General features: G+C 41.7%; 188 protein-coding genes and 1 tRNA gene (2 of these 189 cut by a window edge). 74 read left to right on the plus strand and 115 right to left on the minus strand.

Annotation, left to right across the window (positions count from 1 at the left end; genetic code table 11):
• The 3 genes from BM176_RS09235 to BM176_RS09245 all read left to right on the plus strand — a co-directional run.
• On the plus strand, positions 1 to 2,245 hold the 3' portion of the coding sequence (locus BM176_RS09235; RefSeq protein WP_090102091.1) for a reprolysin-like metallopeptidase. The gene continues 950 nt to the left of window position 1, outside the view; only the last 2,245 of its 3,195 coding nucleotides appear in the window; the start codon falls outside the window, past its left edge; it ends in the stop codon at positions 2,243 to 2,245.
• Between the two features lie 284 nt (positions 2,246 to 2,529).
• Positions 2,530 to 3,975, plus strand: a complete 1,446-nt coding sequence (locus BM176_RS09240) for a serine hydrolase domain-containing protein (RefSeq protein ID WP_090102093.1) — start codon at positions 2,530 to 2,532, stop codon at positions 3,973 to 3,975.
• 462 nt (positions 3,976 to 4,437) lie between these two features.
• On the plus strand, positions 4,438 to 5,328 hold the full coding sequence (locus BM176_RS09245; RefSeq protein WP_090102095.1) for a winged helix-turn-helix domain-containing protein: 891 nt from the start codon (positions 4,438 to 4,440) through the stop codon (positions 5,326 to 5,328).
• Between the two features lie 116 nt (positions 5,329 to 5,444).
• On the opposite strand, the gene BM176_RS09250 is transcribed toward BM176_RS09245, so the two are convergent.
• A tRNA-Pro gene (locus BM176_RS09250) sits at positions 5,445 to 5,518 on the minus strand.
• A gap of 167 nt (positions 5,519 to 5,685) precedes the next feature.
• On the opposite strand from BM176_RS09250, the gene BM176_RS09260 reads away from it, so the two are divergent.
• The 9 genes from BM176_RS09260 (at position 5,686) to BM176_RS09300 (ending at position 13,543) form a co-directional block, all read left to right on the plus strand.
• Positions 5,686 to 6,945, plus strand: coding sequence for a dihydroorotase (locus BM176_RS09260; protein WP_090102099.1), 1,260 nt, complete (start codon positions 5,686 to 5,688; stop codon positions 6,943 to 6,945).
• Positions 6,946 to 6,960: 15 nt separating this feature from the next.
• Positions 6,961 to 7,491, plus strand: a complete 531-nt coding sequence (locus BM176_RS09265; RefSeq protein WP_090102101.1) for a DUF4199 domain-containing protein — start codon at positions 6,961 to 6,963, stop codon at positions 7,489 to 7,491.
• Between the two features lie 15 nt (positions 7,492 to 7,506).
• Entirely contained in the window at positions 7,507 to 8,454 is a 948-nt protein-coding gene (locus BM176_RS09270) for a glycosyltransferase family 2 protein (protein WP_090102105.1), read from the plus strand.
• Positions 8,455 to 8,460: 6 nt separating this feature from the next.
• Positions 8,461 to 9,594, plus strand: a complete 1,134-nt coding sequence (locus tag BM176_RS09275; RefSeq protein ID WP_090102107.1) for a glycosyltransferase — start codon at positions 8,461 to 8,463, stop codon at positions 9,592 to 9,594.
• A gap of 86 nt (positions 9,595 to 9,680) precedes the next feature.
• The gene (locus tag BM176_RS09280) at positions 9,681 to 10,700 is read left to right on the plus strand and encodes a GHMP family kinase ATP-binding protein (RefSeq protein ID WP_090102109.1); all 1,020 of its coding nucleotides are present in this window, start codon (positions 9,681 to 9,683) and stop codon (positions 10,698 to 10,700) included.
• Between the two features lie 13 nt (positions 10,701 to 10,713).
• A complete protein-coding gene (locus tag BM176_RS09285) occupies positions 10,714 to 11,289 on the plus strand; it encodes a D-sedoheptulose-7-phosphate isomerase (protein WP_090102111.1) in 576 nt (191 codons plus the stop codon).
• Positions 11,286 to 11,984, plus strand: a complete 699-nt coding sequence (locus BM176_RS09290) for a nucleotidyltransferase family protein (RefSeq protein ID WP_090102113.1) — start codon at positions 11,286 to 11,288, stop codon at positions 11,982 to 11,984. The genes BM176_RS09285 and BM176_RS09290 overlap by 4 nt, the downstream gene beginning before the upstream one ends.
• Positions 11,985 to 11,993: 9 nt before the next feature.
• The gene (locus BM176_RS09295; protein ID WP_090102115.1) at positions 11,994 to 12,533 is read left to right on the plus strand and encodes a D-glycero-alpha-D-manno-heptose-1,7-bisphosphate 7-phosphatase; all 540 of its coding nucleotides are present in this window, start codon (positions 11,994 to 11,996) and stop codon (positions 12,531 to 12,533) included.
• A 56-nt stretch (positions 12,534 to 12,589) separates the two neighbouring features.
• Positions 12,590 to 13,543 (plus strand): hypothetical protein, encoded by a 954-nt coding sequence (locus BM176_RS09300; protein ID WP_090102117.1) that lies wholly within the window; start codon positions 12,590 to 12,592, stop codon positions 13,541 to 13,543.
• Positions 13,544 to 13,644: 101 nt separating this feature from the next.
• Here the strand turns inward: BM176_RS09300 and BM176_RS09305 are convergent, their stop codons facing one another.
• The 3 genes from BM176_RS09305 to BM176_RS09315 all read right to left on the minus strand — a co-directional run bounded on the left by BM176_RS09305 (position 13,645) and on the right by BM176_RS09315 (position 16,689).
• Positions 13,645 to 14,436, minus strand: coding sequence for a LamG domain-containing protein (locus tag BM176_RS09305; protein ID WP_090102119.1), 792 nt, complete (start codon positions 14,434 to 14,436; stop codon positions 13,645 to 13,647).
• A gap of 508 nt (positions 14,437 to 14,944) precedes the next feature.
• The gene (locus tag BM176_RS09310) at positions 14,945 to 15,838 is read right to left on the minus strand and encodes a hypothetical protein (protein WP_143097761.1); all 894 of its coding nucleotides are present in this window, start codon (positions 15,836 to 15,838) and stop codon (positions 14,945 to 14,947) included.
• Positions 15,839 to 15,843: 5 nt separating this feature from the next.
• Entirely contained in the window at positions 15,844 to 16,689 is an 846-nt protein-coding gene (locus BM176_RS09315; protein ID WP_177230354.1) for an alpha/beta hydrolase, read from the minus strand.
• Between the two features lie 273 nt (positions 16,690 to 16,962).
• Between BM176_RS09315 and BM176_RS09320 the strand changes: the two genes are divergently transcribed.
• From BM176_RS09320 to BM176_RS09350, 6 genes are all read left to right on the plus strand, one after another.
• Positions 16,963 to 17,286, plus strand: coding sequence for a S24/S26 family peptidase (locus BM176_RS09320; RefSeq protein WP_090102127.1), 324 nt, complete (start codon positions 16,963 to 16,965; stop codon positions 17,284 to 17,286).
• A 475-nt stretch (positions 17,287 to 17,761) separates the two neighbouring features.
• Positions 17,762 to 24,385: a type I polyketide synthase gene (locus tag BM176_RS09330; RefSeq protein WP_090102138.1), complete on the plus strand. Its 6,624-nt coding sequence runs from the start codon at positions 17,762 to 17,764 to the stop codon at positions 24,383 to 24,385.
• On the plus strand, positions 24,382 to 29,499 hold the full coding sequence (locus tag BM176_RS09335) for a beta-ketoacyl synthase N-terminal-like domain-containing protein (RefSeq protein WP_090102140.1): 5,118 nt from the start codon (positions 24,382 to 24,384) through the stop codon (positions 29,497 to 29,499). Before BM176_RS09330 ends, BM176_RS09335 begins: the two co-directional genes overlap by 4 nt.
• A 44-nt stretch (positions 29,500 to 29,543) precedes the next feature.
• Entirely contained in the window at positions 29,544 to 31,055 is a 1,512-nt protein-coding gene (locus BM176_RS09340) for a PfaD family polyunsaturated fatty acid/polyketide biosynthesis protein (RefSeq protein WP_090102142.1), read from the plus strand.
• Between the two features lie 70 nt (positions 31,056 to 31,125).
• Positions 31,126 to 31,569 (plus strand): acyl-CoA thioesterase, encoded by a 444-nt coding sequence (locus BM176_RS09345; RefSeq protein ID WP_090102144.1) that lies wholly within the window; start codon positions 31,126 to 31,128, stop codon positions 31,567 to 31,569.
• A gap of 75 nt (positions 31,570 to 31,644) precedes the next feature.
• The gene (locus BM176_RS09350; protein ID WP_090102146.1) at positions 31,645 to 32,226 is read left to right on the plus strand and encodes an acyl-CoA thioesterase; all 582 of its coding nucleotides are present in this window, start codon (positions 31,645 to 31,647) and stop codon (positions 32,224 to 32,226) included.
• Positions 32,227 to 32,246: 20 nt separating this feature from the next.
• On the opposite strand, the gene BM176_RS09355 is transcribed toward BM176_RS09350, so the two are convergent.
• Positions 32,247 to 32,903, minus strand: coding sequence for an alpha/beta fold hydrolase (locus BM176_RS09355; protein WP_090102148.1), 657 nt, complete (start codon positions 32,901 to 32,903; stop codon positions 32,247 to 32,249).
• 495 nt (positions 32,904 to 33,398) lie between these two features.
• On the opposite strand from BM176_RS09355, the gene BM176_RS09360 reads away from it, so the two are divergent.
• Entirely contained in the window at positions 33,399 to 35,795 is a 2,397-nt protein-coding gene (locus BM176_RS09360; RefSeq protein ID WP_090102150.1) for an ABC transporter permease, read from the plus strand.
• 21 nt (positions 35,796 to 35,816) lie between these two features.
• Here the strand turns inward: BM176_RS09360 and BM176_RS09365 are convergent, their stop codons facing one another.
• Complete coding sequence (locus BM176_RS09365) at positions 35,817 to 37,883, minus strand: beta-galactosidase (protein WP_255373480.1); 2,067 nt, start codon at positions 37,881 to 37,883, stop codon at positions 35,817 to 35,819.
• A gap of 206 nt (positions 37,884 to 38,089) precedes the next feature.
• Here BM176_RS09365 and BM176_RS09370 point away from each other — a divergent pair, with 206 nt between their 5' ends.
• Both BM176_RS09370 and bla read left to right on the plus strand, forming a co-directional pair.
• Positions 38,090 to 40,408 carry a glycosyl hydrolase family 28-related protein gene (locus BM176_RS09370; RefSeq protein WP_090102152.1) on the plus strand — a complete coding sequence of 773 codons (2,319 nt, stop codon included), beginning with the start codon at positions 38,090 to 38,092 and terminating at the stop codon, positions 40,406 to 40,408.
• Between the two features lie 143 nt (positions 40,409 to 40,551).
• The gene (gene bla, locus BM176_RS09375) at positions 40,552 to 41,421 is read left to right on the plus strand and encodes a subclass B3 metallo-beta-lactamase (RefSeq protein WP_090102154.1); all 870 of its coding nucleotides are present in this window, start codon (positions 40,552 to 40,554) and stop codon (positions 41,419 to 41,421) included.
• A 101-nt stretch (positions 41,422 to 41,522) separates the two neighbouring features.
• Here bla and BM176_RS09380 read toward each other — a convergent pair whose 3' ends face one another.
• The 5 genes from BM176_RS09380 to BM176_RS09400 all read right to left on the minus strand — a co-directional run bounded on the left by BM176_RS09380 (position 41,523) and on the right by BM176_RS09400 (position 49,456).
• Positions 41,523 to 43,481 (minus strand): M1 family metallopeptidase, encoded by a 1,959-nt coding sequence (locus BM176_RS09380; RefSeq protein WP_090102156.1) that lies wholly within the window; start codon positions 43,479 to 43,481, stop codon positions 41,523 to 41,525.
• Positions 43,482 to 43,797: 316 nt separating this feature from the next.
• Positions 43,798 to 46,332 carry a DNA gyrase/topoisomerase IV subunit A gene (locus BM176_RS09385; protein ID WP_090102158.1) on the minus strand — a complete coding sequence of 845 codons (2,535 nt, stop codon included), beginning with the start codon at positions 46,330 to 46,332 and terminating at the stop codon, positions 43,798 to 43,800.
• A gap of 4 nt (positions 46,333 to 46,336) precedes the next feature.
• Positions 46,337 to 46,735: a hypothetical protein gene (locus BM176_RS09390; protein WP_090102159.1), complete on the minus strand. Its 399-nt coding sequence runs from the start codon at positions 46,733 to 46,735 to the stop codon at positions 46,337 to 46,339.
• Positions 46,732 to 47,562: a DUF1835 domain-containing protein gene (locus BM176_RS09395; RefSeq protein ID WP_090102161.1), complete on the minus strand. Its 831-nt coding sequence runs from the start codon at positions 47,560 to 47,562 to the stop codon at positions 46,732 to 46,734. Before BM176_RS09395 ends, BM176_RS09390 begins: the two co-directional genes overlap by 4 nt.
• A gap of 1 nt (position 47,563) precedes the next feature.
• Entirely contained in the window at positions 47,564 to 49,456 is a 1,893-nt protein-coding gene (locus tag BM176_RS09400; protein ID WP_090102163.1) for a DNA topoisomerase IV subunit B, read from the minus strand.
• Positions 49,457 to 49,900: 444 nt separating this feature from the next.
• On the opposite strand from BM176_RS09400, the gene BM176_RS32425 reads away from it, so the two are divergent.
• On the plus strand, positions 49,901 to 50,056 hold the full coding sequence (locus BM176_RS32425; RefSeq protein ID WP_177230355.1) for a hypothetical protein: 156 nt from the start codon (positions 49,901 to 49,903) through the stop codon (positions 50,054 to 50,056).
• Positions 50,057 to 50,369: 313 nt separating this feature from the next.
• Here BM176_RS32425 and BM176_RS09405 read toward each other — a convergent pair whose 3' ends face one another.
• Both BM176_RS09405 and BM176_RS09410 read right to left on the minus strand, forming a co-directional pair.
• Entirely contained in the window at positions 50,370 to 51,035 is a 666-nt protein-coding gene (locus BM176_RS09405) for a response regulator transcription factor (protein ID WP_090102165.1), read from the minus strand.
• Positions 51,036 to 51,105: 70 nt separating this feature from the next.
• Entirely contained in the window at positions 51,106 to 54,171 is a 3,066-nt protein-coding gene (locus tag BM176_RS09410; protein ID WP_143097762.1) for a sensor histidine kinase, read from the minus strand.
• A 214-nt stretch (positions 54,172 to 54,385) separates the two neighbouring features.
• On the opposite strand from BM176_RS09410, the gene BM176_RS09415 reads away from it, so the two are divergent.
• From BM176_RS09415 to BM176_RS09430, 4 genes are all read left to right on the plus strand, one after another.
• Positions 54,386 to 55,414, plus strand: coding sequence for a beta propeller repeat protein (locus BM176_RS09415; protein WP_090102168.1), 1,029 nt, complete (start codon positions 54,386 to 54,388; stop codon positions 55,412 to 55,414).
• A 291-nt stretch (positions 55,415 to 55,705) separates the two neighbouring features.
• Positions 55,706 to 58,102, plus strand: coding sequence for a glycoside hydrolase family 31 protein (locus tag BM176_RS09420; RefSeq protein ID WP_090102170.1), 2,397 nt, complete (start codon positions 55,706 to 55,708; stop codon positions 58,100 to 58,102).
• Positions 58,103 to 58,629: 527 nt separating this feature from the next.
• A complete protein-coding gene (locus tag BM176_RS32720) occupies positions 58,630 to 59,010 on the plus strand; it encodes a KGG domain-containing protein (protein ID WP_218162172.1) in 381 nt (126 codons plus the stop codon).
• Between the two features lie 177 nt (positions 59,011 to 59,187).
• Positions 59,188 to 59,862: a phosphatase PAP2 family protein gene (locus BM176_RS09430; protein WP_090102172.1), complete on the plus strand. Its 675-nt coding sequence runs from the start codon at positions 59,188 to 59,190 to the stop codon at positions 59,860 to 59,862.
• Between the two features lie 2 nt (positions 59,863 to 59,864).
• On the opposite strand, the gene BM176_RS09435 is transcribed toward BM176_RS09430, so the two are convergent.
• The 18 genes from BM176_RS09435 to BM176_RS09520 form a co-directional block, all read right to left on the minus strand.
• Entirely contained in the window at positions 59,865 to 60,455 is a 591-nt protein-coding gene (locus BM176_RS09435; RefSeq protein WP_090102174.1) for a toxin-antitoxin system YwqK family antitoxin, read from the minus strand.
• Positions 60,456 to 60,545: 90 nt separating this feature from the next.
• A complete protein-coding gene (locus BM176_RS09440; RefSeq protein ID WP_090102176.1) occupies positions 60,546 to 61,436 on the minus strand; it encodes a DUF4382 domain-containing protein in 891 nt (296 codons plus the stop codon).
• 178 nt (positions 61,437 to 61,614) lie between these two features.
• Positions 61,615 to 63,570, minus strand: coding sequence for a 1,4-alpha-glucan branching protein GlgB (gene glgB, locus BM176_RS09445; protein WP_255373481.1), 1,956 nt, complete (start codon positions 63,568 to 63,570; stop codon positions 61,615 to 61,617).
• Between the two features lie 158 nt (positions 63,571 to 63,728).
• Positions 63,729 to 65,501 (minus strand): DEAD/DEAH box helicase, encoded by a 1,773-nt coding sequence (locus tag BM176_RS09450; protein WP_090102179.1) that lies wholly within the window; start codon positions 65,499 to 65,501, stop codon positions 63,729 to 63,731.
• Between the two features lie 74 nt (positions 65,502 to 65,575).
• The gene (rimO, locus tag BM176_RS09455; RefSeq protein WP_090102181.1) at positions 65,576 to 66,883 is read right to left on the minus strand and encodes a 30S ribosomal protein S12 methylthiotransferase RimO; all 1,308 of its coding nucleotides are present in this window, start codon (positions 66,881 to 66,883) and stop codon (positions 65,576 to 65,578) included.
• 168 nt (positions 66,884 to 67,051) lie between these two features.
• Positions 67,052 to 67,924 (minus strand): cupin-like domain-containing protein, encoded by an 873-nt coding sequence (locus BM176_RS09460; RefSeq protein ID WP_090102183.1) that lies wholly within the window; start codon positions 67,922 to 67,924, stop codon positions 67,052 to 67,054.
• Between the two features lie 190 nt (positions 67,925 to 68,114).
• The gene (ftsY, locus tag BM176_RS09465; protein ID WP_090102185.1) at positions 68,115 to 69,077 is read right to left on the minus strand and encodes a signal recognition particle-docking protein FtsY; all 963 of its coding nucleotides are present in this window, start codon (positions 69,075 to 69,077) and stop codon (positions 68,115 to 68,117) included.
• 209 nt (positions 69,078 to 69,286) lie between these two features.
• Entirely contained in the window at positions 69,287 to 69,457 is a 171-nt protein-coding gene (locus BM176_RS09470; protein ID WP_090102187.1) for a DUF4295 family protein, read from the minus strand.
• Between the two features lie 82 nt (positions 69,458 to 69,539).
• Positions 69,540 to 69,722, minus strand: a complete 183-nt coding sequence (gene rpmG, locus BM176_RS09475; RefSeq protein ID WP_089784713.1) for a 50S ribosomal protein L33 — start codon at positions 69,720 to 69,722, stop codon at positions 69,540 to 69,542.
• 31 nt (positions 69,723 to 69,753) lie between these two features.
• Positions 69,754 to 69,990 (minus strand): 50S ribosomal protein L28, encoded by a 237-nt coding sequence (gene rpmB, locus BM176_RS09480; protein ID WP_090102189.1) that lies wholly within the window; start codon positions 69,988 to 69,990, stop codon positions 69,754 to 69,756.
• 220 nt (positions 69,991 to 70,210) lie between these two features.
• Complete coding sequence (locus tag BM176_RS09485) at positions 70,211 to 70,798, minus strand: carboxymuconolactone decarboxylase family protein (protein ID WP_090102191.1); 588 nt, start codon at positions 70,796 to 70,798, stop codon at positions 70,211 to 70,213.
• A gap of 79 nt (positions 70,799 to 70,877) precedes the next feature.
• Positions 70,878 to 71,432: a peroxiredoxin gene (locus BM176_RS09490; protein ID WP_090102193.1), complete on the minus strand. Its 555-nt coding sequence runs from the start codon at positions 71,430 to 71,432 to the stop codon at positions 70,878 to 70,880.
• Positions 71,433 to 72,062: 630 nt separating this feature from the next.
• Complete coding sequence (gene bshB1, locus BM176_RS09495) at positions 72,063 to 72,794, minus strand: bacillithiol biosynthesis deacetylase BshB1 (protein WP_090102195.1); 732 nt, start codon at positions 72,792 to 72,794, stop codon at positions 72,063 to 72,065.
• Between the two features lie 62 nt (positions 72,795 to 72,856).
• The gene (locus BM176_RS09500) at positions 72,857 to 73,369 is read right to left on the minus strand and encodes a SusC/RagA family TonB-linked outer membrane protein (protein WP_090102197.1); all 513 of its coding nucleotides are present in this window, start codon (positions 73,367 to 73,369) and stop codon (positions 72,857 to 72,859) included.
• Positions 73,370 to 73,776: 407 nt separating this feature from the next.
• Complete coding sequence (locus BM176_RS09505; protein WP_090102199.1) at positions 73,777 to 74,397, minus strand: DUF4294 domain-containing protein; 621 nt, start codon at positions 74,395 to 74,397, stop codon at positions 73,777 to 73,779.
• 96 nt (positions 74,398 to 74,493) lie between these two features.
• Positions 74,494 to 75,498 (minus strand): alpha/beta hydrolase, encoded by a 1,005-nt coding sequence (locus BM176_RS09510; protein ID WP_090102201.1) that lies wholly within the window; start codon positions 75,496 to 75,498, stop codon positions 74,494 to 74,496.
• Between the two features lie 36 nt (positions 75,499 to 75,534).
• On the minus strand, positions 75,535 to 78,036 hold the full coding sequence (gene ccsA, locus BM176_RS09515; protein WP_255373482.1) for a cytochrome c biogenesis protein CcsA: 2,502 nt from the start codon (positions 78,034 to 78,036) through the stop codon (positions 75,535 to 75,537).
• 47 nt (positions 78,037 to 78,083) lie between these two features.
• Positions 78,084 to 78,482 (minus strand): cytochrome c maturation protein CcmE domain-containing protein, encoded by a 399-nt coding sequence (locus tag BM176_RS09520; RefSeq protein WP_090102203.1) that lies wholly within the window; start codon positions 78,480 to 78,482, stop codon positions 78,084 to 78,086.
• A gap of 214 nt (positions 78,483 to 78,696) precedes the next feature.
• Between BM176_RS09520 and BM176_RS09525 the strand changes: the two genes are divergently transcribed.
• From BM176_RS09525 to BM176_RS09535, 3 genes are read left to right on the plus strand one after another with little or no spacing between them, the layout of a single operon-like run.
• Entirely contained in the window at positions 78,697 to 79,740 is a 1,044-nt protein-coding gene (locus tag BM176_RS09525) for an agmatinase family protein (protein ID WP_090102205.1), read from the plus strand.
• The gene (locus BM176_RS09530) at positions 79,740 to 80,330 is read left to right on the plus strand and encodes a hypothetical protein (RefSeq protein ID WP_090102207.1); all 591 of its coding nucleotides are present in this window, start codon (positions 79,740 to 79,742) and stop codon (positions 80,328 to 80,330) included. Before BM176_RS09525 ends, BM176_RS09530 begins: the two co-directional genes overlap by 1 nt.
• 23 nt (positions 80,331 to 80,353) lie before the next feature.
• Complete coding sequence (locus BM176_RS09535) at positions 80,354 to 81,649, plus strand: radical SAM family protein (protein ID WP_090102209.1); 1,296 nt, start codon at positions 80,354 to 80,356, stop codon at positions 81,647 to 81,649.
• An 86-nt stretch (positions 81,650 to 81,735) separates the two neighbouring features.
• On the opposite strand, the gene BM176_RS09540 is transcribed toward BM176_RS09535, so the two are convergent.
• Entirely contained in the window at positions 81,736 to 82,950 is a 1,215-nt protein-coding gene (locus tag BM176_RS09540; protein WP_255373483.1) for an MFS transporter, read from the minus strand.
• A gap of 91 nt (positions 82,951 to 83,041) precedes the next feature.
• Between BM176_RS09540 and BM176_RS09545 the strand changes: the two genes are divergently transcribed.
• The 3 genes from BM176_RS09545 to BM176_RS09555 all read left to right on the plus strand — a co-directional run bounded on the left by BM176_RS09545 (position 83,042) and on the right by BM176_RS09555 (position 87,378).
• Positions 83,042 to 83,926: a hypothetical protein gene (locus BM176_RS09545; protein ID WP_090102218.1), complete on the plus strand. Its 885-nt coding sequence runs from the start codon at positions 83,042 to 83,044 to the stop codon at positions 83,924 to 83,926.
• A gap of 139 nt (positions 83,927 to 84,065) precedes the next feature.
• Entirely contained in the window at positions 84,066 to 85,538 is a 1,473-nt protein-coding gene (locus tag BM176_RS09550; RefSeq protein ID WP_143097763.1) for a DUF5723 family protein, read from the plus strand.
• A gap of 472 nt (positions 85,539 to 86,010) precedes the next feature.
• Positions 86,011 to 87,378 (plus strand): bifunctional folylpolyglutamate synthase/dihydrofolate synthase, encoded by a 1,368-nt coding sequence (locus tag BM176_RS09555; RefSeq protein WP_255373484.1) that lies wholly within the window; start codon positions 86,011 to 86,013, stop codon positions 87,376 to 87,378.
• A 635-nt stretch (positions 87,379 to 88,013) separates the two neighbouring features.
• Here BM176_RS09555 and BM176_RS09560 read toward each other — a convergent pair.
• The 5 genes from BM176_RS09560 to fbp form a co-directional block, all read right to left on the minus strand.
• Positions 88,014 to 88,574, minus strand: coding sequence for an NUDIX hydrolase (locus BM176_RS09560; RefSeq protein WP_090102224.1), 561 nt, complete (start codon positions 88,572 to 88,574; stop codon positions 88,014 to 88,016).
• A gap of 21 nt (positions 88,575 to 88,595) precedes the next feature.
• Complete coding sequence (locus tag BM176_RS09565; protein WP_090102226.1) at positions 88,596 to 89,129, minus strand: YfiT family bacillithiol transferase; 534 nt, start codon at positions 89,127 to 89,129, stop codon at positions 88,596 to 88,598.
• 280 nt (positions 89,130 to 89,409) lie between these two features.
• Entirely contained in the window at positions 89,410 to 90,174 is a 765-nt protein-coding gene (locus tag BM176_RS09570; RefSeq protein WP_090102228.1) for an ABC transporter ATP-binding protein, read from the minus strand.
• Positions 90,175 to 90,257: 83 nt separating this feature from the next.
• On the minus strand, positions 90,258 to 90,776 hold the full coding sequence (locus BM176_RS09575; RefSeq protein ID WP_090102230.1) for a CAP domain-containing protein: 519 nt from the start codon (positions 90,774 to 90,776) through the stop codon (positions 90,258 to 90,260).
• Positions 90,777 to 90,875: 99 nt separating this feature from the next.
• Positions 90,876 to 91,886, minus strand: a complete 1,011-nt coding sequence (gene fbp / locus BM176_RS09580) for a class 1 fructose-bisphosphatase (protein WP_090102231.1) — start codon at positions 91,884 to 91,886, stop codon at positions 90,876 to 90,878.
• Between the two features lie 155 nt (positions 91,887 to 92,041).
• Here fbp and BM176_RS09585 point away from each other — a divergent pair, with 155 nt between their 5' ends.
• Positions 92,042 to 93,307 (plus strand): aspartate kinase, encoded by a 1,266-nt coding sequence (locus tag BM176_RS09585; protein WP_090102233.1) that lies wholly within the window; start codon positions 92,042 to 92,044, stop codon positions 93,305 to 93,307.
• A gap of 94 nt (positions 93,308 to 93,401) precedes the next feature.
• Complete coding sequence (locus tag BM176_RS09590; RefSeq protein WP_090102236.1) at positions 93,402 to 95,822, plus strand: outer membrane beta-barrel protein; 2,421 nt, start codon at positions 93,402 to 93,404, stop codon at positions 95,820 to 95,822.
• A 10-nt stretch (positions 95,823 to 95,832) separates the two neighbouring features.
• On the opposite strand, the gene BM176_RS09595 is transcribed toward BM176_RS09590, so the two are convergent.
• On the minus strand, positions 95,833 to 96,273 hold the full coding sequence (locus BM176_RS09595) for a CBS domain-containing protein (RefSeq protein WP_090102238.1): 441 nt from the start codon (positions 96,271 to 96,273) through the stop codon (positions 95,833 to 95,835).
• Between the two features lie 200 nt (positions 96,274 to 96,473).
• On the opposite strand from BM176_RS09595, the gene BM176_RS09600 reads away from it, so the two are divergent.
• Positions 96,474 to 97,604: a glycoside hydrolase family 88/105 protein gene (locus BM176_RS09600; RefSeq protein WP_255373485.1), complete on the plus strand. Its 1,131-nt coding sequence runs from the start codon at positions 96,474 to 96,476 to the stop codon at positions 97,602 to 97,604.
• A gap of 279 nt (positions 97,605 to 97,883) precedes the next feature.
• Here the strand turns inward: BM176_RS09600 and BM176_RS09605 are convergent, their stop codons facing one another.
• Positions 97,884 to 99,686, minus strand: a complete 1,803-nt coding sequence (locus BM176_RS09605) for a glycoside hydrolase family 35 protein (protein ID WP_090102242.1) — start codon at positions 99,684 to 99,686, stop codon at positions 97,884 to 97,886.
• A gap of 56 nt (positions 99,687 to 99,742) precedes the next feature.
• Entirely contained in the window at positions 99,743 to 100,507 is a 765-nt protein-coding gene (locus tag BM176_RS09610; RefSeq protein ID WP_090102243.1) for a carbonic anhydrase family protein, read from the minus strand.
• Between the two features lie 427 nt (positions 100,508 to 100,934).
• On the opposite strand from BM176_RS09610, the gene BM176_RS09615 reads away from it, so the two are divergent.
• The gene (locus BM176_RS09615) at positions 100,935 to 101,705 is read left to right on the plus strand and encodes a porin family protein (RefSeq protein WP_090102245.1); all 771 of its coding nucleotides are present in this window, start codon (positions 100,935 to 100,937) and stop codon (positions 101,703 to 101,705) included.
• A gap of 113 nt (positions 101,706 to 101,818) precedes the next feature.
• Here the strand turns inward: BM176_RS09615 and BM176_RS09620 are convergent, their stop codons facing one another.
• The 21 genes from BM176_RS09620 to BM176_RS09725 form a co-directional block, all read right to left on the minus strand.
• Entirely contained in the window at positions 101,819 to 102,415 is a 597-nt protein-coding gene (locus BM176_RS09620; RefSeq protein ID WP_090102247.1) for a hypothetical protein, read from the minus strand.
• Positions 102,416 to 102,459: 44 nt separating this feature from the next.
• Positions 102,460 to 102,801 carry a hypothetical protein gene (locus BM176_RS09625; RefSeq protein WP_143097764.1) on the minus strand — a complete coding sequence of 114 codons (342 nt, stop codon included), beginning with the start codon at positions 102,799 to 102,801 and terminating at the stop codon, positions 102,460 to 102,462.
• Between the two features lie 206 nt (positions 102,802 to 103,007).
• Positions 103,008 to 103,373, minus strand: coding sequence for a hypothetical protein (locus tag BM176_RS09630; RefSeq protein WP_090102251.1), 366 nt, complete (start codon positions 103,371 to 103,373; stop codon positions 103,008 to 103,010).
• A 17-nt stretch (positions 103,374 to 103,390) separates the two neighbouring features.
• Positions 103,391 to 103,672 (minus strand): hypothetical protein, encoded by a 282-nt coding sequence (locus tag BM176_RS09635; RefSeq protein WP_090102253.1) that lies wholly within the window; start codon positions 103,670 to 103,672, stop codon positions 103,391 to 103,393.
• Between the two features lie 181 nt (positions 103,673 to 103,853).
• On the minus strand, positions 103,854 to 104,744 hold the full coding sequence (locus BM176_RS09640) for a hypothetical protein (protein ID WP_090102255.1): 891 nt from the start codon (positions 104,742 to 104,744) through the stop codon (positions 103,854 to 103,856).
• Between the two features lie 475 nt (positions 104,745 to 105,219).
• Complete coding sequence (locus BM176_RS32150; RefSeq protein ID WP_143097765.1) at positions 105,220 to 105,438, minus strand: hypothetical protein; 219 nt, start codon at positions 105,436 to 105,438, stop codon at positions 105,220 to 105,222.
• Between the two features lie 767 nt (positions 105,439 to 106,205).
• Positions 106,206 to 106,829 carry a tail fiber protein gene (locus BM176_RS09650; protein ID WP_090102258.1) on the minus strand — a complete coding sequence of 208 codons (624 nt, stop codon included), beginning with the start codon at positions 106,827 to 106,829 and terminating at the stop codon, positions 106,206 to 106,208.
• Between the two features lie 413 nt (positions 106,830 to 107,242).
• Positions 107,243 to 107,746 (minus strand): hypothetical protein, encoded by a 504-nt coding sequence (locus BM176_RS09655; protein ID WP_090102259.1) that lies wholly within the window; start codon positions 107,744 to 107,746, stop codon positions 107,243 to 107,245.
• A gap of 1 nt (position 107,747) precedes the next feature.
• Positions 107,748 to 112,160, minus strand: coding sequence for a DUF6443 domain-containing protein (locus BM176_RS09660; RefSeq protein ID WP_218162173.1), 4,413 nt, complete (start codon positions 112,158 to 112,160; stop codon positions 107,748 to 107,750).
• Positions 112,161 to 112,179: 19 nt separating this feature from the next.
• On the minus strand, positions 112,180 to 115,407 hold the full coding sequence (locus BM176_RS09665) for an RHS repeat domain-containing protein (RefSeq protein ID WP_090102261.1): 3,228 nt from the start codon (positions 115,405 to 115,407) through the stop codon (positions 112,180 to 112,182).
• A 277-nt stretch (positions 115,408 to 115,684) separates the two neighbouring features.
• On the minus strand, positions 115,685 to 116,752 hold the full coding sequence (locus tag BM176_RS09670) for a hypothetical protein (protein WP_143097766.1): 1,068 nt from the start codon (positions 116,750 to 116,752) through the stop codon (positions 115,685 to 115,687).
• Positions 116,753 to 116,893: 141 nt separating this feature from the next.
• Complete coding sequence (locus BM176_RS09675; RefSeq protein WP_143097767.1) at positions 116,894 to 117,844, minus strand: hypothetical protein; 951 nt, start codon at positions 117,842 to 117,844, stop codon at positions 116,894 to 116,896.
• A gap of 154 nt (positions 117,845 to 117,998) precedes the next feature.
• On the minus strand, positions 117,999 to 119,411 hold the full coding sequence (locus tag BM176_RS09680; RefSeq protein WP_255373486.1) for a hypothetical protein: 1,413 nt from the start codon (positions 119,409 to 119,411) through the stop codon (positions 117,999 to 118,001).
• Positions 119,412 to 119,445: 34 nt separating this feature from the next.
• Positions 119,446 to 120,399 carry a hypothetical protein gene (locus tag BM176_RS09685; protein WP_143097768.1) on the minus strand — a complete coding sequence of 318 codons (954 nt, stop codon included), beginning with the start codon at positions 120,397 to 120,399 and terminating at the stop codon, positions 119,446 to 119,448.
• Positions 120,400 to 120,723: 324 nt separating this feature from the next.
• Entirely contained in the window at positions 120,724 to 122,421 is a 1,698-nt protein-coding gene (locus tag BM176_RS09690) for a GMC oxidoreductase (protein WP_090102269.1), read from the minus strand.
• A 2-nt stretch (positions 122,422 to 122,423) separates the two neighbouring features.
• Positions 122,424 to 124,121: a GMC oxidoreductase gene (locus BM176_RS09695; RefSeq protein WP_090102271.1), complete on the minus strand. Its 1,698-nt coding sequence runs from the start codon at positions 124,119 to 124,121 to the stop codon at positions 122,424 to 122,426.
• A 31-nt stretch (positions 124,122 to 124,152) separates the two neighbouring features.
• A complete protein-coding gene (locus tag BM176_RS09700; RefSeq protein WP_090102273.1) occupies positions 124,153 to 124,728 on the minus strand; it encodes a gluconate 2-dehydrogenase subunit 3 family protein in 576 nt (191 codons plus the stop codon).
• Between the two features lie 150 nt (positions 124,729 to 124,878).
• A complete protein-coding gene (locus BM176_RS09705) occupies positions 124,879 to 125,628 on the minus strand; it encodes a L,D-transpeptidase family protein (protein WP_090102274.1) in 750 nt (249 codons plus the stop codon).
• A 380-nt stretch (positions 125,629 to 126,008) separates the two neighbouring features.
• On the minus strand, positions 126,009 to 127,145 hold the full coding sequence (hppD, locus tag BM176_RS09715; protein WP_090102280.1) for a 4-hydroxyphenylpyruvate dioxygenase: 1,137 nt from the start codon (positions 127,143 to 127,145) through the stop codon (positions 126,009 to 126,011).
• A gap of 354 nt (positions 127,146 to 127,499) precedes the next feature.
• Positions 127,500 to 127,991, minus strand: a complete 492-nt coding sequence (locus tag BM176_RS09720; RefSeq protein ID WP_143097769.1) for a hypothetical protein — start codon at positions 127,989 to 127,991, stop codon at positions 127,500 to 127,502.
• 96 nt (positions 127,992 to 128,087) lie between these two features.
• The gene (locus BM176_RS09725) at positions 128,088 to 129,080 is read right to left on the minus strand and encodes an aldo/keto reductase (RefSeq protein ID WP_090102284.1); all 993 of its coding nucleotides are present in this window, start codon (positions 129,078 to 129,080) and stop codon (positions 128,088 to 128,090) included.
• Positions 129,081 to 129,208: 128 nt separating this feature from the next.
• Between BM176_RS09725 and BM176_RS09730 the strand changes: the two genes are divergently transcribed.
• Positions 129,209 to 129,400, plus strand: a complete 192-nt coding sequence (locus BM176_RS09730; protein ID WP_090102286.1) for a hypothetical protein — start codon at positions 129,209 to 129,211, stop codon at positions 129,398 to 129,400.
• Between the two features lie 374 nt (positions 129,401 to 129,774).
• Here BM176_RS09730 and BM176_RS09735 read toward each other — a convergent pair whose 3' ends face one another.
• A complete protein-coding gene (locus BM176_RS09735) occupies positions 129,775 to 130,932 on the minus strand; it encodes a homogentisate 1,2-dioxygenase (RefSeq protein ID WP_090102288.1) in 1,158 nt (385 codons plus the stop codon).
• A gap of 1,073 nt (positions 130,933 to 132,005) precedes the next feature.
• Here BM176_RS09735 and thrA point away from each other — a divergent pair.
• Genes thrA through rpe form a run of 5 tightly spaced genes read left to right on the plus strand, consistent with a single transcriptional unit; the run spans position 132,006 to position 138,449 of the window.
• The gene (gene thrA, locus BM176_RS09740) at positions 132,006 to 134,453 is read left to right on the plus strand and encodes a bifunctional aspartate kinase/homoserine dehydrogenase I (RefSeq protein WP_090102290.1); all 2,448 of its coding nucleotides are present in this window, start codon (positions 132,006 to 132,008) and stop codon (positions 134,451 to 134,453) included.
• Positions 134,454 to 134,478: 25 nt separating this feature from the next.
• On the plus strand, positions 134,479 to 135,414 hold the full coding sequence (locus BM176_RS09745; protein ID WP_090102292.1) for a homoserine kinase: 936 nt from the start codon (positions 134,479 to 134,481) through the stop codon (positions 135,412 to 135,414).
• Between the two features lie 5 nt (positions 135,415 to 135,419).
• Positions 135,420 to 136,727 (plus strand): threonine synthase, encoded by a 1,308-nt coding sequence (thrC, locus tag BM176_RS09750; RefSeq protein ID WP_090102294.1) that lies wholly within the window; start codon positions 135,420 to 135,422, stop codon positions 136,725 to 136,727.
• A 47-nt stretch (positions 136,728 to 136,774) separates the two neighbouring features.
• Positions 136,775 to 137,788 carry a tetratricopeptide repeat protein gene (locus BM176_RS09755; protein ID WP_090102296.1) on the plus strand — a complete coding sequence of 338 codons (1,014 nt, stop codon included), beginning with the start codon at positions 136,775 to 136,777 and terminating at the stop codon, positions 137,786 to 137,788.
• A 1-nt stretch (position 137,789) separates the two neighbouring features.
• Positions 137,790 to 138,449, plus strand: a complete 660-nt coding sequence (gene rpe / locus BM176_RS09760; protein ID WP_090102299.1) for a ribulose-phosphate 3-epimerase — start codon at positions 137,790 to 137,792, stop codon at positions 138,447 to 138,449.
• On the opposite strand, the gene BM176_RS09765 is transcribed toward rpe, so the two are convergent.
• Positions 138,446 to 138,829, minus strand: coding sequence for a response regulator (locus BM176_RS09765; RefSeq protein ID WP_218162174.1), 384 nt, complete (start codon positions 138,827 to 138,829; stop codon positions 138,446 to 138,448). The two genes, rpe and BM176_RS09765, sit on opposite strands and share 4 nt — an antisense overlap.
• Before the next feature lie 23 nt (positions 138,830 to 138,852).
• Entirely contained in the window at positions 138,853 to 141,048 is a 2,196-nt protein-coding gene (locus BM176_RS09770; RefSeq protein WP_090102302.1) for a PAS domain-containing sensor histidine kinase, read from the minus strand.
• A gap of 206 nt (positions 141,049 to 141,254) precedes the next feature.
• Between BM176_RS09770 and purE the strand changes: the two genes are divergently transcribed.
• From purE to BM176_RS09790, 4 genes are all read left to right on the plus strand, one after another.
• Positions 141,255 to 141,710, plus strand: a complete 456-nt coding sequence (gene purE / locus BM176_RS09775) for a 5-(carboxyamino)imidazole ribonucleotide mutase (protein WP_090102304.1) — start codon at positions 141,255 to 141,257, stop codon at positions 141,708 to 141,710.
• Between the two features lie 187 nt (positions 141,711 to 141,897).
• On the plus strand, positions 141,898 to 142,869 hold the full coding sequence (locus tag BM176_RS09780) for a PhoH family protein (RefSeq protein ID WP_090102306.1): 972 nt from the start codon (positions 141,898 to 141,900) through the stop codon (positions 142,867 to 142,869).
• A gap of 209 nt (positions 142,870 to 143,078) precedes the next feature.
• The gene (locus BM176_RS09785) at positions 143,079 to 143,567 is read left to right on the plus strand and encodes a DUF4878 domain-containing protein (RefSeq protein ID WP_090102308.1); all 489 of its coding nucleotides are present in this window, start codon (positions 143,079 to 143,081) and stop codon (positions 143,565 to 143,567) included.
• A 214-nt stretch (positions 143,568 to 143,781) separates the two neighbouring features.
• Positions 143,782 to 144,324, plus strand: a complete 543-nt coding sequence (locus BM176_RS09790; protein WP_090102310.1) for an inorganic diphosphatase — start codon at positions 143,782 to 143,784, stop codon at positions 144,322 to 144,324.
• 124 nt (positions 144,325 to 144,448) lie between these two features.
• Here the strand turns inward: BM176_RS09790 and BM176_RS09795 are convergent, their stop codons facing one another.
• A complete protein-coding gene (locus BM176_RS09795) occupies positions 144,449 to 145,228 on the minus strand; it encodes a C40 family peptidase (RefSeq protein WP_090102312.1) in 780 nt (259 codons plus the stop codon).
• A gap of 79 nt (positions 145,229 to 145,307) precedes the next feature.
• Here BM176_RS09795 and BM176_RS09800 point away from each other — a divergent pair, with 79 nt between their 5' ends.
• The 4 genes from BM176_RS09800 (at position 145,308) to BM176_RS09815 (ending at position 148,180) form a co-directional block, all read left to right on the plus strand.
• Positions 145,308 to 145,883: an RNA polymerase sigma factor gene (locus BM176_RS09800; RefSeq protein WP_090102313.1), complete on the plus strand. Its 576-nt coding sequence runs from the start codon at positions 145,308 to 145,310 to the stop codon at positions 145,881 to 145,883.
• On the plus strand, positions 145,873 to 146,964 hold the full coding sequence (locus tag BM176_RS09805) for a tetratricopeptide repeat protein (RefSeq protein ID WP_090102315.1): 1,092 nt from the start codon (positions 145,873 to 145,875) through the stop codon (positions 146,962 to 146,964). The genes BM176_RS09800 and BM176_RS09805 overlap by 11 nt, the downstream gene beginning before the upstream one ends.
• Before the next feature lie 263 nt (positions 146,965 to 147,227).
• Positions 147,228 to 147,794, plus strand: a complete 567-nt coding sequence (locus BM176_RS09810) for an RNA polymerase sigma factor (protein WP_090102317.1) — start codon at positions 147,228 to 147,230, stop codon at positions 147,792 to 147,794.
• Positions 147,795 to 147,799: 5 nt separating this feature from the next.
• Positions 147,800 to 148,180 carry an anti-sigma factor family protein gene (locus BM176_RS09815; protein WP_143097770.1) on the plus strand — a complete coding sequence of 127 codons (381 nt, stop codon included), beginning with the start codon at positions 147,800 to 147,802 and terminating at the stop codon, positions 148,178 to 148,180.
• 73 nt (positions 148,181 to 148,253) lie between these two features.
• Here the strand turns inward: BM176_RS09815 and BM176_RS09820 are convergent, their stop codons facing one another.
• Both BM176_RS09820 and gyrA read right to left on the minus strand, forming a co-directional pair.
• Positions 148,254 to 149,507 (minus strand): tetratricopeptide repeat protein, encoded by a 1,254-nt coding sequence (locus BM176_RS09820; protein WP_143097771.1) that lies wholly within the window; start codon positions 149,505 to 149,507, stop codon positions 148,254 to 148,256.
• 132 nt (positions 149,508 to 149,639) lie between these two features.
• A complete protein-coding gene (gyrA, locus tag BM176_RS09825; protein ID WP_090102323.1) occupies positions 149,640 to 152,276 on the minus strand; it encodes a DNA gyrase subunit A in 2,637 nt (878 codons plus the stop codon).
• Between the two features lie 411 nt (positions 152,277 to 152,687).
• Here gyrA and BM176_RS09830 point away from each other — a divergent pair, with 411 nt between their 5' ends.
• Positions 152,688 to 154,016 carry a saccharopine dehydrogenase C-terminal domain-containing protein gene (locus BM176_RS09830; RefSeq protein ID WP_090102325.1) on the plus strand — a complete coding sequence of 443 codons (1,329 nt, stop codon included), beginning with the start codon at positions 152,688 to 152,690 and terminating at the stop codon, positions 154,014 to 154,016.
• A gap of 48 nt (positions 154,017 to 154,064) precedes the next feature.
• Here the strand turns inward: BM176_RS09830 and BM176_RS09835 are convergent, their stop codons facing one another.
• Positions 154,065 to 154,754 carry an SIR2 family NAD-dependent protein deacylase gene (locus BM176_RS09835; RefSeq protein ID WP_090102327.1) on the minus strand — a complete coding sequence of 230 codons (690 nt, stop codon included), beginning with the start codon at positions 154,752 to 154,754 and terminating at the stop codon, positions 154,065 to 154,067.
• Between the two features lie 79 nt (positions 154,755 to 154,833).
• Between BM176_RS09835 and BM176_RS09840 the strand changes: the two genes are divergently transcribed.
• On the plus strand, positions 154,834 to 155,676 hold the full coding sequence (locus tag BM176_RS09840) for a phosphatase PAP2 family protein (RefSeq protein WP_090102329.1): 843 nt from the start codon (positions 154,834 to 154,836) through the stop codon (positions 155,674 to 155,676).
• Here BM176_RS09840 and BM176_RS09845 read toward each other — a convergent pair whose 3' ends face one another.
• The 5 genes from BM176_RS09845 to pdhA all read right to left on the minus strand — a co-directional run bounded on the left by BM176_RS09845 (position 155,677) and on the right by pdhA (position 159,266).
• Entirely contained in the window at positions 155,677 to 156,090 is a 414-nt protein-coding gene (locus tag BM176_RS09845) for an EVE domain-containing protein (protein WP_090102331.1), read from the minus strand.
• A 23-nt stretch (positions 156,091 to 156,113) separates the two neighbouring features.
• Positions 156,114 to 156,833: a (Fe-S)-binding protein gene (locus BM176_RS09850; protein WP_090102333.1), complete on the minus strand. Its 720-nt coding sequence runs from the start codon at positions 156,831 to 156,833 to the stop codon at positions 156,114 to 156,116.
• 72 nt (positions 156,834 to 156,905) lie between these two features.
• Entirely contained in the window at positions 156,906 to 157,397 is a 492-nt protein-coding gene (ribH, locus tag BM176_RS09855; protein WP_090102335.1) for a 6,7-dimethyl-8-ribityllumazine synthase, read from the minus strand.
• Positions 157,398 to 157,420: 23 nt separating this feature from the next.
• Positions 157,421 to 158,119, minus strand: a complete 699-nt coding sequence (locus BM176_RS09860; protein WP_090102336.1) for a tetratricopeptide repeat protein — start codon at positions 158,117 to 158,119, stop codon at positions 157,421 to 157,423.
• 136 nt (positions 158,120 to 158,255) lie between these two features.
• The gene (gene pdhA, locus BM176_RS09865) at positions 158,256 to 159,266 is read right to left on the minus strand and encodes a pyruvate dehydrogenase (acetyl-transferring) E1 component subunit alpha (RefSeq protein WP_090102338.1); all 1,011 of its coding nucleotides are present in this window, start codon (positions 159,264 to 159,266) and stop codon (positions 158,256 to 158,258) included.
• A 182-nt stretch (positions 159,267 to 159,448) separates the two neighbouring features.
• On the opposite strand from pdhA, the gene BM176_RS09870 reads away from it, so the two are divergent.
• The gene (locus BM176_RS09870; protein ID WP_090102340.1) at positions 159,449 to 160,531 is read left to right on the plus strand and encodes a DNA replication/repair protein RecF; all 1,083 of its coding nucleotides are present in this window, start codon (positions 159,449 to 159,451) and stop codon (positions 160,529 to 160,531) included.
• Positions 160,532 to 160,555: 24 nt separating this feature from the next.
• Complete coding sequence (locus BM176_RS09875; RefSeq protein ID WP_090102343.1) at positions 160,556 to 160,843, plus strand: DciA family protein; 288 nt, start codon at positions 160,556 to 160,558, stop codon at positions 160,841 to 160,843.
• Positions 160,844 to 160,883: 40 nt separating this feature from the next.
• Here the strand turns inward: BM176_RS09875 and BM176_RS09880 are convergent, their stop codons facing one another.
• The 6 genes from BM176_RS09880 to BM176_RS09905 form a co-directional block, all read right to left on the minus strand.
• Entirely contained in the window at positions 160,884 to 161,402 is a 519-nt protein-coding gene (locus BM176_RS09880; protein WP_090102345.1) for a DUF4252 domain-containing protein, read from the minus strand.
• Positions 161,403 to 161,425: 23 nt separating this feature from the next.
• Entirely contained in the window at positions 161,426 to 161,944 is a 519-nt protein-coding gene (locus tag BM176_RS09885) for a DUF4252 domain-containing protein (RefSeq protein ID WP_090102347.1), read from the minus strand.
• A gap of 44 nt (positions 161,945 to 161,988) precedes the next feature.
• Complete coding sequence (locus BM176_RS09890; protein WP_090102349.1) at positions 161,989 to 162,486, minus strand: hypothetical protein; 498 nt, start codon at positions 162,484 to 162,486, stop codon at positions 161,989 to 161,991.
• Positions 162,473 to 162,991: an RNA polymerase sigma factor gene (locus BM176_RS09895; RefSeq protein WP_090102351.1), complete on the minus strand. Its 519-nt coding sequence runs from the start codon at positions 162,989 to 162,991 to the stop codon at positions 162,473 to 162,475. The genes BM176_RS09890 and BM176_RS09895 overlap by 14 nt, the downstream gene beginning before the upstream one ends.
• 156 nt (positions 162,992 to 163,147) lie before the next feature.
• Positions 163,148 to 164,200: an ABC transporter permease gene (locus BM176_RS09900; RefSeq protein WP_090102353.1), complete on the minus strand. Its 1,053-nt coding sequence runs from the start codon at positions 164,198 to 164,200 to the stop codon at positions 163,148 to 163,150.
• A 3-nt stretch (positions 164,201 to 164,203) separates the two neighbouring features.
• Positions 164,204 to 165,292: a BT_3928 family protein gene (locus tag BM176_RS09905; protein ID WP_090102355.1), complete on the minus strand. Its 1,089-nt coding sequence runs from the start codon at positions 165,290 to 165,292 to the stop codon at positions 164,204 to 164,206.
• A gap of 70 nt (positions 165,293 to 165,362) precedes the next feature.
• On the opposite strand from BM176_RS09905, the gene folP reads away from it, so the two are divergent.
• Together folP and cdaA are read left to right on the plus strand one after the other, a co-directional pair.
• Entirely contained in the window at positions 165,363 to 166,214 is an 852-nt protein-coding gene (folP, locus tag BM176_RS09910) for a dihydropteroate synthase (RefSeq protein WP_090102357.1), read from the plus strand.
• Positions 166,215 to 166,246: 32 nt separating this feature from the next.
• Positions 166,247 to 167,053, plus strand: coding sequence for a diadenylate cyclase CdaA (gene cdaA / locus BM176_RS09915; RefSeq protein WP_090102359.1), 807 nt, complete (start codon positions 166,247 to 166,249; stop codon positions 167,051 to 167,053).
• A 73-nt stretch (positions 167,054 to 167,126) separates the two neighbouring features.
• On the opposite strand, the gene BM176_RS09920 is transcribed toward cdaA, so the two are convergent.
• Together BM176_RS09920 and BM176_RS09925 are read right to left on the minus strand one after the other, a co-directional pair.
• Entirely contained in the window at positions 167,127 to 168,014 is an 888-nt protein-coding gene (locus tag BM176_RS09920) for an FKBP-type peptidyl-prolyl cis-trans isomerase (RefSeq protein WP_090102361.1), read from the minus strand.
• 27 nt (positions 168,015 to 168,041) lie between these two features.
• Complete coding sequence (locus BM176_RS09925; RefSeq protein WP_090102363.1) at positions 168,042 to 169,046, minus strand: DHH family phosphoesterase; 1,005 nt, start codon at positions 169,044 to 169,046, stop codon at positions 168,042 to 168,044.
• Between the two features lie 247 nt (positions 169,047 to 169,293).
• On the opposite strand from BM176_RS09925, the gene BM176_RS09930 reads away from it, so the two are divergent.
• The 3 genes from BM176_RS09930 (at position 169,294) to BM176_RS09940 (ending at position 172,490) form a co-directional block, all read left to right on the plus strand.
• Positions 169,294 to 169,713, plus strand: a complete 420-nt coding sequence (locus BM176_RS09930) for a nucleoside-diphosphate kinase (RefSeq protein WP_090102364.1) — start codon at positions 169,294 to 169,296, stop codon at positions 169,711 to 169,713.
• A 609-nt stretch (positions 169,714 to 170,322) separates the two neighbouring features.
• A complete protein-coding gene (xerD, locus tag BM176_RS09935) occupies positions 170,323 to 171,219 on the plus strand; it encodes a site-specific tyrosine recombinase XerD (protein ID WP_090102365.1) in 897 nt (298 codons plus the stop codon).
• Between the two features lie 308 nt (positions 171,220 to 171,527).
• The gene (locus tag BM176_RS09940) at positions 171,528 to 172,490 is read left to right on the plus strand and encodes a phosphatidylinositol-specific phospholipase C (protein WP_177230357.1); all 963 of its coding nucleotides are present in this window, start codon (positions 171,528 to 171,530) and stop codon (positions 172,488 to 172,490) included.
• A 144-nt stretch (positions 172,491 to 172,634) separates the two neighbouring features.
• Here BM176_RS09940 and BM176_RS09945 read toward each other — a convergent pair whose 3' ends face one another.
• Positions 172,635 to 173,504 (minus strand): hypothetical protein, encoded by an 870-nt coding sequence (locus BM176_RS09945; RefSeq protein WP_090102367.1) that lies wholly within the window; start codon positions 173,502 to 173,504, stop codon positions 172,635 to 172,637.
• A 265-nt stretch (positions 173,505 to 173,769) separates the two neighbouring features.
• On the opposite strand from BM176_RS09945, the gene BM176_RS09950 reads away from it, so the two are divergent.
• The 5 genes from BM176_RS09950 to BM176_RS09970 all read left to right on the plus strand — a co-directional run bounded on the left by BM176_RS09950 (position 173,770) and on the right by BM176_RS09970 (position 177,506).
• Positions 173,770 to 174,342 carry a hypothetical protein gene (locus BM176_RS09950; RefSeq protein ID WP_143097772.1) on the plus strand — a complete coding sequence of 191 codons (573 nt, stop codon included), beginning with the start codon at positions 173,770 to 173,772 and terminating at the stop codon, positions 174,340 to 174,342.
• Positions 174,343 to 174,369: 27 nt separating this feature from the next.
• Positions 174,370 to 175,041, plus strand: coding sequence for a hypothetical protein (locus tag BM176_RS09955; protein WP_143097773.1), 672 nt, complete (start codon positions 174,370 to 174,372; stop codon positions 175,039 to 175,041).
• Positions 175,038 to 175,841 carry a sensor histidine kinase gene (locus tag BM176_RS09960; RefSeq protein WP_090102373.1) on the plus strand — a complete coding sequence of 268 codons (804 nt, stop codon included), beginning with the start codon at positions 175,038 to 175,040 and terminating at the stop codon, positions 175,839 to 175,841. Before BM176_RS09955 ends, BM176_RS09960 begins: the two co-directional genes overlap by 4 nt.
• 135 nt (positions 175,842 to 175,976) lie before the next feature.
• A complete protein-coding gene (locus tag BM176_RS09965) occupies positions 175,977 to 176,636 on the plus strand; it encodes a response regulator transcription factor (RefSeq protein ID WP_090102375.1) in 660 nt (219 codons plus the stop codon).
• Positions 176,637 to 176,663: 27 nt separating this feature from the next.
• Entirely contained in the window at positions 176,664 to 177,506 is an 843-nt protein-coding gene (locus BM176_RS09970; RefSeq protein WP_090102377.1) for a DUF2911 domain-containing protein, read from the plus strand.
• Positions 177,507 to 177,523: 17 nt separating this feature from the next.
• On the opposite strand, the gene BM176_RS09975 is transcribed toward BM176_RS09970, so the two are convergent.
• The 5 genes from BM176_RS09975 to BM176_RS09990 all read right to left on the minus strand — a co-directional run bounded on the left by BM176_RS09975 (position 177,524) and on the right by BM176_RS09990 (position 182,963).
• A complete protein-coding gene (locus BM176_RS09975) occupies positions 177,524 to 179,227 on the minus strand; it encodes a sodium:solute symporter family protein (protein WP_090102379.1) in 1,704 nt (567 codons plus the stop codon).
• Between the two features lie 153 nt (positions 179,228 to 179,380).
• Complete coding sequence (locus tag BM176_RS32430) at positions 179,381 to 179,542, minus strand: hypothetical protein (RefSeq protein ID WP_177230358.1); 162 nt, start codon at positions 179,540 to 179,542, stop codon at positions 179,381 to 179,383.
• 6 nt (positions 179,543 to 179,548) lie between these two features.
• The gene (locus BM176_RS09980) at positions 179,549 to 182,026 is read right to left on the minus strand and encodes a PIG-L family deacetylase (protein WP_090102381.1); all 2,478 of its coding nucleotides are present in this window, start codon (positions 182,024 to 182,026) and stop codon (positions 179,549 to 179,551) included.
• A 93-nt stretch (positions 182,027 to 182,119) separates the two neighbouring features.
• Positions 182,120 to 182,449, minus strand: a complete 330-nt coding sequence (locus tag BM176_RS09985; protein ID WP_090102383.1) for a DMT family protein — start codon at positions 182,447 to 182,449, stop codon at positions 182,120 to 182,122.
• A 196-nt stretch (positions 182,450 to 182,645) separates the two neighbouring features.
• The gene (locus tag BM176_RS09990; protein ID WP_090102385.1) at positions 182,646 to 182,963 is read right to left on the minus strand and encodes a carboxypeptidase regulatory-like domain-containing protein; all 318 of its coding nucleotides are present in this window, start codon (positions 182,961 to 182,963) and stop codon (positions 182,646 to 182,648) included.
• A 391-nt stretch (positions 182,964 to 183,354) separates the two neighbouring features.
• Between BM176_RS09990 and BM176_RS09995 the strand changes: the two genes are divergently transcribed.
• The 3 genes from BM176_RS09995 (at position 183,355) to BM176_RS10005 (ending at position 188,378) form a co-directional block, all read left to right on the plus strand.
• Positions 183,355 to 183,894 (plus strand): RNA polymerase sigma factor, encoded by a 540-nt coding sequence (locus BM176_RS09995; RefSeq protein ID WP_090102386.1) that lies wholly within the window; start codon positions 183,355 to 183,357, stop codon positions 183,892 to 183,894.
• Between the two features lie 77 nt (positions 183,895 to 183,971).
• Positions 183,972 to 184,952 carry a FecR family protein gene (locus BM176_RS10000; RefSeq protein WP_090102388.1) on the plus strand — a complete coding sequence of 327 codons (981 nt, stop codon included), beginning with the start codon at positions 183,972 to 183,974 and terminating at the stop codon, positions 184,950 to 184,952.
• Between the two features lie 81 nt (positions 184,953 to 185,033).
• Positions 185,034 to 188,378 (plus strand): SusC/RagA family TonB-linked outer membrane protein, encoded by a 3,345-nt coding sequence (locus BM176_RS10005; protein WP_218162175.1) that lies wholly within the window; start codon positions 185,034 to 185,036, stop codon positions 188,376 to 188,378.
• Between the two features lie 69 nt (positions 188,379 to 188,447).
• Here BM176_RS10005 and BM176_RS10010 read toward each other — a convergent pair whose 3' ends face one another.
• On the minus strand, positions 188,448 to 189,386 hold the full coding sequence (locus tag BM176_RS10010) for an aspartate carbamoyltransferase catalytic subunit (protein ID WP_090102392.1): 939 nt from the start codon (positions 189,384 to 189,386) through the stop codon (positions 188,448 to 188,450).
• Positions 189,387 to 189,475: 89 nt separating this feature from the next.
• The gene (gene pyrR / locus BM176_RS10015; protein WP_090102394.1) at positions 189,476 to 190,003 is read right to left on the minus strand and encodes a bifunctional pyr operon transcriptional regulator/uracil phosphoribosyltransferase PyrR; all 528 of its coding nucleotides are present in this window, start codon (positions 190,001 to 190,003) and stop codon (positions 189,476 to 189,478) included.
• A 113-nt stretch (positions 190,004 to 190,116) separates the two neighbouring features.
• Here pyrR and BM176_RS10020 point away from each other — a divergent pair, with 113 nt between their 5' ends.
• Positions 190,117 to 190,623, plus strand: coding sequence for a peroxiredoxin (locus tag BM176_RS10020; RefSeq protein WP_255373487.1), 507 nt, complete (start codon positions 190,117 to 190,119; stop codon positions 190,621 to 190,623).
• Between the two features lie 477 nt (positions 190,624 to 191,100).
• Here BM176_RS10020 and pruA read toward each other — a convergent pair whose 3' ends face one another.
• Both pruA and prfB read right to left on the minus strand, forming a co-directional pair.
• A complete protein-coding gene (gene pruA, locus BM176_RS10025) occupies positions 191,101 to 192,732 on the minus strand; it encodes an L-glutamate gamma-semialdehyde dehydrogenase (protein ID WP_090102398.1) in 1,632 nt (543 codons plus the stop codon).
• A 121-nt stretch (positions 192,733 to 192,853) separates the two neighbouring features.
• Positions 192,854 to 193,940 (minus strand): peptide chain release factor 2 gene (gene prfB, locus BM176_RS10030; protein WP_143097774.1). Its coding sequence is split into 2 segments (ribosomal slippage): positions 192,854 to 193,879 and positions 193,881 to 193,940, totalling 1,086 coding nucleotides; the frame shifts between segments, so codons are not numbered across the junction.
• 86 nt (positions 193,941 to 194,026) lie between these two features.
• Between prfB and BM176_RS10035 the strand changes: the two genes are divergently transcribed.
• Both BM176_RS10035 and pgi read left to right on the plus strand, forming a co-directional pair.
• The gene (locus BM176_RS10035) at positions 194,027 to 194,818 is read left to right on the plus strand and encodes a hypothetical protein (RefSeq protein ID WP_090102402.1); all 792 of its coding nucleotides are present in this window, start codon (positions 194,027 to 194,029) and stop codon (positions 194,816 to 194,818) included.
• 37 nt (positions 194,819 to 194,855) lie between these two features.
• Positions 194,856 to 196,508, plus strand: a complete 1,653-nt coding sequence (pgi, locus tag BM176_RS10040; protein WP_090102405.1) for a glucose-6-phosphate isomerase — start codon at positions 194,856 to 194,858, stop codon at positions 196,506 to 196,508.
• Positions 196,509 to 196,571: 63 nt separating this feature from the next.
• Here the strand turns inward: pgi and BM176_RS10045 are convergent, their stop codons facing one another.
• The 7 genes from BM176_RS10045 to BM176_RS10075 form a co-directional block, all read right to left on the minus strand.
• Positions 196,572 to 197,180 (minus strand): outer membrane beta-barrel protein, encoded by a 609-nt coding sequence (locus tag BM176_RS10045; protein ID WP_090102407.1) that lies wholly within the window; start codon positions 197,178 to 197,180, stop codon positions 196,572 to 196,574.
• 158 nt (positions 197,181 to 197,338) lie between these two features.
• Positions 197,339 to 197,938: a hypothetical protein gene (locus BM176_RS10050; RefSeq protein WP_090102410.1), complete on the minus strand. Its 600-nt coding sequence runs from the start codon at positions 197,936 to 197,938 to the stop codon at positions 197,339 to 197,341.
• A 120-nt stretch (positions 197,939 to 198,058) separates the two neighbouring features.
• Positions 198,059 to 198,505, minus strand: coding sequence for a DUF3276 family protein (locus BM176_RS10055; protein ID WP_090102412.1), 447 nt, complete (start codon positions 198,503 to 198,505; stop codon positions 198,059 to 198,061).
• Positions 198,506 to 198,663: 158 nt separating this feature from the next.
• Entirely contained in the window at positions 198,664 to 200,460 is a 1,797-nt protein-coding gene (locus BM176_RS10060) for an ABC transporter ATP-binding protein (protein WP_090102414.1), read from the minus strand.
• Between the two features lie 222 nt (positions 200,461 to 200,682).
• A complete protein-coding gene (locus BM176_RS10065) occupies positions 200,683 to 201,612 on the minus strand; it encodes a phosphoribosylaminoimidazolesuccinocarboxamide synthase (RefSeq protein WP_090102415.1) in 930 nt (309 codons plus the stop codon).
• A 131-nt stretch (positions 201,613 to 201,743) separates the two neighbouring features.
• Entirely contained in the window at positions 201,744 to 203,114 is a 1,371-nt protein-coding gene (locus BM176_RS10070) for an exonuclease domain-containing protein (RefSeq protein ID WP_090102417.1), read from the minus strand.
• 173 nt (positions 203,115 to 203,287) lie between these two features.
• Positions 203,288 to 203,860 (minus strand): DUF4142 domain-containing protein, encoded by a 573-nt coding sequence (locus BM176_RS10075; RefSeq protein ID WP_090103347.1) that lies wholly within the window; start codon positions 203,858 to 203,860, stop codon positions 203,288 to 203,290.
• Between the two features lie 296 nt (positions 203,861 to 204,156).
• Between BM176_RS10075 and BM176_RS10080 the strand changes: the two genes are divergently transcribed.
• Positions 204,157 to 204,729 carry a TetR/AcrR family transcriptional regulator gene (locus BM176_RS10080; RefSeq protein ID WP_090102418.1) on the plus strand — a complete coding sequence of 191 codons (573 nt, stop codon included), beginning with the start codon at positions 204,157 to 204,159 and terminating at the stop codon, positions 204,727 to 204,729.
• A 58-nt stretch (positions 204,730 to 204,787) separates the two neighbouring features.
• Positions 204,788 to 205,804 (plus strand): alkene reductase, encoded by a 1,017-nt coding sequence (locus BM176_RS10085; RefSeq protein ID WP_090102419.1) that lies wholly within the window; start codon positions 204,788 to 204,790, stop codon positions 205,802 to 205,804.
• Positions 205,805 to 205,882: 78 nt separating this feature from the next.
• Here BM176_RS10085 and BM176_RS10090 read toward each other — a convergent pair whose 3' ends face one another.
• The 8 genes from BM176_RS10090 to BM176_RS10125 all read right to left on the minus strand — a co-directional run bounded on the left by BM176_RS10090 (position 205,883) and on the right by BM176_RS10125 (position 220,242).
• Positions 205,883 to 206,515, minus strand: coding sequence for a sterol desaturase family protein (locus BM176_RS10090; protein WP_090102421.1), 633 nt, complete (start codon positions 206,513 to 206,515; stop codon positions 205,883 to 205,885).
• A 201-nt stretch (positions 206,516 to 206,716) separates the two neighbouring features.
• Positions 206,717 to 208,117: a glucuronate isomerase gene (gene uxaC, locus BM176_RS10095; protein WP_090102423.1), complete on the minus strand. Its 1,401-nt coding sequence runs from the start codon at positions 208,115 to 208,117 to the stop codon at positions 206,717 to 206,719.
• A gap of 31 nt (positions 208,118 to 208,148) precedes the next feature.
• A complete protein-coding gene (locus BM176_RS10100; RefSeq protein WP_090102425.1) occupies positions 208,149 to 209,804 on the minus strand; it encodes a UxaA family hydrolase in 1,656 nt (551 codons plus the stop codon).
• Positions 209,805 to 209,814: 10 nt separating this feature from the next.
• Positions 209,815 to 211,299 (minus strand): tagaturonate reductase, encoded by a 1,485-nt coding sequence (locus BM176_RS10105; protein WP_090102427.1) that lies wholly within the window; start codon positions 211,297 to 211,299, stop codon positions 209,815 to 209,817.
• A gap of 231 nt (positions 211,300 to 211,530) precedes the next feature.
• A complete protein-coding gene (locus BM176_RS10110) occupies positions 211,531 to 213,429 on the minus strand; it encodes a DUF4350 domain-containing protein (RefSeq protein WP_090103349.1) in 1,899 nt (632 codons plus the stop codon).
• An 11-nt stretch (positions 213,430 to 213,440) separates the two neighbouring features.
• Positions 213,441 to 215,621: a glycosyl hydrolase family 28 protein gene (locus BM176_RS10115; RefSeq protein ID WP_090102429.1), complete on the minus strand. Its 2,181-nt coding sequence runs from the start codon at positions 215,619 to 215,621 to the stop codon at positions 213,441 to 213,443.
• Between the two features lie 10 nt (positions 215,622 to 215,631).
• Positions 215,632 to 217,269, minus strand: coding sequence for a RagB/SusD family nutrient uptake outer membrane protein (locus BM176_RS10120; RefSeq protein WP_090102431.1), 1,638 nt, complete (start codon positions 217,267 to 217,269; stop codon positions 215,632 to 215,634).
• Positions 217,270 to 217,287: 18 nt separating this feature from the next.
• Positions 217,288 to 220,242: a SusC/RagA family TonB-linked outer membrane protein gene (locus tag BM176_RS10125; RefSeq protein ID WP_090102433.1), complete on the minus strand. Its 2,955-nt coding sequence runs from the start codon at positions 220,240 to 220,242 to the stop codon at positions 217,288 to 217,290.
• A gap of 274 nt (positions 220,243 to 220,516) precedes the next feature.
• Here BM176_RS10125 and BM176_RS10130 point away from each other — a divergent pair, with 274 nt between their 5' ends.
• Positions 220,517 to 221,542, plus strand: coding sequence for a hypothetical protein (locus tag BM176_RS10130; protein WP_090102435.1), 1,026 nt, complete (start codon positions 220,517 to 220,519; stop codon positions 221,540 to 221,542).
• Positions 221,543 to 221,594: 52 nt separating this feature from the next.
• Here BM176_RS10130 and BM176_RS10135 read toward each other — a convergent pair whose 3' ends face one another.
• The 5 genes from BM176_RS10135 to BM176_RS10155 all read right to left on the minus strand — a co-directional run bounded on the left by BM176_RS10135 (position 221,595) and on the right by BM176_RS10155 (position 227,263).
• The gene (locus BM176_RS10135) at positions 221,595 to 223,211 is read right to left on the minus strand and encodes a glycoside hydrolase family 43 protein (protein WP_090102437.1); all 1,617 of its coding nucleotides are present in this window, start codon (positions 223,209 to 223,211) and stop codon (positions 221,595 to 221,597) included.
• 120 nt (positions 223,212 to 223,331) lie between these two features.
• Positions 223,332 to 224,015, minus strand: coding sequence for a hypothetical protein (locus tag BM176_RS10140; RefSeq protein WP_090102439.1), 684 nt, complete (start codon positions 224,013 to 224,015; stop codon positions 223,332 to 223,334).
• Positions 224,016 to 224,305: 290 nt separating this feature from the next.
• Entirely contained in the window at positions 224,306 to 224,602 is a 297-nt protein-coding gene (locus BM176_RS10145; RefSeq protein ID WP_090102441.1) for a hypothetical protein, read from the minus strand.
• 630 nt (positions 224,603 to 225,232) lie between these two features.
• Positions 225,233 to 225,892, minus strand: a complete 660-nt coding sequence (locus tag BM176_RS10150) for an RloB family protein (RefSeq protein ID WP_090102443.1) — start codon at positions 225,890 to 225,892, stop codon at positions 225,233 to 225,235.
• A 6-nt stretch (positions 225,893 to 225,898) separates the two neighbouring features.
• Complete coding sequence (locus BM176_RS10155; RefSeq protein ID WP_090102445.1) at positions 225,899 to 227,263, minus strand: AAA family ATPase; 1,365 nt, start codon at positions 227,261 to 227,263, stop codon at positions 225,899 to 225,901.
• A 301-nt stretch (positions 227,264 to 227,564) separates the two neighbouring features.
• Here BM176_RS10155 and BM176_RS10160 point away from each other — a divergent pair, with 301 nt between their 5' ends.
• On the plus strand, positions 227,565 to 228,848 hold the full coding sequence (locus tag BM176_RS10160; protein ID WP_090102447.1) for a DUF5018 domain-containing protein: 1,284 nt from the start codon (positions 227,565 to 227,567) through the stop codon (positions 228,846 to 228,848).
• A 119-nt stretch (positions 228,849 to 228,967) separates the two neighbouring features.
• Here the strand turns inward: BM176_RS10160 and BM176_RS32725 are convergent, their stop codons facing one another.
• The 4 genes from BM176_RS32725 to BM176_RS10175 form a co-directional block, all read right to left on the minus strand.
• Positions 228,968 to 229,468: a tetratricopeptide repeat protein gene (locus BM176_RS32725; RefSeq protein WP_218162176.1), complete on the minus strand. Its 501-nt coding sequence runs from the start codon at positions 229,466 to 229,468 to the stop codon at positions 228,968 to 228,970.
• A complete protein-coding gene (locus BM176_RS32730) occupies positions 229,447 to 229,788 on the minus strand; it encodes a hypothetical protein (protein ID WP_218162177.1) in 342 nt (113 codons plus the stop codon). The genes BM176_RS32725 and BM176_RS32730 overlap by 22 nt, the downstream gene beginning before the upstream one ends.
• Before the next feature lie 63 nt (positions 229,789 to 229,851).
• Complete coding sequence (locus tag BM176_RS10170) at positions 229,852 to 230,304, minus strand: hypothetical protein (protein ID WP_090102449.1); 453 nt, start codon at positions 230,302 to 230,304, stop codon at positions 229,852 to 229,854.
• Positions 230,305 to 230,318: 14 nt separating this feature from the next.
• Positions 230,319 to 230,686: the 3' portion of a hypothetical protein gene (locus BM176_RS10175; protein ID WP_090102451.1), read on the minus strand. It continues 88 nt past the right edge of the window; 368 of the gene's 456 nt are visible here — the last part of the coding sequence; its start codon lies off the right edge, out of view — the gene reads right to left on this strand; it ends in the stop codon at positions 230,319 to 230,321.

Here is a 230,686-nt window from a genome sequence, read left to right on the forward strand (position 1 = left end):
TTCAAAAGGAAGTGGCTTTACTTCTCCTGCTGATAATATTCCCCAGGGAGATAATTTCGATATCGATTATGTAGTACATGAGGTAGGACACCAGTTGGGTGCTAACCATACTTTCTCCATGAGCAATGAAGGTACAGGCGTTAATGTGGAACCTGGTTCAGGTATTACTATTATGGGTTATGCCGGTATTACCAGCCAGGACCTTGCTCCACATTCTATTGCTATTTTTCATGCCGCTTCCATTGCACAAATACAGTCTAATCTTACAAGCAAGACTTGCCCAATAACTACCATTATTTCCGGCAATAATGCAACCCCTGTTGTCAATGCCGGCGGTAATTTTACAATTCCTATCAGCACCCCGTTTGCACTTACCGGTTCAGCTACTGATGCCAATGCTGGTGACGTGCTGACTTATTGCTGGGAGCAAAATAATAATGCTTCATCATCACAAACAGGAACTAGTAGTGTGGCTAGCGCTACCAAAGCTTCTGGCCCCAACTGGATATCATTTGCCCCTACCACGTCACCAACAAGATATTTCCCAAAAATGGCGACCATTCTTACTGGTGGTTTAGTATCCGGCCCGTTGTCAGGTGGTGATGCGGGAGCTAATACGGAAGCATTGAGTTCCGTTTCAAGAACTTTACTCTTCCGGTTAACTGTAAGGGATAATGCTCCTTATAGTTCCACAGCGCCGGTAACTATCGGGCAGACGAATTTTGCGGATATGACAGTAACTGTCACCAATTCATCAGGACCTTTTTCAGTGACTGCTCCTAATACGGCTGTATCATGGGCCGGTAATTCATCACAAACTATAACATGGAGTGTAGCGAATACAACAACAGCACCAGTTAGTTGTGCCAACGTAAAAATATCCATCTCTACAGACGGAGGCACCACATTCAGTACATTAGTGGCAAGCACTCCTAATGACGGCACTGAGGCTGTAACTATTCCCAATACACCCACTACAACAGCAAGAATAAAAGTAGAAGCTGTAGGAAATATTTTCTTTGATATTTCCAATACCAACTTCACTATCACATCCGGTTCATCCTGTGTTTCTCCCGCAGGGTTAACTGCTTCTGCTATTGACACTACATCGGCTACAATAGGATGGACAGCAGTAAGCGGCGCTGTATCATATGATGTGGATTATAAATCTACCTCATCTGCTACATGGATTAATGTCGCAACAGCAACAACAGCTACTACTTTTGGATTAACAGGTCTTATACCAGGAACTACTTATGATTACAGGATAAGAACTAATTGCGCCAGCGGCAGCAGTTCTTATTCAGCTGCACAGTTTACTACTATATCAACAGCCCCTTGTAGTGCGCCTACTGGTTTAACCAGTTCAGCTGTAACGGCTACCGGAGCTACTGTTAGCTGGGCAGCCGTAAGCGGTGCTTTGAATTATAATGTAGATTATAAACCTAATTCATCCGCTACATGGATCAATGCCGTAACCGGAACCACTTCCACATCTGTTAATTTAAGCGGATTAACATCAGCCACATTATATGATTGGAGAGTAAGAACAAATTGCTCAGGTGGCAACAGTACATATACTGCAGCACAGTTCACTACCTTAACCGTAACAGGTTGTTCAAATACATTGGATAATTCAACCAATGGAACAACTGCCGGCGCTGCAACCATTCCGTTTAATACCGATGTCACTGGTCTCATCAGCCCAAGTGGTGATATTGATAATTATAAGTTTGTGATCACTACCAGTGGTACTATTACTATTACATTGGGTACATTGCCTGGCGATTATGACCTGAAACTGCTGAACAGCGCAGGTACGCAGCTCAATATTTCACAGGCAGGTGGTACCAGCAGTGAAAGTATTAGCAGAACCGTTAGTGCGGGTACCTATTACGCACAGGTGTATGGTTACAATGGGGCAAATAGTGCTACCTCTTGTTATACATTACGGGTACAATTAGGTACTGCCAGCCGCGGAACTGATCCTATTACCAGCGATGAGCAAAAAGTGGTTGTATTCCCGAACCCTGCCAATAATGTAGTGAACATTAACCTTACAGGTTTCAAAGGAAAAGCAGATGTGAGCATGTTTGATTCGAATGGCCGCTTGGTATTGCGTCGTCAAGTGAGCACGGCTAATACACAGCTCGATATTTCTGCATTGCCTGCAGGTGTTTATATGATGAGGATTAAGAATGATGGAGTAAAGGATGTGAAAATGACGAAGATCATTAAACAATAAAGACAAATACAGAACCCGATACAGAAAAGCCAGTGCCTCTCCAGGTACTGGCTTTTTTATTAAGAGAACGTTATAAAACTCAGTCGTTACCAGATCATCTATCTTATCCATCTGACATTAAAATGGTGTATCAAAAGTGGACAGTTTTTGTACGAAAACGAACAAAACCGTACCCACAATACTACCAACATACTACAAATCAGTCATTTGGTTGTCCGGCATTCTCTTTGCGTACATTCTCACCAAATCCTGTCAGTTACATTTCAATGAATTATTGATATACTATGATTAGAAATTTCTTCAAAGTCGCAACTCTCTCAATTATTTTTTCTATTTGCTTTTTATTACTTAAAGCCCAGACTCCAGATTCTAATCCGTCAAACAAATCTAAAAAGGTAGATAGCTTTATGACTGATATATACAAACAAGGGCAGTTTATGGGTGCTGTATTAGTTGCAGAACATGGTAAAATAATTTACAAGAAGGGCTTCGGGTTTGCTGATACAAAAGAAAAAGAAGAATTTAAACCAACAACACAATGTTATGTTGGCTCTATATCAAAGCAGTTCACTGCAATGGGCATTGTAATGTTAAAAGAAAAAGGGGAAATTGAGTACAACCGATCTATTCGTCAATACTTCCCTGAGCTGCCGGAATGTTATCAGACAATAACTATCCTTAATATGCTGCAGCATACTTCAGGGCTTGCATTGTTTGACGACTATCCTAACATGACGGAGAACGATGTATTCGAAATTCTACGGAAACAAACGTCATTACGATTTGTGCCCGGTTCAAGATTCGAATATTGCAATGCCAATTATAGCTTACTGGGGATGCTGATTGAAAAAATATCAGGGAAAAGTCTGGATTCATTTTTAAGAGCTAATATTTTCATTCCTTGCGGGATGAAAAATACATATGTAGATGACCCTACAATTAAAAATCGAAAACGTGCAGTAGGTTATTATCTTTTTGGGGATGAATATAATTACAGCACTTATATAGGCGGCGCCGCGTCTGTAGTATCAACAGTCGAAGATCTATACAAATGGGACCAGATGCTTTATAATCCAACCATTATTTCAAAACAATCATTAACAGAAATATTTACACCAGGAGGAAATAAATGGGAAAGCAATGTGTATGGAAAACAAGGCTATGGTTTTGGGTGGTTTATAAGTGGAGATGAAAACGATAAAATTATTCAGCATGATGGTGGTTTTGCTGGTTTTCGATCATATATTGAAAGGGAGGTAAATAAACATAACAGCATTATCTTCTTAAGTAATGTTCGTCATGAACTCATAGGCAACATTCGTGAGGGGATTGCAAATATCCTGAACAATATGCCATACACAATTCCTAAAATTTCAGGAGCGAACTGGATAATAAGCAAAGCCAAAGAAGTTGGAATGAAACAAGCCATACTTGACTACAAATCACTATCCGAAGCAAAAGATAGCAACTATTATTTTAGTGAAAGAGAATGTAATTCACTTGGTTATTATTTGCTCCGGAATAATAAAATAGATGATGCTATTGTGCTTTTCAAATTTAATGTGGTGCTATTTCCTAATTCCGGGAATGCGTTTGACAGTATGGGTGAAGCATATTTAAAATCCGGCGATAAAGAAAGCGCATTGATAAGTTATAAAAAGGCATTCAAACTTGATCCAGGTAATAGCAATGCTGCAGAAATAATAAAGAAACTGGAGAACAGACAATAAGCACTATCAAAAAAGATTCCTGTCAAACACGCTGCTCATGCATTGCTGTAGCGCCAAGCCCCGACTGTTTTGAAGCAGATTGCTTTCTTGCTCTACACATTTATTTCTAACACTTTTTACTGTTAAAGCTGGTAATGGTACTTCCATCATAACGATATACCCCATCTAAAGCTTTGTCCTTTACAGGAAGTGAAAAAAACAATTATTAAGAACAAAGGGTAAATCTGTGCGTATTTCATAATTTATTTTATTTATTGTCAAAAATTCTCTACAAAGCAAAAAGGTGTGTCATATAAAGTGTAAGTTGCCCTTTGTCTGTCTCACACCCCGCCAAAAGAAACGTTTCCTTTATTTTTCATATCATATCAAAGTTTGATGCAGCGAAATTACTTTGATATCTTTGAGCTTGAGGGATTAGGATTGTAAATAGAAATGTAAACTTTGTAAATAAATCTCAATATTATGCCTGATGGCCGAAATCTCCTCTCCGGGAAACGCAAGTACCTGTGCGGATTTATATTACTCTCGTTTATCTCAGTAATCTGCGCGGCTTTCAATATGACCGGCAGTGACGACTTTGACATCGCCAGAAGGGAAGTTTTGCTCCGCAGGATCGGACATGAATTACTCTTACAGTTGGGCGACAATACATCAAGGGTGCTCCCGGTAAAAAGGATCGCTGAAAATGAATACCAAATCGGGTTTGAGAATGATCTTACTTTTCAACCGGGCTCCCTGGTGAATACTACCCGGCGTTTGTTGGCCAAAGACCCCTTCGCATGTGATTATGTTGTTAACGTTCTGAACTGTAGCAACTCCAGTGTCGTCTATGGATACGCTATATCCAAAAATACAAAAGATGATATTGTAGCATGCATAGGAAGAGAGCAACCCAGAGCATGTTACATGATCAACGTTAAATTCAAACCGACGGGCATAAATACAGCAAAGAATAGATATCTTCTGGGCAGCCTGCCATTTTTAGCATTTGTTGGTTTTATTTTTTGGAGATCTGTTAAGCCGCAGAGAGCCTTACCTAACGATCAGGGTACCAGGACATTCACTTTTGGCTCGGTCTTGTTTGATGCGGAGAAGCGGCAGCTGATAATAAATGAAAAGACCATAGACCTGACTGGAACTGAAACACGTTTACTGCTCATTTTCGCGTTGTCTCCTAACGAGACTATAGAGAGAAGCCGGCTACAAAAAGAGATTTGGGAAGATGAAGGAGTTATTGTGGGGCGTAGCCTGGATATGTTCATATCAAAACTTAGAAAAAAACTGGAATCTGATCCGAATAGCAAAATTGTTGTTATACGTGGCAAAGGCTATAAGCTTGAAATCAGCTCTTAAGAAGAATCTTCTCGCCCAAAACTGATCATATTAGATTTCAATTCCGGGGATTTTCTCTAAGCCATGGGAAAACAAAAAAGGTTCACAGTTTAGACTGTGAACCTTTTTTGTTTCTGTCGGGACGACTGGATTCGAACCAGCGACCTCTTGCACCCCATGCAAGCGCGCTACCGGGCTGCGCTACGTCCCGAAACCGGTATCATCATTTTTTAACGACGGGATGCAAATGTAAATATAAAATTGATTTTTCAAAACTTTAAATCCAACAAATATCCTTAATCCGCACGCCTTAATCTGAATTTCTATTACTTTTGTTGCCGGCATTTTAAAGAACGGTATAGACACAGTTAGTTCAGCATGCAAATACTACTCAAAAACGTACAAATCACAGCACCATCCTCCCCGTATAACGGGCAGCAGAAGGACATTCTGATCGAAAACGGCATCATAAGCCAGGTAGGAAGCAATATTGCTGCCCCCCAGGCTCAGGTGATCTCCGGCAACAACCTGCATGTATCGCTGGGTTGGACAGACATTTTCTCCCACTTCTGCGATCCCGGACAGGAACATAAGGAAGATCTGCTTACAGGTGTTGCTGCCGCAGCCAAAGGCGGATTTACTACCGTAATGGTAGTTCCCAATACACAACCTGCCCTGCACACCAAACCGCAGATAGAATATGTGATCAGCAAAACACGCAATAGTGCGGTACAGGTACTACCCATAGGTGCTGTTACCAAGAACCTGGAGGGAACCTCACTGGCAGAAATGTACGAAATGAAGCAGGCGGGCGCGGTAGCATTCTCTGATGGATTAAAACCGCTCCAGTCACCAGGCATGATGTTAAAAGCACTGCAATATGTGAAAGCGATAGATGGGACCATTATCCAACTGCCGGACGACTTGAGTATTTCCGCTCATGGCCTCATGCATGAAGGAATTTATAGCACACAACTTGGAATGCCTGGCAAACCAGCTCTGGCGGAAGAACTTATAATTCAACGCGATATCGAACTCGCCCAATATACCGACTCCCGCATTCACTTTACCGGTATCAGCACCCGCAAAGCTGTGGAACTGATTGCCAGGGCGAAAGAGAAGGGCCTTAAAGTTACCTGCTCCGTCACCCCTTACCACTTGTCGCTTACCGATGCGGAACTGGAAGGTTATGATACCCATTTGAAGGTAAATCCGCCACTACGGAGTGCTGATGACGTAAAAGCCCTGCAGGATGCTGTGAAAAACGGGACGATCGACTGCTTCGCAACACACCACCTGCCGCAGGACTGGGATGCTAAACAAGTAGAATTTGAATATGCTAAAAATGGTATGATAGGGCTGGAAAGCTGCTTCGGAATACTCCGCAAATACCTGCCGGAAGTACCCCTGGAACAACTGATCAATATGCTCTCCATCAGGCCTCGCGAAATATTTAACCTTCCCGCTCATACTTTGGCAGAAGGTGCTGCTGCCAACCTGACCCTCTTCGATCCACAAGAGGAATGGACTCTTACAGCGGCTCACCTGGCAAGCAGGTCCAAAAATTCGGCGTATATTGGCGCTCAATTAAAGGGGACCGTAAAAGGAATCATTAACGGTGCCCTGACCCAACTTTAAAACGTCATCTGAAGTATGAGTAATGCATCATCTCTTAATCCTGGGATTAAGTGGGGAGTTATAGCCGGTGTGATAGCCGTTCTTGTGAATATAATCTTCTGGCAAAGTGATCGTGAACTGTTTTTCAGTTTTGTACTTGGTCTGGTTATAGCAGTTGTATTTGTTCTTTTTAGCGTACTGGCCGGACTTGAAATGAAACGCCGGCTAAAAGGAGAAATCGAATTTAAACAGGCATTAAAACCTGTTTTCCTCACTTTTGTAATAGGAGGACTTTTCGCTACAGGTTGCACATACGTTTTCTATAATTATGTTGATCCTACCATTTATGAGCAGGCAAGAAAATATGCACTGATAACCACTGACAGGTTAGCACACTCTTTCGGCCTGCCCCAGGACCAGATTGACGAACAAATGGACGGAATAAAAGAACTGGACTTCTATATGGGACCCGGTAAAGCCATATTAACATATTTTTCACTATTGATACGCTATTTTGTGCTGGCTGCAATAGTAGCAGTATGCATCCGAAAGAAACCTACAGTATAACATTATTTATTAATCATGGATATTTCCGTTATCGTTCCTTTAAAAAACGAAGAAGAATCATTGCCAGAACTTGCTGCATGGATAGACCGTGTAATGAAGGAAAATAACTTTTCCTACGAAGTATGGATGATAGATGATGGTAGCACAGATACTTCCTGGAATGTGATTCAACAACTGTCTGAAGCTAATCCAAATATCAAGGGTATTAAATTCCAGCGCAACTATGGCAAATCCGCTGCCCTGAATGAAGGCTTCAAAGCCGCCCAGGGACAGGTGATGATCACCATGGATGCTGACCTGCAGGACAGTCCGGATGAAATACCGGAACTCTACCGTATGATAAAAGAAGATGGCTTCGATATCGTAAGCGGATGGAAGAAGAAACGGTATGACAGTGCTCTCACCAAAAATATACCTTCCAAGTTATACAATTGGACCACCACCAAAATGAGTGGTGTGTCTTTACATGATATGAACTGCGGACTTAAATCATACCGCAAAAAAGTAGCAAAAAGCATTGAAGTATATGGGGAAATGCACCGTTACATTCCTGTAATTGCTAAATGGAGCGGTTTCCGTAACATCGGAGAGAAAGTGGTAGAACACCGCCCCCGTAAATACGGAACTTCCAAATTCGGTCTGGAACGCTTCATTAATGGGTTCCTGGATCTGGCTTCTATTATGTTCATCGGTAAGTTCGGTAAACGGCCAATGCACCTTTTCGGCGCCCTGGGTACCGTGTGCTTCTTTCTCGGGTTTGTAATAGCCGTGGATCTTGCTATTGAAAAGATTCTGTTCGATAAATATAATATGACAGACCGTCCACTCTTTTACCTGGCTCTGCTGGCAATGATTATTGGTTCCCAGCTGTTCCTGACTGGCTTCATTGGAGAACTACTCACCAGGAACGCTCCTGAAAGAAATGACTACCTGGTGGAAACAGTATTAGACCGAACCAAATAATATAAGATGGGCAAAAAGAAAATCCTGATCCTTGGCCCATCCTGGCCCTACCGGGGCGGTTTGGCTGCATATAACGAAAGACTGGCGGAAGAATTACAAAAGACCGCAGATGTGGAGATCTGGACATTCACAGTTCAATATCCCAAATTTCTGTTCCCGGGCAAAAGCCAGTTTGCTACAGAACCGGCCCCTGCCAATCTGCGCATCCGCAGAATGATAAATTCTATAAACCCGCTGAACTGGTTGGTTACCGGCCGCAAAATCCGCAGGATGGCACCCGATCTGATCATCACAAAATACTGGCTTCCTCTAATGGGCCCTGCCCTGGGTAGCTTATTACGCCTTGGCAAAGGGAAAACAACAAGGGTAGTATCTATCCTGGACAATGTAATCCCCCACGAAAAACGTCCGGGAGATGTTCCATTTACCAGATACTTCCTGAAACCGGTAGATGCATTTATAGCTATGAGTCAGTCTGTACTGAATGACCTGCAGCTGTTTGAACCTAACAAACCGGTATCGCTCATCCCCCATCCTATTTATGATAATTATGGTCCGCCCATCTCTAAAACAGCGGCAAGAGAGAAGCTACAACTGCAGCAGGATAAGAAATACATCCTGTTCTTTGGCTTTATCCGTCAATATAAAGGATTAGATCTCCTGATGCAGGCAATGGCTGATGAACGTCTTAAAAATATGGACATACGTCTTATCGTTGCTGGTGAGTTTTATGAGGATGCCGCTCCTTACCAGCAACTGCTGGAGAAACTACAACTGGGCGATCGCATCCTGATGCATACCGATTTTATTGCCAACGATGACGTAAAGAACTATTTCTGCGCGGCAGACCTGGTAGTACAGCCTTATAAGAACGCTACACAAAGCGGTATTTCACAGATCGCTTATCATTTTGAAAAACCTATGGTGGTAACCCGGGTAGGCGGACTGATAGAAATGGTACCGGATAATATAGTGGGCTTCCAATGTAACCCCGATCCTACCGATATTGCTACAGCTATTGAGAAGTTTTACAAAGGAAACAGGGAGGCTGATATGATCGATGCTATCCATATCGAAAAAAAGAAGTACTCCTGGGATCACCTGGCTACCGAAATCTACAAACTCGCTGATAAGCACTAGAATACATTTAACTTTTTTTTAAGACAATTCGTTCCCGCTAACCGGGGATTGTTTTATCTTGCCGTTCTTATAAAACCAGATATACTGTGATTTATCGTAGCAAAGCACCTTTACGCCTAGGGCTGGCAGGAGGAGGAACAGATGTTAGCCCTTACTCGGATATGTTTGGTGGTGCCATTCTGAATGCCACCATCTCTTTATATGCGCGTGCAGCCATAGAACCGCTGCAGGAAAATAAAGTCATTTTTGAATCTGCCGACAGAAAAGAACAATTGACCTGCGATGCCACTTTCCCCCTTCCGCTGGATGGTAAACTGGACATTCTGAAAGGTGTTATCAACAGAGTAGCAAAAGATTATGGCATCCCTTCCGGATTCAAACTCACTACCTTTGTAGATGCACCGGCAGGTTCCGGTTTGGGAACATCTTCAACCCTTGTAGTGACCGTTTTAGGTGCTTTTGCTGAGTGGTTAAAACTGCCATTGGGTGAATACGATATAGCTCACCTGGCTTATGTAATTGAAAGAGAGGACCTTCAACAGGCTGGCGGTAAACAGGACCAGTATGCTGCTACCTTTGGTGGGGTAAACTTCATGGAATTCTATGATCGTGATAAGGTAATCGTGAATCCGCTAAGAATTAAAGATAAATACCTTTATGAACTGGAAAATAACCTGGTACTTTATTACACCTCTACCAGCCGCTTATCCAGCAGTATCATTTCCGAGCAACAGAAAAATGTACACGATAAAAAAGAAGCGTCCATAGAAGCTATGCACCACCTCAAAGAACAGGCGGTAATGATGAAAGAAGCGCTTTTACGTGGTACTATTGATCGCATTGGTGATATCCTGGATTATGGTTTTCAGCACAAAAAGAATATGGCAAAAGGGATCTCCAACTCTTCCCTCGACGATATTTATGAAGCGGCAAAACGTGCAGGCGCAACAGGTGGTAAGATTTCCGGTGCAGGTGGTGGTGGCTTTATGATTTTCTATTGCCCGCAAAATACACGCTATGCAGTAGTAGATGCATTATCCACATTCGGAGGTCAGGTGAAACGTTACCATTTTACAAACCACGGATTAAATACGTGGACTATCTAAAACAAGTTTATTCATGACAAATAATATTATAAAAACTATCCGGGAAAGTATTGCGGTAAAAGAAGCCATCTGTAAGGATGAAACACTTATACGTACAATACAGCAGGTGGCAAACGTGATTACTGCAAGCCTTCAGCAGAATCATAAAATCCTGTTCTGTGGAAACGGTGGAAGTGCTGCTGATGCACAACATCTTGCAGCTGAATTTTCCGGCCGCTTTTATAAAGACAGAACTCCACTGTATGCGGAGGCACTTCACTGCAATAGCTCTTATATGACTGCCGTAGGTAATGACTATGGGTACGATCAGGTCTATTCCCGGATCCTTCGTGGTATTGGCCAGTCTGGTGATGTGCTGGTAGGTATTTCTACATCGGGCAATTCAGTGAATATTCTGGAGGCCTATAAAGTAGCAAAAGAGAAAGGAATGATCATCGTGAGTATGACAGGGTTCAGTGGTGGAAAAATGAGAGATAACAGCGATTATCTGCTGAATGTACCTTCTTCAGATACACCAAGAATCCAGGAATCACACATTACTATCGGACATATTATTTGTGAAATAGTAGAAAATAACCTGTTCCCATGATAAGGGAATGCATAGTACTGGCTGGCGGATTGGGTACCCGCCTGCGCAGCGTAGTGGCAGACAAACCCAAATGTATGGCACCAGTAGGTAATCACCCTTTCCTATATTACCTGCTGCAATACCTGCACCGCCAGGGAATCACACATGTGGTCCTTTCACTGGGATATAAGGCAGAACAGGTGATTGACTGGTGCAGGGAGGCGAATCTTCCCCTGGAGATTTCATTTGCCATTGAACCGGAACCTTTGGGTACGGGCGGAGCAATTCTGCACGCACGCTCACAAATTAAAGGAAACGAATTCTTCATCACAAACGGAGACACCTTTTTTGAGGTACCCCTGGCTGATTTTTATTCCTTTCACCAACAGCATAAAAGCTCTCTTTCACTGGCTTTAAAACCGATGGTGCAGTTTGAACGCTATGGCAGTGTACAACTGGATGAAAAGGCCCGGATTACTGCTTTCCTGGAGAAGCAATTCTGTGCCGAAGGACTGATCAATGGTGGAATCTACCTTACATCTATGGAGTATCTGCAAAGCCTTGGACTTCCTCAAAAATTTTCATTTGAAAAAGAAGTGCTGGAAGCACAGGTAAAGAGTGGTTCGTTGTACGGATTTATAAGTGATACTTATTTTATTGATATAGGTATTCCGGCCGACTATGAAAAGGTGCAGGTGGATCTGGGACAGCCTTAATTGAAAACTATGCATATAGATAATTCCTGGACATTATTCCTGGATAGAGATGGAGTAATTAATGATGAAATCAAAGGCGGATATGTACTGAGCTGGGATATGTTCCGTTTTGCTGATGGGGTACTGGAAGCTCTCCCACTGCTGGCAGATAAGTTCAGCCGTATTGTAATGGTTACCAATCAGCGTTGTATCGGACGTGGCCTGCTTACCGAAGAAGGATTAAAAGCCATCCACCAAAAGATGTTACAGGAGATTTCCGCAAAGGGCGGACGTATAGATAAGATTTATTTTTGCCCGGATATAGACAGTAACAGCCCCTGCCGTAAGCCTAACATTGGCATGGGGTTGCAGGCTAAAGCTGATTTCCCGGATATTGACTTTTCCCGGTCTATCTTAGTAGGTAACACATTGAGTGATATGAACTTCGGCAAAAACCTGGGAATGACTACTGCTTTTATTCCTTCCACACACCCACATCAGCCATTTCCTCATCCTTTAATGGATGCGCGTTGCAATAGTTTATTGGATTTTTCGCGTATCATACAATAAATTTGTTCTATATCACGTAAATAGGGTGACTGCCAATATTCATCTTAAATCAAATTATGCTCAGAGCCTGCTTCATATTATTGTTATTACCAGCTTTTCTGCATGCACAACGTATCAGTCCTGCGGACGCAGCTGTTATTGCTAAACAGCAGGATTCCCTTCAATATCTGTCTGGCATGATCCTCCGCGGTAAAGACGAGCAGGCCCGGCAAGAGGCAAATGATCACTTTATACCGAAGCTGGTACAGGCACTAAAAACACCAAACTCATTCTATTTCCGTTTTGATTCATTATCCACCATCTCCATTCAATACCCGCAGGATAGCTCTTTCCGCATCTTTACCTGGGGTCTTGAGCTGGAAACAAGCTTCTACCATCATTATGGTGCAATTCAAATGAAAACCGATGATGGCAAGCTGAAACTTTTTCCGCTGTTCGATAATTCGGACTATATGAATCCTGATACCGTTGCGAATAATAAAAGCTGGTATGGATGCCTGTACTATAAAATAATACAACGTCATTACTTTAATACTGAATTCTATACACTGTTTGGCTGGGATCCAAATAATATCCGGAGTCAGAAGAAACTGATAGATCTCCTGATGTTCAAAGATGGCGAACCAGTATTCGGAGGTCCTTTTTTCAGTTTTGCAGAAGATTCCTTACCAAAGCCAGTGCGCAACCGATTTATACTTGAATATAAAAAGGATGCGACCATCAGTCTTAGCTATAATAAGGAAATGGATATGATTGTGTATGATCACCTGATATCAGAAACCAATCAAAAAAGCAAACCGTCCACCTTTGTGCCGGATCTTGATTATGAAGGGTTTAAATGGAAAGCAGGGAAATGGATGCATATCGATAAGGTTTTCCATGATGCACTGCCACTGGGAAAATTCCCTGTGCAACAACCACTGGATCAACGCCGCAAGAATATGATGAAACCACAAACAGCTGAAGATATCAATGCGGAGCAACTGGAGAAAGCTAAAAAGAAGAACTGATTACTATAAACTACTTTTAAATCAATCTATTTGAAATAGATATTAAAAAAAGCCTGTATTGCAGAATACAGGCTTCAACCTTTCTAGCACAGGGAACTCAATCAGGAAGGAGCCGTACCATCCCTATATACTTTCACATTCCTCCATTTTACAGTAGCCGCTCCGGTTTTTAATGTACCATAATTTCCATACTTCATATAATTAGAGACGGCTTCATCATCAGCAATATCTACTTTCTTCACACCATTAATATAGATTTTAATTCTGTTACCTTTATCTTCCTGTAAATGGATAACGTTTATATGCACTTCCTTGCCGTAGATATTAGTAGCTAATGTCTGGCCAGCTGCCTTGATAGATCCGCCGTCATCAGCATATCCACGAATCATTAATTGCGTGGCTCCCGACGTACTGCCGAAAATCTGCATCAGAGATTCATCATTTAAAGGAGAATAAAAGGTAACATAACCTTCGAACTGCCTGCTACCCTGACTATAATCATTCTGCAACCGTATTTCTGAACGGTTGGAATTATTATTTACAATCCGGAAAGTCTCAACTCCGCTACTGTAATCGTAATCAGCACAAATGGGACTTCCAACTGATTTATAGGAAGTCCAGCTGAAAATCTGTAAACCATCCGCATTATCCAGGTGAATTTTTTTTGTAGGAGAATATTCTACCCATCCACTGCCCAGCGCGGACATTATGGATACTTCATTTTTGTTGATAATAGCATTTTCAGCCACAGCCGTTGTTCCAGCTAGTTCCTGCAATGCTTTATCTTCTTTATTACATCCACTGGTAAAGGAAGCAACTCCCAAAAGTACCAGCAGTGGTTTTAGCAGCCATAGCATATGATAAGAATCATTGCTTTTTGTAAGGGTTTTCATTTTGTCTTGATTGATAAGTTTAACAATAACGCGTGATTTGAATAAAATAGATTGGGGTATATGCTAGTTAAGGGTTACAGTTTGACTCTTCCTAAAACTTCTGTTATGATTATATGGAAATAAAGCCATCAATTGCATGTTGTTACATGTATATATCAATCGATTGCAGTAATACTAATCTACTGATTTTAAGTATACAAACAAATACTTTTTCTGTAATCCTATTCCATTGTAAACCAATACCAGGAACTGACACATACTTATCCCATACTTATCCCATACTTATCCCATACTTATCCCATACTTATCCCATACTTATCCCATACTTATCCCATACTTATCCCATACTTATTCCATACTTATTCCATACTTATTCCATACTTATTCCGTGGAAGCACTCATGACCTGCCAGGTTAATACCGTCATTCAATTGAATCCATTCATAATCAACATGGACAATTGAAGAAATCGGAGACGATCATGGATGTAAAATATTGAGGGCTTTGAGCTAACTTTCTATATCTGTTAGTTGAATTACAATTTTTGTTCCGTTGATGTTTATGTATTCAAGTCTTACGAAACCATACTTTGGATGATAATAGCTTTTTAGATATGTTTTCATAGTAGTATTGCCAAATTCTGATGTTCCTGTTCCGTTTGTTACTTTACATTTTATCTTACCCAAAGGACTGTTAATAGTTTCGTCATTTTGCCTCACATAATCGTAGTTGATTTTTACTTTTTCTTTACTATTTATCCAGCGAGGGTCTAAATATGCTCCCCCTGTTTCTAACTCCCATGACCAATGATTAACAGATTCATCCAGGTAATAAAAAGGAAATGGATTTAACTGTAAAATTTTAAAAGTGAATTGCCTGGGTGGGTGCATCCATAAATTTTTATAGTTGTCAATAACCCCGGTACTTACACCACTACACAAAAACTGACGGTTGGCCTCTCCCCTTTTTTCAAAACATTCACAAAGAGAATCACTTACCTTTTTATTCTTTACAATGTAAGCATAACTCATTACGGTTTGTGTGTACGTTGAATCATAATTTGGAAATGTTTCTACAGAATCCGTTATCACAAGTTTTATCTTATCTATGGTGCTATCTGTTGAATTCTGATAATCGACAAGATTAAGCGGATTCCCAATTGTTGCTTCGTTTTTACTTAACAGAAACTTCTTTTTTACTCCTGAATTGTCAATATAATAATAGTCGAAAATGAAAGTCATTTTACGTTTATAGGAAATATTGTCATTGGAATATCTATGTTTTTCGGTACTTGAATAATCTGGTTTTTCAACGTATATCCCACCGTCAAGAATTAACTTCTGTGCAAAAAGTTTTACGCCAGAGATTAAAATTAAAAGTATAGTGATGTTTCTTTTCAGCATAGAGTTCATGGTTTTTTAGCAGAATTTTCCCAATCTTTATAAATAAAACGCAACGCATCGTAATAGGCAACTATTGGGACAGTCATATGAGTTTCAACAGGATAATATTTGTATTTATACTCAAGACCTTTTAGTTCTTTCTTTGTCAGTAATGTATCGAATTTCAACAAATTGGTATGGTAAGAGCTTGAGTCTGCGACTCCTTCGCTTGCATCACTATAAAATATCTTTTTGTTTAAAACCGATGCTTTTACTAAATTTTTATCCGTCAACTTCAGCACATATTCTTTATCCCACCATAAAGAAGGACTGAGAGCAATATAGGCATTAAACATTTCAGGATGAGTAAGCATACAATAAATAGAAGCAATACCACCAAAGGAATGTCCTGCAAAGATATTAAAGCCTTGAGTTTTATAATTCAATTCAACATACGGCATTAATTCCTCTTTTATGAATCGCAAAAACTGTTCGCCGCCACCGCTTGGTTTCATCCAGGAAACAGTAGCCGTATCAGGTTGTCCAAAATAATTAATGATACTTTGTGTTGGTGTCAGGTCTCTCGTTCTTTTGGTATTAGTGATGCCTACTACTATCATTTCCGGTATTACATTTACATCCCAGCGGCTAAGATAATCCACATATTGAGAAAGCATATCAAAATGGCTTTCTCCGTCCATTAAATACAATACAGGAAATCGTTTATTCAAATTTGCAGAGTCAACCTTTGGATAATGAATATAAACCTTACGATCTTCATTTAATACCCTGGAAGAAATTGTCACTACATCACTGGCTGTATGTTCATATAATGTTTTCTTCTGTGCCTTTGATTGTAAAGTAATAAACAAAAGGGGTATTAAACGTATTTTAAGGGAATTGCAAAACATGCTTATCTCATTTTTTTAAATTTAGCCAAATTCAGACATTCTTCATAGTGCTCCCTTAAGATTGAGTACTTCACCCCGATCGCACAGGCATTTGCCGGACAATGGATTAGCTTTAATTTATTGATTGATAATAATTTGTATTTCTGGTCGTAAATAATTTCCATCTGCGCAAATAGGCTGCACAGTAAGGTCTTCTCTTTGTAATCAAATAATAACAAATGAAAATTTCAAAAAATGAACAAGTACGAGCGATTGAAGAGTGAGTTAGAATCAACAGGTAAAGGAAAAATGAAAGCATTTGGCAGTTCAATGTTACCAATTCTGAAAAGCGGAAGCCAATTAACCTTCGAAAAGGCCAGTGAATACAAAATAGGTGATATTGTCTTCTGTAAAGTGAAAGGGCGATATATTGATGCCCATAAGATCATTAAAACAGATACACATAAAGGGTTCCTGATCGCCAACAATCATGGTTTTGAGAACGGCTGGACCAGAACCATCTATGGAAAAGTGATACTAGGAGAATTTCAGAACAAAATCATCTATAAAACGAACTAATAATAGAATTAAATTATAGGCCCTGTAGCTTAAAGGGACAAAGTCTGCGGAAAAATAACTAGCCGCAGTGTGTATGGATCATATCGTTGTTGGTTTTCCCGGCAATGATCAGAATTTACAGTGCACCGAAATCTGGAAGATGAAATTAGGGAAGCGTATTTACAGCCATACTGCCTGGAAACAGGAATGCGGGTTCGAATCCCGTCAGGGCCACACAGGCGCATATCAAAATGCGCCTTTTTTTATTCGAATTTAACGACAACCAGTTCGTTTCCCAACGAGGTAAGCTATCCCCAAACTAGAAACTTTTCTATAGATCCTGATTAAAACTTAGGGTAAACTTGTCTTATCGTAAATCATAATCTTATGAAACGTTGCCCTTAACGTGTATTCCTTATTGGAGAATCCAGTATCCTGGGCAACCATGTCTTGTATGAATTACTCCGTACCTCCATCAAAATATAATTAACCATATATGAATAAATCAGTTGGGATCGAAAAAGATATTGCAGTAGTAGGAATGTCTTCCTTGTTTGCAAAAGCAAGAAACCTTGACGAATACTGGCAAAACATTGTTAAAGAAATAGATTGCATTACGGAAGTTCCCGAAAATCGTTGGAAAATCAGCGATTACTACTCTCCCAACCCAACCGATCCCGACAAGAGCTACAGCAAGGTTGGCGGGTTTATTCCCGAAATAAATTTCAACCCTATGGAATTTGGGTTGCCTCCAAATATACTGGAGCTTACCGACTCTGCACAACTATTGTCGCTTGTAGTAGCCAAAGCGGCATTGGAAGATGCAGGCTATTGGCAAAACGAAAAGTTTAATAAAGAAGTACGCCAGCGCACCGGCGTTGTTTTAGGTGTTGGGGGTGGACAAAAACTATTGGGTACGCTTATTTCAAGATTGCAATACCCTATTTGGGAAAAAACCTTAAGTGCCTACGGAATTCCTGAAAAAGATCTGACAGTAGTAATTGACCATATTAAATCGGCATTTCCAAAATGGGAAGAAAACTCATTCCCAGGCCTGCTTGGTAATGTTATAGCTGGTAGAATTACAAACAGATTTGATCTTGGGGGCACCAATTGTGTTGTTGATGCAGCTTGCGCTACATCTCTTTCTGCCATTAAAATGGCTGTTATGGAATTGCAACTGGGGCATGTGGATATGATTATTACAGGTGGAGTAGACACCGATGCCTCGCCGGTAATGTATCTTTCATTCAGTAAAACGCCGGCTTTTTCAAGAGAGAACCAGATAAGACCATTTGATGATGAATCGGATGGAATAGTAATCGGCGAAGGTATAGGTTTAGTAGTATTAAAGCGTCTTTCAGATGCCGTACGTGATGGAGATAAAATCTATTCCGTAATAAAAGGTATTGGAAGTTCCAGCGATGGAAAAAATAAAAGTATTTACGCCCCCCAATCATCGGGACAATCGCTGGCTTTAAAGCGCACCTACGAACAAGCCGGTTATTCAATGAATACCGTAGGATTGATTGAATGCCACGGAACCGGCACTCCTACAGGCGATCCATCGGAGTTTGATTCGCTGAAAATAGAGATGGCAAACCAACCAGCCGAAAAACAAAGTATTGCTCTCAGTAGCGTTAAATCGCAAATAGGGCATACAAAATCAACGGCGGGAGCTGCTGGATTTATAAAGGCTTCTCTGGCTTTATATAATAAAATATTACCTGCTACCATCAACGTAACAGCGCCTAACCGTAAGTTTGATATAGAGAATACTCCATTTTATATCAATGCCTTAACACGCCCATGGATAAAACCTGTAAATATACCACGTAGAGCTTCGGTAAGCGCGTTTGGCTTTGGCGGCACTAATTTTCACGTTACGCTTGAAGAATACCAACCCGAACACACTAAACCATACCGCTCTTATACTTCTTCTAATGCAGTGGTATTAACAGCTGATTCAAAAGATGAATTAATACATAAAGCCGGTCAATTGCTCCAGCAGTTGGATGCGCCCAACGCAAACGAATTATTATCCGATATTTCGGACAATGCTTTAAAAATTCCATTAAAAGGCAATCAACCTAAACTAGGCTTTGTAGCAGTAGATGTTCAGGAAACGATTTCTAAGTTATCAGCTGCAATACAGTATATCAACACTACTGCAAAACCTGTTTTTGAACATCCCAAAGGATTTTATTATTCCGAAGACGATTTAGTAAAAGGAGGAAAAACCACTGCACTTTTTTCCGGGCAGGGCTCTCAATATGTAAATATGTCAAGTGAAATGGCTTGCCTCTTCCCTCCTTTCAGGGAAGTATTGGGCAAACTGGATGAGTCATTTGTTAAAAGCGGAGAAAAAGCACTTTCAAAAGTTATATATCCGGTACCGGCATTTAACGAAGAAACCAAAGCTCAACAGAAGCAGGAACTTACTCAAACTCAATATGCACAGCCAGCCATAGGTGCAATAAGCATGGCATATTACAAATTGCTAGAGCAGTCAGGCTTTTCGCCCGATATGGTTGCAGGCCACAGTTTTGGTGAGCTTACGGCACTATGGGCTTCCGGGGCCTTAACTGAAGATGATTATCTTTTACTGGCCAAAGAAAGAGGCCGCTTTATGGGTACTAATACAGGCGAAGAGCGTGGCTCTATGCTGGCCGTTAATGCAGAGCTGGAACCTGTAAAGGACATCATTACCAACTTCAAAAAACTTGTTGTTGCCAATATTAATTCGGATAACCAAATTGTACTTGGAGGAGATACAAAAGAAATAGAAACAGCATTAGCCGAATTTCAGCGTTTAGGATTTCCGGCAGTCAAACTACCTGTTTCAGCAGCTTTTCACACTTCATTTGTTGAACATGCTGCAGGGCCGTTTTCGGAGGTAATTGCCAAAACGAAATTCAAATCTCCCGAAATTCCGGTATACAGCAATACGAATGCTGCTAAATACCCTGAAACGGTGGAGGCCATTAAAGCAACATTATCTTCACACATCCTTAACCCTGTATTGTTTAAAGATGAAATAGAACAGATGTATAATGATAATGCAAGGGTATTTGTTGAATTTGGACCTAAAGGGATATTAACCAATCTTGTAAAGAAAATACTAAACGGCAAAGAATTCATTGCCATTGCTATAAATCCATCGGAAGAGAAAGGCAGCGAATTCCAGTTTAAGGATGCGCTTATTAAAATGAAAATAGCAGGTTTAGCTGTTACTGAGCCGGATGTATTTAAAATACCTGCGCAAAAAAATATCGTTGCCGACAAGCTAAATGTTGTGCTAAGCGGCGCTAATTATCAAAGCGATGCAGCAATTAAAAAATATAATGACGGCTTTGAAGAAATAAATAAATTAAAGCCTGTAGAAACTAAACACACACAGGAAATAGCAAACAGTCAACAACCGGTAAAAACTACGGCTGTAAGTATTGATGATACTGCACGAGCAAGCGTCCACTCAGAGGCAGGGGCAAATACATTGTACAGCGATATTTTCCTAAAACAATTAGAAGGTTTTAAAGCCATTTCTCAATTGATGGCAGAGCAGGTAAACCTTCTGGAGTCATTACAATCAGCATATACAATAACCGATAAACATACAGAAAGTAAACCAAAACCGTTTATTCCTGAGCCCCCCCTGGTACCTTCGCCGGCAAAGGCTGCTCCGGAGAACAATGTGATATCAACAACATCAAATGACCTTGTAAATTCATTGATGAATGTTGTCGGAGATAAAACAGGTTATCCTACCGAGATGCTTGAACTCAGCATGGATATGGAAGCCGACTTAGGCATTGATTCCATAAAACGCGTAGAAATTTTCGGTGCCATGCAGCAAGCCTTCCCAACAATAACAGGAGTCAATCCTAAGGAAATGGCAGTACTAAAAACGCTGGGACAAATTGCGGATTACCTGGGGGCAAAAACTGGCATTACTACCGTTGCAACTCCACCTACTGCATCAGCGACACAAACAACAACCACTTCATCCGGACCAGATTTAAATGCCCTTGTACAATCCCTATTACATATAGTTAGTGATAAAACAGGGTATCCTACAGAGATGCTTGAATTAAGCATGGATATGGAAGCCGACTTAGGCATTGATTCCATAAAACGTGTGGAGATCCTCGGTACCATGCAGCAAGCCTTCCCAACCATAACAGGAATTAATCCTAAGGAAATGGCAGTGTTAAAAACGCTGGGACAAATTGCAGAATACCTGGGGGCAAAAACTGGCACTACTACCGTCGCAACTCCGACTACAGCTTCGGCGACACAAACAACAATTGCTTCACCCGGAACTGATTTAAATGTCCTCAAACAATCGCTATTACATGTTGTTAGTGATAAAACAGGTTATCCTACAGAAATGCTTGAATTAAGTATGGATATGGAGGCCGACTTAGGCATTGATTCCATAAAACGCGTGGAGATTTTCGGTGCCATGCAGCAAGCCTTCCCAACTATAACAGGAGTTAATCCTAAGGAAATGGCAGTGCTAAAAACGCTGGGACAAATTGCAGATTACCTGGGGGTAAAGTTAAACGGAACAGTCCAGGGAAACTCTTTGAGTTCAGAAGTAAAAAACTCAGAGCCCGAAAAAACAATCTTAACTCATCATAAGATTAAACGTTTTGAACCCCGCTTAAAATTCCTTCCTAAACCTGACAAATTGGTAATTGAGTGGAGCAAAAATGATACGGTCATCATAACTGATAACGGCTCAAAGTTATTGGTCGATGTGGTTGATAACCTCTTAAAACTGTCTGTAAATGTTGTACTTCTTCATATGCCCGAAAACATTAGAAGAAAATCGTCTAATACAAAAATCGAAAACGTTACCCATGTATCTTTAAACAGTGTTTCTGATGAGACTATAAAACAAGCTTTTGATGAAATTACTCAAAAGTACAGCTCAATCACAGGTGTTATCTGCACTTCTGAAAACCATGATTCCTCTTCACTCAATACAATAATAAACGACCAGGCGTATATAAAAGCTGCGTTTTTTATTGCCAGGCATTTTAAGCTTTCATTAAACAAAAAAAATGCTATAGAGTCGAGGCCCTTTTTTATTTCGGTATCGCAAATAGACGGTTATCTTGGGTTTAATAACAATTCCAACCTGTCGCTGATACAAGGAGGTAACTCTGGCCTGATAAAAACTATTGGTTTAGAGTGGCCTGATGTTTTCTGCAGAAGCATAGATATACGGCCCGGAACAGATAGACAGGTTGCTGCTTCATTAATTATGGGCGAGTTGCACGATCCCAATATGGAAATAAAAGAAGTAGCACTTACAGAAAGCTCAAGAAACACAATTATTGCAGAAGAAATTGCTCCTGATCCCGATACCCTGAATCATTTACCGGTTACTTCAGGAGATGTATTCCTGGTTACGGGAGGAGGCAGAGGTATAACAAGTACATGCATCACTAAGCTGGCACAATATTGCAAGCCTAAATTTATACTATTGGGCAGATCATCCGCAAACTTCTCTGAGCCAGTCTGGGCAAAAGGAGTAACCGATGAAAAAAAGCTTAAGAAGGAAATTGCTGAACAGTTGAAGAATGAGGGTCAAAAGCCTACGCCTGCCGAAGTGCAGAAAATTTTTCAGCAGATTATTTCGAAGCGGGAAATAGAACAAACGCTTGCGGAACTTAAAGCAAATGGTTCTGAAGTAAAATATTTTCAGGCAGACGTGCGTGATAAAAAACAACTTGAGCAAGTAGTACAGGAAACCCGTTTAAAAATGGGCGAAATAACAGGTATTATTCATGGTGCAGGCGTACTGGCAGATAAACTCATTGAACAAAAATCGGAACAGGATTTTGAAGATGTATTTTCCATAAAGGTTGGCGGCTTGCTTTCGCTGCTGGAAGTACTACCTCCGGAAAAGCTGAAATTCCTGTTGTTGTTCTCTTCTGTTGCGGGATTTTACGGGAATCCGGGACAGGCCGATTATGCCTTGTCGAATGAAATATTGAACAAACTGGCATTATACTTTGCGAAGTGTTATAAGCAATGCAAAACGGTTTCGTATAACTGGGGCCCATGGGATGCGGGAATGGTAAGCCCTGAGTTAAAAAAGGCGTTCGAAGAAAGGAATGTTTCTATCATTCCGCCTGATTTTGGCGCGCAACTTTTTGTTTCAGAGTTAAGCAGTGTTTATGCAGGAAATACGCAGGTTATTGTTGGAAGTGCTCTCCCATTACCTCCGACGCAAATAAAACCCGAACTCAGGAAGTATACGATTGAAAGAAAGTTAAAATTAGAAGACAATCCTTTCCTCAATGACCATGTAATATCCGGAAATGCTGTATTGCCAGCGCTTAACGCCATTGGTATGATAATAGATGGTACCAGGCAATTTTATCCGGGATTAAAAGTTGCTGCGGTTGAAGATTCGCGCGTGTTAAAAGGAATTGTGTTTGACGACAAATTCAGTGAAAACTTTGTTCTGGAATTAACAGAATTAGAAAAGGGCAACGATGAGGTTTTGTTTGAAGGAACGTTATATAGCCAGACTAAAACGGGGAAAAAGCTAATGCACTATAAAACCCGTGTGTTGCTTTCCAGATATTTAAAGCCATCACCGGTTATTCCTGTTGAAAATATTGATAAAAAAACCGGGATAATTAAGGGCGAAGTTTTATATGAAAATGGCACCTTGTTTCACGGACCTTCATTTAAGGGTATTACAGAAGTCTTGAAAATAGACAATGACGAACTCATTGTAAAATGCTTTATAAAGCCTGTAAACGAGGAGATTCAGGGACAGTTCCCGATATCGGATACCAATGCCTTCATAATGGATGTAAAATTCCAGGGGATGGTGGTATGGGCCAAACACCTTTTCAGCTCGGCCAGTTTACCCGTTAAAGTCATTAAATGCGAGTTCTTTAAACCTTTGCGATTTAATACCGAATACTTTGTGGTGTATAAAATGCGCAGTGCCAATGGTGTGATAATGAGCGCGGATATTTGTAGCTGCGATAAAGACGGGAATATATATGTAGTCCTGACGGGAGCCGAAATAGTTTTAAGCAAAGAGTTGAATGGGGCATTCGCTAACAAAAAAAACACTGTGGCCTTATGAGAGAGAAAATAGCAATTATTGGCCTTTCTGCTTTGTTTCCCGAAAACAAGACTGCGGAAGAATTCTGGGAGTGTATTTTAAACAATCAAAGCCTTACCTCTAAACCTACCGAAAAAGAGTTCAGAAAAGACACTGATTATTTTTATGATGCTGAAAAAAATACAAATGATAAAACCTATTGCTTAAACGGAGCATTTTTAAGAGATTTTAAGTTTAATCCTGAAGGCTTTAAAATCGACAAGGATGAATTAACATATCTTGATGAAACATATCAGTGGGTACTTTCCACAGGCCGCGATGCACTGGAGAAAGCCGGCTATTGGAACAAATCTCCGCTCGAAAGCTGTGGTTTAATTGTAGGAAGTCTTTCCTCACCTACCAGAACATCACGTTCTATACTAAATGAGTTGTATACCGATATTTCAGAGAACGTCATAAAAAGCATTTACAATGTTGACTCCTTTTCATTACCACGCATTAATGAACCTCATTTGTGGAGCTTTTACAATGCCTTTTCTGCTGAAAACCTTTCGGCCCTTACATCAAAAGCTTTAGGACTGGGAAGAAGGCATTTTGCGCTGGATGCAGCCTGTTCATCTTCATTACATGCCATTGAAATAGCATCCTATTACCTTAATACCCGCAAAGCAGATATGATGCTTGCGGGAGCTATAAGTAGTGCCGACCCCCTATTTGCAAACATCGGATTTTCACATTTTAATGCATTCCCTTCTCAGGGGAGAAAATCAAAACCGTTTGATAAAAGCTCGTCAGGATTAACCCCCGGAGAAGGTGCAAGTTTTGTGCTTTTAAAACGTTACGAAGATGCACTCAGAGACGGCGATGAAATATTATCGGTTATATATAGCACAGGAATATCTAACGACGGCGCTGGCAAGTTTATACTAAGTCCTAATAAAAAAGGACAGATAGCATGTTTTGAAAGAGCTTACAGCCATGTAAATATTTCACCAGAAGATATTTGTTACATCGAATGTCATGGAACAGGTACTGCTGTTGGCGATGCAACCGAGATGGAATCCATTAAAGAATTTTTTGGCGAAGCATCCTCTCCATATCTGGGAACGGTTAAATCCAATACCGGGCATTTACTAACGGCTGGCGGCATGGCCGGCTTAGTGAAAGTAATCAACAGCCTGAATAGTGATATAATTCCTGCAACTATTGGAATTGAAAATCCAGTGGATTTAAAAGAAAAAATAGTAACCCGGAATATTGCCTGGCCAAAAGAAAGCCTACGTTTAGCAGCGATTAATTCCTTTGGCTTTGGAGGCGCAAATGCTCATTTAATCCTTGGCGCCGGATCAACAGCAAATGAGATTGAGATCTTTGAAAAATTGCAGCCGGCTGGCCGAATTGCCATTACAGGTATGGATGTTTGTCTGGGAGAAATTACATCGCTGCAGCAATTGAACGAAGTCATTACAACGAATACAATTATAAAAAAACGGCTGCCTCAAAACCGCTGGTACGGCATTGAGGAACTGCAGGAACTTCTACTACGGTTTAATTTAAAAGAAGTTCCCGAAGGGAATTTTGTAGATGCGTTTGATTTTGACATACTACGTTATAAAATACCTCCACGCGAAGCATCCAAGATAGTTACACAACAACTTTTGCTATTAAAAACTGCCGACAAGGCTATACAACAATCAGGTCTGCAAAAAGGCGGTAAGATAGGCGTTATTATTGCCATGCAGTCCGAACAGGCTTTGCACAGATATGCCGGCCGTCTGGATTTAAACTGGCAATTTAATGAGGCGTCAGAAAGCCAGCATGTATCAAAGCAGCAGTTAGTTAACGTACAGGAAAGTATCAAGGATTTTATTAATGACATTGTTCTCGAAGAACCTTCGATTAGTATTCATACAGGGATTGTCGGAAGTATTATGGCTTCCCGTGTTGCAGCCTTATGGGATTTTACCGGGCCGGCATTTACCGTTTCATGCGGAGAAGATTCATTTACCAAAGTGCTGGATATAGCCAAACTGCTGATAGAGGCCGGAACCTGCGACGGAGTGGTTGCCGGGGCAGTTGACCTGGCCGGAGGTTACGAGCATATTTTGTTACGCAGTAAATTCGAATCAACAGATTATCCCATTGGAGAAGGTGCCGCAGCTTTTGTTTTGCAAAATGAAAATATGGTTGAATCGCCGGAAAAAAGAGTGCTTGGCTACCTGAATGATGTTGTAATAGAAGAAAATAAAAAACAATCATTTAGCGAAGAAGCCAAACGTTTTAAGGACGTTTCATATCTCGAATTCTCAGGAAGTTCAATATATAATAATGATTTTGTGAAGAATGTTATAAGAGACCTCAAACCTTTAAAATCCGGAAGTGTAACGCCCAATGTAGGATATACTTATGCTGCTTCTGTTGCGGCCAGTTTTGCAAAAGCTTTGATACAGCTTAACAATCATCCCGCAAATGCAAAGGATCAGGTAATTATTGCTTCCTTAAACAATCATTCGGAAACTAACGGGCTAATCTCTGTTTCTGCCGGAAAGGCTCCCATTTTCTTAGATGGAAATGAGGCTACCGGAAACAAAACGGCTTCATTGAAGAAAATTGTAAACGGAGGGGGCCGGTTGGCTGATCATTTTTCAGTAATAAACAATCAACAATTACTGATAGCCGGGAATAATAACAATTCTAAAACGCATAATGAGGTTTACTCTTTTGAAGAAGCCTGCGCTGGAAAGTTACCTACTCATAAAATGAATAATGAGGGTGTTATCTGGGATGAGAATGATCTGTTGAATTTTGCAGGTGGCTGTATCTCTGAAGTATTTGGAGATAATTACAAAATAATTGATTCCTATAAACGAAAAGTGCGTTTACCATTGCCACCTTATTTACTGGTGAGCAGGGTTACCAGTATAAATGCAAAAACCGGCGAATTCAAGCCCTCCACCATGACCACAGAATATGACATTCCTTATAATGCATGGTATTCTGTGGATGGTCAGATTCCCTGGGCTGTTTCAGTTGAATCCGGCCAATGCGATTTAATGCTGATAAGTTATTTGGGTATTGATTTCGAAAACAAAGGCGAGAGGGTTTACAGACTGCTTGACTGCACACTCACTTTTTTGGACGAACTGCCTAAGGAAGGAGATACTTTGAGGTACGACATATCTATAAATTCATTTGTGAGAAATGGCGATAACCTGTTATTCTTTTTCAGTTACAACTGCTATGTGGGTGAGAAAACGGTATTGAGGATGACCAATGGTAGCGCCGGTTTTTTTAGTGACGAAGAGCTGGAACAGGGACAAGGTGTTGTTAAAAGCAAAAAGGAGCTTGAGCTCCGCAGCAATATTAAAAGGAGAAGATTTGTTCCAATAAAAAACACATCAAAAAATGCTTTCACCAGGCAGGATTTACTACACCTTGTAAACGGTAAGCCTGAACTGTGCTTTGGTGAATCATATCACCATCAGTGGAGAAATCCTTCATTACGACTTCCGTCAGAACATTTATTAATGCTCGATAGAATTACGGAAGTCGATCCTGAGGGCGGTCCATGGAGCCTGGGATTAATAACCGCAGAAAAAGACCTCCATCCGGAAGACTGGTATTTTCTCTGTCACTTTAAGGACGATGAAGTACTGGCCGGTTCATTGCAGGCTGAAGGAGGCGGACAGCTTTTGCAATTTTTCATGCTCTACCTGGGTATGCACGGACTGGTTAAAGATGCACGTTTTCAGCCAATAGAAGGTTTACCTCAAAAAGTACGTTGCAGGAAACAGGTAACACCTAAAAACACCAAACTGATATACCGTATGGAGATTAAAGAAATAAGCTTAACTCCTGACCTGCGCGTAATATCAGATGTGGAAATATTGACCGAAGACGGACTTGTGGCAGTTCATTTCGAAAACTTAGGATTGCGGCTAAAAGAAAAAAATAATTCGCAGCTTATTACGGCGAAAAACTCTAACAGCGCAATACCTTTGCTTAACGAAGAACAACTTGCCAATTATGCTTTAGGCTCCCTTGTGAAATTCTTTGGTAGTGAGTTCGAACCATTTGAAAACAGGGTACTTTCACGTCTGCCAAATACTGATTTACAGTTTGTTTCAAGAATAATGTCGTTTAGTGGACAGCGCCATAATTTCAACAACAAACCTTCTATAGTTGGCGAATACGATGTTCCATTAACTCCGTGGTATTATAACGAAAGCAGTTCTCCTGTAATACCCTATTCCATATTAATGGAAATAGCATTGCAGCCATGTGGCGTACTAACAGCATATTTAGGAAGTGCTTTCATTTATCCTGATAAAGATATGTTCTTCAGAAATCTTGATGGAGAAGGTACTTTGATCGAAAATATGGATTTACGGGGAAAAACCATTATCAATAAAGCTGTACTTATCAGCAATACGGTCTATGAAGGCAACATAATACAAAAGTTTACTTTCGAAATGGTATGCAATGGTAAGGTGTTTTATAAAGGTACTGCTGCCTTTGGCTGGTTCCCGAAATCCAGCCTCGTAAACCAGGTCGGGCTCGACCGGGGTGAAGAAATACCGTCATGGTTCCAGACAATGCCCAAAACGGCAGATATCCTGCATATTGATTTAGCTTCGGAAGTTGGATTGCAATTATTCAGGATACAGAACGGCAAAAAACATTTCCGCTTAACTAAACCGCAATTGAATTTCCTTGATAAATTAACCTATGTAACAAATGGAGGAACCCACGGCAAAGGCTATATATATGGCTTTAAAGAAATTGACCCGGCCGATTGGTTTTACAATTGCCACTTTTACCTGGATCCGATAATGCCTGGCTCTTTGGGTGTTGAAGCCATGATACAAGCCATGCAGGCATTTTCTATACTCGGAAATTTAGGTAATAAATATGCTAACCCCTGTTTTAAACAGCTGGGAAACCATCAAACAATGTGGAAATACAGGGGGCAAATTATGCCTGATAATAAATGTATGAGCCTTGAAATTCATATTATTTCTATAACGGAAAACAACAATCAAACTGTGATTATGGGGGAAGGAAGCTTGTGGAAAGAAAATATACGGATTTACGAAATAAAAAATCTTGCATTTGTTATTGAAGAAGCAAATTAAAAAACTAAACACAGCCATTTGAACCACTAAAATATTATTGCAAAATGAAGGAGCTTGTTTCTACATACAATGCAGCGCTTTTTAATATAAAACAGGCATATCACGTTTATTCAGATAATAACGAGCAAATACATCTGGAAGAAGTGTCGAAAGAAATAAAACCAGCACTCGACAGGCCTCAATTAAACTATTACGGAAAACTACCTGCAATAAGTCCTGAAAATTTAGGCGACAAAACATTCAGGGAACGCTATAATGTTAAATATGCTTACATGACCGGAGCTATGGCTAACGGAATAGCTTCCGAAAGAATGGTAATTGAGTTGGGTAAAAACAATATACTAAGTTCCTTTGGGGCTGCAGGTCTAATCCCTTCCCGGCTGGAAGCGGCTATAATAAAAATTAAATCAGAGCTTGGAAATAAAACATTTGCCTGTAATCTGATACATAGTCCAAGTGAAGAAGCCCTGGAAGTAAACGGAGTAGAGCTGTTTTTAAAACACAAGATAAGGGTAGTTGAAGCTTCTGCTTATATGGATTTGACTCCATATATCGTTTGGTATAAAGCCGCTGGCCTGTCGGAAGAAAATGGAATTATAAAATCTGAAAACAGGGTAATAGCCAAAGTATCAAGGCTGGAAGTTGCCAGAAAGTTTATGCAGCCACCCCCCTCTTCAATACTGGACAAACTTGTTGAAGAAAAAAAAATAACGCCCAGGCAAGCACTACTTGCTGCCGGCATCTCTGTTGCCGATGATATAACTGTGGAGGCAGATTCCGGTGGCCATACGGATAATCGTCCTCTGGTTTGTATCCTGCCTGCTATCATTGCGCTCCGCGATGAAATTACTTTGCAACATGATTACAATTACAAAATTCATGTTGGAGCAGCTGGTGGAATAGGTACACCAACTGCAGCTTACTCAGCATTTTCCATGGGAGCTTCATTTATTGTAACAGGATCTGTAAACCAGGCATGCATAGAATCAGGGTCTTCCAACATTGTAAGAAAACTTTTAGCGCAGGCAGAGATGACAGATGTGATAATGGCTCCTGCTGCGGATATGTTTGAAATGGGGGTTAAACTTCAGGTTTTAAAAAGAGGAACTATGTTTCCGGGAAGAGCACAAAAGTTGTACGAATTATACAGGTCGTATAACTTAATTGACGCTATTCCTAAAGAAGAAAAAGAAAAGATTGAGAAACAAATATTCAGACGTTCACTTGAAGAAATATGGGGTGATACTAAAGATTTTTTCAGAGAAAGAGATATAGACTTATTAAATTCTGCCGAGGCAGATCCGAAGATTAAAATGGCACTAATATTCAGATGGTATTTAGGATTGTCTTCTCGTTGGGCAAATAGTGAAGAAAAAGGCAGGGAATTGGATTATCAAATATGGTGTGGACCATCAATGGGTGCATTTAATGTATGGGTTAAGGGAACAGATCTGGAGAACCCTGAAAACAGGAAAGTGGTGAGGGTTGCAGAAGAAATAATGAAAGGAGCCTGTTATTACTATCGGAAAAACATCCTGAAATACCTGACTAATTGAATTTTCAACGCTATCCGATAGTGCCGGTACAAAGTAGGGTTAAAGTAAACACACAAATTTTGTATTTATTATGTCTAAAATATTAAAATACTATAAACATTTTATGCCGATCAAAGTTCGTTTTTCGGATTTGGACATTGTTGGTCATTTAAATAATTCTAAATATCAAACATATCTGGAGGAAGCAAGAATTGCATACTTCCATGATGTTTTTAATCAAGACAAAAGCACTCTTAATTTCAATTCGGTGCTTTCGAAAATTTCAATTGATTTTATCAAACCAATAGAATATGGAGATGATATAACTATTTATACACGTTTATTTAATGTTGATGCGCGTAGTTTTGAAGTCCATAATCTGTTTGTACGAAGGGAAAAGGAAAAAACAGAAATTGTTGCTAAAGCTCATACACTAATGGCCGCATTTGATTATCACACTAAAAAGCCAATAATATATCCTGAGGAATATTGTGAGGTTGTAAGATCATTTGAGGAGACAGGAGAAATCCCTTAATCAGGGAATAAAATACAAATCGGGTGTTGAAGGATTTTGCCCTTCCTGTTATTGAAAACTATAAAATGAAATTTTATGCTGCTTTACTGGTACAATGTCATTAGAATATTACTGCTACGATATGTTAAAAAGAGGCTTGATGTTAATGAGCCCTTTATTAAAGAATTCAGGGTAAAAACATTGGATTGTGATGCTCTTCGGGTAATGGCTGCTTATAAATACTTTGTATATATGGACTATGCCCGGTGGGAACAGTTTATCCGGACAGATTTGTATACCGCAGTATTGACCAGGAAGTTAGCCCCCTCCCTCGGTTCGCAGAAAATTATTTACCGGAAACCAATTAAACGTGGCACAAGGGTTTCAATGCACGTAGAAATCGCTGGTTGGGATAACCGCTGGTTTTACCATGTTCATACTTTTATGCAGAATAATGAAGTAAAAGCTATTGGCGTAACCAAGGGCCTGTTCTGGCGAAAAGATAAACTGAATACGCTGGAAGAGATAGTACATTCAGCTGGCTTTTCGAATATAAAAAAGGATCCTCCTGACTGGGTTCTGCAATTATTTGAAAACGACGGCCAGATAATAAGTAGCATGGCACCGGCAACTCATGAGACAATATTAATTCCGGAGACTGAAATGTGCCCGAAATAAAAGTGCCACTTTTTGAAATTTCAGATTGATTTATACGGGAGCAATATTTCCTGAAGTATATTGTTGATTGCTCCCGCATGGCTCATTACAAGCATGTGCCCTCCCTTATGAATAACATGTGTAGGTTTTGCATATTTAACAGGAAATACTTCATCCCTGGTACCATGAATATGATTGAGCGGACAAGGCAATACCTCATTATTCCAGAAAAGGACCGCATTCATACCCCATTTAATGAATCGGCTGTCACCATCCCAAATGACCTGCCGCATTAGCTTTTTATTAGTCCGGGATTTCATCAAAATATAATGTTTTAATGTGGCGGTTATCTTAAAAAAACCAGCCGGAATATGGCGTTGTAAATTCATTTTCCTGGCAAGTTTATAATATGGGGGTAATTGGCTGCTAACAGGAACACTACTTATAATGATGGTACAAACCGGAGAAAATAGTTTAGCAATCTCGACAGCCACAATTCCTCCAAGCGATAAACCAATCAGAATAAAAGGCTCATCCGAATAATACGGAGTAAATAAGCGAATAGCATATTCTGGCAGCGATTCTTTTTCGCCTGGAAGAATCCATTCTATATATTCGGGATCGAACCCCGGAGGCAATTCGATATGAGAGAACAACCTTTTATCTGCTCCAATTCCACTAATAAAATAGGCTTTCATAGGCGAACATGTTTATCTAATTTACTATCTCTCTCTTTAATGGCTAACTTAAATATGCCCTACTTGCTATTCAGAACTTCTACAAATTACAAGTGTATTCCGGGAGAGTTCGGAGAGACTTCCGGGTTCGACCGGGGGCATAACGGGGGCAAAGCGTAGGTTGAACGGGGTTAGAATAGCCAGGAACCGTTCTACCCCCGTTCAACCTACGCTCTACCCCCGCTCTACCCCCGTTCTACCTCCGCCCAAAGGGCGGTCAAACCCCGAAGCCGACCCGAACACTTCCCGAACTGTCCTAAATAGTGATGCCAATAATATGTGATTCAATACTTAAAATCGGACAGGCTGTGTATCGAAACCGGACAATCAGTTATTTTATTTTGCTACAAAGAATTGATTGTCAATATAACAAAATTCGACATAATTTTTGTAGAAATAAATAGTTTTAAGTTTACTCATCCAATATTTTACCTTCTTCTAACCAGGGGATCATTTATGCTGAAAAATTATTTCAAAATCGCATTTAGAAACTTGTGGCGTAAAAAGACTTTTTCATTCATTAACGTTACTGGCTTAGCAGTGGGTATGACATCCTGTTTACTCATCTTCTTATATGTCCATTTTGAACTCAGCTATGATCGGTTTAACAGCAAAGCGGATAGAATTTATCGTGTTGTCGGTGATTTGAAATCGTCTGCCGGGACATTACATTGGTATAATACTCCGGGGCCTATGGCGGGAGCAATGAAGGCTCAATTCCCGGAGGTGCAAGAGACGGTACGGTTGGTACAAGGGAGTATTCTGGTAAGAAAAGATAATATTAAATTCCAGGAGGAACACTCTTTATGGGCAGATGCATCCATCTTTACAGTGTTTGATTTTCCAATGAAATCCGGAGATGCTAAAACTGCACTAAAGGAACCGAATAGTATTGTTTTTTCAGAAACGGCGGCCCGCAAATATTTTGGTAATGCGAATCCGGTTGGACAGTCACTATTGCTTTCCGGCAAGAACATACCTGTCATTGTCACAGGAATAATGAAAGACATACCCGAAAATTCCCATATTAAAGCAGACATGTTGATTTCAATGTCTACTTATTCAACGTCTTTTGTACCATGGGTAGAGACCGATTGGGATGTATTCAATCCTTCTACCTATTTGCTTCTGGCACCTGGCGCTAAATCTGAAACTTTGCAATCAAAGCTTCCGGCTTTCTTTCAAAAATACGCTGGTGATGTTCTGAAAAAGAATAACATGAGCTATTCTGCAAAGTTAGAACCGCTAGAGGATGTATATCTCCATTCTGCTTATGGAGGAATGGAAACTGGCAATCTGAATAATGTAACCATTTTTACTGTCATCGCTCTGTTTATCCTGTTGATCGCCGCTGTAAATTTTATAAACCTTACAACTGCGAGATCTGTAGAAAGAGCAAAGGAGGTAGGGATACGGAAATGCGCCGGGGCTGTAAAGAATCAGCTCCTCCTGCAGTTTCTTATAGAATCGATAGTTATTGCGCTCATTTCATGGCTGCTGGCTATTTTCCTTTGTCAATTGTTGTTACCCATGTTCAATGTGGTATCTGGCAAAATTATCAGTACCGGTATTTTTGTAAACGCATCTTACCCCTTGGGACTTTTGGGTCTTGCGCTGGGAATCGGATTGTTGGCCGGTATATACCCTGCTGTTGTACTTTCCTCTTTTAAACCGATCACTGTCCTTAAAGGCAGTTTTGCATCCGGAAATAAAGGCATTGTACTCAGGAAGGTCCTGGTAGTTACTCAGTTTACAATCTCTATAACACTAATCGTAAGTACCCTGGTCGTTTATTCGCAACTGAACTTTATGCGGAATCGATCTTTGGGTTTTGATAAAGACCGTGTTCTGGTAATTTCAAATAACGGTGATCCGGGTACGATCGATTTCAAGAAGCAAATTTCCGATATCCCTTCTATTCAATCTTCTTCCATTTCTTCCGCTATTCCCGGCCGGGATTATAACGATGGCAATAATGATATGGGTTGGGTTCAGATCCAAAATAGCAAAGATGAATTGCAGCGCGTCAACATAAATATTTACAATGTCGATGAAGATTTTCTACATGTATATAAGATAAAACTATTAGCGGGAAGAGGCTTCTCAAACGCATTTCCGGCCGATTCTGCAAACAGCGTAATTTTGAACAAAACAACCGTAAGGAAGCTGGGATATGTGTCTTATCAGCAGATCATTGGCGAGCGTTTTGTAACAAATGGCTATACAAGGACAGTGGTCGGTGTGGTAGATGATTTCCATTTTCACTCTCTGAAGGAGCCAATACAGCCGCTATGCTTACTGACAGGACGCGGTTATTGGCAATTCATTTCTATGAAAGTAACGACCGGAAACTTACCTGCTACGATAAATGCACTTCAAAACAAATGGGGGAAAGCCATTCCAAACAGGCCTTTTAATTATTTCTTTTTAGACGAGGATTTTAATAATCAATACCAGGCTGAAGATAAATTTGGCCACTTATTTTCCTATTTTTCCATACTATCCATTTTTATTTCAAGCCTGGGCCTTCTGGGACTTGCATCCTACAGCACCTTGCAAAGGACCCGCGAAATCGGAATAAGAAAAGTCCTGGGTGCCTCCGTTTCCAGTATCATAAGCCTATTGTCAAAAGACTTTGTGATGCTTGTATTCATATCATTTCTAATTGCCTGTCCGCTTTCCTGGTTTGCAATGAACAGATGGCTGCAGGAATTTGCTTTCAGAATTACTATGAGTTTAGAAATATTTCTGCTGGCAGGTGCTGGCGCCTTGCTGGTCGCTTTATTCACGATCAGCTTCCAGTCTATAAAAGCGGCCCTTAGAAACCCGGTAAAAAGTCTAAGAACGGAGTAACAGTTATTGGTCACAGACTTATTACTCCTCTATAATTTTTACTTCCCATGAATTTAATTCAATGGTACTGTTTTTAGTTACTGCTTTATCGGATAGCAACTCGCGACCATTTGTAAAAGTATAATGGATTGTGGTGGGTGTAGCTGAATAGTTGAAAAGGTAACGTACAGTTTTCCCCTGTTCATTGATACCTTGTTTAGTGATAACCGGGAAATAAAGCTGTTGCGATTCTCCCCATAAGCCTGCTTTCTTTAGGGCATCTGCCAGTACTTTCTCCATTAAAGGATTGCTGATCATACAACCAATATAGGTGGCCAGTCCTTTGCCATAATTGTTTTGGGTAATGGCAGCATATTTACCCCATACCGGATGATCGTAATAAGCTATTACTTTAGCTGAGGTAGGAGTAATTAATTCCATCCAGGTATTCACTTTATTATTTTCGCTGCCTGCCTGATACGGGTCGCCCTTCAGGGATACGTTTTTAGGACTGGTAAACTGACTATAATAAATACCACAAGCTTCACTGATAATGCCCGGCTGGCGACTTGCTCTTACCTTTACATTCTGGTCCGAAAATCCGGACTTAAATGTGTATACAATATGCCCTCCGTTTTTTACAAAACGGTTCAACCGCTCCAGCAAGCTGTCCGATGCTGCATACAGAGCTGGTACAACAAGAAGCTTGTAATTTTCTATATTGGTGCTGTTAGGATCTACGAAATCCACTCCAACATTCATTCTGTATAATGCATCGTACATCGGGCGAAGAATGTCGTTATAACTTACCCCATCAGGTTTAAACTGGTTAAACGCCGTAAGAGCTTCATTGCTGAATAGAATAGCTACTTTGTTGGTTATTTTAAGATTGATTAAATGCGGGCTCAATCGTTGAAAATCCCTTCCTACCGTCTTTGCCTCGTCATAGGTGGGATTAGGCTCAAAGTCGTGACTTAACAACCCTTTCCAATACGTTTCAATTGAATTATGGATGGAGTGCCAATGCCAGTATTCCACCATATTGGCTCCGGAGGCTAAATGACTGAATGCCTGCAGGCGTAACTGACCGGGATAAGGCACCCATTGCGGAAAGCCCTGTGCTTCTGTTTCCAGCAACAGGTAATTTTTGCCTCCTTTCATAGAACGGGTTACATCGCCGCCAAAGGAGATCTCCTCACCGGTTAATGCATCTTGTGAAGGATGATAAATATCCACACCTGCAATATCCAATGCTTTGGCTGCGGCAAAATGATCTACATCCGGCTGTATGCCATACGAATAGCCCTTCCACTCAAAATCAAAATTCTGGGTAATGAACTGCCCCGGGTGTTTATATTCGTTTACAACAGCAGCCTGCCAGAAGAGATAATCTGTTACCAGTTTACGTTGAAACTTTGCAAACTCAGCAATCTGGCTTGCATTAATTGACCCTACCATGGAAGGAAAGTCGTCCCAGCTATTGATACGATTGCTCCAGTAGTCCAGGCCAAAAGCTTTGTTGATGCTATCCAAAGCGCCGAACTTCTTTTTCATGTATTCCACAAATGACTTTTGCACTTCAGGGCCGGCCGTATTGTATGCTTTGGTTTCATTATCTATTTGGTAACCGATGATGGCAGGGTGATCTTTTACATGTTCCATCATCTTTCTTATTACCCTTTCTGCATAAAACAGGAAATGCTTATTGGTAATATCCATATTCTGCCGGGGACCATATTGGTTTTGTCCTCTTGAAGTGATTGCCAATACATCCGGATATTTTCGCACCAGCCAGGTGGGAACTGAATAGGTCGGAGTTCCTATAATCACTTTAATACCTGCTTTATGCATGGCATTTAACACTCTGTCAATATGTGTAAAATCAAACACCCCATCCTGTGGCTCCATAGTGCTCCAGGTTGATTCGGCAATGCGAACAACGTTAATGCCTGCATCCTTCATCATTTGAACATCCTTTCCCAGTCGTTCATAGGGCATATATTCATCATAATATGCCACACCATAAAGCAACTGATTTAGTTTTGCCTGCTGTGCAGTAACGGTTTCCATTAAAGCAAAAAAACAGATAACACTTAAAAATTTTCTCATGATTATACTTGTATGGATAAATATAAAATAAAAAAATCAGCAACGTAGATTTTCGCAAAGAAGGATACACTCATTTAAGTAGTAAAAAGCTCGGCTCAAGTAAGCATTTTTGCAGTAGCACAATGTGTTAGCTTAACACAACGTTATTTCAAATTGAACTAAAGTCTTCTTGAAATATCGTTGACTTTAAAACCGGTGAATACAATATGAAAAAACTAATTTCATACTACAGGATTGTCTGTTTATGTTTCCTGCTCCTCCTGACTACCGGAGTATATTCCCAGACCAAATTATTCCAGGTAACAACAGCAGCAACGAATCCTGGCGATGCTGTGCTAATAAGAGGTGAGTACCTGGATAAAATTACGAAGATACAGGTGAGCCGGCTGACTGATGATAACGTAGATAATATATTGCCTGCATATGTTCCATTACCCAGAGAAGATGCAGGGCCAGATTATGGTGGTACAGATAAAAAAGTAGCCATCCCTCTGGAAAATAAGAGTATTACGGTGGATGGCCTTCAACGAAATTCACAATCCATTAAATTCATTGTTCCCATCAGCTATCAGCAGGGAGTATACAGTGTGAGATTAACGGATAGTGACAACCACATTACCGGCTTTTATGTCAATGTTCCCAAGGTGAACTGGGTGATTAGTGAAGAGGGGCTAAAAGTAACTGCTGGGAGTAACTTACGCATCCAGGGGAAGAATTTACTCAGGAAAGGTGCAACAGGTCAGGTAGTCATCATTTCTGCAGATAAAAAACATATTATAAGAGCAGCAGTGGCCAATGCTTTTGATGATTTCTCTGTTAATGTAAATATTCCGGGTAGTACACCATCGGGCAACTATGATTTATATTACCATAACGGGTTAGGCGGAAAAACAGCCTGGAGTACTCCGCTGCAGGTAGTTGTTGTAAGCCCGTCGACAAACAAATGGGACCAAAAGACCTTCAATGTAAAAGATTATGGTGCAAAAGGGGATGGCGTAAACGATGAGACGGGCGCATTCCAGAAAGCTATTGCCGCTGTAAAACAACAAGGAGGGGGAACTATAAACGTACCAGCGGGACGTTATATGTTAACAGATGCATTAATCCTTCCGCCCTTTACCATGCTCAAAGGTGCCTCCCAGGAACTCACCCAGTTGTTCTGGAACCCGGCAAACTGGGCAACCGGCAAGATGCCTGCCAGCCTTATCAGCGGAACGCATCATTTTGCTATCAAAGACCTGAATATATCAGCTACCAGAGCGTGGGGTATCATTATGCAAACAGGGCCAACTGAAGAACAAAGTAATGTAACCCTTGAAAACCTTGTTGTCAAACAACCCGCTCCGACGGAAGCTTCCTCATTCCAGGTACAAGCCAATATGATGGCTGCAAAAGTAGAAATGGACAGCAAGTGGTTCAAAACCGGGATTTTACTGCGGGGAAACAATTTGAAAGTCAGGAACTGTTCATTTAATTGTAATGGGATGTACAACTTTGTCGCTGCCAGCGGTTTTATACAACATTGCAGATTCGAAAAAAGTGGAAGCGACAAAACTTTTATGGCCGTTCATCCCAAAGGCTTAATATTCGAAGATTGTTATAAACAGATGAACGGTTACGGCTATGCCACCTCTATCGATGAAAGTAATAACCTGTACGAAGCCCGCAATGTTATTCCTTTCAACTATATCAATGACCGGGAAGTTATGACGTTCGATGGGGGCAGCGGAGCTTATGCAGGGCCTGTTGCAGATGTAAAAGGTAACACCATTACACTTCCATCCGGCGCGATTACCAATCAATGGACGCCCAATAAATGGATTGGGGGTGGCGTATTCATTCTTGAAGGAAAAGGTGCCGGTCAGTACCGGCGGATTGTAAGCCATACACTGGATGTTATCCAACTGGATCAGCCCTTCCTGGTAGATCCTGATGCAACGTCTGTGATCAGTATCACTACTATTCGTAAAAACCTTTTTTTTATTGATAATGATGTTGCTGATGGAGGCGCCTATCAATTCTATGGTTCCGCAGAAAACTGTGTGATTTCCGGGCTTAAAATGCGCAGGTGCATTGGCATAATCGGACGTGGTTCCCTGATTTATAAGGGTCGGCAACCTAATTGGTATATTGATATTGTTAATTGTGAATTAAGAGAAGGTAATAATAATGTTCCAAAGGTGGCCGTGAAGACTAAAGTTTCCAGTTATCAGAATATTAATATCGTAGGCTCCGGCGGAATAGCAATGAATATCGGAACGTTAGTGCGACGGAATAAATTATTTGATTTCAGCTATATCCGCACTTCCCCCGGATCTAATCCCAACGCAATAACCGATGTTATTATCGAAGATAATAGCTTTACCAATGCAGATAAAGCCATTTCTCTTGGTGGATCAAGTAACATGACTTCCAATGTACTCATTCATAATAATCATTATAAAAATGTGAATAAACAGGTGGATTTCAATACGGGATTGAAACCTGAAAGTTATCTGATACTGCAGGATGGTTTGAAACCTTAGGTTGCAGATGCGGCAGCCGGAAGGGTATTGCTTGTAGATGAAATGTATCAATGAGAGGCATAAAACAACACCATATTATTTTATAACCGGTAGCACAATTCTTTTACAAAGATGGTACCTTAGCTTTTCATTTATTTGGAATAATGCTTAGACCTGTTTTTAAAAAAGTTGTACTGATAACCGGTATATTGTTTGCCGGTTACTTCGCAAATGCTCAAACAGTATCAGTGCCTGAAAATACACATCCGGAATGGTCTGCTCCTTATCAGCCATTTCGTATTGCCGGTAATCTGTACTATGTTGGCTCCTACGATCTGACAAGCTATCTGATAACTACATCAGAAGGAAATATACTTATTAATACAGGGCTTGCTGCTTCGGCAGATATGATAAACAAAAACATTGAAACATTAGGATTCAAGCCTGCCGATACCCGTATATTATTGACTACACAAGCACATTATGATCATATGTCCGGAACAGCAGCTATTCAGCGCCTTACCGGCGCGAAAATGATGGTTGACAGAGGAGATTCATCAGTAGTGGCGGATGGAGGAAAGTCTGATTACGCCCTGGGCACTACATATGAACCCGTAAAGATTGACCGGCTACTGAATAATGGAGATACTATAAAGTTGGGAGATGTACGGCTGATAATGCTCCATCATCCTGGTCATACAAAAGGCTCCTGCAGTTTTCTGTTTGATGTTAAGGATGAGCAAAGATCATATCGTGTATTAATAGCCAATATGCCCACTATTGTTACAGAGAAAAAGTTTACAGAAATACCTGCATACCCGGGAATTGCCAGCGATTATGCATATACCCTTCGCGAAATGAAAAAATTATCCTTCAATATATGGCTTGCTTCACATGCCAGCCAGTTCGGACTTCATACCAAACATAAACCCGGCGACAAATATAATCCTGCTGCGTTTATGGATAAAGCCGGGTATGATGCGGAACTGAAGGATTTACAACTTCAGTTTTCCAAAAAAGTAAAGGAGAAGTAGACAGCTTCATACCAATCATACCTATATGAAAATCATACAGGTATGATTGGTGCGGAGATTTTCGTTATAACAAGATCACTTAGCCGAACAGCATAACATTACTATCGTTTTAATTCATACTCATTATTCCCTCTGTTTACATCAGGATAAACCTGTCCGGGGTCAATAACGACTTTGGAAACAACTTCATTTTTGTTGGCAGCAAAAGTATATGAAGCGCTGTTCTCCCATATTTCTACAGGGAAAGACCTCTGCTCGTGTGAGCCATTGACATATGTTATATCAACTACAAGTGGCATCGCTGCTCTTTCAATATTTTCAATTGTTATAAGGGTCTTATTCTTAGCAGCATTTTCAACTTTCGCAATCCTTTGATCCAATTTGAAATTTTCCATAAACACGGATTTCCAAAACCATGTCAGATCTTCACCTGCAGAAGCGTTCATACTTCTAAAAAAATCCCAGGGAGTTGGATGTTTATATGCCCAGTCACGTATATATTTTCTGAAAGCATGATCAAACCTGTCGGCTCCAAGAATCTCATTGCGTAACAACGCCAGCAGATAGGCTACTTTCTGATATTGGATGGGATACACCTGATTACCTGGTATTACATCAGGACGCGTTAAAATAGGTACAATTGTGTCCGCAAAAAGTGCTGTGACAGGCATATCAATTTCTGCATAACCAATGAATTCTCCTTTATTAAATTCTTTGGTTGCCATATTATCTATAAAAAGATTAAAGCCCTCATCCATCCATGCATATTTGCGCTCATTGCTGCCAACTACCATCGGAAACCAGGTATGACCTAATTCATGATTTACTACTGCCCAATACATGTTACCTGTATCTTTGGCAGAACAAAACACCATACCGGGGTACTCCATTCCATCCAGGTTAGATGCAACATTTACAGCTTTGTTAAATGGATAAGCAAACCACTTCCGGGAAAAATACTGTAATGTAAATTTGATGTATTCCGCAGATCTTGACCAACTGTTACGTTTCTCAGATTCTACAGGATACAATGAACTACCCATAACAGATTTCCCATCCCCTAACCGGAAACCTGATGCTTCCCATATGAATGATTTGGAAGCTGTCCACGCAAAATCCCTTGTACGATCCATCCTGAACTTCCAGGTACATGTGGGCTTCGCTGGTCTGGAAGACGCTTCCAATACCTCTTTTGCAGATCTGATAAACACTCGCTCAGAACTTTCTTTAGCAGATTGCCATCTCTTAAGCTGAACAGGGGTTAAAACTTCTTCAGGATTCATCAAATCACCGGACGCTTCTACGAGGTACGATGATGGTAATGTTATGTTCACCTGAAAATTACCAAAGTCAAGATAAAATTCTCCATTGCCAAGATATGGCAATGTGTTCCACCCTTCTACATCATCTAATACGCACATTCTTGGATACCATTGCGCTACAGCATAAATATTGCCATTCTGAGATGGCAGAATATCTGTTCTGTTAACCTGAAAATCAGCATTCTTATAATTAACAGGAAAGCGATAACTATAATGGATACGGAAGGTTAATTTCTGCCCTTTCTTTAGTGGTTCAGAAAGCGACAATTTCATTCTCGTATCATATACATCGTAAGTAATATCGCCCGTGTTATTTTTCACGGCCTCAATTTCAAATCCCCCATCCTTTACCTCCTCATCAGGATTCTTGTACTGAAACAGTCCTGACAATATTCCCCTGGAATTTTTCTTATAAACGTTCTGATCCAATTGCACCCATAACGAAGAAAGTGCCTGGGGACTATTATTGGTATAAGAGATTGTTACAATCCCTTTAATCAGGTTTTGCTGATCATCGAGAGTTGCATCGATTACATAATCTGACTGGTTCTGCCAGTATGCGGGCCCCGGTTCTCCGGTAGCCGTGCGGTATTCATTACCGGCAGGTAAAAGCGGAAGTGCCGGAAACAATGCTGAAGGATTATACCTGGACTGACCAGATGATACATGACAGGTAAAAATCAGGAAAATAATGGTTGTAATCCTTATAAATCTCCTGTTACGAAAGAATATATCCATGTAGTAAGTAGGTTTACGAATATTTAATTAAGAACGATTATTTAACCCTCTTTTTTGTATAAAACCGCCAGCATTCATTTACCAGAGCATACTTTGACAACATAGATTCGTAAAATGGCTCAGTATAAATACGCCTTCATATAAGTCCATTCACATATTTCCAGCTAAAGCAAGGAAAAATACAGGGGCAGATATCAATGAATACGGTTTACATAGATTGATATAAATATAATAAAAAGTAAGGATGTTGCTAATATTTTAGTAAAGCAAAAAGCCGTCCCGGTAATACCAGGACGGCTTTCTTATTATTGAGCTTTTAAAATAACTCACCTTGTATATTTCCTTCATCCGGCTCTTCTTCATCAGATGCCAGGTCTGCACTGATCAACTCCTCTCCTGCTATACGGGTTCCTACCGTTTTCCAACCGGTTACTTCCACAAACTCTGACAGGTCTACTTCTTCTACATCCGGGTTACGTTTCTTACCGCTGCTTAACAATACGATTGGTTCAGCATGGGTAGTGATAAACTCCAGGTAGTTACCTTTGCCTTCTTTAATAAAGAGGAACTTATTGTTCAGCGTTTGTGTTTCTATATAGAAGCGCTTGGCATTGAACTGTTTCTTATCCGCATCATAATAGATGGCTGATACAACCTTTTCGGGATTGAATTTCTCAATGTAGATCACATCATCTGCTTCGTAACGGTTAGTGAGTTCAAAGTTGGTGAGTTCATAATGCCCGTTCTTGAATGCTACAAAGATCTTATCCTCTCCGTCAAAAGCACCTATATATATGCCTCTTTCTTCTGTATTCAGGCGGCCCATTTTCTCATCGTACCAGAGCTTCAGACCAGACAATGTAGATACCCCTTTCTCTTTGAACTTTACATTCTTGATCTGGTATTTAGTAACCTGGTTCCCCATTGAATTACGGCCCTTGATAGCGATTGTTTCAAAGTACAGATCAAACTCTTTATTACGCGCCGGACTATTAGGACTTAGTCTGATACTTACAACTTCTGCTTCTCCGTTAGAGTTGGCAGTGAAGTAATGTACTTTGGAATTTTTCTCTCCTTTGATAGTGAGATCGTATTCCTTATCGCGTGTAATACCTGTTACATTAAAACGTTTGGCATAACTGATTCCGCTTTTACCATCTACGTAAATCATATTGTACGTAGTACGTTCATCTCCTTTGCGGAAAATATCGATATGAATGATATCCTTGCCCACAAAGGTTTTATCAGATACTTTGGTAATGAGCATCTTACCATCTCTGCGGAAAACGATGATATTATCAAGGTCCGAACAATCAGCTACAAACTCATCCTTTTTCAGGGAGGTGCCAATGAAACCATCTGCACGATTCACATAGATCTTAGTATTGGCCATAGCCACCTGCTGCACCTGGATGGTATCGAACGTTTTGATTTCGGTAATACGTTCACGTCCTTTGCCATACTTCTTCAGAAGGTTTTCGTAGTAGCTTACTGCAAAATCTACCAGGTTTACGAGGTCATGTTTTACCTGCTTGATATCAGCTTCAATACCTTTGATCTGTTCATTCAGTTCATTGATATCGAGGCGGTAGATACGACGTACAGGCTTTTCTGTCAGTTTAACGATATCCTCACGCAGAATTTCTCTTTTCAGTTGCTTTTTGTAAGGGTTGAATCCTTTGTCGATCGCAACCAGTACTGCTTCCCAGTCTTTATGTTTCTGCTCAAGTTCCTTATAGATCTGCTTTTCAAAGAAGATCTTTTCCAATGAGGTATAATGCCATTTGTCTTCCAGTTCTGCCAGTTTTATCTGCAGCTCTCTCTTCAGCAGTTCACGGGTAAAGTCTGCCGAGTATCTCAACAGGTCAGACACAGTGATAAAACGGGGTTTATCCTCTACGATCACACAGGCATTGGGAGATACTGAGATTTCACAATCTGTAAATGCGTATAAGGCATCAATCGTGATATCCGGAGAAATACCGGGAGCCAGCTGCACTTCGATCTCTACATCTTTAGCAGTGTTATCCACTACTTTCTTGATCTTGATCTTACCACTGTCGTTGGCTTTTACGATAGACTCCATTAGCGCTGTAGTGGTTACGCCATAAGGCACATCCTTTATCAGCAGTGTCTTTTTGTCCTTTTCTTCAATATGAGACCTTACACGTACTTTTCCTCCACGTTTACCATCGTTGTAATTCGCGACGTCTACCATACCTCCTGTGATGAAATCAGGAAACAATTCGAACTTCTTGCCACGCAGATATTTGATAGATGCTTCTATCAGCTCTATAAAGTTGTGTGGTAATATTTTGGTAGACAATCCCACCGCAATACCTTCTGCTCCCTGTGCCAGCAGCATCGGGAACTTCATAGGCAATGCCAGAGGTTCGTTTTTACGACCGTCGTAACTTAACTGCCAGGTGGTGGTTTTAGGGTTGAAGCCTACGTCCAGCGCAAACTTAGACAGGCGGGCTTCAATATAACGGCCGGCTGCCGCACCATCTCCTGTACGTACATCTCCCCAGTTACCCTGTGTATCTATCAGCAGATCTTTCTGCCCCAGGTTTACTATCGCATCGTTGATAGAGGCATCACCATGCGGATGATATTGCATTGTAGAGCCCACAATGTTGGCCACCTTATTAAAACGGCCATCATCCATTTCCTTCATTGCATGCAGGATACGGCGTTGTACGGGCTTCAGCCCATCTTCCACGCCGGGTACCGCACGCTCCAGTATCACGTATGAAGCGTAATCCAGAAACCAGCTTTCATACATTCCTCCAATGTGAATAATGTTCTGTAAGGAATCGTCTGTTGGTTGTGTATTATCGATGTCGCTCATAAATTTATTTATTGATCATCTTTTCAAAGTCTTCTCTCCATACACGTACAGAATCTTTCTGTACATCTTCCAGTGAGTTTAATTCTATAAAACAGCAGTCTGTTACCGCAATAAACTGATGCCATACATTGATAGGTACTTCTATCCTTGCAGGGGCATCTGCATACAACGTTTCTATTTCGCTGCCACCCAGCGGACACCAGTGGATAGCTGCTTTCCCGCTGAAAAGAAACAGGATCTCCGGGTTCTTATAATCACTATTGCCTTCATGATAATGCTGGCCACTACTGCTGCCGGCTTTGCGATAACAAAGTATAAAATCACCGGTACGGTCTGAGAACCACTGATAATTGCTTCCTCTGTCATCTTCTCCAAAAAGCTGTATAGGCGTTATCTTTATCATGCTGGTAATTTCACTTCGAAGTCACGGATCGTTTTCAATTCCCCTTTGCTTTCTATTTTCTCCTGTTTGATCAGCTCCTTCAGCCGCCAGCCAAGAAATTGATCCATTACAGGATATTTCAGCTTGCCGGTAACGAGACCTATCACTTTAAATGCTTTCTGGAATTCAGCTGTTACCTGGGATAACAATTCCTTATCATAAAAGACAGTAGGTTCTCCTTTAATCTTCTTTCCTCCTTCCAGTAAACGGATGCCGGCATTCTCATTCATCATACGGCTCCATTCATCTCCATCTATTTCAAACTCCGCCAATGAAACAGGACGTGCCAGTTTTTTAGCTTTCAGGAATTCCTTAGGAATGATCTGATGCAGGTGAGTGGGGTAAAATAAGCCGCCTTTCTCATTCAGGAATGGCAGGTTATTCAGGTACAGGATATGAATACGGCCTGCAAAGTCATACATCTGACTGATCAGCCAATAATAACCACATACATCACGGGCGTTCTGTCCTGCCCAGATCCATACTTCCTGTTCAGGCTCAGCTTTCAGCAATGCTTTTAACTGACGGAACTTTTCGAAATCCCCGTTATCTTCTTCAGGAGCTACTTCCGCTCCTTCTGCTACTACAGGTACCTGTGCTCCTGTAAGCTGATTCCACCACTGTTTACGGCCAGATTGCCCGTCTTTCGTGTCCAATATAAACAATGGGCCGACTGACAAGTCATCCTCAAAATAAAGTACCTCTCCCTTCAATGTCTCGTCCAGTTCAAAAGCGCCACTGAGTGCAGTTGCAGACGACTCGCCAAATACGATATGCACTAATTCCATATTAATCTATTATATCTTTTTCATAACGCAGGTTCCCGATGATGAACTCCTGACGTGTTTGTGTGTTTTTACCCATATAATATTCCAGCAGTTTCTGGATATGAGTATCCTTGGAAAGAATCACCGGTTCAAGTTTCATATCATCACTGATAAAAGTACCGAATTCGTCAGGGGAGATCTCTCCCAACCCTTTGAAACGGGTAATCTCCGGTTTTGATCCCAGCTTTTTGATCGCTCTCTGCTTTTCTTCATCACTATAGCAGTAAATAGTTTCCTGCTTGTTACGTACCCTGAATAATGGTGTTTCAAGGATGTACAGGTGACCATTCTTTACCAGGTCGGGGAAGAATTGCAGGAAGAAAGTGAGCAACAATAAACGGATATGCATACCATCTACGTCGGCATCGGTAGCCACCACAATCCTGTTATAACGTAATCCTTCCAGCCCTTCTTCTATATTCAGCGCATGCTGTAACAGGTTGAATTCTTCATTCTCGTATACAATCTTTTTGGTAAGCCCGAAACTGTTCAGTGGTTTACCCCGCAAACTGAATACGGCCTGTGTTTCCACATTACGTGATTTGGTAATGGAACCACTGGCAGAATCACCTTCCGTAATGAAGATGGTTGTGTTCAAACGCCTGGTTTCCAGATCACCTTTATCTTTACCGCTGATCTCTTCGTTCAGATGCATCCGGCAATCGCGCAGTTTGCGGTTATGCAGATTGGCTTTTTTAGCCCTTTCATTTGCCAGTTTCTTGATCCCTGCCAGATCCTTACGCTCACGTTCACTCTGCTCAATACGCTTTTTCATCGCTTCTGCGATAGAAGGATTTTTGTGCAGGAAATCGTTCAGGTGTTTAGACAGGAAGTCAAGTACAAACGCTTTCACGGAAGGACCATCTTCAGATACCACCAGAGAACCAAGTTTGGTCTTTGTCTGCGATTCAAATACAGGTTCCTGTACCCTGATAGAAACAGCCGCACAAATGGAAGCACGGATATCCGTAGCATCATAATCCTTCTTATAGAACTCGCGGACGGTTTTTACGAATGCTTCACGGAAAGCGGCCAGGTGAGTACCACCCTGGGTGGTATGCTGACCATTTACAAAGGAATAATATTCCTCGCCGTAAGAGTTTTCATGTGTAATAGCAACTTCAATATCCTCCCCCCTCAGGTGAATGATAGGGTAACGCAGATCTTCCTCATTGGTTTTACGCTGCAACAGATCCAGCAAACCATTTTTGGAGATATATTTCTTATCGTTGAAATTAACGGTGAGCCCGGCATTCAGGAAGCAATAGTTCCATATCTGGTTTTCCAGGAATTCCGGGATGTAGCGGTAGTTTCTGAAAACGGTATCATCCGGTACAAAAGTAACCAGCGTACCATTGGGTTCTTTGGTAGCGGTTTCCTTGTGTTCTTTCACAAGTACGCCACGTTCAAATTCAGCTACTTTGGCGCGGCCTTCACGGAAAGATTCTACTTTGAAATAGCTGGAAAGGGCATTCACTGCCTTGGTACCCACACCATTCAATCCCACCGACTTCTGGAAAGCCTTGCTGTCGTACTTTGCACCTGTATTGATCTTACTCACTACATCCACCACCTTTCCCAAGGGAATACCACGACCAAAGTCACGGATGGTAACATTATGTTCTGTTACCTTTATTTCCACCTGTTTACCGTATCCCATGGTATGTTCATCAATACAGTTATCTACCACCTCTTTCAGCAGGATATAGATACCATCGTCCATACTGGCACCATCTCCGAGTTTTCCAATGTACATACCGGGGCGAAGCCTGATATGTTCCCGCCAGTCGAGCGACCGGATTGAGTCTTCGGTATAGGCCGCGGCAAAGAGTTCTTTCTTATCTGTACTAGCCATAATATTATAGAAATTCCAATTTACAGTTTTACAAGTTTCCGGATTTCAACGCGCCATCTATACCACGTTTCCAAGATTGGTCAAATGAGGCATTCCTGTCCGGCGTAGCAATATTACTAAATCTTTTAGCAAAATCCGGTTGCTGGCAAAAATACAGGTTTCATTGTATCATCCCAAGTAGAATTTATACACTATGCTTAATTTAATGAAAAGCAATTCATTATCAAACAGTAAAACCGGCCGGCAGTCACCTGTATATTTACATAAACCAAAGAACGTGACAAGAATAATGCAGTATTTTTAATTTTAATACGGCTTACCAATTTATTGTTTAAAGATTAAAAAAATTTATTCACAAAAGTTATTCACAAAATTCGTTTTATATAACTAAATCTTTTATATTTACAATCAATCGTCTTGTCGCTAACATCTATGTCCTAAACTATGAAAACATCCAGTTTTATCCTATTACTATGCGTGCTTTTTGTAGCACTCCTCCTTACTTTCCTGGTTAGAAAAGAGCAACGCTCAATTAACAAGCTGAGTAATACCTTCATCAGATTGCTGAGGAAATTTGATTCCTGGCAGATGATGCGCTAAACACTATTCCTTAACAAGATATTTTTCTATCCCTATGAGAATCAGTTTAATATTCAAGCTGGCTTGTCTACTAATTGCTTCAATGGTATTAGTTGCTCACTTGCTGCGCAAAACCTTTCAAAGGTTCAGCACAGGCAAGGGCAATGTATCCAACTGATAATCAGTAACACAAGACCTTTGATCGGGTAGCAGAGACAAAAAGTGTCCCTGCTGCCCATTTTTTTTGCTATGCCCATAAAAAAACCGACTCCGTGAAAGTCCCTTAACAGAAGACCTCTACGGAGCCGGATTTATTAAAATTCAGCTATGTGGATTAGCGGTTGTAATATTTGTTCACGGCATCTGTACGGCTACGTACATGCAGTTTTTCATAGATGTTGTGTACATGCCTTCTCACTGTTTCAATACTGATAAACAGGTTACTCGCAATTTCTTTATACAGGAAGCCTTTTGACAACTGATCAAGGATCTCTTTTTCGCGGGAAGTCAATGCTTCAAGCGCCGGATTAGGCTTAGCCTGTTTCTGGAAATAAGCTACTACCCTTCTGGCAATCTGCGAACTCATAGGAGAACCTCCTTCATGTACATCACGGATAGCTTCCAGCAATTCCCCGGGAGGCGTTTTCTTTAAAATATATCCGCTTGCGCCAGCCTCCAGTGCCTGGAATATCTTATCGTCATCCTCATAAACAGTCAGCATCATAAAATGCATGTCCGGAAACTCTGTTTTTAACTTTGCAATGCATTGAATACCATTCATTCCTCCCGGAAGATTGAAATCCATAAGCACTACGTTGGGCAACAAACTTGGAATCTGTTCTACGGCTGTTTCCCCATTGTTAAAAGCACCAATACAAGCATAACCATCCGAGCCATTAATTAACAATTCCATGGCTGTACGGATATCATAGTTGTCTTCAACAATTGCCACGGATATGACATCCATGTTATCCTGCTTCTTTTTTGAGTATACAGTCATTTAATATCAGTTATATTGTTACAAAAAAGGCTTTCACAATAACACATCCATGTTATTATACAAATCTATATTAAATAAGTGGTATATCTAGTAAAACTATCGTTCCGTTGTCCGAAGTAATCTCTGCATGTCCTCCTACAGATTCCATTCTCTTCTGAATATTTTTCAGCCCGTTTCCAAATAATCGCACCTTTTCCTGATCAAACCCTTTGCCATTATCCTTCAGCAGGATAGTCATATTCTGCTGCATCTCGATCCGGATCACCACTTCAGTTGCTTTTGAATGTTTCACTACGTTGTGTAGTGATTCTTTTACTGCTAAATAAATATTCCGGCGGGTACCTCCACTCAGTTTAATATTAGGAATACTTTCAGGAATAAAGAACTGGTGCCTGATATTGGCATGTTCCAGGAAATCTGCCGCAAAACTCCGCATATATGCAATCAGGTTCTCCAGCGAATCATTGGAAGAATTCATTGCCCAAATGATCTCACTCATTTTATCTACCAGTTCTCCTGCTGCTTCTGAAATACGCTCCAGCTCTTTAGTCTGTGAGCTATCCTGCAATTTACGCTTGGCTATTTCACTCAGTAAACGGATAGTAGATAATCCCGAACCAAGGTCATCATGCATATCACTGGAAATACGCGCCCGTTCCTGGTCTACCGCCTGCTCTTTTTCCAGTTTCAGCTTCTCATGACGGATCTTATAATCAAGATATAGAGTTGAGAAATAATACGCCACGCCTAACAATAATAAAAGCAGGAGAAAACGGAACCATAATGATTGCCAGAAAGGTATTTTTATTACAATCTCTAATGTAGTCGGTGTTGCATTCCAGATATCATCATTATTTGATGCCCGTACATTAAAAGTATAAGTACCCGGGCGCAGATTGGTATAACGTGCCATCCGGAAAGCCCCCGCCTGTACCCAGTCTTCATCTGCTCCATCCAGTTTATACTGTACCTTGTTCTTTAAAGGATTGGTATATTCCAAAGGCACAAACTCAATCGCAATTGTATTATGATTATAAGGAAGTTCTATCCGTTTGAGTAGTGACAGCGCTGTATCAGATTCATATGGTTTATCCAGCACTTCCATCCGCATGATCACTACTTTCGGTCTGGATGGGTTGTTCTTAAAATCCTTCGGATAAAAGCCATTCACACCACGGATCCCACCGAAGAAAAGCTCTCCGTCGAGCGACTTAAAAAACGCGCCTGTATTAAACTCATTGGATTGTAATCCATCTTCATAATTAAACGTAGTGATCTCATCATCCACAGGATTGATCTGGGATAATCCCTTATTATGACTCACCCATATACGATCTTTATCATCCAGTAATACACCATAAAAATAATCGTTGATCAGGGAAGGATAATCGTAACTGTTATAATGCTTGAGTACGTGGTTGTTTTCATCCAATACAAACAATCCTTTAGAAGTGGCGAGTAACAACCGTTTGCTTGCATTTTTATTGATTGATTTTACAATAGTTCCCTGTGGCAACGGAATCACTTCCCAACGGGAACTGCTTACCTTTTGAACATATACAGCCGATTTGGTGCCTACATATTTATTACCCAGAAAATCTTCGTAATAAGTGGTCAGCGTCTCATCCGGAAATTCATGTACAATGGCTACCTGGTAACTTTTATCTGTTGGTACAATCTGTAAAAGGTAACATCCATAATTAAAGTATACTTCTCCGGTGGTACGTTTAAAAAGGAAAGGGTAATTATCTTCCTGCGGTGGCATGCCCAGCGCCTTCACGATCTTTGTAAGATTATCAAACTTCCTGGTATGCACATTAAACAGACCGATGGACATATCAGAGAAATGGAACCACAGATGTTCAAAGTCTTCCCGGCAAATAGCGTTCAGGTTAGCACCCGGAAAAGGAGCAGGTCTGTCTTCATTGGGTAACCGTTCCAGGAACTTGCCTCCATTTTCATAAATATCCAGGCCGTCGTTCATCAGACCCACATACAATTTACCATCATCATGTTTGTACACGGAACGCACCATATTATGCGTAGTAAAAGGAGAACGGTAAAGGTTAAATACCTTCTTGTTGGGAGAGTATTTTTTAATCCCGTCACCATCTGTTCCCACCCACATATTATCCGACGCATCGCGGTACAAATAGGTTACAATATTCCAGGAGCGTGCTTCTGAACCATTGAAGCTCACTATATGATTGATCACCTCATTCCGGCGCACGTTATATACGATCACACCATCACTTCCTCCTATCCACACATTGCCGTTTTGATCCAGTTCCATGCAAAAAGGCGCGAAAGTCTGATCCTTTTCATGCTGCTGCACCAGCGGCAGGTCAGTATATTTATTAAGTTTCTTATTGAAGATCACGATATGCCCCCTGCTGGCAATAATCAGGGAATCTTTGTTCAGGTTGCGCAGTACTGCATGACTGGTAATACCTGGCAGGCAGTAAGTGGTAAGCCGCAACGTTTTTGTATCCATTGCATGCAACTCTCCTGGCTCAAAATTCATCCAGATAGTATTACCATCTTTCAATACTGCCTGTGCAACTAACCCTTTGCGGGTAATGGCAGGCGGATACATGATAACCCGCTTGATACCATATGTGGAGTCGTTCAGTACATATAATCCTTTCATGGGTCGCCATACCCAAAGACTATGTGTTACTGTATCTTCTCCCAGGATGCGGAATTTAACACCGCTGTCCCGTTCTGCATTATTTGCCCAAACGGTATCTTCCAGCCTGGTTTTTTCAAAAGAGTTCTTGTATTCATCATATACACTGATCCCGTAATTATGAGTGAGTATCAATTGCCTCCTCCTGTTCCGGTACAGCGAATAACCTTTATATCCTTTCAGCGCAAACCGGTTAATAAGGGCACGTCCGCCGGTATTGGACCTCACACCCAGGTTTCCCTTGCCCTGCCCGTCAATAGCCTGCAAACTGGGGTTAAAACGATATTCATTAAACACATAACCATCAAACCTGTTTACCCCATCGTGTGTACAAATCCACATAAACCCCTGGTTATCTTCCAGGATATCATAAACAGAATTCTGCGACAAACCCTCATTTACTCCATAAGAATCAAAGATATAAGGCTTTTCCTGTGCATGTAACACAGTCACTGGTAAGATGCATAGGAAAGACAATAAAATAATTCTCGTTATCTGCGCCGGCGATTGCAATGATTTAATAGTATTATTATGGAGGTTAGTAATTAGCACCCACTGAGTCACAAAAAACGCAGTACTTGCAAATATATAAATCTACTTCACACTTTCGTATGATTTTGTATTTTTCTTGTCATACAACTTAACCATAAATTATCACAAAATGGTATCTATAAAAAATTACCTGGGTTTTACACTACCACTTTTACTATTGTTAACTGCGGCAACAGCGCAGGATTCATATGTTATTCATATGCTGGAAACCCCTCCCATTAAAAGTATCCGCGGTATGAGCGCTGTAAACGACTCCGTATTATGGGTATCAGGCACTGAAGGGAAAGTTGGTTTCACTACAAACAGGGGAAAACAATGGAATTGGATGTCAGTTCCAGGTTATGATACATGCGACTGGCGCACAATTATTGCATTCAGCAGTCAGCGGGCGCTGCTGTTGAATGCAGGCGAACCAGCAAGAATTGTATTAACTACCAATGGAGGAAAAACCTGGAATCAGGTTTATTACAACGATACCAAAGGAATTTTCTTCGATGGTATGACTTTCAGGAATGAACAGGAAGGTATGGCTATCGGCGATCCCTTAAATGGCAGATTCACAATCATCTATACTCATGATGGCGGACTCTCCTGGCAACCGGCTGCAACTGAAATACAACCAGTTGCAAAAGATGGCGAGGCTATTTTTGCTGCCAGTAATTCCAGTATAACCAAACTTTCGGATGGTAATGCCTGTTTTGTAAGTGGGGGTACTGTAAGCCGTTTTTTTTCAGGATGGCATCACTGGAAAGCTGTTAACTGGCCTATGATCCAGGGACGTTCCGGTACCGGTGCTTTTTCTGTGGCATTTTATAACCGGCAGAACGGTATTGCAATTGGCGGAGATTATATGAATGATACAATTAAAAGAAATAATTGTTTAATAACGGATGATGCTGGTTTGCACTGGAAAAGCCCCTTGCTGCCTCCGGGTGGATACCGATCCTGTGTAAAATATGTTTCAGCAAAAATATTGATTGCCACAGGTACATCTGGCACGGATCTTTCAAAAGATGGAGGTCTGCACTGGTATAAACTCAGTGATACAGGATTTCATGCAATTGCAGTATCGCCGGGCGGGAAAAGTGTATGGCTGGCAGGAAAAGAAAGAATAGCAGAGCTTGTTGGCAACCCGTGAAAGTAAGGGGTGTTGCGAAAACACCCCCGGCAAAAATTAGGTTAAAGCAAAAAGTATTTTATTATTCCTGAAGATAATAGCTACATTAATCCCTTGTATAAACATTTTCGCCAATGTATTATTTTTAAAGGTAAACGCGGGTTTAATGAGGTCTATCGTAAAACAATGATAAAACAATATTTTTTTGAGTAATTTGAGTTTCGATAAGGATCGGTAATCTATATGTTTCAATTCAGTACGTATGAGTTATACTGACGAAAACAAGGATTTGGGAATTATTAAACGCCAACTATGCAAGTAACAACCTCGTCAGGTAAATATTCGGCCAAGCACTATCCGGATATCATCAAAGAATGGAAAAAAGAAGGTAATTACTTCTATTTTTATACATCAGAAACCATCCTTGAGATCAGGATCATCTCAGATAAAATCATCCGCTTCCGCTATGCATCCGATGGCAAATTTCAACGCGACTTCTCCTATGCAGTAAGCGATCGCCTGGAAGAGTCTCCCGTTAACTTCGGAATTCTTGAATTTGAAGAAACATTCGAACTCTATACCGATGCCCTGCGTGTATTTATAGCACGCGATGATATGCGCCTCACTATTACCGATAAGGAAGGCCACATCATCAACCAGGATGAGATGGGCTTCCACTGGCAGTACTATCTGCAGAAAGGTGGTAAAATTGTGTATTGCAGCAAGCAGGTTCAGGAAGGAGAACGCTTCTTTGGAATGGGTGATAAACCTACCCATCTCAACCTTTTTGAAAAACGTGTTGAAAACTACGGCACCGATGCTTACGGTTATCAGAAAGATACAGATCCGTTATACCGTAACATACCTTTCTACTATGGGCTGCACAAAGGCATGGGTTATGGCATCTTCTTCGATAATACTTTCCGCACCATCTTTGATTTTGGTAAAGAAAGAGAAGGTGTAACCAGCTTCTGGGCAAGAGGCGGTGAAATGAACTACTACTTTATTTATGGCCCTGAATTAATAAAGGTGGCCGAAGCATATACCAGCATTACAGGTACGCCGGAACTCCCGCCTCTGTGGGCACTGGGCTATCAGCAATGCCGCTGGAGTTATTATCCGGATAAAAGAGTGAAAGAAATAGCGGCAGAATTCCGCAAACGTGAAATACCCTGCGATGTAATTCACCTGGACATCGACTATATGGAAGGTTTCCGTTGCTTTACGTGGAGCAAAGAGGGATTCCCTGATCCTGCAGGACTTATAAAAGAACTGGCCGCACAGGGCTTTAAAGTAGTGGTGATCATAGATCCGGGTATTAAGGTAGATCCCGATTATAATATTTACCAGCAAGGTACACAATACGACTACTTCTGTAAGCGGCAGGATGGAGCTTTGATGGAAGGTGATGTGTGGCCGGGCAAGTGTGTTTTTCCCGATTATACCAATCCGGAAGTACGCAAATGGTGGGCCGGGCTCTTCAAAGAATTAGTGGAAACCGGAGTAAGAGGAGTATGGAATGATATGAACGAACCTGCCGTTTTTGAAATGGGAACTTTCCCTGAAGACGTTCGCCATGACTACGATGGAGAAGCCGTGAGCCATAGAAAAGCTCATAATGTTTACGGCCATTTAATGAGTAAAGCTACAGCTGCCGGAATGAGGAAATTCCTGATGCCAAACCGGCCTTTTGTGATATCCCGTTCATGTTATGCTGGTGCACAACGCTGGTCTTCCCTGTGGACAGGCGATAATGTTTCAAGCTGGGATCACCTGTGGCTGGCTTCTATACAGTGTCAGCGCCTGGCTATATCCGGAATCTCTTTTGCAGGCAGTGACATCGGAGGTTTTATTGGTGAACCGGATGGAGAACTCTATTTAAGATGGATTCAGCTGGCGGTATTTCATCCGCTTATGCGTACACACTCTGCGAGTAATGAAACCGGTTTCAACCAGGAACCATGGAGCTTTGGCGCAGAATATGAAACGCTTACAAAGAAGTTCATCCAGTTGCGTTATCAGCTGCTTCCATATATGTACACCACTTTTCAGCAGTACAGCAAATATGGTACGCCTATGCTGAGACCCCTCTCTTTCGTGGCACAGAATGATGAAAAAGCACTGGACCGTTCTCATGAATTTATGATGGGAGATTCATTGCTTGTAGCACATGTATCAGAGCCCGGTATGAAGGAAAAAGAGATTTACCTGCCGGAAGGTAAATGGTACTACTACTTTAACGATACTGTATATATTGGTGCTCAACTTGTCAAAATAGCCACACCACTGGAAGAAATGCCACTCTTTGTAAAAGCAGGTGCAGTGATTCCAAACTATGACAAAATCCAGTATGTAGAACAAAGAGATCTTTCTGAAGAGATGATCCTCCATGTATATTATAGCGATCAGGTAACCAGCAGTTCTCTTTATGAAGATGCCGGAGATCATTATGGATATAAAAATGGACTGTATAATGATATCCGTTTTAAACAGACATCAGACAAGCAGCATTTTGAGTTAAGAAAGAAATTCTTTGGACAATACAAAGCTGCTTACAAACGCCACAGCGTACAGGTTCATGGCTTGCCCTTTAAAGCGAAAGAATATGTGGTAGATGGCAAATCATTCAAACTCACAAACAGTAACTTTGTGAATAATGTTGTAAAGATAGTTGTTGAGCGAAATTTCGAACTCCTTATTATCAAATAATAACAACACTCTTTTATATAAATACAGATCCCAAATTCTCGTAAAGAATTTGGGATTTTTTTGTTTTAACCTCATAATAGTTTTAAAAAAAAGGGCACTTTAGATGGAGATCTTAGTGCCTTTTCATAACCTATGCCAACTTTAGAGTTAATTCAAAAGTAGGCTGTTATAAACTATGCTCAAAATGCCAGACACCCTTATTCATACAATGAACAAAATGAACAGAGCTACTATTAATGAATGAATGAAAAACTGTTAACGGGATGTTACGAAGCGAAAATCTACAGTGATTTCTACATAAAAAATTAACATCCCGTTTAAAAGCGGCATTATTTGTTCATTCTGTCCTTATCGTGCTACATATTGTTAACCATACTCCACGAAATATTCCTAATAATCATTGAAAACCTGTTATACAACATGTTAGGCATACGCGGCATGGTAGTTGTGCCACACTCTACAGAATATACTTAATACGTATAGCGTTAAATGGAACCCATTTTTTTAAACCGTCAAATTTGATTCTTATGGCTGCAGAACAAAGTAATCACTTCACACGCGACCACGAAAAACAGGAAAGGGAACACTCCAACGAGTCTCAAAATCAACATTCCAGCACTACACCTGGGCACAAATCTCAAAGTGACTCCAAGGAAGAACCTGCAAACAGGAAAGACAAACGTGGTTTTGCTTCGATGGATGCGCAATTACAAAAACAGATTGCCAGTAAAGGTGGACGTGCAGCGCATGCACAAGGTGTTGCTCATGAGTTTAATTCTACTGAAGCCCGCGAGGCTGGTCGTAAAGGTGGAGTAGCTGTGAGCAGAAACAGGCAGCACATGGCTGAAATAGGGAAAAAGGGAGGAGAAGCTGCCCACAATAAAAGAAAAAAAGATACCTCACTATAGTAACAATTCCCTCTCTTATTCATTCTAAAACTGTGTATCAAGGACTTTAGAGTCTCTGAAATGAAGCATTATGCCCGTTACAGACTCAAATAAAAGGCTGTATCATACTTTTGGTACAGCCCTTTTTTTATACATTTGTGGCATCTACCTAATGCTAACCATTTTAACATTCTCAAGTTGCAAAAAACATTCTATCCTGTTGCCAATACCTTCCAGAAAATAAAGACATTCCTGATTCCCTACACAGTTATCCTGATCTGCGCACTTTGCATCAAAATTGCTTTTACCAAAGAGGATATTTATTTCTTCATTAATGGTTTACATTTCCATGCAGGTGATATTTTCTTTCCATATGCTACAGAAATGGGCAGTACTGTTACCGCTTTTGTACTTCCCCTCCTGCTGCTCTTTGTAAGCTACAGAAAAAGCTTGTTGCTGGGTAGCAGCTACCTCCTCACCTTGCTGGTCAACGTGCCATTAAAAACACTATTTGAAGCGCCCAGGCCCAAATTATATTTTAGTGCAGTGGCCCGTCCTATCTATTATGTTCCTGATGTAGAAGTATTATCCAATCATTTCAGCTTCCCTTCCGGACATACGGTATGTGCATTTACGGCCGCCGTGGTGCTTACTTATATCACTCCCCGTAAAGTCTATGGTTTTCTCTACCTGTTCCTTGCATTACTGGTGGCATATTCCCGCATGTATATGAGTCAGCACTTCTTTGAAGATGTGACTGCAGGTTCATTCGTGGCAGTATCTGTTACTATATTGTGGCTTTCCTGGTTCGACAAGCAGGCTTTCCTGCAAAAAGACTTCTGGCAAGGCTCTTTAAGCAGGAAAACCGCATAATTTTAGTGTTTGTTTTTTTTCCCGCCGGTACCCTGATGTGGTAAAAAAGCCGGAGGGGCTTTGCGAACAGGAGTAGTGGGTGCAAGAGTATCCAGTTCTTCGGGAGATACGGGTTCTCCTCTTTTGTAGTATTCTTTGGTCATATGACCTTCTTCATCATAAATCTTCCATACGCCATTTCTTACAGAATTGGCATTACGTGGTATTTCTTCCATTTTTTCCTCACCGGTAATCGGATCTATTACCCGGTAAGTATCTTTTTGTCCATCTATATCTACAGCTACAAATGAACCTTCTGCGCTCACCAGCCCATTGGAATAAAAGTACCGGCTGTGGCCATTCAATACTCCATGTTTAAAGGTTTCCTCCGCTATAATACCGCCGGATTCTGCATATTTTTTCCATAATCCTTCTTTCAGATCATTTACATAAGTGCCTTCCCAGGTATAACCGGGTTCTCCCTTAATTTCAGGCATTTGTTCAGACCACGGGCCCTGTTTGTGTTTCTGTGCATCTACCTGGTTGGTTTTTTCCTGCGCAAACGCTCCAAACATCATTAATTGTAAAAAAGAAAATACTATCAGTTTTGTCATAGGTTCATTTGACGCAAGTTAATAAAAAAAAAGCCGGTGCAAAAAGTATGCACCGGCCAAAATCGTATCTTGTCGCTTGTCCTGCCAGAATTACTTACTCAGTTTGATCTGATCTAAACTGGTATTTTTTCCTTTTTCTACAGTTACCCCTGTGAGAGTGGTATCCTTATAGCCATTGGATGCATTTACAAACAAACTATATGTACCAGCTTTCAAACCTCTTAATTTATACTCTCCGTTTTTCCATGGCAAAGCATATGCAGTGTCAGTGTCATTGAAGAGTGTAATTACAGGCCATGCATCTGCAGGTGTAACTTTACCGGAAATGCTACCTGTTTGTTTTGCAGTGAATACGTGGATCACCGGACGCAGGATAAACTTGTTGTTACCAGTTTGAACAACAGAACGATCGATGTCGAAGTCCAGCCACAGACGGAAATTGTCTGTTGTAGTTTCTTCCCATTCGTTATGACGTACCTGTATAACAATACGTACCTGACCGGAAGGTGATTTCAAAGGATAAGTCACACTGTCTTTAACCAGCGAATTGTTGCTGCCCAGTGTAATTACGATCTTTTTTACAATACCTTTTGGTACTACACCATTACCCAGTAAGGTATCTGTACCATTACGGAGAGACAGTACATCATACACTCCCGCGCGGATAGGTAATGAATCCCATACCTGGCAGGAATCTTTGTCGTCGCGATGGTCTTCACCCCACCAGCAACGGTTGTAATCGTTACCAAAATCGTCATTGTCTGTACTGCTGCAAGTGTCGATCAATACTTCCACTTTACGGATATCCAGGAAAACATTGTCAAAATAACCTGGGTTGTCGGTAAAATAAACATTCAGCCTTTGCTGATTTGCTGACATTGTTGTTGATGCAGAATCGTCTTTTTTGCAGGAGTAGACGATGACAGCCAGAAGCATAGTAATTGCCAGCCACCATCCGTTGTTTCGGAGATAGGTTCTCATGATAAAGAATTTGTTTATGGTTAATAAAAAATACTTCCTTAAAAAGTATTCCGGACTATTAAACGTGTGTTACTCGTCTTTAGTACTTTTCTAAGTAGGCATTCTTTAGATTGGCAAAATAAACAAAAGTTTAACAGAGTATAAAATATTTTAAAGTGTTAACAGTCAGGGGTATTGATCAGTTCCTCTTAAAAATAGCCGCTCCAAGCGGCGGAAGCCTTAATTTTATTGTATAATTTTTCCCATTAAAAAATTCCTTTTGGGTAGTAACCGGTGATGTATTCATAACTCCACTTCCAAAAAATTGCGGGGCATCACTATTCAGGATTTCTGTCCAGGTTCCCTCCTCCTCCATGCCAATTAAATAATCCTCCCGGGGTATAGGTGTCATATTCAATACTATCAGCAGATCATCTTCTGGTGCCAGGCCTTTACGTTTATAACCGAGAACGCAATTATCGTAATCAGATATAATCACCCACTCAAAACCATAATATTCAAACTGCTTTGCATAAAGTGCAGGATAAGAAGTATAAAGGTTATTCAATGCCTTTACAAATCGTTGTAATCCCTGATGGGATTCATGCTTCATCAGATGCCAGTCCAGCTCTGAACGGAAATTCCATTCGGATGTTTGTCCGAACTCGTCTCCCATAAACAGTAGTTTGGTTCCCGGGTGCGTGAACATATAACTATACATCAGTCGCGCATTTGCAAACTTCTGCCAGTCATCTCCCGGCATTTTATATAACATAGGAGATTTTCCATGCACTACTTCGTCATGACTAAGCGGTAACATGAAGTTCTCCGTAAAAGCATAAGTGATACTAAAAGTGAGCCTGTCCTGCTCCCACTTACGCAGCAATGGATCCGTTTTAAAATACCTGAGGGTATCATTCATCCAGCCCATCATCCATTTCATACCGAATCCCAGTCCGCCCATAAATGTAGGACGGGATACACCATAGAATGAAGTTGACTCCTCCGCTATCGTCTGCACATCGGGAAAGAGTTTGTAAATAGTTTCATTCATATTTTTCAGGAAAGAAATAGCTTCCAGGTTCTCCGGACCACCATGTTCATTCGGCTCCCAGGTACCTGCGGGACGTGAATAGCTAAGATGGATCATTGATGCCACAGCATCTACCCGCAACCCGTCTGCATGAAACTTATCCAGCCAGAATATCGCATTACTTAATAAGAACGACCGTACTTCATTACGTCCGTAATTAAAAATATAACTGTTCCAGTCGGGGTGAAATCCCTTGCGCATATCTCCATACTCGTAAACATGTGATCCGTCAAAGCGGAATAGTCCATGCGCATCATAAGGAAAATGCGAAGGTACCCAGTCCAGTATCACACCAATACCGGCTTCGTGAAATGCATCCACAAAAGCCATAAAATCCTGTGGGGAGCCATAACGTGAAGTGGGTGCATAATAACCGGTACCCTGGTATCCCCAGGACCCATCAAAAGGATGTTCCATCACGGGCATCAGTTCCACATGTGTAAACCCCATATCTTTTACATAAGGAACCAGCCTTTCAGCTATTTCCTTATAAGAATAAAATACTTCATGATTGGAAGGATCCGGACGGCGCCAGGATCCCAGATGGACTTCATAAACAGAGTAAGGACTTGTTAAACTGTTATGTTTAGCGCGATGATCCATCCACTTTTTATCTTTCCACTTATAATTTAGCTGCCAGGTAACAGAGGCTGTTTTAGGACGAACTTCCCAGTAGTTGGCGTACGGATCTCCCTTTTGCAGTTCTTCCCCGGAATTTGAACGGATAAAATATTTATATCGGGTTCCCTGTTTAACATGCGGAATAAAGCCTTCCCATATACCGGATTTATCCCAGCGGGGATACAAGGTGTGACGGTAATGATCCCAATCATTAAAATCCCCTATTACTGAAATATAAGCAGCATTAGGCGCCCATACTGCAAAGTAGGTACCCGCAATCCCTTCGTATTCCAGGCTATGCGCACCAAATTTTTCATACAGGTGGGCATGTGTACCTGCCTGGAATAATTCAATGTCTTTCGCAGAGAATAACGAAAAGGGCTCTACTGATTGTAAATTCTGCTTTTTTTCTTTTGTCATAACAAGGAAGGCACTAGACATACAAGATAGTTCAAATTTTAGATTTGCAATCCCGTACAAGCAGGAACAGCTGTTATATTTTGCAACTATCCGGCCAACAAAAAAGGGATCCCGGCATAATGCCAGGATCCCCTGCGAATATTCTGCATCCCTTTCCGGGTAAATGCCCGGAAGAGCGCTTAGTATCTCTTTTTGTAAGCTGGTTTTGCTCTGCCACCGGAACCGCTTCTTTCACCGCTACCACTGCTTTCCCAGCGCTTGCGACCTTCTTCACGCGGACGGCCACTGCCTGATCCACCAGGACCACCAGATCTTGGACGTTTATCACCATCCTGAGACATTTCTATACGTACGCTGCGGCCATTATATTCTGCTTTTTTGAAAACCTGCTGAAATTGTTCTACAACATCGTTTTCTACTTCAAAGAAAGAATACACACCTTTCAGATCTATACGACCGATCTTATTGCCACGTACACCGCTTGTATCGCAGAGGTAACGTAACATATCGCCACGGGTGAAGTCATCTACAGAACCCAGGTTGATAAACAAACGGGTAAATTTACCGTTGCTTCTGCTGCCGCGATCAACGCCGGTTGCACCACCATCCAGGGAACGTCTTTCTTCCTTCACATTCAGATCAGGAGCATCCTGGTAGTATTCCAGGAATTCATTGAATTCCAGGGATGCGAAACGCTTAATGATTTCTTCTTTGCTCATTTCAGCAAATTGTTCATATATGCGTTCCAGATATGGTTCGATCTGTTCTTCGTTTACTGTTACGTTATGTACTTTATGTACAAGTCCGAACAATTGTTTTTCGCACACTGCAAAACCATCAGGTACGTCAGTCTTCACAAACTTCTTACCTAATACTCTTTCAATCTGACGGATCTTTCCGATATCACGGCCACTGATGATGGCGATAGAGATACCTGACTTACCTGCACGACCGGTACGACCGCTACGGTGTGTGTAGTTCTCAACGTCATCAGGCAGTTCGTAGTTGATAACGTGTGTTACATTGTCCACGTCAATACCACGGGCAGCAACGTCAGTTGCAACCAGTACCTGCAAAGATCTGTCACGGAAACGTTTCATTACCTTATCACGCTGTTGCTGGGTGAGGTCACCATGTAATGCATCTGCATTATAGCCATCGCGGATCAGGGATTCAGAAATTTCCTGTGATTCTATTTTAGTACGGGTAAATACGATACCAAAGATATCGGGGTTGAAATCCACGATACGTTTCAGCGCAGCATATTTCTCACGCGGACGAACCACATAATATTCATGCTCGATGTTTACGTTACCACTGTTTTTGTTACCTACAGTCAGCTCAAAAGGATCTTTCATGTATTTCTGAGCAATACGACGAACTTCCTGTGGCATTGTTGCAGAGAACAACCAGGTGGTTTTGGTATCCGGAGTGTTGGATAATATATTGTTGATGTCTTCCTGGAATCCCATGTTCAGCATTTCATCTGCCTCATCCAGAATGGCATAGCGTACATTGGTAAAGTTAACTGCCTTACGCTCTATAATGTCCAGTAAACGGCCGGGAGTAGCAATAACAATATGCACACCTCTTTTCAGATCGCGCAACTGCTGTACAATGCTGGATCCACCGTAAACGGCTACTACACTTACTTCACCCAGATGTTTACTGAAATTCTTCAGGTCATTGGTGATCTGTAAGCACAATTCCCTTGTAGGGCACAATATCAACCCCTGAGGGTGACGTTGCTTCAAATCTATCTGTTGTAATAACGGCAGGCCAAAAGCTGCTGTTTTACCGGTGCCCGTCTGGGCCAGACCTACAAAGTCTCTGTCACCGCCTAATAATACCGGGATTGCTTTCTCCTGTATCGGTGTAGGTGCAATAAATCCAAGGTCCTGGATTCCTTTTAAAAGTGGCTCTTGTAAGCCTAATGTTTCAAATGTAATCATTGATTTGCTTTAATCAGGCTCCGTCGGGAGCCGTTGTATAAGTCAGCCGAATTAGCTGATTAAATTCTTCTTGTTTAAATTAATTCCCCTTCCAGGTCATAATCGAATGCCTTAGTGATCTTTACTGTCACAAACTCTCCCGGTTTCAGGCGTTTGGTAGTATTTATGATCACTTCATTATCCACCTCTACAGAGTCAAACTCCGTACGGGCCAGATAACGGCCGGATTCTTTCTTGTCTACAATCACCCTCAGCACCTGTCCGATTTTTTCCTGGTTCTTTTCCAGGGAAATTTCCTGCTGTACTTCCATGATATCCTGTGCCCTGCGCTCTTTCTCTTCTGCAGGAATATCATCTGCCATGTCGTAAGCAGAGGTGCCTTCTTCGTGACTATATGTAAATACTCCTACCCTGTCAAAACGCATTTTCACCAGGAAGGCCTTCATTTCTTCCACATCTTCCAGCGTTTCTCCCGGAAAACCGGTGATCAGCGTGGTACGCAAACAAATGCCCGGTACCTTTTCCCTGATGGCTGTTACCAGATCTTCCATCTCCGCACGGGTGATCTGGCGTTTCATGGCTTTCAGCATATTGTCTGCCGCATGCTGTAAAGGCATATCAATGTAATTACAGATGTTCGGAAACTCTTTCATTACATCCAGGATCTCCATCGGAAACTTATGCGGATAAGCATAATGTAAACGGATCCATTCCAACCCCTTAATACCTGCCAATGCACGCATCAGTTCCGGAAGGCGACGCTCTTTATAAAGATCCAGACCGTAATAGGTCAGCTCCTGTGCAATCAGCATAATTTCCTTCACACCTGAATTCACCAGCTTTTCAGCTTCTGCTACCAGGTGTTCAATAGGTCTTGATACATGTTTACCACGCATCAGAGGGATGGCACAAAATGAGCAGGTACGATTACAGCCTTCGGCTATTTTCAGGTAAGCATAGTGTGTAGGGGTACTGAGCAAACGCTCTCCTATCAGTTCTGCTTTGTAATCAGCATCAAATTGCTTCAGGATCAATGGTAATTCCATTGTACCAAACCAGGCATCCACACCGGGAATCTCTGCTTCCAGATCTCCACGGTAACGCTCACTCAAACAACCGGTTACATACACCTTATCCAGGCGGCCACGTTGTTTCAGTTCTACCTGGTCTAATATAGTATTGATTGATTCCTCTTTAGCCTTGTCGATAAAGCCACATGTATTGACAACTACGATGTTATGGTCCTTACGGCCACTTTCGTGCACTACGTCTATATCATTGGCAAGCAACTGTCCGCTGAGCACTTCAGAATCCACCATGTTCTTGGAACATCCCAGCGTAATTATATTAACCTTATCTTTCTTTAAAGTTTTTGTCTTCAAGCGCGATTTTTTTTACTGGCAAACCAGCCTTGGGCTTATTTGCTTACCGCCACGAAGACATCCAGACACGAACGAAGAGAACAGCAGACTTACTGTTTAGTGACTATGAGCCTTAGTGGGGGTTATTGGTTTTAAGAAATGCAAAGGTAACTAATTAATTACGAAATGTCAATTACCAATTAAAATTCGGTCGGCCCTCCTTTTTGCTACCCTCCTTTTATAATGGTACCACCACTCCGGAGCCAGCTTTATCAGCAGATTATTCATTCCCCGCAACCCTACCAGGTGGTATAAACCATTGAGTTTCCCGGACAAAGTATGATCCAGCGCCCGCAGGCTCATGGCAAAACCGCTGTCAAGATATTCCATATGGTGCCAATAACCGGCAGGCATAAACATGGTATCTCCATGCTCCAGGATGGTCGTGTACCCTTTTGCTAAATCCAGGGCCGGAAACTCATCCGTATCCAGCCGCTCACTCCAGTTCACAAAACTGGCAGCGCTTTCTACTGTTAAAGGCATCCGGTATATGTAGGGTGATTGCTGATTATCAAACAGTAATACCCTTTTCCGGCCAATAAACTGTGTATGAAAAATATGCGAGAGGTCAATATCGTAATGCATATGTGCCACTGAACCAGCCCCGCCTACAAACAGCATTGGGTACTTTTTCATGAACCTTGACGAATATTCATCCGGCCAGATAATATCTTCCGCTATCTGTGGAGCATGCTGGAAGATATTAAAAAGAAAGATCCGCAATTGTACAGGCCCCTGTTTCACCATATCGAGATAGTCTCCAAATGGAATGTATGCATCTGCACCATTCACCAAAGTTTTAGCACCAGCCCTGGTATTATTATACAAGCCTACCGTTTGCTGACCCACCACTGACTTAAAATAGTCCCAGGTCCATTTTTCGTAAGCCGGCCAGTTTTTGCTTAGTCCGGTAATTATAACGGGTTTACGTGTATCATAATAGTTCTTCTTAAATGCTTCAGGGGTAATGTTCTCAACTCTGTCAATGGAGGTAATCTGCATAATAACGCATTGTTTAAGGAGTCGGTGAAACAATTAGTGAATAAACGGAGTGTTACAATAAATGTGCCGCTGGCCTAAGGGATAACAGTCAAAAATAAAAAAGGTTCGGGCAAAATGCCCGAACCAAATATATGAGTATACCTTGTAAGATATATGAAAATCAAATGTTTACATGATAAAGATGTGCATGTCAATCATTCATGCTAAACAGGGAATCTACAAACTCTACTTTATTGAATACCTGTAAATCTTCCATGCGTTCTCCGATGCCGATATACTTTACCGGTATTTTGAACTGGTTAGCAATGGCCAGCACAACCCCACCTTTTGCGGTACCATCCAATTTGGTGATAGCCAGGGCCGTTACATCGGTAGTCGCCGTAAAATGACGGGCCTGTTCCAGTGCATTCTGCCCGGTTGAGCCATCTAATACCAGTAATACCTCATGTGGTGCTTCGGGGATCACCTTCTTCATTACACGCTTAATCTTGCTCAGCTCTTCCATCAGGTGGGCTTTATTATGTAAGCGACCAGCAGTATCAATGATGATCACATCCACATTACGGGCAAGTCCGCTCTGTACTGTATCAAAAGCAACTGCTCCGGGATCGGATCCCATTTGCTGCTTTACAATTGGAACACCTACACGCTCACTCCAGATGGTCAGCTGATCGACTGCAGCTGCGCGGAAAGTATCTGCCGCACCCAGTAATACACTTTTACCAGCCTTCTTGAAGTTATAAGCCAGTTTTCCAATAGTGGTAGTTTTACCTACACCATTCACCCCTACCACCATTATTACATAAGGCTTTTTATCGGCCGGTATATCAAAATCACGGAAACCACTATCCGGAGCGTCTACCAGTAATGCCGCAATTTCTTCTTGCAGCATCTTATTCAACTCGCTCGTTCCCAGATACTTATCTTTCGCTACTCTCTTTTCTATCCGGTCAATGATCTGTACGGTAGTATCAACGCCTACGTCTGCAGACACCAGTGCTTCTTCCACGCTGTCCAGCACTTCAGTATCCACGGTGGACTTACCAGCTATGGCTCGTCCTATTTTTGTAAGGAAGTTTTCTTTAGTTTTTTGTAACCCCTGATCCAGGCTTTCTTTCTTTTCCCTTGAAAATAATTTATTGAAAAAACTCATGGTCTTTTATTTTGAGTCTATAGTCCTATAGGGGGCTATAGTACAATTTCCGAGCGTCAAGTTAACGAATTTACAGTACAACTCGCACGTTGCGAGCATTATGAGGTCTTATTATATCCTACTGAAAGTCAACTTGGTTCCAACTTACTACCAACACAAAAAGCTGTCCATTAAAGGACAGCTTTTATAGTATTATTAGTAAAGCCTAATTACTTTTGGTTAATGTGCTCCTGAACTTTATCCTTGTGCACGATAGCCTCTTTAAAGGTATAAGCACCAGATTTAGGAGAACGTACCGCTCTGATCACTTTAGTCCACACTTTCGCTTCAGCAGCAGCTTTCGCATCTTTCTTGATCGCGGTTTTTGCTTGTTTTGCCATTGTTTTATTGTTTTATGGTTTCATGGCTGTATGGAACAATAGCTGCATAAACAACCATCTTACCATACAACAACTCAACGACTTATTTAATCTCTTTATGAACAGTTACTTTCCTCATTATAGGATTGAACTTCTTAAGCTCCAGACGTTCAGGAGTATTCTTTTTGTTCTTGGTGCTGATATAACGGGAAGTACCAGCCAGACCAGAAGTCTTATGCTCTGTACATTCCAATATCACTTGCACCCGGTTGCCTTTTTTTGCCATTGTCTATACAAATTAAAGTGAATGCTTATAATTAGATGTTTTGACCAGCTGCACGCAAGTCTTTAACTACTGCATACAAACCATTCTTGTTGATAGTTCTTAAACCATCAGCAGATACTTTCAAAGAAATCCAACGATCTTCTTCCGCCAGGAAAAAGCGTTTTTTCTGCAGATTAGGCAGAAATCTCCTGTTAGTCTTAATGTTGGAGAAGGAAACATGGTGACCCGTGATCGGCTTCTTTCCTGTCACCTGACATACTCTTGCCATGATACTAAATTTTGGACTGCAAAAGTCGCTTTTAATTATTGATTTAACAAATAATTGCAGTCGCTTTTTATTAACAATAACCCAATGTGTAAATCTATGGACGGTAAGTATTATTCCAAATGCTTGATCTTCATCTAATTAAGACAGTTACCTGCTATTTTAAATTGAGATATCCACATCCTTCATTATTGTCACCATTCACACAAAAAGGTGGTTTACTTTACAAAAGTACAACCAAACTTCTTAATACTGCGCCTAATCTTACAGCTTCCAGAATTCTTTGTTGCTCAGTACCATGTTTTAACAGCGCTTCCTCATGAGAGGTTACACACATTTCACAACCATTCAGGGCGGATACGGTCAGGCTTACCAGTTCGAAGAACTCCTTACCCAGTACCGGATTAGCCATAATGCTCATGCGGATGCCGGCAGGGGTTGCTGTGTAGAATTCCTTGTTCACGAAGTGACGGAAACGATAGTACACATTATTTGCATTCATCAAAGAAGTACAGCTGATAATTTCAGCGATATCTTTGGCGGTTGCTCCTTCCTCAGTAGCCAGCTTTTCAAATGAAGCCTGCAGCTCTACATGTTTCTCATTCACAGCTACTGCCAGTCCCAACAGGTAAGCTTCCTTTTTCGATAAGGTAGTGGCTGTAAGGGAGTTGGTTACATTTATCTTAAGATCCTTCAGGTAACGGGCATCTGTATCTGCCAGGCTGCGTAAGCGTGTGGAAAGCTGTGCTTCTGTTAATCCTACTACCTGTAATAACTGAATAGCTGTATCCTGATTTGTTGTTGCGAACATATATAATTGATTTAAAAGAAAAGGTCCATAGTCCGTATATCCATTTACATGGACTATCGACTATGGACCCGGAATAAATTTAGCCAACAAGTGTAGCTTCGCCTTTCACCCAGTTGCAAGGGCACAGCTCATCTGTCTGCAGCGCATCCAGTACACGTAATACTTCTTTAACGTTACGGCCTACATTCAGGTCGTATAAAGATACCCAACGTACAATACCCTGTGGATCTACGATGTAAGTAGCACGGTAAGCAACTTTCTCGCCTTCTGACAAAATACCCAGTTCAGTAGCCAGGGATTTGGAAGTATCAGCCAGCATCGGGAAATGCAGACCACGCAGATCAGCATGATCTCTTCTCCATGCAGCATGTACAAACTCACTGTCGGTAGAAGCTCCTATCAGGATAGAATCGCGATCTACGAAATCCTGGTAATGATTGTTGAATTCAGCAATCTCAGTAGGACAAACAAAAGTGAAGTCCTTAGGCCACCAGAACATTACTACCCATTTGCCGGAAGCTTTTAATTCTTCAGATGACAATTCGTAAAACTCCTTACCTTTCTCGATAGATATTACTGCCGTTTTCTTAAACTCAGGAAACTCCGAGCCTACAGATAAAATTACATTTCTCATAATTCGTATGTCAATTTTTGATTTATTGTGTCTTATGTCCTTAATTCGGACGCAAAGGTCATGGTCAATCGTCTATTAATCAAATAGATTTTTTCCACACATCTATTGAAAAACTCTATATAGCCCCAAAATGTTTACGGGACAGCTATTTAGGCCTGTTTTCACCCCTCAGGCCAGGAGGATAATATAATCTTAACATTTTTTCACTAAATCCGTAACAATTTGGCACGTTATTTAGTTATATAGACATATCCGTTACTTTTAAAATGATGAGAAAATGAAATTAAAAAATGTACTACTGGTGGTGTTAACAATTGGAATTGCTTTAATTCCCTTCATTAAAAATGCTGTGAGCAAAGAAGATGAATTCGATGCAACACAGGATCTTTTCATTTAATGTATAGTTAGTGGCTGACCAATGTAATTGTAAAAAATATCTCGTGCATACTCTTCCTGGAAAAGGAAGCAGGCTTGCTGTTGCCCACACTATTCCAATTTAGTTATCTTCTGATATTGAGAATCCCCTTCTCATTTCAATAAAATTCACTCTTCTTAACATTCATATAAAAAACAGGACCAACCTGAAAGTTGGTCCCTGAAGTACATATATTGTAGAAACTGCTCAACGGTTCATGTAACATTGTTGATCAGATCCTTAAAGCTCCTGATACCCAACATCTTCACTGTGGTAAACCCTTCTGCATAAGCCACCCCTACCATCTTACCCATTGTCTTATCCCGGTTGATTACACCATCAAAAAACGCGGGTGAAGAAATATAGGTCTGTGGTTCATTGTCTGCCGCCGGTGCCAGAAATTGTGTTTTAAAGCATTTTATAGCCTCTTTTTTGCGTTCAATCACATCAGTGATATCAACTACAAAATCCGGCTCTACGTACTTCTCCTGTAGAAAATGGAACACCTGAGAAGGACGCCATGCTTCCTGTGGCTGCCCATCAAGGGTAGTTTCAATCTTTCTCAGTCCGGATAACCAGCAGCTATCTGCAATCAGCCGGGCTGCCCTTCCATGATCCGGGTGCCGGTCCTCGAATGCATTTGCCAGCACAATATCCGGCCGGTATTTCCGGATTGCAGTAATCAGGGCCAGTTGCTCTGCCTTTTCATTCCTGAAAAAGCCATCAGCTATGCCCAGATTCTCACGTACCGACAGTCCCATTACGGCCGCAGACGCCGCCGCTTCCTCTTCCCTTGTCTCAGCAGTGCCACGGGTTCCTAATTCACCACGTGTAAGATCTAATACCCCTACTTTCATTCCCTGCGCAGCATGTACCATCAGGGTACCTGCACAGGCCAGCTCTACATCATCGGGATGAGCTGCTATTGCCAGTATATCTAATTTCATTGGAAACTTCCTCTCTTTTGGTGGAGTGCAAAGATAAAGGGCATTGATGAACACACCAACCCTTACCGGGAACGGATCACTACCCCTGCCAGCTTGTCATTTACTTTATACTGCTTTTTCAGGAGTTTAGGGTCTATAATGGTTATATCAGCAATATTCTTCCTTTCCAGGGCCGCCAGCATCGGCTCTATACTATTGGTAAGCAAAGCGCCATCCAGGATATACTGAAAACTGCTGTCACTTCCATATTGCTTTAAAGTGGCTGCATAAGCGGGAGATAACTCACCAAACATTTTATTATAACGTTTACGCGCAAATGGCTTGGTTTCAATATAGATCACCCCATTCGCTGCCCTTGCACCATAACGTTCCTGTAACTTCTTTCCTTTTACCACATTAATCAGGGCAATCCTGTCCGGACTCAATCCTGCCATTCCTCCATCGGTTTCCACACTATCCAAAAAGAAAAGGGTGCTATCCTGTGACGGATTCATTGTTAAATATCCCTGGCCATCCTGTGCGCTACAGGTGAAAACTGCTAAAATAAAACACGAAAAAATAATTCTGAATTGCATCTCTAAAGTTACTTAAAAGCATACTTTTAAGTAACGAAAAATAAATCGGCTGAAAGGCCCTCTGCATAAGGCTTAGAAGAGAGATAAAGCATATATAAAGCATAAATGAAGCATATATAAAGCATAGATGAAGCATACTTCTTGGGATATGCTTTGTATATGCTTTACTTATACAATACTTTTGTTTTACATCTGTTATGTAAACCAGGCTAGTGGCCATTCAAGATCTTCTTTATTGATTTTCAATCAATAAAGAGTTATTTAATACTGAAAGATGAGGTGAAAGTTGTCCGTATTAGTTTTTGGAGAAATGAAGTGTCAGCCAGTTTATTCATTAAAAAACAGGCACAAAAAAAGGCTTCACAGGAAGCCTTTTGCTAAATTATTTCAGATGGTGCTTTAATTAATTATAGTACTGCCCTGGAGCCCCGGTACATTTCAATTTCCTGAACAATGGCCTCAATATCCTTATCCTCATCCCTGTCATATTCACTTTTCAGGTTACCGCCAAAGAAGAACGCAACGGTTTGCCATACACGGGCAGAAAATCCTCCTTTCAGTTCTTTTATGATCTCATAACAATTCTCCCCTGTTTCCCTGTTAATGAGCTTCATTAAGACTTTTCCCTGGTATACCGAGAGGTTTTCCAGTTTATCCCCGAACTGGGCTTTCATTTGTTTCTCTATGGTAGAAAGATATGCCTTACGCTCTCTTTTATCATGGATGGTAGCCAGGCGGCTATTCACATCTTTCAGAATCCTGGCGGCTGCTTTTGCATAAGGGTAAGTTACATATACTGCATTCCTTAACCGCGTCCATTGCTCCCGCTGTTTACGGAACTTTTTGGGTAACTTATCAACCACCTCTACCAGTCTCAGCGTTATAGAAGGAATAGTATCGCCATCCATTACAATAGCGCTCACCGGGATGCTGTCCGCCCCATGACGGGTCTGGGCCCTGCTCTCTGCACAACACAGAACGCATAACACTAAAGTAAGCAAGGAAATAGCAGTTACAAGACGGTGCATAATTCTTAAAATATTCCTAAACCTTTCATAATACTATGCTAAAGTTAAGGTTTTTATAATTATAGAACGATGCTATAGCATTGCAGGTTACAGAGGCTACTGTTTTGCTCCCAGGCTCAGCTTTTCTTCAGCAAAAGCATCAATTGCTTTTTCTACAGCGGGAATATCTTTGGCAACAAAGTAACATCCCAAAACATGTGCCCCTGCTCCTGGTATGGCAATGGCTTCTTTCAGACTGTCTGGCGTACCCAGTTCTTTTTCCATCCAGAGAATAGCTGAAACTTTTACCGTAGGATCCTGGTGCTCAGGGTCCTTATAATAATAGAGGTTCAGGACTGGTTGTTTTACTTTCCTGAAAGTAGAAGGCTCCATTGTCGTTTCTACAAGACTTTGCAGTTCTCCTATCGCTTCCAGCCTGTATCTTTTATTCCAGTATTTACTTCTTTCCTCACTGAAAGTCTTTGCTTCCATGTATTTGCCATTCATCACCATCCTGGTGATATTTAAGCCCCAGGGATTGTTGGCCAGGAAAATCATGTTATTATTAATCGCAATGTTCGGCGACATATTAATAATGGCGAAGATATCGTTCGGATAGGTAGCTGCCAGTTTCAGTGCCAGGGTACCACCGGTGGAGGTGGTCATCAGGATTACTTTTTCTCCCAGTGACTTCCCGATAGCCAGGGCCTCTTTGGCATCTTCCCATAAACCTCTTGCAGTCATCGTCAGCAATGGATCGCTGGTATCTATTCCATGCCCATCCAGGCGTGACAGAAAGAGATTACAGCCATAACGCCGTGCAAAATCCTTGTGAACAGGATCTCCCTCCTCCTGACTGGCGGAAAATCCATGCAGGTACACCACGCTGTATTTCGTTTTACGGGGAACAGAGTCGTACCATACAATCCGGGCTTCATTATCTGGCTTCAGGCGATGCCGGGCTTCTTTACTGGTAATATACTTCTCCAGTGCCCCCGCCTCCTGCGGAACTGCAGGAAGGATAGGATCATATACTGGAGATGCAGGACGCGGTCCCAGGTAATATATTATTACCAGTATTGAAATAATAATCAGGGAAATGCGGAGCCATTTGCGCTTCATAGGGTGTGTATTCGTTCCTTACGGAACACGTTATTGTCAGGCTGTCTTCCTCTTTAACGCTTTCACTTTTTGATAAATACTCATCAGGAATCCCACAATCATTATCAAAGTACCTATCCACAACACATTAATGAACGGGAAAACCAGTGCTTTCATTACAATATAGTCCTTAAAAGTGGCAGATTCTTTCACTTCCAGCTCTATTTTATTGTCTTTAGGCAATATTTTGCTGAAACGCACATATAATGACAACGGAGCTACGGTATCGGGAATATTATACTGGAAACTGCTATCCCGGATAAAATACACCGGTTCTATGCTGTATTTCTCATTGTTCTTGGTAAATACTTTCAGTTTTGCTCCTACTGCCAGGTCGCCCGGTTCTCCTTTATAATTAGGATTCTTTGGCTGTGGCTCCAATGACTCCAGAACGATCAGTCCGTTAGAGAAGAAAATGGAATCTCCTGGTTTTACCTCATGCGGCGTGTACTGAGCAGTATCACTGCCATCATCCTTCATAGGTACGGCCGTGATATAAGTGAAGATATCTTTTGTGAGATAGTGTTTAGAGTCCGGATTGGGTGTTAGTCCCTGTTCGCCCCTATTACTCAAGAACGCATCGGGATGCAGCGTAAACTGCTCTGTAATCTTACCCGTAGCCGGTTCCCTGCGCTCATATCTTACCAGGTAATAAGTCTTGGCATCGTTATCGGCCAGTGAATCTCCCGCATAAGTAATATGATAATCTCCCATCTGAACAGGGAAATTCCTTGGTAACATCAGGTTCTCACGGGAATTTTCTTTACTGTCTTTGCCAAAGAAGCCACCGTCCAGCATCTTCATACGGTCGATCGAGATTACTTCTTTTTTGGCGGAAGTGATCAGGATTCCCAGCAGCACCAGTCCAAAGCCAACATGCGCTACAGAAGCTCCTGCTACTTTCAGCTTTCCTTTATGGCCAATAAAAATATATGATACATTCGCGATAACAGCATACACACTGGCAAACAGCATCAGGTAAATAGCAACAAGGAAGCCGGCGCCATATACATCATAGTCGATTTTACCCAACCAGCCTATTAAAGCGGTAGCTACCAGACTGATAATAGTAGGAACAGCCAGTTTTTTTGTCAGCTCCCCTCTGGGTGTATCCTTAAATCTCAGATATTGCACGGTAGCAGTCAGCAGGCCCAATACAATAGCAATCCAGATCTGGATCTTATTATAATGGAACATCCCATCGGCCGGAGGAGCAAGATCCTGCATCTTAAATAAAGATTTGATTCCTAATCCTGTCAGCAGTTTATTCCATACCGGAATAGAAGTCGTGAACAGGATCTGGATAGCCGCTACCAGCAGAATCAGTGCGCCGATAAACAGCCAGAATTCGCGGGAGTAAGTACTCTCTTCCTTTACAATAGAAGGAATCTGTTTTCTGCGTATAATCAGCAGCGCAAAAGCCGGAAGGGCAAATACTGCCATGTATAACAGTAGCTGTACATCCATCCCGGAAGCAGTAAAGGAATGTACAGAAGTATCTCCCAAAACACCACTACGGGTGAGATAGGTAGAATACAGAATAAGAATAAAAGATATAAAGAAGAAGAAGAAAGTAGATTTTAATGCATGACCGGTTGATCTGTAAGCCAGCAGAGTATGAATACCTGCTATCAGCGTAAGCCAGGGAACCAGGGAACCATTTTCAACAGGATCCCATGTCCAGTAACCGCCAAAAGTCAGTGACTCGTAAGCCCATGCTGCCCCCATCATAATACCTGTACCCAGCATCATACCGGAGAACAGTGACCATGGCAATGCCAGTTTTGTCCATTCCTTATATTCCTTTGTCCACAAAGCGGCAAAGGCAAAAGCAAAAGGTACAATCGTAGAGGCAAAACCAAGGAATACTACCGGCGGATGAATCACCATCCAGTAGTTTTGCAGGGAAAGGTTCAATCCATTACCATCTTTCACGAAGGTGAGGTAATCCGGACGGGATACCCATGGAAGGCCCTGATTTTCTTCTGCAAAACGCAGCAGCAGGAAAGGATTGCTACCCACCTTATAACCCAGGATGTAAATACCAATCAGCATGCTGGCCAGGAACACCTGTCCGAAAGACATTACCGCCAATACAGGCGCTTCCATCTTTTTAGCTGTACGCATCAGTACCAGACCCAGCACACTCTGCCAGATAGACCATAAAAGGAAACTACCTTCCTGGTCGGCCCAAAGGCTGGAAAGCAGGTAACTTACCGGCAAACTGCGGGACGAGTTACGCCATACGTATTTGTATTCAAAGTAATGATTGTAAAGAGCCATGTACAAACAGAAGAACACGCCTAAAATAGCGGCCGATTGTATCACGAAAGCCCAGCGGGCCAGTCTTTTCCAGGAAAGCTGCAAAGCTTCCTCTTTCGTCTGTACTGTTATGAAATAACTTACAGCCGCAACCATAGATGCCACAAATGCCAGCACCGCAAAAAAATGACCTAATTGTCCGGGTAATAAATGTTCCCCTATGTATGTTGTTTCCAATACAAAATCACTAATAAGTTAAAATATGGGGGTAAATGGATGGCAGGTTATACCTTGTTGGCTGTTACCACCTGGTCGTTCTTATATTTAGAAGGACACTTCATCAGGATCTTACTGCACTTAAATTCTCCATTCCCGGCCATTTTACCAGTCAGCACCACGCTCTCAGCCTTTTCGAAGTCAGTAGGTTTGGTACCCTGGAATATAACACGACGGGTTTCTCCCGTTTTATCTTTTACGTAGAAGCTGAACAGGTTTGCATCCTTTATGGGATCGTAGTGCATTACCTTTGTTGTATCCAGTTGTCCGATAATCTGGAATTCCTTTCCTTCTTTCTGTCGTGCCGTAGCAAATGTTTCATAGGTACTGAAATCGCCAGCCACTGTAACAACTACTCCTATGGCAATGGCAATCAACACCAGCAAAACAATGTTAGATTTCTTCATGTGGTAAATATATTAAGCTTCCCTTTTTTTCAGATTAATCTTTCGCTGCGCAAAATTAACTCAAAATGGCCTTCGGAAGTCTTTTTTTACATAAAAGGAAACATGATTTTTATCATCCTCCGGGTAACGGCCTCTTGCGAAACCCGAAATACAAGGTGCAGAACCTATAAAGTACTATCTTTGCCGCCAAAATATTTTATAGAACAACAATATCATGGCTGATTTATCTCAATTCGATCCCAATTCGGTAAGCCTGGTATCCAATAATGTTTTTGGTTTACCTTTTTGTGAGGATGACGCGGCATTGGTACTGTTGCCGGTTCCCTGGGAAGTAACTGTTTCCTATACCCACGGTACGGCAAGAGGCCCTGAACAGATTTACAGAGCCTCCCTTCAGGTAGACCTGTACGATGCAGATGTAAAAGATGGCTGGAAAAGCGGCTTTTATATGCGGCACCCTGATAAGCAAATGCTGTTACGCAGTGATTATCTCCGGAAAGAAGCTGAATTATACCTCCGGTTCCTGACGGAAGGAGGAAATCTCTCTGAAAACGAATTTCTGAAGAAAACGCTGGTAGATGTAAATACGGGTACCAAGCTGATGAACGAATGGGTGTACGGTCAGACTATATCTTTATTAAATAGGGGTAAACTTGTAGGACTGGTAGGTGGAGATCACAGCACTCCCCTGGGATTCTTCAGAGCCATTGGTGAGAAAAAAGGTGATTTTGGTATTTTACAGATAGATGCCCATTGCGACCTCCGCAATGGATATGAAGGCTTCCAGTATTCCCATGCCTCCATTATGTATAATGCACTGAATGAAGTATCCCAACTGAAAAAGCTGGTACAGATAGGTGTCCGGGATTATTGTGAAGAAGAACTGGACTATGTGCAGAACAGTAACGGAAAAGTGGTAACTTTCTTTGATAAAGATTTGAAAACCAGGCAGTATGAGGGAGACTCCTGGTGTACCATCTGTGATGATATTATAGCAGCCCTGCCGGAACAGGTATATATCAGCTTTGATATTGACGGACTGGATCCAAAACTATGTCCCCGTACAGGTACCCCGGTACCCGGTGGCTTTGAAACTGAACAACTCTATTACCTGTTCAGAAAAGTAATAGACAGTGGTCGCAAACTCATCGGGTTCGATCTGAATGAGGTAAGTACTTCCCACGATGAGTGGGATGCCAATGTAGGCGCAAGAGTACTTTTTAAACTATGTAACCTGCTTGTATATTCAAATAAATAATGAAACAGTACAAATTACGGATTCTTCACCCGAACACCCTTACACGTCTGCGGTTACAACCGGTAATGCATATGCTGGTTGGCATATTGTTCCTGCTGAATGGAATAGGCATTTATAAAAGCCTGGCGCCGAACTGGAGCATGACCATCTTTTTCTTCCTGCTGGGATTGGCCAGTATTATGTTCCCTTTCATTATGAAAAGGTTCAGTAACATTCAGGCGGCCAACAGCCTCACCCGGATGGTACAGGCCTTTACCTGCTTTACGGGATGCCTGTATTTTTTAAGTCACCTGGAACCGATGATAGGCTTACTGTTACTGCTTACCGGTATTGCAACCGCCTATATCGGATGGGCCGAATATAAAATATTCCAGCCCTCCTTTGCCAGGATAGATACAATGGGCATTACCCTTCCTACCACTTTTTCAGAGCGCCTGATTGGCTGGAACCAACTGAATAACGTAATTTTGCGCGACGACCTGCTGACACTTGACTTTAAGAATAACAAAATTATGCAACTTGAAGTACTGGATGAAACGGGAGTAGTAACCGCAGAAGAAATGAATACATTCTTCAAAAGCAGGCTCTGATAACATAAAACGAACAACTCATTTTGAAACAGTCTCCATACATATTATACTCGGACGGGAAAGGCAATATTTTCGAAGATCTGACGATGCATACCACTGGCCGTAGTGGCTGGGATGCATGGCCGATAGATCCGGATGAATGGATAGAACTGCCGGAAGGCGGCTCTCTGTATGAATTACCCGGTCGTCGTGGTATTGGTTTGAATGCCCTTACGGGTGAAATGGAACTGTGTGATAAAGGATGGGCTGTAGCGGCTTTCATTCCCCCTGCACATACAGGATTCTACCTGGCAGCTTACGAAACGATGCCGGATGCGCCTACCCTGCCCCTTTTCTGCTATACAGCAGTAGGATGGCTGGATGGTAAATTCTATGTACCTGCAACCCGTATTGAAGCAGATATCCGTCAGGAATGTGCCGGCTTTGACGATAAAAAAGTAAAACAGGGAGTAAAAACATTAGTAGAGGCTTACCCGCATAACCGCCTGGTACAACACCTGGCAGACAATTGCGCACTGACTTACCACTGTCCTGCTGCCCGTAACTATTTTATGGGTCGCTGGGAATGTCCGATCCCTTCTTCACCCGCCTGTAATGCCAACTGTATAGGTTGCATTTCTTTCCAGCCGGAAGAAGAAACGATTGTATCCACACAAGATCGCCTGCGCTTTAAACCTACTGCACACGAGATTGTGGAATATACCGTACCTCATCTTGAAACCGCACCTTTCCCTATCGTAAGCTTCGGACAAGGTTGTGAAGGTGAGCCACTGCTTATGTGGGAAACCATCCGTGAATCTATCATTGAAATACGTAAGCATACTTCTAAAGGCAGTATCAATATCAATACAAACGGTAGTAAACCTGATGCAGTAAGAGAGCTTTGTAAAGCAGGACTGAACAGCATTCGCGTAAGTACCAACTCTGCCCGTGAAAAAATTTATACACCTTATTACAGACCTAATAACTACACTTTCGATGATATCGTGGAAAGCCTGAAAGTAGTACGTGAATTTGGCGGATGGACTTCCATCAACTACTTCGTATTTCCCGGCATCACGGATAGTGCAGAAGAATATGAAGCATTGCGCAAACTGATCCGCGATACAGATTTGAATATGATCCAGTGGCGTAATTTTAATATCGATCCTGACTGGTATATGGGACGTATGGGAATAACTGATCCTGGAGAATGCCTGGGTGTAAAACAGTTGCAGGAACTGATCCTGGAAGAATTTCCTCACCTGAAATATGGTTATTTCAATCCACCGATAGAAAGGATTAAAGGAGATTATTCACAAGACTTTGCACATTTTTAATTCAGTATATTACTTCTTTTAATAAACATCGATCCCCATCGGCTTTGCTGATGGGGATCGATGTTTATATGATTTTCCTATTGGTTTCATTTTGCTTTTAGCTGGCCCTCTGTAAGTTTCTTATACAACATATAAAATCCGGCTCCCGTAGCAATACAGGTACCGGCAGTGATATACCACCAGATAGTAAATCCATAATGTTCTACCATATAACCTCCCAGTGACGGAGCTACGATTGTACAAATTGAATACGCAATAGTATATAACGCCGCATATTGTCCGCGGTTATGTTCTCCGCTCCTGCTGATAGAGAAAGAAGTCATAAAAGGAATGCTGAACATTTCCCCTACCGTGAATAAAAGTATAAAGATTATTGAAGGTGCAAGTATACCTGGCAACAAATTGAAACTAACGAAAGAAAGTCCTCCAAGTATTACTCCGAAAATAATAAACTGCATGCCATGTTTCCGTCCTTCCAACTGATAAATCAACACCATTTCTATAAGAGCAATAATCAGCCCGTTTGTTCCTATCGTTATACCAATATGCGCTTCATTCATATGCAGTATGCTGGCCATGTAAAGCGGAACCATTGTAGACAACTGGAAAAAACCGATCGCAAATACAGTCACCAATCCAATGAAAGCCAGATAAAGTCCATCCTTATATACGCTGCTGCTGTCCTTTATTTTTATAGCAGCTTCTTTCTTTTCTTCTTTTGATTTCCTCACGGGAGGCAGAAAAAACCGCATGATAAGTATGGCTATAATACTGGTACAACCATCTGCCCAGAACAATAAGTCATAACTGTAACTGGCCAGGATTCCACCCAAAGCCGGTCCTACAGACCATCCAAGATTTACAGCCAGTCTGGCCAGGGAATAAGAGCGGGTACGGTTTTCAATGCTGCTGTAATGTACAATAGCCGCCGAGTTAGCCGGTCTGAAAGCCTCTCCCACACAGCTCAGCACAAAAATACAGACGCTGATCTGCACTAATGTTTGCATCTGCCCCAGTAAGATTAATAAAAATCCCTGCAGGAGTAAACTCCAGAACTGCACACTGTAAAAACCTATCCTGTCGGACAACCGGCCTCCTGCAAACGCACCAATCACAGAACCTACGCCGAAACAAGCCATTACAAAACCCGCCTGTTCCACGCTGAAGTGAAGGCGTTGAGTAAGATATACCGTCATAAACGGTATCACCATAGCTCCGCTACGATTTATTAATAATACTACCGATAACAACCATATAGACGGCGATAGTCCGGAATAGGCTTTTTTATAGAGAGCTAACAAGAGATTAATTTTTAAGATCACAAATGTAAAGAAATTTCGATCTGTTGTTCTCTGATCTCATACATTAAAAAATTAATCTTATTTTTGGAGTATGCAGAATAAAGAGAACAATACCGATAAACATATAAAAGCAGTGGGGGTTACCATTGCCGTACACGCTTTGGTGTTAGTAGTACTGTTCCTTGTAGCGTTCACTGCACCGCCCCCATTACCGGATCAGGATCTGGGTATGGAAGTGAATTTAGGTACTTCTGATGAAGGGATGGGTGATGAACAACCACTCAATCCCAATCCTCCCAGCAGTGGTGCAGCCAGTGCTTCCACACCGCAAACGGAGCCTGCAGCAGCGAAAGACAATTCTCCTCAGCAGGATATTGCTACCCAGGATGAAGAAGATGCACCTGAAGTTACCAAGCCAACAAAACCTGTTGAGCCCCCCAAAGAATTTCCAAAGAATATAGATACCAAACCGGCAAAGACGCCTAAAAAAACGTCTGAGAATCCGCCTGCACCAGTACCTCCTGCACCAAAGCCAAAAGCGGTTTTCACGGGAGGAACTTCCAGCAATAGTGCCAGTGGTAACAGTGCAAACGGTTCTAATACTTCTACCGGAGAAGGTAATACAGGTAAGCCTGGTGACCGTGGTCAGATTAATGGTGATCCTAACGCCGGTGGTTATAACGGCAGTGGTTTAGGTGGTGGCAAATCTGATTTCCGCCTGAACGGACGTTCCCTGTTAAGTCGTCCTTCACTCACTTACGACGGAGATGAATCCGGTTATATCGCTGTTAATATTAAAGTTGACAGACAAGGAAACGTAATTGAAGCAACACATTCCCTGAGAGGTTCCACTCTCAATAATTCCCGCCTGATAGAAATCGCTAAAAAGGCTGCCAGAGAGCTTAAATACAGTGTAAACGCCGACGCTCCCGAAGTGCAGTATGCACTCATTAGATTTTATTTTAAAGTCCAATAATATATATTAAATATATTACAATATATTTGCACAGGAAAAGGTTCACGCCTTTTCCTGTTTTCTTTTGTAGCGTCTGCCAATATCTGGCATAATTTTGCGTTATAAGGGGGAGAAACCGAATTGCCAACTAAATAGAGTTATGCTTTTTAGAGAAATGCTTTTAAGAACCACAGGATGCCTGTGTATTATTACCATGTCTTTACTGCTAACCAACAAAGCGCAGGCACAATTGCCCTTTGGAGGATATTCCAACAGCAACTATGCCGGTATTCACGGCGTTCCTTCCAATCCTGCATCTGCAGCAGCCACCCATTATAAATGGGATGTGAATATTGGTGGTGTGAATGCATACATTGGTAATACATACGTACGTGCTCCCCGCTCAGTTATTTTACATCCGCCGGATTCAGCATCGCAATTGAAACGTAACAGGGATTATTTTCTGGACACTGCTGCTACAGGGAAACAGTTTGCCTGGGGAAATGTGGACGTAATGATGCCATCTGTATTGTACTCCATTGACGAATTTCGATCAATTGCTTTCACCTGGAGAGTACGTGCAAATGCGAATGGCGGAAATGTAACGACAGACGTTGCCAATTTCTTTGGTCTCGACTTTCCAAATCCGAACCTGGTAGGTAAGAATTATGATATGGAACTGGCTAATGGCAGCTTCCACTGGTGGAATGAATTTGGCTTTACTTACGCCTCTGTGATCAAGGATGATGGTGAGCATCGCCTCAAAGGGGGTGTTACCCTTAAACTGTTGTCCGGTATTGCGGCCGGCTATGCACAGGTAGAAGGTGCAAGCTTTGTTATGCGCTCCAGAACCGATGCGGATATTACCCGCGGTACGCTTAAAGCAGCCTACAGCGAAGGTATCAACAACTGGGAAAAGCCAACGATGAGCAACTATAAAATGTTCGGTAACCTTGGCTTTGGTATGGACCTGGGCTTTGTATACGAATGGAGGGAAGAAATGGACGGATTACAGGGATATGATAATGATCAGTGGAATCCGGAGGCAGATGATTATAAAATGCGCTTAGGCATTTCTATCACAGACCTGGGAGGAATCACCTACAAAAAGAATCCTAACAGTAAAGACTTAGACCTCCGTACCACAGGTATTGATCCCAGGGATATTGAAAAAAACAAAGGTGAAGGCTGGCAACAATACTACCGCCGCGTAAGCAATTATTTTACGCCTATTGCCTCTAGTGATAAATTTACCATGAATACGCCGGCTGCACTGAACATCATGTTTGATTATAATGTGGATGGTCGCATCTTTGTGAATGCAAAAAGTGTAATGGCATTAACTTCTGGTAAATCAGATCCTAGCAAAACGTACGCGATGACACAATTGCAGGTTACGCCACGCATAGATGGCCAACACTTTGGGGCCTACCTGCCGCTGGAAATAAATGCACATGGCCAGTTTGATGCTGGTGTGGGTTTCCGTGCCGGACCACTGGTTATTGGCTCCTCTACCCTCTTATCCAACCTGTTCCAGAAAAACAAGAACCGGATGGATGGATTTATTGCACTGCGCATCGTTCCTATCAACTTCGGTAAAACCAAACTGGGCTGTCCTGCTGCACAGTTCTAAGAAATTTATATACAATAAAAGAGGGCGTATCATTTTCTTGATGCGCCCTCTTTGTTTATATGCAATAAATACACTACTTCTGCCTGTTCTGTTTCTTAATTTAACCTGGGAATAAGATTTTATTACGATTGTTAATGATCAATAAATACACTGCATCTGCCTGTTCTGTTTCTTAATTTAACCTGGGAATAAGATTTTAGATTTGATCTTTAATATACTTTACCTAAGCATCACGGCAGATAAGGTGCATTTATTGATCATTAACAATCTTTCTCCCCCTTTTTAGTTCAACTCCCTGTAGTTTTTTTCTGAAAGTCTATATCTAATTGTTATATAGTTGTAACCCTTCTGTCTGGCTATGTTATTTATGCCCACTGCTCATGTAGATTCATGGACAAGATATAGTTCATTTCGCAGGTTAAAATGACAACAGCTCTTTGGGGGCAGTAATAAAAAAACTTAAACATGGCCGATGCTGCGTTCGTTGAAATGGTTACAGGTCATTTGGGACAGCCCGATTTTCTCCCTTATATTTGTTCTGCATTCAAAGTATATGGACTATCAACAAACGCTGGACTACCTGTACGAGCGATTACCCATGTTTACCCGCGTGGGTGCTGCTGCTTTCAGAAAAGACCTTCACAATACCATCGAATTATGTGAACGGCTGGGCAACCCTCAGCATAAGTTCAAATCAATACATATTGCCGGTACTAATGGTAAAGGCTCTACCAGCCATATGCTGGCAGCTATTTTCCAGCAGGCGGGTTATAAAACGGGATTATACACCTCTCCTCACCTGACAGATTTCCGCGAACGGATAAGAATAAACGGAGAGATGGTACCCACCACTTTTGTGACGGAATTCGTGCAACAAATGCAGCCTTCCATAGAGGCGCTGGACCCTTCCTTTTTCGAACTTACCGTAGCAATGGCTTTCCAGTATTTTGCACTGGAACAGGTCGATATCGCTATCATAGAAGTGGGACTGGGAGGACGACTGGACAGTACCAACATCATTACCCCCGAGCTGTCTGTGATCACTAACATCAGCTACGATCATATGAATATACTCGGTAATACCCTGCCGGAAATTGCAACAGAAAAAGCAGGGATTATCAAAGCAGGAATTCCGGTAGTGATATCCCAAACACAATCTGAAATAGCCGAAATTTTCAGGGAGAAAGCAGCATCCCTTCATGCACCCATTCACTTCGCTGACCAGGAATGGCTTATGCAGGAAAATGAATTAACTGCCGGTCATCTGAAACTGGGCTTCCTTCCACATAAAGGAGGTGAAATGAAACGCCTTACGCTGGATCTCTACGGACAATACCAGATCAAGAATATCATGGGGGTACTGAGTGCCGTAAAGGTATTACAGCAGGGCGATTGGAAATTACCAGATGCAGTTGTGGCAGAGGCACTCTCACACGTGAAGAAGATTACAGGACTGCGGGGCCGCTGGGATATTATTGATAAAAAACCGCTTACCATTCTCGATGTAGGTCATAATGAAGCAGGCATCACAGAAATTGTGGAGCAGCTACGCCATATGGTATATCGGCATCTGCATATAGTAACGGGCTTTGTAAAGGATAAAGAAGTTGATAAAGTATTGTCTATTCTTCCATCTTCTGCAACCTATTACTTTTGTAAATCACAGATTCCACGGGCGCTTGATGAAAAAATTCTCGCTGAAATGGCTGGTACCAAAGGATTACGGGGACATACCTATTCTTCCGTGCAGCAGGCTTTCATGACCGCGAAACAAAATGCCCATGAAGAAGATGTGGTGCTGGTATGCGGAAGTTTCTTTATAGTAGCAGAAGTAATGTAATTCCTGATTTTTTTCTAAGGAGGATAGATCAAAAATAAATAAAGGGCTTGAAGTCGCTTAAACAGCTATCGTCTCCATCAGGGATTTGAAATAAAACCTATATGAACGGGTTCACAAATGAGTATGAAAGTCTCTAAATTATGATGGGTTGATAATACCTGTGGAAGTAAAATCGTTCACAAATGAGTATGAAAGTCCCTAAATTATGATCGGTTGATAATACCTGTGGAGGTAAAATCGTTCACAAATGAAAGTTTCTGAATTATGGTGGATTGATAATACCTGTGGAGGTAAAATCGTTCACAAATGAAAGTTTCTGAATTATGATGGGTTGATAATACCTGTGGAGGTAAAATCGTTCACAAATGAGTATGAAAGTTTCTAAATCCGGGCAGAAAACGTTGTGTTAACCTGTTTTTAAAATCAACTGATTTACAATCATTTGGAATATATTTTCAGAAAAAAGAGGGTGTACTTCACTTACGTTGAAGTACACCCTCTTTTTATATTTCATTATGAATATTATTTTCTGTACAACCAGTTACTAAGTCTTTAAAAATGAATAATTCATAAATAGAATTAAGGACTAAGTTGCCGACTAAAATCAAGGGGGCGTCCCCTCGATGGATTAATCACTAGAGGATCTGCAATTCTTTTAGTTTCAGCAATGAATAAAACAGGCAGGTGACATGCAGGCTTTGCAACAGCTGATTATCTTTCAGCAATTGTTCCACATCTTCCATTTCCATCAGTACAACTTCTATTTCTTCATTATCATCCAGGTGCTGTTCCTGTATTTTTTTTCCACCTGTTGCCAGGAACATATGAGTGAGGTTATTACTGGAAGCAGGATTAGGTGCTACAGCCCCAAGAGGAATCAGCTTATCGAAAGCGTAACCTGTCTCTTCCAGAAGTTCTCTCTGCATCGCAAATTCCGGTGAAGGATCTGTTTTATCCATTGTTCCACCCGGAATTTCCAGGATTGTTTTACCCAGTCCGTGACGGTACTGCCTTATCATGATCACACGGCCATCATCTGCAATAGCCACACAGTTTACCCAATCAGCATATTCCAGCACATAGTAGGGTTCAACAATCTTTCCCTTTGGAGTGATACATTTATCCCGGCGGGCTGTTAACCAATTATCTCTGAAAAGGTATTCCGAATCAAGTGTTTTCCAATCTAATGATGACATATTTTCCAGTTTGATGAAGTATTACCAGTTGTTACGTTCCTTTAACTTTTCGATATGTGCTACATGGTGTCTGCCATGCCAGGCATAGGTGCCGGCAGCGACTCTCAGCGAAGATGTTTTATTATTGGCAGGATGGGTAAACGTACGTTCCCAGGCAACTTCCGGCAAATGATCAAGCAAATTTACCCAGCGTGTATGCAATGCATGCAGTAAGGTGATGGATATATTAATAGGTGTGTTTGCCACATCCGGCAATTCTGCCCATAATTGTTCTTCGTAAGGTTTGATGGTTGGATTTACTTCTGTCAGTGCCAGTTTAAAGCGTGTATAGGCATTCATGTGACTGTCAGCAATATGATGTACCAACTGGATAACAGTCCAGCCATCGGGCCGGTAAGGTGTTTCCAGTTGATGGCTGTCCAGGTTCTGTACTGCCAATTCTACCAGCGTAGGTAAATATCGAATATCGTTGATATAATTTTTCAGTTGCGCAGCTGAAATATTTTCAGGTGCAGAGAAGCGTCCAATCGGATATTTTAGTTGTTCCAGGTCCATATGATTAATTTTCTCTAAGTTCTTTTCCTGTAAGATAAATGAATACCTCTTTAAGATTGGCTTTCTTCGCCTCCTTCGTTCTCTCAAGGCCTTCGATTGATTTTCTCTAAGTTCTTTTCCGGTAAGATGAATGAATACCTCTTCAAGGTTGGCTTTCTTCACCTCCTTCGTTCTCTCAAAGCCTTCGATTAATTTTCTCTAAGTTCTTTTCCCGTAAGATGAATGAATACATCTTCAAGGTTGGCTTTCTTTACCTCCTTCGTTTTCTCAAAGCCTTTGATTAATTTTCTCTAAGTTCTTTTCCCGTAAGATGAATGAATACATCTTCAAGGTTGGCTTTCTTTACCTCCTTCGTTCTCTCAAAGCCACCAGCCACCAGTTGATCGATCAGCGTATCCGGAGAATCCAGTGCAATGATTTTCCCTCCTTCTACAATCGCACAGCGATCACATAAAAACTCAGCCTCGTCCATATAGTGGGTGGTGATCACTACAGTAGTTCCCTGGGAACGTACCTGCTGAATCAGGTCCCACAGATTACGACGAGCCTGTGGATCAAGACCGGTAGTAGGTTCATCCAGGAAAATGATCTTTGGTTTATTGATAAGTGTTGTAGCGATAGAAAAACGTTGTTTCTGTCCACCGGACAGTTCTTTGAACTTTGCTTTAGCTTTATCTTCAAGGTTGAAAACGGCTAAGAGTTCCTTTGCATCTGCCTTTTGGTTATACAATCCGCAGAAAAGGTCTATCAGTTCTGTGAGGTTTAAGCCGGGATAATAACCCGAGCTTTGCAGTTGCACCCCAATCAGTTTCTTAATGGCTTCCGGATCCTTGTCAAGATCTATCCCGTCCACGATTACCTGTCCGGAGGTTTTATCCCTTAATGTTTCGATGATTTCCAGTGTAGTGGATTTCCCTGCACCGTTAGGCCCCAGCAGGCCGAAGATCTCATTTTCATATACATCAAAGCTAATGCCCTTAACTGCCGTAAAATCTCCATATTTCTTTACCAGATCCCGGACTTCGATAATCTTCCTCTTTTCCATAGAACTAAATTACATAAAACACCGAAAGAAGTAGACAAAAAAAAGCCGGCCCCCTATGGAGCCGGCTCTCTTATTATAATTTTCTAGTGCTTAATAAACAATTGTGTGAAATAGATGATCCTTCCTTTTCCCTGGGCATAACCGATACCTATCAGGTTGAAATCACCCAGCATATTCTTACGGTGACCAGGACTATTAATCCATCCATCTACTACTCCTTTGGCATCCAGTGTGCCATAAGCTACATTTTCCGCAGCCCCTGACGCTCCTCCCAGCACTTTGCTAATTGCAGCGGCACGTACTTCAAAACCATCATGGCCAAAGCCGGTCTTGCCAGATGCCATATCCTGGCTATGTTTTTCTGCCAGCAGCTTGCAATTAATCTCCTGTTTTAAAGGAGGCAGCCCTTTGGATGCACGAAACTTGTTAGTGTAATAAAGGATCTGGTCATTCATGGAACCCGATACTTCCGATCCGGTACCAGCAGCAGCACCATGACCAGGACCAGCAGCAGAACCTGCCGGTGTGGCAGCACGACTACAGGCCATTAGGTGTAAAGCCACAAAACAGGTTAGTACAAAAAAAGAAAACTTGCGTGTCATAGAATGTTTGATAGATAATAAATAATTAATATTAGACTGAAACTTCTACTACAAGTTTAGCAAGAGTCATACCAAAAACCTATAATATGTTTTTTCAGCCTAACTATTTACGATCCGCTGCCATACATCCATCATGTTTTTAGAGCCCAGGAATACAGGTACACGCTGGTGTAATTTGGATGGCTTCAGCTCCAGCAGGCGCTGACGCCCGGTTGCCATAGCCGCACCACCTGCTTTTTCCATGATGAAGGACATCGGATTGCATTCATAACATAAACGCAAACGTCCCCCTGCATATTTTCCAAAGGAAGGATACATGAAAATTCCCCCCTGGATCAGCGTACGATGTACTTCTGCCACCATACAACCAACAAAACGGTGACGGTAGATCTTATCATGTTCGTCTTTTGCCAGGAAATAATCGATAGCCTTACGCACTTTTTCTTCATATAAGTGGTAATAACCAATGTTTACTGAGAAAATATCACTTTCTGTGGGGCATTTCAGGTTAGGATGCGACAAACAGAACTCCCCGATAGACGGATCCAGTGTAAAACCCTGCACACTACGCCGGGTAGCATATACCAACATAGTAGAAGAACCATATATAATATAACCTGCTGCAATCTGTACGTAACCAGGCTGCAGGAAATCTTCCAGTTCGCACGGGCTACCTGTGGGTGTCAGTCGTTTATAAACGGAAAAGATGGTACCAATTGAAACATTCACATCGATATTTCCCGAACCATCCAGAGGATCTAACAATACTACGTACTTGGAATTACGGGAATGCTCATCATCAAAAGCTATAAATTCTTCATTTTCTTCAGACGCTACCCCGCAACAATAAATACTGCTTTGCAGGGAACCGATAAACTGATCATTTGCAAACTCATCCAGCTTCTTCACCGATTCTCCCTGTACATTGATCCTGCCGGCTTCACCAAGAATATCAGCTATGCCAGCCTTATTGACTTCAACATTTACTCTCTTGGCAGCAAGCCCGATGTCACGCAATAAACCTGACAACTGACCTGTGGCACCAGGATAATTTCTTAACTCCTGGATGGTGAATTCATCCAATGTCATTACTCTTCGTTTATTATTCATATATAATGGATTAGTTTTCTAAATGGAATCGTAGGCTAATTTACCGGAAATCAGGTTATTTTAATGGAACTGTCATTTTATTATAAACAAATTTTAAAACGAATTTAAAGTTAACTTACTTTGCTCCGTATTTTTTTAACGGAAGTTTATTTCATATGAAGGTTTTCAAATTTGGCGGTGCAAGTTTAGAAAGTATTGAACGCATCCAGCAGGTAGCAGCAATTATACAGTCATTTCCCGACCAGCAACTGCTTATTGTGATCTCTGCTATGGGAAAAACCACCAATGAGCTGGAGAAAGTAGCCCAGAGTTTTTTCCTCCGCAAACGCGAAATAGCAGCCCAGCTGCTACATAATATAGAACAACAGCACCTGGAAATAGCGGAAAAACTCCTGGGAAACCGGGATAATCCCGTATTTAACCAATTACAGGAATTCTTTACAGAGGCAGAATGGACCTTAGGCGAAAAGCCCATACGCCAGTACGATTACTACTACGATCAGCTGGTAAGCCTGGGTGAACTCCTGAGTACCGCCATCATGAGTGCCTACTTTAGCCTCGCTGGCGTTGCCAATACCTGGCTGGATGTACGTGACGTATTCCGTACGGACGATACCTTCCGGGATGCGAACATCGACTGGGAAGTAACCCAGACCCAGGTGAACGAGAAAGTACTTCCCCTTTTCAAAAGTACCAACATCGTGATCACCCAGGGCTTTATTGGCAGTACAGACCAGAATGAAAGCGTAACCCTGGGCAGGGAAGGCAGTGATTACTCCGCCGCCGTATTTGCCAACCTCCTGAATGCCGAGAGCCAAACCATCTGGAAAGATGTGGAAGGACTGAAAAATGCAGACCCGAAACTGTTTCCCAATACTATCAATATTCCGGAGATCAGCTTCAGTGAAGTGATAGAAATGGCCTATTATGGAGCACAGGTAATCCATCCAAAAACCATCAAACCGCTCCATAACAAGCAGATCCCACTATATGTAAAGAGTTTCCTAAATAAAGATTTGCCAGGAACGGTGATCCGGGAAGATATAGACGTAAAACAATTACCTCCTATCATCGTACTGAAAAAGAACCAGGTATTGCTCACCATCACCTCAAGAGATTTCTCTTTCATTACTGAAGACAGGATCAGCGATATCTATGAAATGTTCCACAAGCTCAAGATAAAGATCAACCTGATGCAGAATGCCGCCATTAGCTTTTCCTGCTGTATTGATAACAGCCCGGAAAAAATAGAACTGCTCATGAAAGCTCTGCATAATGACTTTAAAATTGCTTATTTCGAAGGTCTGGAACTGCTCACCGTTCGTTATAATAAAGACGGATTACTGGAAGAATTAAGTAAAGACCGGACAGTATTATTGGAGCAACGCTCGCTGATCACTATTCAACGCCTTTTAAAATAATTTGCATTCTCCCTGCAACCTTTTTTTATAAGTTCGTCTTTGAGATAAGAGTAACCAACAGGTCCCAACTTTTAACTCATTGAACGATTGCTTTATGAACAAAATAATCCTATTCGTACTGCTTGCACTCATATGCGCGAGTAGCACGTATGCCCAAAAAATTAGTATAAAAATAACCGACTCAAATGGACACCCTCTTCCATATACCACTGTTCTGTTAAAACAGACTAAAGATTCTGTGCTTGTAAAAGGAGAACTGACTGATGCTGCAGGAGCCTCCAACTTTGATAAAATCAACGATGGCCGTTATTTCATCCAGGCATCCCTTATGGGCTTTGGCTCAGCAACCACTCCAGACTTTTCCGTTGATGCTAACCATAAACAGATCCAGCTTGGACCGCTCACACTACAACAGGCATCTAAAAGCCTTCAGGGGGTTACCGTATCTGCACAGAAACCTTTCATCGAAAGAAAGAATGGCGCTACTGTAATAAACGTGGAAAGCAGCGTAGCCGCTGCCGGTGGTACCGCTCTGGATATTCTGAAAAGAGCACCAGGGGTACAGATAGACCAGGACGACAATGTGCTTGTAAAAGGCAAACAGGGGGTTACCGTAATGCTGGATGGGAAACTCACTTATCTTTCAGGAGACCAGCTGGCCAACCTGCTCAAAAGTATGCCGGCAGAAACAATTTCCCAGATTGAAATCATTACCAGTCCTTCTGCCAAATACGATGCCGCAGGCAATAACGGTATCATCAATATCAAAACTAAAAAAGGAGTAGTTACAGGATTCAATGGTTCTGTTACAGCCGGTGCAGGTAAAGGCCGTTACCCTTTTTATAATGCCGGAACAACAGTGAACTGGCGCACTGAAAAATTCAACCTTTTTGGTAATTATAATCACAATGACAGACAGTTTTTCCGGGACAGGACCCTGATAAGAAATATTGGGGGAGAAATACCACAAACTTTCAATTCTGCAGTGTTCGACAAAAGACATTTTATCAGTAATAACTATAAAGTTGGACTAGATTATTTTATCACTCCCAAACATACAGTAGGTGTGCTGGTAAACGGATTTAACAATGGTTTCCAGAACCGTTCCACAAGTGCTACGAAAATAAGCAACCAGGGAAGTCCGGTCATCGATTCAATATCGAACAGCTTTACCACGAATGATAATCATTTTAATAATACTACTGTTAACCTGAATTACAAGGGGCAGCTCGATACTATAGGTACTGAGATAAGTATGGATGCTGATATCGCAAAGTTTTATTTTAAACGGAACATACATCTCAATGATGATATGTTTCATACAAACGACCCTTCATACACCAGTCCGCATGCTATCCGTAACAATACTGTAACTGATCTGACGATAAAAAGTATTAAAGCAGATCTCGTTTTGCCTTTTACTAAAACGTTTAAACTGGAAACAGGATTGAAAGGTAGTTTTGTTACTACGGATAATGACCTGAAATATGATTCACTGATACAGGAGAAATACGAACCCGCTTTAACCCAGAGTAATCGTTTCATTTATAAGGAAAATGTGCTTGCTGCATACTTTATGCTGAAAAAGCAGATTAAAGGAACGGATCTTCAGGCGGGCCTTCGTATGGAACAAACAGAATCAGACGGGAATTCTGTCACCATGCAAACCCGTATGAAAAGGAACTATCTGAATTTTTTCCCCAGCCTGTCCGCAGATCATACTTTCAACGAATCTCATAAGCTTGGCATCTCATATTCTAAACGGATTTTCAGGCCGGACTACGATGATCTGAATCCCTTTATTTATTATATTGACAAGTATAATTTCGGGAAAGGCAATCCTTTTCTCAATCCGGAATACACCCACACTACAGAACTGAGTTACACCTATAAACAAAAGTATATTGTGGCAATGGGATATAGTCTTACAAACAATGTAATACTGGAATACCTTGAACAGGATACTATCACCAAAAGAATGACCAGTTATGAGAAAAACTTTGAGCGTAGCAACAGCTATTATATGAATATTACGCTTCCACTGGATCCTTTCAAATGGTGGAACATTACTAATAACATCAGCCTGAATTACAACACTTTTAATATAAAAGACACATCAATAAATCTGGGTAGTTCCATGATAGGTGTTAATTACCAGTCTACCCATACATTTACGCTTCCGGCCAACTGGAAACTGGAACTAAACGGTTACTATGAATCTCCATTTGTATGGGGAATTTTCAAAGGCCGATCTTCTTATGCTGTGGGCGCAGGGGTACAAAAAAGCATGTTCAGCAAGCGGGCCGTTTTTAAAGTGAATGTATCTGATATCTTTAAGGGCGACCAGTTCAGAGGAACATCGAAAAACGATAATCTGGACATCAAAATTAACAACCGCTGGCAGAGCAGGACAGTCAACTTCACTGTTACCTGGAATTTTGGAAACAGTGCTGTAAAAGGTGCAAGGGAAAGGCAGACAGGTACCTCTGAAGAGCAGAAAAGAACTGGTGGTTAAACGTAATTAATCAGCGGGTACCTTTTATATATCCCTCAAGATTATTGATAATATAACGTTGCTCATCAATGATATTCTTTACCACATCTCCGATAGAAATCATGCCGAGCAAACGGTTGCGTTCGTCTGTAACTGGTAAATGGCGGATATGTTTGTCCGTCATTTTTACCATACAATCTTCAATGGAATCATTTTCTGTTACAGTGAAGGGGTCTTCTGTCATGACCTCAATGATCCGGGTATCTTTGGAGGCCCGGCCTTTTACGATAACCTTACGTGCATAGTCACGTTCCGAAAAAATGCCTACTACCTGGTCCTGATCATTTAATACGATCAGTGCTCCCACATTTTTTTCCACTAAAACACTTAATGCTTCAAAAACGGTGTTGTCCGGATGGACGGAGTAAACGGCATGGCCCTTAACCTGCAGTATATCACGTACTGTTCCCATAACGAGGTCTTTAAAAGTGAAGAATAATAAACCGTATTTCCTAAGTTAAGATTTTAAAATCAGATAAAAAAGGAGAAACCCTATCTTAAATCCTCATAAAATTCCTTCAGAAATCTTGCATAACGTCTTTTTATATATTACTTTACGCGATAGTTTACAAAAAAACGTGCACTATAGACTCCCTAAATCCTTTCATGAGTATGAATAATTGGACAATGAAATCTGTGATATCTGCCACCATCGCGCTTATGCTTCCTTTCGGAGCTGTAAAAGCACAAAAAATATTCAGGGACTGGCCACTTGGTACAGATCCTGCTGCGATCGGTACATATGTGGCAAATCACTATACCGGCTCCCAATTTGCCAGTTTCGGAGCTTCCACCCCTGCTGAAAGTATCATTTATCCGGAAGTATGCACCTGGTACGGCGCATTTCAGGTTGCACGGGCCACAAAGAACAAAGACCTCCTGGAAAAATTAGTGGGTAGATTTGATCCGCTGATGGCGCAATCAGAAAGCCTGGTGCCCAAAGCTGACAATATAGAGCATAGCGTTTTTGGTGCCGTTCCCATAGAATTATATATGCGAACCAACCAGAACAGGTACCTTTCCCTGGGTCAGCCATTTGCCGACCAGCAATGGGATCTTCCTGAAAGTCTGCGTCCGGAACAACAGAAATACAGCACTATGGGGCTGTCCTGGCAAACCCGCATGTGGGTGGATGATATGTATATGATCACCCTCCTGCAGGTACAGGCTTTCCGTGCCACTGCCAATAAGAAATATGTAGAGAACGCTGCAAGGGAAATGGTGGCCTACCTGGATGCTTTACAACAGCCCAATGGTCTTTTTTACCATGCACAGGATGCTCCCTTCTTCTGGGGCAGAGGAAATGGATTGGCTGCCGCTGGTATGACCGAATTATTGAGCGAACTACCACTGGATAATCCAAACAGGTCACGAATCCTGGATAGTTATAAAAAATTGATGGCCGGCATCAAACCATACCAGGATAAAGGCTACATGTGGCATGAGCTGATCGACGAACCCGATGCATGGGTAGAAACATCCGCTACTGGTATGTTCACTTTTGCGATGATAGTAGGCGTGAAGAAAGGCTGGCTGGACGAAAAAGAATACGGTCCCATTGCTAAAAACACATGGATTTCCCTGGTAAAATATATCAATGAAGCCGGTGATATAAAAGAAGTATGTGAAAACACTGGCAAGAAAAACAATAAACAATATTATTTAGACCGTCGTCGTCTAACAGGCGATCTGCATGGCCAGGCAGCTATACTCTGGTGTGCTGCAGCATTACTGGCCAATTAATAAAAGAAAATAACCTATAAATTCCGGTACTGATGACGATTTTAAGAAGATTAGACTTATGTATTGTGCTGAAAAGGCTGTATCAATGTCAACCAGAATACGAAGGATTGTACTTCTTTAGATAAGCAGTCTTCCATTACTATTAAAATGACGGAAGGTGAAGGGTTTGTAGCGAGAATTTCTAACTAATTAATACTACTTAAAAGAGAGCGGGACCTTAAAATGCCTATTGTGCATTTTAAGGTCCCGCTCTCTTTTAAATAGTTCCTGTGATATCCCCTACTCTAACGTCTTCTCCCCTGTCACGGTTGCCGCATCCAGCTGATGCAGATCAAACACTACAATTTCATTAGCACCTTTGTTCAACCAGGTAGCAGGGCAATACAAACGTTTCTGCGGGCCTATTTCCCAATACCTTCCCAGGTTATGACCATTTACCCATACCAAACCCTTTTTAAAGGCAGAAAGATCTAAATAAGTATCTCCTGTAGTTGCCAGGGAGAACGTTCCTTTAAAGAACTGCCCGGGTCTGTTGGTTTTATCACTGGCCGTCAACTGTTGAACAAAATCATTCTTCATTGGCAAGCCATAGACTTCCCAGTTCATCAGGATCATTCCATTCAGTGTAACCCTGTCAGTGATACCCTTACGATCTATTAGTTCCTGCGCAAAGTTGATTCGGCCCAAACCTTCCACTAATATTTCCAGTACAGGATCTTTCACATCTGTCTTTGGCAATTCAATACTATGTTCACCGAGACGACGATCTATCTTACCCACATATTGTCCATTCAGGAATACAGTACCATAGTCGTGTAAGGAAGTGATATCCAGTTTACCGCTTTTATGACCTATCAACACTGTTTTATACACCATAAAGCCATAGTCCTGTCCGTATGCCTCAAACGTTTTCGGCTGTACGGAAGCAACCGCCGCCGGTAAATGTTCCCATACACTGGTGAATGGTGTTAACTGTATTGACGGAATGGTGATAGTCGGAATCGGTGCTGGTATTACAGGTAATTTCTTTTTGCTGTAAGAGCCGATCAGTTCACGCAATGCCATGTACTTTTCAGTAGCATTCCCCTGCTCATTGATAGGAGCATCATAATCATAGCTGGTTAAGTCCGGTTCATAACCTTTGCCTCCGGAATTAGCACCAGCAGTAAAACCGAAGTTCGTACCACCATGAATCACATAGAGATTGAAAGACCTTTTAGTATCCATCAGGAATTTCACTTCCTTCACGATCCCTGCTTTATCAGGACGGGCCCATTTCTCACCCCAGTGGGTCAACCAACCGGGATAGGACTCACTGCTAAAACTCGGAACATCAGGATTCTGCTTTTTAGCAGCCGCAAAATCTCCTTCTGAGCTACCTGAATCCAGTCCCACAGCCGCACCCGGTACACCGCCAGCTTCCAGCAAAGGAGCCACAGGACCATCAGCAGTATAAAAAGGAACATTGATACCATCCTGTTCCCACAGTTGTTTCAATTTATACAGGTAGGCCTTATCATTCCCAAAGCTGCCATATTCATTTTCCACCTGTACCATGATGATCGGTCCGCCGTTAGTTATCTGCAGTCCTTTCACCTGTTCGGACAATGCCTTTAAGTAACGCTCTGTAGCCTCCATATAACGGGGATCCATACACCGCACCTTGATATCGGGAATACGCAGCAGGTAAGGCGGTAAACCACCAAATTCCCATTCTGCACATACATATGGACCGGGGCGTAACAGCACCCACATCCCTTCAGCCTGCACCAGTTTAATAAACTCAGCTATATTGCGATTTTCTGTAGTAAAATCGAATTGTCCTGCTTCCTGTTCATGATAATTCCAGAATACATATGCAGCAATGGTATTACAACCCATGGCCTTTGCCATCTGGATTCTGTGTTTCCAGTATTCCTTCGGAATACGGGCAGGATGCATTTCACCGCTGATGATCTGGTAAGGTTTGCCGTCCAGTAAAAATTCTGATTTCCCCAGCGCAAAGGAGTGTTTGGCCTGCCCCTGTACCATGACTATACAGCAAAGCAGCGCCATTGCGCACATGACTATAACTTTTCTCATTGTCCCTGTAACATTGATTAAGCCTACAAAATAAGAAAAGTAGCGCAAAAATCCATTTAAAGAAAAATCACCTCGCCGGTTTTAAGATCATAGAAAGCCCCAACAATTTTTATTTCGCCCTTATCTTCCATCTCTTTTAATATGGGACTTTTAGATCTGATAGTTTCAATAGTATTGATAACGTTATTTTTTGTAACATACTCTACGAAGTCATCATTCTTAGAAGTTTTCTCTCCTTTAAAATCCTGTGACTTAACTACAGCGGGTTCTATTTTGGCAAGCATTGCAGTTATATTTCCCAATTTCACATTATCAATGGCAGCCTTTATAGCACCACAGGATCTATGTCCTAATACCACTATCAGTTTAGCTCCGGATACTTTACAACCATACTCTAAACTGCCCAATAAATCTTCATTTACAAAATTCCCTGCAACCCTTCCTACAAAAAGGTCTCCAATACCTTTATCGAATACATCTTCCACGGGAACGCGGCTATCCAGACAGGAAATTACAACAGCTTTAGGGTATTGCGCCTTATATGCGTTTCTAACCATAGCAGAATGATCCCTTTTGGTCAGGTCATTCATTACAAAACGTTTGTTCCCTGCTTTTAAATTTTGTAAAACAGAATCAGGTGTGAATGCCTTTTGTTCTTCTGCTGTTAATACATTTTTTCTTAAAGAAATTTCCGTAGCTGTTGATTTTTTTGATGCAGTATCGGAGTTTACATTTTGCTTTGCTGCTGTTCCATTTTTGCAGGATGTCATTACAGTAGTCACACCTATAACTACAAGGATCATTAAATTGTTCTTTCTCATTTTTTATTTTATTGTTTCACTGTTATGTTATATACGTTCTTTCTTCAGGTATAGTATTGTGCGAAATCAAAACTGTCAGGGTTGATCAGTCATTTTAATATTGATTGGTTATTATGTTCACTGTTAATGCTACTGTCCCTATGCTTTCATTGTTAAGTGCGGTTTTAACTTTAGGAGGTGCTAATGTACAAGGATGTTGTGTTTAAAACAAACCATTATCATTAAATTCACCTTAAAGTAATACCTAAGCCCAAATTATAAGAAATAAATATATTAGTTCTCAAGCTCTTAGCAAATAAAATGGCATAGTTTCAATAGCATCAATACGATTTATCAATCATGTATTGGGTATAAGCGGGAAACATCTGTAAATCATGTAACTTTATAACAACCCTGATTATTCACCCCTTCACATAATACTCTTATTATGAAAAGCAATCCATGTTTAATTATACTCCTGCTGATATGTTCTCTCTTTAACAAATCTATGGCTCAGTCCCCAATTGATATCGGTATTAAAGCTGGTCTCAGTATTCCCAATTTAACTTCCGGCAGTTCTGCGAATCCCATTAACAGCGGATATGGCTCCCGTCTGGGGCCAGATGCAGCTATACAAGCAGAGTTTCATCTTTCAAAACGATTCTCCATTCAACCGCAAATTGAATACTGCTCACAAGGAGGTAAGAAGAACGGCAAACAGGCATTCTCGGTTCCTGCAGAATTACAACCAATGTTTCCTCCCGGACAAGTCCCCCAATATCTATATGCTAATTATAAAAGCACCGCGAAAATCAACTATCTCATGATCCCCATCCTGGCAAAATATCATTTCTTCGTAAAGCATAATTGGGACTTGTATGTAGCAGCCGGTCCGTTTGTAAGTTTTGTATTATCTGCCAAAAATATCACAAGTGGCAAAAGCAATATTTACCTGGATGAACAACAGACGCAAGCACTTCCTGGTGGTGAGCAATCCTTTGATAAGACAGAGAAAATTAAGAAGGATCTGCACTCAGCCAATGCCGGAATTGACGGGCATATTGGTATTGCATATCATATAGGAAAGAGTAGTGTGTTTGTTGAAGGCGGTGGTAATTATGGGTTTGTGAACATCCAGAAAGATGATGTAAACGGGAAGAATAATACTGGTGCAGCAGTAGTGGTGGTGGGATATGCATTTGAGATTTGCCAGAGGTAACTCCAGGATCCGCCTCCAGGTATTGTTATGTTTAAACCATTGGAAACCCTCATCTTTTTCAGCTTGTTAAGGATGCCATAATTGTATGAGTATAAGAAGGGTGAATCTCGCTTTTAATTAATTATACTTACAATTTTACTTTTTTCTGATAAGGTTGAATTAAGAAAGTATTCCGATTGTAAGATTGATCCAGACTTAAAGTTGGTGACTATTGCATCATAATTATTACTTCCCGATTCAAACGACACCCTTGCCGTTGTCAGTGCAAGATCTCTCATTTTTATATCTGCATATCGTTCCTCTACCCTGCTCCATCCACCGATCAGGTATCTGTAAGTGATAATTTTCGCACCTGAACTATCATAACATATTAGGTAATTTATAATTCTGACGACTTCCCCACTTTTCACAACTTCTACTACCGTCCAGTTATTATTCTCAGGATTAAACTCCTTGCAGATCTGTTCAAGAAATTTCCATCTTATGGACTCTTTGTTCATGCTGTCAGTCTCAATATCCCAGTATACAGGTTCAGCCTCAAGCCGGTTCTGATATAGTTCTTTCTCTCCAACAATTGCAGCATTACTCAAACTATTCTCTAATGACCGGAGAGTAGCTTTATTCCATTTGTAAAATAAACTATCAATATTAATATCATCAGCCTTTATTAAAAGGCTGGCGATACACAGATAAAAATGCATAATTGCCATTTACGAAAATTTAAACTTCTCCATTCCAATTGAACAGTCACTCTCTATTTCAAATAACGATTAAATATTACAAACAGAACAAGTATAATAGTATAACTAATTACTGTTTCGATCCACCATTTCTTCTTTGCAATGAAGAGATAAGAGACAAATAGCAAATACGCAATCAATAAAGCAATGGTCAATCTCAATGATGACAAAATGGCAAATTTAGTAATATACTCTGCGTCTAAATAACCATCTTTAACTGCCATTATTTCATCTGCTTGTATTGCAGCAGGTAAAATAAACATATTCTCTAAACAATAAAGAAGCCATATAAGAATTATAACCGTGATAATTATTATTGGGACTAGCCCCCATTTAACACTTTTGTTCTTCAACATATTTACAGATTTATTTATGTCCCGAACCACATTCTTACTCTTTAATTTCACAAAGAAGTCGTTGCAGAAATGCGACAGTTATAAGTTAAAACAACAGCACCGATATAAGTACGGGTATCTGTTATTCGATTATAAGAATATTCCCTGAAGGGTTATCCGAAATTAATTACAATTTCTGTTCCTTTAAGTGTGTCATCTCTGTTTGGCTATTCAAATTTCCCCTGTTTCTTCAGTTCTTTCAGACTAAAAATTCTTGTTCCTGCGATTTTTCTGTATCCAGAATCTGTTGTCTTCATTTCCTTAACAACAATAGTGTCTCCATGGCATTCGCAAAAATAACCACCCTGCGCATCATCAAATGTCCCGATATACATTCTGAAGTTTGTTGAATCAGTAAGATAAGCTGACAAGAGGTCTCCGCCAAATGCGCCACTACCAAAAACCGTAAATCGCTCAATCCTTAGATTATTATCACAAGGTTGAAAACTACTTTTAAAATCACTCTTATCCCGCTTGTTTACACAGGCGGTAAGCGATAAAACAGCTATAAAAAAACAATAGTATTTGATCACGATATTTCTTTAAAAAATTAGGACCCTGTTTGATCTCTTCGAATTAATTTAAAGGTTTTTCTATATAGATAATTTCCAAAATTCAAATAGATCCAATTTACAAATCCCATAATAAGGCCAAAAAAAGGAATAAATAAAATCATAATTATAAATCCTTCAAATCCATAATGAGGTTCATTATTAAAGTAAACGGGAACAACATTAAACAGAGATAAAAATGATCCCAATAGCATAAATGGCATTGATCCGAATGTATATGCCCAGAATAGATTTTTAAAAGCAAATGGATTTTCTTTCATGCTTCTATTATTTTGTAATTATTTAATCCTTTGTAATTTTCCAATTTCAACAATTCCTTGCGCAGACTGGATTATTTCAATAATCTTCTGATTAATATAGACCTGATTTAGGTCGTGTTAATTCCATACGTTGCCTAATGCTACCTTCCGTTTTCAGATTTAGTTTGGTACAATCAGATTATCAAAGAACACAACCTTCTTTAATAGTTTCTTCCAGTTGGTTAATACGTTTATTTTGTTCTTCATTTATCTTTTGCTGCTGGATCAGGTATAAGGTAAGTTCCTCCACTTTCTGCAACAGCTTCTTATTCATCTCTCCTACATCAATTCCATCTTTTTCCACCTCTTTGGTAGTAGGAATCTCTGGTAGGTGTTTGTTTGACTTAATATAATTTTCTACTTCCATCAGAGGCGGTAACTTATAATCATCCGCAAATACAAAATCTGCCCACGGTGTTTGCGTAATACGTAGTTTTTTAGCGACGATGTTTCCAATCACTCTTAGTAACGCATCAGCTGATGAGGGTGTAAATATTGCCAGTGAATTATCAGTGTAATTATGGATCCTTACATTATAATCTTGTGGAGTACCTGTACCATAATGGAAATCTATATATGGGAATGCTGCTGCGCCAGTGATAGGAGAGCCTAACTCGAGGCCACCATCAGTATTAAATTGGTCATTATCGCTATAAATTCTTCCACTAACATGGAGATTACCTGTAACATCCAATTTTTCAACGGGTGCAATATTGCCGATGCCTACATTACCTCCACTGTTGTTTATAGAAAGATCTCCGTAAGTACTGCCGGAGGCTTTGACAATCTGTAAAGTACCATAACCGCTCTTATCGGCAGAAATGCCTAATAACACGGAAGTATATCCACCACTGCCAGAGCTGGGATTGCCAATAACAATGCCTCCAGTTCCATGTGGGTCTACGTTCAGAAGAGCAGAGGGCGTAAGTGTACCAATTCCAACATTGCCGGTAGAGTCAATAATATTGGTTCTTTGTGCAATTGCACCGGAAGCAAACAATCCGGCAGCAATAATGAGTGTGATCCTTTTCATTTTATTAATTAAAAAATTTCAATGGTATATATTTCATGATAAGTATATTAAATGGTAAATCACACTATTTTATAAAAGTATAGAGGTAAATCTAACATTCAATATTCTGCAAAAGTATCTATATTTCTCCATCAACATTACAGACTCATTACGTATTCTATTTGCGTAAAAAAAAGCCTCAACAAAGTTAAGGCTGCCTTTTTTACTGCCATCCCAGACAGAAAGATGTTCAATAAAATTGGCTAACTCATTTGCATTAACCTGACATTGAGGACAATCCATCGTAGGCCTTAATGTTGGCTATCCTCGATCTGGAGGCATTCACCGCTTTAACCTGCTGTTTTTCAAAACCATTTCTCTCTATCAATCCATCTAACATCTTTACATTATAAGAAGCCTCCTCTGAATAAAAAAGGTACCATACCAGGACATAGTAAAATAACTATATCCTGATATGGTATTAAAAGAGGAATTTCTATTTCTTAAAAGCATAATAGAACAACCCAATTGACATAAACAGTACGCCAAAAATTAAGGCATAACCAACATAAGTAGGATTCTCATCGGGGAATAAGAAATGGCTTTTCACTTCAGGTGAATATTTCAACTTAATACTGTCTCCAATGTTAAGTTGATCTCTTTTACCCCTGGTTATTGCTTTACTGTAAGTTTTACCATCCAATTCGAAAAACATAAGTTCCGTTTTTGATGTATAAACGACAGGCAATTTTTCAATCTTGACAGTTACAATCCTGCCATTTAAATATACCTCTCTATCCAGCCTAAAAGATATACTAACAGGAATTAGTATTATCAGTCCAACTATACCCGTGATTAAAAAAATTATTTTCGGTCTCATATTCTATTGTAATCTAATGACAGTATTATCTCTGGTAGGTGAAGGTAGATTAAAATTTAATTTCAATTGTTTTGCGTCCACTCTAACCTTTGCCTCCGTCATGATGTCAATTACTGATGACCCCACGACGGAAAAATTGTACTTGCCAATGTTGAGGGATCATCTGCAGCAGCTTTTGCAAGGTTTCTTCTCGCATCTGATAAAACAGCTGTTCTACCTTCACGTATACTATTAGCTGCAATTCTGCCGGCCCTATCAACCTGACCTTCAAGAAATCCATCTCAGGCCAAGTGGTAGCAAATATGACCACTCTTTTGAGTTTGCACGTGGCATCCTATAAAAATGATACAAGAATTTGCAGCTTGCCTGTGTCTACTTAGAGAATATTTTTTCTATAGGAATAATAAAAGGCCAGTCTAAAAGATCAGCCCTTAAAGTTTTTTTTACCTTTTTTCTTGAGGGCTTGCATTTCAACATAAAAGACAGCCTCATTGCTCTTTTAAGGCTGTTTCAAATGAAAGTTAAATTCTCAAAGATTATTTAGAGATACTGGCAAACATTGTTTCTTAATGAAAGTAGCCAACAATTCATTAGTATACATTTTACCCGTTTGACCTCCAACAAAATTGCCAAATCAGTCCTTGATCAATTAATACCTGTTGCTGCTTACTCTTTTCATTCATATCTATCAGGTGTAATGTTAACTCTTCCACCTTCCGCAGTAATACCTTATTCATTTCCCCCAGATCCTGTCCATCTTTTGCTACTTCTGAGGCTGAAGGCACATCAGGCAAATGTTTATTTGCTTTTATAAAACACGCTGTTTCTTCTAAAGAAGCTAATTTATAATCCGGTTCAAAAACATAGTCCGCCCACCCTGGTGACGATGTAACCTTAATTTTCCTGGCACCCATCGTACCTTCAACAGCAAGTTTATAAGAACCCGGAGTAGTAGTTCCAATTCCAACATTTCCAAAAGTAGATATTGCCATCTTCACCTCACCGGTTGAGAAAAACTTCATTCCTCCATAAGAACTCATCCACATAGTCGGTCCAGCTGTAGCCCAACTGTCCATTGTCCATTGCATACCATAATGAGGCTGAGACTTACCATCATAAGTCAGGTGATCATAGAGAGCAACACCTATAGAAGCACCGATACCTGATAACGCAATATTTCCTGCCACCATCAATTTTTCAGTTGGAATAGGTTCTCCAATACCCACATTCCCTGAGGGAGTAAGAAAAATGCCGGCAGGAGTCGTATTATTAGCTCCTGGTGTAAAGCAAAAGTGCCATTATTCCTCAAATATCCCATACCAATGATATTCTGTCCTGCTCTTATAAAAGACAGATGAAAAAGATTATCACCCTGATCAGAAGGCCTTACTATCTAACCTAAAATAACATCTTTGTGTAATCATGATCACAATGCAATGGTACATAACTGCCGAGCAGTTTATTAAATTGAAAAAGCTTTCCACGACCGCATTATCACAACATTTGCCACCACATTGCCCAGCTTGAGAAAAGTAAATAACGTGTAAAATGTAATGAGATGCTTTCAGGATGAGAAAGCTCCCCATATTGAAAAACAAGCAATTATAAATGAAAATCCGCAGGCGTTGCCTGCGGATTTTCATTTATAATTGCTTGTTTTTCGAACAAGTCTGAACGTATGACATGGAGAATCTAATTCATATACATAGTTCTTACCCTTTAAAGTGTGGTTAAATAATTTCGCATATTTTTTCTTATCCAAGTTATAAACACGCAATATATTGTAAGTATCTTCTAACCATTGCTTCTTATATTCAATTATATACTGATCATGGCTTTCCTTTCCATCAATATACCTGTCATCATTAATACTTAAGAAAATAGAATCTGCATTTTCATTTAATAGCTTCTCATAATCAGCTATAGGAATTGATAAATTTCCTGGCCAATAAGTAGCAAGTACATCTTCTTCTTTTCCATTATGGTATTTTATAAGTTTAAACTTTGCGTATTGATTATATACATCTTCATTTATTAAAAGTACAAAATCAATATTCTTGCTTTCTTTTTGCCCATACGCATTAGTAAGGAAACCCAATACCAAAATAACAGGCATAAAAAAAATTACTTTTATATAAGTCATATTACTTTTTTTTAATAATCCTCTCAATGGCTACTTTTTCTAATGTTAAAGGTCTCTGATTATTCCTATATATCACTGCACCATTTGGCCGACTAGGAATATTGAGTGTTCCATCAGAATTTTTGGTAACATTTGATATAGTACCTATAGGACCAACTATAATATTAGTGTTAAACTGTTTAAATGTATTTACATCCTTATCGGAAGGACTATTAGCCGATTGTGGATAAACCTTATCTCCATCAGATATGACTTTTGTTGGATGTGAGTGTATGGTCGCCTGTGCCTGAGCTGGTGAGGTTCCTGGCCATAATAAGGGCAGGCTTGTTTCGGCTGTTTGTACATCATTTTCTATTTTAGCTTCTGGTCCTGTATAAGCTCTAGATATATAACCATTTCCCATTACGATAGAGGATTCTTCTCTCAATCCTCCATTTTTAATCGTCCTGTCTAAAACATTTAATGCTTCCGATAAAACAATTTCTGGAGGTAATTCAACAGCAGAGTTAACGTCTTTAACAGCAGTAGTGCCCCCTGCTTTATCAGTCTTACTTATTTTATCTGCTTGTATTTCATCCGTTACAATATATCTTCTTTCATCATTTTGTTCATCTCTACCTAAATATTGCCCATTTTGATTGAAAAAATCTCCTGGATCCATTCCATCGGGATCGATAAATCTGATAGGGTTATCATATGCATAATTATAAGGACTCCATCTTCGCATCTTATCAGCTAAAGGATCTATTACAAACCATCTACCTATTTGCGGGTCCTGCATTCTCGCCCCATAATCATACCACTCCAAACCACTTCCATCATTAAACTCTCCGCTTTGCAATTCCTTACCATTATACTTCAATCTATTCTCCACATAATTGGCCCCTTTCAACGCTTTCGAACTTATCCCCGCCATCGTCAACCCAAACGGATAATAATGTGTCTCCTCCATCAATGGCCCACTATTATGAGCAACTACCAGATTATCAAAGAACACATCCTCTACACTCTCATTACTTGTATAAATATACAGAAATCCTGTTTTCTTTATCACAATTCTGTCTGTACCGAGTGTTTGCAATTGATCCGGGCTACCCTGGACCTGTTTCACACCACTGTTTTCATTTACCATGCTAAACCTATCATCAAACAGTGCATAGTTCAGATAAGATTTGGGTTTGTCTGTCAGATTCTGTGTGGGATCTTTCTGTTTTAATGCATCATAATCTGTACTGCTAAAACTTGTAGAAAGAGGGGAACCAGTTCCTGTAGCAGTATGTGCACCATCACTCACACTAGAACTACTGAATGCCTGCAATAAAGCGGTAAGCATATTAGCGGACGTAGTACCTGATGTACTGGTACCTGTACTTTTATAGAAAGCTTTTACACCCAACTGAATAGTATCACCAGCCATTACCCGCAATACTAATGATGGCCCGATCTTCTGTCCATTGACTGCATTCAACCTCGAAACATAGGCATTAGGGTTGGTTGTATTGTCCGCCGGATAACCAGCAGGCAATGCCGTACGTGTATTATCAATATTAGTGAACAACGCATTCTCGGTAGCAGTAGCTCCTGTTTCCATGGTAGCTGCATACTTATTGCTTTCACTCTGGGTACCTAATACTACTCGTACATTACCCAGATGATCCTTCTCAAAATAGTCATAGGTAAAACTCACCGGCTGACCGGTCATATATACCGGACGGATACGCCCTTCCTCATGAGATAAAAACTGTAATGTATCCTGCTCATATACAAAACCACCGATATAGTCTGTAATTGTTATTTTAGGAGTACTTGTTGTATTATCTGTTACTGTTTTTTTCAGTTTAATACCGGCAGCATCGTATTGGTAACTTATATTGCCTTTACCTGTGATTGTGATATTGGATGGCAGGTTTAACTGATTATAAGTAATACCACTGATCCCTTTATTCTGATCCGTTAAGAGGTTTCCATTTGCATCATAACTATAATCATCTCCTGTATTGCTACCATTATTAAAATCACCGAGTTTAGAAGATGCAGTATTACTCGCATCTGATACAGCAGACAGTTTATTACTGCCAGTAGTTGGATAGGAATAAGTAAGTTTATCTATTGGGCTAATAGCATTTCCTATTAAACCCTGCTGATTCATACTTATAATATTGCCATTCGCATCGTAAGCCAGGTTACTTACTGAAAAGTCTACCTTATCCTGTGTCCAGGTGGCACCAGTGGAATTCTGCTGTGTAAAATCAGCTACTGTCAGGCGATTTACCTTATCATAGCTGTACGCATATGCACGGGTTATTCCATCGGATTTGCTTTTCCATTTAGTACCGGCAATATTTCCATTGTATTGATTTGTACTGAATCCATAGTCGTAATTCAACTCCTGACCGAACCAGTTGTCAGTACTGCTGGTATTTACAAAAGCCTTATTAATACCCTGGAGCCATCCCCGGATATTATAAGTATAACTAAGTGTGTCCAACTGTGATGAGGAACTGGTTACTCCTAAACGCTTTTGTTTCAATTGCCCTAATTCATCATAACTATTCGCGACTACAATCTTATCCTGGTTACTATCATCATTCAACCTTTTTTTAATATTGAGTACCCGTCCCGCAGCATCATACTCCATCATTGTAAGTATGGTAGTCTTAGGAGTTACCCCACTACGTGGATTAGTATGACGGAGATAACTGCTTAATACCTTCCCGCTAAAATCATAGAGATTAGTAGTTATATCCCTGCCTCCGGAAACATTGTCGGAAGATGCCTGGATCACACGTCCTTTATCGTTATAATAGGTAGTTGTTGTTAGCCATTGATCTGTATCCAATACTCTCACCTTAGTACCTGTTACTATTCCATTTGTCATAGTACTAGGAACAGAAGGCAAGGTTTCTGCATAAGGGTTTACGCCCGCTTGAAGTTTAGCCAGATCCGCTGTTTGATAACTGAGTGCTCCTGCATAATTATAATTATCGTAAAAAGTAAACGTGAGAGGTGTCAGTGCAGCTGAAGATATTGCCGGCAAAGGGTTGGTTGCATTGATCGTAGTAGTCCCTCCTGTAGCAGCAGCATTGATCTCTGCAATAAATTCAGCACCCATACCTGAGTCGAAACCATCCTGAAAGATGATACTATTAGTAGCTGTATAATTACTACTTCCATCATAACCACCTAATACCAGATCGGCAGTGGCAGGAAACACATAACTTATAGTCTGAGTACCAGATGTAGCAGTATTAAGGCTCGCCTGAAGCGCGGCCTGGGTAGTATTCGCTTTATAAATGGCCGTCATAGTGGGACGGTTCAATCCATCATAAAAAGTAACCAGCCATTCCTGCGGAGACTTTAACCGTTGATTCGCATCCTGAGTAAACACCAGCCTGTCCCTTGTATCATAAATAAGGTACACTGGGCCGGCTCCGGGTACTTTTTTTACTGTCATCCGGTTGCGACCATCATACTGATACTGGAAACATAACTCATCAGCAACGGCACTTACATCCCATCCAGCTATCATACTTCTTTCAACTGCCAACGGTGGAATTACAAAACGAAGATTATTCAGATCATCATATACATAATAAGTACACAACCAGCCAATATGATCTGTTCCCGGAGTAGCTGCCAATTGCACCTTCTTCAAAACAACATGGTTCTCCTTATCCTTATATTCCACTATCTGGTTTCCTGATTCGTCAATCACCACATTCTTATATAACTCACCGGCAGCATAAGTCGCAGTAGTGGTTGGCAAACCTGTGTCTATATGCCATATGCGTACAGCATCTGTTATTGCATTAACCAGATATTGATTCTCTACCGGGTGATTCCCTCCTCCATTTGCCCAACTATTACCTGGTGCATATGCCTTTAATACACGATTTAATGGGGAGGATTCATAGGCTGTTTGACTATAATAAATACTCTCCCCTACAATACCAGGATTGAGTGTACCATTCTGGTAAAAAGCCTGCTGATTGTTAAATGGATCTGTCTTGAACTTTCCGTCGTTTGTATTGCCTGTTTGCGGAACATATGGTAGGTATTTCAATTGTTCTCTACCATAAGCATCATACACAAATGCTGACACCACATCTTTTCCGGAAGGACTTATCCCTTTGTTGACAGTCTGCAAAGGACGGCCCAAACCATCAACATACTGGGTAGATTGTCTAACCTCTGCAACTGTACGACTGGTAGCAACAACAGTATTTGTATCTGAAGTGGGCATACTGGGCTCCCAGGTGCGGACAAAATTAATACTCGCATTAGTATAAGGAGAAGGAAGGGCTGCAGGTATTGCCGCAGGACGTGATAGCCCGCCTGGCATATTCTGAGCCTCTACTGTGACACTTAACGCCAGCAGTAATAGGACTTTGCTTAAATTAGCTATGATTCGCATAATCTTTGTTTTGATCTGGTTAGAGGTTAACTGGTGAAGTGAATTGGTAGCTGAATTGTTTTAGAATATTACCATCCATATCTCGGATCAGCTTTAATCTTCCAAACCTGTCATACTCATAGAAAACAGTCTTTCCGCTTGGATCAGTTTCACTGGTTACGCCAACGCCTACCTGATAAGTATAGGTATTGACCAAAGCATTTGCAGAAACCAGTCCCGTCCGGATTTTATTTAATTCCGTTCTTAGCTGCACATCATTAGACGGATTACGCAACACATTCATATTCACAAAACTGATAGCTGTGGTATAAGTGCTGCCCGCGATCTTAGCAACCGGATACAGATTGTTGTATCCCCATATGTACACCTCATTTACATCATTCACCATATGCTGCTCCAGGATATTACCGGTACTATCATAGGTATCAAAACTCAGATCCTGCTCATAATTGGGATCTCTCACCAGGTCATTGCTCTGAATATAGGTGGGCGTAAAACTCGTTAACGGAGTGTTCCTTTTTAGTTTATAAGTTCCAGCCATAACCACTCCCTGGATATTGGCCTTGTATTGTACCTGGGCCGCAGACAACGTAGTGGTCACTCCAGCACGTACCTGCTGAACATACTGCTCAATCATGGTGCTGTGGATATTACTATCCTGCATCATTTTCAAAGCATATAAGCCTGAGGATAACGTACCTGACGGAATGGTATAGTCCGTAGGATACTTGTTATAGATCCACAAATCATCATCTTTGGAATTGATCTTATGGATTCTGGTAGGCTGATAATGCTGTTTATTATCATAAGTCATATCAGTTATACTGACAATGGAATCCGTGCCAAAATATTCTGTCTGTTTAACCGATTGGGGTACAGCGGCAAAGCTGTTGTAGTAGTACTTTCTTGAAAGAAAGCTCTCCAAACTTGCACCCACTCCATACAAACCTTTATGCGTATAAGCCGCCTTCCAGCCCAGTATTGAGCCTTTCAGGTACGTTTCATAAGTCGTTTCTGTTTTCCTAAGCAATTTCCCCATGTTGTCGTATACCAGTTTCTTTGCTTCCATACCGTTGCTGGGATAATTATTGGTAAACGGAGCGAAGGGATAACTAACATATGCATTGGCATCACTGGATAGATAATAGACATACCGCGTACTTCCGTTTTCATTATTATTCTTAGTGGCCTCCACTACTTCCTGATAATTGATACTTGATCCGTGCGAGTACATCATTTCATTATTTGCAGAAGAACTCTTGATCTTCGTAGGACAAGGATATTCCTGAAAACTACCAGTACTGGTTACAGGCTTACACATCTTTGTAAAACTATATTCATAATCAGGTTTAGTATATAACCAACCGGTAGATCGGGTAGAATCATTACCAAAGCGATACAGATAGGTTTTTATAATATCATTATTATGACTAATGCCATCATAGCTGGTTATCCTTTTTATGCGCAAACCACTGCCTCTCGCAATACTGGTATAGCCCGTTATGTGTTTATATTTAAGGTTTAACTGAACCTTTTCATAGTTAGCAGTAGGTTCATCATGACCGGATTCAATATACATCCGGTATTGCCCTGCATCCAGAGCTGTATAATTGTGTCCTGACGGAATTGAAATAAGGGTATTGTCTGATAAATTTTTCAACGAAATGCGGGCATAGTTACCACAACAAGCTTGCAAGGTAACATCTGTGATGATCGACTGTGCGCTGTCAAGCGTGAAGGAGACGCTATCCGATGCATAATTAGGATAAATGATTGTTGAGGAGTAATAACCCGTCCTGATCTCCTTTGCGGCCGTTAAGATTTGATACACAGGATCATGAACAAACTCGTTCACATTAAACCTGCCATAAGTATTATTCTCAAATTCAAATGTTGAATATCCTCCTGTAGGAAATTCGATTTTTTGGATGATCCCGGTTTGGATATAATCAGCATCAGGTTCCCGGTTTGCCCCGTCTGTATTGGAACTGCCTGTTATCAGGGTGGTATTACCAGCACCATTGTAACCACCCCAGTGATCCTTGTCTTTAGAATCCAGGGGCGGAAAACCATGAGCGGTATTGTAGGTTATTTTGTAAGAGGAAATCGTATTCCCATAAATATCTGTATTATTAACCTGTTTGAGCTGCAAGCGGTCCAAATTGTTATAATCAAATGTAAAACGTTTTACGGGATTGTAGGTTCCATTCAGCAATGCAGATTCCACTACAGATCCTAACGCGTAAAAAATATCATTTACAGTATTCGAAATATCTAAACGCTGGAAAGTATAATTAAAATCAATCCTGCCACCAGGATAATCAATTCGTTTAACTTTAGCCTGCTGCGTAGTTCTAGTCGCAATACAACCTTTAAGAACCGGTTGAAAAGGGCTGGTTGGGCAGCCTACTAAGGGATCTATCGGCATAAGGGTGTTCAATGTTGTTAACGTCTGCGAAGTTGATTCTACCGAAAAACTTGGATCAGAGATGTAGGTAAATTCTATCCTGCGCTTAGACTGTGGCAAAATAATCGATGTCAGATACCAACTGTTGATGGATTCACTTTCTTCTATCGAGCAAGCCATTACAGTTTCCGTAATTTCAGCGGCTTTAAAAATGTAGATCGTGCCATTATCAGTCGTTATGGTGAAATACATATTTCCAAGGTCAAACTTCGCCTCAATTTTTATATTACGGTAAGGCATCGTATTAGCAGTATAGTTAGCACCAAATACAAATTTGCCTGCGTTTCCACCAAAATTGTATGAAAATTCATCCGGTTGTGTATCATGCGTACCATCAGCAGAGAGCCTAAACCGTTCATAGGTCGAATCCACTGCATCCGTTTGCCAGCCCAGCGGAATCTGACTGTAGCCATTCTGTCCCACATACCCTCCTTCATCCGGTTTACCTTTTATTACACGGGTGATTGCACCACCGGCATTGAGCGACCATCCTAAACCTACATAGGTAGCAACTTCCTCTACAAGCATACCAGAGGCATGATACGAAAGATCAATATTCATGTTAAATTCACCTCCTGCGACGATTTTCGTAAGCGGTACAGAGATGTTTGGCAGCCCGTTACTCAGACTTACCGGAATGTCTCCGTACTTACCCAAAGCAGCTGCATTTGGTGCCGGAGGTATTACATTAAATTTTGTGGGGTTTAAGTCACCCTCTTGTGCAAAGACACTTTTACTTAGCAGTAAGAGGAACAAAAGTCCATATCTTAATTTTTTCATTAAAATCCTTTTTAGGTATAGCGCTATTTTTTCTGTTTCCAGTTGTTCGATACGTTTCTCCTGTTTGATCTGATAAAGAATACTACAGGATTAATTTTACATGATAGTCATTTATTTAGGTAAGGTATTTATCTTGGTGCAAACCTAGAGTAAAGGCACGCCGCCTATCTGCGTATGAAAAAATACGAGCAAAGAGTCAGACCTAATACTAAACACTTATTTCTATTCGGCGAACCCGAATCATAATATTATTATCAATAAAAGGATCTCCAATTATTTACTTATTATCAGCTTTTTTCACCGATTTCATCTCACGCTGTAAAGCATCAATCTGTGCCTGCATCTTTTCATTCCGATCATGCTCATTAATCAAATGCAATGTCAACTCTTCCACTTTTTGCAAGAGTATTCTATTCATTTCTCCCAGATCCTGTCCATCTTTTGCTACCTCAGTAGCAGATGGTACATCAGGTAGATGCTTGTTGGCTGCTATATAATTTTTAATCTCCTGTAAAGAAGGCAACTGATAGTTTTTGTCAAAGACAAAATCTGCCCAGGCAGCCTGCGTTACTCTAATTTTTCGGGCACCAATAGTCCCTTCTACTGCCAGTTTGCAATCACTTGTTACAGTAGTACCTATTCCTACATTCCCCAATGCATCAATGCGCATTCTTTCTATTCCTGTACTGGTAGAAAATGAGATAAATCCTCCGTTTATATTACCTCCTCTATGAAAATTTATAGCACTATTCAGGGAACCATAAAATTTATGCTCCAATGCAAAAGAAATACCGCTTACAGGGGATGAGTTATAGGTTTGTACCCCCAGATATGTACCACCGTCAACCGAATTACCTTCAGGCAACCTGCCCAATACGCTTGTAGTGGTATTAGTTAAGGGTGTAGTAACATCCAACAGTGCACGCGGATCTTCATTTCCGATTGCTACATTTCCCGCTGCTGCAATACGCATTTTTACTGTCGGAGTCGAAGCATTAGCCGTTGCAAAAACCAAATCACCACTTGCGTTTGTGGTAGCATCCGTCCTTGTCCAAGCCCCAATGTATGCAACCCCTTTATTGCCAGTTGAATTAGGTGTCATCCAGGATAATGTTCCAACAGATCCGATATTGGCAGTTGCTCCAGTACTTAAGACCAAATGAGCCTGGCTATTGCTGCTGGTTTTCACATTAAAAATCTCCATTCCCAGATTATCCCCTCCATGATAATAGAATTGGGGGTTCTGAGTACCAATACCAGCAGAATTATTAGGAGGAAAAGAGTTTGTTTGTGCCTTAGCAATATTAATTAACCCTATCAGTGCTAATAGTAGTGTATATTTCATGTATTTCATTTTGTCTTCTTTAATTCGTAAATTGATCGTCCGCAGCACACTCCTTGTCGTATAATTCACATAAATAATCGGGGTGGTAGTTTCGAAAAATTCTATAGTAATATTAAAACCCACTTCGCTTTAAGTGAACTACTACTTAATTGATTTCTTTAAATCAGTTATTTCTGATTGCATTTCCTTCATCCTCTTTTCCTGCTCAATCAGGTGCAGCGTTAATTCTTCCACTTTTTGCAAGAGTATCCTATTCATTTCTCCCAGATCCTGGCCATCTTTTGCCACTTCCGCAGCTGATGGTATATTAGGTAAATGCCTATTAGCTATTATATAATTCTCTACCTCTTGCAAAGAAGGTAATTGATAGTTTATGTCAAAGACAAAATCAGGCCAGGGAGTTATCTGTGTTACTTTTATTCTCCTTGCAGCTATAGTGCCCTCTACGGCCAACCTATTACTGCCAGGTGCAGTTGTTCCTATTCCCACATTCCCATTATCAGATATCGACATCCTCACGGCGCCTGTAGTAAAAAATTTCATACCACCATATGCACTCATCCACATACTTGGACCTGCTCCCGTCCAGCTATCCATTACCCATTGCATTCCGTAGTGAGGTTGATATTTACCATCATAAGTCAGACGATCTGTCAAAGCAACTCCAAAATAAGCACCTGTGCCAGACAAAGCAATATTTCCGCTTACCATTAATTTTTCTGTAGGATTACTTTCACCAATGCCTACATTACCAGATGCATTTACTTTAAATGCTACATCACTGGAATTCTTCTTAGTTATATAGAACTCATTACCTGCATCCAGGCCGAAATCGTAAAAGTGTATTTCCTGTCTTGACAAACGTAATAAACGACCGAAAGTGTTTGTTCCGTACGTTAACGTACTAATATTATCATTGATCTGTAACGGGAAAGGATGTCCTACTGTATCTGTGGCATTAATCTGCAGCGCCTGTGCATTTGTCTGTTCTATTAATGCAACTAACATTAATAGACTTAAAATCGTTAAAAGTTTCATAGTAAAGTATTGAAAGAATATCTCCGGTAACAACAGGATCTTCGTAATTCTCATAAGTATATTTTAAAATTAATTCTCTCTCTATCAATGAAAAAAATAAACAATGCAATATGTACCATTGTTAAATTGAACCCTAATTATATAGGGTTGGTCTAACAACAATACTTGTAGCGCTATAGCTTTATTTCATGTGTTTCATTTTGTCCCCTTAAAAATTATACCCCATCCTCACCTTCAACGCACTCGTCGGCGGCACACTCCTTGTCGCTAAAAAATCATACAGCACCATAATATTCCCTTTCAGCTTTGCACTGATCTTATATTTCTTACTAATCCCCAGCAAAGCACTGCTCTTCCAGCCTTTCCAGTCCTTCAACTGATCTACATGAGAGAACGCCGACAGATAGTTCTCTTCAAAACCACCATTCACAAAAAACGTCCCTTTCAATTTCCAATCCACAAAAGAACGAAGACCTATTCCCTGGTGACTGAAGGCAATATTATTCCACCCATTACCCATTCCTAACTTATAAGAAATACCAAGACCCGCAGTTCCATTCTTATGAAACTTATAAGCTGCCTGTCCGGCTATATCAGATGTAGTTGGATAATATTGAGTTGATTTCTGGAACTGTACATTGCCTCCAAATTCCATCCGTTGCAGAAAACTTTTTGTCTTCATGGGATTGGGTTTAAAATCAGGCATATCACCTGCATTGTCCAGATCGGGAAACTTACTTTTCAACTCACTGAACTGCGATCTTGCCTGCTCCATCTGCTGACTTACTGCCTGCTGCGCTGAAGGACTGCTCCCTATCCGTTGCTGGACCAATTGCTCCACCTGTGCGCGAGTTTGCAGCCCTTCCAGGCTTTGCGCAGTATTAGCGCTAGATGACAGATTAAATAAACTGGCTAATTGTGAATGTTTCTGAAGGAAATCATTGTAAGCAGGTACCTTCTTTAATAACTCAACGGCTTTCGCTTCCGCTTTCTTTTTATCTTTCAACAGGGATTTATATTCCTTGATCTGCTGCCCATAATAATAGGCTTCCTTATTCATCTTCTGCAGATCTTTGGTAAATCCGGTATACTGACTCAATTGTTCCTTTAGTTGTTGCCTCCGCTCCCGGATATACGCTTTCACCTCTTCTGCCTGTTGCAACTTACCCTGCAAATCCTGCACACTTTGTGTAGCACTGCTCAACTTATCTTTTGAGCTCCCCAACATATCTTTTGATCCATCCAGGAATTTCAGTGAATTCTGTAACGTATCCAGATCGGCATTACCTCCCAGGGGTAAATTACCCGGTACTTTATTTTTAAGCCCTGATTTAAGACTGCCCAATTTATCTATAGAGCGGGTAAAGATATTTTTAGCAGCGACAGAATCCACCTTCCACAGCTTTGCCTGCATCTTCTTTTCCTGTTTGGCAAACCGGTTCAACGCTTTTTCAGTGCGCTTGTTCACCTGTTCTTCAACATGATGAGATTTATGCTCTACCTGGGATAAATATTTTTTGGGGAGCTTTTTTACTTGCTGGACAGTACTATCTGTATCATTGGCAAACACAGATATAACATGTCCGATAACAAACAAAACTGAGAGTATTAAATAGCGCATATACGTAAATTAGAACTTAGGGCAAGCCAGTAACTTATTTCTTTATTTCCTGTGGTTGATTGACCATCTTCATTAACTGATCTATCAATGCCTGCTGTTTTTCAAGCTCTTTCTTAAGATCAATCAGGTATAAAGTTTGCTCCTCCACTTTTTGCAACAGAATTTTATTCATTTCTCCTACATCTAATCCTTCTTTTTCTACTTCCGCAGCAGATGGTACATCGGGTAAATGTTTATTTGCTGTAATATACTTCTCCACTTCATACAGGGAAGGCAACTGGTAATCTGGTTCAAACACAAAATCTGCCCAGGGCGTAACCTGGGTTACTTTAATTTTGCGCGCACCAATAGTTCCCTCTACTGCTAGTTTGTAAGGACCAGGAGCGGTTGTACCAACACCAATGCTACCTCCGAAATAGTTAACTTCACCACCATTAAAATAAGCGGAATTAGCATAAGTCATCCCCGATGGGTTGTAAGCATCTATCTCTGTTTTATATGTATACGCATATCCGTTAGTTTCCTGGTAAGTATCCGAATTTACCACTCCATCATATACAGCAGGATTAACTGCATAATCAGATTTATAAACATATGGTGTTGCCCCTCTCAACCAAATGATTATTTTATGATCGCCATTCAACGATGTTACATCCGTCCATCCTGCAATAAGCAGCAATCCAGAAACACCTTTTTTCTGTCTGATATCAGCATCAATAAAATTTGAGCCATGCCCCCCATTTGTGGTGTGAAATCTGAATTTTGCTATAACAGATCCCCACCAGTCACCATCAACTTTATGAATATAGGATCTGCCAATTTCAAGTGTCGTAGCCACATTATTATCCCAGCCTCCATCATAAAATGTAACAGGATAAAATTTAGCAGCATCACCCTGAACCGTGATAGTACCGGTAACCTGGGAAAACGCGTTATTGCCTAAACCACAGGCCAATAACATTGACAACAGAATTCTCTTAATTAACATAAGTATATTTTAATTGGATAAAACCGAATAAACAATGCACTATGTCCTACAACTAAATAAAATGAGAAATATATAGGGCCTCACTACAATGCCGGGACTCTATGGATTTTACTACAGTCGGCTTAATATCTTGAATAACAAAAGGATATAGGGCAACTATAACATTTAATACTCCGCTAAAGTATTTATACTTTCTCACATCCTGATAACACGTTCGTGTAGGCATATCACAATATTACAATCCTGCCACGCAGCCTATCTACGCATAAAAAAAAAGCTACAGGAAATACTTCCTGTAGCTTTTCAACTTAATAACTTATTCGCTTACACGTTCCCCTTCTTCAGCTCTTTCACCGCATGATCTACTGCTCTTGCCGTTAAGGCCATATAAGTGATAGACGGGTTCTGACAGGCAGAAGATGCCATACATGAACCATCTGTAATAAATACATTCTTCGCGGCATGCACCTGGTTCCATTCATTAAGTACAGACGTCTTGGGATCACGTCCCATACGTGCTGTACCCATTTCATGAATACAATGACCTGGAGGAGGCATCTCGTCATAAGTACCTACATTCTTAATCCCTGCGGCTTCCAGCATCTCTTTTGCACTCTCCGCCATATCCTTGCGCATAGCAAGTTCATTCTCTTTGAATTCGCAGTCGATGTTAAGTGTAGGCAGTCCGTATTTATCTTTCTTATCCTTATTCAGTGTTACCTTGTTCTCATAATAAGGCAGATGTTCTCCCCAGGCGCCAACTCCCATGGTCCACATACCTGGTTCTGTCTGTGCTTCTTTTAATGAGATCCCGATACCTTCAAAGCTGGTACCGCGATTACGGTCTGCACCACCCTGGTAACCAAACCCACGTACATAGTCGTTACGTTTAGTTGCCGGACTGATATTCCTGAAACGGGGAATATAAATACCATTGGGACGACGTCCACTGTTATAATACTGATCCTGGAAACCGTCAAATTCACCGCCGGCTCCTACGCCAAAATGGTGATCCATCAGGTTATGGCCTACCTGCTCGCTGTCATTTCCAAAGCCATTAGGGAAACGGTTGGAGACAGAATTAAGTAATACCGCAGTAGTACCTATAGTTGATGCGTTTAAAAATATTACATCAGCGTAATACTCTGTTGTCTGCAACGTGTGTGCATCCATGATACGTACGCCTTTGGCCTTGCCTTTCTGCTCATCGTAAAGTACTTCAAGCACAATAGAATCCGGACGTAAGGTAAGATTACCCGTTTTAGCTGCTGCTGGTAAGGTAACCCCGTTACTGCTAAAATAACCGGTGAACGGACATCCTCTTGCACAAAGGTTACGGAGCTGACAAGGACCACGGTCATGATGCTTTTCAGTTACATGTGCTACACGACCAATAGTGATGATACGATCCTGGTATTGCTCTTTGATCCGGGCTGCCACATGTTTCTCGAGGCAGTTCATTTCCATTGCTTTCAGAAACTTTCCATCGGGCAACTGTGGCAATCCTTCTGCCTGACCACTCACACCTATATACGATTCTACATAGTCATACCACGGCTCAATATCCTTGTAACGGATTGGCCAGTCTGTTCCATGCCCATCTTTTGCATTTGCCTCAAAGTCTACATCACTCCAGCGATATACCTGCCGGCCCCACATCAGGGAACGGCCTCCTACATGATACCCGCGCAGCCAGTTAAATGGCTTCACCTGGTTGTAAGGATTCTCTTTATCGTTTACCCAGAACTGTTGTGTGGCTTCGTCAAATGCATAACACTGGCTCTGAACCGGATGATTCTCCTTCATTTCCGCTGTATGATGCAGACGGTGCTGAAACTCCCAGGGCGCCATCATAGCGGTGGTGTAATCTTTCACATGTTCCACATTGCGGCCTCTTTCCAGTACCAGCGTTTTCAATCCTTTCTCACACAGCTCTTTAGCCGCCCATCCTCCGCTGATTCCTGAGCCTACCACAATGGCATCATAGGTATTCTCTTTTTCTGCTCTGATATTGACATTCATGACTAAATATTTCCTTTCTTCATTTCCTTCACGGCATAATCTACAGCTCTTGCGGTCATGGCCATATAGGTCAATGATGGATTCACACAGGCTGCTGATGTCATGCTGGCACCATCTGTTACAAATACATTTTTCACGGCATGCAGTTGGTTCCAGGAATTAAGCATCGATGTTTTAGGATCTCTGCCCATACGTGCTGTTCCCATTTCATGGATTGCCATACCCGGATAAGATCCGGCATCGTATGTTTTTACATCCTTCAAACCTGCGGCTTCCAGCATTTCTGCTGCATCGTTCATCATATCTACACGCATCTTCTTTTCGTTCTCTTTGAACTCTGCATCAAATTTCAATACCGGTTGTCCCCAGTCATCTTTAACGGATGTATCGAGCGTTACTTTATTATCTTCATAAGGCAGGCATTCTCCAAAACCTCCAAGGCCCATACTCCAGTCGCCCGGTTCGGTGAGCATATCTTTAAAGTCCTTTCCTACACCCATTTCGGCAATACCACGGGCCCAGCTACCGCGACTAGCACCTCCCTGGTAACCAAAACCGCGGAGATAATCACGCTTGTCGCTGCCGATATTACGATAACGGGGGATGTAAATACCATTAGCCCTGCGACCAAAGAAATATTTGTCATCAAACCCTTCTGCCTTGCCGGAAGCACCATTACGGAAATGATGATCCATCAGATATTTTCCAAGCACACCACTGTCATTTCCCAATCCATTCGGAAAACGGTGGGAGATAGAGTTCATCAGTACAAAAGTGGTTCCTAATGTAGACCCGTTCACAAAGACGATTTTTGCGTAGAACTCGGTCATTTGTTTGGTGTGTTTATCAATTACGCGTACACCGGTGGCCTTGCCTTTCTGCTCATCATAGATGATAGAATTAACAATGCTGTCCGGACGTAAAGTAAGATTACCTGTAGCGACTGCTGCTGGTAAGGTAGACGATTGCGTACTGAAATATGCTCCGAACGGACAACCACGGCTACACAGGTTACGATATTGGCAATTAGTACGGCCAGGTAATGGCTGTGTAATATTTGCCACACGTCCCATCGTCATAATACGCCCTTTGAACTGGGATTCTATACGTTTCTTCACGTCTTTCTCCACACAGTTCATTTCCATCGCCGGCATGAACTGGCCATCAGGCAACTGAGGCAATCCTTCTGCTGTACCACTGATCCCTGCAAATTTCTCTACATAATCATACCACGGCGCCAGATCTTTATACCGGATAGGCCAGTCTACAGCGATCCCATCTTTCAGATTCGCTTCAAAATCAATATCACTCCAGCGGTAAGACTGTCTTCCCCACATAATGGATTTACCACCCACGATATCCGGACGGTACCAGTCAAAACGTTTTACTTCATTATATGGACTTGTGGAATCGTTGATCCAATACTTTTCATTGTGCTCGCTGTAAGGATAATCGCGGCTCAATTTGGGATGCGTTTCCCTCTGTTCTGTAGTAATACGACCGGCATGTTTAAATTCCCAGGGGTCTTTTGTTGCAGTATCGTAATCCTTAACGTGTTCTAATGGTTTACCACGGTCCAGCATCAATACTTTCAGACCTTTTTCGGTAAATTCTTTGGCTGCCCAGCCACCGCTTACGCCGGAGCCTATAACAATTACATCGTAAGTGTTTTGCTCCTGAGCTTTCATATTCAGATTCATGGAATTGCTTTATTGTTTATGACACACTTAATTATACTGCCCATGCTTTATCCCCTTTCTTGTATGGGATGCAGCCTTCGAATTTTCCTGGTACCGGCACATAACGCAATGCTTTTGTAGCACCGGGCTCGGACGTAAAATAGCCAAGTAATGTCAGCTCTTTCAGGATCTGGAAGTAATGGGTAGGATCACCTTCTTTTTTATTATCGCGCTTATTATAAGCAACACGTTCCTTGTCAATCTCTGTCAATAATGCTGTTTTCTGTTCTGCAGAGATCTCAACAAAAGGCTTCTTGTATTGCTTTTCGCTCGCTGCATCGATCTTCTTCAAACCATCCAGCACAATTTGCTGATCACTGGTTTTATAACAATCGTTCAGCATCGTTACAATAAAGTCCTCTACCTTAGCTTCTTTAGCACCGGGAGTATCTGTTTTCGGTATGATCGTTTCTGCAATTTCCGCTAGTAAACTATGGGTTTCAGGCGCCTTTAATGCATAATTCTCAGGACCTTTTGGGTTACAGCCTTCCAGGGCAGATAACGTGGACGCGGATATGGCAGTTCCCAGCAAGAGGGCTACATTCCGGATGGCATCTCTTCTATTCATAACTTAGTAAATTAATTTGACCTTACTCCCCAAGTTTCGAAAAAAAAACGACTTTTCATAGAAAAATAAATAAACGGAAGAAAATACAGCAAAAAGAAAGGGATCAGTTGATAACTGACCCCTTTAATTATTTGATTTATCTATAGCAGATTACATGATGTACTTTCCTTTGCTGTCCACCATTACCACTGGTAAACGATGATTTTTTTCAAAATAATCATATGCACCTTTCAGATCTACCCAAAAACGCTGTGATGTACTATCAGTAAGCGTTACGCTGCCAAGGTAGTCCAGAGAGCGGACATTACCGAACTTAACAGGGAACACATGCACCGGTATGAAATCCTGACCCGCATTCTTTGCATTCACAGCAAGAATATACACTTCATCTATAAATTCGTCTGTCAGCGGGATACAACCTATTGTTAAACAGCTGCCATGAATATAAATTTCCTTACCGGGCTTTTTAGGATCACTTAACATCTTGTCCGAAAAATTGGGATAGTTGATACCCAGGGAAAGGTGGTAGTTGCTATTCGGATTAAAATCGTTGATATAATAAAATCCTTCCGGTACCTGCATATCTCCCTCTTTGCGTTTCGGCCCCATTTTACCGGAAAGCGTACATACACGGTAAGATTTAAACAGCCTGAAGGTATCTGAAGCTTTGTTCTTCACCCAGATTTCCAGCTCACTGTCCAATTTAAAAGAACGCAGAAAAATATATTTAGCAGGATAAGTAAGTCCTTTTTTCTCAAATTCCTTCTTCAACTGCTCTTCCTTGTCCCTGTAAGCATATCCCACTTTTGGAAACATCTTTTGATTATCCAAAAATGATTGCTGGGCATGTAGCTTTCCAAACCCTAGCATAATCATTACTGCTAAAACGACCTGTTTCATAGATAATTTAACACAATTTTACAAGTTCACTAACTATGTCCTGTCCCTACAGGAGCACTTGCGGAAGGCTGCATGGTAAAAGTCCAATATGCAAGACAGAACAACAACATTGCAAAAATAGCATATATAATCATTCCAACCTTACGATTTGCGATACGTAAAATATAGTGCCGCTCTCCCTGGTAGATCAATACAGCTGTTATACACTGAAAAATCCCTCCTAATAAAAATAAAACACCCAACAAGGTTTGTACTCTCATAAACAACGTATCTATGATGCAAATTATTTTAAATTTTCCGACCTCACAATACCATAAAAGTGCGATAAACGCAAAAGGCTGCTCCGAAACGGAACAGCCTCCCTAAAAATTAACTAATTATTACAGGTTACCTCTCAGCGCCTGCTCCCTTTCAATTGATTCAAACAACGCTTTGAAATTGCCCTTGCCGAAAGACTGAGCTCCTTTACGCTGAATGATCTCAAAGAAAACAGTAGGACGATCCTGTATTGGTTTGGTAAATATCTGTAACAGGTAGCCTTCATCATCCCGGTCTACCAGTATACCAAGTTCCCGCAGCGGTTGCAGATCTTCATCAATCTCTCCTACCCTGTCCAGCAATGTAGCGTAATAAGATTCCGGTACTTTCAGGAATTCAACGCCTCTTTTCTGCAGCTCTGTTACGGTTTGGATAATGTTATTCGTTGCAATAGCCACGTGCTGTACTCCCGGGCCACCGTAAAAATCAAGATACTCTTCTATCTGCGACTTCTTCTTCCCTTCTGCAGGCTCATTGATCGGAAACTTTACACGACCGTTTCCATTGCTCATCACCTTACTCATAAGCGCAGAATACTCAGTAGAAATATCTTTGTCATCAAAAGACAACAGGTTGCGGAAACCCATCACTTTTTCATAAAAATCTACCCAGGTATTCATTTCATTCCACCCCACATTACCTACACAATGGTCTACATATTGCAAACCGGTATCAGCAGGATTGTAAGCTGTTTTCCACGGTTTAAAACCCGGCAGGAAAGGACCATCATAATTGTTACGCTCTACAAAAATATGTACCGTATCTCCGTAAATATGAATGCCACTGCGTACAACTGTTCCATACTCATCTTTTTCAGTAACAGGTTTCATAAAAGGTTTAGCACCTCTTTTCACAGTTTCTTCAAAAGCAGAACGGGCATCATCCACCCATAGAGCCAGCACTTTCACACCATCTCCATGAGCCTGGATATGCTTTGCAATTTCACTATCCTGTACTAGCGGAGTGGTAAATACAAAACGCAGCTTGTTTTGTGTTACTACATAAGAAACTTTATCTTTCACACCTGTTTCCGGACCGGCATAAGCGGCAGACTGGAAGCCAAATGCCGTCTTATAAAAATGAGCAGCCTGCTTGGCATTACCTACATAAAACTCAACGTAATCTGTACCATTTAATGGTAAAAAGTCCTGCGCATTTGCGCGTGCAGCTGTGGAGCCAGCATCAGTAACCGTATGCATAAGAAGAAAGGTTTAAGAAAGTTTTGGTGTATGATAAATTGATTGTACCGGTGTATGCTACAATGCCGGATGGCATTGATTAAAAACAGGTAAACCGCTTTAAGATGGGCGTGTAATAGTAAAGTATATTGATAATTGCACCCGAAGGCAGTATCATACCTGCTTAAGCAAGCGTCGAATCCATTGCCAGCGTCGCCATGAGGAAGTAGTATTCACTCTGGATCTGGTCTGATTTAGTATGATATGTGTGCAGTATTTGCATGAAGTAGTTGCTATTGCAATATTATGGATTTGGTTGTAATTCTGCAAATAAAGTTGGGAATGGGGTTAGGTTCCGTAGAAATTGTACTTCCGTTATTTTTTTTCACCAAGGGCGTTCCTCCCATCGCCATACCAATAATCCTTTCCCCTGTATATTTTAACGATCTTCAACTGGTAATCATTATCCTTCATAAGCGCCCCTGCATTTGTTGGCCCTGGTGCCTCATCTTTTAAATTATAAGTCCATTCACCCGTTATAAACATCTCATTTGTTTTATCATTGGAAGGAACCGCTCTTAACTGGCGATTATAACTCTCCAGGCTTAGTCTTGTGTAGATTGTCTTGTCAATTACATAAATAGAACGGGTTGGGTTAATCAGCAACTCGCCCTGCCCGTCTTTATCTTTCTTAAAAGTGAAAGGGAACGAAGAATCTCTGAATTTCATCACATGATCGCCTTCTGTAAGTACCAGCGTTTTGAACACCTCTTTTTCTAATACAATTTCCTGATCGTCAACCTTTACAACTAACCTTTCTGCTGAAGGGTTATCGATGGTAACTTTATACCCACAAGATATTACCAAGCATCCAATTACTAATAAGGGAAGAATGAGTTTAAACATAGGTCAGGTAGTAGATTACCCAAAGATAATATTTCGCGGGGTTACCCCGCGAAATATTTAAATTATTTCTAACTTATAAAGTCTGTCATTAATATACTTAATCTCTTCAGAACCGAGCTTAATATTGATCGCCTTCGCGTTCTGTATAGCTTGTTCCGCATTACGGGCGCCTACCAGGGCCACGGTAATACCCGGACGATCAATCGTCCAGCGGATCACCAATTGTGCCAGTGTCACACTCTTACTTTCTGCCACAGGCCGGATTTCATCCAGGAAAGCATTGATACGTTGAAGATTCTCCGGCTGATAGAATTTAGTGGCCGGACGATGATCCCCAGCTTCAAAATGATATCCAGGCTTGATCTTACCACTCAGAATACCTCTCTGCAAAGGACTATAAGCAAGGATTCCCTTCTTATTTTCTATGCAATAAGGTACCAGTTCCTGTTCGATCCCCCTTTCCACCATACTGAAAGGAACCTGGTTAGAAGCCAGTTTCATCACTTTTTCAGCCTTTTTCATCAGCTCTGCATTGTAATTACATACCCCTGCTTCGCGGATCTTACCCTGTTCTTTCAATCGCAATACTGCTTCAAAAGTCTCTTCGATGGGGGTAGTTTCATCAGGCCAGTGAATCTGGTAAAGATCTATGTAATCCGTACCCAGCCGTTTCAAACTGTTCTCGCATTCCAGTATAATACTTTCCTTTCCTGCATACCTGTGTATATTAATATCCTTGCCATCATTATCCTTGCTTTTAAACGCAAGTGCTCCTTTCTCAAGATCCCAGCGCATTCCGAATTTAGTCAGGATTTGTACCTTACTGCGGTCCATTCCCTTTAAAGCTTCGCCGGTGATTTCTTCACTTAATCCCTGTCCATAGATGGGTGCGGTATCGATAGAAGTAACACCTTCTCCGATAGATGCACGGATAGCTTCTACAGCATCCTTACGTTCAGTTCCTCCCCACATCCATCCGCCAATAGCCCATGCGCCAAATGTTATGGCAGATACTTTCAGATCACTTTCTCCTAATTGCCTGTATTCCATAAATTATCCTGATTTTAAATGAAGCTCCAAAAGTATCGAATTATTAACGGTTACCCATACTACCAATTTGAATAGCACACTACGGATGGCACAATATTAGTGACCTCCTATTTATAAAAACTATTACCATGGCACAAAAAAACTCAACCGCTCCAGCGGATAAAAAAGATAAGAATGTCCAGATCGACGAAAATGGACTAAAGAAAGATGGTACAGAAATTTATATGGGAGATACCACTTTACAAACCCCTGAAGAACATAAAGAAGATGAAAATACAGATCCTGAGAAAGGTGATGGAATTATATTGGGAGAAGAATAAAATCGCCATCATTTATTGTAATACAAACCCGTTCCTATAACGTATAACATGTCCTGATATAAACCCAAATCAGGAATATCTTAATAGTGAGTCTATACGCAGAACATTCGTAGAACATACATTGAACATTCGTTGGACAACTTTAGATCACATATAGCTGTTCAAAGATTGTCCAACGAATGTTCAATGTATGAAGCAAATACCAACTCTCTCCCAACTTGCTATCAATAATTTAGGAAAAATTACTGGTTCTGACAACAAAAAACATCCAGGTAGTATTCCATCATAAAAACTGGCTGTATCATTGTGTGATACAGCCCGTTTTTATGATGGAGAGAATGCTCTGTTTAAGCGTTCCTCAAGCTCATTATTTATTATTCGGCCCAGCTCATCACATAATGCCCATCCTCAATTCCCAAAGCTTCTTCGGTGATTTGCAAAGGATGAAAAGTATCTACCATCACAGCCAGTTCTTTCGTCTCTTTTGCGCCTATACTTTTTTCAACAGCGCCCGGATGCGGCCCATGTGGAATTCCACCGGGATGTAAGGTGATCATCCCTCTGGTTACATGTTTGCGACTCATAAAATCACCATCTACATAATACAACACTTCATCACTATCTATATTGCTGTGATTGTAAGGAGCAGGAACAGACTGCGGATGATAATCAAATAACCTCGGACAGAAAGAACACACAACATAATTACTTCCTTCAAAGGTTTGATGTACAGGTGGTGGCTGATGTACGCGCCCTGTTACCGGTTCAAAATCATGAATGGAAAATGCAAATGGATACTCACAACCATCCCAGCCAATTACATCAAAAGGATGATGAGCATAATGAATAGGATACATCATCCCTTTCTTTTTGATGCGGATAAGAAAATCGCCAGCTTCATCGATTGTCTCCAGGTTTTCCGGCTGACGAATATCTCTTTCACAATAAGGGGAATGTTCCAGTAATTGTCCATAATGGCTCAGGTAACGTTTAGGATAACGAATCGGACTGAAAGATTCCAGGATAAATAAACGGTTATCAGATCCGTTAAAACTGATCTGGTAAATCGTTCCTCTTGGAATCACCATGTAATCACCATACCCGAAGCTCAATTCTCCATATTGCGTACGTAAAACACCTGCTCCCTCATGTACAAAGATCATCTCATCTGCATCCGCATTCTTGTAAAAATAGTCCGTCATGCTTTCCCGCGGAGCAGCCAGCACAATATGGCAATCACTATTCACCAGCACAGGCTTCCGGCTTTGCAGAAAGTCATCCTCCTGTTTAATATTAAACCCCTGGAAACTACGATGTTTCAGCATTTTCTCTTCAGCCACTTTGGGAGCCACATTATAAGGCTCATCTACTTTCACTATCTCGGTAGGCGGATGACAATGATATAATAATGTTGAGTTGGAAGAAAAACCTTCTGTAGAAAATAACTGCTCAGAATACAAAGTACCATCCGGCTTGCGGAATTGCGTATGACGCTTATGCGGGATTTTTCCCAGCTTGTGATAATGAGGCATGAAAATATGTTTTGATGTACGAAATAGTATTATAACAGAACGACTACAAACGATGAAGCCTGGCTCCTTCTAAACCTATAGCAAATTTTGTAGCAAATATCAGACAATGAATTTCACCCGGCGGAGTCGCCTTTTTGCAATGCAGAAAGAAGGAAACAATATTTCCATCTGCGTTTATCTATATGATATGTGAAGTTTCTGAAATACGGCATGCCTAACGTGGTTATAACAAATATAAGTAAAAACAGTCTGTGACATCCTAATTCCTGGTTAATCCCTGCTTAATCCCGACCTAATTCCCTGTTAATCTCTACTTAACCCACCGGAATAATCCATGAAACCAGCCATGATACTGCATGATTTCTCTTTTCCTATAAGCTGCTACCTACCTTCCTATAAGCTTCTACCTATGTTCCTATAAGCTAAGCATATAGGAACATAGGTAGAAGCTTATAGGAATGGGCTTAGCAGGATATAAGCATATATAATTCAAGGTAGAATTTAAGGAACACCGGGGATAAGAAGAAATACAGAAATACGGAAGGTTTCAGGTGGGCAATTGCGGGCCTTAGCCATTTGACACACGATGGATACCGTTCAATATATATTCAAAAGCCCATACGCTTGATCATGTTAAATAGAATTAATACCAAATGGGTACAGTCCGCAATTGTCCACCTGAATCCAAAGTGAATCTTCTGAGCCCGTGGTCAACCAAACTTGTCCAAAGTGTTTAAAACCAATCACATTCATCTTTAATCTCTTCTTATCTGGATTTTTTATCAATTATCCGCATCTTATTTTAAATAATTTCAAAACTTTGACAATTCATTTGTTAATCCGAAACATATTCTGCACTTTTGTTAACGAAAAGTAAATTATACATAATAGTGCTACATTTTTCAACATACTACTCACCTGTTTTCTGCTCCATCTCCGGTGCAGAGTTCAGCACTATTACAATTACAACCATTACCCCGTTACGGGGTTAATATCAACATATCATCCAACGACCACCCAGGTGGTACTACCGGTAAAAGGGATAGGAACATTACGTACTAACAATATTAGACATGCAAGTATTAAAATTTGGCGGAACTTCCATGGGAAGTGCTCAGGCGATAGAACAAGTTTGTAATATCATTCAAAATAAAAAACCCAACGGGCGCTTTACTATCGTTGCTTCCGCTATGAGTGGCATTACCGATAAACTGATCCAGTGCGGACAGCTTGCCGGACAAGGACAGGAACAATACAGAAGTGTATTGCTGGAAATTGAAAACAAACACCTGGATACAATCCGCACCCTATTCCCGATTACGGTACAGAGTGGCCTTATCAGCCAGGTGAAGAAAAGACTCAACATACTGGAAACCCTTTGTGATGGGATATTCCAGGTGGGAGAACTGAGTAACCGGTCGCTGGATAAAATAATGAGCTTCGGAGAACTGATGTCCTCCTACCTCCTGGCAGAAAAACTGAAACTGAGTGGACTGAAAGCCGTATGGAAAGATAGTCGTGAACTGATAGTGACCGATAACAACTTCGGAAATGCTGCCGTAAATTTCCTTGCGACTAATCACCAGTCAGTACAATACTTCCAGCAGGAAAATGCAGACTACTTCGTTCTGCCGGGTTTCGTAGCTGCCAGTGCTGATGGAGAAACCACTACCCTGGGCCGCGGAGGTTCCGACTATACCGCCGCTATCATGGCTGCTGCCCTCAATGCAGAAGTACTGGATATATGGACAGACGTAAGCGGAATGATGACCGCCGACCCACGACTCGTATCACAGGCAATTCCCATCGCGCATATCAGCTATGCAGAGGCTATGGAGCTTTCCCACTTCGGTGCGAAAGTGATCTATCCGCCCACCATACAACCCGTAATGAATAAAAAGATCCCCATCTGGATCAAAAACACCTTTGCCCCCGACGATCACGGCACACTTATTCATATACAGGACGGTAACGAGCGTAGCTATCCCGTAACAGGTATCAGCGGTATCCAGAAAATAGCCCTGCTCACACTGGAAGGTAGCGGCATGGTGGGAATCCCCGGATTCTCCAAACGCCTGTTCGAAGCACTGTTACAGGAAAAAGTAAACGTGATCCTCATCACACAAAGCTCTTCTGAACATTCCATCACTGTTGGTATCCACGAAGCAGATATGCTGAAGGCAAAAACCACTGTTGATAGTGAGTTTGCACAAGAGATCCAGGAGAAACGTATCGAGCCGCTGATAGTGGAAAGAGATATGAGCATCGTGGCAGTAGTGGGTGATAAGATGAAAAATCATCATGGTACCAGCGGTAAACTGTTCGGCGCACTGGGCCGTAATGGAGTGAACATCCGCGCTATCGCACAAGGCTCTACAGAAAAGAATATCTCTGTTGTAATCAATAAAGCTGATGTAAAGAAAGCTCTGAACGTTATCCACGAAGCCTTCTTCGAAACACCACTGAAACAGGTAAACGTATTTATAGCCGGCGCCGGTAATGTAGGTAGCAAACTCCTGGAACAACTGAACCAGCAGCATAACTATCTTATGAATGAACTGGGACTCCACATCCGCGTGGCAGGTATTGCCAACAGCAAAAAAATGGTGTTCGGTCATGAATCCATCAACCTGCACGATTGGCGCTCCCTCCTTGAAAATGGAGAACAGTCAGACCTGGCTGCTTTTACACAAAAAATAAAATCTCTGAACCTCCGCAACAGCGTGTTCGTTGATAATACCGCCAGTAAAGAAGTTGCAGCTCTTTATGGAGAATTCCTTCAACATGGTATTTCCGTCGTTACCTGCAACAAAATTGCCTGCTCTTCCGATTATGCTTATTATAAAAACCTGAAGGAACTTGCCCGCAAGTTCAATGCGTCCTTCCTGTTTGAAACCAATGTGGGTGCAGGATTACCGGTGATCAATACACTGAATGATCTGATTCGCAGCGGTGATAAAGTACGCAGTATTCAGGCCGTACTGAGTGGTAGTCTCAACTTCGTATTCAACAACTTTGTGAATGATGCCAACTTCCGCAAGGTGGTGAAAGCAGCCCAGGATGAAGGATACACAGAACCGGATCCACGTATAGACCTCAGCGGTGTAGACGTAATGCGTAAAATACTTATACTGGCACGTGAAAGTGGTGCTGTGATGGAGATGGATGATATCACAAATCATTCCTTCCTTCCGGAAGAAGCATTAAATGCACCGTCTGTAGATGCATTTTATGATCAGCTGGATGTTCATGCCGCTCATTTTACTAACTTACGTGAACAGGCAGATAAAGAAGGCAAAAAGCTGAAGTTCGTGGCTAGTTATGTCGATGGCAAAGCCTCTGTGGGATTGCAATCCGTAGCTTCTAATCATCCTTTCTTTAACCTGGAAGGAAAAGATAATATCGTACTTTATACCACTAACCGCTATGCGGAACAGCCCCTGATAGTAAAAGGTGCTGGTGCTGGTGCAGATGTTACGGCTTCTGGTATCTTTGCTGACGTAATCAGATCTGCCAGATAGTTAACGAAACTTATACTTACTAAACATGGATAACGACTGTATAAAAGTATTTGCCCCCGCTACTGTTGCCAATGTGGCCTGCGGGTTTGATGTGATAGGACTGGCAATGGATGCTCCCGGCGATGAAATGATCATGCGCAGAAGTAATACTCCGGGTGTTACCATCACAGCGGTACACGGTGCCAACCTGTCTACAGACCCTGCTCACAACGTATGTGGCGTGGCAATACAGGCTTTGTTGCAAAAGTATGGCCACCCGGAAACAGGCATAGAACTGGAACTGTTTAAAAATATCCCTCCGGGAAGTGGTATTGGCTCCAGCGCGGCTAGTTCTGCCGGTGCTGTGGCGGGTGCTAACTACCTACTGGGGAACCCGTTTACACCCAAACAACTGGTACGTTTCGCTATGGAAGGCGAACGACTGGCCAGTGGTGCGGCACATGCCGATAACGTGGCGCCGGCCATCATGGGCGGCTTTACACTCGTAAGAAGTTACAAACCTCTTGATATTACGGCTCTGCATACTCCTGCGGACCTTTGGGTGACCGTCATCCATCCGCAGATAGAAGTGAAAACTTCCGATGCCCGCGAAATCCTTAAACAAAAAGTGCTGATGACAGATGCCATCCGCCAGTGGGGAAACGTGGGGGCATTGGTGGCAGGACTTTACCAGGAAAACTATGAACTCATCAGCCGCTCTCTGGAAGATGTGATTGTAGAACCCGTACGTGCTATTCTCATCCCTGCTTTCTATGAACTGAAAGTAAAATGTAAAGAAGCCGGTGCTCTCGGCGGCGGAATTTCCGGATCAGGACCTTCCGTTTTCATGCTGAGTAAAGGAGAAGCCAATGCACGCAGCGTGGCAGATATGATGAACACCGTGTATGCTCCGCTGGGAGTGGATTATAAGATCCATGTATCCCAGATAAACACTAAAGGAGTGAAAATAACAAAAGTGTAAAGACAATGAAATATTTCAGCTTACAGAATAAACAACATGTAGTTTCTTTTGAGGATGCAGTAGTACAGGGATTAGCACCCGATAAAGGATTGTATTTCCCTGAACAGATCCCTGCTTTTGAAAAGGAATTCATCAGCAAAATAGAAGAGCAGGCCGACCTTGACATCGCTTATGCGGCTATTAAACCATTCGTGGGCGATGAGATTCCCGAAGAAATTTTACGTAAAATCATTGCAGATACACTCAGCTTTCCTTTCCCGCTGGAAAAGGTAAAAGATAACATTTATGCGCTGGAGTTATTCCACGGTCCTACACTTGCGTTTAAGGATGTGGGGGCCCGCTTCATGGCTGGTTGCCTGGGGTACTTCCGCAGGAACGACTCCCGTCCGGTAACCGTGCTGGTTGCTACTTCCGGCGATACCGGCGGTGCTGTTGCCCACGGTTTTTACAATGTGCCGGGGGTACGCGTAGTGATCCTCTACCCTTCTGGTAAAGTGAGTACCCTGCAGGAAAAACAACTGACTACCCTCAATGGGAATATTACCGCCCTGGAAATAAAAGGCACTTTCGATGATTGTCAGCGTATGGTGAAAACCGCTTTCCTGGATGCAGAAATACAGGCACATTGCCTGCTCACCAGCGCGAACTCCATTAATGTGGCTCGCTGGTTACCACAAATGTTCTACTACCTGCTGGCCTGGAAGAAACTGAAAACTACTTATCCTGAAGTGGTATTCTCTGTGCCCAGCGGTAACTTCGGGAATATCTGCGCCGGTATGATGGCTGCTGCTATGGGATTACCCGTGAATCATTTTGTGGCAAGCACCAATATAAATGATACGGTACCACGCTTTATGCAATCAGGTAAGTATGAACCAGGACAAGCAACTCCTACCCTCTCCAATGCGATGGACGTGGCAGATCCCAGCAACTTTATCAGGATCCTGGAATTATTTGCCAACAGTCTGCCTGCTTTACAACAGAAATTAACTTCCTATAGTTTCAGTGATAAAGATACCGTGGCTACTATGGAACAGGTATGGGAAAAGGAACATTATATGCTGGACCCTCATGGTGCCGTAGGCTACCTGGGCTTGGAAGAATATCTGCAACATTCCGGCCAACCGAAAAACACCGCAGGTGTTTTCCTGGAAACGGCTCACCCGGTAAAGTTTGCAGACACCGCTCCAGCTGCATTACAGGAAAAAATAACTACTCCCGAAAGAGTACAGTCATTATACAGCCTTGAAAAGAAAGCAGTCCTGCTGCCGAACGATTATAATGCATTAAAAACATGGCTGATGCAGAATTAGTAAATTAGCTGCAAGCGATCTTGCAGCTAATTCTTTAATATTGTGGTATGAAATACCTTGGCCTTTTAATAATTCCTATCCTCTTTTCATGCCAGTCCAATTCCCCCGGACAACAGGCTGCTGATAAGACAGACGCTGACTCGGCTCTTTATGCACCTATGGTATTGCCTTTAACAGATTCATTGAGCAGGTTTCCCAACAATGCCGATCTTCATTTCAGAAGAGCGCTATTACTGTTTAATACCGATCCTGCACTGGCACAAAAAGACTTCGAGAAAGCAGCTGAACTGAAACCAACAGTAACCGACTACTGGGCAGGTGCAGGAGAAGCAGCATTGCTGGTGGAAAATTATCCAAAGGCTGTGGCCAGTTTTAAAAAGGCATTACATACAGCACCTTCCTATCCTTATCTTGAATACCGGCTTGCAACGGCAATGATAGAAAATAAACAATACAAACAGGCCGATAGCCTGGCTTCCGTATTGGCTGCGTCAAAGGATACACACGATAAGGCCTTTTACCTGAAAGCCCGCATTGCAGAAGAAAGAAAAGATACGGCACTCGCAATTAAACACCTCACCACTGCTATTGATGCAGCAGGTATGCAAAGTGATTATGAGGCCGTAATGGAACTGGGCGATCTGCTTCAGGACAGGCATCTTCCTGCTGCTATTCATTACTACGAACTCGCATCACGATTGGATTCTACAAATGCAGATGCACAATATTCCATTGGTCAGTATTACGAAAAAGATGGTAAATTAACAGAAGCGATCGCTGCTTATAAAAAAGGAATTGTCACTGATCCTGATGATGAAGACATCTATATGGCATTGGGAAAGATCTATTACAGGCAACAACAATGGCCGGCGGCATTCAACTATTTTAATATGGCTGCGAAGTCTTCACCGGCAGATGCGGAAGCTTATTACTACCGTGCCCGCTGCCACGCAAAACTTGGCCGCAAGTTAGCAGCTATTGATGATTACACCAAAGCACTCAACTTCCGTAAATCATATCCGGAAGCAAAAGCAGCATTGGATAGCCTTAAAAACATATAGAATGGAAAAAAGAACTACGCTTGTCGCACCGTCCCTCCTGGCGGCTAATTTCCTGGAGTTGGGCAAAGAGGTGGATCTGTTGAACCGCAGTGAGGCTGACTGGCTGCACCTGGATGTAATGGATGGTCGCTTTGTTCCCAATATCAGCTACGGTATCCCGGTAATAACCCAGATAAAGAAAGCAGCACGCAAAATATGTGACGTACACCTGATGATAGAGGAGCCGGAAAAATATGCTGAAGCCTTTCAGAAAGCAGGTGCAGATATCTTAACTGTTCATTACGAAGCCTGCATTCACCTGCACCGTAATATTCAACAGATAAAAGGCCTGGGCATGAAAGCAGGTGTGGCATTAAATCCACACACACCTGTACATCTGCTGGAAAATGTAATCAATGATATTGATGTGGTATTGGTAATGAGCGTGAATCCTGGTTTTGGCGGACAGCATTTCATTCCTCAGACGCTGAAAAAACTCAGCGATTTAAGAGATATGATCAAGGCTGCAAATGCACATGCACTCATAGAAGTAGATGGCGGTATCACCCTGGAAAATGCGGCTGATATTATTAATGCGGGAGCGAATGTACTCGTAGCTGGCAGTACGGTATTTTCTTCTGCAGATCCTGCTGCTACAATCAGGGCTTTGAAAGAAAGTTAAGTGTACTGTTGCAGTTTCAAAATAATTTCGCTGGACAAAGGTTTAGTAAGATATCCTTTCACAAAGGAGAAACTATCTACCTTTTTCCTGTCCTTATCATCAATAGAGGAAGTCAGCACGAAAATACCAATCTCTTTGGATAGATGTTCATAGAAGCTGGCGTAATCATTCAGGAATTCCCATCCGTCCATCACGGGCATATTAAGATCCAGAAGGATCAGATCGGGTAAAAGGTCGGGCTCATGCTGATGTTCTTTAAGATAATCAAGGGTATCCTGCGCATCTGAAAAAGTTCGAACGTTTTCACCGATTCCCTGCCTCCGAATCATAATATTTGCTATCTGTTGATGTATAGGATCATCGTCAACTATAAAGATCATATTAAGCAATTGCATAGAGGGACTTATTCGGGTTTAAAGGTAATGATAAATTTGGTTCCCTCACCGGGAGTACTTTCAGCTCTTATACTTCCTCCCATAGCTTCTACCTGAGTTTTTGTTATAAATAGTCCTATTCCTTTCGCATCCTTGTTTTTATGAAACGTTTTGCGGAAACCGAACAGTTTGCTGCCAAAGCGTTCCATATCAATCCCTAAACCGTTATCTTCGGCAGTAAGCACAATCCGCCCGTTCTCTTTCCAGCTTTTCAGATGCAGGGAGGGAATACGCTCCAGTGTTCTGTAACGGATGGCGTTGGTCACTAGATTTTGTAAGATGCTGTCCAGGTATACTCTCGGAAATTCCAGCATAGGCGCTTTCTCGAAACTGGTGGTAAGCTGAATACCGCTCACTTCAATATCTACAAGTAATACATCTTTCACATACTGCAATCTTTCCGCAAAGTATAGCTGTTCCCGTTCTACATCATCGTTCTTTCTTATCTGCACCACATCTACCAGATCATTGAGTGTTTCATCTATCTTATGAATTACCTCCTGCAGCATGCTCAGGTACAATTCCCGTTCCTGAGACTGTCCAGAAGCCATATACATCTGCATTAATGCTTTCAGATTGGCAATAGGTGCCCGCAGATTATGAGACGTGATATGTGCAAAGTCCTCCAGTTGCTGATTCTGGTTCACCAGGCTTTTGTTCAGCCTGTTCAGCTGGTTATTAGCCCGGTAAAGATCTTTCTGCATCTTGCGGCTTTCAGTAATATCCCTGATAAAAACCGAAAGAGCGCCGTCCGGCATGGGCGTAAGCATAAAATCATACCACTTGTCCATTCGCGAAAAATAGCTGTAGAAAGACTCCGATACATTACTCTTCATAGCTTCTGCAAACCGGATAGCAAAAGGTGTGTTGGCTGCAAATTCAGGAAGTGTAATAAAAATATTGCACCCGCGTTTAATATCACCACCACTCATTGCTACCGCTTTGCGGTTTACAAAGGTAACGAGACCATTCCGCTCCATCGTTGCATAGCCCATATCCACAGCATCGAATAACAGGTGTAGCTGTTCTGTATTGCGTTGTAATTGTGTACGGATTTTTCGTTCCCGTTTCTGCTCAGTGATATCATTCACAAGCATCACAACGATTTGTTTTTTATTAACAGGATCCTGTAAAGGCAATATTGTCAGATCCACCCACACCTCTTTTTGCAGATCTGTCCACTCTTTCTCCAGGGAAAAGTCCATCTGCATTTCAATCCGAAGCATCTTATTCTCTCCCATCACCTTTGCAAACAGTTTGTCAAACCCATATATAGAGGCAAAAGCATCACTCATGATGTTGTAATGTTTATCCAGAGCAGCCTCACGCATTCTGAAAAAACGGCGTTGTGTATGATTTACCCGTCGTACAAAACCATAGTGATCAAACTGAATATATCCAATAGGCAGGTTTTCTACGATATTATCCAGTAGCCGTTCACTTTTCTCCAGTCTTTTTACAGCCAGCTTCTGGGCTGTAATTTCATTCAACATCAGAAAAAGATCAGTGCTACCGGTTTCCCTGTTAGGAACGGGAAATACGGTTGCCTCATAATAGTAGGGCTGCAGGCGGGTAACACCATCCCTTATATCTTCTTTATATCTGAGCAGGATTTCACGCCTGGCAGGCTGGAGGGTATGCAATGCTTCCCTGAATAACTGACTTAATCCAATCTGTTGGTAAAAAGGATCTTCTATAATATTATAGTCGGGGTCTTTAAATAGCGGGTGCTCATCCCCCCATATCTCACGCTGGATAGTATTACTATCAACATGATAGCCCTCTGGCGTAAATTGTTGTAGGCCCACAGGTAAATTTTCAAATACCCTTTTATCATTCCGTCTGCGGCGGGATGTTATATTAAACCCTGTAAATAAATAATTAGTCCCGAAAGCACTTAACTGCCATTCCATCCATTCACCCGTATGACAATACATTTCTATGCTGGCAGAAAGCTCTGATTCTAGTCTCTGGCAAAGCTCAACCCAACAGATCCGGGTTCGTTTACTGATTATCTGATCGTAATGTCCTCCCCTTCTATAATGGTTCTCCAGCTGCAATAATTCCGCCGCTCTATCATTGGCCTCCAACAGGTACCCCTGTCCATCCAGTAACAACGCCGGTACAAGAGCAGCCAGTGCCTTGCCCATAGTGGCCTCATTCATAATTCCTGTAATAACACTTAAAAATAGTCAATATATTATTAAAAAGAAGTATTCTATTATCTTATTATCCCGTATTTCAGTTATTTGTATTGTTTTCCCCTTTAATTTTGTTAGTTTTCAACAATGTGGATTATCCTTTTTCCGGATGTGTGAAAGGATAAATATCTTTGAGCCTAAGGATCGTTAAACTATAATATCAATTAGGGATGAAAGTATTAATTCTAATGGGCTCAGAAAGCGACAAACCGGTAATGCAGGAAGCGCTGAATTTTTTACAGTTTTTTAATATTGAAGGTGAAATGGTGGTAGCTTCTGCACATCGTAATCCGGACAAGGTAAGAGAGCTGTGTATCACTGCGCAGGAAAAAGGCTTTGGCGTGGTTATTGCCGCTGCGGGTATGGCTGCAGCTTTGCCGGGAGTAGTGTCTGCTTATACTTCTTTACCGGTACTGGGCGTACCTTTGGAAGGTGGCTTACCGGGTGGAATTGATGCACTTTACTCTATTGTACAGATGCCTGCCGGATTGCCGGTTGGAACATTGGCAGTTGGAAAAGCAGGTGCAAGGAATGCCGCTGTATTGGCAGCGCGGATTCTCGCACTGGGTAATCCTGCAATTGCAGCAAAAGTAGAGGCTTTCAAGCAGCAGGGATACAAATTGTAGGGGGCCCTTGTTTGTAGAAATAAGGCAACGAAATCCGGAAACTTCCTGATTGTAGAAAAAGCTCTAACTTACTCCTTCAGGAGTTTCCTCTGTTTAAAAAGAATGCAGTAAGCCCTGTTTATGGTGTTTCTGCTGATCAACTTTCGGGCAGGGTCTCTAACTTCAAACATTTAAATCTATATAACAATTGACAGAATCAATCATCAATTTAGATAGCGTTAACCCCATTGAATTTTTCGGGGTAAATAACGGAAAGTTAGACTTGTTAAAAAAGAAATTCCCATTGCTGAAAATACTCTCCCGTGGCACACAACTGAAGCTTTCAGGTGCTCAGGAAGAAGTGAATGTTGCACAGGAAAAGATCACCCAGATCATCTCCTATCTGGAACGCAATGGTAATCTAAGCGAAGGTTATTTTGAACAGATTTTAGGCGATGAAGAAAAAATAGATAATTTCAAAGAAAATAATTCCAACGAAATACTTGTTTTTGGCCCTAACGGACGTAATGTACGTGCCAGGACTGCCAACCAGAAAAGGATGGTGGCACTGGGTGACAAAAACGATATTGTATTCGCCATTGGCCCCGCTGGTACAGGTAAAACCTATACAGCAGTGGCACTGGCAGTACGTGCATTGAAAAATAAGGCTGTCAGAAAGATCATCTTAACCCGCCCGGCAGTAGAAGCAGGTGAAAACCTGGGATTCCTTCCCGGCGATCTGAAAGAAAAGATTGATCCTTACCTGCGCCCGCTCTACGACGCACTGGACGATATGATCCCTGCTGATAAACTCACCTATTTCATGACCAACAGGGTCATCGAAATCGCACCGCTGGCTTATATGCGCGGCCGTACCCTGGATAATGCCTTTATTATCCTGGACGAAGCGCAGAATGCCACCGATCTGCAGATGAAGATGTTCCTGACACGTATAGGCTCTTCAGCAAAGGCAATCATTACCGGCGACCTTACACAGATTGATCTTCCAAAGAATATGAAGTCCGGTCTGGTAAAAGCTACCCGTATTCTGAGAAATGTAGATGGTATCGGTTACCTGGAACTGGATGAAGAAGATGTGGTAAGACACCGCCTTGTAAAAGCTATCATCAAAGCATACGATGCTGCTGATGCTGCGGTAAAGGAAAAAGAGGAACGCTAATACAATTAACACTTCATTAACAGTGTTTGTAGTATGTTCACCCTCCAAAACTGTAAAATTGCTAAAGTATTCCCGTCCTATATCGGTTTACAGTCTGGAAACCAACATTTTTCAAACTAAGGTGTAATTGCTGCGAACTTACAGGTAACTTCCTACAGCTGCTTTTTGTAAATTTCCACTTTCCTCCTATTTTTGTTAATTGTATTATAATGAACAATTGCATGATCAATTATCTGCGCATCCTTACCTTGGCGTTATTATTCGGTACTGTACTAAGTGGTTGCAAAAAACATGCTACCCCTCAGGAAGTAGCGCTCAGTTTTATGCATGCTATACAGGAATCGAACTTTGACCTTGCCAGGGATTACGCCACCAAGGAATCGCAACAGGTAATACAGCTATATTCCTTTTTTGATGCCCGCCGGAACAATACCGAACGGGATAAGATTAAAAAAGCAGGAATAGAAGTGATAGATACTGAGGAAAATGGTGATAAAGCGACAGTTACCGTGCTGAATTCTTCTTCCAAACAAAAAGAAAGACTTCAGCTGGTAAAGGAAAACGGACAGTGGAAGATCTCCCTGACATTCGAAAGTATTATTCCGAACTATATGCCGCCAGCCACGTCATTAGACTCCAGCAGTACGATTTTACAGCAGGATTCTATAGTACCGGCCGCACCAGTACCGGAAAAATAACCTGCATTTCCATATAATTTGCCAGCTATTACGGATTTACAATTCTGTTCCTTATTTTTGCCACGCACCAGCTAAAAGTTATAATTCCACATTACTTACAGTAAATCAGTTGCCACGGTCAAATGAAAACGACTTCGTGACTTCCTTTCTGTCTGAGTAATGCATAACAATTAACCGGAAGCACCAAAATAATATAAACGAAAAAAAATAGAAGATGACGACGAATAATCCCTGGCACAGCGTCAGCACAGGAAAAGAGGCTCCAAAGGTTGTGAATGCAATCATTGAAATACCTAAAGGTAGCCGTGCCAAATATGAGCTGGATAAAGAAAGTGGTCTGTTGAAACTTGACAGGGTACTGTATTCATCTGTGTATTATCCTGCCAACTACGGGTTTATACCAAAAACTTATTGTGATGATGATGATCCACTGGACATTCTCGTACTTTCACAGGTAGACGTGGTACCTATGTGTATCATGGAAGCTAAAGTGATTGGTGTAATGCGTATGATTGATGGCGGTGAAGCTGATGATAAGATCATCGCTGTGGCTGCTAACGATATGAGTGTAAACCATATCAATGATATCAGCGAGTTACCTCCGCATTTCACAGCTGAAATGCGTCACTTCTTTGAAGAATACAAGAGACTGGAACACAAAAAAGTGGAAGTAGCTGAATTCGAGAATAAAGACGTAGCTGAAAGGATTGTCCTGGAAAGCATCGATGGCTATAACAAGAAATTCGGAAATCAATAAACAAATGAGGGTGCATCATACTTTTGATGTACCCTCGTTTTATTCAAATCCCTGACGGGGATATGCAGTCATTTAACCAATTCTCCCGCCCTTTATTTAGTTTGGATAATCCCCTGAGCGCTCCTCAAAAATATCTTTTAATTATTCTCAGCTGATGTGTTCTTAACCCCGTATCCGCATTAATAATACCCTGATTATCAATTGGATCAACTCTCACTTTACCGGATGCATGTATAATCTCATGATCATTCAATAGTATGCCCACATGGGTAATCCGTCCTTCAGCATTATCGAAGAAAGCAAGGTCTCCGGTTTGTACTTCCTGTAAAAAATCCACCGTTTCACCTTGTGTAGCCTGTTGATAGGCATCCCTTAGCAGTGGTATTCCAAGCGTTTTAAATACTGTTTGTGTAAATCCGGAGCAATCGGCTCCAAATACTGACTTTCCTCCCCATAGATAAGGTGTGTTCAGGAAGAGGAAAGCCTTTTCCAGCAGATCTTTTTTGTCCACTTTAGAGCCATTCCCCGGGCACTCTTTTAATGTTCCCTCAAATTTTACTGGTATATTATTTCCCCAGATTGTTACTGGTTCAACTACTTGCTTTACGATGCAGCCAAATGGTACATGCATTGTTTTTTCATTTATCTTTACAGTATTCACCCAACTGGCAGTGTAATGTGTATATGGTGCCAGGAACAATTTTTCATCAATGATTTCCAAATGATTAAAAGTACCCCACCCCTCATACCCATCAAACTGGCATTTTACCTTAACCCAGCCGTCTGATCCGGTAACGATAATTTCAACATTTTCTCCCCATAAAACCTGGGAGATCATTTCGCTTCTATGTGCTGGCTCTGCCCGTAATGGCATTATAGGCACAACAGTAATAGCATATGGCATATTAATTGTCTAAATTAATCATATATTCAAAGAGATAACCGAACCTTTTAGGTTCTTATATGTAAATATAAGTAACACTATGCTTCAGCAGTTAACTAATTTATCTGATAAAGAATTGATTTCCCGGGCAAGAAAGCTGAGAGATCTGGAGGCCGAAGGAGTACTATTTGAAAGGTATAGCCATCTGTTAGTGGCTATTTCCATGCCTTATCTGAATAATGGTCCCGGTACCACACCTGAGGAAATGTATCCGGTTATTTTACAGCGCCTTAGTAACAGTATTAAAACACAAACTATACCCAAGACCAGCGAATGGATTCATTATACCGTTAAGGCCCTGAATAATAAATCAGAAAGGAACTCTCCCTTTTTCCCTTCCAGCGAATCAAGAGAAGTACAACAGGTAGAAAACAGCGTAGAAAAAGCTGGCAATAATTTATTGGAACAGCAACAACTGGTTATCAAAATACGACATTTTTTTAGTCAGCTGGATGCCGATGAAAAATATTTCCTGCAACAGTTTTATACAGAGCAAAAATCTTTTGCTGAACTGGCTGCTGCAAAAGAGTGCCCTGTTGAAAAAGTGAGACAGAAACTCAGAGAGGGTAAACAGAAAATAGCTTCTTTAATGATGACTCAAACAGATGGAAAATAATTTGGAAAACAGCAACAAGATATTAAAGACTTTCAGCACTATCCGTTGTCTGAACAGAGATCAGCTGCCCAGATATCTGGATGGCAGGTTAACAGATGTGGAGAAACACCTGGTGGAACAGCACCTGGTGGACTGTGACCTCTGTTATGATGCTTTACATGTACTCCAGCAACCTCAATACAGGGATAAATATCAATCACTGTCAGTAAGTATTCAGCAGTACATCCGCAACAGTATTAAGCAGGTTTCGCATATACAGAAAGCCGAACGTTACCAACGGAAAGAACAGAAAAAAGAAAGTCTTTTAATATACTTCTGGATAGTAGCAGCTATCGCAATATTTGCAGGTGGTATTTACCTGGTTCAACAAGGTAACAGATTCAGATCCCTCTCATCAAAACCATTGGCAAGTTCAGGTAGTGTCCCTACCATTCAGGCTTCCAATCGTGAAGAGGTGAAACAACAATCAGTAAGTTCTCTACCTGTTCCCAGACCGGATACAGCAGTTGGACAGGCGGGCATTGTTACACCATCTCCTGTACCGGTTAAAGAAAGCAGTGTGAAACCTGTTGTTAAAAAAGATACATTAAAAGCAGCCCCCGTAGTATCGAAACCCGAAGTAAAAACAGATGATACGACTGTAAAGAAGCCTGTGGTACCAGTAAAACCTCCTGAAGATAAAGAGGAGAAAAAAGCAACACCCGTTGTGGTACAGAAAGATTCTCCACGGGTAGTGAAAGAGAAAAAAGCAGATACACCGGAAGCAAAAATAGTCCCTAAAGACACTCATAAAGATGACGATGATAAAAAGCCGGCTCCTTCTGCTCCTACCAGCACAGATGAATTTCTATATAAGGCAGCTATGGTGTATCATCAGCAGGGAGATCTGAATGAAGCTATTTCCCGCTATAAACATCTTTCTACAAGTAACAGCAAATATGGAGAATTGGCCCGTTACCAGCTGGCTGTATGTTATCGCAGTAAAGGACAAACGGGTAAAGCACGCCGTATGTTTAAAGAAGTAGTGAATATGGGCGGTAGCATGAAAGATAAAGCACAGGCAGCACTGGATAATTTATAAAATACCATTACAGTTCGGACTGCCTTTAGCCATTTGGCATACGCTTGATACTGTCCAATACATATTCTGATGTCCATACGCTTGATAATGCCAGATAAAATTAATCCCAAATGAGTACAGCCCACAATTGCCCATCTGAATCCAAAACAATTGCTCCGAACAAGAACGATAAAAAAAAGCTCCTTTAGCCGGCCTCACCCCTTCATTTTTATGGAATTAAATCATTCCTGCATCTATATATTATAAGTTTTTATCTTTATACCGTGAATTATAAAAACAGCCAGGAATTAACAGACGAAGAATTGTTACAACGGTACAGAGCCGGTGAAGATAGCAATTGGATTGGCATCCTGTTCGACAGATATGCCATACTCCTGTTGGGTATGTGTATGAAGTACCTTAAAAATGAGGAAGATGCCAGGGATAGTGTACAACAGATCTTTTTAAAAGTGCTGGCAGAAGTAAACAAGCACCAGGTCCAATTCTTCCGTGCCTGGATTTACATGGTGGCAAAAAACCACTGCCTGATGCAGTTAAGGCACAAGCAGCAGATCCGTCAGGAGGAAGTGAATGAAAATCTCCTGAACAGTCCTGCAGGTGAGGAAGAGGATAAGGCAAAATTCGTAGAAAAGGATAACTTGCTGGAAAATATGCAGCATGCGCTGGAACAATTGAATCCTGAACAGCGGGTGTGCGTAAAACTGTTTTATCTGCAAAAAGTATCCTACCAGGATATTGCAGCACAAACAGGTTATACTTTATTGCAGGTGAAGAGTTATATACAGAATGGAAAGCGGAACCTGAAACTCTTATTAAGCAAACACGGATAGATCCGGTGAAGAATATTATTATGGACGACTTTATGAAGGAAGAATATAACGACCTTTTCACAACTACACAATGTCCTGCACAGCAAGAGCTGCTGGACTATGTGCAGGGCCGGCTATCGCCGGAAAAGCAGCATGAAGTGGAACTTCATCTGGCTGATTGTGAATTGTGCAGTGAAGCTGTGGAGGGATTGGCTGCGTTCAGGCAGAAAGAACAAATCCCCGGAATGTTAAAGCAGATGAAAAAGCAAGTGCTTCGTAAGCTGCGTACACGTAAGCGCAGGAAAGATCAGGTAGCTTACTTCACACAACTGGCTATTATAGCCCTTGTGATCCTGTTCATTTTACTCGCTGCTTTCTGGACATATCATTTTATGACACATAAATAGTAGCAGTACAATAATAAATAAGCCGGCTCATTTGATTGAGCCGGCTTATTTATTATTGTAAGTGAGTTGGATCTTATTTCAGATTATCCAGTTTCTTCTTAACAGCTTCTACTTTATCAGTCTGGTTCTTGATAGCGTAGATTTTCTGTAGAGCATACAAACAGCTCTCGTAAGTTTGTTTGTCGCTTGGTTCTAAGCTGGCTGCTTTTGCTGTGAAGTTCTCATCTGCTTTCTCAAAGAAAGGCAGTGCAGTATTCATCAGGCCTTCTACTTTAGTTTGCAGTTCTTTCGCTTTAGGAGAGCTCTGTTGTTTGCTGTCCATGCCATTCAGTTCCTTGTTGAAACCTACTGCACGGTTAAAGTACAATGCACCTAACTGGAAGTTAGCAGTAGCATCATCAGCTTTCAGTTCAATTGCTTTTTTATAAGCACCTTCTGCTTTGCCCATCAACTCATCATAGTTCGCTGGTTTTGGAGCATCTTCATTTTTCTCAGTGTGAGGATTAGCCAGGTTATCTACACGGATACCATAGTCTAATACTGTCTGGAAATCATTAGGATTTTCCTGTACCTTCTTTTCAAGCATAGTCAGTAATTCTGAAGTTTTACCGGTTTTGGAGTAATAGATCATCTCCATATCGTTAAAACGCTTGTCCTTAGGGAACATTTTCTTACCGTCTTCGATAGCTTTCAGCCAGTTTGCATTATCACCTTTCTCTTCGTAAGCCTGAGCCAGGATTACAAACAGTGCAGGTTCACCTTTAAATTGCAGATCTGCTGCTTTCTTGAGGTAAGTGATAGCATCATCTTTCTTACCGGCCATATTTGCAGCATAGCCAGCATAAAAGGTCATAGAAGTATCTGTTGGAATAGTACCACCCAGGTTCTTTCCATTGTAAAATTCAGCAATTGAAAATGCTTCAGAGAAGTGTCCGTAAGCAGAATCCCATTTCTGGTCATTCAGGTTACCATAACCAACGTTACCTACTGTAGCGTAGAGGTTGAACATACCACGGTTCAATTCCAGTAATGCTTCAGGCAGTTTAGGATTAATTTCAAGCGCTTTTTTGTACGCCTGGAATGCTTCCATTGCCTCAGCAGAATTCTTATCCTTAGTGGCAGAAGCTTCAAATACCTTACCTTTTACGTACCAGGTCTTAGCCTCATTCTTAGTCTTTTCATTCTCCAAAGCGGCCTGGATATCGGCCTTTGCTTTAACCAGATCGTTACTTTTCACTGCCTCATCTGCACTGTTTACCTTCGCTCTCTGCGCCATAGCGGACACACCCACACTGCAAAAGATAAAAGAAACCAATAGTTTTTTCATGAGCTCAATATTTTTTTGTTTGCTATTCAATTGATGTTAGATGTTTCCGTGTTTATTACAGACATAATAAATACAATCAACCAACTGTTCACCATTAGTTGACATAGGTAGTTTAACGTATTTTTTAATTATTTATTCTACAGGTTCTTCTTCTGTCGCGGCTTCATCATCACCAGTAGCTTCATCTGTATCAGTATCAGTTGCGGCTTCCTCTCCTTCTGTTTCGCTTTCCGTTTCAACCAAAGTTTCGCCAGCTATACCAGCTACCACTTCTTCACCTTCCGCAAGTATTACTTCAGGCTCTTCCTGTTCGTCCAGGCGCGCTACAGCAGCAATTTCATCACTTTCATCCAGTCTTATCAAACGTACACCCTGTGTAGCCCTTCCTGCTTCACGGATGTCAGCAACTGCCATACGGATAGTAATACCGGATTTACAAGTGATCATCAGGTCATCTTTCTCCGTTACATCCATTACAGCTATCAGACTACCTGTTTTTTCAGTAACATTGATCGTTTTTACCCCTTTACCACCACGGTTGGTAATCCTGTAATCATCAATATCAGTACGTTTGCCAAATCCCTTCTCAGATACTACCAGTACGGTTCTCTCTGCATCTTCCTTATTTACACAAATCATACCAACTACTTCATCCTTGTCGTTATCCACCTCTATACCTCTTACACCAATCGCACCACGGCCGGTATCACGTACTGTACTCTCAGGGAAGCGAATCGCACGACCGCTCTTGATAGCCATCATGATCTGGCTGTTACCATCTGTCAGCTTAGCTTCCAGTAACTGGTCGCCTTCGTTGATAGTAATAGCATTCACACCGTTCTGACGCGGACGGGAGAATTCTTCCAGTAAAGTCTTTTTGATAGTACCATTACGTGTACAAAGGATGATGTAATGGGTGTTAATGAAGTCTTTATCGTTCAGGTCCTTGATATCTATAATAGCCCTGATTTTATCATCTGTAGGCAGGTTGATCAGGTTCTGGATAGCTCTTCCCTTGCCACTCTTCTCGCCTTCAGGTATTTCATATACTTTCAGCCAGAAACAACGTCCTTTCTCAGTAAAGAACAGCATGGTATGGTGGGTAGATGCTACGAACAGATGTTCTATGTAATCTTCGTCACGTGTTTTTCCTCCTACAGCACCACGACCGCCACGTTTCTGCTGACGGTAATCATAAGCAGATGTACGTTTGATATAACCCAGGTGAGAAATGGTGATTACCACATCTTCTTCTGCAATGATATCTTCCATGCGCATTTCGCTGGCCAGGTACTGAATCTCTGTTTTACGCTCATCACCAAAACGCTTCTTCACATCTTCCAGTTCCTCACGGATAATCTTGAAACGCAAACCTTCATCAGACAACACATCTTTCAGATAACCAATCAGCTTCATGATCTCATCGTATTCTTCCTTGATCTTGTCGCGCTCCATACCTGTAAGACGTTGCAAACGCAATTCCAGGATGGCTTTAGACTGAATCTCACTCAGTTCAAACTTACTCATTAATCCATCGCGGGCCTCATCCGGAGTACGGGAAGCACGGATCAGGGCAATCACCTCATCAAGATGATCCAGAGCAATCAGGTAACCCTGCAAGATGTGTGCTTTCTCTTCCGCTTTACGCAGATCGAAACGGGTTCTGCGTACAACAACCTCATGACGGAAGTCCACAAATTCAGATAACAGATCTTTCAGGTTCAGTACACGCGGACGTCCTTTTACAAGGGCCACATTGTTGATACCATAAGAAGTCTGCAGCTCAGAATATTTATATAACTGATTGATAACTACGTTAGCAATCGCTTCTCTCTTCAATTCAATAACAAGACGCATCCCTTCACGGTCACTCTCATCACGTGCTTCAGCAATACCTTCAATGATTTTATCATCAGCTAGCTGGGCTATCTTCTGATGCAGAACTGCCTTGTTAATCTGGTAAGGTAATTCATAGATTACCAGGCGTTCACGACCGGCTTTTGTAGTTTCCACATTCACTTTACCACGTACCACTACCCTGCCACGGCCTGTTTCAAAGCCTGCTTTTACACCGTCATAACCGTAAATGATACCACCGGTAGGAAAATCCGGAGCCTTTACATGTTTGATCAGTTCTTCGATAGTAATATCACGGTTTTCAATGTATGCAATAGCACCATCCACTACTTCGCTGAGGTTGTGCGGCATAATGTTGGTAGCCATACCTACGGCAATACCAGACGAACCGTTTACCAGCAGATTCGGGATCCTTGTAGGTAATACGGTAGGCTCCTGCAAAGTATCGTCAAAGTTCAGTGCAAAATCCACTGTTTCCTTGTCTATATCTTCCAGCATCGCTTCCGCAATACGCTGTAAACGGATTTCCGTATAACGCATTGCTGCCGGAGAGTCACCATCCACAGATCCAAAGTTACCCTGACCGTCTACCAGAATGTAACGCATGGTCCACGGTTGTGCCAGACGCACAATTGTATCGTAAATGGAAGCATCCCCGTGAGGATGGAACTTACCCATTACCTCACCCACGATACGCGCTGATTTCTTATAGGCCTTGTTGCTGTTGTTGCCCAACTCATTCATACCAAATAACACCCTGCGGTGTACAGGCTTCAAACCATCTCTTACATCAGGCAGTGCCCTGCCCACAATTACAGACATTGAGTAGTCTATATAAGCAGTTTTCATCTGCTCTTCAATGTTGATCTGGACTATCCTGCCGTCGTTATGTGGTTCTGTATTTTCTGACATTATAATGTTGGTTTACAATTTATTTTGCTAAAAAAACAAATAAGCGCAAATATACCCATTTCAGGCCGTATTCCGGCCTGATTGACATAAAATGTGAATAAAAAAGGAATTGTCATATAATACAAATAGCATATACAATAGTAACAAAATATGCAGATAGCAGGATTTATCATTAATTTGCAGGAACTCTTTTAATAATTGTATTATATCTTAAAAAAGAGAAATATTGGGAAATTAAAATATTGGCAAACATTTTGTTTCTAACCCCATGAGAATCAGAGTGTCATGGACGGACAATTAAAATTAAGCTCTTTAACAGGCAAAATTTGCTGAATTTTCGAACATTAGTATCAGAACTTATGTTAAATCCCTGTTCCGAAACTATACTAAACCAAAGATGAACAAAGTATTATGAAGAATATTCTATTGTTTGGTGCCGGTAAGTCGGCCACCTGCCTCATCGATTACCTGCTGGCGAATGCTCCAAGGCAGAAATGGCATGTGACTGTTGCGGATCATGATCTGGCACTGATCAAATCCAAGACTGGTAAATCTTACTACGTTACTCCTGCAGCGATCGATATCAAAGATCAATCTGCAAGACAAAAACTAGTACAGGAAACAGATCTTGTCATTTCTCTACTACCTCCTCCGTTGCACATAATTGTAGCAAAAGACTGCCTGCAGTTTGGCAAAAATCTGCTCACCGCTTCTTACATAGATCCGGAGGTGCAGAAACTGGAAAAAGAGATCGAAAAAGCAGGCCTCCTGTTCATGTATGAAATGGGACTGGACCCCGGCATCGATCACATGAGCGCTATGAAACTCATCCATTCCATTGAGAAAAAAGGTGGGCAAATCTCTGCGTTCAGATCGTATTGCGGCGGACTAATCTCCCCGGAAAGTAATGATAACCCCTGGCAGTATAAAATATCCTGGAATGCCCGCAACATAGTGCTCGCCGGTAGCTCCGGTGCTACTTACCGGGATAAAGGAAAAGTGAAGGAAGTTCCTTACGAACACCTGTTCGATCAGTCCAAAACCATCCATATCCCCAGCCTGGGCAAATTAGCTTATTACCCAAACCGGGATTCCGTGGGATATATGAGTGCTTATAAACTGGAAGAGATTCCTACTTTCATGCGTGCTACCCTCCGTTACCCCGACTTCTGTGAAGGATGGAGCACCCTGGTGAAACTGGGATTAACTGATGATACCCAAAAAATACAGACAGATGATCTTACTTTCTACAAATGGACTACCCAGAACATGAAGGTTATTGATAAGCAACTGAGTAATGAAGAAAATATTGCCAATCATCTGGGAATCAGTGCAAAGTCAAAAATAATCCGGCAGTTGAAATACCTGGGACTGTTAAATGGTGAAGTAATTAACCAGGGCGAACAAACCAACGCCACTTTGTTGCAAACTATCATGGAATCCAAACTGAGCATGGAACAGTCGGATAAAGACATGATTGTGATGATGCATGAAATTGAGTTTGAACGGAGAGGAATGACCACCCGGCTGCATAGCTTCATGATATCACAAGGTGAAGATAATATGCGTACTGCAATGGCTAAAACAGTAGGTTTACCACTGGGTATTATGGCTAAACTGCTGCTGCAGGAGAAGTTTAATCTCACTGGTTTACACATCCCCATCCTGCCAGACATTTATAATCCCGTCCTGAAAGAACTGGAAGATTATAATATCCGCTTTGAAGAAAGCTTTGAATAGTATGGAATGACCCCAAAGCTCCATCCGGAGCTTTAGGGCACTTTATTATTACTTAAATGCTGCCAACGCCTGCCTGAAGTCTATCACCCCTTCAGTTGCAGGCTTTTCTATGAGATGTAGCCGTGCACGGGGACTTACCTCCGGCAACCTTTTATCTATTACATATACAGGCACTTTCGCTGCTACATAATTCAGCAACCCAGCTGCCGGATATACCACCAGCGAAGTACCAATCACCGCAAAAATATCTGCCTGCATTACAAGATCTGATGCTTCTACGATCTTCGGCACTGCTTCACCAAACCATACAATATCAGGCCGCATCTGACCACCATCTTCAGCTATATCTCCCATCCGGATATCTCCTTCTATCGGATAATTCCAGTTCTCATCCAGTACACTCCGCATTTTCAGAATCTCTCCATGCAAATGCAGCACCTTCTTAGAACCGGCACGTTCATGCAGATCATCAATATTCTGTGTAATAATCTGAACATCAAATTGCTCCTGTAATTCTGCCAGCGCTATATGGGCAGCATTAGGCTGCGCAGCTTTTACATCCTTCCTGCGCAGATTATAAAAATCCAGTACCAGCTGCGGATCCTTATTCCACCCATCCGGCGACGCTACTTTATATACATCATGCCCTTCCCACAACCCATCACTGTCACGGAATGTTTTCAATCCACTTTCCGCACTGATACCAGCGCCTGTTAACACAACTAATTTCGTTTTCATCTTTTTGTCGTATAATTTATAATTACAAGTTACGGGATTTCACTTTTCGATTAACTTTGCACCCATTAAATAACAGCTTTTGAAGATCATTTATAGTTTTATCCTGGGTGTTTCCCTGTTTGCACACCTTAGCTCATATGCACAAGCAGACACCACTCTTCTGCATACCGACAGTACAAAGCATACCTTAACTGCAGCAGATACCCTAATCCGGTACCGTTTGAACGGTACATACCTCCGCAGTGTATGGGGTGACCTGAAATATTCGGTAGCAAGACCTGCTCACTGGCAGGGCCGGGATTTTGCCAAACTGGGTGGTGTACTGGGGGTTGCCGGACTGCTAATGATTTCCGATTATAGTGTTAAGCAGGTGTTTGTTCATAATCAACAGCAATTCTGGACCAGCGTAACGAACGAAATAGAGCCTTTCGGTAACGCCTATTCGCCATTCCTGGTGGGTGGTATGTACCTGGCCGGGGTAGTTACACACGACAGGAAACTGGAACATGGCTCCCTGATGACAGCCAAATCACTGGTAATCTCCACACTGATCTATGTGACAGCGAAATCAGTGATCCGCCGAGGACGCCCTGCCTATTACGATACTCCTTTCAGTTACGATCCGCCTTTTACAACCGGTAAGGAACATACTTCCTTCCCCTCCGGACATATGCTCACGGTTACGAGTGTAGCTACTTCTCTGGCAGAAATATATGGGAAAGACCACCCCTGGGTACCCTGGGTCACTTATAGCATTGCTGGTCTTACAGGCGTAACACGCATGTATCAAAACAGGCACTGGAGCAGTGATGTATGGATAGGTGCTTCTCTTGGTTACTTTGTTACCAAAGGTATTTACCGCCACCACAGGCAGCAGGAACAAAAGAAGGCAACATTGGCAGCAATGGCTGCGGCGAGATAATTATTTTTTCATTCCTCCCATTTCCAGGATAGTCTGGAACTCTTCCGGAGTAATAGCGCAAACGGATAAACGTCCCTGGCGGATAAGAGAGAGATTCGCCAGCCTTTTTTCCGCTTTCATCTGCACCAGCGTAACCGGAACTTTCAACGGCTTCACTGGCTGAAGATCTACCACTACCCAGTTTGGATCTGGTGTAGTAGGATCCTGGTAATGTTCTTTTGCTACTTTAGCAATGCCCACTACTTCCATTCCTTCATTACTGTGATAAAACAATACCTGGTCTCCTTTTGCCATACCTCTCAGGTTATTGCGTGCCTGGTAGTTGCGCACACCATCCCAGAAGGTTTTACCATCTTTTACAAACTGATCCCAGGAGTATTTAAAAGGTTCTGATTTAACGAGCCAGTAATTCATTGTCCGGTATTTTTTTAGAGAGATTACCAGCCACTGGCCAGTACATCTGCAATATGCATTGTTTTAATATTCAGTTCATGCTTACGGATGTAGCCATCCAGGTGCATGAGGCAGGAAAGATCAGTAGAAATGAGATAATCAGCGCCGGCGGCGATGGCATTATTCACTTTTTGCTCTCCCATACCAATGGAGATTGGCTCATATTTAACGGCAAAAGTACCGCCAAAGCCACAACAAACTTCACAATCATTCATCTCACGCAGTTCCAGCCCCTTCACTTTAGACAATAATTTGCGGGGGGCTTCCTTGATACCGCATTCCCGAAGTGCCCCACAGGCATCATGATAGGTGGCTACGCCATTCAGAGAAGCACCAAGATCTGATACATGCAGAACATCTGTTAAGAATTCAGTGAATTCATACAGGTGCTTACGGAGTAATTTCACTTCGTTATGTACCGCAGAATTATCAAATAGCTTACTGTAATAGTTACGCACAAAACCTGTGCAGGAACCACTTGGAGCCACTATATAGTCGAATGTATGGAAATCTTTTACAAACTTGGTAGCCACGGCACGCGATTCATCCCAATATCCCGCATTAAAAGCCGGCTGCCCGCAACAAGTCTGATTGGCATTATAGCTAACCGTACATCCCAGCTTCTCCAGCACCTTCACCATATTGAAGCCGGTTTCAGGAAACAGCTGATCTACAAAACAAGGAATAAAAAGCTGTACGTTCATTGAGTTAGTCTTTAATTAAAGCCTGTATAGTGGCTGCAATCTACAAGAAGTATGCTACATTCCACCGCAGTTTCAGATTCCCCGTACCATGCTAATCATTTTAAGCGCTGTAATAGCAGCCTCTTCCCCTTTGTGGCCGTGGATTCCACCCAGCCGGTCTTCTGCCTGCTGCATATTATCTACCGTTAAAATTCCGAATATTACCGGTACCGGCAAAGTTACATTCAGCTGCATCAGCCCCTGTGTTACTCCCTGGCATACATAGTCGAAATGTGGGGTTTCTCCGCGGATTACACATCCGAAAGCGATAATAGCTCCCGGCTGGTTACCGGTACCCTGTGTACGCTCCCAGTATTGTTTGCAGGCAAAGGGTAACTCAAATGCACCCGGCACCTTAATTTTAGTGATTTTAGATACGTTATACTGAGCAAGAGACCTTTCACATCCAGCCACCAGCTCATTAATTACGGCATCATTCCATTCGGTATACACTATAACGACACTGGCATCCTCTAAATTGAGAATGCCAGTATCGTTCAATAAACTTTGATTATGTATTGACATGATTCAGCTATGATCAAACCTTCTTAATTCCTCACATCTCCCAAACGTGCCAGGTATTTATCCATTTCACGGCCTTCGTTTGTTTGCGGATATTTTGTGCGGATTTCTTTGTACAACTCAATGGCATCAGCAGGTTTACCTGCTTTTTCCAGGGCCAGACCTGCACGGAACAGGAAAGTGGGAGCTGTCAGTTCATTATCACTGTAATGACCTGCTTTCTTGTAATAATTGATACCGTCGTCGGTTTTACCCAGTTCCATGTAAGCATCACCGGCTAAACCGTAAGCCATTGCCTGTACTATCTGGTCTCCTCCGCTGAAAGAAGTCAGCAGATCTGCTCCTTTCTGGAATTCGCCCAGCTTTACATAACAAACACCAGCATAATATTTTGATAACTGTCCGGTTTTGGTGCCGCTATATTTATCAAGTACCTGTACAAAACCGTAATTATTACCGTCACCGTTCAGTGCCAGTTTAAAAGAATCCTGCTCGAAATATTGCTGTGCATGGAATACCATGTCCTGCGCTTTTTTCTCATTAGGAGCCTTTATGAACTTGTTGTAGGCAAAAGTACCGCCAATTACCACTACTATTACCAGCAGGGCAATGTTGATGACATTTTTGTTCTTGTAATAGAAATCTTCCGCCTTATGTACAGAATCTTGCAGTTGGAAGTCCTTCGTTACAGGAGCATCAGCGGCTTTATGTGTTGTTTCGGTCATTGTAATTGTGAGCGTTAAATTGTTATTTCTTATTAAGGTACAGGTGTCCGGCAATAGCCGTCGCCCGCAAATATAAAAAAGGTTAGCGAATCTTCCGCCGTTCAGAACGGACAGGACCGCTAACCTTTAAATATTATTAGTCTACAATGAAAGGATAATCCTCCTGGGTATATACATCTTTCAGCAGCTCATCATCAGAAGGCCAAGGGGACTCTTCCGCGAATTCCACGCAATGCTCTACCTGTTGTTTTACCTTCTCATTGATTGCTTCAATTTCGTTTTCTGTCGCCCATTTGTTCTTCTGTATCGTCTTCAGTACCTGGTTGATAGGATCTTTTTCCTTGTAATCCTCTACTTCTTCTTTGGTACGGTACTTAGCAGGATCACTCATAGAGTGACCACGATAACGGTAAGTCTTGATTTCCAGTAAGGTAGGACCTTCGCCTGCGCGTGCACGCTTTACAGCTCTTTCCACACCTTCATGTACCGCTTCTGTACTCATACCGTCAATAGTATCGCTCGGCATATCGTAAGCGTTACTTAATTTATAGATGTCAAGTACGTTGGATGTACGTTCTACTGAAGTACCCATCGCGTACATGTTGTTCTCACATATAAATATTACCGGCAGTTTCCACAGCATAGCCATGTTAAATGTCTCATGCAGCATACCCTGGCGGGCAGCACCATCGCCGAAGAAGCAAAGCGCTACGTTATCAGTGCCTTTGTACTGTTCAGCAAATGCCAAACCTGCACCAGTACCGATCTGCGCGCCTACAATACCATGACCGCCGAAGAAATTATGCTCCAGAGAGAAGAAGTGCATACTACCACCCTTACCCTTAGAACATCCTGTAGCTTTACCATACAACTCAGCCATACAAGCATCAGGAGACATTCCTTTTGCAATAGCCAGCGCATGATCACGGTAAGCTGTAATGAATTTATCTCCAGGTTGGGTTGCTGACATCGCTCCAGCTGCTATCGCTTCCTGTCCTATATACAGGTGGCAAAAACCACGGATCTTCTGCATTCCATACAATTGGCCGGCTTTTTCTTCAAAGCGGCGCAGCAAGAGCATCAATTCATACCAGTACAAATACGTCTCCTTGGTATATTTCGTCTTTACGTCTGTTTTTGTAGCCACTGTTTCTTAATTTGTCCGCAAATATAACAGGAAAATCCTAAAAACTAAATACTTTGCAACTTTGTAACGTTAGCAGGCCACTATTATAGATAAGAAAAGGCCCTTCAGCCGGCTTTTTAGTGTTTCAGGACTGTTCGCAATAAGGTTATTTTTAATTCATAACTGCTAATCCGTACGATAATTTGTTGTTGCTCAGAAAGATATCACTTGTCCAGTTTAAAAATTATACCGGGGAACACTTCGGATTCAATAAACGTATCATAGGCATTACCGGCCGCAACGGCTCCGGTAAAACAAACCTCCTGGATGCTATTTATTATCTCTGCTTTACAAAAAGCTACTTTACCAGCAGCGAAATCCAGAATACCCAATACCAGACCAACGGGTTCCGGCTGGATGGGATTCTGGATAAAGGTGAACAGGAAAACAGGATCGTATGTACGCTCAAAGACGGCAAAAAAGATATTGCCCTCAATGATGAACATTACGAACGCTTCTCCCAGCATATAGGTAAATTCCCTGCTGTCATGATAGCTCCCGACGATGCGGAGATCATCCTTGGCGGTAGTGAGGAACGCCGCAAATGGCTGGATGCCCTTCTTTGCCAGCTCCATCCCGGTTACCTGGAACACCTTATCACATATCAGAAAATACTCCAGCAGCGAAATAGCCTGCTTAAAACCATCGCTTCACAGGGCCGCAGTCAGGATGCCCTGCTGGACGTTTTCGATGAACAGCTGATTCAACACGGTACTCCTGTATTCGAATCGCGCCGCGACTTTCTCCCTGCATTCATCCAACAGGTACAAAAACTGTACGATTACCTGGCGGGACATCACGAAGTGGTAAGCATTCAATATCAGTGTGGCCTGCATGAACAATCATTTTCGCAATTATTAAAAACCAACAGATATAAAGATCATCTCATGCAAAGAACTACCGGTGGTATTCACCGGGATGATCTTTTATTTCTCTTAAATGATCATCCAATGAAGTCAAGCGCATCGCAGGGACAACGTAAAAGTTTCCTCTTTGCACTGAAGCTGGCACAGTATGAAGTGATTAAACAATACAAACAGTTTCCACCATTGCTTCTGCTGGACGATGTATTCGAAAAACTGGATCAGGAAAGAGTTACAAGACTTATAAACCTTGTAAGCAGCCCTGTATACGGACAAGTATTTATTACAGATACTCACTCGGAAAGATTACTGGATGCTTTTAAAGAAAATCAGGATAGTTTTCAACTCGTGGAGATGAGGTAGTGAGGGATTCCGTATCTTTGCCACATGCGACACGGAATTACATCAATGGGAGATGCTCTGAAAGAATTTATGGATAAGAGCAGAATGAAACCCAGGCTTACAGAAGTAAGAATTCAGGAGAACTGGGAACAGATGATGGGTAAAACTATTTCGCGCTACACAGAAAATATACAGCTGATCGATGGCAAATTAATGATCACTACTACTGTGGCTCCACTTAAACAGGAACTTAACTACTCTAAAGATAAAATCATCAAACTCGTAAATGAAATGCTGGGTGAAAAACTTGTAAGAGAAGTTATCATCCGCTAATGGCAAAACATCAGCGGGCCCACTGATGTTTAATACCTTTTTAATTCTTTGCAAACTGCTGTACCAACTGATTGATATCTTTCATTTCCAGATCCGTGCGTAGATGTAAGATCACAAAATCATTTTCATCCTGTATTAATACCACCAGGTTCCCTACATCATCACCTTTCCCCTTATTCATTAAATGAACAATACTACCCTGGTGCCTTACTTCTACAAGTGATTCAAAATGCTCCTTCTCTACCAGCGTTTGTTTCAATCGCTCTATAGCTGCAGTTTCTACCGTTGAATCTTGCGGATTACCTGCAATAGTATACAATTTCAACCGGTGTACTTTAGATAACAAATGCTTCAATGGTATACCATCTTCTTCCATCACGTTTGCAGGAATCACCAGGCTGGCAAACTTCAGCGTTACACGCCCCAACCCTATTTTGAAAGTTTCGCCATGTCCATTGCGGCGCTGTTCACGGTAAAATTTACGCAGGCATTTCTTTTGAGCAATAGCCGGACTAACCGCTAATAAAAAGAACACTAAAATGATGGCACAGTATTTCATTTTCCGTTAGATTAAAAGGGTGATTATTTCTTTAGTTTTTTCAGCTTATCAAATCCTTCTATATTCATTCCTCCGGCTATCTGGCTAATCTCTCCCAGATCAATATCTCCTACAAGGCTCATTGCCAGGAATTCATTCGGGCTGCCTATCAGCATTATCAGTTCCGCAATGTTTCCCTGCGCATTTTCCTTTACCATAAAACGAAGATCATCCTTTCCATCGCGGATCGTCATCAGTTCTTCGTACTCCTTCGTCAGCTGGGAAGTTGCTTCCTGGAATAAACGGGAACCGTCTTTGGCATCTTCTTTTGCAAGGATCTTCAATCCCCGTATCTTCTTAATTACTTTCATAAAACTCTGACCTTCGGCACTATTCACATCCAGCTTGGTGAACATACTGAACATTTTAGGCGTAACACTGATCAGCGTAAAGGATTGGTCACTTTCGTACTTCTGGAAGAACCTGTCAATGGCACTTCCCTGTTGGGCAAAAAGCTGCGTACTGGCAATGACCAGCAACAGCGCTAGTAATAAGCGTTTCATGTTTTTTAGATTTTTATTATCAGATTTTAGAATGGCCGTTGATGTTAATCTGCTTTGATCTTTTCAGTTGCCTCATTGAAATAAGACAACTTCTGCACCTGCGATGTTCCCTTATTCAGGTTCTTCGCCAGCAACCGTAATGCTTTCTGTGTGGCTGCAAATGCTTTCTGCGGATCATCATAGGTATCCTGTTGTGCCATCACAACATCAATACGCTGTTGCTTAGCCTGAAATTGTCTGCCTGCATATCCCAGCCCGACAGCTATCAGGAAAATAGCGGCATATTTCATCCAGTGCTCCCAGGGCTGCTGTTTTATAACTGGCGGCAATTGCGCTATTACTGTTTCCATTGCCGGCAATGCAGGTAATTCCAGGTTTGCTTCTTCAGTGAAATACTGGAATAAAGGCTGCGCTTCCTGCAGATCAAGAGGTAGATCAGCATGTTCCGAAGCAAAAAAGCTCCGCAACATTTCCTCATCTTCCAAAGAAGATTCTCCCTCCCAGTACCTTTCCAGTAACTCCCTGATCTTATTGTACTCCATACACATTCAGTTTTTGTAATTTTTCACGTACCGCTTTCCTTGCGCGGTGCAGATTCACTTTTACTTCACTCAGTTCAATAGAGAGAATCTCTCCTATTTCCTGGTAAGTATGCCCGTCAATATCACGTAATTGTATAATAGTACGGTATTTTTCCGGTAGCTCCGCAATTGTCGTATGTACCCGGTTCATTACGTCCTGCCGCTCTACTGCCATATGCGGACTTTGCTGATGCACTGCCGCTACCTCCCCTGCCTTGTCCAGATCTTCCGAGCGACGGTATTTCCGGGCCTTCATCTTGTCGAGCGACAAATTACGCACAATCCTCATACACCAGGCCTCCATATTTTCCAGTTCCGCCATACGCTCCTGCTGCTGCCACACCTTCATCATCACATCCTGTGTTATATCCCTGGCATCCTCCTCATTACCCAACAGGTGGTAAGCGAAGCGGTAGAGCTTTTGCCTGATTGGTACTACCTGTGAAAGAAACCTTGATAATGACATAATTTAAATACTTACAGGACATTTATACAGGGAAGACGCCTCATAAAATACTTTGTTACAAAAAAAAGAAACTTTTTTTGAGAAGGATATTAACCCGTTGAAGATTATAGCTTTAGTTACAGGACTCTCATATCATACATAAGAATCATCCGGAAATCATAATTTTATTCTGGGATCAATGATACTATACAAAAGATCTGCAAGCAGATTGATGATCACAAAGATCCCCGCAGTAAATAATACAGATCCCATCAGCACCGGGAAATCAAATTTTTCAAGGGCATCTACTGTCACCTTCCCGATCCCTTTCCAGCCAAAGATGTATTCCACAAAGAATGCACCTGCCAGTAATTCTGCAAACCAGCCCGTAATAGCCGTTATAACCGGATTCAGTGCATTCCTCAGCGCATGCCTGAATATTACCACCCTTTCAGTAAGCCCTTTGGCATAGGCTGTACGGATATAATCCTGATGCAATACATCCAGCATGGCACTACGCGTGAGCTGCACAATAATGGTCAGTGGACGGATACCCAACGTAATAGCCGGTAATATTAAATTCCGGAGATTCAATGTACGGCCGGCAAAAGCATCTGTTTCAAACAGGCTACCGGTCATATGTAACCCCGTATAGTCACTCAATACGAAACCAAATAAATAGGCCAGCACAATGCCCGTAAAGAAAGAGGGTGCAGAAATTCCTACCACGCTCGCAAAAACAGCCCCGGTATCCATCCAGGTATTCTGCTTCACGGCAGATAATACTCCTAATGTAATACCGGCAACAGTGGCAAAAAGCATCGCAGCAATAGCCAGGATCAGGGTACCCGGCAGTGCTTCTGTCAGAATTTCCCACACATCCTTTTTACCCTGGTAAGAACGGCGCAGATAAGGAGTTTTTAATACGATGATTTTATCGCCACTGAAGTGGAACAAGGTAATATAATGTAATGTACCGGCAGCTTCCTGCTCATTATGTACGCTAACCGGTAAAAGATCATTCAGATATAAAAGGAATTGCAGCGGAACAGGCTTGTCCAGATGTAATTCCCGCCGCACGTTTTCCAGGGAGGTGACGTCGGCCCGTTGTCCCAGTGTTAAACGTGCCGGATCTCCGGGCAATACGTTGAACAGGAAAAACACCAGCATCACCACACCCAGTAACACGAGTAAACCATAACTGAGTTTATGCAGCAGGAATCTGAACATAGTTTAAGGTATATCGTGATAATGCCACTTGCCCTTAATAGTACCTTTTTCAAGTAAGATCAGACAGGGGTTGCTTCTTCCTGCTGTTTTAATAGCGGTACCATCCATCTGCACAAATGGGAACTTTAAGCCATGTGCGGTTGAAAAGGCGGCAATTTCTTCTTTGGAAGACGCTGTCACCCCATAAATATAGATCTTACCTTCCTGAAATTGCTTTTGTAAAGCCTCCATCTTTTTATCCCAGCCACTACCTGCTTTGTCAACATTCTGCACCAGGAACAGGTATACCGGCTGCGGTTCAGACAGGATAGCCTGTGTCTGGTTCGCTCCATCCAGGTCTGTAAGAATAAAGTCCTTGATAGGAGGTTCCCCATCCCCTTCTTTTACCAGCTTATCGCGACGGTCTACAAATACCCAGGTACTGTCGGACCACGGATAATTCTCAGAAGTAAACTCTTTCACCACTCCATCCTTTTTATACACCAGCACCGTTTCAAATACATCCGGATGTGCCCCTGGCGGCAGTTTCATTTTCTCAGGAATGTTATTCCCTACTTTATAACCAAGACAATCCACAATAGGCAGATGTGCCAGTGTATACCACTGTAAGCCCAGTGCGCCTGCCAGTGAAAGGATCATCAATGAATTGGAGGTTTTGTTGCCCCATAGCGGTTCTATCCTTTTACGATACACAAAGATCACCAGGATCATCACCGTTAGCGCCACATCTTTCCAGAAAGTTTCTGTTGCAGATAATTTAATGCAATCGCCAAAACAACCGCATTCCCTGATCGTACCGCTGAACAGTGCATAAGCAGTCAGGAAAGTAAAGAGAGCGATCAGCAGTAATAACAGTACAGAGAATATCCGCATACGGTAACCCAGTAACAGGGCCACGCCGGCTACGATCTCAAAGGTGTTCATTGTCACAGAATACACCAGTGAAAAGGGCGACAGAAATGTTAAATGTAACACTTCAAAAAATTCGTCCATTTTATAACTAAGTCCAAGCGGATCGTTTGCCTTGATCAGCCCGGAAAATATAAACAATAGGCCAACGATAATTCTTAATAGGTTCAGGAGCAATTTCATGGATAACCTTTATTTTAAGTATTATTATACTTTTGTCTGGCAAAATAGTCAATAAAAAGCAAACGGGTAAATGGAAAAACAGAACGGCACCAATAAGACGATCAACTGCCGCGGTGCAGCGTTAGATCTGGCAAGTCCGGTCATTATGGGCATCATCAATATCACGGATGATTCCTTTTATGCCGGTAGTCGCTCACAAAACATGGAGCATATTCTGGAAAAAGCCGCCCAGCACCTCCGTGAAGGGGCTCACATCCTGGATATAGGAGCTCAGAGCACCCGTCCCGGCGCAGTGGATGTAGGACCTGAAGTAGAGCTGGAAAGACTGCTGCCGGCAATAGAAACACTGGTAAAATATTATCCGCAGGTGATCATTTCCATTGATACCTACTACGCCACTGTGGCAGAAAAAACTATACAGGCCGGCGCAGCTATCATCAATGATATCAGCGCCGGCGATATTGATCCTGAGATGCTGGCCACCGCTGGCCGTTTACAGGTGCCCTATATTGCCATGCATATGCAGGGTACTCCCGGTACCATGCAGCATAATCCGCAATACACGGATGTGGCGCTGGATGTGCTTGATTATTTTATCCGCAAAAAAGCAGCATGCCTGGCTGCGGGTATTAAAGATTTAATTATTGATCCCGGGTTTGGCTTTGGTAAAACCATCGCAGATAACTATACGTTGCTTAAACGTTTGTCTGTATTCCAGATCCTTGATTGTCCACTGCTGATAGGCATCTCCCGCAAGTCAATGATCTATAAGTTGCTGGACAATACACCTGCCGATGCACTCAATGGTACTACGGTGTTAAATACACTGGCACTGCAGCAGGGAGCCGGCATATTACGGGTACACGATGTAAAAGCTGCTGCTGAAGTTATCAGGATATGGGAGTACATGCAAAAGGTGTAGTATTCAGCTTTAATTAGTTATTTTTACGATCTATGCAGGAATTCTTTCATTTTTACGGTTATCGTTTCAATTGGCTTAATGTCCTGGACCTGGCGATTGTTATCCTACTGGTGATACAATTGTATCGTCTGTTAAAAGGCAGCCTCGCCTTTAATATCTTCGTCGGCTTATTAATGGTGTATCTAGCTTACTTCATTGTGGAAACACTGCGGATGCCTATTCTTACTACTATCCTGCAGAATTTCATTAACGTTGGATTAATTGCCATCATCATTATTTTCCAACCTGAAATACGTAAGTTTTTACTTGTATTAGGAAAAAAAGCGCCCCTGAGTAAAGACAGTTTTTTCACTAAACTATTCCTTCCCGATAAATTTAAAAGTTATAAGGAAGAAGAGAATATTATTAACGAAGTGATTACCGCAGTTGGTCGCATGGCTGGCACCCGCACAGGAGCACTCATCGTTATTGCCAACACTTACCGTGTAAAATTTGATACTGCTTCCAGTATTGCACTGGATAGTAATATCAATGCAAAACTGCTGGAAAGTATTTTCGGAAAAGCCAGTCCACTGCACGATGGTGCACTGATCATTGTAGGTAATAAGATTCTCGCGGCTAAAGTGATATTACCGGTATCTGAAAATCCCAATTTACCTCACCGTATTGGGTTGCGTCACCGCTCTGCGGTAGGGATTACGGAACATAGTGATAATGTAGCGATTATTGTATCTGAAGAAAGGGGGACTATTTCATATGCGCAGGATGGAAACCTGGTACAGGATGTATCACTGGAAGAATTGAAAGTAAAATTATATGAGGTTCTGGTGGATGGTTGAATGTGAGATATTAAAATAAAAATAGCCTGTATCGGACTTACGATACAGGCTATTTTTTTATACTTATAATTACTTATTTCTTACCCTGAGCAGGAGGCATTAAACCAGCTGGAGCAGCAGGTGCTTCTGTACCACCAGCTTTCACATCTATCAGCTGAACTTCAAACACCAGTACAGAGTTTGAAGGTATTGCCGGAGGACTACCCTGTAAACCGTAAGCAAGTGTAGAAGGAATTACCAGAGTAGCTTTGCTTCCTTTTTTCAGAGAACCGATACCAGCATCCCATCCTTTGATCACGAAACCGCGGCCAATAGGGAACTTAATTGGTTCCAGTTTCATACCTGGTCTTAATGTAGAATCCAGGCTGGAATCAAACACTTTACCATTCAGTAATTTACCAGTGTAATGAACATACACGGTATCACCAGCTTTAGGCTGTTCACCGGTACCTTCCTGGCTAACAGCAACGTATACGCCTTCCGGAGTAGGAGTAGCTTTCAGCTTATTTGTTTCCAGGTAATTTTTAATTTCCTTTTCGTCAGCAGCTTTCTGTGTAGCAGAAGAATATTTACCTACTACTGCGAAAGTTACTTTCAGCTTGTCGCCTTTTTTACCAAATGGCAGGTGCTGAGGTAAAGAATCGATAGGAATGAAGAAAGTAGCGCTATCGCCTTCTTTCAACAAGGCCAGGCCTTCCATCAGGTCGTATTTCTCTTTGGATGCTGCAATAAGTACAGGCACCGGAGCTCCTACTACCTTACGTGATTCTGCTAACAGGGAATCATTAAGACGTTGGGTTATGTTCATCAGGACGGTATCACCCAGCTTTAGCTGCGCACCGCTGCCTGACTTATGAACGATATATTCCACGCCACCTGGAGTTTTTTTAACTCCGCCGGTACCGCAGCTAGCCAAGATAAGGCCTAAGGCTGCAACTAAAAACTGATTGTTCTTTTTCATTTTACTTTATTAGTAGGATTGAAATGACTATTGTAATATTTCTTCGTTTTCCTGAATGGCTTCGATAAAACGCTGTACGGTCTTTTCCAGTGAATCCGGGCTGTGTCCGCCGGCTGCATGGAAATGGCCGCCACCATCAAAGTATTTACGGGCAAAAGTGTTTACGTCAACATCTCCTTTAGAACGGAAAGATAGCTTTACCTCTGAATGACGGTCAATGATCAGAGCGGCCAACTTGATTCCCTGGATAGATAACAGATAGTTTACCACTCCCTCTGTATCTCCGGTTTGCAGGTCAAAACGCTTCAGGTCTGTATACGGTATTGCTATCAGGGCAGTATTATATTCATAATACACCTCCATACGGTTCAGCAGGCTATGCCCAAGAAAACGTAAACGGTTTTCAAGAAAGTTGTCGTAAATAGCCTGGTGGATAATTTCATGCTTCAGTCCACGGTCAAACAGGTCTGCCACCATACGGTGTACCCTGGCTGAGGTAGACGCAAAGCGGAAAGATCCGGTGTCTGTCATGGTTCCCGCATAAATGCATTGTGCCATGTCTTCATTAATATACTTTTCATCTCCCAGCTTATAAATGGTTTCATAAACCAGTTGTGCCGTAGAAGAAGCCGTAGTATCACTCACACCATAATCAAAGTCGGGCTGCGGCTCCAGGTGATGATCTATCAGTATTTTAATGCAGGATAATGCCACCAGGTAAGGTTCCATGCTTTTTGTGCGGTACAACGCATTAAAGTCCAGGCAAAACAACAATTCTATCCCTTCCAGCGCTTTTAACGACTTATCCTGGGCTGATTCAAAATCCAGTACTTCCTTAGAACCCGGCATCCATTCAAGGAACTCGGGAAAATTAGTAGGAGAAATAACAGTTACATCGTGCCCTTTCTGCTTCAAATAGTGGAATAAGGCCAGCGAAGAACCCATTGCGTCTGCATCTGGTTTCTGATGCATAGTAATGACTACTTTTTTAGGGCTTTCCAGCAAAGGCTTAATTTCCTCAATCCTCTTCATGCTTATCCTTTAATGAGTGCAGATGGCTGCAATATTTATATTAATAATAAAATATAACTGTTTTTACCGAAAAATGAAGTGCGAAGTTCTCTAATTAGCAGAGAATTTCAAAATTTTTAGGTTGGTGATTTCCACAATAATACTTAATAGTGCCTGATTGGGGCCTTTTCGGTCATTTTTTTTTATCCCTAATCAAATTCTGGTTACATTTGCGCGCAAAATCAGGTAATTAGGAATTCTAAATTATATGGCGACTAACAGAACTTTTACAATGATTAAGCCAGATGCCGTTGAAAATGGGCATATTGGTGGTATTCTGGACAAAATAAATGCTGCAGGCTTTCGCATCGTAGCTATGAAGATGACCAGGCTCTCTACCCAGAAAGCAGGTGAATTTTACGCAGTACACAGTGCAAGACCCTTCTACGGCGAACTCGTAGAATTCATGAGCAGTGGTCACATTGTGGCTGCTATCCTGGAAAAAACCAATGCAGTGGAAGACTTCCGTAAACTGATCGGTGCTACCAACCCTGCTAATGCAGAAGAAGGTACTATCCGCAAGCAATATGCTGAATCAATTGGCCGTAACGCTGTTCATGGCTCTGATTCAGACGAAAATGCTCAAATCGAAGGCGATTTCTTCTTTTCCGGTCTGGAAAAATTCTAAGTTCCAGGTTGAACATTATAAAAAATGGGCTGTATCGTATTTGATACAGCCCATTTTTGTTTGAAAACATATTCTAAATAACTCAAAACCAATTAATTACTAAAATATCTTACATAATATTTTCTGTCAGGATATAATAGCTCCCCTCTCCGTTTGTAAACTTTGTTCATTTAAGCTTCCCCTGATGGGATACACATCAATCTACGAAATTCCCAGACCCTTCATTTATCCTCTTTTCTTATAATAAGCTTAAGGGCTAATCTTTTATGCCACTAAGCATATAGCTAAACTTATGCAAATTGCTGGTGTCTTCCGGGAGAGTTCGGGGTGGCTTCGGGGTTTGGGCGTAGGTAGAACACACGTTGAACACAGGTAGAACGGGGTTAGATCGACTGGAACCGTTCTAACCCCGTTCTACCTGCGCTCTACCCCCGCTCTACCTACGCCCAAAAGGCGGTCAAACCCCGAAGCCGCCCCGAACACTTCCCGGACACTTCCTGGATACTCTATAAAGTATTCTAAACAACTTTAGCTTGTATCCTGCATCAAGTTAAGACATCAGAAAGAATCCAAAACGCAGTGCCGCTTTTCTTTATTATCTTGCTGGCCATGTGGGAAATATACCTGAAAGGATTTAAAGCATACCTGCAGCTGGAACGCTCTCTCTCCGCAAACTCAATAGAGGCTTACCTGCGTGATGTAGAGAAGCTGATGCAGTACCTGCAATCTGCCGGGCACAAACTCCCACCTGACCAGATAACACTCTCTCATCTTCAGTCATTTGTACAGTCAATCGCTACTCTTGGAATGACAGCCACTTCGCAGGCACGGATCATTTCCGGCATAAAGGCCTTTTATAAATACCTGCTACTGGAAGACATTGTAAAACTGGACCCTACCCAACTACTGGAAGCGCCCAAAACCCGCCGCCAGTTGCCAGACGTACTCACCTTTGAGGAAATAGAACTGATCATAGACCAGGTAAAAGCCGGTACACCGGAAGGGCAGCGTAACCGGGCCATTCTGGAAACAATGTATAGCTGCGGACTAAGAGTCAGTGAAGTAACCAGCCTGAAAATATCACAGCTTCATTTCGATGCCGGTTTTATCCGGGTAGTGGGAAAAGGTGATAAAGAACGGTTAGTTCCCATTGGCAGGGATGCCATGAAATATATCAATATCTATAAAGAAGAAGTAAGAGTACATGTACCAATTAAAAAAGGTCAGGAAGATATTCTTTTTCTCAACCGCAGAGGAAGTGCACTCACCCGTGTTATGATTTTCCTGGTCATAAAAGACCTGACAGCGGCTGCAGGAATTTCCAAACAGGTATCTCCGCATACCTTCCGTCATTCTTTTGCTACCCACCTGGTAGAAGGTGGTGCAGATCTCCGCGCAGTACAGGAAATGCTGGGTCATGAAAGTATTACCACCACTGAAATTTATACACACCTCGACAGAGAATTTCTCCGTGATACACTGCAACAGTTTCACCCCCGCTTCTGACCAAAAAGTGAAGCACTTGAATTGCTGATTGCTTTGATCAATAAATACACCTTGTCTGCCGTGATTACCAGGTGAAGCTTAATAAAGATCCAATCCAAAACCTTATCCCAAAGCCAAATTAAAAAAACAAACAGGCAGACTCAGTGTATTTGTTGATCAAAGCAATCATATACACATATTACCGTATTGTTAACCCTCATCTCCCAATAGTTAAAACTTTCGCAAACCGTGTCTTTCCGATGTGAGAAGTTAAACCCGTGCTGACCTATACCTGACATAATCCTACAAACACATAAACACTTCACAACATGAGAAACACACATCTTATGATCGCTGCAGGCATGTTCCTGGCGATCTCATTTTCCAGCTGTAAAAAGGAAGATGTTACACCAAATCTGTCCCTGAAAGAGGTAGCAGTAACACAGGCCGCAGCAACTATTGCCTCTAACAGTTGGATGACTTCCCTGCCAGACAACAGTAGTATTGCCGCCTTGTCTATTCCGGGTACACACGACAGTGGCTCACGTGTTGAACCAGTAAGCGGTACCGCTAAATGCCAGAACCTGACTATTGCCGAACAACTTGAAGTGGGTGTCCGTTTCCTGGATATCCGCTGCCGCCATATCAACGATGCCTTTGCCATCCATCATGGCTCTATTTATCAGAATCTGAATTTCAATGATGTATTGCTGGCCTGTACAGCATTTTTGAGCAGCCACCCGAAAGAAGTAATTATAATGAGCGTAAAAGAAGAATACGACGCAAGCGGCAATACCCGCACCTTTGAACAAACCTTTGATTCTTATGTGCAACAGTATTCAAATAAATGGTCACTGGGAGCAACTGTTCCAACCTTAGGCCAGGTAAGAGGTAAAATTGTTTTATTGAGAAGATTCGGAGCAACTTCAGTACCTAAAGGTATAGATGCTACCAATTGGGGAGATAACACGACTTTTACTATCAATAACGGTAACGCAAGTTTAAAGATCCAGGACCAGTATGTAGTACCAGACAACAATGTTAAATGGAACAATATCAATGCTTTGTTGACTGAAGCCAGTACGCAGAATCCTAATGTACTGTATATCAATTTCGCCAGCGGATATAAATCCCTGATTTTTAGCATTCCAAGTATTACAACTGTTTCAAACGCTATCAATCCTAAGATAACAACCTACTTTACAGCTAATACACATGGCAGGTATGGTATTATTCCAATGGATTTCGTTGAATCTGGAAAGTCTTCCCTGATTCTGAACACTAATTTCTAGAGATAAAAAAAACAGCTACCCGGGAACTGACTAAGTGGGTAGCTGTTTTTAAAAAATGGGATTGCAAACAACAGGGGGTCAGACATTGCTTAATTAATATAGGTTAAATGGTGTCCCTGATAATTTGAAATAAAATATTGTACACTAATAATTTACTAATGATGATTTCCGTCCCACTACAGCCCAGTTGCTTAACAAACCGGATACGTACCCGGCAGGTTTCTTGACAACAGGTACCTGCTGCATGTGAATATTGATTACACTACAGGAAGCAATGGCTTTACGCCCTGGCATGTTCGCCACATCTGCTTCCTCTTCCCAAAGCAACCGGTTGTCCCTGTATACTTTAAAGTATACATCCGGTGCATTGTTATGCCGGTAATCCCTGATCAGCATCAGCTTTCCTGATGTTAGTTCCCTTCTGCCAAAGCGCAGTTGATAACGTCCCTTTTCATCTGTACTTGTACATGCCAGTAAACGGTTATTGACGGCATTGTACACTTCAACCCTTAATTGTGATTGTCCCTCTCTTGAATGGATGCGCCGTATGGTTCCGGCAATCACCCATGTACCATAACTGGCCCTTATCTGGCTCCAGTTTTCGGCTGGTATTACGTAAGCAAATGCTGCTACGTATCGCTGCAATGAACGTTTCCAATGCGGCACCAGTGTGCTCAGGTGATAATGACTCTCGATGTTTTTTCCTGAGGCTTGTTCTGGCATCCGGTTCAGACAGATATCCAACTCCAGTGGTTCAGTGAAAAGATGCAATTGTTCCCAGTTAAGTGTAAAATTGCCCCTTTCATCCAATGTGGTCTCCGCTAGTAAACGGTCACTTTTAGCGGCTACCTGAGCTGGTGAAAGCTGTTCCGGACCATTAAAAATATTTCTTTTGGGGCAAGCTTTGGGATAGCTCCCTTCCGGTAAATAAACACGTAAACGCGCATTAACCAGAGGTTCTATACAATCATCTGAGATCAATGCAGAAATGTTTCCAATTAACAGGTAACACATAGCTTTAAGGTTTTAAAAAGAAGGGTTAGCATTACTTAACCTCATCTTAACTGTACTCTTTTACGCTTTTTCTCTGCATGATTAGTAAGGAAGAACAAACATGGGAAGAAAGGCCCACAAAGATTGCTCGTTTAGTTAGAGTCGCGATCTCTAACCGACAATGCAAAGATTATGAAGAACCGAAAAACAAACAAGAGTTAACATACTGCAATTATAGAATACGTAGTTCTACGCATTATTTTGGGTGAAATACGCAAAAGTAACCGTGTCAAAACAGGAAAATTTCAATCAAACAATTGTTAATCAATCAATTAAGTGTAAAACCCTTTCTTATATCCCACAAACATGTAATACTGCCTTTTTCTTTGTAGAGAATTTTTTTATGATAATTTTACCTCCAATTAAAAAACCACAACACAATATGAGCAATACTTCTAACAAGTTTCCCCCTGATGCAGGGACTTTTATTTCTGAAAAGGAAGCTCTGAAATATAGAGATGCCTATTTTGAAAAAGAAAAGAAAAGACATCACCATGAAGATTTCACCCGCGCCTATTTCTTTGGTAAAGAAAAACTGGAGCAACTTCTTAATTATAACGAGGAAATCGTAGGTATGCGTATCTATTATGGTGTCGATGTTGACGGAGACGGAATAGATGATAAGAAAATGGTAATTTATCCGGTAGGCAAAGATGGCAAAGATGTGATCATGTACGATACTCATCATCAAGCTGCCGCTACCCGTTCTGCAGATACAGAAGATACAGCGAGTATTGCAACAACCAGCGGGGGGAAAGCCCTGGACGGCGGTGTAGCATGCCCAGTGGAATGTCCATAGTTCATTGTTGATTTAAACCCTTTTTAAGTGCATTTATACTGGATATTATTTTATATTTTGGTGGGGATCGAATGCTTGCTTTTGATCCCCTTTACTCTACGCTTTAAGATACTTGACGAGGGTGGAAAATGGACTTTTTATTACCTGATTGCAAGCTTTTTTTTAGCTGTAGCCTCCTATCTTATAGGCTTGATCTGGAGAAACAATATGTGGTTCTTAGCAACCATGTATTTTATACAATTTCTCATTCTCTCCAGGTTTTTTCAGATTGTCATTAAAAATCTATTATTTAAACGCCTTATTACTTTAACGATAATACCTATATTCATTATTTTCCTGGTAGATGTTTTAAAACTTGAAGGACTATATGCCTATAATTCTTACTTTGCCACCATCAGAACATTAATTCTTATTATTTACGGTGCTATATACTTTTGGCAATTATTGAAGGATGAAGAACTGGTACAAAAATCGGTCTTTATTAATACACTACCCAATTTCTGGTTTAACGCAGCATTTTTTGTTTATCACTCCGGATCTTTTATGTATTCCCTCTCGTATAACCTACTCCAGCAGCAGCAAACGCCAGGAGTAGATACCACCAGAAAAGTGACAGTTATTATTTCTTATTTTGCAGGAATTATTCAGCTGATTCTTCTTTATATTGGCCTGATGAAAGCTAAAAAGAAGCCCCTATGAACACCTCAGAAGTCATTATAATAGGTACCACTGTTATGCTCACAATGGGCATATTAGTAGTAATACTGGTAATTTTTCAGCAAAAGCAGGTAATTGAGCACAAACTTGTATTGCGTGATAAAGACCTTAAGCAGCAGAAGGAAAGGCTGGTAGCTATCTTACAGGGGCAGGAACAGGAACGAAAGCGTATTGCAGAGGACCTGCATGATGAAGTAGGCGCACAGTTATCTGTACTTAAACTGAACCTGAACCAACTCCAGCCCCTCCTGAAAAACGAGAACGGCGAGCAGGAACAATTAAAGGAAACCAAAGACTTTACAGATACTATCATTCAGCAACTCCGTTTTATATCCCAGAGCCTCCACCCTCAGGCCCTTGAGAATCTGGGCCTTTCCCAGGCGCTGGATTCCTTCTGTAACCTGATGAATAAGAATAAAACCGTAAAAATCCTTTATAAAGAAGATGGAACCCAATACCCGGTAGAAAGAGAAAAAGCGCTGAACATATACCGCGTAGTACAGGAACTGATCAACAATATTCTCAAACACGCCCAGGCTACCGAGGTATTAATCTTGTATGAAAGTACACCTACTGTGCTGAATATCAGCATAGAAGATAACGGTAACGGACAATTGCTCCGGTCCCTGGACATTTCACGTAAAAAAACAGGCAGTTTGGGCCTCAAGAATATTGAAAGCCGCCTGAACATTATTGGTGGTAATATAAGGTATCTCCCTGGTGCTACCGGCGGTACTATTGCAGAAATAAGGGTAGAAAATTTCCAAACTGCTGAAGTATAGTCAAATTTATTTTTAGATTTGCTCCTGCTAAGCCAGCTATATGAAAGGCTGTTGGTAAACTAAAAACCTACAAATCCGATAAATATACTCCTTAGCAGGGACAATTTCTACATCCACATAAACTGCCTCCTCCTTATGGCGAACAACATAAAGGTGGCCATTGCCGATGATCATAAAATATTCCGCAGTGGCGTTATTAACACGCTTACTCCTTATGAAAACATCAGTGTTATCTTCGAGGCGGATGATGGTGAGCACCTGTTGCAGCTGATGACAACGCAACAGCCGGATGTAATCCTGATGGACCTCAAAATGCCCAATATGGACGGCATAGAGGCTACCAAGAGAGTAAGAGAAAAATATGCACAGGTTAAAGTAATCGTTCTCACTATGTATGAAGATGATAACTTCATTGTGCACCTTATAGAAAGTGGCGCAAACGCTTACCTGCTCAAAAATGCAGAGCCCGAAGAAATCTATGATGCAATCTGTACTTCACATGAAAAAGGCTTCTATTTCAACGAAAATGTAAACCTGGCACTCCTTAAAAAGGTAATGGTTAAGAATAAACAACACTTTAAACCTACCTTTAAGAACGAAATCCAGTTTACAGAAAGGGAAACAGAGGTATTGAAGTTGATCTGCAACGAATACACAACCCAGCAGATCTCTGAAAAAATATTCCTCAGTCCACGTACCATTGAGGGCCTGCGTCAGAAATTGATTGAAAAAACAGGAGCCAAGAACATAGTGGGCCTTGTTATCTACGCTTTCAGGAATGGCTTCATGGAATAATTTTGTAATTAAACCACCAATATAATTATGAAACCACTATTCAGTTACTTAACAATTGGATGCACAGCACTATTGTGTACACAGTTATCTTTTGCCCAAGGCGTAAAAATGCCGGCTCCAAGTCCTGGCCAAACTATCAAACAGGATTTTGCATTATCTTCTGTTGAAGTAAACTATTCCCGTCCTGCCAAGAAAGGCAGAACCATCATGGGAGATCTGGTGCCTTACGGTAAAGTATGGAGAACAGGTGCCAACGGTGCTACTACTATCACTTTCGGAGAAGATATCTCCTTTGGCGGCAAACCCGTGAAAGCAGGTAAATACGGATTGCTCACCATTCCAGGAGCCAGCGAATGGACAATCATTCTGACTACAAGTCTGGATGTGACCAGTCCTGCTGCTTACAAACCGGAAAATGATGTGGTACAGGTGAAAGTTAAGTCTGAAAAACTACCATTTGCTGTAGAAAACTTCATGATCTCTTTCGAAAATATCACCTCTTCTTCTATGGTTATGGATTTGATCTGGGATGAAACAATCGTACCGGTAACAATCACTGCAGATATCGATCCTAAAGTAGTCGCGCAACTGAATGAAGCTATGAAAGGCGAGAAAAAGCCTTACTTCCAGGCCGCTTCTTACTACCTTGAAACAAACCGTGACCTGAAACAGGCACTCAGCTGGATAGATGCTGCAATCAAAGAAAATCCTAAAGCTTTTTATATGTTTTATACAAAAGCAAGGATCCAGGCTAAAACCGGCGATAAAGCAGGTGCTAAAGCAACTGCCACAGAAGGTATAGAACTGGCGAAAGCTGCTAAGAATGACGATTATGTAGCGCTGAATACAAAATTCCTCGCTACTTTATAATAATAGTCAGTTACGGATCACACAACCTGTTTGATCCGTAACTGATTTCCTCCGAGTTGAATTATATACGCTATCCCAATCACAAGGAAACATCCAATCGCATTTAGCCACAGGAAAGAAACGATCTCCGACATATAGATAATAATCACCAATATCTCTGATATAATAGCCGCCCAGAATGTAGCTGTTCCCATTACTTTCTTACAATAAAACGCTACCAGGAAAATCCCCAGAATCACCCCGTAAAATAAAGAACCCAGTACATTCACCGCTTCTATCAAACTACCCAACCTGCTGGCAAACTGGGCTACCAGTATACAAAACAGCCCCCACCCTACAGTACACCACCGGGATGCACGCAGAAAATGTTTATCCGTCCCTTCCTTACACACCATGCGCTGATAAATATCAATCACAGTAGTGGAAGCCAGTGAGTTCAGTGCTGCTGCAATACTTCCCCACGCCGCCAGGAAAATGATGGCTATCAACAGTCCTACCAACCCTTTAGGCAGGTTGTTCACCACAAAATGAAGGAAAATATAATTAGTATCATTTGTATCCGCAGCAGGATCTGCCTTTTTTATCAGATCTATAGCCTTTTCACGCGTCACGAAAGACTGCGCTTCTGTTTGTTGCAAAGCGGCTTTTGTTCGCCCCACAGCTGCATCATCCTTGCTCTTAATAGCTGCAGACATTTCCTTTACCTGCTGCTGTTTGATAACCCCCAGTTGGTTGTATTCTTTTTCAAGCACTTTAAAGGCAGCCCCTTCTTCAGTATTATATACCTTCTTAATCTGCGCCTCATTAAAGAAGATGGGCGCTCTGAAATAGAGATAAAATACAAATACCAGCGCACCAATCAACAAAATCAGAAACTGCATCGGTACCTTTACAAGGCCATTCATCAGCAGTCCCAGTCTGCTTTCCCTCACAGAACGGGCTGTCAGGTAACGACCCACCTGCGATTGGTCCGTACCAAAATAAGATAATGCCAGGAAAAAGCCCCCTATCAACCCACTCCAGATATTGTATTTATCTTTCCAGTCGAAACGGGTTTCAATCACATTCAGCTTATTCATCTTACCGGAAACCTGTAATGCATCATTAAAACCAATTCCTGCCGGCAACAGGTGTACTACCATCCATCCTGCCAGGAACATTGCCGCAAAAATGATGGCCAGCTGCAATGTCTGCGTATAACTTACTGCTCTTGTACCTCCAGAAACAGTATAGATAATAAGCAGCCCGCCCATGATAATATTGGTATAATAAATATTCCATCCCAGCAACGAGGATAATATAATCGAAGGAGCATAAATACTGATACCGGTAGATAAGCCTCGCTGCAACAGGAATAACCCTGAAGTAAACGTACGTGTTTTCAGATCAAAGCGTTGCTCCAGGTATTCATACGCCGTATATACCTTCAGTTTATGAAAGATAGGCACAAACGTTATACACAATACCACCATCGCCAGTGGCAATCCAAAATAGTATTGTACAAACCGCATTCCATCAGTGTAGGCCTGTCCGGGAGCAGACAAAAAAGTAACCGCACTGGCCTGTGTACCAATAATAGATAATAATACAATATACCAGGGCATTGATTGATTATCAAGGAAATACCCTGCCATATTCTGCTGGCCCCGGCTTTTCCATATGCCATACAAAATAATACCAACCAGTGTAACCACTAGCACAATCCAGTCTGCTACGCTCATGAATATACTTTAGTAAATAAATAAAAACCTATCATCAGTAAGGCCAGCCAACCCGTGACAAATACATACCACATCCACCAATGTGGAAATAATGGAGGTTTATCTTCTATCATAACCAGAATTAATTACAGGTATCAGTTTTAATAGTTATCGCTACTTACGCTTCTTTAACATATTACCACTCAACAAACCCAGTGCAAGGCCAATTAACAAACCTATATGCACCCTTTTGATTTCAAAGCCAATCACCAACCCTATCACAATACACATGATCCCTACGATGGTAAGCCTCGGCCTGTTCTCTTTTGCGCTCATTACAGCTTATTTCTTTGTTGATATCAGATTCACAAATAACCGGTATGCACCAGGTACTCCTGCAGGCAACTGTCTGAAAAAGGAAAGTGAAGTATATACATATCTGCCCTTACCGTAATCAGCCACAATAGTTGAGCCTTGTAGAGACTCTTCTCCTTTATCATGTATAGCTAATATTTTCCTGTAAGCCGGATCTGCCGTCTGGGTAAAATAAAGCCCACGTTCCTGTACCCATCCATCAAAATCCTGCGGGGTGATATTGTTCGGATAATGCAGAACTTCATCTTCCGGATGTAACAATGTTACTTCCGCTGTTTCATCTGTAACACGGTCACGGGTTAGTGTAAACGGATATGGCCCTATATCGGTGACCATCAGAGGGCCGTTCACGTTATATTGTACCAACAGCGTACCGCCGTTTTTCACATATTCCATCAAACGGGGCTGCCAGTATTTTATTCGTGGATTGATATTGTATACACGAACGCCTGTTATGATAGCATCATACTGCTGAAGATTGCCACTCATGATATCCTGCTCCCCCAGTTCTGTTACTTCATAACCTACCTGTTGCAGCGATGCAGCTACCAGATCGCCAGCACCGGCAATATATCCAAGCTTACGGCCATTATGTTTCAGATCTACCGTTACCAGCCTTGCAGCAGCATCCGGGAACAGGGTGATATTCGGAATATGATCGTAGTTTATGGTCTTAAGACTCTGCGTATAGTCCTTCCCATTACAATGCATTACCACCCTGAATGTATCTGTACGATTAGTGCCGGATACCTTTAATGGTGTGATATGAAAAATAACAGTGGCCTCATCTCCTTTCGTAGTAAGCGCAAATGGCTGGGATGCTTCTGTGCTGGTAAAACCAGTTGGCAGCTGCAGGCTTACGGTACCGGTGGTGTTATCTCCCATAGCATGGAGTTTCACCTGTACCGGCTGTGCAGCCGTTTCTGTAAAAATATATACGCTGCTGTTCAGGTTTGCCACTACCGGTGGCGCAATCACCAGCGGCTGATACAACTCTCCTTTTACAGCATCGGTAAATTTATATTGCAGCGGACGTGTTACAGTCATCGCTTCTCCGTCAATGAGTAATTTTACAACAGCCTGTAACACAGGTTTGTTTTCAGGATAACCTGTCAGCATCGGATCGTCTACTGTATAAATACCAATAGGATGTGGCTTACGCAACCAGTAAGGTTGTGATTCAGGTGTATTGGCCGGTACTGTTAAATTTTGCGGAATGGTACGCAGCTGATTATACTTCAGTGGTTGATCTTCCAGGAGTGTATCCTTACCGGCAAAGCTGAGTTGTTGCACTTTCACAGATATGTTACTGTTACAGATCAGTTGCACGCTGCCTTGTAAAGGTTGTCCGGGCACCAACACCTGTGTGGTACTATATGCCTCCACCCACAGGGCTGCACAGGCTAATATCAGTTGTTCCGTTTCCTGTAATTTCTGTGTACGCCAGTAACCTTCCGGTAATGCCGTAATAGCTTTCCTGATGGCCAGCAAAGCAGGTACGGAAGCAGCGGGATTATCTATATTATAAGCAGCAACCGCTTTATCTATCATGCTGCCAATAGGCTCACCGCCTTTTACACGATCCCAGGTAGCATCAATACCATCCAGCAGACTGTATTTGGGTGTATCTCCTTTAATAGTGAGGAAGAATTCCGTTGAACTACCTCTGGCTGCAGATACACCAAACCCCTGGCTTTTATGCTGGGAACGGCTTTCTGCAGCTATTTCTCCATATCCTTTCCCTAATAAATAGTTATAGGCTCCTACATCAATTTTGAACTGATCATTACTGGTAGTATTGATATTGCCGAAACTATAGGTGTTCCATAATAACCGGCGTGCTTTCCAAGGCTGTAATTGTTTCAGTTGTTCCGGATAACGTTTTGGATCAGCTGCTGCTTCAAAAGCTTCTGCTGCCAGCATAGCTGAAGCAGTATGATGTCCGTGTCCCGCACGACTATCAGCAGGGAAGCGGCATACAATCACATCGGGCTGGAATTTGCGGATCATCCATACCACATCTCCCAGGATCTTTTCCTTGTCCCAGATAGTGAATGTTTCTGTGGGGTTCTTGGAGAACCCGAAATCCAGTGCACGGGTAAAAAACTGCTCTGCACCATCAATACGGCGGGCCGATAGTAATTCCTGTGTACGGATCAGTCCAAGCAGCTCTCCCTGTTCATTACCCACCAGGTTTTGCCCGCCATCTCCGCGGGTTAATGAAAGGTAACCGGTACGATATAGTTTTTCCTTTGCCAGGTAGCCCAGCAAACGGGTATTTTCATCATCCGGATGAGCGGCAATATATAATACGCTTCCAAGTGTATCCAGTTTTTTAAACCGCAGCTTAATATCCGCAGCATTCATCACCGGTGAGGGCTGTGCCCACACAGCAATAGCTTGCAGTAAACAAGCTGTCAGCACTATATAGATCCTTCTAACCATTGCTATTGATTGTTTAACAGTGGTCAAAAATAGTGATTATATATAGCTGCGGAAGAAATTGTGATAAAAGGATCAGGACACTGTCCCGCAAATTCACTTTTTAAACATAAAGTAAACTGCTCCCATTATAAAAGCAAAGGATACAAGATAATTCCAGCGAAGAGGTTCTTTCAGATAAAAGATGGCGAAGAGGCTGAACACAGTGAGGGTCACTACCTCCTGGATAGTTTTCAGTTGGAAACCATTGAAGCCCGCCTGTTCTCCGAACCGGTTGGCAGGTACCATAAAGCAATATTCAAAAAAGGCAATTCCCCAACTGATCAGAATTACTTTCCACATGGCCACATTCTGGTATTTCAGATGACCATACCAGGCAAATGTCATGAAGGTGTTGGAGATAATTAAAAGAATAACGGTACGCATGAATTTCTCTATTGTCCAAAAATACACTCCATTTTATAATTATTTGATAACAAGGGCTATCAAATAATTATAAACGAATGATTTACATCTTACTAAAGTAGAGAAAAAAGTAAACCGGCCCAAAAGAGCCGGCCGATTGTTACAGGTCTCAACTTTCCTATCATGCTTAGGAGTTGTAAGTTTAAACGTGAAGCTGTTATTTCTCCAGCTTTATCTCTCCAAAATCTGTCACTTTCCCATCTACTACTTTTACATCAGGAAGAGTCACGTTTTTATAAGGTGCTTTTGCATTAATAATCACGGTATAGGTACCTGCTTTTACAGGTTGTATCGAAAACGTTCCGTTAACGATGGCCGCTTTCAGGGTATCTACCCCCGTTATCGCCCATGCTTCCGTAGCACCGTCTTCAGGAATTACCTTGCCACTGATAGAACCTCCTTCAGCTATCCCGAAGGCTAATGTTCCTGTAATCAGTATGACAAGGGCCCAAAAGCCGAACTTTGTCATTTTCATACATTTGGTTTTTCTGGTTTACAAATAAAGACTGGTTATAAAAAGTTATACTAGTTCTTTTTTTGCCCGGTATTTAAATTAGCAGGCGCCTGCCAGATACCGGTTTATTCACTGTCTACATATACTATACAACCAACAATGAGGTTACCATTAGTCCGTTTAAAAAAAGTTTAGCTTTTTTTTTAACAAAAAGGATGACGCATGTAAACCCTTTACTGTAGCGGGTTAAAATAAAAACCGGCTCCCAATTGTCCGATACTCTGGTTGCTAATCAGCCAATTGGAGGATTAATTGAGAGAATAGAGTAATTTTGCTTCGTACCTTTTTTGATAGCCGGCTTTAGTCTGTTGCCATTACATGTACAAAAAAGATTAGAAAAGAAAGTTACAGGATGTTGCCGCTCAACAATACAGATATAGTTACCGGAGTCCGGAACAGGGATAAACGCGTGTTTGAAATAATATTCAATCAGTTTTCGCCATCCATGTTCAGCATTGCTTTGCGATACCTACGCGATCATGACGAAGCGCAGGATATTGTGCAGGATGTATTTATGAACCTATGGCGTACCGCCGAAAACCTTGATGACCGTGCACCTGTCCAACACTACCTGGCCAGGGCTACTGTCAATACCTGCCTCAACCGCATCAAAAAAGCCCAGCGACAACAACAATATTCCAGGGAGCAACAACTTACGGCCGAGCCTACCGTAGAACATTTGTTGCTGGAACATAAAGAGTTAGAAGCCCAATACCTCTCTATCCTGGAAAAACTACCCGAACAGTGCCGCCGCGTTTTTGAAATGAGCCGTTTTAAAGGACTCTCACCGGCAGAAATAGCCCAGCAACTCAATATATCCATCAATACAGTATATACTCACCTTACCACAGCATTGAAAAAGATCAGGATGGGACTTCTCAACCAACAGTGATGCACAGACTACCCGGTGGAATTTTTATTTTCAAAGACTAATGGTAAGGATATTTTTGATTGTATTAATAATAAGAGATGAAACAACAGCAACCTGATATCGATGTCGTTATCCGCTACCTGGAAGAACCAGGACGAGAGGAGCACAAACGTTCACTGGATGAATGGTTGCAACAGGATGCTGCCAATTTGGATATATTCCTGGAAACGAAAGCGTTATGGCAGGGAGAAATCTTACCGGCACCCACATCTTATAATATACCACAACAATGGCAGGTACTGGAATCCAAACTGGTTCCGGCTACAACCACTCCCGTTATTCCACTTAAACCGGAAAAACGTGTAAAACCATTGGCTCACCGGTACTGGTGGGCAGCAGCAATCGCTGTACTGATAGCAGGTGCCTGGTCATTATTCTACCAGCCACTTTATATAGCACAGCAAACCGCTCAGAATACAGACAGCCTGTTATTACCGGATGGTACCAAACTTTACCTGAACGCCCACACCAGTGTTAAATACCCCCGCCATTTCAAAGGCAACAGCCGTGAAGTATTTGTACAACAGGGAGAAGTATTTGTGGACGTAAAACATATGCCGGAAAAACCTTTTTCCGTACATCTTAAAAATGTAGATATCCAGGTATTGGGTACCTCCTTTGATGTAAAACAAACCGCTAAAGGCGTGAACGTATTCGTGCAGAGCGGTAAAGTAAAAGCCATCTATAAGAACAGTAAAAAATCAGTTATACTCACTCCCGGACAGGAAGCAGAAATGCTGCTGGCCGAAGCAACTATCAGCACTCGCCATCATAAAAATAATAATCCCATTGCCTGGAAAACAGGATATCTCTCCTTCGACGATGCTCCTCTTTCTGAAGTAGCCAAAGTGCTGGAAGATTATTATAAGGTACATATTGTGCTGAAAAATGAAGCCCTGGCAGATAAAAAACTGCTTGCTACCTTCCATAAAGAATCTCTTTCTGAGGTAATGGACATCCTGTCCAAAACCCTGCAGGTTCATACCGTGCAAAAAGATAGCCTGATAGAAATTTATTAGTCGTCCACAGAAATGCAGGATAAACAACAGGCATTCCGTAAGGCGGCTTTTATAAAGCGCTGCTACATTGTACTCTTTTGTATGTGTATCAGTCTATCCTATGCCCATGCCAATCCCTTCCAGGATAGCGACACCATAAAGGTAAGCCTGCGGGTAAATAATATGAGCCTGAAACAGGTGCTTCGGCTGATAGAAAAACAAACCGGCCTCTCATTCGCCATCTCTTCCTCCATCGTTGAAAATTCAAGAAATATTACTATCCAGGTACAGCAGCAACCATTAAAAGATGTGCTGCGACAAATCTTTACACCTTCACAATATGCCTGGGAGATCAGAAATAAACAAATCATCATCTACCCTTCTTCCCAACCTCCTCCCCTTCGGGGTATTCCCAACCGGTCCATCAATACAGAACCTGAAAAATTCATCGTGAGCGGTGTAATTTCAGATGGTGAAAGACCTTTGCCGGGAGTCTCTATCAGGGAAAAAGGAACACATAACGGTGTAAGCAGCAGTGAGAACGGTCGTTTCCGATTGGAGGTAAACAACGGTCAAGCCGTTTTACAACTTTCCCTGATCGGTTATGAAAGTCAGGAGATACCCCTGCGGGAACGCCACAACGTGGATGCTCTGCTACAGGGCGATACCAAAATACTTAACGATCTTGTGATCATCGGCTACGGCATCCAGAACAAAGCCAATATCACCGGATCCATTACCAAAGTGGAAGGCCGCCGGCTCAAAAGCAGACCAGTTAATAATGTGATAGCAGCGCTACAGGGTACTGCTCCCGGATTACTGGTAACCCGTAACAACGGACAACCCGGTAAAGAAGGATTTAACATCCAGATCCGCGGATTGTCATCTGTAAATAACAGTGAACCTCTAGTGCTTGTGGACGGTGCTCCGGGATCTATCACCCTACTGAATCCGAATGATATAGAATCTGTGTCTGTATTAAAAGATGCGGCTGCGGCTTCTATCTATGGGCCACTGGCTGCCAGCGGCGTAGTACTGGTTACTACCAAAAGAGGAAAAAGCGGAAAGATCAGTGTTGAATATAACAGCCTGTTTGGTGTGGAAAGACCGATCCACCTGCCGGAACGTATGCACTCCTGGCAGGCGGCTCCCCTGCAGAATGAGGCATTGCAGAATGCTGGCCTGCCCGCTGCATGGACCAGCCAGGAAATTGCAATGATGAAAGATCCTGCAATCAACTTCACTTTGAAAACAGATGGAAGTGGTAATTATAATTATTACGATGATTTCAACCCGCTACAGTATGTTACCCGTAACAATAGCACCACTTCTACCTATAATGTGAGTGCCAGAGGCGGTTCTGCCGATCATCAGTATTATTTATCCCTGGGTCAGTTTTCCAGGCAGGGCTTATTCAATACGGGTTCCGACAATACCTCCAGGACAAACCTGCAACTGAATATCAATAACCGGCTGAGTGATGTATTCAGCCTGGAAACCAGCCTTCAGTATGCACAAAGCCGCACACTCTCGCCAGGGTGGCGCGTAGATGGCAACAATGGTATCCTCAACTTTCTTTATCAGGCTCCGGGCAATGTACCCATCTATGTTCCCGGTACTAATAAATATACCTACGGCTTCAACAGCTATGCATTATTAAAAGATGCGGGGAAACGCGATGAACAAACATCTTTTGCAGATGCCGTATTTACCTTGAAAGCAGAAAACCTGTTCAAGGGCCTTACTCTTAAAACGGTGTACAGTCCGCAGTTAAATACTTACCACGACAGGCTGGCTAAAAAGCAGGTCGATTTTTATGAGGCCAGCGGTCTGACTGCCAGTGCCAACGATCCCAACTCATTTAAAAGGGGCCGCTTAATGGAGGTGCAACATAGCCTCCAGCTACTGGCTGATTATGACCTGCCTGCTGGGGAAAAGAACAGTGTACACATCCTGGGAGGATATGCTTTTGAAAGTCATTACCAGCATCAGTTGATCGCTGCTGACACGGCTGTATCTGCAAATGAACTGGCGCAACTTTCCTTTAATGACCCAACACAACACGGTGCTGTTCACTTTAAAGGTGCAGGCAGCCTCTCTTCCCTGTTCGCCCGCATTAATTATAATTACAACGACCGTTACCTTCTGGAAGCGAACCTGGTGGCTGCCAAACTACTCTTCAATAATACAGAAACAGCAGACCTCAGCCGGCAACATCTCTTCCCGTCCTTTTCTGCTGGCTGGCGACTGAACAATGAAAAATGGTTTAGCAACGCATTTCCTTTCTTTGACGAATTTAAACTAAGGGCCTCCTGGGGAATGCTGGGAAGCTTTAACTGGCGCACAAGTCTGAACGACTTTAATTATTATGATCAGTTGCACCATCCACTTGTATACCCGATAACTTCCTATACAGACTTTGACCGTTACATCCCCGGGAATAATAACTGGGAAACCATCACCACAACCAATGGCGGACTGGATATGGCTTTCTTCAAGGGTAGACTTAATATTAATGCAGACTACTTTGTGAAACACAACCCCAGGATGCAGATAGCCTTACAAACTCCTATGACGTATCTGTTGGAAGCGCCCGTTTTTTACACCGCTGCGATGCGCTCATGGGGATGGGAACTGAATCTTGGCTGGCGCGATAACAGAGGCTCTTTCAGCTATTGGGTAAATGCCAACCTGTTCGACGATCAGAATAAAATCTTTCGGAGTAATGGAAATACTCCCTGGCTCGCGGGCAACAATCATGGCCTGGACGGACTTCCTTACAATTCAATTTTAGGATATAAAAGCAATGGATTTTTCCAGGATAACAATGAAGTGAATAGTCACGCGTATCAGGGCACAACAACGGCTGCTGGCGATTTACGTTATACAGATGTAAATAACGATGGTATCATTAATGTTGGCAATAATACGAAAGCAGATCATGGCGACCTGGTATACCTGGGAAGTTCTCAACCCCGTTACTCTTATGGATTTGATGGAGGCTTCTCCTGGAAAGGACTGGATTTCTCAGTGTTCTTACAAGGTATAGGACAAAGAAAAGTATTGGTACTGGCTAAATATAGCATGCCGTTTGTACAGGGCTGGCAGCAACCCTGGGAAATACACCAGGATTCCTGGCGACCAGATAACCCCAATGCAGCCTTTCCACGGCTGTACGCAGGAGATAATCAAAACCTGCAACCATCCTCATTCTGGGTAATGAATGCAGCTTATATAAGATTAAAGAACCTCCAGTTGGGATATACCTTTCATTTTGCCTATAACCGGCCTCTGATCAAAACTATCCGGGTTTATTTCTCCGGACAGGATTTATGGGAAGTAAACAGGATGAAGATTAAATATTACGATCCAGAACAGGCTGCTAATACCGGCTATCAGTATCCCTTTTTTCGCTCTTTCACCCTTGGGCTAAATGCTACATTTTAGTCTCTTTCCAACAAAATAAAAGCCCCTTACGGAGCTTCATCTTTATAAAAATATCTATTCGAAATTGTATTATCCAACCTGTTCAGGTTTCTTCCCAGCCAGCAGGTACAACACTGCCATCCTGATCGCTACTCCATTCTCTACCTGATTTAGAATAATTGAGTGACCGGAATCTGCTACATCTGAACTCAACTCCACACCACGGTTAATTGGTCCCGGGTGCATGATCACGATGTCTTTTTTAAGACTGTCCAGTAAAGCACGGTTCACCCCATATGCAAGAGAGTATTCGCGAAGCGAAGAGAAAAGCGGAGTATTCTGTCTTTCCAGCTGGATGCGTAATACGTTTGCCACATCGCACCATTCCAGCGCTTCCCGGATATTGTAGCTCACATTTACACCCAGGGCTTCTGCCATATGTTTTGGGATGAGTGTAGGTGGTCCTACCACTGTTACTTCCGCTCCCAGCTCACGCAGGCAGTAGATGTTCGACAATGCCACCCTTGAATGCATAATATCTCCGCAGATCGCCACTTTCTTACCTTCAACGCTGCCCAGCCTTTCCCTGATAGAGAAAGCATCCAGCAGTGCCTGGGTAGGGTGTTCGTTAATCCCGTCGCCGGCATTCACAATCGGTACCTGGATATGTTTCGACAGGAAGTGAGGAGCTCCGCTGGCAGAGTGCCGCATCACCACCATATCCACTTTCATGGATAAGATGTTGTTCACCGTATCTATCAGCGTTTCGCCTTTGGAAACAGAGGACCCCGACGCAGAGAAGTTTACCACGTCAGCACCCAGTCTCTTTTCCGCCAACTCAAACGAGATACGCGTACGGGTGGAATTCTCAAAAAATAAATTAACTATTGTGGTATCCCTGAGCGTAGGAACTTTTTTAATTGGTCTTTGTAAAACCCCTTTAAATGTGTCAGCTGTTTGGAAAATAAGCTCTATATCCTGACGCTTCAGATTGCGGATCCCGAGGAGATGATTTACTGATAATGACATTTAAGATGCAAATATAAATGACCTGATTACAAATCCCAAAATCAAAATCCGGATGTGGACAATCCCTGCACATCCGGCACTGATAATGATCACTCTATGATCACTTCATCCTTCCCATCCCGCTCTTTCCATAGCACTTTTACCTTCTCAGAGATAATAGCATCGATGGTGCGACCGGTATAATCTGCCTGGATAGGTAGCTGACGGGTAAAACGACGATCTATGAGCACCAGCAGTTCTACAGCCGAAGGCCTGCCAAAGTCCAGCATGGCATCCAAAGCAGAACGGGTAGTACGGCCAGTGTAAAGTACATCATCCATCAGCACTACTTTTTTATTTTCTATAGAAAAGTCAATAGCTGTTTCATTAGGTACATGCAACTGTGTACCTTTATTAAAGTCATCCCGGTAAAATGTAATGTCCAGGCGGCCATAATTAATATGTACCCCGGGCAATAACTTCTTTAAAGTGCGATAAATACGGTCTGCCAGGAAAATTCCCCTTGGCTGTAAGCCTATCAGCACTGTTTGTGAAAAATCCAGGTGATTCTCTATCAACTGGTGGCAGAGCCGGTCTACGGTAATCGCCACTTGCGTCCCATTCAGTATGGTCTTCAAAGTATGCAGTTTTAGGCGCCAAAAATAATGATTAATGACGGGGGATAAAAGTTTATTGCAAACCATAAACACCAATTTGTCTATTATACGTACATTTAGTAATATAAATTTATATGAAATACGTTCTTATGTCTGCACTTTCCTTCTTGTTATTTGCCTGTAATTCAAAGTCGCAGGTGAAGGTAGGGTCAAAGGTTCCCACATTTCAGTTAAAGGATCAGAATGGTAATATTTTCGATCTGGCATCCGTACTCGGCAAACAGCCACTCGTTATCTATTTCTATCCAAAAGACGAAACTAATGTATGCACGAAGGAAGCTTGCTCTTTCCGTGACTCATATGACAAATTCGAAAAATATGGTGCAAAAGTTATAGGCATCAGCTCCGACGGGGTGGCATCACATAAAAGTTTTGCAGAGCACCACAAATTGAATTTCACATTGCTCAGCGATCCGGATAATAAAGCACGTAAATTATTTGGTGTACCTAAATCCTTTGTTATTCCGGGTAGAGTTACTTATATCGTGGATAAAAACGGAGTGGTAGTACACGAGTTTAATTCATTGAGAGATGGAGAAAAACATGTAACTGAAGCACTGGCTGCATTATCTAAAATGTAATTCCGGTATATAACTCAAAAGCTCCTGACGGAACCAATTACAGAGAATTATATTGATAAAGTGATTTCCATAAAAAAAGCCTGTATGTAGAATACAGGCTTTTTTTATGGGTCCATGATTGAGGCTCTGCCAATTCTCAAACCCTTCATTTATTTATTTTTAATCATTTTTGTCCGGCGAAAAGATTATGCTTTCGATCCAGGTCTTTCTTCCTATTCCCAGACTGCTTGCTAACATTCCCTTGAATCAATTGTTTACTGAGCTTACATTTTACCAAACAATAAATTACCCACAAGGGCCGACTAAACGTAAGGCGTATAGAACTGGTGTGTTTGCTATTGATTGATAAATATACCTTATCTGCCGTGATGATCAGGTGAAGTTTAATAACCATCTGATCTAAAATCTTATCCCAACGCTAAATTAAAAACCTAAACAGGCAGATACAGTATATTTATAATCAATAGCAAGCCACGATTATGCTTCCTTCAGGAACGGATATCTGTAATCCACAGCTGGAACGAATGTTTCCTTAATAGTTCTTGCACTCAGCCAGCGATAGAGGTTCAGCATGGAGCCTGCCTTATCATTGGTACCGGATGCACGAGCACCACCAAAAGGTTGTTGCCCTACTACCGCACCTGTCGGTTTATCATTAATGTAGAAGTTGCCCGCAGCATTCACCAGCTTCTTAGTCGCCAGATCTATTGCATAACGGTCATGTGAAATAATAGAGCCGGTCAGCGCATACACGGAAGAACGGTCTACCAGTTCCAGGGTTTCTTCAAACTTCTCAGCATCATACACGTAGATAGTCAGCACCGGGCCAAAGATCTCTTCACACATGGTTACATAAGCAGGATCTGTTACTTCAATAACGGTAGGCTCTATAAAGTAGCCTTCAGTTTTATCATAATTACCACCGGCAATGATTTTAGCTGCAGGATCTTTCTTTGCGTTATCGATGTACTTTGCGATCTTATCAAAAGAACGTTCATCGATCACAGCATTGATGAAATTGCTGAAATCTTCTGTAGTTCCCATTTTCATGGTCTTCAGATCTGCTACCAGTTTGGTTTTCACTGCTTCAGCAATATTGGAAGGCAGGTAAGCACGTGAAGCAGCAGAACACTTCTGTCCCTGGTATTCAAAAGCACCACGGGCCAGTGCTGTAGCTACTATATCCACTTCCGCAGACTTATGTGCCACAACAAAATCCTTACCACCGGTTTCACCTACGATACGCGGATATGCATGATACTTATTGATATTATTACCAATGGTTTTCCACATCTGCTGGAATACCGCTGTAGAACCAGTAAAGTGGATCCCCGCAAATGCAGGATGTCCGAAACAGATATCTCCCACTACAGGGCCCTCTGCATATACCAGGTTGATAACACCTGCAGGTAATCCTGCTTCTATCAGGATCTTCATGATCACATTCGCAGCAAATACCTGGGTATTGGCGGGTTTCCATACCACTACGTTACCGCACATAGCAGCAGAAGTAGGCAGGTTACCGGCAATCGCCGTAAAGTTGAATGGTGTTACTGCTAATACAAAACCTTCCAGCGGACGATATTCCAGGCGGTTATGAATACCTGCAGAACTTACTGGTTGCTGATTATATATTTCAGAGAGATAATGAACGTTAAAACGGAGAAAGTCAATCAGCTCACAGGCGCTGTCAATCTCTGCCTGGTAAGCATTTTTACTCTGTCCCAGCATGGTAGCCGCATTCATATGATAGCGGTACTTGGTTGCCATCAGTTCTGCTGCACGCAGGAAAATGCCGGCACGCTGTTCCCAGGGAGTATCAGCCCACTGTGCACGGGCAGCTAATGCAGCAGTAATAGCATCATTGATATGAGAAGCATCTCCCAGGTGGAAATGACCCAGTTTATGTTTCTTTTCATGCGGTGGACGCAGATCTACTGTTTTACCTGTCCGCACTTCTTTACCCCCGATGTACATAGGGATATCAGCCTCTTGCGACTTAAACGCGGCCAATTGTTTTTTCAATGCATCCCTTTCGGGAGAACCAGGAGAGTAGCTGTATACCGGCTCGTTGGCAGGCGCAGCAAAGTGAAAGTAAGCATTATGCATTCTCAGATGTTTTGGATTTCGATTTTGTTGTTGTGACCAGGTTATAATAAATACAAAGAATGTGCTGATAATTTGAGCAAGTCAATTCGTCAGCACATCCGCAAAATTACAAATTAATACATTATTCAGTTTTCGCCATCATCAGGTAAGCCTTTATGAAGCCCCCCAGTTCGCCATCCATTACGGGTTGTACGTTACCTACTTCAAAATCTGTACGATGATCTTTGATCATCTTGTACGGATGGAATACATAGGAACGGATCTGTGATCCCCATTCTATCTTGCGCTTGTTGGCATTGGCGGCATTTTTCAATTCCTCCCGTTTGCGGATCTCCTCTTCATACAAACGCGATTTCAGCATGGTGAGGGCCTTTTCACGGTTCTCACCCTGCGTACGTGCCTGCTGACATTCGATAATAATACCGGAAGGAGTATGTTTTAAACGCACGGCAGTTTCCACTTTGTTTACGTTCTGTCCGCCTTTACCCCCTGAACGGTAAAATTCCCATACCAGGTCGGCCGGATTCACTGCAACAGTGATAGTATCATCCACCAGGGGATATACAAAGATGGAAGCGAAAGAGGTATGCCTGCGGGCATTGGCATCAAACGGAGATATGCGCACCAGCCGGTGTACACCACTCTCCGCTTTCAGCAAGCCATAGGCAAAGCCGCCGTCAAATTCCAGGGAAGCCGATTTAATACCGGCACCATCCCCATATTGTACATCAATCTCGGATACTTTCCACCCCTGCTTTTCGCCATACATACGATACATACGCAGCAGCATTTCCGCCCAATCCTGGCTTTCGGTACCACCGGCACCGGAATTGATGGTCAATACTGCCGGCATCTCATCTTCCGGCTCATTCAGTGTAGATTTAAATTCAAGTTCATCAAGTGCATCAACTGCAGACTGGTATGCAATCTGTACTTCTTCCTCAGTGGCTTCGCCCTCTTTCTGGAATTCCAGTAACACACTGCTATCTTCAATCGCAGTTTCTACCTGCTCATGAAGATCTACCCAAAACTTGTTTACTTTAATCTCTTTCAGGATTGATGTGGCACGAACATTATCATCCCAGAATCCGGGGGCTAACGTAAGTTGCTTATCATTTTCTATTTTAGCTATGCGGTCAGGGACGTTAAAGAAAACCTCCCAGAACGTGGAGGCGGTCCCTCATAGCTTTTAATTGTTCTGCTGTCATAATGGGCGCGAAGTTACATAAAAAGGGGAACAATTTTTGCTTGATTTGACATTATTCGTCCCACTTAATATTTAAAGGTACTATCTATGACTGCATCCCATAAGACACCTTATTATAAAAACAGTGCAATTTTCAATACGATAGGGTACATAATGGTGATAGCGGTCAATGTAATGGCTAGCCTGAATATTCTGAATGGTAAGAGTACTGCTTACATATCCGAAAAATATGGCAGCCTTTTCACGCCTGCGGCAATCACATTTTCCATATGGGGGCTGATATATTTTACACTGCTTGGGTTCATCATTTACCAGCTCTGGCTGGCCTTTTCCGGTAAACATCAGCAGGAACTGGAACAGTTTATGGAACGTTTGCGCGGCTGGTGGCTGGTAAGTTGTCTCGCTAATACCTGCTGGCTCTTTTCCTGGCATTATGAGCTGTTACCACTTTCAATACTCATTATGCTAACATTGCTGGTATCACTCCTTGCTATAAATATTAACTTTAATATCGCCTTGCAAAAGGTGTCCTGGCCGGAAAAGCTTTTTATCCATCTGCCTTTTAGCCTTTACCTGGGCTGGATCACTATTGCTGCAGTTGCAAATATGGCCGCCTTATGGTTATATACAGGGTGGAATGGACTGAGCATTTCGTGGACTATTTTTCTCATTTTGTTATGCACTATAGCGGCTACACTTTTGGTTATTATACGGAAAAATATAGTAGTGGGCGTCGTAACGCTATGGGGCTATTCCGGAATTATACTGAAACGGCAGGAAGCCGGCGGACCGGCAGCCACGCCCATCACAATTGCCTGTATAGTGGCAATGGTTGTCATTGTTATCACTGCCCTTATACAATTGTTGAAGAAACGATAATCAATTTATTACTTTTGGCTCAATAAAATTAGTACACATGTTTCCAAAGACGAATCCAACAGCTACAAAAGCCTGGCAGCAGTTGCAGCAGCATGCTGAAAAAATGAGGCAAACTCACCTGCGTAATCTCTTTAAAGAAGATGCAGACAGATTTAAAAAATTCACGCTCTCCTTTGAAGATATATTATTCGATTATTCCAAAAATATCATAACGGAAGAAACCCGTACACAATTACTGGCACTTGCAAAGGAATGTGGCGTGGAAGATGGTATCAAAGCCATGTTCGGTGCAGAGAAAATAAATATGACGGAAAACCGTGCAGTTCTCCACACGGCACTACGCAACTTATCCGGAAGCCCCGTATTACTGGACGGTAAAGATGTAATGCCCGATGTACTCAGTGTATTGCAGAAAATGGAAAACTTCTGTAACCGCATCCACAGCGGCGAATGGAAAGGATACACCGGCAAACCTATACGGTATATAGTGAACATCGGTATTGGTGGTTCCGACCTCGGACCGGTAATGGTAACAGAAGCACTGAAGCCCTACTGGCGCCCCGGTATGCAACCTTATTTTGTGTCTAATGTAGATGGTACCCATATTGCAGAAACACTGAAAAAGGTAAACCCGGAAGAAACACTGTTCCTTATTGCCTCTAAAACATTCACCACCCAGGAAACTATGACCAACGCGCTCACTGCCCGTAAATGGTTCCTGGAACACGCCAAAGATGAGGCACACGTAGCCAAACATTTCGCAGCCCTTTCTACCAATGAAAAGTCTGTAAAAGAGTTCGGCATCGACCCCGCTAATATGTTTGAATTCTGGGACTGGGTAGGTGGCCGTTATTCATTATGGTCTGCCATAGGACTGAGCATCGCCCTGACTACCGGCTATGAACATTTCAAAGCATTATTGGAAGGTGCACATGCAGTGGATGAACATTTCCGTACTACTCCGCTGGAAAAGAATATTCCGGCTATCATGGCGCTGATAGGCCTTTGGTATGGTAATTTCTTCGATACCGCTACCGAAGCTATCCTACCTTATGATCAATATATGCACCGCTTTGCAGCCTATTTCCAACAAGGGAATATGGAAAGTAACGGTAAATACGTAGATCGTACAGGGAAGGCGGTGACTTACGAAACTGGTCCTGTTGTATGGGGTGAACCTGGTACAAATGGTCAGCATGCATTTTACCAGCTGATTCACCAGGGTACCCGTATCATTCCTTGCGACTTTATCGCTCCGGCTGTTAGTCATAACCCTATCGGAGATCATCATGTAAAACTGCTTTCTAACTTCTTTGCACAAACGGAGGCACTCATGAATGGTAAAACACCGGAAGAAGTGCGGGCCGAACTGGAAAAATCCGGACTGAAAGAAGAAGAGATCCAGGCACTGATGCCGTATAAAGTATTTACCGGTAACCGCCCTACCAACTCATTCCTGGTAAAGGAAATCACTCCCCGCTCCCTGGGCTCACTGGTAGCACTGTACGAACATAAAATATTTGTTCAGGGCGTTATCTGGAATATCTACAGCTTTGATCAATGGGGTGTTGAACTGGGAAAACAACTGGCTAACAAAATCCTTCCTGAATTAGTAAGTACAGATACTGTAACCAGCCATGATGCATCAACCAATGGGTTGATCAATGCCTGGAAACAGATGAAGAAATAAGTATAAAAACAACCGGGGAGCCTCCTTAACAGGAAACTCCCCGGAACTTTTTAATCCTTATAATTAAAAGTTGAATGCCGCATTTACACCAAACACGTTAATCTTGTAATTAGTCATACCTCTATAGTAAGACATCCTTACTTCTACACTCTTTCTGCGATGACGACCAACACCAAAACGAACACCAGCATTCGCAGCGGGGCCCATTGTACTACCACCTACCTCTTTTACTGTTTCATTATAGTACTCATCATAAGTGTAAGAATTGGTCTTATTAGTTAAATAATAACCATAACCACCACCAATAAATCCACCGAAACGTTTTTCACACTTCTTTGAAGAACCGCCACCCAGGTTTAAATTCAACATCAGCGGAGCATTGATCATGTAACCGAGTGTGTTCTCCTCATAATTATCACCAGTTGAACTATAGCTGGCATTATAACTACCGGAAAAACCAATGGTCAAAGGAACTCCTACGGAAACGGACATTGATTCAGTTTCTAAAAAATTAATTCTTGGATTGTAGGTAAAAGCGAAATTGGCTCTTGGATCTTCAATATCCTCCATCTTATCGATGTAAATACCAAGGCCAACACCATGTTGAAAACTTTGGGAAAATGCACTCGCAGAGGCAACACATGCTGCGACAAACAGTAAAAGTTTTTTCATTAAAATTTGTATAGGGGTGAATAATGCTGATAAAACGGGGCAAATATACTGAATTACCGGATGCTTAATTTCAATATGTAAATAATAAATCCGGCTACACGAAAATGTTTTGCAGCAGCATGTTGGTTATACAGAAGTAAATGTAATAATTATCAAACTTAGAAGTTGAATATAGCTCCCATCCCAAACATGCCCAGCCTTGTCCGGTTTCTGCCCTTATAATAAGATAACCTTAATTCTATATTTTTAATAGGTCCGTCTCCGATACCCATCCGTATACCTCCATTTACTGTCAGACCAAAAGAGGTGCCTCCGATGGATTTTTCAATACTATCCTTTGTATAATCCCTGGATGAAGAATAATGATACGTATAACCAGCACCAATAAATCCTCCGATGTTACCCTTGCTCATCCTCGAAGAACCTGCGCCCAGGTTAAGGTTCACCATCAAAGGAACATCCAGTGTAAAGCCATTGATATCGCCTGCTGCAACTTCATCTTCCTCAGTGGTTTCATCATAAGCATTATTGCCATCTCCCATGAACCCAATACTCAATGGAATACCCAGAGAAACAGACATCTTTTCAGTTTCATGAAAGTTGAATCCTGGACTATAAGTAATAGCAGCAATACTGGTGATTTTATCGGGGACCATATTATCAAAAAAAATACTTATTCCCAGGCCATGGTGAAAGCTTTGGGAAGATGCATTTACAGATATAATACAGGTTGCTACAAACAGTAATAGTCTTTTCATGAAAGTTCGGGAATATAGGCTTAATTGATAAACAAGATAATAATTCCTCTGCTAACAAACACAAAAAAACCTCCGGAAAAATCCGGAGGTTCCTGATATCATTAAATCAAATATTGTCAATTACCATTTGTCCACATCATCGCTATGAGAAGAAACAGATGCAACAGGTGTAGCAGTTTCAACTGATACTGATGCTGCCACTGATACTGATTCAGTAGCGCTTTCAGCAGCAACTTCACTAACTTCGCCGTCTTCATCATCACGTACATAGTCGTGGTTGTAGGCATCAAAATCGAAGTCAGGCATCAACTCAGTTTTCACGTAGTTGATAGTTTCTGTTAAAGCATTCAGGAACTTGTTGAAATCCTCTTTGTACAGGAACACTTTGTGTCTGTCATAACCATTATCGTTGAAGCGTTTTTTGCTCTCTGTAATGGTTAAAAAGTAATCATTTCCCCGAGTGGTCTTAACATCAAAGAAGTACGTTCTTCTTTTGCCCGCTTTCAATCGCTTCGAAAAGATACTATCATTATTTCTTTCCGGTTGATTGGTATTTTCGTACGCCACAGTTGTTAGATTTAAGTTGTTAACGAATCAAATCCTTTTCCAATAAGGAACAAATATACTATTGTTTTACAAATATCAAAATAATTTTAAATGATTTTGAAAAATCATAGAAGATGCCTTTAGGCACTGGTTTCCAGGCATATATAAGGGTTTGATTATTATTCTATTATATGTTCCTCTTCTCCCGATTGCTGGCGGGCATATAAGTCGGCATAATAGCCATTTAATGATAATAATTCTTCATGGGTACCTGTTTCAACAATTTTCCCTTCGTCCAGCACAATAATTTTGTCAAAGTCAAAAAGGGCAAAAATCCGGTGCGTAATAATGATTGCAGTCTTATCTCTCAGATAAGCGTAAAGGTTACCAATAATCTCCTTCTCTGTCCGGGCATCTACCGCGGAAAGGCAGTCGTCAAATACCAACAGGTTAGGATCTTTGATCAATCCCCGGGCAATAGAGATCCGCTGTTTCTGACCACCGCTGAGTGTAACTCCACGCTCCCCTATCATCGTATCAAATCCTTCTGAGAAACCCAGGATGTCTTTTTCGATAGATGCCTGTCTCGCTGCTGCCTTCACCGTTTCTACATTCGCTTCCGGCGTACCGAAACGGATATTGTTGGTAATACTGTCAGAAAAAAGGAATACATCCTGTGGTACATAACTGATCTGGCTACGCAGGCTATCCAGCCGGATATGACGTATATCCTTGTTATCCATCAATACCTCTCCTTCCTGGGGATCGTACATCCTTATCAGTAACTGCGCAAGTGTGGATTTCCCTGAACCTGTACGGCCAATAACAGCCACTTTCTCGCCCGGCTTTACCGTCAGATTAAAATGCTGGATGGCCTGAATCCCTGTATGTGGATAGGTAAAGGAAACATTCTTAAACTCAATCTGCCCTTTCAGGGTAACAGCTGTAGCTTCCGGATTATTCGATATAGCAGGCTTAATCTGCAAAAACTCATTGATCCGCTGCTGACTGGCTGCTGCGCGCTGGATCATTGAAGCCACCATACCAATAGAAAAAAACGGGAACATGAGCATATTTACATAAATCACAAATTCCGCAAGATTCCCAACCGTGATATTGCCGTGGATCACCTGGATCCCCCCGATAAAAATAGTAAGCACAACACTTAATCCTATCATTAGCGCCATACTGGGCTGAAACAGGGCATCCGTTTTTGCGAGGCTCACAGAACTTTGCTTGTAAGATTCGCTCTCCAGTTCAAAATGCCGGATACTGGCTTCTTCCTGTACATATGATTTGATCACCCGGATTCCTGAATAGGATTCCTGTGCTATAGAAGTCAGATTGGATAACTGTGCCTGGATCCGCTCACTCTTCCGGTTAATAATATGGTTCACATAATAAATAGTGAGTGCCAGAAAAGGAAGGGGCGACAGTGTATATAAAGTCAGTAAAGGATTCACATCTATCATCAGATACACCACTATCACCAACATAAAAACTGTTCGGGTGGCATACATAATAGCAGGACCAACGTACATGCGTACGCGGGATACATCTTCTGTGATCCGGCTCATCAGGTCGCCGGTACGATGCATCTTAAAAAAGTTGAGATCCAGCATCTGATAATGCTGGTAAATTTCGTTCTTGAGGTCATATTCAATATAGCGGCTCATTACTATCAGCGATTGACGCTGCAGGTAAAGGAAAAACCCGCTTAGTAAAGCAAACAGCAGGATTACAATGCCATAAAAGGCCAGGACTTTGGTAAAATCTGATCTGAACGCCCCTTTAATACCAGTATCACTAATCAAACGGTAATTGTCAATATTCTGTGCCAGCAAATCGAAGATCTGCCGTACCATGATAGGCTGGAATACACTGAAGATAATAGAGACTATTGTACAGATCACTCCAAGCAAAAACCTCCATTTATATTTTATAAAATACTTATTAAGTGCGGCAAGGTGTTTCATCTCTTCTTTTAAAAAGGACTGACCAAAAAACTGTTTGTAATAGGTTTCTGAGGATGTTCGCCTGCTATAGTAACATATTACAGTGATCAGAAAGTTTATAACTTCTGATGTTGGCCCGTTACAGTAGCAGAAAGATTACAGCCCTGAATGTTTGCCCGCTATAGATAGCATACCGGCTATAACAGGAAACGGCTAACAGTTTATTGGTCAGTCCGGATATAATTACAACGTATTCAACGTTTCAATGATCTTTTTCTCAGCATCTGCTGCAGATACATCTTCCTTCACAAATTTCTGACCGGTGATATTTTCGAACAGCTCAATGTAACGCTCACTTACACTCTTAATGAATGCATCAGTCATTTCAGGCACCTTTTGTCCGTCTTTACCCTGGAAACCATTCTCCATCAGCCACTCCCTTACAAACTCCTTACTGAGCTGTTTCTGGGCTTCGCCGGCTTTCTGTTTTTCTTCGTATCCTTCAGCATAGAAGAAACGGGAAGAATCCGGTGTATGGATCTCATCGATCACAACAATGGTATCACCTGCTTTACCAAATTCGTATTTGGTATCCACGAGGATCAATCCACGCTTTTTAGCCAGTTCCTTACCACGCTCAAATAAAGCCAGCGTATATTTTTCCAGCTGTTCATAATCTTCTTTACTCACCAGCCCCTGGGCAATGATCTCTTCGCGGGAAATATCTTCATCATGACCTTCATGCGCTTTTGTAGTAGGTGTAATGATAGGAGACGGGAAGAAATCATTCTCTTTCATTCCTTCCGGCATTGTTACACCACACAGTTCGCGTTTGCCACTCTTGTATGTTCTCCAGGCATGACCGGTAAGATTACCACGTACTACCATTTCCACAGGGAAAGTTTCGCATTTCACACCAATGGTAACACTGGGCAATGGTACAGCCTTCACCCAGTTAGGTACGATATCTTTGGTAGCATCTAGCATAATAGCGGCTACCTGGTTCAATACCTGGCCTTTGTAAGGAATAGGACGGGGTAATACCACGTCAAATGCTGATATACGGTCACTTACAACCATTACCATCAGTTTATCCTCAATAGTGTATACATCCCGGACTTTCCCCTTATAAAAAGCTGTTTGCTTGGGAAACTTAAAATTTGGCTCTAACATGAATAATTACCTATTAAAAAATTAATGATGAATCCCCTCATTCACAGGACGTTGACAGTAATATCAACAACCGGCTATGCATTCAGGTTCGCAAAAATACTTTAGGTTAACTTAATTATTGCAGATTATCTCTAAGAAAATTGAAGTAGCCTGCCAGAGTTACCATCGGCAAACTGATGGATGACATTTAATATATATTCGTTTTCGGGGTATTGCGTCAGCCACTCTTTTACCATATTACCCTCTGTTATTGCAGTATCCCGGGGAATATAACCCATCCCGTAAAAGCGTCCTTTCTCCATCAGGATGCAACTCTGCTCCTCCGGTTCCCGGCCTTCATCCATAATTATAAAGGAAGGTTGCTGATGATGCATGTGGTTGATAGCCGCTTTTACCCTAAGATTATAGCTGTCAGGTCTTTCCTGTTTATCACAGGCTCCCCTGCACGTATGATCCGGAATAGGCGCACAACGCCCAACACCCTTCTGTAAAAAACACAGCCGCGGACATAATTCAAACTCCCGGATCAGGCCGCGCAGCATCTGATGCCCCTGTACCAGCAAAGGAAAGGAATGCAATGGAGTAGTAAACTTACGCTTCTTCTCAATTACCAACCGCAGATATCCCTCCTGGTCTTCAAAAGAATAGAACCCATATTTGAACTCCACACTTTTCTGCGACCGGTTATATACCGGCCATAGCCGCTTAATTTCCACGCTTTCAAGAATAATAGCCATCAGCTCAGTCCCTGTCACCTCACAGGTAATGCTATAAATGTTCCTTAAAAACTCCTGCCGTTGCTTGCCGGAATTATTTCCGGTGAAATGGCTGTTTACCCGCTTCTTTATATTTTTTGCTTTGCCTACGTAGACTACTTTCCCTTTCTGATCATGGAAATAATAGACACCGGGAGAAACCGGCAGGTTTATTACCTGTTCCGGCGGAAGGTTCGGAGGTAAGAATTGTTCTTTGGATTTCGTATTCAATGCATCCGCAATCGCTTTTTTGGTATCCTGCCGCAGCAGCAGTTCAAACAAACGTACGGTAGCTGCTGCATCTCCTGCAGCACGATGCCGCTGTTCCACCGGAATCTTCAGTGAACGGCAAAGATTACCCAGACTGTAAGAAGGTAAACCAGGTACTATTTTTCGTCCCAGCCGTACAGTACACAGCTTTTTACTTCGCAATTCATACCCTGCCTGTAATAAATGATGCTGGATGAAGGAGTAGTCGAAATTAACATTGTGGGCCACGAAAATCTTATCATGTAACAGGTTGTAAACTTCCCACGCCACTTCTTCAAAAGCGGGAGCGGTGGCAGTCATTTCATCTGTAATACCGGTAAGCGATTGTATATAACGGGGAATGGGCACACCAGGATTGATCAGCGTTTCATATTGCTGTACAATGGTCTGTCCGTCGTATATAAAAATGGCTATTTCCGTTATACCGTTGGCTCCAGCGTGACCACCAGTAGTTTCTATATCAACAATAGCGTACATAACTCTCTCCTCAGCTAACAAATATAAAGAATGATAGCATGAGGAAATACACTTTAGGCATGAACGCTCTAAAAAAGAGTTGCTAGCCCCCGGGAGAGACATTCCCGAACTCAACATTTCCAATACTCCCAAAGACTAACAACTACTTATTTCAAATCAGTGATAGCTGATTATTATTTCTTTACGGCTTCATGAATCGCCTTCGCGGAATCCCGGTGTGCTCTCAGTACAGGCAATGTGTTGGAAGCAAATGTTCTCAGGTCCGGATCACTCAGTTTATCTGCTGCTTTTTCAAACATATCAATATCATCTTTATGATCACTCTCCATCATATCCATATATGATTTATCAAACTCTTTTCCTGTCTTTTTACGCATGTCTTCGATATGCTTCGCAAAATCAGTACCTACACTGTCTGGTAGCGCAATGCCTTTATTTGCCGCAATGCCTTTTAAGTCATAGTCCACTTTGGAATGATCTCTTTCCATCATTGCTCCAAAATTTTTCACACGCTGGCTCACTGCCTTTTCCTGGGCCAGTTTACCTAGTGCGACTTCCAGCATACTACCGTCTGCTGCTTTTACTGCGAAGTCGGAAGATTCTTTGTCAACAGGAGCCATTTCTTTATTCATGGCCTTTGCACTGTCTACACTGTCTTTATGTTTACTATCCGTATTACCACCACCACATGATTGTAACATCCATGTTGCCATCAGTGCTGTGGCTAAGAAAGAAACCTTTTTCATATATACTTTTTTTGGTTTAACAATTAGAACAGCAGCACCTGTTATATTGTAATAATATAACAGATAGGTACTACTGAATGTTGTACCGTTTGCAAATAAGGGACCACCATAGCCAACCGGCAATCCTGAACAGACATATCCTATGTCATGGCGGCTTTAACATCCACCTCTACAGTAATGATTATCAATGCGCTGCGTATTCTTGTGGATCACTTTCCCCAGGCTACCCCACAATTACAGAACGCTCATTCTAAAATATTTTTGGAACATCCATTCTGAAATAATACATTTGCACCATGGCAAGGAACAAAGCATTCGATCCGCAGGAAAAGCTGGAAAAAGCACAGGACCTCTTCTTAGAGAAGGGCTACAATGCTACGTCTATGCAAGACCTCGTAGATGGAATGCAACTCAACCGGGCCAGCATATACGATACTTACGGTGACAAGTATGCCCTTTTCCAGCAATGCCTTGAAAACTATGCAAAAAACAAGCTGATCGATTTCAAACAATGCTGCCAAAAAGGTTCCCCACTCGCTGCTGTAGAACACATTATGCGGAAAACGCTGGAAAACCGCAGGGAAGGAATGACCTGCCTGATGGTAAAAACTTCCTTCGAACTGGCTTCCGTGGATGAAGGCATCCATCAGATGATTCAGCAACAGGCAAAACAGAGTATCTCTATCCTGCAGGAATTACTGGAAAAAGCACAGCAACTGGAAGAAATACCGGCAGATAAAGAACCTGCCACCCTCGCCCAGTTCCTTTACGCCAGCTTTAGTTCTTTATGGATGATGGATGTGCTTTTTAACGATAAACGTATGCTGGATAAACTGGTAGAGCATATCTTAAAAAGTATCCGCCAATAGTCTTTTTTTTTGCACCATTTTCAGAACGATCGTTCTGTAATAAACACTACCAATTATTATGTATCCAACTTTATTATCGTCAGCAACTATAGGCAAATATGCCCTTTCAAATAAGGTAGTGATGTCTCCTACAATGACCAAACGCCGCACTCCCGGAGGTATTCCTAATGATGCTATGGTTGAATATTACAGCCAGCGGGCAGGCGCAGGATTGATCATTGCGGAAGGTTCGGGCCCTTCTGAAAATGGAATGGGACATGCTCACATGCCGGGTATTTACAGCAAAGAACAGATAGCAGGATGGAAACGTGTAACCAATGCCGTACATGCAAAAGATGGCAGGATCTTCTTACAACTCATGCATACCGGACGGATATCACACCCGGCTAACATGCCTGCGAAAACAGAAGTACTGGCCCCTTCTGCAATTATGGCAAAAGGAGAAATATGGACAGATACTCATGGATGGCAGCCCCATCCTACTCCCCGGGCTATGACCACCAAAGAAGTGGAGCAAATGGTGAAACAATACGTAAAAGCGGCTACACAAGCCATTGCTGCCGGTTTCGATGGGGTAGAATTACACGCGGCAAATGGGTATCTCATGGACCAGTTCCTGCACCCATCGGTAAATAAACGAACTGATAAATATGGTGGCAGTATCTCTAACAGGGTACGCTTTATACTGGAAGTAGTGGCTGCTGTAAGTGATGCGATTGGCAGAGATAAAACAGGTATCCGTTTATCACCTTATAGCCAGGTCAATGATCTGCAATACCACAGCGAAATAGATGCAACATATGAATACTTAGCTGATGCATTGGATATCTATTCACTGTCTTATATCCATCTTGTGGATGGTCTTGGTGGTGAACCTGAAATACCTGCAATGTTACTGGCCGGTATCAGAGCCCGCTTTCGTGGCATGCTGATATTGAATGGCAATTTTGATGCTGTGCGTGCAGAACATACCGTGCAAAGTGGGCTTGCCGACCTGGTGGCCTTTGACAATCCTTGTACTACGGCTCCCGGAGTAATGAAAGAAGAGGGGAAAATGGAATCTTGCTTCAATTAAAACGTAGGCTCATTACAAAGCCGATCATTATAAACAACAAAAGGGTGCCAAAAGTAATTGAGGCACCCTTTAATGATTTTATTCTTTACCCAGATCATTGCTGAAATCCGAATGCAACACCTTATCCCACAGTGAAGAACTTACCCCAAAGCCTTTTGTTGCATCCTGGTAGTGATGTAGCATATGATGCTGTTTTATCTTTTTCATAATACCACTCTTAAAATTATAATGATGCATTGCATAATGAAGCATATCATAAATTAAGTACCCGATCAGAAAACCAGGAAAGAAAGCATATAAACCAGCTTTCCAGCTAATAAGCCTGGCAAACAGGAAATAAAAACCAACAGCAAGGGGTATACTGACTGAAGGTGGCATCACCAGCCTCTTTTTGTCTCTGGGATAGTCGTGATGTACACCATGAAAAATAAAATGTAACCTTAAAGCCCATTTCGGTTTGGGTATGTAATGGAAAATGAACCTGTGCAGCACGTATTCGGTGGCCGTCCATAAAATCAGTCCAAAAGCCAGGTAACCCATAAAACCTGGCACGCTAATGCCTTCCGAAAAAGATTGATAAATGAAATAGCATATTACAGGCACATAAATATAAAGAGGCACTGTAAAATGAACCTTCGAAACCCCTTCTAATAACCCATTTTTAAACATCCGAACCGACTCGGACGAATTAGAAACATAATTTTTAGCCATGTCTACTTATTTTTATTCATTCTTTCCAAGCTGGTGTTTTCTTATCCCGCAAACTTCAGTTAAGTACACTAAAGTTAACTAATCATTTGCGCAAATTATATACCAACTCATCTATTCTGTATAAGTTCTGTAGAAAGGACCTCCCATATTAGGTATATAACAACAGAAGCTGTTAAAAAACTAACAGCTTCTGTTATATAACTACCAGTTAAAGTATTGTTTTGCATTATTATAACAAATATCCTGAACCACTTTTCCTACCCATTCAATATCATTGGGCAACTCTCCCTGTTCTATCTCCTGTCCGAATAATTCACATACAATACGACGGAAATATTCATGACGGGGAAAGGAAATGAAACTACGGGAATCCGTCAACATCCCTACGAAACGGCTCAATAATCCCATATTGGATAACGCATTCAGCTGTTTTACCATGCCATCTTTCTGATCCAGGAACCACCAGGCAGAGCCAAACTGTACTTTACCGGCAATAGACCCATCATTGAAATTACCAATCATGGTTGCAAGTAATTCATTATCACCGGGATTAAGATTATAGAGGATGGTTTTAGCCAGTTTATCCTGACTGTCCAGCCGGTCCAGGAACTTTGCCAATGCACGTGCCTGGGAAAAATCTCCAATGGAATCCCAGCCAGTATCGGGGCCCAATAAACGCATCATGCGGGAATTATTGTTACGTAATGCACCAAGATGGTATTGCTGTACCCATCCTTTTTCCCAATCCCATTCCGCCAATTGTAATAATAACGCAGATTTGAACTGACGCGTTTCAGCCAACGACAAAGTATTACCCCCTCTTATTTTCAGGAAAATGGCAGCTATTTCAGCATCGGTAAAATCATCGGCATAAATCTCCTCAATCCCATGATCGGAAACAGTGCATCCCATAGATGCAAAAAATTCATGCCTGTTCTTCAACGCATCCAGTAAATGCTGATAAGTGCTGATAGAAAGGTTTGCTGCCTGTTCCAGCTTTTGTATATACTGATTGTATTTAACAGGATCTTCTACATTCATGGATTGATCTGGACGAAAGGCCGGCAGGATAGGTATTTCAAAACCTTCTTTTTTTAACTGCTGATGATATTCAAGTGTATCTGCGGGATCATCCGTAGTACATACCACCGCTACATTCATTTTTTTCAGCAGATTACGGGTGCTGTAGGCGGGCGACTGCAGCTGCTCATTACAGGTATTAAATATTTTTTCTGCGGATGATGGGTTAAGGATTTCATTCACATTGAAATATCGCTGTAGTTCCAGATGAGTCCAGTGATAAAGTGGATTACGCAAAGTATAGGGAACAGTAGCCGCCCATTTTTCAAACTTCTCCCAATCACTTTTACTACCTGTACAATAACTTTCATGTACTCCGTTCGTTCGCATGGCCCGCCATTTATAGTGGTCACCATATAACCATGCCTGTGTAATATTCTCGAATCTGGTATCAGCGGCAATTTGTGCAGGGGGAAGATGACAATGATAATCTATGATCGGCATCTCCTTCGCGTATGTATGATATAAACGTTGAGCCGTTGCTGTGTTCAGGAGGAAATTTTCATCCAGGAACTTCTTCATTATTAGTATCAGTTTGCTGTTAGTAGTAAGTTTATAAAGACACACCTCTTTTCCATGGAATGAAATCATCCTGGCCATTGAGGACTGATTTAGCTGGTACAATACCGCTGGCTACCTGTATCACGTAATCGAGGATACGTTCACCTGCCTGCTGTATGGATTCTTCTCCATCAATGATAGTACCTGTGTTAATATCAATAATGTCTGGCATTTTGTTATACAACTTTGTGCTGCTGGATACTTTCAATACCGGCGCTACGGGATTTCCTGTAGGGGTACCCAGTCCTGTTGTGAACAACACAATGCTGGCGCCCGATCCTACCTCAGCGGTAGTCGATTCCACATCATTGCCCGGTGTACATAACAGATTGAGTCCGGGCTGTGTTACTTTCTGCGGATAATCCAGTACAGCTACTACCGGTGAAGTGCCTCCTTTTTTAGCAGCCCCGGCAGATTTTATAGCATCCGTGATCAGCCCATCCTTGATATTGCCCGGAGAAGGATTCATATCAAAACCGGAACCAGCTTCTTCGGCCCTGCGCTGATAAGTACGCATCAGATCTATAAAACGAAGCGCATCCGTATCTTTTACACAACGGTCACTTAACTCCTGCTCTACACCACATAATTCGGGGAACTCTGACAGTATCACACTGCCCCCCAATGCTACCAGCAGATCAGAGGTATACCCAATAGCCGGGTTAGCGGAAATGCCGGAGAAACCATCTGAGCCTCCACATTCCAGCCCTATACATAATTTACTCAGCGGTGCTGGCTGCCGCGTAATTTTATTGGCCTCCATCAAACCGGTAAAGGTCTGTTTTACAGCAGTAGAGATCAGTTCCTGTTCAGTACCTATCTGCTGCTGATCGAGTATAAACAACGGCTTGCTGAAGTTGGGAGAACGCTTCTGAATTTCTTCCTGTAACATGGCTGCCTGTGCATTCTGGCATCCCAGACTTAACACCGTTGCTCCTGCTACATTTGCATGAGTGATATACCCTGCCAGTAACCCGCATAGTGTTTGTGCATCCTGACGAATACCACCACAGCCTCCTTCATGTGTCAGGAATTTAACACCATCTACATTTTCAAAAAGGCGGGTATGCAACAGTCCGTTTTCTTTCTCAGTATACACTGTTTCTAAAATGCTGCCTGCATCTGCACCATTCCTGTATTGTTCTGCCAGTTGCCGCGCAAAGGCAGCATATTTTTTAGGACGGCCATATCCCAGCTCTTCTACCAGCGCTTCCCGCAGTACTTCAATATTCCTGTTCTCACAGAATACCAGCGGGATCACCAGCCAGTAATTACCGGTACCCACACTTCCATCCGCGCGGTGATAACCCTGGAAAGTACGTTCCATCCACTGGCTTACATCCGGTTGATGCCAGTTGGTTTTACGCTGTTCCGCCAGCTTGAAATCACTGGCTGCATGTTTCACATTGCCGACTGTAATTCTCACACCTGCAGACAATGGTTCTTTTGCACGACCTACCAGTACGCCATACATCGTAATAGCGTCGCCAGTATTTAATGCCGTTTCAGTGAATTTATGCTTGGCAGGAATATCTTCCTGTAATGTATAAATCTCACCATTCTCTTCCACCTTGTCTCCTTTTTTGAGATCTGTTAATGCAACTACTACATTATCCTGTGGATGGACTTTCAAAACCTTTCTTTTCATCCCATCAATTTTAATATGTTAATTCTCCTGATACACGCTTAATCAGATCCTCCGCTCCCTCATTAATCAATGCTCCTACCATAATGCCAACAGCATGCGCAAACCCTTTTAAGCCGGTGAGATCAATACCCCACAGAGTTACGTCGGACAGTACTTCCAGTAATGATGGAGAATCCAACTGAGACTGCCACTTCCTGATAGATGCGGCATTAGCTGCATCGTCTGTCAGTTTCGCCTGTGCGGTCGCTATGTATTGCATGTACGCGGCAAAGCCCAGTGCGGTAAGTGCGGGTACTTCCTGCGAACGCTGATAATGTTTCTGCAGAAAAGGGACCACTCTCATTCTCATTTTTGAGGTGTACTGCACTGTAATACTCTCCCAGCGATGCTCTATGTAAGGATTCCGGAACCGGTCCAGTACATTACCGGCAAAGCGAAGTGCCGCATCCTCACGAATATGCATATCCGTTATGGCCGGTATTATTTCAGACTTCATAAGAGTACTGATAAATGCTTCCATAGCAGCATTATCCATTGCAGATTTTACCGTATCAATGCCAGCCAGTATTGCCAGTCCGCACGAAAGGGTATGTGTGCCATTCAGTAGCCTGAGTTTCAATTCACGGAATACATTGATATCCGGTGCAATCACCACTCCGCTATCGGCCTTTGCAAAAGAAAGTATCTCATTTACTTTCGGATCATCTGCTTCAATAGCCCAGAGACTATACACTTCAGACATGATCATCAGTTCATCTTTATAACCCAGTTCCTTTTCCACCGCTGCATGTGCTGCTGCGGGCAAAGCTCCGGGTACAATACGGTCTACCAGTGAGCTGCAGAAGTGATTCGCCTTCTCCAGCCAGTTGATAAAATCCTTTCCCAGGTGATTCCTGCTGGCAAGTTCCAGCACAATAGCTTTCAACTTCTTTCCATTATCAGGGATTAATTCTGTAGGAATAATCACCATTCCTTTGCTGATATCTCCCTTGAAATACCCGTACCTGCGAAGCAGAAAAGCCAGCAATTTGCATGGGAAGCTGGCAGGTGGTGTTGCTTTCACATCATCGTCGGTCAAAGTAATACCTACTTCGGTTGTATTGGAAATAATGATCTCCATAGCCGGATTCTCTGCACATGCCAGGATAGCCTCCCATTGCGTAGCTGCGGATATTACCCGGCTGATAGCTGCGTTCACAATATATTCTTCCACCTTTTGTCCCTGCGCTATTCCCTGTACACATTGTGTATACAGATTCTGCTGTGTTACAAAAGCATCCGTTCCTCCTTTATCAGTAGATTTTACGATTACTACACGGCCGTTAAAGATTCCTGCCTTATTAGCTTTATCTATAAAGTAGTCCGGTAACCCGCGTAACAATACACCAGTGCCAAATTGTAATACCTTCTCCGGCAATTCCAGATGGGCAATGGCTGGCAATTGCAGATTGTTCCTTTCGTTAATAATGCTTAGCGCATTTTTACTCAATTGCATATCCCGATTTTTAAATAAACAGGGGCTCCTAAAACGGAGTCAAATCTGTTTTGTTTACATTTTACCACAAGCATGGGACTTCTAACGAAATCAAATGATGAAGTATAAACATGTTTTGTCATGAACAAAAAACTCCTGACTAAGTCCGGGTTGTTATACTACAAGCATGTGACTCCTAACGAAGTCAAATGATGAAGTATAAATATGTTTTGCCATAAACAAGAAACGTAGTTAATGTTTCGCCTGTTTGATCAGCCATGAAGCCAGATCAGTGGCTGCCTGGTAGTTTTCAAAATCCGGCGTTAAACGGCGTCCATCCAGGTATTCATTATAGAACCAGGGATCGCCCACCGCAAACACAGTTCCCTTCCCTACTTTAGCTACTGCCATGATCACATCACCCTTATGGGTAAACAGTGCCGTTGCCGGTGCTTTCACATTAATGGTTGAGATCTCTTTAATGTAGATTTTCTTCGTATTGGGAAATACTGCATTACCTGCCGGAAGATATACTGCTCCCTGCTCAAATTGGGTAGCTATTACGTGGTTTTTACTATCTTCATTGAAGTGTATACCAAACCGCTCTGTAAGCGTGTTAAAACGCTTTATTTCAGCATTTCCTGAGTCATTCTGCATAATCACCAGCACCCCTCCTTTTTTTACCCAGTTATAGATCTCTTCTGCATGAGCTGCATCCATATAATTAGGCTGGGCTGTTTCCTTCTCTGTATCAGGATCTACCATGAGGTAGATATTTGTATGTGCAAGACTTGCAGCTGTAGGCGCCTGTGATAACAGATTAGTCTTTACTCCTTTGTTTTGAAAGATATGCCCCCACAGAGAATACCCACCGTTGTCATCTTCGTTCCACACATAATGCCAGGAAGACTGACGTCCACCGGCATCTTTTCTCCATTCATTATTAAAGTAATTATCTATGCTGATGGTTAGTCCTTTGCCTGTCTTCGGTATCGCTGCTATGTCCATTTCATTGGCGGCCATCATATAAGCCCCTACTCCTTTCGGATCGTTCTGTACAACCTTTTCACTCAGGTAATAGGCATAGCTGCCATCACGATATGGATCACCACCTAGTCCTGCCACGCTCACGGTACCTTCCAGGTTCACGCCACCTTCAGGTGCAGTTTTCACAAACTGCGTTGTAATCCCTTTATAGCCTTTCTGTGCAACGGGCAGATAAGTTGCCGGGAGATACCCCAGTCTCACCCCTTTTGCAAGTGCGTATACAAACATGCAGGAAGCTGAGGCTTCCAGGTAGTTCCCTTTCTCCTTTGCTTTATCCAGCACCTGGTACCAACAGCCCGAAGCTGGATCCTGGTATTGCTTAACAGCCACTGCCATGCGGTTCAGGATCTGCAATAAACTATCTCTGCCGGGATGATTTTCCGGATAGTATTCCAGCGCATCTACCAGCGCCATTCCATACCATCCCATTGCACGACCCCAGAAATTAGGAGAACGACCGGTGGTTTTATCCGCCCAGCGTTGCTGTTTTGATTCATCCCATCCATGATACAGCAGGCCGGTCTTACTATCGCGGGAATGTTGTTCCATCAGTACAAACTGGCGGGTAATATCATTGAAGGCCGCATCTTCATGAAAAAGCGCTGCATATTCTGCATAGAACGGCTCTGCCATATACAGGCCATCCAGCCACATCTGGTAAGGATATCTCTTTTTATGCCAGAAACCTCCATCATTAGTGCGAGGATGTGCACGCAACTGATCACGTAAGCGGGTTGCTGCCAGGTGATACTTTTCATCGTTTGTTACTTTGTATAACAATAGCAATGAACGCCCGTTCTTGACATTATCGATATTAAAATCTTCCTGTTTGTAAGTTGCTATGTTTCCTGCTTTATCTACATAATGATCCATCCCCTTCTGGATGTAACGGAAATATTTCCCATCACCTGTATTTTTCCATAAACCGGCAAATCCTTCCAGTACCACGCCCTGGTCGTAAGTCCAGTGGGCAGGCCTCCCGGCCAACTGTAAAGAATCCTTCCATAAACGCATCATTGTCACAGCCATCTGTGCAGATTGCGCAAAAGTAGTTCCCGTAACAAATAATAGGAAAAACAATGTCGTCGTCCTTTTTCTCTGCATATTCATATTTTTTATTGTTTCACGCCTTTGCTATCCTGCACATTAATCTTACCATTATCAGAAGTTACTAATTTAATACGGCTTAAATTGATATTATTTGCAGCAATAACATCTCCCGCCTTATCTGATTTTATTACAATATCTTCTATGAAAATATCGCTGATAGGCATTTCCGGCAATCCTCTGATGAATAGTGCTTTTGCAGCTCCATTACACACCACGTTACTGATATGAAAATCACGGAATCGCGGTGTTGCATCCGTTACCGGCAGCAATTGTACCTTTGGTGTTTCGCGTTTATCACCAACCAGTACTACCGGATCTTTTGCCATATAGTACATATCAAACAGGATAGCCTCTGCTGGTATATCCTCCATATTGATATTATTCACGTAAATCTTTTCTACAATACCACCTCTTCCACGGGTAGTTTTAAAACGCAGCCCTATATCTGTTCCCAGGAAAGAGCAATTGGATACATAGATATTCCGCGCTCCGCCAGACATTTCGCTACCTATTACAAACCCACCATGTGCATGGTATACTGTACAATTATCCACGATCACATCTTCTGTAGGTACACCACGTTTACGGCCTTCTTCATCGCGGCCGGATTTGATGCAGATACCATCATCACCTACATCAAAAGTACAACCTTCAATGCGGGCATACCGGCATGACTCCAGATCAAGACCATCGCCATTCTGTGCATACCAGGGGTTTTTAGCGTATACGTTCCTCAATGTAATATGCTCACACAACAGCGGGTGAATACACCATGCAGGTGAGTTCTGAAAAGTTACGCCTTCCAGCAATACATTTTTGCAGGAGGAGATACTTATCATGTTCGGACGAAGGAAGTCCTTTATATCATCGTAATCTGCTGCTGATTTCCCGGCTGCCAATACACCGGCCAGCTTTGTATTTGAACCTTTTAATGATTTGGCAGAAGGGTACCATGTTTTATGATCTTCTCCTTCAATACCACCTGACGCAAGCAACCTACTCCATTGCGTTTCCGTCAGTTTATCTTTTTTCACAGCACGCCACGCATCACCACCACCATCTAAAATCCCTTTTCCGGTAATGGCTATGTTTTCTGCATTAACAGCAGAAAGGGGCGCCTGGCAACGCATTGCTTTCAGTCCTTCGTAAGTAGTTTCTACCAATGGGTACTGATTGAAGTCTTTAGTGAACTGTAAGATAGCATTCGGTGCCAGGTACAGATTCACATTACTTTTCAATACAACAGGGCCTGTAAGCCATAAGCCGGAAGGAATCATTACCACTCCTCCCCCATTGCTGCTACAGGCATCGATAGCCGCATTGATGCTTTTGCTGTTCAGTGTAATACCATCTGCTTTTGCACCGTAGGCACTGATACTGATAGTATCTCTTTTGAAATGCGGCTCGTAGATCTCAGGAAGATCGAAACGGTACTTCCCTTCAAACGGCAGTGTTTTCAGATATTTTTCCAGGCCAATATGTTTACTCCTGATCTCGGCAGCTACCAGTCCGGCGACCATTGTAGCGCCATAGGTATTGAAATGTGTATTATCAACAACACCGTTGGGTAATGTTTTATAATGACCAGCAGGTGTAGTCTTGAACAGTTTCTCTGAACCATGTTCGCCATGCTGTACAATCAGTGTTTCGCTGCTCTTATGTAAATCTATCAGGGATACTTTATATTCATTAGCCACTTCTTTTACAACACCCGGATAGTCTCCATGCTGATCCACAAAGGCACCTGTGCTATCGAACTTTCGGCGCATTACCGGTGTTATCAGCACTGGCGTAGCACCTTTTGCACGGGCCTCTTTTACAAAACGGATCAGGTTATCTTTATAGGCACCATGTGGTGCCGCAAAACGTGTAGTGTCTTCCTTTTTGGAATCATTATGTCCAAACTGGATCAGTACCCAGTCGCCCTGTTTTAATTGCGCCAGTACACTATCCCAGCGATGTTCGTCAATAAAACTTTTGGTACTGCGTCCATTCACAGCGTAATTTTTCACAATCACACCCGGTTGAAAGAACTGTGGGAATAGCTGTCCCCAGCCTCTTTCGGGGTTATCTGCCAGGGGTTTATCTGCCATTGTGGAATCTCCTATCATAAAGATCCTGGGCAATGGTTCTGATTGTATCCAGCTAATCAACGGAAATAATAATGCCAGTAAGTAATACCTCATAATCGGACTGTTATTGATAACTTGGGTTCTGCGTGAATACGGTTTTATTGGTAACGGCATCTATCTGATCCTGTGGAATTGGCCTTAATGAATGATAAGACTGGAAATTCTTTGCAGCATCCGGATTATCAGCACTAATACGGCTTTGCAGTTTTCCTGTACGTTTCAGATCAAACCAGCGGAGTTGTTCTCCTGCCAGTTCCCGGGCTCTTTCATCCAGGATAAAGTCCAGTGAAATGTTTGCATCAGTAATAACCATTTCTGCCTCATGACCCGGAATAGCCGCCCGCTTACGGATTGCATTGATATACTCAGCAGCTTTAGGCGAGTTGCCCAGATTAAACTGTGCTTCTGCAGCTATCAGGTACATTTCTGCTAATCTTATTATAAATGCATCCCGGGCACTTTCTTCCTCACCCACGGCAGCACGGGTAGGATCATCAAACTTCTGCAGGGAAACATAGTGTGTACGATCTTTCCCTCCTCCATCCGGATTGTAGCAGATGTTACGGTCATACACCCTGTATTTTTTGCCGGCGGTATCCGCATTGGACACAATATACTTAGTACAAACGACAGCAGTATCCCCTAGTTTCATACCCGCTGGTGCTGTTTTTATGTAATTACAGTACCAAACCTGTTTAAAGGAAGCGGCATACCGACTATCGGCCTTTTCATTAAACAGGTTCAGCATGAATAATGTTGGCATATAGCGGTTAAAAGGACGACCATTTGCCACATCACGCTGCATACCTGGTAAGTCATCATACTTCATACCAAACATCAGGTGGCCATTATGAGCACCACGGGGGTGACCAGCAGGATATAAGGAAGCATCTGTTCTGTCGTCGAACACGAGATTCTTCATATAGTTAACGGCCCATACCACTTCTTTGTTTTGAAGGTTACTCATACTCCACAGGTCTGCATATTTTGCCTGGAGTGCAAAGCCATAATTATTGATCACAGAATCGGCCAGTACGGCAGCCCTTGCATTTAGTCCGCGGGTCAGGCACATCCTTGCAAGAAAAGCTTGTGCCACGGGTTTTGTAGTTCTTCCATAATCGGCAGTAGTTACCGGCAGGTTATTCACTGCCACTTCCAGGTCGCGGAAAATCTGGGCATAAAAAGTATCTACCGGTGTACGGTTGGCGGTAGTTTCCACACCGGAGGTTTCTGTAACAGTGAAATGTACACCACCCCACATTTCTACGATATGCCAGTAATAAAAGGCACGCAGGAAATGCAGTTCTGCATCGCGCATTACTCTTTTATCATCAGTAAAACCAGCTTTATCTATTCTGCCAATGCCGGTATTACACAGGTTTACTGCTGCATATAATTGTTTCCACAGGCTACTCATTACTGCATTGCTTGCCTGCAGATTATAATAGGTTGTCAGGTCTATATATTTATCACCGGTACCATTTGTCCACAGGTCGGTTCCCATTTCTGAGATACTGTATCCTTCTTCTTTTCCATACCACCAGCGGTTGTAGGAGTAAGCGGCATTCACCAGTGTTTCAAAACCATCGGGAGTACTGAATACCTGATCGGTAGTTAAGCCTCCGGGATTGTATTCGTCCAGTTGTTTGTTACAAGATGCGAGTAAGGCAATACTTAGTAACAGAATAATATAATGTTTCATTTGTTGTCTGTTGATTGTTTAGAATTCTACATTCAAACCTGCCACATACATTTTAGTAAGCGGACTGCTAAGATCACCACCTCTTTCAGGATCATAATCTTTCACCTTACTGAAAGTAAACAGGTTCTTGCCTGTAACATATACCCTCAGATTACTCAGGTGACTGCGTTTCAGTATTGATGAAGGCAATGTATATCCCAATGAAATATTCCTGATCTTAACGAATGAACCATCTTTATAACCTAATGTTTTGATAAAGGGAGTACCATCTTTGGATACGCTGGCATTGGGTCTTGGATAATCGTTTGTTTCCCTTTCCGGAGTCCAGTAATTTACAGGAGCACTGTTTTCCAGGCCCTGCGGATCATATTTGGCAGCATACTCAGAGTTGATCCATTGTCCGATTCTTGCAAACACATAAATATTCAGATCAAAATTGTGATACCTGAAATCATTGTTCAAACCACCACTCCATGTAGGCACCTGTGTTCCCAATATAACGCGGTCCTGTGAATTCAGTACACCATCAGCAGTACCCTGGTCTTTCACTTTTATATCTCCTGGTTTATAGCCATATTTCGTTGCCAGGTCGGCCTCTTTTGTCTGCCATATTCCTACTTTCTGATAATCGTAGAATACTTTCACCGGGGAACCAATGAACCATCCATTTGCCACATCGTTGGTATTTGCATCTGCCAGTGCAACGATCTCTTCTTTGTTTTTAGAGAAAACGATGTTGGAGGTCCAGGTAAAACCATGGCTGTTGACATTGGTGGTATTCAGTCCAATTTCTATCCCGCGGTTCCGTGTTTTACCAATGTTCTGGATCACTGTTCCCACACCGGAAGAAGTAGGCAGGGTTCTTTGCAGTAACAGATCTTTTGTATGTGTATCGTAGTAGTCGGCAGTCACACCAATACGCTGGTTCAGGATGCTGAAATCAATACCTACATCTGTAGTTGCAGACAATTCCCATTTCAGGTTTTTATTACCTATCTGTGTACCGATGCCATAAGCCAATGCTGAATTTATATCATCGTAAGAGAAAGGTATTTTACTGAGGTAACTTGCGGTGGAATAAGGTGATATCGCATCATTACCGGCTATACCATAGCTGGCGCGGAGTTTCAGATCACTGAAGAAATGTTGCTTATGCATAAACTCCTCATCACCTATCCGCCATGCTCCTGCTACTGATGGGAAGAAAGCCCATTTATTTCCTGGGGCCAGTTTTGAAGAACCATCAGAACGACCGGTGAGTGATAACAGGTATTTTCCTTTATAGTTATAATTCAAACGACCAGTAAAGGAGATTAATTTACTTTCCAGGTAGCTGGTGCGGACAGCAATACCACTCACGTTATTAGCCAGTGCGTAATAAAGCTGGGAAGGAAGTAATTGTCCTTCTCCCTGCAGAAAACTCGAATCGCGTTTATCGGATAGCAAGCTGGCAACGGCTGTTGCTCCAAAGGAGTGATTACCGATGCTTTTCTGGTAACTCAGTACGTTCTCCCAACTGATATAGCGTTTGCTACCAGTATTATACTGGGATCTGGAAGTAGAGGCCGTAGAGCGTCCTATTGAATTTTTGGAAGCGAAGATCCCTGTCCGGGAGTTATCCAGTGTTACACCAAAATTAGAGCGGAAAGACAATCCTTTTAAAGGAGTCAGCTCTATATAAGCATTTAAAAAGGTGCGGGTAACGTGGGTATTATTCTGATAAGCGTTCGGCTGTTCATCTGCCAGCGGGTTGATCATCGATCCACTGTTCGGGAACATGATCAGTTTTCCGGCAGAATCATAGGGAAGGTTCAGTGGCACGATCTTATTTGCCTGATTCAGCGGATCAGGACGGGTATTCTGATCGTAGTATGTAATCTGGCTTTGCATTCCCACTTTCAGTACACTGTTTACTACCTGATCTATATTCAGGCGGCCGGAATAGCGTTTCAGCTGATCCAGTTTGAACAATCCTTTTTCGTCGAAATAATCCAGTGAAAGGTACACTTTTGTTTTTTCGGAACCTCCGGCAACGCCTACCTGGTAATCCTGTTGTAATCCGTCATGGATCAGCAGGTCAGCGTAGTTGGTCCACAGGTTATTCTTAATAGCGGCTACCTCGGAAGCGTTAAAGATCAAAGGATCATCTGCTTCAGTTTTCCAGCGGCCGGTAGTACGGTTAGCTTCTCTTTTCAGTGCCACATATTGCGGACCGGTATCCATAGCAGGATAGCCTGCCACCTGGGAAATACCCACATAGCTATTTACGCTTACTCTGGGCTTCCCTGCAACGCCTTTCTTCGTTGTAATGATAATTACACCATTCGCACCCCTTGACCCGTAAATAGCCGTAGAAGAAGCATCTTTCAATACCTCCATCGACTGGATATCATTAGGGCTGATGTCCTGAATATTTTCGTATTGCACTCCATCAACAATATACAGTGGTCCGTTGTCTGCACGGATAGAGCGGTTTCCTCTTACAGTAACATTGATTTTGGCACCAGCAGCACCACTGCTTTTTGTGATATCCACACCGGGCAATTTCCCTTGTACGGATTCCATCACATTCGTAGAAGGCACTTTCTTCAGTTCTTCACCTTTCACTGACACCACAGCACCAGTGAGGTCGCGTTTTTTCACTTCACCATAACCAATCACAACCACCTCATCCAGTTGTTTGTTATCCTTTTCCATTTTCACTACCAGGTTGTCGTTGATACTTTGTATAACGGCCTGATATCCCAGGTAAGTAAATACGAGTTCTCCTTTATCGGAAGGTACAGAGAGTGAGAAATTCCCGGAAGCATCTGTGCGGGTACCGGTGGTTGTACCTTTTAACTGAACATTTACCATCACCAGAGGGTCGCCGGTGGAGGCGTCAGTTACTTTTCCTTTTACTACATGGCTTTGAGCCAATGCCCAACCGGCACTGCCTATCAATAGCCAATAAATCATCAGCAATTTTTTCATAACGTAACGTGTTATATGTTGTATTTCTATGGGATAAGAGGAGTGGAATGTTTGCCGTTGTTTGCGTATATCTTTAAACGTTATTGTTATAGTACAGACAAAGCTTGTATCAGTAAATCAAACCATGATCCCCCGAAAACAATTCTACAGCTATATTCATTAATAGCGAAAGGATTAGAGGGATTTATTTACGCAAACGTTCCCGGAAAGTGCGGATTATAATAAAATATGCGATCTCTTCTTTATATATTTGAGGTTAAAACCTCCTATATTGATGAAGAAGTTCGTATTCCCTTTCATTGTTCTGTGTTTTTTTAAGATCCATCCAACAAATGCACAAGATCAGACGCTGTTTCCCAATCCTATAGCAATCGGTCCTGGCGTAACGTCAGTTGATCCAACATTTCCTTTACTTGTTAGTGGTCTTTCAAGATTTAGTGCAGTGAGCCACTTCGGAGACTGGTATGATTCATTCCCATATGGGAAAGGTATACAGATAACCCGTGTTGCCAACCAGCCGGATAATGCATTTCATCTTTCTTTCATCCGGGCCGGTTCCTGTATTGTAGGCATGGGATATTTGAAGAACAGCAACACATTTGCTCTTCAGAGCACTGCCAATAATGCCGGTGCCAATGGTTTTTTCATGTTGCAGGGAGGTTTTAACGGAATCAATACCGCCACACCCGAACAGGCGTTGGATGTAAATGGAAATATTTCCGTAAGAAGTAATTATGTATACCTACCGAACGGCGCTCTTTTTTCAAATGAAGATAACATGGCTTTGTTTACAGATGGTGGTTACGTATTTTCCAACAGAAATAATTCACAGACAAGAGCCATTATTACATCTACCGGTGGTCTCTTTTTATATAATCCCACCAGCAATACTGTTAAGGTAAGTGTTAATGCTGTCGGCGATTCTTATTTCAATGGAGGAAGCGTCGCGATTGGAACCACCACTCCCGGGGAGTATAAACTGGCTGTAAAAGGAACGATTGGTGCTATGAAACTGAAGGTTACCCAAACCTGGGCTGATTTCGTGTTCGATTCTGCTTATCACCTACCGTCTCTGGAAGAAGTAGCCTCACATGTAAAAACCTACAAACATTTACCCGGTATTCCTTCTGAGAAAGAAATTACAGAGAACGGATTAGATGTAGGAGAAATGCAACAGAAACAGATGCAGAAGATAGAGGAACTGACCCTATATATGATAGAACTTAAAAAGCAACTGACATTACAACAGGAGCTTATAGCAGAACAGCGCAAAGAACTGGATGCATTAAAGAAGAAATAAAACAATAATGCCTTCTATATTCATCGATATAGAAGGCATTATACCACTACATTTATTCCACCCGGAACCAGTCGTAATCTGCGAAGCCGGAATCATTGATCTTTGTGGGGCGGGTACAGAAGATACCTACTTTTGCACCAACCCAGCGTCCGGGTTGTGCAATGAAGGGTTCACCTGCGGGAATAAAGTCAACACCATTGACGCTGTAGCTAAAATGGCAAACTGCCCCTTCTTTTACTTTCACACGGAACCAGCAGGTACTATCGGGGAGTGTAGCCAGAATGTTCTGCACTTCAGCTGTACCTTTATCCGCCTCTTTGCAAACAGCAGATACTACTTGTAAGGCAGTGCCTTTTTTAATAATTGATATAGATGCATAACTGGCGCCCATAATGATCAACCCAGTTCGTTCTTCTTCCAGTTTAGGGTTTGGGTTAAAGCTGCATTTTGTAGTAACGGTAAATGTATCTGCAGGGAACTTTTGCAGCAAGAGGTTTGGTACATCCCAATAATTATGGAAATCCTCTGGCAATTGTGCTGAGAACAGGCGTAACGCCCCCCTATTGGGGAAACTCATCATCCAGGTAGATTTCGGATTTGCCTGCCATTGCCATTGTACTCCTAAAGTATTCGCATTAAACTCATCCGATTCTGAAGGAGTAATAACAGGGCTGCCAGCAACTGGTTTTTTATATGTAAGCACTGGTTCTCCCTTCCCATCTCCATCTTTATCAACACCAATCACCGGCCAGTTATTAATCCATTGCATAGGCTGAAGATGGACTACCCGTCCGTAGGCCCCTTTATCCTGAAAATGCAGGAACCAATGTGCTCCCGAAGGTGTTTCCACCCATGCCCCCTGATGAGGGCCGTTTATAGGTGTATTGCCCTGATCCATGACTATTTTCTCTTCATAAGGACCATAAATATTCTTTGAGCGCAATACAAGCTGCCATCCGGTGCTTACTCCTCCCGCAGGAGCAAAAATGTAATAGTAACCGTTCCGTTTGTACAACTTAGGCCCCTCAAGGGTAGGTTGAGATGGATGTCCGTCAAATATCAGCACTCCTTCATCAGTCACCTGAGTACCAGCCGCATTCATTCGGTTAAGTGTGAGGATGCTTTTGATACCTGCCCTGCTGCCAGCCCAGGCATGCACAAGGTATACCTTGCCATCATCATCCCATAAAGGGCAAGGATCGATCAATCCTTTGCCAGCCTTCACCATCACCGGATCAGACCATGGGCCTGCTGCATTCTTTGCTTTAATCATATAGATCCCGAAATCCGGATCGGGAAAATAGATATAAAATGAGTCCTTATGATAGCGGATAGCAGGTGCCCAGCAACCATTACCATGTTGAGGTTTATCAAAATGTTCCAAAGGAAATTGCCGCTGTATCGCATGACCGATAATCTGCCAGTTTACCAGGTCTTTTGATTGAAGAACAGGTAGTCCCGGAGCCTCGTTAAAGCTGGAGGAAATCAGGTAGTAATCATTTCCCGCATGACAAACATCAGGATCCGAATAATCAGCGTTTAGTACAGGATTTTTATAATATCCGTTGCCAAGGTCAGATACCCAGGCTTTACTCTTTTGCTGGGCCTTCTGTGGCAGGGAAATCAGCAACAAAACAAAGAGGCTGTAAATATATTTAGCGATATACATTATTAGTGGAATTCAATGTTTTCTATACGTGTTATTCTGACACCAATATAGTATAAATAAAATAAAAGCCTATCCCATACTTATGTATGACATAGGCTTTTTTACAATATCGTTTAGTGTTTAATTAATTAACCCAAGGTGCGTCCAGGTATCGACTGCGGTCCAGAAGTCTATGCTTCTTCCGGGAGCTTTATTATGCCACCATAATATACTTTCGCCATCTGGTTTCTGAACATCAAGAGAAACATAGTCGCCCATACCATTTCCATATACGGTGAGCATATCATTCAGGGAAAAATCGAGTGTACCCAGTTCTTCTACTATATTCCACTGATCATCTCCAAGAAAACTCCATCTTTCTACCGGCGATAATCCCATAGATTCAGAAGCGAAATAAAACCAACCATTGTGGAGTTGCTCATAAAAAGCAGATAATCCTTCCGGCAGGTTATCCCAATATTTGCTGATACGGTCGGGAATATTCTTTGAGAGTGGATTTCGGCCTTCGTAATAGCGGATATGGTCACCGCTTTTAATACCATACATCAACGAATAACCACTGCCATGATAAGTAAGGTCTACACTGATAAGGTTCTCTTTCAGGCATACCAGAACGTTTTCCAGTTCCTGATGAAAGGGTTGCCATAGTTTCAGCATCATATCGGCTCTCTCCTCTTCCCGGGCTGATAATACCTGTAACCAGGAAGCAGGCAATACTGCAGCAGGATCAGGCAGGTCGTTAATAGAAAGAATCTGTAAGTCTTCGGAGTACTTTTTCAGATAATCTATCGCTCTTTTATCCATAGTATAAGCTATCTATGCTACAATCCTTCCGGTATTTAAAAGGATATGCAACTTTGAATATCACATTAGATAATACAAATATACATAAATAGTAATACAAACATTCACTTAGTATTAAAACACTACAGATGAGAGAGTAAACCTATAGTTATCACCCTTTTATGATTTCTTCACTTTTCTGCCAGGTATTTCACATGACAAGAGAAGCTTTTACGATCCTATACTGATCTTACGTTCATCCTACGTCTTTTAACGTAAGATGAACGTAAGATCAGTATAGCCACATATACCTACTCCTCAATTCTGTCACCGTAGTCTTCAAGAATTTCGTCTTTTATTTCTTCCGGTGAATCACAGATATAAGTATTCAAATATCCTTCGTCGCCCCATAATTCACCACACCAATAACCAATATTATCGTTCCAATATACCGAACAAAAAAAGTTATCTGCAAGAACCAGATAGGAAAAAAAAGGTTTCATATATATCGCATTCATCACCTCTTCTTTAATCTCACCGTATTCATCCCAAAGGAATATGTCTTCAAATACGTTAAAACCATCTGGTGCTGCTATGGGTCCTTTCATATAAATTGATGTTATAAAATAGTTAAAAGTAAATCATTCAAATGCCGCGTATTCTAGCTATAGTAAGGATTTAACTGAATGTCATATAATTTAAAATTAAAGGGTCAAACAATATATTTAATACTGGAGTAGCATCTGATTTGAAGATACGGATTTTATAAAACCAATTCATTTTATGGATATCTTTTTTCTTTAAAATTCTTGTAGTGTGGTTGGAATAGTATACGACAGTCTATAATTGGAACACACGTTGAACAGACCTTCGGCACCCTTTGAACACATTTATGCGAACTAAGGGCGTCCAACGTGTGTTCAAGGTGTGTTCAACGTGTGTTCTAACTATAGACTCACTATTAACTTGCTATCAACTTACCCTAAAGGCACTGCGAAAAAAAGAGGAATTCAAGGTTAATATAGCAACTCTTCTAAAGTTACAATTTTGCTATAAAATGTGTTGGGGTAGATTGTTAAAAAAAGCCTTTTTTTTAACAACCTGGCCAGGAATAGCTAAAAAATCAGACGATGGATTATGCTCCAAATTAGCAGTAATATCCTTTTTATTCAGGGGGAAGATGTTGGTTTGCAGCAGCTGTTTACTGCTAAGCTCAAATTATACAGGCAATCTCCTTGTCAATTCTGTTCAAGGAGCTTTCTTATAAGTTTATAAACGTGTGAACCCAATTGATTAGGCCAACGCTCACCGGCATTATTATCTTGTTCTTCTGCTCTTTGAATAGCTAGATTTAAGTGCGGCAGAAAATGATTTGTATTAATATTAGATTTATTGAAACTACCTAGTAAATGTAACAATTCCATTTCGACCCTAGTTCGATCACCGGTTTTCCGATTATCCAGGAATTCTCGTTTAGTATCTTCGCTGTAGTCTGTAAGTGCTGTAATATGGAGAAGAAGCCAAAACTCAAAAGCGGGATTACTCATTGCAAAACCAAACTTTGCCTGTTGACATTTCTGAGCTACATCAGATATTTCAGATATTTTCCAGGACTGCTTATCTCTGTCAATTATCATCCACAATTCATCTCCGTCTTTAAGCCTGTATTCTTTTTTAAATTCTTTTAATTGTCTTAAAACCCTTGAAGGGGAGCTTGAATTGTCAATTCGACGTAGGGGTTCTATAAAAACTGCTTTATTATGATACCATTGGGGGGACTTAAACTCCTCAAAATATTTAATTTCTGTTTCGGTACCTTCGGCAGCGATAACAAATAGTTTTTGAGTATCTCTATTAAAACCCTTGCGAGTGAATTCTCGTCTTACCCTCCCGGCCATAAATCATCAGTTTATTACTGTTAAGTGATTCCGGCTTCCGAAAACGGGAACAGCTTTGAAACGGCCAAGAAGGTAATCTTTTCTTATTTCTTTGTCAAAGCGAATTTTGAACTCTTCCAGAGAATAAAAAGAAGATGCTCCAAATTGATCTTTTACCACAAACCAAACTTCATCTTTTCTAATCAGTTTTTGAGAAAGTAAACTTGATTCGTGAGTGGTAATAATAATTTGACTATTAATCCCTTTTGACTTCGACAAAAAGAGATCTATCATGTCGTATGTTAAATTTGGATGGAGGCTCCGGTCTATTTCATCAATTACAAATACGTTATCTCCTTTAAACAGATCCATTATGACGGGGATAAAATCCAGGATGCGCTGAGTTCCATCAGATTCTTCATTAACCTCAAATAACTCATCAACATCGCTGTTCTTCACAGCATGTTTTGTCATCATTTTCGATAATTTCAATTCTCCATTTGCATCACGACTAATGGAATAAGTTATATTACGATACGTATCACTAACAAAAACCTGCTTCGCCTCAGACTCATCAAATAAAACGTCCTTGAAATCATTCAAATCAGGAATGTCTTCAATAGAAACTTCTTCCAGGTCTACACCTTTAATACCTGTGTTAAAATATTCAAGAAATTCATTGAAAATCTCATATATATTCTGGTTGTCTCGCAACTCAAACTCTATACCCCGCTTGTGTTTAGTATTAGGGAAAATAATTCTTAAGGTATTTTGAAACCAATCCAAAACATTGAAGATATCATCTAAATCTGTAACATTATTCCTTACATTCCTAACTTTACATTCCGTTATAAAAAGTTGGTTTTTTCGGGTTCCGTCTCCGGTAAATTTCAAAAACTGTTTTTCCTCTTTATTCTTAAATTTAATTCCTGAGAAATCATAAATGCTTTTGCCAAGCTCTGACTTTCTTTCAAAAATGGATTTGTCAGCGTCTTTATTTACTTCAAAAAGCCATTCTTCAAGAATTTCAGTATTATTAAACTCAAAGCCATAAGCATAATTTTTATTCTGGTGCTTTATTTCCAGTTCTATTCTGGAAGGACGATCTACGAAAGATTTGTCCAGCCTGAAATTTCTATATCCAATTTTTTCATTTTCTGTTCTTGTTCCCAATAAAACGAATTTCCTGGTAAAGTCTAATGCCTTTGCAAGATTAGATTTACCGGAAGCATTAGCTCCGTAAATGATCGCTGTTTTTAATATTGGTATATCCCGGCTTTTCTCCGCAGGTATAATATGATGACTTTTAACACGTGATTTACCCGGAATCATCGAAATTTCTGTTCTGTCAGCAAATGACAGGAAATTCTCTATTGAAAAACGAATAAGCATATAACATTGTATTTACTGAGTAAATTTAGTGAAAAAATCACCATATTTAAGCAAATATGCATAAAAGGCTCTTTATTTCTTCAATGATCGCCTGTTTGCGGGAATTTGGCCCCTGTATATCGAAAATCCTGCTAATCTTTTAAGTTGTGGATCTGGGAAAGTTATAACTGATTGTTGTACTGTAAGAAATAAAAACATATATAACGGCCATGGATGTGTTAAACCTTAGCCCAACTTAATATTAAAATATATAATATATTTGCAACAAGAATTGTAAATTAAATCAGCCTATACTAGTACTATGAAATTATCAGCATTTTCAAGAAAATGTATTATTCCTGTATTGTTCGTAATGTCCATTGCCGCCTGTAAAAAAGATAATAATGGGAGTGATAACGCAGCCAGCAGTGAAAAAAAGATATTAACCTTTAAAGTTGATTCAATTAATGGTGTAATAGATGAGACAACTCATACCATCAATATCAGCCTGCCTACATATTATTCTCTTTCTGCAGTTCCTGCAACTATGACTATCTCGGACAGAGCTACAATATCGCCAGGAATTAAGTTGACGCTTGACCTTACTAAAACAGTGACTTTTACGGTGAAAGCGGAAGATAAGTCTACCGTAAATTATACCGTTATTGGTAAAACCGGAATGAATGATCAGAACAACATTATATCTTTTAAGCTATATGGAATGCAAGGTGGAGATCCTCTTGAGAAGGTGACTATAGATTCTATCAAAAATCAGATTATTGTGGATATGTCTGTGTTTGGGGATGCTATAACAATGAAGACAGATATTCGGCTGCCTTATGGTGCTACCTCCATACCTGGTCCAAAAGATACAGTGGACTTTACCAATCCTGTACATTATATTGTCAAAGCGGAAAACGGGAGTACCCGCGAGTATGAAGTAAAAGTGCGGAATAAAGAGAATAGACTGGATTCCCTGTTCCTTCCGGTTCATGGACTGGAGTACGGGAAATATTTAGAGCCATATGCGCTAGGTTCCTACTTAATTTTAACCAGGTTTATCCCTCAGGATTTTTATGGAAATCTTAAAAACGACGGATATGCTTTATTCTATGCACTCGAATCGGATGACCTTTATTTGCAGAAGCCCTTTAAAGCTGTAATGTCAAAAAATGCGACTGCTACACCAACATTTAATATGCTGGCAGACTATAGTAAAGATGTGGTGTACAAAATCACTTCTGAAACTGGAGCTGAAAGAAATTATACCGTTAGGGTGATCAGGAACAAGGTCATCATGAAAAATATGGGGGTTTATTACGGGGCCATTGGTTTTTCAAATTTCAATTCGTTGCAACCGCTGGATTATAGAAGTAATGCAAGGATCAGCCAGGTATGGGCCATGGATACCCTAACATTGGCAACCACGCCAATGAAAATACAGAAAAGTCGCGACAAAGATGATTGGGGCATCTATCATGATTACCTGGGTTTAGCGGATGGTAATCCTTTAGCTAAGGGCACCTATCGTTTGAAAGTAAAGTTGGAAAACGGGGAAGAAGAAGTGACCCGGTTTATTTTTTATGGAATGCCTCCAGAGAACTAAATTTTTATAGTAGCTACGCCTTAAAAGCCGCCTGAAATGCCCACTAATTCACTGGCTACATTTCTGGCGGCTTTTTCCTTGTTATTGCTGGTAGTAGTGGCTGAAGGCTCATTGTTCCACTATTTTTCAGCAATTGATTTTAGAGTGAATTTTGCTAATTCAATATTTCCGGTAGTCACATCAGGTGAAAATATGAGATTTCCAAGAAGCTGTTTTGCTTCTTCTTTCTTTCCATCTTCATTTAATATAACTGCCTTGTTTATTATTAAGATTCCTTTCGTGTCAGCATCAGGTTGCTTTGAAAGACCTTGTTCAATTGCTTGTAACCTTTCTTTTTTATCGTTTGATAAGATTGCAAGTTCTTTCCAGGCTGGTGCAAAGTTTGGAACTTTTTCAGTTATCATTCTTGCAATTTCAAGTTTTTTATTTTCGTCATTTGTCCACTCAATTTGCATATAAGCCGCATACAAACCCTTAGGGAATTTCCCTGATTGTTCTCCTTCCAATGAGTATAAAGCGGTCTTTGCTGTGAAAAAACCTTTGGGAGCTAATTCATCTGTCTTTTTGTAAAATTTCAATGCGTTGTCAAAATCACCTTTCAGTAAATAAGTATAAGCCAAATCATAAGTAGGGTATGCCCAGGATGGCTGAATTTTAATAGCTTCTCCAGTTTGGCAATAGATAAATCATATTTGCCAGCTTGTCCCAATTCTATTGCTTCATTGTGTAAACCCTTAGCTGTTGGGTCAATAGTTTGATTACTCACAATTTCATAGTTTATTTGCCCTGTAACATTTGCAAGGTCATTCCTGGTCAAAGAATGACCTGAACTGTCTTTGAAAATTATGTCTTGTTTTTCAGAGTTAGTTTTGTTAGTACCAGTATGGCAAGAGCATAAAATTAGAAATGTCAGACAGGAAATACTTGTTATTAGTTTCATTGGTCTTTTGTAATATGAATTACTCACTTGTGTTCGCAGATGCCTTTCCTTCTCTTATAAACATTATTTTGATTTTAACAATTCTTTCAATTCAAGTATAGCGCTTATTATTTCCTGCTCCCATTTATCATCCACAGTTCCCTTTTCCTTGAATTTAAAAAGGTCCGCAGCTTCAAGCGCTTTCTCTCCCAGTTGGAGGGATAATTCATAAAACTGCTTATACGATAAAATTGTTTTCTTCTTCTTGCCCTGATAAATTTTCACTACTCCTTTGTCAAGCCATACTATATCATTTTCTATTACGGGACCAAAAACAAAACCATCGGAACCAATATGATGTTCTCCCTTATTTATCACGGCTAATAAAAAAGAAGGAATATCCTGAATTCTCTGATCGGCAACATAACCAATCCCCTCCCAGATAAAATCTATATCCTCATTTACATAATTGATCAGAAATGGCTTGTCCATTTCATTCGTCACATCCTCTTTAAAATAGATAATATACTTATTCATTATAAATTATTTACTTATTGATATAATGCCAACTTCTCCTTGAGTAATGGAATACATTTTCTTATGTCATCCTCCCACTTGTCGTCTACTTTCCCTTTTTCCTTCAATTGGAAAACAGTCATTGCCTCCAAAGCTTTTTCCGCAATCTGAAGAGATAGTTCATAAAATTCCTTGTATGTTATAACTGTTCCCGTATCCATTACATAAATCCTTACCAGTCCTTCATCAATCCAGATAATGTCTGCGTCTATCATTGGCCCTATATCAATACCGCAATATTCAGAATTTTGGCCTCCCCGTTCCAATATATTTTTGAGCAGAACGGGTATTTCGTGAGTTGTTCCCGCAACAATATAACCTATGCCTTCACTATTAAAGTCGA

Source organism: Chitinophaga sp. CF118, from assembly GCF_900112615.1.
In the GTDB taxonomy this organism is placed as follows: Bacteria; Bacteroidota; Bacteroidia; order Chitinophagales; family Chitinophagaceae; genus Chitinophaga.

What these genes read in the sequence shown, in the direction of transcription:
- BM176_RS10145 (WP_090102441.1), bottom strand. Translation starts at nt 224,602, where the DNA reads ATGAAAGGACCCATAGCAGCACCAGATGGTTTTAACGTATTTGAAGAC.
- BM176_RS09640 (WP_090102255.1), bottom strand. Translation starts at nt 104,744, where the DNA reads ATGAAAAGGATCACACTCATTATTGCTGCCGGATTGTTTGCTTCCGGT.
- BM176_RS09365 (WP_255373480.1), bottom strand. Translation starts at nt 37,883, where the DNA reads ATGAGAAAATTTTTAAGTGTTATCTGTTTTTTTGCTTTAATGGAAACC.
- BM176_RS09320 (WP_090102127.1), top strand. Translation starts at nt 16,963, where the DNA reads ATGAACAAGTACGAGCGATTGAAGAGTGAGTTAGAATCAACAGGTAAA.
- BM176_RS09555 (WP_255373484.1), top strand. Translation starts at nt 86,011, where the DNA reads ATGCTGCGTTCGTTGAAATGGTTACAGGTCATTTGGGACAGCCCGATT.
- BM176_RS10080 (WP_090102418.1), top strand. Translation starts at nt 204,157, where the DNA reads ATGGCAAGGAACAAAGCATTCGATCCGCAGGAAAAGCTGGAAAAAGCA.
- BM176_RS09520 (WP_090102203.1), bottom strand. Translation starts at nt 78,482, where the DNA reads ATGAAGAAATCTAACATTGTTTTGCTGGTGTTGATTGCCATTGCCATA.
- BM176_RS09695 (WP_090102271.1), bottom strand. Translation starts at nt 124,121, where the DNA reads ATGAATCTGAATATGAAAGCTCAGGAGCAAAACACTTACGATGTAATT.
- BM176_RS10010 (WP_090102392.1), bottom strand. Translation starts at nt 189,386, where the DNA reads ATGTCATTATCAGTAAATCATCTCCTCGGGATCCGCAATCTGAAGCGT.
- BM176_RS09660 (WP_218162173.1), bottom strand. Translation starts at nt 112,160, where the DNA reads ATGCGAATCATAGCTAATTTAAGCAAAGTCCTATTACTGCTGGCGTTA.
- BM176_RS09885 (WP_090102347.1), bottom strand. Translation starts at nt 161,944, where the DNA reads ATGAAACGCTTATTACTAGCGCTGTTGCTGGTCATTGCCAGTACGCAG.
- BM176_RS09310 (WP_143097761.1), bottom strand. Translation starts at nt 15,838, where the DNA reads ATGCTGAAAAGAAACATCACTATACTTTTAATTTTAATCTCTGGCGTA.
- BM176_RS09550 (WP_143097763.1), top strand. Translation starts at nt 84,066, where the DNA reads ATGCTTTTTAGAGAAATGCTTTTAAGAACCACAGGATGCCTGTGTATT.
- BM176_RS09335 (WP_090102140.1), top strand. Translation starts at nt 24,382, where the DNA reads ATGAGAGAGAAAATAGCAATTATTGGCCTTTCTGCTTTGTTTCCCGAA.
- BM176_RS09965 (WP_090102375.1), top strand. Translation starts at nt 175,977, where the DNA reads ATGGCGAACAACATAAAGGTGGCCATTGCCGATGATCATAAAATATTC.
- BM176_RS09685 (WP_143097768.1), bottom strand. Translation starts at nt 120,399, where the DNA reads ATGTTAATTAAGAGAATTCTGTTGTCAATGTTATTGGCCTGTGGTTTA.
- BM176_RS09600 (WP_255373485.1), top strand. Translation starts at nt 96,474, where the DNA reads ATGAATAATTGGACAATGAAATCTGTGATATCTGCCACCATCGCGCTT.
- BM176_RS09420 (WP_090102170.1), top strand. Translation starts at nt 55,706, where the DNA reads ATGCAAGTAACAACCTCGTCAGGTAAATATTCGGCCAAGCACTATCCG.
- bla (WP_090102154.1), top strand. Translation starts at nt 40,552, where the DNA reads ATGCTTAGACCTGTTTTTAAAAAAGTTGTACTGATAACCGGTATATTG.
- BM176_RS10170 (WP_090102449.1), bottom strand. Translation starts at nt 230,304, where the DNA reads ATGAATAAGTATATTATCTATTTTAAAGAGGATGTGACGAATGAAATG.
- BM176_RS09575 (WP_090102230.1), bottom strand. Translation starts at nt 90,776, where the DNA reads ATGACACGCAAGTTTTCTTTTTTTGTACTAACCTGTTTTGTGGCTTTA.
- BM176_RS10005 (WP_218162175.1), top strand. Translation starts at nt 185,034, where the DNA reads ATGTGTATCAGTCTATCCTATGCCCATGCCAATCCCTTCCAGGATAGC.
- BM176_RS09985 (WP_090102383.1), bottom strand. Translation starts at nt 182,449, where the DNA reads ATGCGTACCGTTATTCTTTTAATTATCTCCAACACCTTCATGACATTT.
- BM176_RS10045 (WP_090102407.1), bottom strand. Translation starts at nt 197,180, where the DNA reads ATGAAAAAACTTTTACTGTTTGTCGCAGCATGTGTTGCCTCTGCGAGT.
- BM176_RS09755 (WP_090102296.1), top strand. Translation starts at nt 136,775, where the DNA reads ATGAAATACCTTGGCCTTTTAATAATTCCTATCCTCTTTTCATGCCAG.
- BM176_RS09275 (WP_090102107.1), top strand. Translation starts at nt 8,461, where the DNA reads ATGGGCAAAAAGAAAATCCTGATCCTTGGCCCATCCTGGCCCTACCGG.
- BM176_RS09680 (WP_255373486.1), bottom strand. Translation starts at nt 119,411, where the DNA reads ATGCGCTATTTAATACTCTCAGTTTTGTTTGTTATCGGACATGTTATA.
- BM176_RS10070 (WP_090102417.1), bottom strand. Translation starts at nt 203,114, where the DNA reads ATGTACGCTATTGTTGATATAGAAACTACTGGTGGTCACGCTGGAGCC.
- BM176_RS09395 (WP_090102161.1), bottom strand. Translation starts at nt 47,562, where the DNA reads ATGGAATTAGTGCATATCGTATTTGGCGAGTCGTCTGCAACTGCACTC.
- thrA (WP_090102290.1), top strand. Translation starts at nt 132,006, where the DNA reads ATGCAAGTATTAAAATTTGGCGGAACTTCCATGGGAAGTGCTCAGGCG.
- BM176_RS09470 (WP_090102187.1), bottom strand. Translation starts at nt 69,457, where the DNA reads ATGGCAAAACAAGCAAAAACCGCGATCAAGAAAGATGCGAAAGCTGCT.
- BM176_RS09370 (WP_090102152.1), top strand. Translation starts at nt 38,090, where the DNA reads ATGAAAAAACTAATTTCATACTACAGGATTGTCTGTTTATGTTTCCTG.
- BM176_RS10160 (WP_090102447.1), top strand. Translation starts at nt 227,565, where the DNA reads ATGAAATTATCAGCATTTTCAAGAAAATGTATTATTCCTGTATTGTTC.
- BM176_RS09530 (WP_090102207.1), top strand. Translation starts at nt 79,740, where the DNA reads ATGAAACAGTACAAATTACGGATTCTTCACCCGAACACCCTTACACGT.
- BM176_RS09995 (WP_090102386.1), top strand. Translation starts at nt 183,355, where the DNA reads ATGTTGCCGCTCAACAATACAGATATAGTTACCGGAGTCCGGAACAGG.
- thrC (WP_090102294.1), top strand. Translation starts at nt 135,420, where the DNA reads ATGAAATATTTCAGCTTACAGAATAAACAACATGTAGTTTCTTTTGAG.
- ftsY (WP_090102185.1), bottom strand. Translation starts at nt 69,077, where the DNA reads ATGAGTTTTTTCAATAAATTATTTTCAAGGGAAAAGAAAGAAAGCCTG.
- BM176_RS09295 (WP_090102115.1), top strand. Translation starts at nt 11,994, where the DNA reads ATGCATATAGATAATTCCTGGACATTATTCCTGGATAGAGATGGAGTA.
- BM176_RS09655 (WP_090102259.1), bottom strand. Translation starts at nt 107,746, where the DNA reads ATGACTTATATAAAAGTAATTTTTTTTATGCCTGTTATTTTGGTATTG.
- rpmG (WP_089784713.1), bottom strand. Translation starts at nt 69,722, where the DNA reads ATGGCAAAAAAAGGCAACCGGGTGCAAGTGATATTGGAATGTACAGAG.
- BM176_RS10130 (WP_090102435.1), top strand. Translation starts at nt 220,517, where the DNA reads ATGAAGAAGTTCGTATTCCCTTTCATTGTTCTGTGTTTTTTTAAGATC.
- BM176_RS09665 (WP_090102261.1), bottom strand. Translation starts at nt 115,407, where the DNA reads ATGAAAAAATTAAGATATGGACTTTTGTTCCTCTTACTGCTAAGTAAA.
- BM176_RS09990 (WP_090102385.1), bottom strand. Translation starts at nt 182,963, where the DNA reads ATGAAAATGACAAAGTTCGGCTTTTGGGCCCTTGTCATACTGATTACA.
- BM176_RS10065 (WP_090102415.1), bottom strand. Translation starts at nt 201,612, where the DNA reads ATGTTAGAGCCAAATTTTAAGTTTCCCAAGCAAACAGCTTTTTATAAG.
- BM176_RS09570 (WP_090102228.1), bottom strand. Translation starts at nt 90,174, where the DNA reads ATGGAAAAGAGGAAGATTATCGAAGTCCGGGATCTGGTAAAGAAATAT.
- BM176_RS09925 (WP_090102363.1), bottom strand. Translation starts at nt 169,046, where the DNA reads ATGAAGAGGATTGAGGAAATTAAGCCTTTGCTGGAAAGCCCTAAAAAA.
- BM176_RS09860 (WP_090102336.1), bottom strand. Translation starts at nt 158,119, where the DNA reads ATGACCGAAACAACACATAAAGCCGCTGATGCTCCTGTAACGAAGGAC.
- BM176_RS09705 (WP_090102274.1), bottom strand. Translation starts at nt 125,628, where the DNA reads ATGAAACAGGTCGTTTTAGCAGTAATGATTATGCTAGGGTTTGGAAAG.
- BM176_RS09565 (WP_090102226.1), bottom strand. Translation starts at nt 89,129, where the DNA reads ATGGACCTGGAACAACTAAAATATCCGATTGGACGCTTCTCTGCACCT.
- BM176_RS09900 (WP_090102353.1), bottom strand. Translation starts at nt 164,200, where the DNA reads ATGTTCAGATTCCTGCTGCATAAACTCAGTTATGGTTTACTCGTGTTA.
- BM176_RS09615 (WP_090102245.1), top strand. Translation starts at nt 100,935, where the DNA reads ATGAAAAGCAATCCATGTTTAATTATACTCCTGCTGATATGTTCTCTC.
- BM176_RS09350 (WP_090102146.1), top strand. Translation starts at nt 31,645, where the DNA reads ATGCTGCTTTACTGGTACAATGTCATTAGAATATTACTGCTACGATAT.
- BM176_RS09415 (WP_090102168.1), top strand. Translation starts at nt 54,386, where the DNA reads ATGGTATCTATAAAAAATTACCTGGGTTTTACACTACCACTTTTACTA.
- BM176_RS10150 (WP_090102443.1), bottom strand. Translation starts at nt 225,892, where the DNA reads ATGGCCGGGAGGGTAAGACGAGAATTCACTCGCAAGGGTTTTAATAGA.
- BM176_RS09635 (WP_090102253.1), bottom strand. Translation starts at nt 103,672, where the DNA reads ATGAAAGAAAATCCATTTGCTTTTAAAAATCTATTCTGGGCATATACA.
- BM176_RS09240 (WP_090102093.1), top strand. Translation starts at nt 2,530, where the DNA reads ATGATTAGAAATTTCTTCAAAGTCGCAACTCTCTCAATTATTTTTTCT.
- uxaC (WP_090102423.1), bottom strand. Translation starts at nt 208,117, where the DNA reads ATGAAGAAGTTCCTGGATGAAAATTTCCTCCTGAACACAGCAACGGCT.
- BM176_RS09745 (WP_090102292.1), top strand. Translation starts at nt 134,479, where the DNA reads ATGGATAACGACTGTATAAAAGTATTTGCCCCCGCTACTGTTGCCAAT.
- BM176_RS10120 (WP_090102431.1), bottom strand. Translation starts at nt 217,269, where the DNA reads ATGAAACATTATATTATTCTGTTACTAAGTATTGCCTTACTCGCATCT.
- BM176_RS09880 (WP_090102345.1), bottom strand. Translation starts at nt 161,402, where the DNA reads ATGAAATACTGTGCCATCATTTTAGTGTTCTTTTTATTAGCGGTTAGT.
- hppD (WP_090102280.1), bottom strand. Translation starts at nt 127,145, where the DNA reads ATGCATACGGTTACTGATGCTGGCTCCACAGCTGCACGCGCAAATGCG.
- BM176_RS09970 (WP_090102377.1), top strand. Translation starts at nt 176,664, where the DNA reads ATGAAACCACTATTCAGTTACTTAACAATTGGATGCACAGCACTATTG.
- BM176_RS09820 (WP_143097771.1), bottom strand. Translation starts at nt 149,507, where the DNA reads ATGAAAAAACTATTGGTTTCTTTTATCTTTTGCAGTGTGGGTGTGTCC.
- BM176_RS09785 (WP_090102308.1), top strand. Translation starts at nt 143,079, where the DNA reads ATGAACAATTGCATGATCAATTATCTGCGCATCCTTACCTTGGCGTTA.
- BM176_RS32730 (WP_218162177.1), bottom strand. Translation starts at nt 229,788, where the DNA reads ATGAAACTAATAACAAGTATTTCCTGTCTGACATTTCTAATTTTATGC.
- BM176_RS09265 (WP_090102101.1), top strand. Translation starts at nt 6,961, where the DNA reads ATGAGTAATGCATCATCTCTTAATCCTGGGATTAAGTGGGGAGTTATA.
- BM176_RS09360 (WP_090102150.1), top strand. Translation starts at nt 33,399, where the DNA reads ATGCTGAAAAATTATTTCAAAATCGCATTTAGAAACTTGTGGCGTAAA.
- BM176_RS09285 (WP_090102111.1), top strand. Translation starts at nt 10,714, where the DNA reads ATGACAAATAATATTATAAAAACTATCCGGGAAAGTATTGCGGTAAAA.
- BM176_RS10125 (WP_090102433.1), bottom strand. Translation starts at nt 220,242, where the DNA reads ATGAAAAAATTGCTGATGATTTATTGGCTATTGATAGGCAGTGCCGGT.
- BM176_RS10110 (WP_090103349.1), bottom strand. Translation starts at nt 213,429, where the DNA reads ATGCAGAGAAAAAGGACGACGACATTGTTTTTCCTATTATTTGTTACG.
- BM176_RS10060 (WP_090102414.1), bottom strand. Translation starts at nt 200,460, where the DNA reads ATGAAACACCTTGCCGCACTTAATAAGTATTTTATAAAATATAAATGG.
- BM176_RS09440 (WP_090102176.1), bottom strand. Translation starts at nt 61,436, where the DNA reads ATGAGAACCTATCTCCGAAACAACGGATGGTGGCTGGCAATTACTATG.
- rpe (WP_090102299.1), top strand. Translation starts at nt 137,790, where the DNA reads ATGGAAAAAAGAACTACGCTTGTCGCACCGTCCCTCCTGGCGGCTAAT.
- BM176_RS32720 (WP_218162172.1), top strand. Translation starts at nt 58,630, where the DNA reads ATGGCTGCAGAACAAAGTAATCACTTCACACGCGACCACGAAAAACAG.
- BM176_RS09590 (WP_090102236.1), top strand. Translation starts at nt 93,402, where the DNA reads ATGAACAAAATAATCCTATTCGTACTGCTTGCACTCATATGCGCGAGT.
- BM176_RS09850 (WP_090102333.1), bottom strand. Translation starts at nt 156,833, where the DNA reads ATGAACGTACAGCTTTTTATTCCTTGTTTTGTAGATCAGCTGTTTCCT.
- BM176_RS09790 (WP_090102310.1), top strand. Translation starts at nt 143,782, where the DNA reads ATGACGACGAATAATCCCTGGCACAGCGTCAGCACAGGAAAAGAGGCT.
- BM176_RS09330 (WP_090102138.1), top strand. Translation starts at nt 17,762, where the DNA reads ATGAATAAATCAGTTGGGATCGAAAAAGATATTGCAGTAGTAGGAATG.
- BM176_RS09675 (WP_143097767.1), bottom strand. Translation starts at nt 117,844, where the DNA reads ATGAGAATTACGAAGATCCTGTTGTTACCGGAGATATTCTTTCAATAC.
- BM176_RS09485 (WP_090102191.1), bottom strand. Translation starts at nt 70,798, where the DNA reads ATGTTCGCAACAACAAATCAGGATACAGCTATTCAGTTATTACAGGTA.
- BM176_RS09945 (WP_090102367.1), bottom strand. Translation starts at nt 173,504, where the DNA reads ATGTGTTACCTGTTAATTGGAAACATTTCTGCATTGATCTCAGATGAT.
- BM176_RS32430 (WP_177230358.1), bottom strand. Translation starts at nt 179,542, where the DNA reads ATGAGCGCAAAAGAGAACAGGCCGAGGCTTACCATCGTAGGGATCATG.
- BM176_RS09920 (WP_090102361.1), bottom strand. Translation starts at nt 168,014, where the DNA reads ATGAAAAAGAACAATCAGTTTTTAGTTGCAGCCTTAGGCCTTATCTTG.
- BM176_RS09875 (WP_090102343.1), top strand. Translation starts at nt 160,556, where the DNA reads ATGCGACACGGAATTACATCAATGGGAGATGCTCTGAAAGAATTTATG.
- BM176_RS09290 (WP_090102113.1), top strand. Translation starts at nt 11,286, where the DNA reads ATGATAAGGGAATGCATAGTACTGGCTGGCGGATTGGGTACCCGCCTG.
- BM176_RS09800 (WP_090102313.1), top strand. Translation starts at nt 145,308, where the DNA reads ATGCTTCAGCAGTTAACTAATTTATCTGATAAAGAATTGATTTCCCGG.
- BM176_RS10155 (WP_090102445.1), bottom strand. Translation starts at nt 227,263, where the DNA reads ATGCTTATTCGTTTTTCAATAGAGAATTTCCTGTCATTTGCTGACAGA.
- BM176_RS09805 (WP_090102315.1), top strand. Translation starts at nt 145,873, where the DNA reads ATGGAAAATAATTTGGAAAACAGCAACAAGATATTAAAGACTTTCAGC.
- BM176_RS09625 (WP_143097764.1), bottom strand. Translation starts at nt 102,801, where the DNA reads ATGTTGAAGAACAAAAGTGTTAAATGGGGGCTAGTCCCAATAATAATT.
- gyrA (WP_090102323.1), bottom strand. Translation starts at nt 152,276, where the DNA reads ATGTCAGAAAATACAGAACCACATAACGACGGCAGGATAGTCCAGATC.
- BM176_RS09450 (WP_090102179.1), bottom strand. Translation starts at nt 65,501, where the DNA reads ATGATTACATTTGAAACATTAGGCTTACAAGAGCCACTTTTAAAAGGA.
- BM176_RS10090 (WP_090102421.1), bottom strand. Translation starts at nt 206,515, where the DNA reads ATGGCTAAAAATTATGTTTCTAATTCGTCCGAGTCGGTTCGGATGTTT.
- BM176_RS09890 (WP_090102349.1), bottom strand. Translation starts at nt 162,486, where the DNA reads ATGGAGTACAATAAGATCAGGGAGTTACTGGAAAGGTACTGGGAGGGA.
- ribH (WP_090102335.1), bottom strand. Translation starts at nt 157,397, where the DNA reads ATGTCAATACATAATCAAAGTTTATTGAACGATACTGGCATTCTCAAT.
- fbp (WP_090102231.1), bottom strand. Translation starts at nt 91,886, where the DNA reads ATGAATAATAAACGAAGAGTAATGACATTGGATGAATTCACCATCCAG.
- BM176_RS09340 (WP_090102142.1), top strand. Translation starts at nt 29,544, where the DNA reads ATGAAGGAGCTTGTTTCTACATACAATGCAGCGCTTTTTAATATAAAA.
- BM176_RS09605 (WP_090102242.1), bottom strand. Translation starts at nt 99,686, where the DNA reads ATGAGAAAAGTTATAGTCATGTGCGCAATGGCGCTGCTTTGCTGTATA.
- BM176_RS10020 (WP_255373487.1), top strand. Translation starts at nt 190,117, where the DNA reads ATGAAATACGTTCTTATGTCTGCACTTTCCTTCTTGTTATTTGCCTGT.
- BM176_RS32150 (WP_143097765.1), bottom strand. Translation starts at nt 105,438, where the DNA reads ATGTTTTTCGAATTGGATGGTAAAACTTACAGTAAAGCAATAACCAGG.
- folP (WP_090102357.1), top strand. Translation starts at nt 165,363, where the DNA reads ATGGAAAAACAGAACGGCACCAATAAGACGATCAACTGCCGCGGTGCA.
- BM176_RS09765 (WP_218162174.1), bottom strand. Translation starts at nt 138,829, where the DNA reads ATGATCTTTATAGTTGACGATGATCCTATACATCAACAGATAGCAAAT.
- purE (WP_090102304.1), top strand. Translation starts at nt 141,255, where the DNA reads ATGAAAGTATTAATTCTAATGGGCTCAGAAAGCGACAAACCGGTAATG.
- BM176_RS09345 (WP_090102144.1), top strand. Translation starts at nt 31,126, where the DNA reads ATGTCTAAAATATTAAAATACTATAAACATTTTATGCCGATCAAAGTT.
- BM176_RS09690 (WP_090102269.1), bottom strand. Translation starts at nt 122,421, where the DNA reads ATGAATGTCAATATCAGAGCAGAAAAAGAGAATACCTATGATGCCATT.
- BM176_RS09460 (WP_090102183.1), bottom strand. Translation starts at nt 67,924, where the DNA reads ATGCAGATTACCTCCATTGACAGAGTTGAGAACATTACCCCTGAAGCA.
- BM176_RS09400 (WP_090102163.1), bottom strand. Translation starts at nt 49,456, where the DNA reads ATGGCTAGTACAGATAAGAAAGAACTCTTTGCCGCGGCCTATACCGAA.
- BM176_RS10085 (WP_090102419.1), top strand. Translation starts at nt 204,788, where the DNA reads ATGTATCCAACTTTATTATCGTCAGCAACTATAGGCAAATATGCCCTT.
- BM176_RS09735 (WP_090102288.1), bottom strand. Translation starts at nt 130,932, where the DNA reads ATGCCTCATTATCACAAGCTGGGAAAAATCCCGCATAAGCGTCATACG.
- BM176_RS09585 (WP_090102233.1), top strand. Translation starts at nt 92,042, where the DNA reads ATGAAGGTTTTCAAATTTGGCGGTGCAAGTTTAGAAAGTATTGAACGC.
- BM176_RS09730 (WP_090102286.1), top strand. Translation starts at nt 129,209, where the DNA reads ATGGCACAAAAAAACTCAACCGCTCCAGCGGATAAAAAAGATAAGAAT.
- pgi (WP_090102405.1), top strand. Translation starts at nt 194,856, where the DNA reads ATGTTTCCAAAGACGAATCCAACAGCTACAAAAGCCTGGCAGCAGTTG.
- BM176_RS10075 (WP_090103347.1), bottom strand. Translation starts at nt 203,860, where the DNA reads ATGAAAAAGGTTTCTTTCTTAGCCACAGCACTGATGGCAACATGGATG.
- BM176_RS09895 (WP_090102351.1), bottom strand. Translation starts at nt 162,991, where the DNA reads ATGTCATTATCAAGGTTTCTTTCACAGGTAGTACCAATCAGGCAAAAG.
- BM176_RS10050 (WP_090102410.1), bottom strand. Translation starts at nt 197,938, where the DNA reads ATGAAAAGACTATTACTGTTTGTAGCAACCTGTATTATATCTGTAAAT.
- BM176_RS09525 (WP_090102205.1), top strand. Translation starts at nt 78,697, where the DNA reads ATGGCTGATTTATCTCAATTCGATCCCAATTCGGTAAGCCTGGTATCC.
- BM176_RS09405 (WP_090102165.1), bottom strand. Translation starts at nt 51,035, where the DNA reads ATGACTGTATACTCAAAAAAGAAGCAGGATAACATGGATGTCATATCC.
- BM176_RS09795 (WP_090102312.1), bottom strand. Translation starts at nt 145,228, where the DNA reads ATGCCATATGCTATTACTGTTGTGCCTATAATGCCATTACGGGCAGAG.
- BM176_RS09245 (WP_090102095.1), top strand. Translation starts at nt 4,438, where the DNA reads ATGCCTGATGGCCGAAATCTCCTCTCCGGGAAACGCAAGTACCTGTGC.
- BM176_RS09390 (WP_090102159.1), bottom strand. Translation starts at nt 46,735, where the DNA reads ATGATAAAGATAACGCCTATACAGCTTTTTGGAGAAGATGACAGAGGA.
- BM176_RS09380 (WP_090102156.1), bottom strand. Translation starts at nt 43,481, where the DNA reads ATGGATATATTCTTTCGTAACAGGAGATTTATAAGGATTACAACCATT.
- pruA (WP_090102398.1), bottom strand. Translation starts at nt 192,732, where the DNA reads ATGCATAATGCTTACTTTCACTTTGCTGCGCCTGCCAACGAGCCGGTA.
- BM176_RS09435 (WP_090102174.1), bottom strand. Translation starts at nt 60,455, where the DNA reads ATGACAAAACTGATAGTATTTTCTTTTTTACAATTAATGATGTTTGGA.
- BM176_RS09980 (WP_090102381.1), bottom strand. Translation starts at nt 182,026, where the DNA reads ATGGTTAGAAGGATCTATATAGTGCTGACAGCTTGTTTACTGCAAGCT.
- BM176_RS09505 (WP_090102199.1), bottom strand. Translation starts at nt 74,397, where the DNA reads ATGCACCGTCTTGTAACTGCTATTTCCTTGCTTACTTTAGTGTTATGC.
- BM176_RS09620 (WP_090102247.1), bottom strand. Translation starts at nt 102,415, where the DNA reads ATGGCAATTATGCATTTTTATCTGTGTATCGCCAGCCTTTTAATAAAG.
- BM176_RS09700 (WP_090102273.1), bottom strand. Translation starts at nt 124,728, where the DNA reads ATGAATAGAAGAGATGCCATCCGGAATGTAGCCCTCTTGCTGGGAACT.
- BM176_RS32425 (WP_177230355.1), top strand. Translation starts at nt 49,901, where the DNA reads ATGAAAACATCCAGTTTTATCCTATTACTATGCGTGCTTTTTGTAGCA.
- BM176_RS10035 (WP_090102402.1), top strand. Translation starts at nt 194,027, where the DNA reads ATGACTGCATCCCATAAGACACCTTATTATAAAAACAGTGCAATTTTC.
- BM176_RS09270 (WP_090102105.1), top strand. Translation starts at nt 7,507, where the DNA reads ATGGATATTTCCGTTATCGTTCCTTTAAAAAACGAAGAAGAATCATTG.
- BM176_RS09940 (WP_177230357.1), top strand. Translation starts at nt 171,528, where the DNA reads ATGAGAAACACACATCTTATGATCGCTGCAGGCATGTTCCTGGCGATC.
- BM176_RS09560 (WP_090102224.1), bottom strand. Translation starts at nt 88,574, where the DNA reads ATGTCATCATTAGATTGGAAAACACTTGATTCGGAATACCTTTTCAGA.
- BM176_RS10135 (WP_090102437.1), bottom strand. Translation starts at nt 223,211, where the DNA reads ATGTATATCGCTAAATATATTTACAGCCTCTTTGTTTTGTTGCTGATT.
- BM176_RS09770 (WP_090102302.1), bottom strand. Translation starts at nt 141,048, where the DNA reads ATGAATGAGGCCACTATGGGCAAGGCACTGGCTGCTCTTGTACCGGCG.
- glgB (WP_255373481.1), bottom strand. Translation starts at nt 63,570, where the DNA reads ATGTCTAGTGCCTTCCTTGTTATGACAAAAGAAAAAAAGCAGAATTTA.
- BM176_RS09385 (WP_090102158.1), bottom strand. Translation starts at nt 46,332, where the DNA reads ATGAGCGACATCGATAATACACAACCAACAGACGATTCCTTACAGAAC.
- cdaA (WP_090102359.1), top strand. Translation starts at nt 166,247, where the DNA reads ATGCAGGAATTCTTTCATTTTTACGGTTATCGTTTCAATTGGCTTAAT.
- BM176_RS09835 (WP_090102327.1), bottom strand. Translation starts at nt 154,754, where the DNA reads ATGAAAACGAAATTAGTTGTGTTAACAGGCGCTGGTATCAGTGCGGAA.
- BM176_RS09670 (WP_143097766.1), bottom strand. Translation starts at nt 116,752, where the DNA reads ATGAAATATACACTACTATTAGCACTGATAGGGTTAATTAATATTGCT.
- BM176_RS09905 (WP_090102355.1), bottom strand. Translation starts at nt 165,292, where the DNA reads ATGAAATTGCTCCTGAACCTATTAAGAATTATCGTTGGCCTATTGTTT.
- BM176_RS09500 (WP_090102197.1), bottom strand. Translation starts at nt 73,369, where the DNA reads ATGCAATTCAGAATTATTTTTTCGTGTTTTATTTTAGCAGTTTTCACC.
- BM176_RS10105 (WP_090102427.1), bottom strand. Translation starts at nt 211,299, where the DNA reads ATGCAATTGAGTAAAAATGCGCTAAGCATTATTAACGAAAGGAACAAT.
- BM176_RS09300 (WP_090102117.1), top strand. Translation starts at nt 12,590, where the DNA reads ATGCTCAGAGCCTGCTTCATATTATTGTTATTACCAGCTTTTCTGCAT.
- BM176_RS09260 (WP_090102099.1), top strand. Translation starts at nt 5,686, where the DNA reads ATGCAAATACTACTCAAAAACGTACAAATCACAGCACCATCCTCCCCG.
- BM176_RS10100 (WP_090102425.1), bottom strand. Translation starts at nt 209,804, where the DNA reads ATGAAAAGAAAGGTTTTGAAAGTCCATCCACAGGATAATGTAGTAGTT.
- BM176_RS09305 (WP_090102119.1), bottom strand. Translation starts at nt 14,436, where the DNA reads ATGAAAACCCTTACAAAAAGCAATGATTCTTATCATATGCTATGGCTG.
- BM176_RS10115 (WP_090102429.1), bottom strand. Translation starts at nt 215,621, where the DNA reads ATGAGGTATTACTTACTGGCATTATTATTTCCGTTGATTAGCTGGATA.
- BM176_RS09930 (WP_090102364.1), top strand. Translation starts at nt 169,294, where the DNA reads ATGGCGACTAACAGAACTTTTACAATGATTAAGCCAGATGCCGTTGAA.
- BM176_RS09510 (WP_090102201.1), bottom strand. Translation starts at nt 75,498, where the DNA reads ATGAAGCGCAAATGGCTCCGCATTTCCCTGATTATTATTTCAATACTG.
- BM176_RS09595 (WP_090102238.1), bottom strand. Translation starts at nt 96,273, where the DNA reads ATGGGAACAGTACGTGATATACTGCAGGTTAAGGGCCATGCCGTTTAC.
- BM176_RS09545 (WP_090102218.1), top strand. Translation starts at nt 83,042, where the DNA reads ATGCAGAATAAAGAGAACAATACCGATAAACATATAAAAGCAGTGGGG.
- BM176_RS10140 (WP_090102439.1), bottom strand. Translation starts at nt 224,015, where the DNA reads ATGGATAAAAGAGCGATAGATTATCTGAAAAAGTACTCCGAAGACTTA.
- rpmB (WP_090102189.1), bottom strand. Translation starts at nt 69,990, where the DNA reads ATGGCAAGAGTATGTCAGGTGACAGGAAAGAAGCCGATCACGGGTCAC.
- BM176_RS09725 (WP_090102284.1), bottom strand. Translation starts at nt 129,080, where the DNA reads ATGGAATACAGGCAATTAGGAGAAAGTGATCTGAAAGTATCTGCCATA.
- BM176_RS09830 (WP_090102325.1), top strand. Translation starts at nt 152,688, where the DNA reads ATGAAGAATATTCTATTGTTTGGTGCCGGTAAGTCGGCCACCTGCCTC.
- BM176_RS09490 (WP_090102193.1), bottom strand. Translation starts at nt 71,432, where the DNA reads ATGAGAAATGTAATTTTATCTGTAGGCTCGGAGTTTCCTGAGTTTAAG.
- xerD (WP_090102365.1), top strand. Translation starts at nt 170,323, where the DNA reads ATGTGGGAAATATACCTGAAAGGATTTAAAGCATACCTGCAGCTGGAA.
- BM176_RS09610 (WP_090102243.1), bottom strand. Translation starts at nt 100,507, where the DNA reads ATGAGAAAGAACAATTTAATGATCCTTGTAGTTATAGGTGTGACTACT.
- BM176_RS10000 (WP_090102388.1), top strand. Translation starts at nt 183,972, where the DNA reads ATGAAACAACAGCAACCTGATATCGATGTCGTTATCCGCTACCTGGAA.
- BM176_RS09975 (WP_090102379.1), bottom strand. Translation starts at nt 179,227, where the DNA reads ATGAGCGTAGCAGACTGGATTGTGCTAGTGGTTACACTGGTTGGTATT.
- BM176_RS09960 (WP_090102373.1), top strand. Translation starts at nt 175,038, where the DNA reads ATGAACACCTCAGAAGTCATTATAATAGGTACCACTGTTATGCTCACA.
- BM176_RS09355 (WP_090102148.1), bottom strand. Translation starts at nt 32,903, where the DNA reads ATGAAAGCCTATTTTATTAGTGGAATTGGAGCAGATAAAAGGTTGTTC.
- bshB1 (WP_090102195.1), bottom strand. Translation starts at nt 72,794, where the DNA reads ATGAAATTAGATATACTGGCAATAGCAGCTCATCCCGATGATGTAGAG.
- BM176_RS09845 (WP_090102331.1), bottom strand. Translation starts at nt 156,090, where the DNA reads ATGAATTACTGGCTCGTTAAATCAGAACCTTTTAAATACTCCTGGGAT.